The 227436-nt window shown below is 60.9% G+C and carries 200 protein-coding genes, 1 tRNA gene, 6 pseudogenes and 2 riboswitches (2 of these 209 cut by a window edge); of the genes and pseudogenes, 131 read left to right on the top strand and 76 right to left on the bottom strand.

All coding sequences use genetic code 11. The features are described from left to right. Nucleotides 1–345 carry the 3' portion of a DMT family transporter gene (locus tag AC3I65_RS16685; RefSeq protein WP_047228443.1) on the top strand. 108 nt of this gene lie to the left of the window's left edge, so 345 of the gene's 453 nt are visible here — the last part of the coding sequence; its start codon lies off the left edge, out of view; the stop codon is at nt 343–345. 5 nt (nt 346–350) lie between these two features. On the opposite strand, the gene AC3I65_RS16680 is transcribed toward AC3I65_RS16685, so the two are convergent. Further along, entirely contained in the window at nt 351–635 is a 285-nt protein-coding gene (locus AC3I65_RS16680; protein ID WP_076383991.1) for a hypothetical protein, read from the bottom strand. Nucleotides 636–774: 139 nt separating this feature from the next. Between AC3I65_RS16680 and selD the strand changes: the two genes are divergently transcribed. Together selD and mnmH are read left to right on the top strand one after the other, a co-directional pair. Then, a complete protein-coding gene (gene selD, locus AC3I65_RS16675; RefSeq protein WP_047228441.1) occupies nt 775–1809 on the top strand; it encodes a selenide, water dikinase SelD in 1035 nt (344 codons plus the stop codon). Further along, a complete protein-coding gene (gene mnmH / locus AC3I65_RS16670) occupies nt 1809–2912 on the top strand; it encodes a tRNA 2-selenouridine(34) synthase MnmH (protein ID WP_076383992.1) in 1104 nt (367 codons plus the stop codon). The genes selD and mnmH overlap by 1 nt, the downstream gene beginning before the upstream one ends. A gap of 104 nt (nt 2913–3016) precedes the next feature. Here mnmH and AC3I65_RS16665 read toward each other — a convergent pair whose 3' ends face one another. Beyond that, nucleotides 3017–3691: a hypothetical protein gene (locus AC3I65_RS16665; protein WP_047228439.1), complete on the bottom strand. Its 675-nt coding sequence runs from the start codon at nt 3689–3691 to the stop codon at nt 3017–3019. Between the two features lie 368 nt (nt 3692–4059). On the opposite strand from AC3I65_RS16665, the gene AC3I65_RS16660 reads away from it, so the two are divergent. From AC3I65_RS16660 to AC3I65_RS16635, 6 genes are all read left to right on the top strand, one after another. Then, on the top strand, nt 4060–8925 hold the full coding sequence (locus tag AC3I65_RS16660) for an RHS repeat-associated core domain-containing protein (RefSeq protein WP_488524008.1): 4866 nt from the start codon (nt 4060–4062) through the stop codon (nt 8923–8925). Further along, nucleotides 8915–9310 (top strand): hypothetical protein, encoded by a 396-nt coding sequence (locus AC3I65_RS16655; protein WP_316911949.1) that lies wholly within the window; start codon nt 8915–8917, stop codon nt 9308–9310. The genes AC3I65_RS16660 and AC3I65_RS16655 overlap by 11 nt, the downstream gene beginning before the upstream one ends. A gap of 148 nt (nt 9311–9458) precedes the next feature. Then, nucleotides 9459–10157, top strand: a complete 699-nt coding sequence (locus AC3I65_RS16650) for a glutathione binding-like protein (RefSeq protein ID WP_076383995.1) — start codon at nt 9459–9461, stop codon at nt 10155–10157. An 8-nt stretch (nt 10158–10165) separates the two neighbouring features. After that, nucleotides 10166–11011 (top strand): PhzF family phenazine biosynthesis protein, encoded by an 846-nt coding sequence (locus AC3I65_RS16645; protein WP_448694120.1) that lies wholly within the window; start codon nt 10166–10168, stop codon nt 11009–11011. Nucleotides 11012–11123: 112 nt separating this feature from the next. After that, nucleotides 11124–12098: a porphobilinogen synthase gene (hemB, locus tag AC3I65_RS16640; RefSeq protein WP_076383997.1), complete on the top strand. Its 975-nt coding sequence runs from the start codon at nt 11124–11126 to the stop codon at nt 12096–12098. Between the two features lie 435 nt (nt 12099–12533). After that, nucleotides 12534–13628, top strand: a complete 1095-nt coding sequence (locus AC3I65_RS16635; RefSeq protein ID WP_188251024.1) for a DUF1615 domain-containing protein — start codon at nt 12534–12536, stop codon at nt 13626–13628. 149 nt (nt 13629–13777) lie between these two features. On the opposite strand, the gene AC3I65_RS16630 is transcribed toward AC3I65_RS16635, so the two are convergent. After that, on the bottom strand, nt 13778–14368 hold the full coding sequence (locus AC3I65_RS16630; RefSeq protein ID WP_281460019.1) for a phage infection protein: 591 nt from the start codon (nt 14366–14368) through the stop codon (nt 13778–13780). A gap of 263 nt (nt 14369–14631) precedes the next feature. Between AC3I65_RS16630 and AC3I65_RS16625 the strand changes: the two genes are divergently transcribed. Continuing rightward, nucleotides 14632–15261 carry a glutathione S-transferase family protein gene (locus tag AC3I65_RS16625; protein ID WP_160894134.1) on the top strand — a complete coding sequence of 210 codons (630 nt, stop codon included), beginning with the start codon at nt 14632–14634 and terminating at the stop codon, nt 15259–15261. A gap of 105 nt (nt 15262–15366) precedes the next feature. Here the strand turns inward: AC3I65_RS16625 and AC3I65_RS16620 are convergent, their stop codons facing one another. The 5 genes from AC3I65_RS16620 to AC3I65_RS16600 all read right to left on the bottom strand — a co-directional run bounded on the left by AC3I65_RS16620 (nt 15367) and on the right by AC3I65_RS16600 (nt 19322). Continuing rightward, nucleotides 15367–15903: a PqiC family protein gene (locus AC3I65_RS16620; protein ID WP_047227756.1), complete on the bottom strand. Its 537-nt coding sequence runs from the start codon at nt 15901–15903 to the stop codon at nt 15367–15369. A gap of 17 nt (nt 15904–15920) precedes the next feature. Continuing rightward, nucleotides 15921–17579 (bottom strand): PqiB family protein, encoded by a 1659-nt coding sequence (locus AC3I65_RS16615; protein WP_107322626.1) that lies wholly within the window; start codon nt 17577–17579, stop codon nt 15921–15923. Next, entirely contained in the window at nt 17560–18219 is a 660-nt protein-coding gene (locus tag AC3I65_RS16610) for a paraquat-inducible protein A (protein WP_047227758.1), read from the bottom strand. Before AC3I65_RS16610 ends, AC3I65_RS16615 begins: the two co-directional genes overlap by 20 nt. Beyond that, nucleotides 18216–18812: a paraquat-inducible protein A gene (locus AC3I65_RS16605; protein ID WP_047227759.1), complete on the bottom strand. Its 597-nt coding sequence runs from the start codon at nt 18810–18812 to the stop codon at nt 18216–18218. The genes AC3I65_RS16610 and AC3I65_RS16605 overlap by 4 nt, the downstream gene beginning before the upstream one ends. Nucleotides 18813–18881: 69 nt before the next feature. Continuing rightward, a complete protein-coding gene (locus tag AC3I65_RS16600) occupies nt 18882–19322 on the bottom strand; it encodes a CBS domain-containing protein (protein WP_047227760.1) in 441 nt (146 codons plus the stop codon). 247 nt (nt 19323–19569) lie between these two features. Between AC3I65_RS16600 and AC3I65_RS16595 the strand changes: the two genes are divergently transcribed. After that, nucleotides 19570–21933 carry a DNA polymerase II gene (locus AC3I65_RS16595; protein ID WP_047227761.1) on the top strand — a complete coding sequence of 788 codons (2364 nt, stop codon included), beginning with the start codon at nt 19570–19572 and terminating at the stop codon, nt 21931–21933. Between the two features lie 144 nt (nt 21934–22077). Here AC3I65_RS16595 and AC3I65_RS16590 read toward each other — a convergent pair whose 3' ends face one another. Together AC3I65_RS16590 and AC3I65_RS16585 are read right to left on the bottom strand one after the other, a co-directional pair. Further along, entirely contained in the window at nt 22078–22899 is an 822-nt protein-coding gene (locus AC3I65_RS16590; RefSeq protein ID WP_047227762.1) for an aldo/keto reductase, read from the bottom strand. A gap of 108 nt (nt 22900–23007) precedes the next feature. Further along, on the bottom strand, nt 23008–24159 hold the full coding sequence (locus AC3I65_RS16585; RefSeq protein ID WP_047227763.1) for an aldose epimerase family protein: 1152 nt from the start codon (nt 24157–24159) through the stop codon (nt 23008–23010). Between the two features lie 319 nt (nt 24160–24478). Here AC3I65_RS16585 and AC3I65_RS16580 point away from each other — a divergent pair, with 319 nt between their 5' ends. From AC3I65_RS16580 to AC3I65_RS16570, 3 genes are all read left to right on the top strand, one after another. Next, the gene (locus tag AC3I65_RS16580) at nt 24479–25204 is read left to right on the top strand and encodes a hypothetical protein (protein ID WP_370695203.1); all 726 of its coding nucleotides are present in this window, start codon (nt 24479–24481) and stop codon (nt 25202–25204) included. 102 nt (nt 25205–25306) lie between these two features. Continuing rightward, entirely contained in the window at nt 25307–26092 is a 786-nt protein-coding gene (locus tag AC3I65_RS16575) for a sulfite exporter TauE/SafE family protein (RefSeq protein WP_047227884.1), read from the top strand. Between the two features lie 280 nt (nt 26093–26372). Beyond that, nucleotides 26373–26921: a DUF4174 domain-containing protein gene (locus tag AC3I65_RS16570; protein ID WP_076384005.1), complete on the top strand. Its 549-nt coding sequence runs from the start codon at nt 26373–26375 to the stop codon at nt 26919–26921. A gap of 67 nt (nt 26922–26988) precedes the next feature. Here the strand turns inward: AC3I65_RS16570 and ampC are convergent, their stop codons facing one another. Next, entirely contained in the window at nt 26989–28137 is a 1149-nt protein-coding gene (gene ampC, locus AC3I65_RS16565) for a class C beta-lactamase (RefSeq protein WP_047227766.1), read from the bottom strand. A 252-nt stretch (nt 28138–28389) separates the two neighbouring features. On the opposite strand from ampC, the gene AC3I65_RS16560 reads away from it, so the two are divergent. Further along, the gene (locus AC3I65_RS16560) at nt 28390–29268 is read left to right on the top strand and encodes a Dyp-type peroxidase (RefSeq protein ID WP_047227767.1); all 879 of its coding nucleotides are present in this window, start codon (nt 28390–28392) and stop codon (nt 29266–29268) included. 91 nt (nt 29269–29359) lie between these two features. Continuing rightward, nucleotides 29360–30106: an SDR family oxidoreductase gene (locus tag AC3I65_RS16555; protein ID WP_076384007.1), complete on the top strand. Its 747-nt coding sequence runs from the start codon at nt 29360–29362 to the stop codon at nt 30104–30106. Between the two features lie 150 nt (nt 30107–30256). Here AC3I65_RS16555 and mapR read toward each other — a convergent pair whose 3' ends face one another. From mapR to AC3I65_RS16540, 3 genes are all read right to left on the bottom strand, one after another. Then, on the bottom strand, nt 30257–31666 hold the full coding sequence (gene mapR, locus AC3I65_RS16550) for a GntR family transcriptional regulator MpaR (protein ID WP_076384008.1): 1410 nt from the start codon (nt 31664–31666) through the stop codon (nt 30257–30259). A 164-nt stretch (nt 31667–31830) separates the two neighbouring features. Beyond that, a complete protein-coding gene (gene ccoG, locus AC3I65_RS16545; RefSeq protein WP_488524007.1) occupies nt 31831–33243 on the bottom strand; it encodes a cytochrome c oxidase accessory protein CcoG in 1413 nt (470 codons plus the stop codon). 248 nt (nt 33244–33491) lie between these two features. Then, on the bottom strand, nt 33492–33728 hold the full coding sequence (locus tag AC3I65_RS16540) for a DUF3203 family protein (protein WP_047227771.1): 237 nt from the start codon (nt 33726–33728) through the stop codon (nt 33492–33494). Between the two features lie 136 nt (nt 33729–33864). On the opposite strand from AC3I65_RS16540, the gene AC3I65_RS16535 reads away from it, so the two are divergent. Beyond that, nucleotides 33865–34365 carry an MgtC/SapB family protein gene (locus tag AC3I65_RS16535; RefSeq protein ID WP_076384010.1) on the top strand — a complete coding sequence of 167 codons (501 nt, stop codon included), beginning with the start codon at nt 33865–33867 and terminating at the stop codon, nt 34363–34365. A gap of 87 nt (nt 34366–34452) precedes the next feature. Here AC3I65_RS16535 and AC3I65_RS16530 read toward each other — a convergent pair whose 3' ends face one another. Beyond that, nucleotides 34453–34617 carry a hypothetical protein gene (locus AC3I65_RS16530; protein WP_171061344.1) on the bottom strand — a complete coding sequence of 55 codons (165 nt, stop codon included), beginning with the start codon at nt 34615–34617 and terminating at the stop codon, nt 34453–34455. A 221-nt stretch (nt 34618–34838) separates the two neighbouring features. Between AC3I65_RS16530 and AC3I65_RS16525 the strand changes: the two genes are divergently transcribed. The 3 genes from AC3I65_RS16525 (at nt 34839) to glgB (ending at nt 42623) form a co-directional block, all read left to right on the top strand. Next, on the top strand, nt 34839–36842 hold the full coding sequence (locus tag AC3I65_RS16525) for an alpha-1,4-glucan--maltose-1-phosphate maltosyltransferase (RefSeq protein WP_488524006.1): 2004 nt from the start codon (nt 34839–34841) through the stop codon (nt 36840–36842). Between the two features lie 190 nt (nt 36843–37032). Beyond that, complete coding sequence (treS, locus tag AC3I65_RS16520) at nt 37033–40377, top strand: maltose alpha-D-glucosyltransferase (RefSeq protein ID WP_107322631.1); 3345 nt, start codon at nt 37033–37035, stop codon at nt 40375–40377. 11 nt (nt 40378–40388) lie between these two features. Then, complete coding sequence (glgB, locus tag AC3I65_RS16515; protein ID WP_076384013.1) at nt 40389–42623, top strand: 1,4-alpha-glucan branching protein GlgB; 2235 nt, start codon at nt 40389–40391, stop codon at nt 42621–42623. A 131-nt stretch (nt 42624–42754) separates the two neighbouring features. Here the strand turns inward: glgB and gudD are convergent, their stop codons facing one another. Continuing rightward, nucleotides 42755–44098 (bottom strand): glucarate dehydratase, encoded by a 1344-nt coding sequence (gene gudD / locus AC3I65_RS16510; RefSeq protein ID WP_047227776.1) that lies wholly within the window; start codon nt 44096–44098, stop codon nt 42755–42757. A gap of 45 nt (nt 44099–44143) precedes the next feature. Between gudD and AC3I65_RS16505 the strand changes: the two genes are divergently transcribed. Together AC3I65_RS16505 and AC3I65_RS16500 are read left to right on the top strand one after the other, a co-directional pair. Continuing rightward, nucleotides 44144–44314 carry a hypothetical protein gene (locus AC3I65_RS16505; protein WP_157952136.1) on the top strand — a complete coding sequence of 57 codons (171 nt, stop codon included), beginning with the start codon at nt 44144–44146 and terminating at the stop codon, nt 44312–44314. 88 nt (nt 44315–44402) lie between these two features. Further along, complete coding sequence (locus AC3I65_RS16500) at nt 44403–45116, top strand: FadR/GntR family transcriptional regulator (protein WP_488524005.1); 714 nt, start codon at nt 44403–44405, stop codon at nt 45114–45116. A 523-nt stretch (nt 45117–45639) separates the two neighbouring features. Here AC3I65_RS16500 and AC3I65_RS16495 read toward each other — a convergent pair. From AC3I65_RS16495 to AC3I65_RS16485, 3 genes are read right to left on the bottom strand one after another with little or no spacing between them, the layout of a single operon-like run. Further along, a complete protein-coding gene (locus AC3I65_RS16495; protein WP_047227778.1) occupies nt 45640–46821 on the bottom strand; it encodes an acetyl-CoA C-acetyltransferase in 1182 nt (393 codons plus the stop codon). Between the two features lie 11 nt (nt 46822–46832). Beyond that, nucleotides 46833–47498: a CoA transferase subunit B gene (locus AC3I65_RS16490; protein ID WP_003180355.1), complete on the bottom strand. Its 666-nt coding sequence runs from the start codon at nt 47496–47498 to the stop codon at nt 46833–46835. 35 nt (nt 47499–47533) lie between these two features. Then, nucleotides 47534–48232 (bottom strand): CoA transferase subunit A, encoded by a 699-nt coding sequence (locus tag AC3I65_RS16485; RefSeq protein WP_047227779.1) that lies wholly within the window; start codon nt 48230–48232, stop codon nt 47534–47536. 167 nt (nt 48233–48399) lie between these two features. On the opposite strand from AC3I65_RS16485, the gene AC3I65_RS16480 reads away from it, so the two are divergent. Beyond that, nucleotides 48400–49302 (top strand): LysR family transcriptional regulator, encoded by a 903-nt coding sequence (locus tag AC3I65_RS16480; RefSeq protein ID WP_281460025.1) that lies wholly within the window; start codon nt 48400–48402, stop codon nt 49300–49302. Between the two features lie 121 nt (nt 49303–49423). On the opposite strand, the gene AC3I65_RS16475 is transcribed toward AC3I65_RS16480, so the two are convergent. After that, nucleotides 49424–50263, bottom strand: a complete 840-nt coding sequence (locus tag AC3I65_RS16475) for an NAD-dependent protein deacetylase (RefSeq protein WP_488524004.1) — start codon at nt 50261–50263, stop codon at nt 49424–49426. A gap of 246 nt (nt 50264–50509) precedes the next feature. Between AC3I65_RS16475 and AC3I65_RS16470 the strand changes: the two genes are divergently transcribed. The 10 genes from AC3I65_RS16470 (at nt 50510) to AC3I65_RS16425 (ending at nt 58666) form a co-directional block, all read left to right on the top strand. After that, a complete protein-coding gene (locus tag AC3I65_RS16470) occupies nt 50510–50773 on the top strand; it encodes a hypothetical protein (RefSeq protein WP_047227782.1) in 264 nt (87 codons plus the stop codon). 41 nt (nt 50774–50814) lie between these two features. Beyond that, a complete protein-coding gene (locus AC3I65_RS16465) occupies nt 50815–51009 on the top strand; it encodes a metallothionein (protein WP_047227783.1) in 195 nt (64 codons plus the stop codon). 291 nt (nt 51010–51300) lie between these two features. Next, nucleotides 51301–51615, top strand: a complete 315-nt coding sequence (locus AC3I65_RS16460) for a con-10 family general stress protein (RefSeq protein ID WP_047227784.1) — start codon at nt 51301–51303, stop codon at nt 51613–51615. Nucleotides 51616–51946: 331 nt separating this feature from the next. Continuing rightward, nucleotides 51947–52828, top strand: a complete 882-nt coding sequence (locus AC3I65_RS16455) for a manganese catalase family protein (RefSeq protein WP_047227785.1) — start codon at nt 51947–51949, stop codon at nt 52826–52828. 109 nt (nt 52829–52937) lie between these two features. Then, complete coding sequence (locus AC3I65_RS16450; protein ID WP_047227786.1) at nt 52938–53867, top strand: ZIP family metal transporter; 930 nt, start codon at nt 52938–52940, stop codon at nt 53865–53867. 249 nt (nt 53868–54116) lie between these two features. Beyond that, nucleotides 54117–54773, top strand: a complete 657-nt coding sequence (locus AC3I65_RS16445) for a hypothetical protein (RefSeq protein WP_107322635.1) — start codon at nt 54117–54119, stop codon at nt 54771–54773. Then, nucleotides 54770–55201 carry a phage holin family protein gene (locus AC3I65_RS16440; protein WP_047227788.1) on the top strand — a complete coding sequence of 144 codons (432 nt, stop codon included), beginning with the start codon at nt 54770–54772 and terminating at the stop codon, nt 55199–55201. The genes AC3I65_RS16445 and AC3I65_RS16440 overlap by 4 nt, the downstream gene beginning before the upstream one ends. Then, nucleotides 55198–55998, top strand: coding sequence for a DUF3618 domain-containing protein (locus AC3I65_RS16435; RefSeq protein ID WP_047227789.1), 801 nt, complete (start codon nt 55198–55200; stop codon nt 55996–55998). The genes AC3I65_RS16440 and AC3I65_RS16435 overlap by 4 nt, the downstream gene beginning before the upstream one ends. Nucleotides 55999–56124: 126 nt before the next feature. Next, entirely contained in the window at nt 56125–57531 is a 1407-nt protein-coding gene (locus tag AC3I65_RS16430; protein ID WP_139049638.1) for a saccharopine dehydrogenase C-terminal domain-containing protein, read from the top strand. Between the two features lie 115 nt (nt 57532–57646). After that, nucleotides 57647–58666, top strand: coding sequence for a hypothetical protein (locus tag AC3I65_RS16425; RefSeq protein ID WP_107322636.1), 1020 nt, complete (start codon nt 57647–57649; stop codon nt 58664–58666). A gap of 8 nt (nt 58667–58674) precedes the next feature. Here the strand turns inward: AC3I65_RS16425 and AC3I65_RS16420 are convergent, their stop codons facing one another. Further along, nucleotides 58675–58869, bottom strand: a complete 195-nt coding sequence (locus AC3I65_RS16420; RefSeq protein WP_047227792.1) for a hypothetical protein — start codon at nt 58867–58869, stop codon at nt 58675–58677. A 279-nt stretch (nt 58870–59148) separates the two neighbouring features. Here AC3I65_RS16420 and glsB point away from each other — a divergent pair, with 279 nt between their 5' ends. Beyond that, a complete protein-coding gene (gene glsB, locus AC3I65_RS16415) occupies nt 59149–60057 on the top strand; it encodes a glutaminase B (RefSeq protein ID WP_047227793.1) in 909 nt (302 codons plus the stop codon). Nucleotides 60058–60112: 55 nt separating this feature from the next. On the opposite strand, the gene AC3I65_RS16410 is transcribed toward glsB, so the two are convergent. Further along, nucleotides 60113–60442 carry a hypothetical protein gene (locus AC3I65_RS16410; protein ID WP_047227794.1) on the bottom strand — a complete coding sequence of 110 codons (330 nt, stop codon included), beginning with the start codon at nt 60440–60442 and terminating at the stop codon, nt 60113–60115. A gap of 649 nt (nt 60443–61091) precedes the next feature. After that, nucleotides 61092–63038 (bottom strand): DNA topoisomerase III, encoded by a 1947-nt coding sequence (locus AC3I65_RS16405; protein WP_173406785.1) that lies wholly within the window; start codon nt 63036–63038, stop codon nt 61092–61094. Nucleotides 63039–63279: 241 nt separating this feature from the next. Between AC3I65_RS16405 and AC3I65_RS16400 the strand changes: the two genes are divergently transcribed. From AC3I65_RS16400 to AC3I65_RS16385, 4 genes are all read left to right on the top strand, one after another. Continuing rightward, entirely contained in the window at nt 63280–63687 is a 408-nt protein-coding gene (locus AC3I65_RS16400; RefSeq protein WP_047227796.1) for a response regulator, read from the top strand. A 113-nt stretch (nt 63688–63800) separates the two neighbouring features. Continuing rightward, a complete protein-coding gene (locus AC3I65_RS16395; RefSeq protein ID WP_047227797.1) occupies nt 63801–64322 on the top strand; it encodes a sigma-70 family RNA polymerase sigma factor in 522 nt (173 codons plus the stop codon). Beyond that, nucleotides 64319–65278, top strand: coding sequence for a FecR domain-containing protein (locus AC3I65_RS16390; RefSeq protein WP_047227798.1), 960 nt, complete (start codon nt 64319–64321; stop codon nt 65276–65278). Before AC3I65_RS16395 ends, AC3I65_RS16390 begins: the two co-directional genes overlap by 4 nt. 101 nt (nt 65279–65379) lie before the next feature. Continuing rightward, entirely contained in the window at nt 65380–67857 is a 2478-nt protein-coding gene (locus AC3I65_RS16385; RefSeq protein WP_488524003.1) for a TonB-dependent siderophore receptor, read from the top strand. Between the two features lie 41 nt (nt 67858–67898). Here AC3I65_RS16385 and AC3I65_RS16380 read toward each other — a convergent pair whose 3' ends face one another. After that, nucleotides 67899–69521, bottom strand: a complete 1623-nt coding sequence (locus AC3I65_RS16380; RefSeq protein WP_047227800.1) for an MFS transporter — start codon at nt 69519–69521, stop codon at nt 67899–67901. 207 nt (nt 69522–69728) lie between these two features. Then, nucleotides 69729–71372, bottom strand: a complete 1644-nt coding sequence (locus AC3I65_RS16375; protein ID WP_316911930.1) for a GMC family oxidoreductase — start codon at nt 71370–71372, stop codon at nt 69729–69731. Nucleotides 71373–71501: 129 nt separating this feature from the next. Between AC3I65_RS16375 and AC3I65_RS16370 the strand changes: the two genes are divergently transcribed. The 4 genes from AC3I65_RS16370 (at nt 71502) to AC3I65_RS16355 (ending at nt 75614) form a co-directional block, all read left to right on the top strand. Continuing rightward, on the top strand, nt 71502–72386 hold the full coding sequence (locus AC3I65_RS16370; protein WP_305466257.1) for a LysR family transcriptional regulator: 885 nt from the start codon (nt 71502–71504) through the stop codon (nt 72384–72386). A gap of 159 nt (nt 72387–72545) precedes the next feature. After that, nucleotides 72546–72917, top strand: a complete 372-nt coding sequence (locus AC3I65_RS16365) for a c-type cytochrome (RefSeq protein ID WP_047227803.1) — start codon at nt 72546–72548, stop codon at nt 72915–72917. 115 nt (nt 72918–73032) lie between these two features. Next, the gene (locus AC3I65_RS16360) at nt 73033–74331 is read left to right on the top strand and encodes a D-arabinono-1,4-lactone oxidase (protein WP_488524321.1); all 1299 of its coding nucleotides are present in this window, start codon (nt 73033–73035) and stop codon (nt 74329–74331) included. Between the two features lie 74 nt (nt 74332–74405). Then, complete coding sequence (locus AC3I65_RS16355; protein WP_488524320.1) at nt 74406–75614, top strand: DSD1 family PLP-dependent enzyme; 1209 nt, start codon at nt 74406–74408, stop codon at nt 75612–75614. A 139-nt stretch (nt 75615–75753) separates the two neighbouring features. Here AC3I65_RS16355 and AC3I65_RS16350 read toward each other — a convergent pair whose 3' ends face one another. Continuing rightward, nucleotides 75754–76692, bottom strand: coding sequence for a SphA family protein (locus AC3I65_RS16350; protein WP_047227806.1), 939 nt, complete (start codon nt 76690–76692; stop codon nt 75754–75756). 206 nt (nt 76693–76898) lie between these two features. On the opposite strand from AC3I65_RS16350, the gene AC3I65_RS16345 reads away from it, so the two are divergent. From AC3I65_RS16345 to AC3I65_RS16315, 7 genes are all read left to right on the top strand, one after another. Further along, nucleotides 76899–77939, top strand: a complete 1041-nt coding sequence (locus AC3I65_RS16345) for an AraC family transcriptional regulator (RefSeq protein ID WP_139049646.1) — start codon at nt 76899–76901, stop codon at nt 77937–77939. 76 nt (nt 77940–78015) lie between these two features. Then, entirely contained in the window at nt 78016–78633 is a 618-nt protein-coding gene (gene lexA, locus AC3I65_RS16340; RefSeq protein ID WP_047227808.1) for a transcriptional repressor LexA, read from the top strand. Beyond that, nucleotides 78633–79265 carry a translesion DNA synthesis-associated protein ImuA gene (gene imuA / locus AC3I65_RS16335; protein ID WP_047227809.1) on the top strand — a complete coding sequence of 211 codons (633 nt, stop codon included), beginning with the start codon at nt 78633–78635 and terminating at the stop codon, nt 79263–79265. The genes lexA and imuA overlap by 1 nt, the downstream gene beginning before the upstream one ends. A 7-nt stretch (nt 79266–79272) precedes the next feature. After that, on the top strand, nt 79273–80694 hold the full coding sequence (locus AC3I65_RS16330; protein WP_047227810.1) for a Y-family DNA polymerase: 1422 nt from the start codon (nt 79273–79275) through the stop codon (nt 80692–80694). Beyond that, entirely contained in the window at nt 80670–83768 is a 3099-nt protein-coding gene (locus tag AC3I65_RS16325; protein WP_488524002.1) for an error-prone DNA polymerase, read from the top strand. The genes AC3I65_RS16330 and AC3I65_RS16325 overlap by 25 nt, the downstream gene beginning before the upstream one ends. Before the next feature lie 159 nt (nt 83769–83927). Beyond that, entirely contained in the window at nt 83928–86039 is a 2112-nt protein-coding gene (locus tag AC3I65_RS16320; RefSeq protein ID WP_076384031.1) for a hybrid sensor histidine kinase/response regulator, read from the top strand. A 95-nt stretch (nt 86040–86134) separates the two neighbouring features. Beyond that, nucleotides 86135–86416: a hypothetical protein gene (locus AC3I65_RS16315; protein ID WP_047227813.1), complete on the top strand. Its 282-nt coding sequence runs from the start codon at nt 86135–86137 to the stop codon at nt 86414–86416. A gap of 53 nt (nt 86417–86469) precedes the next feature. On the opposite strand, the gene AC3I65_RS16310 is transcribed toward AC3I65_RS16315, so the two are convergent. Further along, nucleotides 86470–86991, bottom strand: a complete 522-nt coding sequence (locus tag AC3I65_RS16310) for a DUF4142 domain-containing protein (RefSeq protein ID WP_076384033.1) — start codon at nt 86989–86991, stop codon at nt 86470–86472. Nucleotides 86992–87208: 217 nt separating this feature from the next. On the opposite strand from AC3I65_RS16310, the gene AC3I65_RS16305 reads away from it, so the two are divergent. Next, nucleotides 87209–87445: an HP1242/YdcH family protein gene (locus AC3I65_RS16305; protein WP_047227816.1), complete on the top strand. Its 237-nt coding sequence runs from the start codon at nt 87209–87211 to the stop codon at nt 87443–87445. 64 nt (nt 87446–87509) lie between these two features. Here the strand turns inward: AC3I65_RS16305 and AC3I65_RS16300 are convergent, their stop codons facing one another. The 3 genes from AC3I65_RS16300 to AC3I65_RS16290 form a co-directional block, all read right to left on the bottom strand. Next, a complete protein-coding gene (locus tag AC3I65_RS16300; RefSeq protein WP_047227886.1) occupies nt 87510–88373 on the bottom strand; it encodes a LysR family transcriptional regulator in 864 nt (287 codons plus the stop codon). Nucleotides 88374–88643: 270 nt separating this feature from the next. Further along, a complete protein-coding gene (locus tag AC3I65_RS16295; RefSeq protein WP_160894175.1) occupies nt 88644–88961 on the bottom strand; it encodes an SCP2 sterol-binding domain-containing protein in 318 nt (105 codons plus the stop codon). A 51-nt stretch (nt 88962–89012) separates the two neighbouring features. Next, nucleotides 89013–89723 carry a histidine phosphatase family protein gene (locus AC3I65_RS16290; protein ID WP_047227818.1) on the bottom strand — a complete coding sequence of 237 codons (711 nt, stop codon included), beginning with the start codon at nt 89721–89723 and terminating at the stop codon, nt 89013–89015. Nucleotides 89724–89952: 229 nt separating this feature from the next. Between AC3I65_RS16290 and sohB the strand changes: the two genes are divergently transcribed. After that, on the top strand, nt 89953–90984 hold the full coding sequence (sohB, locus tag AC3I65_RS16285) for a protease SohB (protein ID WP_047227819.1): 1032 nt from the start codon (nt 89953–89955) through the stop codon (nt 90982–90984). Between the two features lie 202 nt (nt 90985–91186). On the opposite strand, the gene AC3I65_RS16280 is transcribed toward sohB, so the two are convergent. The 4 genes from AC3I65_RS16280 to metH all read right to left on the bottom strand — a co-directional run bounded on the left by AC3I65_RS16280 (nt 91187) and on the right by metH (nt 97904). Next, nucleotides 91187–91681 carry a DUF934 domain-containing protein gene (locus tag AC3I65_RS16280; protein WP_047227820.1) on the bottom strand — a complete coding sequence of 165 codons (495 nt, stop codon included), beginning with the start codon at nt 91679–91681 and terminating at the stop codon, nt 91187–91189. After that, nucleotides 91665–93323, bottom strand: coding sequence for a nitrite/sulfite reductase (locus AC3I65_RS16275; RefSeq protein WP_047227821.1), 1659 nt, complete (start codon nt 93321–93323; stop codon nt 91665–91667). The genes AC3I65_RS16280 and AC3I65_RS16275 overlap by 17 nt, the downstream gene beginning before the upstream one ends. A 538-nt stretch (nt 93324–93861) precedes the next feature. After that, nucleotides 93862–94080 carry a DUF2970 domain-containing protein gene (locus AC3I65_RS16270; RefSeq protein ID WP_047227822.1) on the bottom strand — a complete coding sequence of 73 codons (219 nt, stop codon included), beginning with the start codon at nt 94078–94080 and terminating at the stop codon, nt 93862–93864. 113 nt (nt 94081–94193) lie between these two features. Beyond that, complete coding sequence (metH, locus tag AC3I65_RS16265; RefSeq protein ID WP_488524001.1) at nt 94194–97904, bottom strand: methionine synthase; 3711 nt, start codon at nt 97902–97904, stop codon at nt 94194–94196. Between the two features lie 154 nt (nt 97905–98058). On the opposite strand from metH, the gene AC3I65_RS16260 reads away from it, so the two are divergent. Further along, nucleotides 98059–100350, top strand: coding sequence for a fatty acid cis/trans isomerase (locus AC3I65_RS16260; protein WP_488524000.1), 2292 nt, complete (start codon nt 98059–98061; stop codon nt 100348–100350). Nucleotides 100351–100444: 94 nt separating this feature from the next. Next, on the top strand, nt 100445–101029 hold the full coding sequence (gene nfuA, locus AC3I65_RS16255; protein ID WP_003182850.1) for a Fe-S biogenesis protein NfuA: 585 nt from the start codon (nt 100445–100447) through the stop codon (nt 101027–101029). A 191-nt stretch (nt 101030–101220) separates the two neighbouring features. On the opposite strand, the gene cobM is transcribed toward nfuA, so the two are convergent. The 4 genes from cobM to AC3I65_RS16235 all read right to left on the bottom strand — a co-directional run bounded on the left by cobM (nt 101221) and on the right by AC3I65_RS16235 (nt 103339). Beyond that, the gene (gene cobM / locus AC3I65_RS16250) at nt 101221–101967 is read right to left on the bottom strand and encodes a precorrin-4 C(11)-methyltransferase (protein WP_107322653.1); all 747 of its coding nucleotides are present in this window, start codon (nt 101965–101967) and stop codon (nt 101221–101223) included. A 75-nt stretch (nt 101968–102042) separates the two neighbouring features. Then, complete coding sequence (locus AC3I65_RS16245) at nt 102043–102447, bottom strand: cobalamin biosynthesis protein (protein ID WP_076384038.1); 405 nt, start codon at nt 102445–102447, stop codon at nt 102043–102045. Next, entirely contained in the window at nt 102444–103139 is a 696-nt protein-coding gene (locus tag AC3I65_RS16240) for a CbtA family protein (RefSeq protein ID WP_305466247.1), read from the bottom strand. The genes AC3I65_RS16245 and AC3I65_RS16240 overlap by 4 nt, the downstream gene beginning before the upstream one ends. Nucleotides 103140–103150: 11 nt before the next feature. Continuing rightward, on the bottom strand, nt 103151–103339 hold the full coding sequence (locus tag AC3I65_RS16235; RefSeq protein ID WP_047227828.1) for a CbtB domain-containing protein: 189 nt from the start codon (nt 103337–103339) through the stop codon (nt 103151–103153). A 102-nt stretch (nt 103340–103441) separates the two neighbouring features. Further along, nucleotides 103442–103664: riboswitch (cobalamin riboswitch) on the bottom strand. Between the two features lie 200 nt (nt 103665–103864). After that, a riboswitch (cobalamin riboswitch) is annotated at nt 103865–104078 on the top strand. 99 nt (nt 104079–104177) lie between these two features. On the opposite strand from AC3I65_RS16235, the gene cobW reads away from it, so the two are divergent. From cobW to AC3I65_RS16210, 5 genes are all read left to right on the top strand, one after another. After that, nucleotides 104178–105242, top strand: a complete 1065-nt coding sequence (gene cobW / locus AC3I65_RS16230) for a cobalamin biosynthesis protein CobW (protein WP_047227829.1) — start codon at nt 104178–104180, stop codon at nt 105240–105242. Between the two features lie 3 nt (nt 105243–105245). Continuing rightward, nucleotides 105246–109007 carry a cobaltochelatase subunit CobN gene (cobN, locus tag AC3I65_RS16225; protein WP_488523999.1) on the top strand — a complete coding sequence of 1254 codons (3762 nt, stop codon included), beginning with the start codon at nt 105246–105248 and terminating at the stop codon, nt 109005–109007. A 194-nt stretch (nt 109008–109201) separates the two neighbouring features. After that, on the top strand, nt 109202–110203 hold the full coding sequence (locus AC3I65_RS16220; RefSeq protein ID WP_488523998.1) for a magnesium chelatase ATPase subunit I: 1002 nt from the start codon (nt 109202–109204) through the stop codon (nt 110201–110203). 53 nt (nt 110204–110256) lie between these two features. Next, on the top strand, nt 110257–110880 hold the full coding sequence (locus tag AC3I65_RS16215; protein WP_409936844.1) for a vWA domain-containing protein: 624 nt from the start codon (nt 110257–110259) through the stop codon (nt 110878–110880). A gap of 165 nt (nt 110881–111045) precedes the next feature. Further along, on the top strand, nt 111046–112692 hold the full coding sequence (locus AC3I65_RS16210) for a phospholipase D-like domain-containing protein (protein WP_488523997.1): 1647 nt from the start codon (nt 111046–111048) through the stop codon (nt 112690–112692). 157 nt (nt 112693–112849) lie between these two features. Here AC3I65_RS16210 and AC3I65_RS16205 read toward each other — a convergent pair whose 3' ends face one another. After that, nucleotides 112850–113296 (bottom strand): thioredoxin family protein, encoded by a 447-nt coding sequence (locus tag AC3I65_RS16205; RefSeq protein ID WP_488523996.1) that lies wholly within the window; start codon nt 113294–113296, stop codon nt 112850–112852. Nucleotides 113297–113645: 349 nt separating this feature from the next. Between AC3I65_RS16205 and AC3I65_RS16200 the strand changes: the two genes are divergently transcribed. The 8 genes from AC3I65_RS16200 to AC3I65_RS16165 all read left to right on the top strand — a co-directional run bounded on the left by AC3I65_RS16200 (nt 113646) and on the right by AC3I65_RS16165 (nt 120336). Beyond that, a complete protein-coding gene (locus tag AC3I65_RS16200; protein WP_047227834.1) occupies nt 113646–114494 on the top strand; it encodes a transporter substrate-binding protein in 849 nt (282 codons plus the stop codon). A gap of 53 nt (nt 114495–114547) precedes the next feature. Next, on the top strand, nt 114548–115210 hold the full coding sequence (locus AC3I65_RS16195; protein WP_076386604.1) for an amino acid ABC transporter permease: 663 nt from the start codon (nt 114548–114550) through the stop codon (nt 115208–115210). 9 nt (nt 115211–115219) lie between these two features. Continuing rightward, complete coding sequence (locus tag AC3I65_RS16190) at nt 115220–115882, top strand: amino acid ABC transporter permease (protein WP_047227835.1); 663 nt, start codon at nt 115220–115222, stop codon at nt 115880–115882. After that, nucleotides 115879–116670 carry an amino acid ABC transporter ATP-binding protein gene (locus AC3I65_RS16185; protein ID WP_047227836.1) on the top strand — a complete coding sequence of 264 codons (792 nt, stop codon included), beginning with the start codon at nt 115879–115881 and terminating at the stop codon, nt 116668–116670. The genes AC3I65_RS16190 and AC3I65_RS16185 overlap by 4 nt, the downstream gene beginning before the upstream one ends. A gap of 42 nt (nt 116671–116712) precedes the next feature. Beyond that, complete coding sequence (locus tag AC3I65_RS16180; RefSeq protein WP_047227837.1) at nt 116713–117102, top strand: RidA family protein; 390 nt, start codon at nt 116713–116715, stop codon at nt 117100–117102. 145 nt (nt 117103–117247) lie between these two features. After that, entirely contained in the window at nt 117248–118012 is a 765-nt protein-coding gene (locus AC3I65_RS16175; RefSeq protein WP_047227838.1) for an IclR family transcriptional regulator, read from the top strand. Between the two features lie 29 nt (nt 118013–118041). Next, nucleotides 118042–119259 carry an amino acid deaminase gene (locus AC3I65_RS16170; protein ID WP_107322659.1) on the top strand — a complete coding sequence of 406 codons (1218 nt, stop codon included), beginning with the start codon at nt 118042–118044 and terminating at the stop codon, nt 119257–119259. Between the two features lie 153 nt (nt 119260–119412). Then, nucleotides 119413–120336, top strand: a complete 924-nt coding sequence (locus AC3I65_RS16165; RefSeq protein ID WP_488523995.1) for a sugar kinase — start codon at nt 119413–119415, stop codon at nt 120334–120336. 37 nt (nt 120337–120373) lie between these two features. On the opposite strand, the gene AC3I65_RS16160 is transcribed toward AC3I65_RS16165, so the two are convergent. Continuing rightward, nucleotides 120374–120649, bottom strand: coding sequence for a peptidylprolyl isomerase (locus tag AC3I65_RS16160; RefSeq protein ID WP_019690952.1), 276 nt, complete (start codon nt 120647–120649; stop codon nt 120374–120376). A 48-nt stretch (nt 120650–120697) separates the two neighbouring features. Beyond that, nucleotides 120698–123235: a PAS domain-containing protein gene (locus AC3I65_RS16155; RefSeq protein ID WP_488523994.1), complete on the bottom strand. Its 2538-nt coding sequence runs from the start codon at nt 123233–123235 to the stop codon at nt 120698–120700. A gap of 134 nt (nt 123236–123369) precedes the next feature. Here AC3I65_RS16155 and AC3I65_RS16150 point away from each other — a divergent pair, with 134 nt between their 5' ends. Next, nucleotides 123370–124488 (top strand): PilT/PilU family type 4a pilus ATPase, encoded by a 1119-nt coding sequence (locus tag AC3I65_RS16150; RefSeq protein WP_107322662.1) that lies wholly within the window; start codon nt 123370–123372, stop codon nt 124486–124488. Between the two features lie 151 nt (nt 124489–124639). Here AC3I65_RS16150 and AC3I65_RS16145 read toward each other — a convergent pair whose 3' ends face one another. The 4 genes from AC3I65_RS16145 to AC3I65_RS16130 form a co-directional block, all read right to left on the bottom strand. Continuing rightward, nucleotides 124640–126595, bottom strand: a complete 1956-nt coding sequence (locus tag AC3I65_RS16145) for an acetoacetate--CoA ligase (protein WP_305466236.1) — start codon at nt 126593–126595, stop codon at nt 124640–124642. 203 nt (nt 126596–126798) lie between these two features. Then, nucleotides 126799–127575 (bottom strand): 3-hydroxybutyrate dehydrogenase, encoded by a 777-nt coding sequence (hbdH, locus tag AC3I65_RS16140; RefSeq protein WP_076384048.1) that lies wholly within the window; start codon nt 127573–127575, stop codon nt 126799–126801. An 8-nt stretch (nt 127576–127583) separates the two neighbouring features. Beyond that, nucleotides 127584–128975, bottom strand: a complete 1392-nt coding sequence (locus AC3I65_RS16135; RefSeq protein ID WP_047227845.1) for a GntP family permease — start codon at nt 128973–128975, stop codon at nt 127584–127586. 301 nt (nt 128976–129276) lie between these two features. Continuing rightward, nucleotides 129277–130692 carry a sigma-54 interaction domain-containing protein gene (locus AC3I65_RS16130; protein WP_139049660.1) on the bottom strand — a complete coding sequence of 472 codons (1416 nt, stop codon included), beginning with the start codon at nt 130690–130692 and terminating at the stop codon, nt 129277–129279. A 222-nt stretch (nt 130693–130914) separates the two neighbouring features. On the opposite strand from AC3I65_RS16130, the gene AC3I65_RS16125 reads away from it, so the two are divergent. Both AC3I65_RS16125 and AC3I65_RS16120 read left to right on the top strand, forming a co-directional pair. After that, nucleotides 130915–131130 (top strand): TIGR02450 family Trp-rich protein, encoded by a 216-nt coding sequence (locus tag AC3I65_RS16125; protein ID WP_288915344.1) that lies wholly within the window; start codon nt 130915–130917, stop codon nt 131128–131130. Between the two features lie 167 nt (nt 131131–131297). Next, complete coding sequence (locus tag AC3I65_RS16120) at nt 131298–132632, top strand: methyl-accepting chemotaxis protein (RefSeq protein ID WP_487777544.1); 1335 nt, start codon at nt 131298–131300, stop codon at nt 132630–132632. Nucleotides 132633–132644: 12 nt separating this feature from the next. Here the strand turns inward: AC3I65_RS16120 and AC3I65_RS16115 are convergent, their stop codons facing one another. The 6 genes from AC3I65_RS16115 to AC3I65_RS16090 form a co-directional block, all read right to left on the bottom strand. Beyond that, nucleotides 132645–134219 carry an ABC transporter ATP-binding protein gene (locus tag AC3I65_RS16115; protein WP_160894201.1) on the bottom strand — a complete coding sequence of 525 codons (1575 nt, stop codon included), beginning with the start codon at nt 134217–134219 and terminating at the stop codon, nt 132645–132647. A 27-nt stretch (nt 134220–134246) separates the two neighbouring features. Further along, the gene (locus tag AC3I65_RS16110; protein WP_047227850.1) at nt 134247–135269 is read right to left on the bottom strand and encodes an ABC transporter permease; all 1023 of its coding nucleotides are present in this window, start codon (nt 135267–135269) and stop codon (nt 134247–134249) included. Continuing rightward, entirely contained in the window at nt 135269–136327 is a 1059-nt protein-coding gene (locus tag AC3I65_RS16105) for a microcin C ABC transporter permease YejB (RefSeq protein ID WP_488523993.1), read from the bottom strand. The genes AC3I65_RS16110 and AC3I65_RS16105 overlap by 1 nt, the downstream gene beginning before the upstream one ends. Further along, nucleotides 136327–138195, bottom strand: a complete 1869-nt coding sequence (locus tag AC3I65_RS16100) for an extracellular solute-binding protein (RefSeq protein WP_173406795.1) — start codon at nt 138193–138195, stop codon at nt 136327–136329. The genes AC3I65_RS16105 and AC3I65_RS16100 overlap by 1 nt, the downstream gene beginning before the upstream one ends. A 130-nt stretch (nt 138196–138325) precedes the next feature. Then, nucleotides 138326–138607: a peptidylprolyl isomerase gene (locus AC3I65_RS16095; protein ID WP_007898306.1), complete on the bottom strand. Its 282-nt coding sequence runs from the start codon at nt 138605–138607 to the stop codon at nt 138326–138328. 96 nt (nt 138608–138703) lie between these two features. Next, nucleotides 138704–139582 (bottom strand): esterase/lipase family protein, encoded by an 879-nt coding sequence (locus AC3I65_RS16090; protein WP_047227853.1) that lies wholly within the window; start codon nt 139580–139582, stop codon nt 138704–138706. Between the two features lie 326 nt (nt 139583–139908). On the opposite strand from AC3I65_RS16090, the gene AC3I65_RS16085 reads away from it, so the two are divergent. Next, the gene (locus AC3I65_RS16085) at nt 139909–140970 is read left to right on the top strand and encodes a hypothetical protein (protein ID WP_488523992.1); all 1062 of its coding nucleotides are present in this window, start codon (nt 139909–139911) and stop codon (nt 140968–140970) included. A 31-nt stretch (nt 140971–141001) separates the two neighbouring features. Here the strand turns inward: AC3I65_RS16085 and AC3I65_RS16080 are convergent, their stop codons facing one another. Continuing rightward, a complete protein-coding gene (locus AC3I65_RS16080) occupies nt 141002–142069 on the bottom strand; it encodes a 3-deoxy-7-phosphoheptulonate synthase (protein WP_488523991.1) in 1068 nt (355 codons plus the stop codon). Between the two features lie 692 nt (nt 142070–142761). On the opposite strand from AC3I65_RS16080, the gene AC3I65_RS16075 reads away from it, so the two are divergent. From AC3I65_RS16075 to AC3I65_RS16055, 5 genes are all read left to right on the top strand, one after another. Continuing rightward, entirely contained in the window at nt 142762–143196 is a 435-nt protein-coding gene (locus AC3I65_RS16075; RefSeq protein ID WP_076384052.1) for a GNAT family N-acetyltransferase, read from the top strand. A gap of 127 nt (nt 143197–143323) precedes the next feature. Further along, a complete protein-coding gene (gene gacA, locus AC3I65_RS16070; protein WP_024781217.1) occupies nt 143324–143965 on the top strand; it encodes a response regulator transcription factor GacA in 642 nt (213 codons plus the stop codon). Between the two features lie 2 nt (nt 143966–143967). Further along, entirely contained in the window at nt 143968–145791 is a 1824-nt protein-coding gene (gene uvrC, locus AC3I65_RS16065; RefSeq protein WP_139049667.1) for an excinuclease ABC subunit UvrC, read from the top strand. Nucleotides 145792–145823: 32 nt separating this feature from the next. Further along, nucleotides 145824–146384, top strand: coding sequence for a CDP-diacylglycerol--glycerol-3-phosphate 3-phosphatidyltransferase (gene pgsA / locus AC3I65_RS16060; protein ID WP_047227859.1), 561 nt, complete (start codon nt 145824–145826; stop codon nt 146382–146384). A gap of 63 nt (nt 146385–146447) precedes the next feature. Beyond that, nucleotides 146448–146523 (top strand) — tRNA-Gly (locus tag AC3I65_RS16055). A 191-nt stretch (nt 146524–146714) separates the two neighbouring features. On the opposite strand, the gene AC3I65_RS16050 is transcribed toward AC3I65_RS16055, so the two are convergent. The 11 genes from AC3I65_RS16050 to AC3I65_RS16000 form a co-directional block, all read right to left on the bottom strand. Next, nucleotides 146715–148310 (bottom strand): gamma-glutamyltransferase family protein, encoded by a 1596-nt coding sequence (locus AC3I65_RS16050; RefSeq protein ID WP_488523990.1) that lies wholly within the window; start codon nt 148308–148310, stop codon nt 146715–146717. A gap of 25 nt (nt 148311–148335) precedes the next feature. Beyond that, nucleotides 148336–149208, bottom strand: a complete 873-nt coding sequence (locus AC3I65_RS16045) for an ABC transporter permease (protein ID WP_160894208.1) — start codon at nt 149206–149208, stop codon at nt 148336–148338. Beyond that, nucleotides 149205–150152, bottom strand: a complete 948-nt coding sequence (locus AC3I65_RS16040; RefSeq protein ID WP_076384071.1) for an ABC transporter permease — start codon at nt 150150–150152, stop codon at nt 149205–149207. Before AC3I65_RS16040 ends, AC3I65_RS16045 begins: the two co-directional genes overlap by 4 nt. Before the next feature lie 34 nt (nt 150153–150186). Then, nucleotides 150187–151689, bottom strand: a complete 1503-nt coding sequence (locus tag AC3I65_RS16035) for an ABC transporter substrate-binding protein (RefSeq protein ID WP_288911242.1) — start codon at nt 151687–151689, stop codon at nt 150187–150189. Then, the gene (locus AC3I65_RS16030) at nt 151686–152804 is read right to left on the bottom strand and encodes an ABC transporter ATP-binding protein (protein ID WP_305466221.1); all 1119 of its coding nucleotides are present in this window, start codon (nt 152802–152804) and stop codon (nt 151686–151688) included. The genes AC3I65_RS16035 and AC3I65_RS16030 overlap by 4 nt, the downstream gene beginning before the upstream one ends. Next, on the bottom strand, nt 152801–153805 hold the full coding sequence (locus tag AC3I65_RS16025; protein ID WP_109755293.1) for an ABC transporter ATP-binding protein: 1005 nt from the start codon (nt 153803–153805) through the stop codon (nt 152801–152803). The genes AC3I65_RS16030 and AC3I65_RS16025 overlap by 4 nt, the downstream gene beginning before the upstream one ends. Next, the gene (locus tag AC3I65_RS16020) at nt 153802–154539 is read right to left on the bottom strand and encodes a FadR/GntR family transcriptional regulator (protein WP_076384075.1); all 738 of its coding nucleotides are present in this window, start codon (nt 154537–154539) and stop codon (nt 153802–153804) included. The genes AC3I65_RS16025 and AC3I65_RS16020 overlap by 4 nt, the downstream gene beginning before the upstream one ends. 701 nt (nt 154540–155240) lie before the next feature. Beyond that, nucleotides 155241–157631 (bottom strand): TonB-dependent siderophore receptor, encoded by a 2391-nt coding sequence (locus AC3I65_RS16015; protein WP_107322700.1) that lies wholly within the window; start codon nt 157629–157631, stop codon nt 155241–155243. Between the two features lie 118 nt (nt 157632–157749). Continuing rightward, nucleotides 157750–158730: a FecR domain-containing protein gene (locus tag AC3I65_RS16010; RefSeq protein ID WP_107322701.1), complete on the bottom strand. Its 981-nt coding sequence runs from the start codon at nt 158728–158730 to the stop codon at nt 157750–157752. Then, nucleotides 158717–159232, bottom strand: coding sequence for a sigma-70 family RNA polymerase sigma factor (locus tag AC3I65_RS16005; protein WP_107323288.1), 516 nt, complete (start codon nt 159230–159232; stop codon nt 158717–158719). Before AC3I65_RS16005 ends, AC3I65_RS16010 begins: the two co-directional genes overlap by 14 nt. 231 nt (nt 159233–159463) lie before the next feature. Then, on the bottom strand, nt 159464–160432 hold the full coding sequence (locus tag AC3I65_RS16000) for an AraC family transcriptional regulator (RefSeq protein WP_076384078.1): 969 nt from the start codon (nt 160430–160432) through the stop codon (nt 159464–159466). 101 nt (nt 160433–160533) lie between these two features. Here AC3I65_RS16000 and AC3I65_RS15995 point away from each other — a divergent pair. From AC3I65_RS15995 to AC3I65_RS15950, 10 genes and pseudogenes are all read left to right on the top strand, one after another. Next, nucleotides 160534–161784, top strand: a pseudogene (locus tag AC3I65_RS15995) (MFS transporter). Nucleotides 161785–161830: 46 nt separating this feature from the next. Then, on the top strand, nt 161831–162025 hold the full coding sequence (locus tag AC3I65_RS15990) for a hypothetical protein (RefSeq protein WP_047229710.1): 195 nt from the start codon (nt 161831–161833) through the stop codon (nt 162023–162025). Nucleotides 162026–162829: 804 nt separating this feature from the next. Continuing rightward, nucleotides 162830–166186: a type III effector HrpK domain-containing protein gene (locus AC3I65_RS15985; RefSeq protein WP_488523989.1), complete on the top strand. Its 3357-nt coding sequence runs from the start codon at nt 162830–162832 to the stop codon at nt 166184–166186. Nucleotides 166187–166778: 592 nt separating this feature from the next. Then, nucleotides 166779–166940: a hypothetical protein gene (locus tag AC3I65_RS15980; RefSeq protein ID WP_163006721.1), complete on the top strand. Its 162-nt coding sequence runs from the start codon at nt 166779–166781 to the stop codon at nt 166938–166940. Nucleotides 166941–167066: 126 nt separating this feature from the next. After that, nucleotides 167067–168011 (top strand): SctD/MshK family protein, encoded by a 945-nt coding sequence (locus tag AC3I65_RS15975; protein ID WP_047229708.1) that lies wholly within the window; start codon nt 167067–167069, stop codon nt 168009–168011. After that, complete coding sequence (locus tag AC3I65_RS15970) at nt 168008–168370, top strand: hypothetical protein (protein ID WP_076384081.1); 363 nt, start codon at nt 168008–168010, stop codon at nt 168368–168370. The genes AC3I65_RS15975 and AC3I65_RS15970 overlap by 4 nt, the downstream gene beginning before the upstream one ends. Next, nucleotides 168367–168702 carry a type III secretion apparatus assembly chaperone SctY gene (gene sctY / locus AC3I65_RS15965; RefSeq protein ID WP_047229706.1) on the top strand — a complete coding sequence of 112 codons (336 nt, stop codon included), beginning with the start codon at nt 168367–168369 and terminating at the stop codon, nt 168700–168702. The genes AC3I65_RS15970 and sctY overlap by 4 nt, the downstream gene beginning before the upstream one ends. Beyond that, the gene (gene sctV, locus AC3I65_RS15960) at nt 168699–170837 is read left to right on the top strand and encodes a type III secretion system export apparatus subunit SctV (protein ID WP_488524319.1); all 2139 of its coding nucleotides are present in this window, start codon (nt 168699–168701) and stop codon (nt 170835–170837) included. Before sctY ends, sctV begins: the two co-directional genes overlap by 4 nt. Continuing rightward, the gene (locus AC3I65_RS15955; protein WP_488523988.1) at nt 170837–172171 is read left to right on the top strand and encodes a type II and III secretion system protein family protein; all 1335 of its coding nucleotides are present in this window, start codon (nt 170837–170839) and stop codon (nt 172169–172171) included. Before sctV ends, AC3I65_RS15955 begins: the two co-directional genes overlap by 1 nt. Nucleotides 172172–172184: 13 nt before the next feature. Continuing rightward, nucleotides 172185–172610 carry a hypothetical protein gene (locus tag AC3I65_RS15950; RefSeq protein ID WP_047229703.1) on the top strand — a complete coding sequence of 142 codons (426 nt, stop codon included), beginning with the start codon at nt 172185–172187 and terminating at the stop codon, nt 172608–172610. Nucleotides 172611–172621: 11 nt separating this feature from the next. Here AC3I65_RS15950 and AC3I65_RS15945 read toward each other — a convergent pair whose 3' ends face one another. After that, nucleotides 172622–173401, bottom strand: a complete 780-nt coding sequence (locus AC3I65_RS15945; RefSeq protein WP_047229702.1) for a tetratricopeptide repeat protein — start codon at nt 173399–173401, stop codon at nt 172622–172624. Between the two features lie 166 nt (nt 173402–173567). On the opposite strand from AC3I65_RS15945, the gene AC3I65_RS15940 reads away from it, so the two are divergent. The 14 genes from AC3I65_RS15940 to AC3I65_RS15875 all read left to right on the top strand — a co-directional run bounded on the left by AC3I65_RS15940 (nt 173568) and on the right by AC3I65_RS15875 (nt 185771). Next, on the top strand, nt 173568–174170 hold the full coding sequence (locus AC3I65_RS15940; RefSeq protein WP_488523987.1) for a type III secretion protein: 603 nt from the start codon (nt 173568–173570) through the stop codon (nt 174168–174170). A gap of 65 nt (nt 174171–174235) precedes the next feature. After that, nucleotides 174236–174448 (top strand): hypothetical protein, encoded by a 213-nt coding sequence (locus tag AC3I65_RS15935; RefSeq protein WP_047229701.1) that lies wholly within the window; start codon nt 174236–174238, stop codon nt 174446–174448. Between the two features lie 9 nt (nt 174449–174457). Beyond that, nucleotides 174458–174907, top strand: a complete 450-nt coding sequence (locus AC3I65_RS15930) for a hypothetical protein (RefSeq protein ID WP_047229700.1) — start codon at nt 174458–174460, stop codon at nt 174905–174907. A gap of 4 nt (nt 174908–174911) precedes the next feature. Further along, nucleotides 174912–175694 carry a type III secretion system inner membrane ring lipoprotein SctJ gene (gene sctJ, locus AC3I65_RS15925; protein WP_047229699.1) on the top strand — a complete coding sequence of 261 codons (783 nt, stop codon included), beginning with the start codon at nt 174912–174914 and terminating at the stop codon, nt 175692–175694. Next, the gene (locus AC3I65_RS15920; protein ID WP_488523986.1) at nt 175691–176329 is read left to right on the top strand and encodes a type III secretion protein; all 639 of its coding nucleotides are present in this window, start codon (nt 175691–175693) and stop codon (nt 176327–176329) included. Before sctJ ends, AC3I65_RS15920 begins: the two co-directional genes overlap by 4 nt. After that, nucleotides 176326–176919: a type III secretion system stator protein SctL gene (sctL, locus tag AC3I65_RS15915; RefSeq protein WP_305466209.1), complete on the top strand. Its 594-nt coding sequence runs from the start codon at nt 176326–176328 to the stop codon at nt 176917–176919. The genes AC3I65_RS15920 and sctL overlap by 4 nt, the downstream gene beginning before the upstream one ends. Further along, a complete protein-coding gene (locus AC3I65_RS15910) occupies nt 176916–178238 on the top strand; it encodes a FliI/YscN family ATPase (protein ID WP_047229696.1) in 1323 nt (440 codons plus the stop codon). Before sctL ends, AC3I65_RS15910 begins: the two co-directional genes overlap by 4 nt. 16 nt (nt 178239–178254) lie before the next feature. Continuing rightward, nucleotides 178255–178731: a hypothetical protein gene (locus tag AC3I65_RS15905; RefSeq protein WP_488523985.1), complete on the top strand. Its 477-nt coding sequence runs from the start codon at nt 178255–178257 to the stop codon at nt 178729–178731. After that, a complete protein-coding gene (sctQ, locus tag AC3I65_RS15900) occupies nt 178728–179786 on the top strand; it encodes a type III secretion system cytoplasmic ring protein SctQ (protein WP_052915348.1) in 1059 nt (352 codons plus the stop codon). The genes AC3I65_RS15905 and sctQ overlap by 4 nt, the downstream gene beginning before the upstream one ends. Beyond that, a complete protein-coding gene (gene sctR / locus AC3I65_RS15895) occupies nt 179783–180442 on the top strand; it encodes a type III secretion system export apparatus subunit SctR (protein WP_047229694.1) in 660 nt (219 codons plus the stop codon). The genes sctQ and sctR overlap by 4 nt, the downstream gene beginning before the upstream one ends. Beyond that, complete coding sequence (gene sctS / locus AC3I65_RS15890) at nt 180442–180711, top strand: type III secretion system export apparatus subunit SctS (RefSeq protein WP_047229693.1); 270 nt, start codon at nt 180442–180444, stop codon at nt 180709–180711. The genes sctR and sctS overlap by 1 nt, the downstream gene beginning before the upstream one ends. Before the next feature lie 5 nt (nt 180712–180716). Then, a complete protein-coding gene (gene sctT / locus AC3I65_RS15885) occupies nt 180717–181529 on the top strand; it encodes a type III secretion system export apparatus subunit SctT (RefSeq protein WP_047229722.1) in 813 nt (270 codons plus the stop codon). A 25-nt stretch (nt 181530–181554) separates the two neighbouring features. Further along, complete coding sequence (locus tag AC3I65_RS15880) at nt 181555–182601, top strand: EscU/YscU/HrcU family type III secretion system export apparatus switch protein (protein ID WP_047229692.1); 1047 nt, start codon at nt 181555–181557, stop codon at nt 182599–182601. 215 nt (nt 182602–182816) lie between these two features. Further along, complete coding sequence (locus tag AC3I65_RS15875) at nt 182817–185771, top strand: type III effector HrpK domain-containing protein (RefSeq protein WP_488523984.1); 2955 nt, start codon at nt 182817–182819, stop codon at nt 185769–185771. On the opposite strand, the pseudogene AC3I65_RS15870 reads toward AC3I65_RS15875, so the two are convergent. Then, nucleotides 185687–185911: pseudogene (locus AC3I65_RS15870) on the bottom strand (GMC oxidoreductase); the annotation flags it as partial. The gene AC3I65_RS15875 and the pseudogene AC3I65_RS15870 overlap by 85 nt on opposite strands. Then, nucleotides 185902–186320: pseudogene (locus AC3I65_RS15865) on the bottom strand (alpha/beta fold hydrolase); the annotation flags it as partial. The pseudogenes AC3I65_RS15870 and AC3I65_RS15865, both read right to left, overlap by 10 nt. 88 nt (nt 186321–186408) lie before the next feature. Here AC3I65_RS15865 and AC3I65_RS15860 point away from each other — a divergent pair. Beyond that, entirely contained in the window at nt 186409–187848 is a 1440-nt protein-coding gene (locus tag AC3I65_RS15860; protein ID WP_488524318.1) for an HD domain-containing phosphohydrolase, read from the top strand. A gap of 23 nt (nt 187849–187871) precedes the next feature. On the opposite strand, the gene AC3I65_RS15855 is transcribed toward AC3I65_RS15860, so the two are convergent. Further along, nucleotides 187872–188789, bottom strand: coding sequence for a LysR substrate-binding domain-containing protein (locus AC3I65_RS15855; protein ID WP_445576704.1), 918 nt, complete (start codon nt 188787–188789; stop codon nt 187872–187874). A 106-nt stretch (nt 188790–188895) separates the two neighbouring features. On the opposite strand from AC3I65_RS15855, the gene AC3I65_RS15850 reads away from it, so the two are divergent. Together AC3I65_RS15850 and AC3I65_RS15845 are read left to right on the top strand one after the other, a co-directional pair. Continuing rightward, nucleotides 188896–189228 (top strand): nuclear transport factor 2 family protein, encoded by a 333-nt coding sequence (locus AC3I65_RS15850; protein ID WP_076384089.1) that lies wholly within the window; start codon nt 188896–188898, stop codon nt 189226–189228. Then, nucleotides 189222–189998 (top strand): SDR family oxidoreductase, encoded by a 777-nt coding sequence (locus AC3I65_RS15845; RefSeq protein ID WP_047229688.1) that lies wholly within the window; start codon nt 189222–189224, stop codon nt 189996–189998. Before AC3I65_RS15850 ends, AC3I65_RS15845 begins: the two co-directional genes overlap by 7 nt. Nucleotides 189999–190079: 81 nt before the next feature. On the opposite strand, the gene AC3I65_RS15840 is transcribed toward AC3I65_RS15845, so the two are convergent. Then, nucleotides 190080–191123: a LacI family DNA-binding transcriptional regulator gene (locus AC3I65_RS15840; RefSeq protein ID WP_488523983.1), complete on the bottom strand. Its 1044-nt coding sequence runs from the start codon at nt 191121–191123 to the stop codon at nt 190080–190082. A 162-nt stretch (nt 191124–191285) separates the two neighbouring features. Here AC3I65_RS15840 and AC3I65_RS15835 point away from each other — a divergent pair, with 162 nt between their 5' ends. Genes AC3I65_RS15835 through AC3I65_RS15820 form a run of 4 tightly spaced genes read left to right on the top strand, consistent with a single transcriptional unit; the run spans nt 191286 to nt 194850 of the window. Next, nucleotides 191286–192374 carry a fatty acid desaturase family protein gene (locus AC3I65_RS15835; RefSeq protein ID WP_107322717.1) on the top strand — a complete coding sequence of 363 codons (1089 nt, stop codon included), beginning with the start codon at nt 191286–191288 and terminating at the stop codon, nt 192372–192374. Between the two features lie 36 nt (nt 192375–192410). Beyond that, on the top strand, nt 192411–192731 hold the full coding sequence (locus tag AC3I65_RS15830; protein ID WP_047229685.1) for a MocE family 2Fe-2S type ferredoxin: 321 nt from the start codon (nt 192411–192413) through the stop codon (nt 192729–192731). 18 nt (nt 192732–192749) lie between these two features. After that, complete coding sequence (locus AC3I65_RS15825; protein ID WP_488523982.1) at nt 192750–193982, top strand: NAD(P)/FAD-dependent oxidoreductase; 1233 nt, start codon at nt 192750–192752, stop codon at nt 193980–193982. A 1-nt stretch (nt 193983) separates the two neighbouring features. Further along, the gene (locus tag AC3I65_RS15820) at nt 193984–194850 is read left to right on the top strand and encodes a sugar phosphate isomerase/epimerase family protein (protein WP_281460076.1); all 867 of its coding nucleotides are present in this window, start codon (nt 193984–193986) and stop codon (nt 194848–194850) included. Here AC3I65_RS15820 and AC3I65_RS15815 read toward each other — a convergent pair. Together AC3I65_RS15815 and AC3I65_RS15810 are read right to left on the bottom strand one after the other, a co-directional pair. Then, nucleotides 194833–196524 carry a thiamine pyrophosphate-binding protein gene (locus tag AC3I65_RS15815; protein ID WP_488523981.1) on the bottom strand — a complete coding sequence of 564 codons (1692 nt, stop codon included), beginning with the start codon at nt 196522–196524 and terminating at the stop codon, nt 194833–194835. The two genes, AC3I65_RS15820 and AC3I65_RS15815, sit on opposite strands and share 18 nt — an antisense overlap. Before the next feature lie 29 nt (nt 196525–196553). Then, nucleotides 196554–197306 (bottom strand): molybdopterin cofactor-binding domain-containing protein, encoded by a 753-nt coding sequence (locus AC3I65_RS15810; protein ID WP_274090211.1) that lies wholly within the window; start codon nt 197304–197306, stop codon nt 196554–196556. Nucleotides 197307–197732: 426 nt separating this feature from the next. Here AC3I65_RS15810 and AC3I65_RS15805 point away from each other — a divergent pair, with 426 nt between their 5' ends. The 4 genes from AC3I65_RS15805 to AC3I65_RS15790 are packed head-to-tail and all read left to right on the top strand — an operon-like array spanning nt 197733 to nt 202044. Beyond that, nucleotides 197733–198590 carry a sugar phosphate isomerase/epimerase family protein gene (locus AC3I65_RS15805; RefSeq protein ID WP_445576698.1) on the top strand — a complete coding sequence of 286 codons (858 nt, stop codon included), beginning with the start codon at nt 197733–197735 and terminating at the stop codon, nt 198588–198590. After that, entirely contained in the window at nt 198583–199632 is a 1050-nt protein-coding gene (locus tag AC3I65_RS15800) for an isopenicillin N synthase family dioxygenase (protein ID WP_047229680.1), read from the top strand. Before AC3I65_RS15805 ends, AC3I65_RS15800 begins: the two co-directional genes overlap by 8 nt. Before the next feature lie 23 nt (nt 199633–199655). Next, nucleotides 199656–200453, top strand: a complete 798-nt coding sequence (locus tag AC3I65_RS15795) for a transporter substrate-binding domain-containing protein (protein ID WP_445576697.1) — start codon at nt 199656–199658, stop codon at nt 200451–200453. 49 nt (nt 200454–200502) lie between these two features. Next, complete coding sequence (locus AC3I65_RS15790) at nt 200503–202044, top strand: amino acid ABC transporter permease/ATP-binding protein (RefSeq protein WP_139049725.1); 1542 nt, start codon at nt 200503–200505, stop codon at nt 202042–202044. Nucleotides 202045–202221: 177 nt separating this feature from the next. Here the strand turns inward: AC3I65_RS15790 and AC3I65_RS15785 are convergent, their stop codons facing one another. Both AC3I65_RS15785 and AC3I65_RS15780 read right to left on the bottom strand, forming a co-directional pair. Further along, the gene (locus tag AC3I65_RS15785) at nt 202222–202920 is read right to left on the bottom strand and encodes an SDR family oxidoreductase (RefSeq protein ID WP_047229677.1); all 699 of its coding nucleotides are present in this window, start codon (nt 202918–202920) and stop codon (nt 202222–202224) included. A 63-nt stretch (nt 202921–202983) separates the two neighbouring features. Continuing rightward, nucleotides 202984–204195: a multidrug effflux MFS transporter gene (locus AC3I65_RS15780; protein WP_305466191.1), complete on the bottom strand. Its 1212-nt coding sequence runs from the start codon at nt 204193–204195 to the stop codon at nt 202984–202986. 114 nt (nt 204196–204309) lie between these two features. Here AC3I65_RS15780 and AC3I65_RS15775 point away from each other — a divergent pair. After that, nucleotides 204310–204519, top strand: a pseudogene (locus AC3I65_RS15775) (TetR/AcrR family transcriptional regulator); the annotation flags it as partial. Between the two features lie 588 nt (nt 204520–205107). Then, the gene (locus AC3I65_RS15770) at nt 205108–205473 is read left to right on the top strand and encodes a MarR family winged helix-turn-helix transcriptional regulator (RefSeq protein WP_409078010.1); all 366 of its coding nucleotides are present in this window, start codon (nt 205108–205110) and stop codon (nt 205471–205473) included. A gap of 202 nt (nt 205474–205675) precedes the next feature. On the opposite strand, the gene AC3I65_RS15765 is transcribed toward AC3I65_RS15770, so the two are convergent. Continuing rightward, nucleotides 205676–206680, bottom strand: a complete 1005-nt coding sequence (locus tag AC3I65_RS15765) for an aldo/keto reductase (RefSeq protein WP_305466188.1) — start codon at nt 206678–206680, stop codon at nt 205676–205678. A gap of 261 nt (nt 206681–206941) precedes the next feature. Continuing rightward, a complete protein-coding gene (locus AC3I65_RS15760) occupies nt 206942–207502 on the bottom strand; it encodes a PaaI family thioesterase (protein ID WP_047229674.1) in 561 nt (186 codons plus the stop codon). 62 nt (nt 207503–207564) lie between these two features. On the opposite strand from AC3I65_RS15760, the gene AC3I65_RS15755 reads away from it, so the two are divergent. Beyond that, nucleotides 207565–208017, top strand: coding sequence for a MarR family winged helix-turn-helix transcriptional regulator (locus AC3I65_RS15755; RefSeq protein WP_047229673.1), 453 nt, complete (start codon nt 207565–207567; stop codon nt 208015–208017). A gap of 35 nt (nt 208018–208052) precedes the next feature. Here the strand turns inward: AC3I65_RS15755 and AC3I65_RS15750 are convergent, their stop codons facing one another. Further along, nucleotides 208053–209045, bottom strand: a complete 993-nt coding sequence (locus AC3I65_RS15750; protein WP_372241417.1) for a GntR family transcriptional regulator — start codon at nt 209043–209045, stop codon at nt 208053–208055. Nucleotides 209046–209388: 343 nt separating this feature from the next. Between AC3I65_RS15750 and AC3I65_RS15745 the strand changes: the two genes are divergently transcribed. The 11 genes from AC3I65_RS15745 (at nt 209389) to AC3I65_RS15695 (ending at nt 219059) form a co-directional block, all read left to right on the top strand. After that, entirely contained in the window at nt 209389–210780 is a 1392-nt protein-coding gene (locus tag AC3I65_RS15745) for an amidase (protein WP_487777109.1), read from the top strand. Between the two features lie 26 nt (nt 210781–210806). Further along, on the top strand, nt 210807–211685 hold the full coding sequence (locus tag AC3I65_RS15740) for a polysaccharide deacetylase family protein (protein WP_047229670.1): 879 nt from the start codon (nt 210807–210809) through the stop codon (nt 211683–211685). A 28-nt stretch (nt 211686–211713) separates the two neighbouring features. After that, a complete protein-coding gene (locus tag AC3I65_RS15735) occupies nt 211714–213054 on the top strand; it encodes an MFS transporter (RefSeq protein ID WP_281460079.1) in 1341 nt (446 codons plus the stop codon). Nucleotides 213055–213064: 10 nt separating this feature from the next. Beyond that, nucleotides 213065–213826 (top strand): SDR family NAD(P)-dependent oxidoreductase, encoded by a 762-nt coding sequence (locus AC3I65_RS15730; RefSeq protein ID WP_160894270.1) that lies wholly within the window; start codon nt 213065–213067, stop codon nt 213824–213826. Nucleotides 213827–213962: 136 nt separating this feature from the next. Continuing rightward, nucleotides 213963–214712: an SDR family NAD(P)-dependent oxidoreductase gene (locus AC3I65_RS15725; protein ID WP_047229667.1), complete on the top strand. Its 750-nt coding sequence runs from the start codon at nt 213963–213965 to the stop codon at nt 214710–214712. A 13-nt stretch (nt 214713–214725) separates the two neighbouring features. After that, nucleotides 214726–215025, top strand: a complete 300-nt coding sequence (locus AC3I65_RS15720; RefSeq protein WP_047229666.1) for a hypothetical protein — start codon at nt 214726–214728, stop codon at nt 215023–215025. Then, a complete protein-coding gene (locus tag AC3I65_RS15715) occupies nt 215022–215996 on the top strand; it encodes a CobW family GTP-binding protein (protein WP_488523980.1) in 975 nt (324 codons plus the stop codon). The genes AC3I65_RS15720 and AC3I65_RS15715 overlap by 4 nt, the downstream gene beginning before the upstream one ends. After that, nucleotides 215993–217183 (top strand): ABC transporter substrate-binding protein, encoded by a 1191-nt coding sequence (locus tag AC3I65_RS15710; protein WP_281460081.1) that lies wholly within the window; start codon nt 215993–215995, stop codon nt 217181–217183. The genes AC3I65_RS15715 and AC3I65_RS15710 overlap by 4 nt, the downstream gene beginning before the upstream one ends. A 203-nt stretch (nt 217184–217386) precedes the next feature. Beyond that, nucleotides 217387–217689, top strand: a complete 303-nt coding sequence (locus AC3I65_RS15705) for an ArsR/SmtB family transcription factor (protein WP_047230144.1) — start codon at nt 217387–217389, stop codon at nt 217687–217689. Between the two features lie 61 nt (nt 217690–217750). Continuing rightward, nucleotides 217751–218725, top strand: a complete 975-nt coding sequence (locus AC3I65_RS15700) for a zinc-dependent alcohol dehydrogenase family protein (RefSeq protein ID WP_487777106.1) — start codon at nt 217751–217753, stop codon at nt 218723–218725. 40 nt (nt 218726–218765) lie between these two features. Beyond that, on the top strand, nt 218766–219059 hold the full coding sequence (locus tag AC3I65_RS15695) for an antibiotic biosynthesis monooxygenase family protein (protein ID WP_139049732.1): 294 nt from the start codon (nt 218766–218768) through the stop codon (nt 219057–219059). Nucleotides 219060–219338: 279 nt separating this feature from the next. Here AC3I65_RS15695 and AC3I65_RS15690 read toward each other — a convergent pair whose 3' ends face one another. After that, entirely contained in the window at nt 219339–220232 is an 894-nt protein-coding gene (locus tag AC3I65_RS15690; RefSeq protein WP_047230141.1) for a LysR family transcriptional regulator, read from the bottom strand. 94 nt (nt 220233–220326) lie between these two features. On the opposite strand from AC3I65_RS15690, the gene AC3I65_RS15685 reads away from it, so the two are divergent. From AC3I65_RS15685 to AC3I65_RS15655, 7 genes and pseudogenes are all read left to right on the top strand, one after another. Continuing rightward, nucleotides 220327–221493 carry an MFS transporter gene (locus AC3I65_RS15685; RefSeq protein WP_488523979.1) on the top strand — a complete coding sequence of 389 codons (1167 nt, stop codon included), beginning with the start codon at nt 220327–220329 and terminating at the stop codon, nt 221491–221493. Nucleotides 221494–221643: 150 nt separating this feature from the next. Further along, nucleotides 221644–222117: a carboxymuconolactone decarboxylase family protein gene (locus AC3I65_RS15680; protein ID WP_047230140.1), complete on the top strand. Its 474-nt coding sequence runs from the start codon at nt 221644–221646 to the stop codon at nt 222115–222117. Between the two features lie 46 nt (nt 222118–222163). Further along, nucleotides 222164–222541 (top strand): MerR family transcriptional regulator, encoded by a 378-nt coding sequence (locus AC3I65_RS15675; protein WP_047230139.1) that lies wholly within the window; start codon nt 222164–222166, stop codon nt 222539–222541. Between the two features lie 412 nt (nt 222542–222953). Continuing rightward, nucleotides 222954–224054 carry a substrate-binding domain-containing protein gene (locus AC3I65_RS15670; RefSeq protein WP_488523978.1) on the top strand — a complete coding sequence of 367 codons (1101 nt, stop codon included), beginning with the start codon at nt 222954–222956 and terminating at the stop codon, nt 224052–224054. A gap of 109 nt (nt 224055–224163) precedes the next feature. Next, a pseudogene (locus AC3I65_RS15665) lies at nt 224164–226392 on the top strand (sensor histidine kinase); the annotation flags it as partial. Nucleotides 226393–226443: 51 nt separating this feature from the next. Next, nucleotides 226444–226941, top strand: a pseudogene (locus tag AC3I65_RS15660) (response regulator transcription factor); the annotation flags it as partial. Further along, a protein-coding gene (locus AC3I65_RS15655) for a sensor histidine kinase (RefSeq protein WP_488524317.1) crosses the window boundary here: on the top strand, nt 226915–227436 show its 5' portion. It continues 471 nt past the right edge of the window; the window shows 522 of its 993 coding nt (coding positions 1–522); the start codon lies at nt 226915–226917; the stop codon falls past the right edge of the window. The pseudogene AC3I65_RS15660 and the gene AC3I65_RS15655, both read left to right, overlap by 27 nt.

Raw genomic sequence — 227436 nt, 5'->3', positions numbered from 1 at the left:
AGTCTACTGACATTCGTGGTGGGCACGGTGGTCACCGGGTTACTGATCGTGTTTTTTGAACCCGCTCACGCCGTCAGCCTGCTGGACGTGCCGAAATGGCAACTTGGCGGTGCCTTGTTTGGTGTGGTGTACATGATGGTCATGGTCGGCGCGGTGCCAAGGGTCGGCACCGCCGTGGCGACCGTGGCGGTGATCCTCGGGCAGTTGGCCATGGGCATGCTGATCGACAATTTCGGCTGGTTGGGCAACCCCGCTATTGAGTTGTCCGGGAGTCGGGTCCTGGCAATGGCCTGCCTGGCGCTGGCGCTGGTATTCATGTATCGCAGCAGTGCACGGCAGGCCTGAGAACCTCAGTCGGGCTCGACTTCCAGTCGCAGGCTGCCATCGTCCAGACGCTTGGCAAGCCGGACAATACCGCCAATGTGCCGGCCTTCGGTGCTGAAGACCACGATCTGGGCTTTTTCCAGATCATCCGGCAGCGGTGGCTGAACGTGCAGGGCGAACCACACCGGTTCACCGTCATCCAGGCGTTGGACATCGTAGCGGCAATCGACGCTTTGGGTCTGGCGACCAAACAGCGTGTCGAGGCCATACTTAAGGTCGGTGCTGTCGTCGGCAGCAGGGGCGAGGGACATCGGCGGTCTCCTGGGATGAATGCTCGGCTGGTCTTCTAGTGATTCCTCTGGTGGGGGAAAATTCAATGGGTTCGCGCCGGCACTGAACCGGCGGCGTTGCTGCTAGAATCGCCCACCTTGACTTACGAGAGGTATGCCCATGAGCGAGCCGATTCGCCTGACCCAGTACAGCCACGGCGCCGGTTGCGGCTGCAAGATTTCGCCACAGGTGCTGGAAGTGATCCTGGCCGGCAGCGGTGCGCAGAACCTTGACCCCAAGTTGTGGGTTGGCAATGCCTCCCGGGACGACGCTGCGGTATACGCCATCGACGAGGAGCGCGGGGTGGTCTCTACCACCGATTTCTTCATGCCGATTGTCGACGATCCTTTTGATTTCGGTCGCATCGCCGCCACCAATGCCATCAGCGACATCTACGCCATGGGCGGTGATCCGTTGATGGCGATTGCGATTCTCGGCTGGCCGGTCAATGTACTGGCCCCGGAAATCGCTCGCGAAGTGATTCGCGGCGGTCGTTCGGTGTGTGACGAGGCAGGCATTCCCCTGGCGGGCGGCCATTCGATCGACGCGCCCGAGCCGATTTTCGGCCTGGCGGTCACAGGCCTGGTGCAAAAGCGTCATATGAAGCGCAACGACACTGCCACCGCCGGTTGCCGCCTGTACCTGACCAAGCCCTTGGGCATCGGCATCCTCACCACCGCGGAAAAGAAAGGCAAGCTGCGCGCCGCCGATGTTGGCCTGGCCCGCGACTGGATGTGCACCCTCAACAAGCCGGGCAGCCGCTTCGGCAAGCTCGATGGCGTGGCGGCGATGACCGACGTCACCGGTTTCGGCCTGCTCGGGCATTTGGTGGAAATGGCCGATGGCAGCCAGTTGACGGCGCGTATCCGCTACGACGCGGTGCCGCGTCTGCCGGGCGTCGAGTATTACCTTGACCAAGGCTGCGTGCCGGGCGGTACGTTGCGCAACTACGACAGCTACGCCAGCAAGGTCGGGCGCGTGCAGGAACTGCACAAGCGAGTGCTGTGCGACCCGCAGACCAGCGGCGGACTGCTGATCGCCGTCACGCCCGAGGGCAACGAAGCGTTTCTGGCGGTCGCCGCTGAACTGGGGTTTGCACTGGAGCCGATCGGTGAACTGGTCGAGCGACAGACCTACGCGGTCGAGGTGTCTTGATGACCCATGACATCACCGATTACCGCGATATTTTTCTCAATGACCGACCGATGATGGACACCCGTGCCCCTGTCGAATTTCTCAAGGGCGCATTCCCCGGTGTGGTCAATCTGCCGTTGATGACCGACATCGAACGGCAACGGGTCGGCACGTGCTACAAGCAGCAGGGCCAGCAGGCGGCCATTGTCCTGGGGCATCAATTGGTGTCCGGCGACACCAAGGCGCAACGCATCCAGGCCTGGGCCGAGTTCGCAACGGCCCATCCTGACGGTGTGCTGTATTGCTTCAGGGGAGGCTTGCGCTCACAGATCGTCCAGCAGTGGCTCAAGGACGAGGCGGGCATCGACTATCCCAGGGTCGGCGGCGGCTACAAGGCCATGCGTACATTCCTGCTCGACACCGTCGAGCAGGCGGTTGCCCAATGCGACTTGGTGTTGCTGGGCGGCATGACCGGCACCGGCAAGACAGAAGTGCTGACTCAACTGGGCAACAGCCTGGATCTGGAAGGTTACGCCAACCATCGCGGTTCGAGCTTCGGCAAGCGCGCCACCGGGCAGCCTTCCAATATCGATTTCGAGAACCTGCTGGCCGTGGATGTGCTGAAAAAACGTGCCGCTGGTATCGAACAGTTCGTGCTGGAAGATGAAAGCCGCATGGTCGGCAGTTGCGCCTTGCCGCTGTCTTTGTACCAGCGCATGCAACAGGTTCCGATGGTCTGGCTTGAGGACAGCCTGGAGCGGCGGGTCGAGCGGATCCTGCGCGATTACGTCATCAACCTGTGCGGCGAATTTGTCGCAGTCCATGGCGATGAAGGGTTCTCGCTGTTTTGCGAGCGGTTGCTGGCAAGCCTCAATAACATCCATAAGCGCCTGGGTGGCGACCGCCATCGACGTTTGCTCCAAATCATGGAAGCGGCCCTGGCCGAGCAGGCGACCAGCGGCGCCGTCGACTTGCATCGTGGCTGGATCGAAGGCCTGTTGCGTGAGTATTACGACCCGATGTACGTGTTCCAGCGCGAGAAGAAGGGCGGGCGGATCGAGTTCGCGGGTGAGCAGGTGGCGGTGCTGGAGTATCTGCGTGAGCGAGCGGCCCGCAAAGGGTGATCGCTGCCCACCGCCAATCCCCTGTGGGAGCGAGCCTGCTCGCGATAACGGTGGGGACCAGTGGCGGTGATTGAGGAAGTATTGTCGAAAGTAATGTCCGCAGCCTATGTCGGACAAGTTTCCTGCCCGTTGTCCAGGCCTTGCTTGTAGTTCTGGCTGGTGAGACTGGCCTTGCCGTTGTGCCAGGTCAGGGTCAGCACGTACAGCGAATCGAAATCCCCCGATTCCCAATCATCGGTAATCGTCTGCTTCTTGCCCATCGCGTCGCTGGCGACCTGGTTGATCAGCTCCGGCAGGTAGCCGTGCGACCAAGCGGTGTAGATGGTCGAGTTGTGGTACTTGTCGTGCAGCAGTTCGTCAGCCAGGTCGCTGGTGTCATTGGCTGAATACTCGATGTTCACCGGCAGCCCGAGCTTGATGGCACTGGGGCTTATGGTCATCAGTGGGCGGATGTAGCTGTAGGAATTGTCCAGCTCGCCCTCTTCGACGTTGCGGGTAGGGTTGGCCGCGAACACATAGTCGGCCTTGCCGAATTTCTCCGGTAGCAGGGTGGCCAGGTCGATGGCGCGATTCAGCCCCTGGCAATTGAGCTGGCCCAGGCCGCCGGCGGGTTTCTCGGCGTGGCGCAGGAACACCAAGGTCTGGATACCGTCGGCCGGTTGGGCGCGACTGACGCTCGACTCCAGCAACAGCGCCAGGCCACAAGCGACAAGCAGCGTAGGCAACATCAGCCACGGTCGGCGCTTGAAGCGTTTGGCGAAATTCAGTGGGTTCATCATTGAATAATATTCTTCGGCTCTCTCAAGTCAGGCTGACAAACCTGGGCACCAGGAAGTTTTTGGCTTCCGGTGTTTTCCTTGTCGTGATGCCGCTTCGATTTCTCGGGGCATTGCTCAGAGTCTTCTGGCGCCCTTTGGTTCGATACCGACCGATTCCGTGCACTGTAAGGCCTCCTGCCAGGAGGTAGGGCGAATGTTAGCGACAGGATGTTGCGGATTTAAGAATGGGGCGTGCGAGTTTCGTGACGCGTTCATTTGGGTTTTGTATTTAAAGAATCGCCTTACACCTGCCGTCTCCTCCTCTGACTTATTTTCCCTGCCGTCCTCGGCAAAGTCTCGCGTCCGTCCCCGCACCGCGAGATTCCCGCATGTTCGCCCCCGACAAACTCCTGGCTTTGAACAACGTCATCGGCTCGCTGGTGATTGCGGCCATGGACCCCGAGCAGCCGGACATCGAAGCGGTGCTGGCGGACTTCCGCACTTGCCTGAACGACTACGACGCCTGGGCTGAAAGTTTCTGGACCGGCTGGGCGCTGGATATCGAGCAGGTGTTCAAGGTCGGCAACGAAGTGTCCCTGGCGGCACCGAAGGACCTTGATCAACCTGTCAGCGCCACGGTGGTCGCTTGTCCGGCGGAGGGGCCGCTGACGCTGGTGCACATGTTCCAGGCGGCGCGCTTCGTGCCGATTGGCGACACACCGGTGATGCTGGAACCGATCACCGGGGGCGAGCCGGGGAAAGAAACCTTCGGCGAACCGGTTCATCACGTGATCGGCCCCAGCGGCATTCTGGAAGTCCCCGACTGCTGGCGGGGCCAGCGTTATCGCATCACCTTTTTTCCCCATGTGACGGCCGAGCATGTCAAGGCGCTGTACGCGTCCTACCGTGACGTGATTGCTCAACTGGAAGGTTGGCTGCAAGCGGAGTGGGATGAATTTCAACCGCAATGGGTAGAGTTTTCCGACAGCGGATTTCTCGAGCGCTACAGCGCATTGCAGCAAGCTGATTGGCGCGGGTTCACAGACGCCCTGCATCAGTTGTGGGACGACGTCAAACAGGTCTTCGAACTGCTGGCGGACCTGCAGGCCAACAGCGAGAAGTTGTTGGAGTACCTGACTCAAGCCGAGCTTGAGCAGCTACTGAAGGCGTCCTCCGAGGCAATCGCCAAAGGGTTGATGGTGTTGAGCGACGAGCCGTTGCTCTTCGTGCATATGGCGGCCTTCGCCAGTTGGCTACGGATGTTGCCGCCCCAGCACGTCGCTGAAGTCGTGGGCGAGATGCGCGCCTCGGTGCTGATCAACTTCCTGCTGATGCGTTTGACCGGGGGGCTGGGGCTGGGTCTGCGCATGAGCGGTAAGGTGCTGGGCCGGGTCCGCTCGGAGCGGGCCCGGAAGTGGTTGCTGGCGTCGAGCCTGAGATTGGGCCAGCTCACCCCCGACCGGCTCGATCAACATGCCGATGTGCTCAAACCATTGGTGGTCAGTCAGCGTGCGCCTTTAAAACCGACGCCTGTCGGACCTTTGCACATTACCCCTGAGAAATCTGCGCCAGTGTCCGTGAGCAATCCGGCCGCCGTGGCGCGGGAAAAATCCCAGCCTTCTACACGCCTGAGCGAACACGAACCCCACGACGACGCCCCCAGCCAATCGAAAAACCCCAACGGTGACAGCGCCGACACCGCGGCCCTGACCCAGACCAGCGGCTGCCCGGTGTCGATGGTCACCGGCGAGGAGCTGCTGACCCTGGACGACGGCACCCTCGATGGCCGACTGCCGTTTGTCTTCACCCGCTTGTACCGCACCAGCGCGGTGGACCTGGACATCGGCCTGGGCCGCGGCTGGAGCCATGCCCTTGCGCATCGCCTGTTGCTTGAGGGCGAGCAGGTCATCTGGATCGACCAGGAAAACCGCCGTACGACGTTTCCGCTGCCCAGCGAGCAACGCCCGGCGATCCACAACAGCCTGGCCCGCGCGGCGATTTACCTCGGAGTGGAACCGGACGAACTGATCATCGCCCAGTCCGGCGAAGGTGCGCTGTTCCTACATTTTCGCGACGGCCATCTGACCGCCCTCAGCGACCGCTACGCCAACCGCCTGACGCTCCAGCGCAACATTCACGGCGACATCAGCCGCCTGGACAACGGCGCCGGACGCGCCCTGCGCTTGCGTTATGAACAACGTCATCTGGTCGCCATCGACTACCAGAGCTTTCACCCGGCCATCACCCTCGACGAAGCCTGGCGCACTGAACAGACGTTGGTGTCCTACCGCTACGACGGACGTTTCCGACTGATCGAAGCCACCAATGCCGCCGGTGAAAGCGAACGCTACGACTACGACGACCAGCACGTCATCCTGCAACGGCAACTGGCCGGCGGTGCGAGTTTCTTCTGGGAATGGCAAGGGGCAGGGCGCGCAGCCCGCTGCGTGCGGCACTGGGCCTCGTTTGCGCAGATGGACAGCCGCTACACCTGGGGCGAGGACGGGCAGGTCACGGTCCAGCATCTGGATGGCAGCCAGGAGGTGTACGTCCACGACGAGCGGGCACGGCTGGTGCGCAAGGTCGAGCCCGATGGCGGCGAGCACCTCAAGGCCTATGACCCCCAGGGCCGGCTGATCGCCGAACAGGACCCGCTGGGCGCCGTCACCGAATACCGCTACGACGAAGCCGGCCGGCTGGTGGCGCTGATTCCGCCGGACGAAGAAGCAACGTCCTACGAATACCGCCACGGTTTCCTGCACGCCCGCTCACGCGGCAAGGCCGTGTGGCAATACCGGCGCAACGCCCAGGGCGATGTGATCGAGGCCATCGATCCGCACGGCCAGAGCACCGGCTATGACTACGATGCCCAGGGGCAGTTGCTGGCGATCCGTTACCCCGACGGTAGCGAGCATCGGTTTACCCGCAATCAACTGGGCCAACTGACCGAAGAAACCCTGCCTGACACGGGGCGCCGGTGTTTTTCCTACGACGCCTTGGGGCGTTTGCTGACCCGCCAGGACGAACACGGCGCCCTCACGCACTACCAGTGGGACGCGGTGGGCCGCCTGCTCGAAACCACCTTGCCGGGTGGTGCGACCCGCGCCTGGCACTACAACGCCTACGGCAAGGTCACCGCCGAGCGCGATGAGCTGGGGCGGACCACCCGCTATGAATACGCCGACGACCTGCACCTGATCAGCCGTCGCCTCAACCCCGACGGCAGCGAACTGAAATATCGCTACGATTCGGCGCGGCTGTTGCTGACTGAAATCGAAAACGAATCCGGCGAAAAATATCAGCTGGACTACACGCCGAACGGATTGATCCGACAGCAGGTCGGCTTCGACGGCCAACGCACCGCCTACGCCTACGACCTCAATGGCCACCTGCTGGAGAAAACCGAGCACGGCGCGGACGGCGCCCAATGGGTCACCCGCTACCAGCGCGACGGGGCCGGGCGGCTGCTGGTCAAGACCTTGCCCGACGGCCAGGCCATCGAATACCGCTACGACGGGCTGGGCCGGCTGGTCCACGTCAACGACGGCACCGATCACCCGCTGGCCTTCGAATACGACGCCCAGGACCGGCTGATCAGCGAACACCAGGGCTGGGGCACCCTGCGTTATCGCTACGACGCCTGCGGACGCCTCAACCACCTGCGCCTGCCGGACAACAGCCAGCTCGATTACCACCACGCCCGGGGCGGCGCGCTGACGGCCATCGACCTGAACGGCTCACGCCTCACCGAACACCAGCTCAGCGGCGGGCGCGAACGCCAGCGCCGCCAAGGCCTGCTGCTCAGCCAGTACGACTACGACGAACAAGGCCGGCTCAAGGCCCAGACGGTGTGGCAGAACCAGCAGCAACTGTTCTGGCGCGATTATGCCTACAGCGCCAATGGCAACCTGCAGTCCATTTCCGACAAGCGCAACCGCCGCCATTACCAATACGACCCGCTGGATCGCCTGATCGGCATCGACTATTCCCACAGCGAGCCGCCGGAACACTTCGCCCACGACCCGGCCGGCAACCTGCTGATGCAGGACCGCCTCGGCCCGACGACCCTCAAGGGCAATCGCCTGCTGATGGAGGGCGACCGGCACTATGACTACGACGCCTTCGGCAACCTGATCCGCGAACGGCGCGGCAAGGCCCAGTGCCTCGTCAGCGAATACCGCTACGACAGCCAACACCGACTGATCGGCGTCACCACGGCGCACGGGCGCGAAACGTCCTACCGCTACGACGCCTTCGGCCGACGCATCAGCAAGACCGTGGACGGCCTGACCACGGAATTTTTCTGGCAGGGCGACCAGGTCGTCGCTGAAAGCAGCCCGCGCCACCACCGCAGCTACGTCTACGAACCGGGCACCTTCCGCCCCCTGGCCCTGCTCGACGGCAAAGGCCCGAACGCCTGCCCGTTCTACTACCACCTCGACCACCTGGGCACACCCCAGGAACTGACCAACTATGGCGGCACCATCGTCTGGTCAGCACGCTACAGCGGCTACGGCAAAACCACCGAACTGGTCCACGGCGGCGGCGAACAACTTGAACAACCGTTGCGTTTCCAGGGCCAATACTTCGACCCCGAAAGCGGCCTGCACTACAACCGGCACCGCTACTACAATCCGGAAACCGGCCGCTACCTGACGCCTGACCCGAGCAAACTGGCGGGTGGCCTCAACGGGTATCGCTACACCCTGAACCCGACGGGGTGGGTGGATCCGTTGGGGTTGGTGGATTGTCCGGGGAAGGGTGGGTGCCGGTCGGCGGTTGGGGTCGAAAGTCCGGCGGTTAAAACGACTGCTAGTCAAGCAGAACCCAAACTACCTGCCCCTAAAAGAGAAGATGATTTTCTGTATCGCGGTGATGAGCGAAATCCAGAAGATGTTTTTGAGAATGGCTTTAAAAGTAAAGGTAAAAGTAAGGATCTATTTTTGCACGCTATGGATAGTGATTGGCCTCCTAGTTATTTTATTAGTACCTCCTATTCGAGGGAGGTAGGGAAGAGGTTTGCCACTAATGATTTCACGCAAATAGGTTATTTGTATACGCTTCAGAAAATCCCTGGGCATGATCTAAAAAAGGAGTTGGGTGCCGCATATTTGTTTGAAGGCGAAAAGGAAATTGCTATTCCGGATCGTATAAAAAATGAAGATGTGCTCGGTGCAACGTTAATACTTGATAATGGTAAGGAGTTTGGGTACTCCATACTTAATCCCAATAGGAAGGTGAGAAATGATTTCTGAGGTGAAAGTTTGCGTGTCCGTGGGGGGGAATAAGGAGACTGCTTATCTTGTGTGTGACTCCGAAAAAGTCGCAATAACCTTCCGCAGGAAAGGAGAGGTTGATAAAGTTTATATGGGTAGCAATTTTTACAAATGTTTCGCGAGTCTTCGGCAGGATAATCTGGATGTGACTTTTTTCTGCAAAGGGTCTAAGAGAAATGTTCATCCATCCGGTATGTCAGCGCAGATGTCGCTTGGGCTAAAGGCCTATGAGCTGAATATGGGGGTTGTCCCATCTCTCGATGATATAGTTTACATATTTGAATATGATGATCGGGATTTAACTAATGATCCGGCTGAGCAAGAGCGTTTTTATAAAGGCTGGATTGAGTCTCGTATGGGGTAGTTTGCATTTTTTAATGCCGAGAGGAGTGGGATTGTACACGGCAGGCGATTTGCCAAAGTGCTCTACCTCGGATCAGATTTACCTGATGCGACAGCAATCATTCTGAACTATGCTCCGCTTTTTTCTTCCCCCTCTGGAGTCCGCTCCCATGCCCAACCTAACCCCATTCCCCATCACCCAAAAATGGCCCGCCCAGTTCCCGGAGTGGATCCAGCTCTACTCCCTGCCGACCCCCAACGGCGTGAAAGTCTCGATCATGCTGGAAGAAATCGGCCTGCCCTACGAACCCCACAAAGTGGACTTCGGCAGCAATGACCAGCTGTCCCCAGAGTTCCTCTCCTTGAACCCCAACAACAAGATCCCGGCGATTCTCGACCCCCATGGGCCGGGGGATCAGCCGTTGGCGTTGTTCGAGTCGGGGGCGATTCTGATTTATCTGGCGGACAAGAGCGGACAGTTGCTCGCCCAGGAGTCGGCGGCGCGCTACGAGACGATTCAATGGCTGATGTTCCAGATGGGCGGGATCGGGCCGATGTTCGGGCAGTTGGGTTTCTTCAACAAGTTTGCGGGCAAGGACTATGAGGACAAGCGACCTCGTGATCGTTACGTCGAGGAAAGCAAGCGCCTGCTCAAGGTGCTGGATGGTCGTCTTGAAGGCCGGGACTGGATCATGGGCGAGCGCTACACCATCGCCGATATCGCCACGTTTCCCTGGGTGCGCAACTTGATCGGTTTTTATGAAGCGGGGGATCTGGTGGGTATCCAGAATTTCCCGAATGTAACGCGGGTGTTGGAGCGTTTCCTGGCGCGGCCGGCAGTGGCACGCGGGTTGAAAATTCCGGAATGAGTGGACTGATGACGAGCTGTTTCAATTTCAAGCAATTGGACGTGTTCAGCGAAGTGCCGCTCAAGGGGAATCCGCTGGCGGTGGTGCTCGGGGCAGACGAGATCAGTGACGAGCGCATGGCCGCTTTTGCCAACTGGACCAACCTCAGCGAAACCACTTTCCTGCTGGCGCCGCAGCATCCGGAGGCGGATTACCGGGTGCGCATTTTCACCACCTCGACTGAACTGCCGTTTGCCGGTCATCCGACTTTGGGCAGCTGTCATGCCTGGCTGGAGGCCGGAGGCGTGCCGAAAGGGCCGCAGATCGTGCAGGAATGTGGCGTTGGCCTGGTAAGAATTCGCCGCAGCGATTTCGGGTTGGCTTTTCAGGCGCCGCCCTTGCTCAAGTCCGGCCCGCTGGAGGCTCAAGTGCTGGAGCGAGTGCGCAAGGGACTGGGGTTGCAGGCCGAAGCGATTGTCGAGGCGCAGTGGGTTGATAATGGTGCCGGCTGGCTGGCATTGATGCTCAAGAATCGCCAGCAAGTGTTGGCACTCAAGCCCGATTACCAGCAGTTGCGGGATCTGGCCGTGGGCGTCATCGCGCCGTGGGAACCGGCCGTGGATGGCGATGAGGCGCAATTTGAAGTGCGCGGTTTCATTGCCGGCGACGGCATGCCGGAGGATCCTGCCACCGGCAGCCTGAACGCCGGGCTGGCCCAGTGGATGCTGGCCAAGGGGCTGGCACCGTCGCGCTATGTGGTCAGCCAGGGCTTGACCATGGGCCGGGCGGGGCGGATTCATGTTGAGCAGGTGGGCGAGGACGTCTGGATTGGTGGTGCGGTGGTGACCTGCGTCAATGGCTCACTGACCTTGTAAGCCGATTATTGCCCGGCCGGTAAAACTCTGTTTTCCGTCGGCGTTTGTGCCCAGGCGGGTGAGGGCATAAGCTTTGTCCCCTGCGATCGAGCACCCATTTTTCAGGAGTCCCATGTCCAGTCAGTTCCCCGAAGCACGTCCACGCCGTCTGCGTCGCAATGCGAGCCTGCGCAGTCTGTTCCAGGAAACCGAGTTCACCCTGAACGACCTGGTGCTGCCGATTTTCGTCGAAGAAGAAATCGATGACTTTGTACCGATCAAGAGTATGCCGGGCGTGGCGCGCATTCCTGAATCGAAACTCGCCGGTGAGATCGAGCGGTATGCCCGTGCCGGTATCAAGTCAGTAATGACCTTTGGCGTGTCCCATCACCTGGACAGTGATGGCAGCGACACCTGGAGCGAGCGCGGCCTGGTGTCGCGCATGGCCGGGATCTGCAAGGACGCGGTGCCGGAAATGATCGTGATGTCTGACACCTGTTTTTGTGAGTACACCGATCACGGCCATTGCGGGGTGCTTCACGGGCATGAAGTGGACAATGACCGGACCTTGCTCAACCTGGGTAAACAGGCCGTGGCGGCGGCCCGTGCCGGGGCTGATGTGATCGCGCCGTCCGCCGCCATGGACGGGCAGGTCCAGGCCATTCGCAAAGCCCTGGACGAAGCCGGTTTCAGCCAGACGGCAATCATGGCGTATTCAACCAAGTTCGCTTCAGCGCTCTACGGTCCGTTCCGCGAGGCGGGCGGCAGTGCCTTGAAAGGCGACCGCAAAAGCTACCAGATGAACCCGATGAACCGCCGCGAAGCACTGCGCGAGTCCTTGCTTGATGAGCAGGAAGGGGCCGATGCACTGATGGTCAAACCTGCCGGCGCGTACCTGGATATCATCCGCGATATTCGCCAGGCTTCGAACCTGCCCCTGTCGGCCTATCAGGTCAGCGGGGAGTACGCGATGATCAAATTCGCCGCCCAGGCCGGCGCCATCGACGAAGCTCGCGTCGTGCGAGAAAGTCTCGGCGCGATAAAACGAGCAGGGGCGGACCTGATCTTCACCTATTTTGCGATGGATCTGGCGCTAAGCGGGATCTGATCGACGCTGGATTTCCTGTGGGAGCCTGCTCGCGATAGTGGGGCCAGCTGGCTTCAATGCCGAATGTGCCACCGTCATCGCGAGCAGGCTCGCTCCCACATTGGACTTGTGGCGTGGACTAAAACTGTGAGCATCCGCGGTCAACCCTGTGGGAGCGAGCTTGCTCGCGATAGTGGTAGGCCAGCTTGCATCAATGTCGGATGTGCCGCCGTCATCGCGGGCAAGCCTTGCTCCCACAGACACCCACCCAAAATCTACTGTGGAGTCTTGCTCCCACACTGATGGTGTTAGGCCACCCATCTCTCACGTCAGCTTTTTGCTGCTGTCGAGCCTTCTTTGCTCTCAAGACCCCTTTTGGCTCTGATGAACAGAACATAGCCTGTACCGGCTTTTGATCGTATGGTTGCTGCGCAATAACAGACTTGATGGAGCAACATGCAACTCAATCGATTGATGATCAGCCTCACCGCGTTGTTGACCCTGGCCGGTTGCGGCAGCCGTCAGGCCCAGGAACCGGAACGCCAGCCCGCCGAGGTCAAGGCGCAGATTGTGCGGTTGTTGCCGGCCAAGACTGTGGATCGCGAGGGCTGGGCGACGGATATCTACGTGGCTTTTGCCGCTCAGCAAATCTCACCCACGACGCAGAATATCTGTTCCGTCCTGGCGGTGACCGAACAGGAATCGACGTTCCAGGCTGATCCGGCGGTACCGGGGTTGGGCAAGATCGCCCGGCAGGAAATCGATCGTCGCGCGGCAAAGATGCACATTCCGGGTCTGTTGATCAGCGGCGCCCTCCAGGTGCGTTCGCCCAATGGCAAAAGCTACAGTGATCGGCTCAATGCCGCGCGCAGCGAGAAGGAGTTGAGTGCGATTTTCGATGACTTCATTGGCATGGTGCCCTTGGGCAAGACACTGTTCGGCAGCTTCAACCCCGTGCACACCGGAGGGCCGATGCAGGTCAGCATCGCGTTTGCCCAGGCAAATGCCCGGGATTATCCCTATGCGGTGGATGGGTCGATTCGTCGGGAGGTGTTCAGTCGTCGCGGCGGGATGTATTTCGGTATTGCGCATCTGCTGGGGTATCCGGTGAGCTACACCGAACCGCTGTATCGTTTCGCCGATTTCAATGCCGGATGGTACGCCAGCCGCAACGCGGCATTCCAGCATGCAGTGAGTCGTGCCTCAGGCATTCCCCTGGCTCTGGACGGCGATTTGATCTTGCATGGTTCCATCATGCCAGGCAGCACCGAGTTGGCGGTGCGCACCTTGGGCAGGTCGCTGGGGATGCGCAACCCGACCATTCGCGACCAGTTGGAGCAGGGCGACAGCCTGGCGTTCGAGGACAGCAAACTGTACAAGCGGGTCTTCGAATTGGCTGAGAAGGCCGAGGGCAAGCAATTACCTCGGGCGGTGTTACCGGGAATCGTGCTCAAGAGCCCGAAAATCACGCGCAAGCTGACCACGGCGTGGTTCGCCAAGCGAGTGGATGAGCGTTACCGGCGTTGTATGACGCGGGCTGCGGGACGCTAGGCAATCGGTGGGCAATGAAAAAGCCCGGCGGATAAGGCCGGGCTTTCATGGTGATGCGTTAGGTTCCAGAGGTGTTTGAAGCATTGTGGCGAGGGGGCTCCTTCGCCACACATTGAGTTGGGTTTCGTCACGCATTTGGATTGAACAACTCATACACGGTTCTGAGTCAGACGATCGGAACCACCTTCAGCAACGCGGTTCTGTTGCAGGCGATCGGAACCACCTTCAGCAACGCGGTTCTGTTGCAGGCGATCGGAACCACCTTCAGCAACGCGGTTCTGTTGCAGGCGATCGGAACCACCTTCAGCAACGCGGTTCTGTTGCAGGCGATCGGAACCACCTTCAGCAACGCGGTTCTGTTGCAGGCGATCGGAACCACCTTCAGCGACGCGATTCTGTTGCAGACGATCGGAGCCACCTTCGGCAACGCGGTTCTGTTGCAGACGATCGGAACCACCTTCAGCGACGCGATTCTGTTGCAGACGATCGGAACCACCTTCAGCAACGCGGTTCTGTTGCAGGCGATCGGAACCACCTTCAGCAACGCGGTTCTGGATCAGACGATCAGAGCCACCTTCGGCAACGCGGTTCTGGATCAGGCGATCGGAGCCGCCTTCGGCAACACGTTTTTCGATCAGTCGATCAGAACCACCTTCGGCAACGACCGGGTGGGAGGAGGCGGCGAATGCGTTGGCTGCCAGTACCGAGAAAGCGAGGCTGAGGATGATTTGGCGTTTCATGATGGTGTGCTCCGGGGATGCAGTGGGTTGGTGTGGAGCCATTGTTGTCCGGAGCGACAATCAAGAGAACTTCATTGGCCTGATGGTGAATATCGACGGCGGTGATACCTCGCCGAGCGGTTGGCAAGCAATATTGATGTTGACTGATCCGCCGACATCGCGGGCAGGCTCGCTTCCATGGAGAGTGCGTGTCGTCTGCCGGGTGGAACACTGGCGGGCCCGCGGGTTCTACCGGCTACCCCCCAAGCGCAGGAGGCAAGTTCATGTATCAGTTATTCGGCTACAGGCAATCCGGCTCTTCGGCTGTGGAGATCGCCCTGTGCCTGTGTGGCGTGCCTTATCGCCGTGTCGATGCCTATTCGACCGAAGACAACGAGGCGTCGAAAGAGCTACAGGCATTGAACCCTCAGAAGCAGGTCCCGACCTTGCAATTGCCGGACGGTTCGGTGCTGACCGAAGCCGCGGCGATTTTGATCCACCTAGGGTTGGTGTTTCCTGAATCGAAGTTGCTGCCGGACGATCCGAACCAACGTGCTCAAGCCATACGGGGCCTGGTCTATATCGTCGCCAATTGCTACACGCCCATCGGCATCATCGATTTTCCAGAGCGCTGGCTGGTCGACGCGGATGAAGCGACCCGGCAGCAATTGGTGTCGGGCACCCGACAGCGGCTACATCGCAACTGGGCGCTGTTTGCCGACCAGTTTGCGGCTCGTCCTTTTCTCAGCGGTGCCGAGCCGGGAGCGCTGGATATCCTGGCCGCCGTGGTCACGAAGTGGGAAGACACGCGGGAGGCCATGCTGAATGCCCGACCGCCGTTCTACGAGCTACTGGAGCGCATCGACCGCCATCCGCGCATTGCGCCGGTGCTGTCGCTGCACTGGCCCTTGTAGGCGCTGTCGAGCGCAGCGAGGCTGCGGTTTTTCCGAGTAGCAAACGAAAGATCAAAACAGAAAGATCGTCCAAACGCGGCCCGAGCCTTCGGCAGCGCCTACGGGTCAAGGGCATGTCATTTTGGTGGCGGCTTGCTCAACGAGGCCGACAAACTGTCGGACATTCTGCTGATGGGCCGTCACCAGCTCATCGATGCTGCTCCCCGCCGGCGTTTGCAGGCTGTTACGGCAGGTCAGGGTATGGGCTTCGTTGCCCAGCTCGCGCAGGCGCCACTGCACGTCCATGCGGGCATATTGGCCGGGGATCGAATCGAAGCGCTGCACATCCACCCGCAGCAGTAGCTTCGCTGCGCCTGGGTTGCTCAGTTGTTCGTCCAGGCTGCTGCGCAGTTCATCGGCCAGACTGGCGCCCCACCATTGTGTTTCCAGGATCGCCAGCCCGCTGTTGCCTTGGCGGATGACCATTTGCGCACGGTCCACCTGAGGCGGAACGCTCACCTGCTCGAGCTGGATGTCCATGTTCGTGCGTGGCTGGCCGGCAGGTTGAGCCGGGCTCAGGGTGTGGTACTGGATCGGATCGCCGCGGCAGGCAGCAAGCAGCAGCACCAAGGCAACCAGGGGGAGTTTCAGCATCAGCGGCATGGGGCGTGCTCCTGTGGTCATTCGTTCGCCGGCAATGTGAGGTTCTGCGCCGGTGCATCCTTGGGACGGCCGCGAAGCAGTGATTCGGGATGGCGGCTCAGGTAGTCGGACAGCTCGCGCAACGAACGCGACATGCGCCCAAGATCGTCCAGGGTCTGCGTCAGTTGTTCGCGTTGCGGCGAATCTTCGGCCAGGGTCGAGTTGGCCGATTGCAGGGTCTTGCTCACGTCCTGCAACGTGTTTTGCACGCTTGGCAGGGTCTTGCTGTTGAACTGGGCCAGACCTTTGCGCAATTCAACCAGGTTGCCGTTCAGGTTGTTGGCAACGCTTTCCAGGGGCAGCTTGTTGATTCGCTCGACCATCGCCTGCAGTTGTTCCTGCAGTTGCTGGAGACTGCCCGGGATGGTCGGTATACGGACCGGGCGGGCGTTGGCGTCGAAAGTGACTTTTTCGGCCTTGGGGTAGAAGTCCAGCGAGATGTACAACTGCCCGGTCAGCAGGTTGCCGCTACGGGCCTGGGCACGCAGGCCGCGTTCGACGAAACTGCCGATCAGGCGAGCGCCGGCAGCTTCGTCATCCGGGTTGTGATTGAGCGCCTTGAGCAGTTTTTCATGGGCCTTGCCCAGGCGCTGAGGGTAGAACACCACGCCGACATTGACCGGGAAGCTGCGCAGCTTCTCGTCGAAATCCAGATTGATAGCTACGACCCTGCCCACTTCGATGCCCAGGAATTCGACCGGCGCTCCGACCCGCAATCCGCGCAATGCCTGATCGAAGCGTAAAGCCAGGTATTGCGCCTTGCCATCCGGCGGGGCCAGGGCGCTCTGCTGGTCGGCAAACAGCTCGAACGTCTTGTCCTCGCTAGCGGGGCTGTCGTTGGGGCTGTATTCCGGTGCCCGAAATGCGATGCCGCCCACCAGCAGCGCCGAGAGTGACTCGGTCTTGACCGCAAAGCCGTTGGCACCGACGTTCACGTCCACGCCGCTGACGTTCCAGAACCGGGTGTTTTCGGTGACGTAGACATCGTTGGGGGCATTGACGAATACGTCGATGTTGACCCCTTTGCCATCGGCATCCAGCGCATAGGACACCACTTGGCCCACCGGAATCTTGCGCAGGTACACCGGCGAGCCGATGTCCAGTGAACCGAGGTCCTGGGAATGCAGGGTGAAGCGCTTGCCCGGTTCACCGTAGGTGATCGGTGGCGGGGCTTCCAGGCCGGTAAAGGACTTGGCACGAACCTTCGATTGACCGGCGTCGGCCCCGATGAAATCCCCTGACAGCAGGGTATCGATCCCGGAAATTCCGCCGGCTCCGATACGCGGGCGTACGACCCAGAACACCGAGTCCTCGTGCGTGAAGGTCTCCGCCGTCTTGGCCAGCTTGACCGTGGCGGTGACGTTCTTCTGGTCGTCGCTCAATTGCACGTCGGTGACCTGGCCGATGACCACGTTGCGATATTTGACCGGTGTCTTGTTGGCGGTCAGGCCCTGGCCGGTCTTGAAGGTGATGGTGATGGTCGGACCTTCCTGCAGCCAGTTGTTGACCACCAGGGACAACCCTACCAGCACGGCGATGATCGGCACTATCCATACCAGCGACACCGTCCAGCGGCGGCTGGTGACATGGGCGCGACCTGGTGCCGGTTGCTGCCCGTCAGTGGCTTGCGACTTCATCCATGGCCTCCTCGGATGGTTGGGTGTCCCAGATCAGGCGCGGGTCGAAGCTCATGGCCGACAGCATGGTGAACAGCACCACGAGGCCGAAAAACAGGATGCCCGGTCGCGGCTCGATATCGCTCAGTGCCTGGAATTTCACCAGCGCCGCGACCAGCGCCACCACCAGCACGTCGAGCATCGACCAGTAGCCGATGACTTCCACCAGCCGATACAGTTTCGCCCGCTGGACCTGGGCCCAGGTGCTGCGCCGCTGCACGGTGACCAACAGCAAGGTCAGTACCACGAACTTGATGCCTGGTACCGCGATGCTGGCGATGAAAATGATCAGGGCGATGTCCCAGGCGCCGCCCTGCCAGAATTCGATGACGCCACTGATGATGGTGCTGTCGGCGCCATCCCCGAGCATCTGGGTATTCATCACCGGCAGCAGGTTGGCCGGAATGTAGAACACCAATGCCGCCAGCATGTAGGCCCAGGTACGGGTGAGGGTGTCGGGTTTGCGCCGGTGCAACGGGGCGTCGCAGCGGGGGCAGGTCTCGGGCTCGTCGCTCATGTCACAGGCCAGGCCACAGCTGTGGCACAGGCACAGGTTCAGGTCGCGGGCCAAGGGCGGGGGAGGCAACGGTTCGCGGTTCATAGGTTGTCCCACAAATCGCGCACATCGCGTCCGGCGATGCGGATCATCAGCAGGCTCAGGGCGGCCAGAGCAAACAGGCCGATGCCCGGCAGCACGTCCAGCAGCCCGGCGAGTTTGATCACCGCCACCAGCGCACCCAACAGGCACACCTCCAGCATGCTCCACGGCCGCAGTGCTTCCAGGCTGCGCATGCACAGACTGAACCCCGGCGCCCGTTGATTGGCGTAGGCGTAGGCCAGCACCCAGATCAGCAATACCAACTGAAAGACCGGGGCAATGATGATCGCCACCGCGGCCACCAGGGCGATGAAGGTGATGGGGCCCTGGCTCAGGGCCACGATGGAATCCCACAGCGTCGCGCTGTTGCTCAGCCCCTGGAGACGGATGCTCATCACTGGATAGATGTTGGCGAAAGCCCACAACACCGCTGCCGTCACACTCAAGGCCAGGCGCTGTTCAATGGTCAGGCCGTTGTAGCGCTGAATCACCGCGCCACACCGCACGCACGAGGCTTTCTGATGCGCAGCGAGCACCATCGGCTCGTACACCGCATCACAATGTTCGCAAATGATCAGTCGGTCGGTATCGGCCATCGGGATGCTCGGCAGGACAACTCCTTCAATATAGAAGGAGGTTGGGATTGAGCAACCCGCCCGAACGGGTCATTCGCCGCGAATGTATTGCTCCAGTTGTCGGATCAGGTCCGCCTGCTCGGCAATCGCTTCCTTGACCAGGTCACCAATGGACAGCAGACCGACGAGTTTGCCGTCTTCGACCACCGGCAAATGCCGCAAATGTTTTTCGGTCATGATGCTCAGGCAGGTTTCGACATTCTGGTGGGGGTCTATCGTAATCACGGGTGACACCATGATGTCGCTCACTTTGGTGCCTACTGAGGAGCGGCCATGCAAGACCATTTTGCGCGCGTAGTCGCGCTCACTGATGATCCCCAGTACTTCGCCGTTCTTCACCACCAGCAGGGCACCGACGTTTTTCTCGGCCATGCGCATCAGGGCCTGCAGCACCATGTCGTCCGGTGAAATGGTGTGCACTTGCTGGTTTTTCTCGTCTTTGATCCGGAGCAACTGCGCGACGGTTTTCATGGGGAAGCCTCAGGTGTTGTTTGTGCAGGTGGTTTAAGAATCGTAGACCCAACGGCGCAGAGCAAGCGGTAAAGCGGCAGTCAGTCGTCCAAAAACGTCATTGTCGGTGAGTTCACCACCGAAGTGAGGCCATGCACTGTTGGGGCGAGGGATTTATCGCCACTGTGGGGGCAAGCCTTGCTCCCACAGATAAATCCCCTCACCACAGGTAGAATCGTCGCTTACGCAAAAAATCGAGGTTGCAGCGGTGGATCTACAGCAGGGCTTCGTCCTGACCCGGCATTGGCGCGATACCCCGGCCGGCACCGAAGTCGAATTCTGGCTGGCGACCGACACCGGCCCCCGGCGCGTGCGCTTGCCGGTGCAGCCGTCGGTGGCATTCGTGCCACAGATTCAGCGCGGTCAGGTCGAAGCCTTACTGCAAGGGGAGAAGGACGTTGAATTGCGACCCCTGGACCTGCTGGATTTCGAGCATCGACCGGTGCTGGGCCTGTATTGCCGGCAACATGCCCAACTGATGCGCCTGGACACCACCTTGCGCCGTGCCGGCGTGGAGGTGTTCGAAGCTGACATCCGTCCACCGGAACGCTACCTGATGGAGCGTTTCATCACCGCGCCGGTCTGGTTCGGTGGCACAAAGGCCGCTGAGGGCCTGCTGCTGGACGCCCAGATGAAACCGGCGCCCGAGTATCGTCCGCCATTGCGTCTGGTGTCCCTGGACATCGAAACCACCGCCCAGGGCGATTTGTACTCCATTGCCCTTGAAGGCTGCGGCGAGCGTCAGGTGTATATGCTCGGCCCGCCCAATGGCGACGATACTGCCGTGGATTTCCAGCTCGAATATTGTGAATCGCGCACTTTGCTGCTGAAGAAACTCAACGATTGGTTCGCCCGTTTCGACCCTGACGCGATCATTGGCTGGAACCTGGTGCAGTTCGATTTGCGCGTGCTGCATGAGCACGCCCGGCGCCTGGCCGTGCCGCTACGCCTGGGGCGAGGCGGGGAGGAGATGCAGTGGCGCGAGCATGGCGCGCGCAACAATCACTTTTTCGCCTCGGCGGCAGGCCGGCTGATCATCGACGGCATTGAGTCGCTGCGTTCGGCGACCTGGAGTTTCCCTTCGTTCAGCCTGGAAAATGTCGCCCAGACGTTGTTGGGAGAGGGTAAGTCCATCGACAACCCGTACCAGCGCATGGACGAGATCAATCGCATGTTTGCCGAGGACAAACCGGCCCTGGCCCGTTACAACCTCAAGGACTGTGAGCTGGTGACGCGGATCTTCGCCAAGACCGAGCTGCTCAAGTTCCTGCTGGAGCGGGCCAGTGTCACCGGTCTGCCGGCGGACCGCAGCGGTGGTTCGGTGGCGGCCTTCACACACTTGTACATGCCACTGATGCACCGCCAGGGTTTCGTCGCGCCGAACCTTGGCCAGCGCCCGCCCGAGGCCAGCCCGGGTGGTTTTGTCATGGATTCCCAGCCGGGGCTCTACGAGTCGGTGCTGGTGCTGGACTACAAGAGCCTGTATCCGTCGATCATCCGCACCTTCCTGATCGACCCGGTAGGCCTGATCGAAGGCCTGCGCCACCCGGACGAAAGCCAGTCGGTGCCAGGTTTTCGCGGGGCACGTTTCTCCCGCACGCGGCATTGCCTGCCGGCCATTGTGGCGCGGGTAGCCGAAGGCCGGGAAACCGCCAAGCGGGAACACAATGCACCGCTGTCCCAGGCATTGAAAATCATCATGAACGCCTTCTATGGCGTACTCGGTTCCAGTGGCTGTCGTTTCTTCGATCCGCGGCTGGCGTCCTCCATCACCCTGCGCGGTCACCAGATCATGCAGCGCACCCGGCAGTTGGTCGAAGCCCGGGGGCATGTGGTGATTTACGGTGATACCGATTCCACGTTCGTCTGGTTGCGCCGGGCCCACGGCCAGGAAGAGGCGGCGTCCATCGGCCAGGAACTGGTGGCATACGTCAATCAGTGGTGGTGCGAACACGTGCGTGATGAGTTCGGGCTGGAGAGCGCACTGGAGTTGCAGTTCGAAACCCATTTCAAACGTTTTCTGATGCCCACCATTCGTGGCGCGGAAGAGGGCAGCAAGAAGCGCTATGCCGGGCTGGTCACCCGCGCCGACGGCAGCGACGAGATCGTCTACAAGGGCCTGGAAACCGTGCGCACCGACTGGTCGCCGCTGGCCCGGCAGTTCCAGCAGGAGCTGTATGGGCGGATCTTCCACCGCAAGCCTTACCAGGATTATGTGCGCGATTATGTGCACCAGACCCTGGCCGGAGCGTTCGATGATCGGCTGGTCTATCGCAAGCGCTTGCGCCGGCCTCTGGAAGACTACGAACGCAACGTACCGCCGCACGTGCGCGCCGCGCGGCTGGCTGACGAGTTCAACCAGCGCCAGGGCCGTGCGCGGCAATACCAGAACGGCGGGTGGATCAGCTACGTGATCACTGTCGCCGGCCCTGAGCCGCTGGAAACCCGCAGCGCGCCGATCGATTACGACCATTACGTGACCAAACAGCTGCAACCGGTGGCGGACGCGATTCTGCCGTTTGTGGATGACGATTTCTCGACCCTGGTGGGGGGGCAGATGGGCTTGTTCTGACGGATGCGCCAGTGTTGCGGGCGGGAGGCTTTTGTGGCGAGGGCGCTTGCTTCCGCTGGTTTGCGCAGCAACCGCCAGAAGCGGCCGCTACGCGCCCCAGCGGGAGCAAGCTCCCTCGCCACAAAAGCGCTTTGCTCGTGAGAACTAGACCATCGCCAAGCGCTGCTTGCCTTCGGGCTGCGGGAATATCAAATCCAGCGCCGCCAGATCCTGGGGTGCGAGCTTCAGGTTGGCCGCTTCGGCGTTCAAGCGCACATGTTCGCTCTGAACGGCTTTGGGAATGGCAATGACATTGTCCTGACGCAACAGCCAGGCCAGGGCGATCTGCGCTGGGGTTGCGCCATGGCGTTCGGCGATCTGGCCCAAGGTGTGGTCCTTGAGCAGTTGCCCGCCCTGGCCGACCGGGCAGTAAGCCATGACTGGCATGCGCTGCTGTTGGCACCAGGGCAGCAGGTCGAATTCGATGCCACGCTCCTGCAGGTTGTACAGCACCTGGTTGGTGGCGCAGGCCGGTGAAGCCAGTTCTTCAAGGTCCGCGACATCAAAGTTCGACACGCCCCAGCGGCCGATCTTGCCTTCTTCGCGCAGGCGTTCGAACGCTTCGACGGTTTCTTCCAGCGGGTATTGCCCGCGCCAATGCAGCAGATAGAGATCGATGTAATCGGTGTCCAGTCGGCGCAAACTGCGTTCGCAGGCAAGCGCAATGCCTTTGCGGCTGGCATTGTGGGGATACACCTTGCTCACCAGGAAAACCTGGTCCCGCAGGCCGGTGATCGCTTCCCCAACGACCTCTTCGGCGCCGCCCTCGGCGTACATCTCCGCCGTGTCGATCAGCGTCATGCCCAATTCAATGCCCAGGCGCAGGGCCGCCACTTCCTTCTTGTGAAGCGACGCTTCTTCACCCATGCGCCAGGTGCCCTGGCCAATCACCGGTACGGCCTCGCCAGCCAGCTCCAGAGTCCTCATTTCTACCTCCTGTTTGCAGAACATCAGACGTGTGGCAGCAGGATAGACCAGGTGTTCAAGGTTGATCGTCCCCACCGCCGTGGGAACGATCTTTTCGAAGGGCAGGATTTATTGTGCGGAGAACTTCAACACCATGGTCTGGGTGTAGGTCTGGCCGGGGTCAAGCCGGGTCGACGGGAAGTTCGGCTGGTTTGGCGAGTCGGGGTAGTGTTGGGTTTCCAGAGTGAACGCGCCCCAATGCGGATAGACCTTGCCGTGCTTGCCCTTGATCGTGCCGTCGAGGAAGTTGCTGGTATAGAACTGCACGCCAGGCTCGGTGGTGTAGAGCTCCAAGCGCCGTCCGGACTGTGGGTCGTAGACATCAGCGGCCAGTTTGCTCACGTCACCCTTGGCGTCAAGCGCCCAGTTGAAATCGAAACCGCCCTGTTTGGGTTCGGCGAATTTGAGCTGCGGGTGATCGGCCTTGATATGGGTGCCGATGGCGGTGGGCTTGGTGAAGTCCATCGGCGTACCGGCCACGGGGGCCAACTCACCGGTGGGGATAAGCTTGTCGGTCACCGGGGTGTAATGGGCGGCATGCAGGGTCGCGACCTGTTTGAGTATGTCGCCGTTACCGGCACCGGCGAGGTTGAAATAGCTGTGGTTGGTCAGGTTCAGCACCGTGGGTTTGTCGGTGGTGGCCTGGTACTCGATACGTAATTCGTTCCGTTCATTGAGGCTGTAGGTGACATCTGTTTTCAGTGCGCCTGGGAAACCCATCTCGCCATCCGCCGACAGGTAGGTCAGGGTCACGCCCACCGAGTCCTTGCCGTCATGGGGTTCGGCCTTCCAGACGCGCTTGTCGAAACCTTGCGGTCCGCCGTGCAGGGAGTTGCTCTTGTCGTTCTGCGGCACCTGGTAGCGCTTGCCGTCCAACTCGAATGCGCCGCCAGCCAGGCGATTGCCGAAGCGGCCAATGGTTGCGCCGAAATACACATTGCCGTTCTTCTGGTAACCCTGCACATCGTCGAAGCCCAGCACAACATCGGCGGCCATACCGTTCTTGTCCGGCACGATCAGTGACTGGAGGATCCCGCCGTACGTGATGACAGTAGCCTCCATGCCGTGGCTGTTGCGCAGGACGAATTTTTCCACCGCGGTACCGTCGCTGGTCTTGCCGAACGCTGCGCGTTCATTGCTCAGGCCGGCGGCCTGGGATGCAGAGGTGGCGATCATCAGAGACACTCCGAGAGCCGTGAGCAGATGTCTGGATTCAAGCATGGTGTGACCTTCCTTCCTGTCTTGTTGTTGTTTGGAACGCGGGTCGAGTCCGGTGTTTAGTCGGACAGCGATGAAGGTATATTTGGTTAGTAGTCTTTCTATTTGAAAGGCTAGAAGGGATTTATAGCCATTAATCGCGATTAATCAATTAAAAAGTCATACTAATTGAGCGGGGCGGATCTTCCCCATCTGTGTGGTTTTCCCTCGTCCATCGCACTTTTACGTTTTTTGCCGCTCTATCCATGGCCAGGAAGCGGCGACCCCCACCGCCTCCCCAAGCCCAGACCGAGACTCGATGGCCGGTGTTTTTCATTTCGTGATGGTGTCGCGACGTCGCTGTTCAGCGCTGTTGGTCGGCGTGTTGATGTTGCTTGGCGGCGGTTGCAGTCATCAGCAGGGGCAAGACATGGTCACTCAGTTCAGCAACACCAGGCCTCAGGAACTGCTGCAGACCAGCGTTGACCGCATGGCCACACTGGCGATGCATGACAACCTGCAAAGCCTCTATCTGCTGATGAACAAGCTTTATCTGCGCAACCCCGAAGAGTTGCGCAAGTCCGGATTTCTCGACGCCCGTGCCGCGGAAAAGCAGGTGCGCCTGGCCATCGAGCAGCAACAGCCGTTACCGACCCTTGGCGGCAAGAAGGACCTGGCCGCCCTGAGCTATGCCATGAGCCCTGAGTTCCTGGGGGATCGGGTGGGGGCGTTCATCTACGCCATTGGCAGCATGCTGGTCACGGCCCATGGCAATCGTCTCGAGTTCTACATGACCGACGCGATCGACCCGCGCTTTGTCAGCAACGCGGCGCGCAACATCGAAAAAGCCACTTGGATACTCAGCCAACGACTGGACAAAGACGGCAAACCGCTGCTGTTTTCCAATGAGATTTCGGAGGAGGGCAGCAATCTCAGCTTTGCCGTGGAGTTTGGAAAAATCGTTGCGCGCCTGGACCTGCTGACCCAAATGCTGGACGAGCGCTACCGGCGGATCGGTCTGAACTATGCCCAGAGCCTGCTCTTTCTTAACTTCCTGCCGGTTCAGTAACGTCAGAGGAAAAGGGAATAAAGATAGATCACATTGGTATAGGTGGTTATAAGAAAAATCGCTATGCTCGCGACCAGATTTTATTTCATGCGGTCGCGCTTAATGGATTTCGGTAATGTCGGTTTAGTCATAGCGGGCTTGGTTGTCGGTTTTATCGTCGGGATGACCGGCGTGGGCGGCGGTTCGCTGATGACCCCCATTCTGTTGTGGTTTGGTATCAACCCTGCAACCGCAGTGGGTACCGATCTGCTGTACGCGGCGATTACCAAGTCCGGCGGTGTATTGGTTCACGCCAAGAACCGCAACATCGATTGGGCCATCACCGGCTGGCTGACCTTGGGCAGTGTGCCGGCGGTAGGATTGACGCTGTGGTTTCTCAGCAGTCTGCACAGTTCGCCCGACGCCATGAACGCGATCATCAAGCAAGCCCTGGGTTTTGTGCTGTTCGCCACCGCCCTGGCGATTCTGTTCAAGAAACGCCTCCTGCAATTTGCCCATGATCGTGCGGGCGGCCACTACAATCCCACCGGCTCGCGGCTCAATGTACTCACCGTCGTCACTGGCCTGATATTGGGCGTCATGGTCGCACTGACCTCCATTGGCGCTGGCGCACTGGGCACTGTCGCACTGTTCATTCTCTATCCATTCCTGGTCACCAAGCGCCTGGTGGGCACTGAAATCGCCCACGCCGTACCGCTTACCCTGGTCGCTGGCCTGGGCCACGCCAGCATGGGCAACATGGACTGGCACATCCTGGGTTACCTGCTGGTCGGCTCGTTGCCGGGCATCTACCTGGGCAGTCACTTGTCGGGCCGCATTTCCGATGAGGTGCTGCGCCCATGCCTGGCAGTGATGCTGGCGATGATCGGGTTCAAGTTGGCGTTCTAACTAACCTGCGCACCAATCAATGTGGGAGCGAGCCTGCTCGCGATGAGGCCGGTACAGCAGAACATCTGCTGGATTGACTGTGCGCCATCGCGAGCAGGCTCGCTCCCACATAAGTTGTGCCCGACTCCTGTCACGAAATTGTTCATCTCCCACGCCACGGTTGCGCAATGACCCCTCTGGCCTAAGCTTCAAGGCAGGCAGGCGCGGTATTGGGCGACTGTCGCGGAACAATCGCCGCCATGCGCAATCAGTACAGCGTAGATATCAAAAGGAGAGGCGCATGCTCATTCGGTCGTTGACCTTCGCTACCTTGTTGGCCATTGCAGGTCCCTTGTTCGCCGCGGATGGCGACTCACCCTTGGCCGCGGACAAGGGCAAATCCCGCCCCTTGATTGTCATCGCGCCGAGCACCGTCGATCCTGCATGGGTCAGCCTGAAAAAAGCATTGGAGGAACCGGCCGGCAAACAGGGTTTTTCCGAGCGCAACCTGGTGCTTTACACCGTGCTCAACACGATGGGGCAGCGCGATGGCAAAGACCTGGACCCGCAAAGCACCATGGCGCTGATCCGGTCACTCAGGTTGGGGGCCGGTGCCCAGACCAAGATCATCCTGGTGGGCAAGGACGGAGAAAAGAAGCTTGAGCACTCGGGAGCGATTGAGCTGAAGGACATCTTCGACACCGTCGATAAACTGCCCCCAGCAGAAAAGGAAGCGGCGGCGCCAGCCCCGACTCCCGCGCCTGAAGCTGCGCCGGCCCAGGAAGGCAAGGGTGCCAAGGCAGGCAAGACGGGCAAACCGGTGACTGCGCCGAAGCCGCTGGAGGATTGATCGGGCAGGCGATGAGCTCCCTTTGTGGCGAGGGAGCAAGCTTCCTCGCCACAGTAATTTGCGTAGCCTATTGTTTCTCCAGCGCCGTCAGGATCTTGTGCGCGGCCTTCACCCGTTCCTCGATCGGGTAGTTTTTGTTTGCCAGCATCACGATCCCCATATCCTTTCCAGGAACGAACGCCGCATAGGCACCAAAGCCACCGGTCGAGCCAGTCTTGTTGATCCAGCTGTCGGCCGGCGCAGGCAGGGGTGGGTTGAGCGGCTCCACTTTTTGTGGCATCAGGGCCATCTGCGGTGCATTGCCGGCCAATAGCGCGTCAAGCGTGACGGGGTAGGGGTAGAACTCCCAACCCAACCCCTGGGTCATGCCATTGGCCTTGTAGAACCCGGTATGCGTCGTGGCGATGGCCTGTCGCAGATCGGCGTCCAGCTTTTCAGGCCGCAGGTTAGCCTCGATGAAGCGGATCAGGTCCGATGAACTGGTTTTCACGCCATAGGCCTCGGCGTCCAGCGCTCCCGGTCCGACCCGCACTGGCTTGCCGTCCTTCGCGTAGCCTTGGGCGTAACGGCTCAATTGATCCTTGGGCACCCGTACATAACTGTGCTTGAGGCCTAATCCCGGCATCAGTGTCTGTTCCATCACCTCATCGAACGGTCGTTCCAGGCTGCGGGCCGCCAGGTAGCCGAACAGGCCGATGCTCGGGTTTGAATAGAGCCGCTGGGTACCGGCCGGATAGAGTGGTTTCCAGGTCTTGTAGTAACTGAACATCCGGTCCGGATGGTCCGCTTCGCCAGGAAACTGCAACGGCAGGCCGCCCGGCGTGTAGGTGGCAAGGTTGAGCAGGCTGATGCCTTGCAGGGCGCTGCCGCTCAGCTCGGGGGCGAAGCGACCGGCCGGGTCCGACAGCGACAGCTTGCCTTGGGCCTGGGCGTAGGCGCCGAGGGTGGCGGTGAAGGTCTTGCTGACCGAGCCGATTTCGAACAGCGTCTGGTCGGTCACTGCCTGCTTCGTGTCCTTGGAGGCCACCCCGTAATTGAAGTAATGACGTTCACCATTGTGAGTGATTGCCACGGCCATGCCGGCGATGTCCTGTTGTTTCATCAAGGGCTGGATCACGGCATTGACGGTGTCTTCAACGCGCTCCTGGGCAAAGCCCGTTGTCGTGCCGCAGGCGATGAAAAAAGCGCCCGTAAGTATCGATTTGGCAATGTGCATGTCTGACCGTTCTCCATGAGTCCTGAGGGTGCCAGCCGCTCTGCCAGCAGCTTTGGGGGCACCCAATCTAGGGAGTTTTCCGATGTCCGGCAATCGGGATCCTTGCAGTTCGAACCGGGTTCCGAGTCATCTGACCGGGTTGCAAGAGACTTCCTACGAAAATCTTTAGCGTCCTGGCCTTCGACAGCCCATGGCAAACCACACAAACCACTGGTCGCCGGGTAAACTTGCGCTCTTTCTAAAGGAGTCCACATGAGCTACTACCAGCCCGGCATTCTCGCCACCCCTGTTCCGCCTCAGGCCCGTCACTTGTTTTTTGCCCTGGAATCGGTCGAGGCGCTGCCGGCTGCGATCGATAAGCTTTTGTTGCAAGTCGATGATCGAGTAGTGATCGGCCTGGGCGAGTCGCTGGTCCAGGCGCTGGGTGCGCAGGTCGAAGGCCTGCGGGCGTTTCCGGCCCTGGCCGGCGTGGGCGTGGACAACCCTTCGACCCAGCACGCGCTGTGGTGCTGGCTACACGGCGAAGACCGTGGCGAGCTGCTGCACCGCAGCCGTGCCATCGAGGCCGCTCTGGCCCCGGCGTTGCGCCTGGTGCAGATGAACGAAACTTTCCGTCATATGACCGGCCATGACCTGACCGGTTATGAAGACGGCACTGAGAACCCTCACGATGAAGCGGCCATCGCCGCTGCCCTGGCTCAAGGTGTCGATGGAGTGCGCGGTGGCAGTTTTGCGGCGATCCAGCAGTGGCAACACGATCTGGATGGTTTCGCCGCCATGCAACCCCATGAGCGCGACAACATCATGGGCCGGCGCCTGAGCGACAACGAGGAAATCGACGATGCCCCGGAGTCGGCCCACGTCAAACGCACCGCCCAGGAAAGCTTCGCCCCGGAAGCCTTCGTCGTACGCCGTTCCATGCCGTGGATTGAAGGGGATCGCGCAGGCCTGATGTTCCTGGCGTTCGGTTTCTCCCTCGACGCTTTCGAGGCTCAACTGCGGCGCATGAGCGGCCTGGAGGACGGTATCACCGACGGCCTGTATCGCATGAGCCGGCCGATCACGGGGGGCTACTACTGGTGCCCGCCGTTGCTGGATGGACGTCTGGATCTGCGGGCCTTGAGCCGCTGAGGCCGGCGCCACGCGCAACGGCTTGTGCAAAAGCGCAGCGTGAACGCTATTCTTGGGCCGGACGTCTATCCGTGCAATGGGGAGAGCAAACGTGGATAAGGTCATCGTTATCACCGGTGGCGGCCGCGGGATCGGGGCGGCCACGGCGCTGTTGGCTGCCGACCTGGGCTATCGGATCTGCATCAATTACCAGTCCGATGAAGGCGCCGCGCAGGATGTGCTCGGACAGGTCCGGGCCAAGGGCGCCCAGGCGATTGCCGTGCGGGCGGATGTCAGCATCGAAGACGAAGTGGTCGCGCTGTTCGACCGTGTGGACGCTGAGTTGGGTCGCGTCACCGCTTTGGTGAACAACGCCGGCACAGTCGCCCACAAGTCCCGACTCGACGAAATGTCCGAGTTCCGCATTCTCAAGATCATGAAGACCAACGTGCTGGGGCCAATCCTCTGCGCCAAGCACGCGGTGCTGCGCATGTCGCCCAGGCATGGCGGGCAAGGTGGCAGTATTGTGAACGTCTCCTCGGTGGCCGCCCGCCTGGGCGCGCCGGGCGAGTATGTCGACTACGCGGCCTCCAAAGGCGCGCTGGACACGTTCACCATTGGCCTGTCCAAGGAAGTCGCTGGAGAAGGTATCCGCGTCAATGCGGTTCGCCCAGGTTATATCTACACCGATTTTCATGCCCTCAGCGGCGACCCGGACCGGGTCAGCAAGCTGGAGTCGGCAATCCCCATGGCCCGTGGCGGCCGTCCCGATGAAGTGGCTGAAGCGATTATCTGGTTGCTGTCGGACAAGGCTTCGTATGCGACCGGGACGTTTGTGGATTTGGGGGGCGGGCGCTGAGCTTTGAAATATCAGTTGTCTGTTCTGCCGCCATCGCGAGCAGGCTCGCTCCCACAGTGGGTTTGCGGCGAGACGAATCTCTCAGCTACGCAGCAGATCTCATGTGGGAGCGAGCCTGCTCGCGATGGGGCAATAACAGACAACCCCATATCAAAACGACCGAATAATCCGCCCCAACGTCTCCATGGCCTTCTCTGACACTTCGGTCCACGGGCTGCCGTAGTTCAAACGGATGCAATTGCCGAAACGCCGGGTCGGTGAAAAGATCGGCCCAGGAGCGATGCTGATGCCTTGGGCCAAGGCCATCTGGAACAGTTTCAGCGAGTCCATCTGCTCCGGCAGTTCCAGCCACAGGAAATACCCACCCGCCGGCTGGCTGACGCGGGTCTGTGCGGGGAAGTAGCGGGCGATGGCGGCGAGCATGGCGCTTTGCTGTTCTTCCAGGGCGTAGCGCAGTTTGCGCAGATGACGATCATAACCACCGTGTTGCAGGTAATCGGCGATGGCCGCCTGGGCCGGCATCGAGGCGCACAGTGACGTCATGAGTTTGAGCCGTTCGATCTTCTGTGCGTAACGCCCGGCGGCGACCCAGCCGATGCGATAGCCCGGCGCCAGGCTCTTGGCGAACGAACCGCAATGCATCACCAGCCCTTCGGTGTCGAACGCCTTGGCCGGCTTGGGTGCCTGCTGGCCGTAATAGAGTTCTGCATACACGTCGTCCTCGATCAGCGGCACCTGATGACGGCGTAGCAACTCCACCAACGCCTGTTTTCTTTCCTCGGGCATGGTCGCGCCCATGGGGTTCTGGAAACTGGTCATGCACCAGCATGCTTTGATCGGGTGGCGCTCCAGCGTCTGCTCCAATACATCCAGATCGATGCCGTCGCGTGGGTGCACCGGAATTTCCACTGCCTTGAGCTTGAGCCGCTCCAGCACTTGCAGGCTGGCGTAGAACGCTGGCGCCTCGATGGCCACCAGGTCGCCGGGCTCGGTGACGGCTTGCAGGCACAGGTTCAAGGCTTCCAGGGCGCCATTGGTGACCAGCAGTTCTTCCATGGGCAGCATCAGCCCGCCGACCATGTAGCGCAGGGCGATCTGTCGGCGCAATTGCGGATTGCCCGGTGACATGTCCGTGACCACCATTCGGGGGTCCATATCCCGCGTTGCGCTGGACAGCGAGCGGGACAGTCGTTGCAGGGGAAACAGGGTCGGGCTGGGGAACGCCGAGCCGAACGGTACGGTGGCTGGATCCTTGATCGAGTCCAGCACCGAAAACACCAGCTCGCTGACGTCGACTTCGGTGCTGTCGTGCACCTGGGTGCTGATCACCGGCTCGGCGAACGGATTCGGTGCATGGGCGTTGACGAAGTAGCCGGAGCGCGGACGAGCCCGGATCAGGCCACGACGCTCCAGCAGGTAGTAGGCCTGGAACACCGTGGACGGGCTGACGCCGTAGGTCTGGCTGGCATAACGCACCGATGGCACACGCTGCCCTGGGCCCAGCACGCCGGAGCGGATCAGCTCAGCGATGTCGTCGGCGAATTTCTCGTAGCGTTTCATAGCGGGCCCGCTCTTGAACAATTCAGGGGGTAACGCACGGCTTGCGCAGTTACCTGTGGGAGCGAGCCTGCTCGCGATGGGGCCGGTACATTCAATGTTGATATTGTTTGACCGTCCGCCATCGCGAGCAGGCTCGCTCCCACAAAGGTTCGGCATCTTAAGCCTCAACGATTTATCGGCGCCACAAAGCGGCTCGTGGCCTCACTGAAAGTCCCAGGCTCGTCACTGTCGGCCACCTTGAAGACCATTTCCCGGGAGCCGCTACGGGGCCGTTCGCTGAGCATTGCCACCGACACCGGTACGTCGAGGATTTCCCCCGGCGCCAGGCTCAGTTGCGTTTTGCCCTGCAGGACAAAACCTTCGGCGTCCGCCAGGGACAGCTGATAATCCTGGCGCTGCTGGGTCTTGTTGATGATTTTCAGGCTGTAGATGTTCTCGATCTGGCCCAGGCTGTTTTCGCGGAACAGCCCACGGTCCTTGGTCACGTCCAGCGACACCATGGGGCGTTCTGCCAGCGCCACGGCCAAGGCCCCGATCATCACCAGCAGCACGGCGGTATAGCCAATCAACCGCGGTCGCAGCAGGCGAGTCCGGCCACCTTGCAACTGATGTTCAGAGGTGTACTTGATCAGGCCACGGGCATAACCCATCTTGTCCATGATCGAATCGCAGGCATCGATGCAGGCGGCGCACCCGATGCACTCCATTTGCAGGCCGTCGCGAATGTCGATGCCGGTGGGACAGACCTGCACGCACATCTGGCAATCGATGCAATCGCCCAAACCCACATTGGCCGGGTTCACTTCGCGCTTGCGCGGGCCCCGGATTTCGCCACGTGCGGTGTCATAGGAAATGGTCAGGGTGTCTTTATCGAACATCACGCTCTGAAACCGTGCATAGGGGCACATGTGCATGCACACCGCTTCACGCAGCCAGCCGGCGTTGAGGTAGGTGGCGCCGGTAAAGAACAGCACCCAGAACAGACTGACACCGGCCATTTGCAGGGTCAGAAGTTCTTCGGCCAGCGGGCGGATCGGCGTGAAATAACCGACAAAGGTCAAGCCGGTGAGCAGGCTGATTGCCAGCCACAATGTATGTTTGGCTGAGCGACGCAGCAGCTTGTTCAAGGTCCAGGGCGCCGCCTGCAGCTTGATCCGCTGGTGCCGTTCGCCTTCGGTGATTTTCTCGCACCACATGAAAATCCAGGTCCAGGAACTCTGCGGGCAGGTGTAGCCGCACCACACCCGACCGGCAAATACGGTGATCGCGAACAGGCCGAAGGCGGCGATGATCAGCAGTGCCGACAGCAGGATGAAATCCTGGGGCCAGAAGGTCGCGCCAAAAATGTGGAATTTGCTTTCGGCGAGGTCCCAGAGCACCGCCTGGCGGTCGTCCCAGTTCAGCCACACCGTACCGAAAAACAGCAGGAACAGAAGCCCTGCACCGCTGATGCGCAAAGTGCGGAACAAACCGGTGAAGCTGCGGGTGTGGATCAGGTTATCGGTGGTCCGGGCCTTTATCTTCGTCGGCGCGGGTTCGAAGTGCTGTATCAACTGGACGGGGATTCTTTCGCTCATGGTCGGTCGCTCCTCAGCCTGTAACTGGCCGGCGCACTATGACCATCGAACTGTTTTCATAACAGACTCAGGTATATCGATAAAAACCGGATCAGATGCCGTGAGGCCCTGGCCCTGCGACACTTTGATGCATCCAGATCAGGCGAACAGATCTCGTTGGCGAAGACCGCCGTGGGAGCAAGGCTTGCTCCCACGCAGCCTCTCTGCACAGAGGACGATTTTCTCTTCAATCAAAGGGACAAAGGGATTCAGATCACCGAATCGCTATCAGTCGCCTTGAGGTTCTTACGCCCATCGACCGCCCCGGCCACGGTCAGGGCATCGGCTTGCGCCTCGGTGATGTACACCCGGCCGCCGTTGAGATCCACCGCCGACATGGCTTTTTCCGCATCAGTGATAACGGTCAACTCGCTGGCGGGTCGCTGTTCGTTGAACTCTTCGGTGTCGAAGGTGCAGATGTGGTTGCTATCGATATTGAAACTCATGGTTAGGTTTCCTTCTGGATGTCCTGAACGTTAGGCGTCGGCCCGCAGCCGCGGTTCGTTGCGTCTGATCAGCGGTCGAGCGCACCTCTGGCCTGGCTTGCGGTCCATCGTTTATCGACTGGAAAGAGGACCGTTCATGGACGCCTGGTGGCATGAAGTCTGGATAACCCTGCAATCGGAATTCGCCGATATCACCGATGCGCAGCAGATGACGCGGGTAACCGTACGCCTGCTGATGGCTGCGTTGTTGGGCGGCATCCTGGGTTTTGAGCGTGAACACAAGGGCAAGGCCGCCGGGGTCCGGACCCATATGCTGGTGGCCTTGGGGGCGGCGCTGTTTGTGCTGGTGCCGCAGATGTCCGGCTCCGAGGCTGACGCCATGAGCCGTGTGGTGCAGGGTGTTATCGCCGGCATCGGTTTCCTGGGCGCGGGCACTATCCTCAAGGGCAACGATAGTGACGAAAGCCATGTAAAAGGCCTGACCACCGCCGCCGGCCTGTGGATGACCGCCGCCATCGGCGTCGCCGCCGGGCTGGGGCGCGAGTCCACGGCAGTGCTCAGTACGGTATTGGCGCTGGCGATCTTCAGTGTAATGCCGCTGATTGTCCGGGCGCTGGAGAAGGAGGAAAAGCCGTGACCGCGATCTTCAGCCAGAACACATAATCCTGTGTGGAGCGAGCAAGCCCGCTCCCACAGGTTTTTTGTTATCCACTAGGCTGTTGGTTCAAACCCGCTCCGGCGGCGCCTCGCTCGGCGGGTCGCCCAGAGGAGGCTGGGGATCAAGCGGCGGGTCTTTTTCCGGGATCGGTTCCGGCTCGGGGCCGGGTGGCGGCAGGGTGGGGTCGTCAATGTTGGGGTCGGGTGTTTCAGCCGGGATGGGAATATTCATCAGGACGGGTCTCCGTGACGCACATGGCTTGAGTCGTGCTTAACCTTGTTGACCACCCTGCGCCTGGTTTGATCCCGCTGCCATCGGGGCAAATCACTCTGAACTTTTAACCGTCGATTCGGTTCGGAGTTTAAGTGAGTTTTTTCAGGGATCCATCCTTTCAAGGACTACTGGGCCTTTACCGCCACAACGTCCATGGGGCGTAAAAGGAGCGATGCTCGATGACTGCTGAACAACACCCGACTGACCTGTCGTACAACCCGCATTTGCCATTGTCCCAGGCCCTGTTACTGCCGCGTATCGCCATTGAAAGCACCATGCCGGTCATCGAAGGCGGGCAATTCGCCGCCAAGGCCGTGGCCGGGCAGGACGTGACGGTGACCAGCAAAGTCTTCGCCGACGGTCATGACAAATTGGCCGTGCATATCCTTTGGCGCGCGCTGAAGGATGAGTCGTGGAACAGCGCGGTCATGACCGAGCTGGGCAATAACGGCTGGCTAGGCCAGTTCAATGTGCCCGAGCAGGGCTTCTATGTGTTCCGCATCGAGGCCTGGATCGACCAGTTCGCCAGTTTCCGCTACGAGCTGGAGAAAAAATTCGCGGCCGGCGTGCCCATCAGCCTGGAATTGCAGGAAGGACGCAATCAGGTGCAGATGGCGGCCGAGCGCAGCGAAGGTGAGCTGAGGGAGCAATTGACCGCGTTGCACCATGAGCTTTCCGGCCTGTTGCCAGCTGAGCAGGTGGCATTGTTCCTGGCACCCCGCAGTGCCGGTCTCATGTCCCAGGCCGATCATCGGCCCTACTTGAGTATCAGCCCGCAATACCCTCTGGACGTCGAACGCAAGTTGGCCGAGTTCGCCAGTTGGTACGAGCTGTTTCCCCGCTCGATCACCGATGATCCCAAGCGTCATGGCACCTTCAATGACGTGCATTCGCGTCTGGCGGTGATCCAGGACATGGGGTTCGATGTGCTGTACTTCCCGCCGATCCACCCTATTGGTCGCAGTTTTCGCAAGGGCCCGAACAACTCCCTCACCGCCGGCCCCGACGATCCGGGCAGCCCTTATGCCATCGGGAGCGAGGAGGGCGGTCACGAAGCGATTCACCCGCAGTTGGGCTCGCGCGAGGATTTTCGGCGTCTGGTGGCCGCGGCGGCCGACCATGGCCTGGAGATTGCCCTGGACTTTGCTATCCAGTGTTCCCAGGACCACCCGTGGCTCAAGCAGCATCCGGGCTGGTTCAGCTGGCGGCCGGACGGCACGATCAAATATGCGGAAAACCCGCCGAAGAAATACCAGGACATCGTCAACGTCGATTTCTACGCCGCGGATGCGATTCCCAGCCTGTGGCTGGAGCTGCGGGACGTGGTAGTGGGGTGGGTCAATGAAGGCGTGAAGATCTTCCGTGTCGACAATCCCCACACCAAGCCGTTGCCGTTCTGGCAGTGGTTGATTGCCGATGTGCGGGCCCAGCACCCTGAAGTGATGTTCCTCGCCGAAGCCTTCACCACGCCGGCCATGATGGCGCGCCTGGGCAAGGTCGGTTATTCCCAGAGCTACACCTATTTCACCTGGCGCAATACCAAGACCGAACTGGCGACGTATTTCACCGAGCTCAACGAATCTCCGTTACGCGAGTGCTACCGGCCGAACTTTTTCGTCAACACGCCGGACATCAACCCGGCGTTTCTCCATGAGTCGGGGCGCGCCGGGTTTCTGATCCGCGCGGCCCTGGCGACCATGGGCTCGGGCCTGTGGGGCATGTACTCGGGGTTTGAATTGTGCGAATCGGCGCCAGTGCCGGGCAAGGAGGAATATCTCGACTCGGAGAAGTATGAGATCCGCCCCCGGGACTTCACCGCTCCGGGCAACATCATTGCCGAAATCGCCCAGCTCAATCGCATCCGCCGGCAAAACCCGGCGCTGCATACGCACTTGGGCCTGACGATCTACAACGCCTGGAACGACAACATCCTGTACTTCGGCAAACGCACCGCCGCCGATGGCAGCAATTTCATTCTGGTGGCAGTGAGTCTCGACCCGCATACCCCGCAGGAAGCCAATTTCGAGTTGCCGCTGTGGGAAATGGGGCTGCCGGACGATGCCCAGACCCAAGGCGAGGATTTGATGAGCGGGCATCGTTGGACGTGGTATGGCAAGTACCAGTTCATGCGTATCGACCCGGCCTACCAACCGTTCGGGATATGGCGGATCAGCGTGGCGTAAGGCTGTGGGAGCAAGGCTTGCCCGCGATGAAGTTGACGCGCTCTTCAGGGGAATCGAGGCGCCTGTATCGCGAGCAAGCTTTGCTCCCACAAAGTGAGGATAAATCCCCTCGCCACAAAAAGGCCCCACGACACAAAAAGACCTTACAAGCCTGTTTCAGCGGCTTTACAGAATTTCTCAGGAGTTGCAAATGGCGAAGAAACCCCGGTCTGCCACCTTTATCAAAGACCCGCTCTGGTACAAGGACGCGGTGATTTATCAGGTCCACGTCAAATCCTATTTCGATTCCAATAACGACGGGATCGGTGACTTTCCCGGATTGATCGAAAAGCTCGACTACATCGCCGATCTGGGCGTCAACACGATCTGGCTGCTGCCGTTCTATCCTTCGCCCAGGCGCGATGATGGCTACGACATCGCCGAGTACCGAGGTGTCAGCCCCGACTACGGCACCATGGCCGATGCGCGGCGTTTCATCGCCGAAGCCCACAAGCGTAATCTGCGGGTGATCACCGAGCTGGTCATCAACCACACCTCCGACCAGCATCCATGGTTCCAGCGCGCGCGCAAAGCCAAGCCGGGTTCGAAGGCGCGGGATTTCTACGTCTGGTCCGACGACGATCACAAGTACGATGGCACGCGGATCATTTTCCTCGACACCGAGAAATCCAACTGGACTTGGGATCCGGTAGCCGGCCAATACTTCTGGCACCGTTTCTATTCCCACCAGCCGGACCTCAACTTCGATAACCCCCAAGTGATCAAAGCCGTACTGTCGGTGATGCGTTACTGGCTGGACATGGGCATCGACGGCCTGCGCCTGGATGCGATCCCGTACCTGATCGAGCGCGACGGCACCAACAACGAGAACCTGCCCGAGACCCACGACGTCCTCAAGCAGATCCGCGCCGAGATCGATGCCAATTACCCCGACCGTATGCTGTTGGCCGAGGCCAACCAGTGGCCGGAAGACACCCAGTTGTACTTCGGCGATGTCGACGCCCAGGGTTTGAACGGTGACGAATGTCACATGGCGTTCCATTTCCCGCTGATGCCGCGCATGTACATGGCGCTGGCCCAGGAAGACCGCTTCCCCATCACCGACATTCTCCGCCAGACCCCGGAAATTCCGGCCAATTGCCAGTGGGCGATTTTCCTGCGCAACCACGATGAGTTGACCCTGGAGATGGTCACCGACAAGGAGCGCGACTACCTGTGGAATTACTACGCGGCCGACCGTCGGGCGCGGATTAACCTGGGGATCCGCCGACGTCTGGCGCCGCTGATGGAGCGCGACCGCCGTCGTGTCGAGTTGCTCAACAGCCTGCTGCTGTCGATGCCCGGCACGCCGACCTTGTACTACGGCGATGAAATCGGCATGGGCGACAACATCTACCTGGGCGACCGCGACGGCGTGCGCACGCCGATGCAGTGGTCGATCGACCGCAACGGCGGTTTCTCCCGCGCCGACCCGGCCAGCCTGGTGCTGCCGCCAATCATGGACCCGCAATACGGCTACCAGTCGGTCAACGTCGAGACCCAGGCCGGCGATCCTCATTCATTGCTGAACTGGACCCGGCGGATGCTGGCGGTGCGCAAGCAGTCCAAGGCCTTTGGTCGTGGCACGCTGAAGATGCTCTCGCCAAGCAACCGCCGGATCCTGGCTTATACCCGCGAATACACCGGCCCCGATGGCAAGCACGAAATCATCCTGTGCGTGGCTAACGTGTCTCGTAGCGCCCAGGCCGCCGAACTGGACCTGTCGGCCTATGCCGGGATGGTCCCGGTGGAAATGCTGGGGGGCAATGCCTTCCCGCCCATCGGCCAGCTGAATTTCCTGCTGACCCTGCCGCCGTATGGGTTCTACTGGTTTGCCCTGGCAACAGAAAACCAGATGCCGAGCTGGCATGTGGAGCCGGCCCAGAGCTTGCCGGACTTCACCACCCTGGTGCTGAAGAAACGCCTGGAAGAACTGCTTGAAGCACCGTCGCGCACCACGCTGGAGCAGACTATCCTGCCGAGTTGGCTGCAAAATCGTCGCTGGTTTGCCGGCAAAGACAGCGCGATCGAGAAGGTCAATATTGTCTATGGCGTGCGTTTCGGCGATCCGCAGCACCCGGTGCTGCTCAGCGAAATCGACGTCACTAGCGCTGGCCAGACACTGCGTTACCAACTGCCCTTCGGTCTGCTGGCCGAAGACCAGGTGGGCGCGGCGTTGCCGCAGCAATTGGCACTGTCTCGGGTTCGCCGGGTTCGTCAGGTCGGTTTGATCACCGATGCGTTCAGCCTGGAAAGTTTCGTGCGGGCGGTTCTGCAAAGTATGCAGGCCAATACGGTGCTGCCTTGCAGCGAAGGCGAGCTGCGGTTTGAACCCACCGAAGGCCTGGCCCCATTGAACTTGGGAGACGAGCCGGAGGTGCGTTACCTGTCCGCCGAGCAGTCCAACAGTTCGGTGGTGGTGGGCGGCAGTCTGGTGCTCAAACTGATCCGCAAAGTGGCGTCGGGCGTACACCCGGAGCTGGAAATGAGTGCCTACCTGACAGCCGCAGGTTTCAGCAATATTTCGCCGCTGCTCGGTTCGGTGATTCGCCGTGACACCGAGGGCGAAGATGCGCTGCTGATGATCGCCCAAGGCTACTTGAGCAATCAGGGCGACGCCTGGGAATGGACCCAGAACAACCTCGAACGCGCCCTGCGTGATGAGCTGGCCGATGCCGTGTCCGAGCAGGAACAGCACTACAACGCCTTGGGCGAACTCAAGGACTTCGCCGGCATGCTCGGCCAGCGCCTGGGGGAAATGCACGAGGTACTGGCTCAGGCCACCGATAACCCGGACTTCGCGCCCCAGGCCACCAACGCCAAGGAGGCCCAGGCCATCGGCAAGGATGTGGCCGCGCAGGTTGAGAACGCCTTGCGCCTGCTCAAGCAGAACCAGGGCCAATTGAACCCGGCGGACCAGGCCTTGGTCGCCCGCTTGCTGGAACACAAGAAGACCGTTCTGGCGCACATCCAGGAACTGGCCGGCAAGGCTGTCGGTGGCTTGCGCATCCGCGTCCACGGCGACCTGCACCTGGGGCAGGTACTGGTGATCAAGGGCGACGCCTACCTGATCGACTTCGAGGGCGAGCCGGCACGACCACTGCATGAGCGCCGCGGCAAGCATAGCCCGTACAAGGACGTCAGCGGCGTGCTGCGCTCCTTCGATTACGCAGCCGCCATGGCGATCCACCTGAACACCGTCGACAGCACCGCCGACGCCGACGCGGCGCGGCAACGGGTGGCTGATCGTTATTTGAAAGAGGCCCGTCAGGCATTTGTTGAGGCATATCGGCTGGCGGCAGCTAGTCTTGCCCATGAGTGGAAGGATGCTGAAGGCGAAGACGCCGCACTGGCGTTGTTCGGCCTGGAGAAGGCGGCCTATGAAGTGGCCTATGAAGCCGAGAATCGCCCCGCCTGGCTGCCCGTGCCATTGCACGGTCTGTACGGGTTATTGAGCGGGCTGAAACCCTTTTCCGACTTAGCCGGACCGATTTAGTGGAGAGAATCATGAGTGTCTCGAACAAAGAACCACAGGGGCAGGCCAAAGAGTCGTTGCTGCCGTCCCCCCATGACATCGACGCGCTGGTGCGCGCAGAACATCAGGACCCGTTTTCCATCCTTGGCCCTCACGGCGATGGTGCCGGCGGACAGTTCATCCGGGCGTATCTGCCCGGCGCCTTGAGCGTGCAAGTGTTGGCCCGCGATGGCGACGAAGTCCTGGGCGATTTGCAGCTCAGCGAAACCCCGGGGCTGTTTGTCGGCCATTTCGACCGCGCCCAACCCTACCTGTTGCGCACCCGCTGGGCCGGCGGTGAGCAGGTGGCCGAAGACCCCTACAGCTTCGGGCCACTGCTGGGGGAAATGGACCTATATCTGTTTGCCGAAGGCAATCATCGCGACCTCAGTTCCTGTCTGGGGGCGCAGTTGACCACTGTCGATGGCGTCGACGGCGTGCGCTTTGCTGTATGGGCACCGAATGCGCGACGAGTCTCGGTGGTGGGCGATTTCAACGTCTGGGACGGGCGCCGGCATCCAATGCGCATCCGTTATCCGTCCGGGGTATGGGAGTTGTTCATCCCGCGGCTTGGCGCGGGCGAGGGTTACAAATATGAAATCCTCGGCGCCCACGGCATTTTGCCGCTCAAGGCTGACCCGGTGGCGCTGGCCACTCAAATGCCGCCGGATACCGCTTCCAAGGTCGCCGCGCCGCTGAAAATCGAGTGGCAGGATGGGCAATGGATGCAAGATCGTCGCGAGCGGCAGTTGCCTGGCGCACCGCTGTCGATCTACGAATTGCACGCCGGCTCCTGGCAGTGCGAAATCGACGAGGCGGGAGAAGTTGCCCGGCAATACACCTGGCACGAAATGGCCGAACGGCTGATTCCGTACGTCAAGGACCTGGGGTTCACCCACATCGAGCTGATGCCGATCATGGAGCATCCGTTCGGGGGTTCCTGGGGTTACCAGCCGCTTTCACAGTTTGCCCCGACGGCGCGTTTCGGCACGCCGGACGATTTCGCGGCGTTCGTCAATGCCTGTCACCAGGCCGACATCGGCGTGATTCTCGATTGGGTGCCGGCGCATTTCCCCACCGATACCCACGGTCTGGCCCAGTTCGACGGCACCGCGCTGTACGAATACGGCAACCCGCTGGAAGGCTTTCACCAGGATTGGGACACCCTGATCTACAACCTGGGTCGCACCGAAGTCCATGGTTTCATGCTCGCTTCGGCGCTGCATTGGCTGAAGCACTTCCACATCGACGGCCTGCGTGTGGATGCCGTCGCCTCGATGTTGTATCGCGACTATTCACGCAAGGCCGGCGAATGGGTGCCCAATCGCCACGGTGGACGGGAGAACCTGGAAGCCATCGACTTCCTGCGGCACCTCAATGACGTGGTGGCGCTGGAAACCCCCGGTGCGTTGGTTATCGCCGAAGAGTCCACCGCCTGGCCCGGCGTCAGTCAGAGCACGCAACAGGGCGGCCTTGGTTTCGCCTATAAGTGGAACATGGGCTGGATGCACGATTCGCTGCATTACATCCAGCAGGACCCGGTGTACCGCGCCCACCATCACAACGAACTGAGTTTCGGCCTGATGTACGCGTGGTCCGAGCGCTTTGTCCTGCCGATTTCCCATGACGAAGTGGTGCATGGCAAACGCTCGCTGATCGACAAGATGCCGGGCGATCGCTGGCAGAAATTCGCCAACTTGCGGGCCTATCTGAGTTTCATGTGGGGCCATCCCGGCAAGAAGCTTCTGTTCATGGGCTGCGAGTTCGGCCAATGGCGCGAGTGGAACCACGACCAGCAGCTGGACTGGTACCTGTTGCAATACCCGGAGCACCGTGGGGTGCAGAAGCTGGTGAGCGACCTGAACCGTCTCTATCGCGAAGAGCCGGCGCTGCACGATCAGGACGACGCGCCTCAGGGGTTCCAGTGGCTGATTGGTGATGATGCGGTGAACAGCGTCTACGCCTGGTTGCGTTGGAGCAAGGAAGGTCGACCGGTGCTGGTGGTTGCCAACTTCACGCCCGTGCCGCGCGCGGCATACCGCATCGGCGTGCCGTTCGCCGGGCGCTGGGTGGAATTGCTCAACAGTGACGCCGACACCTATGCCGGTTCCAACTACGGTAACAGCGGCGGTGCCTTCACCGAAGAAGTGCCCAGCCATGGCCAGGCGCTTTCGCTGGAACTCAACTTGCCGCCATTGGCGGTGTTGATTCTGCGGCCGGAGGGTTAGGAGCAGGTCCTATCATGCACTAACCCTGTGGGAGCGAGCCTGCTCGCGATGCGATTGCGATGTTGGATGTGCCGCCTTCATCGCGAGCAGGCTCGCTCCCACCTGGATAGGTGCTCAGCCAGAAGGTTCGTTCAGCGCACCAGGCACGGCTGCTTGTTGTTGAACGTCCAGCCCGGAATCAGATACTGCATTGCAACCGCATCATCCCGCGCGCCAAGCCCCATCCCTTTGTACAGTTCATGAGCCTTGGCCAATTGGTCGGTGTCCAGCTCGATCCCCAGTCCCGGTTTTTTTGGTACCTGTACGCAGCCACCCTGGATCTGCAACGGAGCCTTGGTCAGCCGCTGGCCATCCTGCCAGATCCAGTGCGTGTCGATCGCCGTGATGTCACCCGGTGCGGCCGCAGCTACGTGGGTGAACATCGCCAGGGAAATGTCGAAGTGGTTGTTGGAGTGCGAGCCCCAGGTCAGGCCCCATTCGTTGCACATCTGCGCCACTCGAACCGAACCTTGCATGGTCCAGAAGTGTGGGTCGGCCAGGGGAATGTCCACCGACTGCAAGGTGATGGCATGGCCCATTTCGCGCCAATCGGTGGCGATCATGTTAGTGGCGGTTTTAAGACCGGTGGCGCGGCGGAACTCGGCCATCACCTCACGGCCCGAATAACCGTTCTCGGCACCACAAGGATCTTCGGCGTATGCCAGGACCTTGTGCTGGTCCCGGCAGAGGCGGATGGCCTCCTTGAGTGACCAGGCGCCGTTCGGGTCCAGGGTGATACGTGCCTGAGGGAAGCGTTCGGCCAGGGCGGTGACGGCTTCGATTTCTTCGTCGCCCTTGAGCACGCCGCCCTTGAGCTTGAAGTCCTGGAAGCCGTAACGCGAATGAGCGGCTTCGGCCAGGCGCACCACGGCGTCGGCGTCCAGGGCTTTTTCGTGGCGTACGCGGAACCAGTCGTTGTCGGCGTCCGGCTCGCTGCGGTAGGGCAGGTCAGTTTGCTGGCGATCACCCACATAAAACAGATAACCGAGCATTTTCACTTCATCACGCTGCTGGCCTTCGCCGAGCAGTGCGGCTACCGGTACATCCAGGTGCTGGCCCAGCAGGTCCAGCAACGCCGCTTCCAGCCCTGTGACCGCGTGAATGGTGATGCGCAGGTCGAACGTCTGCAAGCCACGACCACCGGCATCCCGGTCGGCGAAGGCCTGGCGTACGGTGTTGAGAATCTTCTGATAGGTGCCGATGGGGCTGCCGACCACCAGCGAGCGGGCGTCTTCGAGGGTCTGGCGAATGCGCTCGCCGCCGGGCACTTCGCCCACGCCGGTGTGGCCGGCGTTGTCTTTGAGAATGACGATGTTGCGGGTAAAGAACGGGCCATGGGCGCCACTGAGATTCAGCAGCATGCCGTCATGACCGGCCACCGGCACGACCTGCATGCTGGTGATGATGGGGGCTTTGGTGGCTTCTTGGGTCTGCATGTTTTTCCCACTCGTTGTTTTTATGCGGGGCATCGCAGGAGGGCGATGTTGATAGACATCATACAACTTGATTTTTTTATCTTACAAGGGAGGCTGGTCGGTTTTTTTGGATGGTTTGCCTTAAAAAACTCGGAAATACCTTTATTTGCTGGATTTTTTAGCAAGGAAAAGAAACATGGGGAAGATCAGTTTAGCGCTGGCGGAACCGTTCGATGACTGAGATGATTGCACTTGTCATACAAGCTAAGGGGCGTGGAGTTTTTACCTCACGACCCGCCTGCTCCGTTTCGAGGACCCACGGCCCATGCACCCAGACATCGAGGCAACGCCGCGCAAACGCACCCACAACCTGGCCTATGACCTAGTGGCGAAGCTGAGCCAGAGCATTTTGCTGGGGCAGTTGAAACCGGGGGAAAAACTGCCGTCGGAAGGTGCCATTGTGCAGGCCCATGGTGTCAGCCGCACGGTGGTGCGCGAGGCGATATCCAAGCTGCAGGCCTCGGGGCTGGTGGAAACTCGCCACGGCATCGGCACCTTTGTGCTGGAACAGACCGGTGAGCCGGGCCTGAGGCTCAATGTCGACACCGCCGCAGGTGTGCGGGGGATCTTGGAACTGCGCCTGGGCCTGGAAACCCAGGCAGCGGCCCTGGCGGCCTTACGGCGCAATGAACGCCAACTGCAGCAGATGCGCCAGGCCCTGGATGATTACCAGCGGTTGCTCAGCAATAACGACAGTTGCGTCGACGCCGACCGGCGCTTTCATTTGCTCATCGCTGAAGCCACGGACAACACCTGTTTTGTCGAAATCATGCAGCACCTGGGCAGTGCGATGATTCCCCGAACCCGGGTGAACGTGGTCGAACGCGGTCAAGCGGACCTGGGGAAACTGGCGCAGTTGGCTAATCTGGAGCACGAGGCCATTTTCAATGCCATCAAACGCCAGGACCCGGACGCCGCCCGCGCCGCCATGTGGCTGCACCTGACCAACAGTCGCGACCGGTTTGGCGCGGGGGCCTGAAGGCTCATCGTCGCCTGACCCACCGCCATCGCGAGCAGGTTCGCTCCCACAGTGGATCGGTGGTGTTCTTCGATTTTGTGCTTAAAACCCAATCCCCCTGTGGGAGCGGGCTTGCTCGCGAATGGGCCGGCACATTCAGCATCGATGCAAGCTGACCCACCACCATCGCGAGCAGGCTCGCTCCCACAGTGGATCGGTGGTGTTCTTCGATTTTGTGCTTAAAACCCAATCCCCCTGTGGGAGCGGGCTTGCTCGCGAATGGGCCGGCACATTCAGCATCGATGCAAGCTGACCCACCACCATCGCGAGCAGGCTCGCTCCCACAATGGATCGGTGGTGGACGCCAATCTTGCAACCGCCCGAGATCCCTGTGGGAGCGAGCCTGCTCGCGATGAGGCCGGCAGATCATGCTCAAAACCAGCAGGCAAAAAAAACCGGCGCAACCCAGGTTGCGCCGGTTGTGTTGCCAGTGGATGGGCGGATGTTCGTGGGTCCGCTCAACCACTGTTGAACCCTTTGCCGGTTACGCTCGTTCCAGCGCCAAGGCCACGCCTTGACCGCCGCCGATGCACAGCGTGGCGAGGCCTTTCTTGGCGTCGCGCTTGATCATTTCATGGAGCAGCGACACCAGCACTCGGCAACCCGAAGCACCGATCGGGTGGCCCAGGGCGATGGCGCCGCCATTGACGTTGACCTTCTCCATGTCCCATTTCAGCTCTCTGGCCACGGCCAGTGACTGGGCGGCGAAGGCTTCGTTGGCTTCGATCAGGTCCAGTTGGTCCAAAGACCAGCCGGCCTTGTCCAGACAGCGGCGGGTAGCCGACACCGGGCCGATGCCCATGATTGCCGGGTCTACCCCCGCATTGGCATAGGCGCTGATTTTCGCCAGTACCGGCAAGCCCAATGCCTTGGCTTTTTCCGCGCTCATCAGCAGCACGGCGGCGGCGCCATCGTTCAGCGACGAGGCATTGCCGGCGGTAACGCTGCCGTCCTTCTTGAACGCCGGCTTGAGCTTGCCCAGGGATTCAGCGGTGGTGCCGGCCCGGGGTTGTTCGTCGGTGGCGAAGGCCACAGGATCGCCTTTGCGCTGGGGAATCAGGATCGGCGTGATCTCATCGGCAAACCGGCCACCTTCAATCGCCGCCACGGCCTTCTGCTGGGAAGCGGCGGCAAAGGCGTCCTGCTCCTCGCGGCTGATCTCGTACTTGTCCACCAGGTTTTCGGCGGTGATGCCCATGTGGTAATCGTTGAACGCATCCCACAGACCATCGGTAATCATGCTATCGATCATCTGCGCATGGCCCATGCGCAGGCCAGTGCGGGCAGCCGGCAGTACGTACGGAGCCAGGCTCATGTTTTCCATGCCGCCGGCAATGATCACCTCCGCATCGCCACAGCGGATCGCCTGGGCACCCAGGTGCAAGGCCTTGAGCCCCGAGCCGCAGACCTTGTTCAGGGTCAGCGCCGGCACCGCGTGGGGTAGGCCGGCGAGGATCGACGCCTGGCGCGCCGGATTTTGTCCGGAACCTGCGGTCAGCACTTGGCCAAGAATCACTTCATCGACCTGCTCGCCGGACAAACCGGTCTGTTCCAGCAACCGACGAATCACCGCGGCACCGAGTTGCGGTGCGGGAATGGAGGCCAGCGAGCCCTGGAAACTGCCAATGGCGGTACGGGTGGCGGCGACAATCACGACTTCTTGCATCGAATCTCTCCTCACTGGGCAGCGAACTGCATTTCAGGCACGTGGTCCGGCACGATCAGTTTGCCGGCAGTCTTGGCGACGATTTCCTCGACGCTGACGCCTGGGGCACGTTCTTTGAGAATGAAGGCGCCGTCCTGGATTTCCAGGTAGGCCAGGTCGGTCAGCACGCGCTTGATGCAACCGGCACCGGTCAGCGGCAGGCTGCACCGGGGCAGCAGTTTCGACTCACCGTCCTTGGACGCGTGAGTCATGGTGACGATGATGTTCTCGGCACCGGCCACCAGGTCCATCGCGCCGCCCATGCCCTTGACCAGCTTGCCAGGGATCATCCACGAGGCAATGTTACCTTCCACGTCTACCTCGAAGGCGCCCAGCACGGTCAGGTCGATGTGCCCGCCACGGATCATGGCAAAGGATTCTGCCGAAGAGAAGATCGAGGCGCCGATGCGTGCGGTGACGGTCTGCTTGCCGGCGTTGATCATGTCGGCATCGACCTCCGCTTCGGTAGGGAACGCGCCCATGCCGAGCAGGCCGTTTTCCGACTGCAGCATGACTTCCATGCCTTCGGGGATGTAGTTGGCGACCAGGGTCGGAATGCCGATGCCCAGGTTCACGTAGTAGCCGTCCTGCATTTCGCGGGCGACGCGTTGAGCCATTTGTTCGCGGGAAAGTGCCATGTTGTTATTCCTTCATTCGGGCCGGGGGCAGGGGATCACTTACGCACGGTGCGCTGTTCGATGCGCTTTTCGAACGTGCCGCAAATGATCCGGTCGACGTAGATGCCTGGGGTATGGATCTGCGTCGGGTCCAGCTCGCCCGGTTCGACGATTTCTTCGACTTCAACCACGGTGATCTTGCCGGCTGTGGCCGCCAACGGGTTGAAATTCTGGGCGGTATGGCGATAGACCACGTTGCCGAAATGGTCGGCTTTCCAGCCTTTGACGATGGCGAAGTCGCCGGTGATGGATTCTTCCATCAGGTACTGGCGGCCATGGAATTCACGCACTTCCTTGCCTTCGGCCACTGGCGTGCCGACCCCGGTGGCGGTGAAGAAGGCCGGAATGCCCGCGCCGCCGGCGCGCATTTTTTCGGCGAGGGTGCCTTGCGGGGTGAGCACGACTTCGATTTCGCCGCTCAGCAGCTGCTTTTCGAAAAGAGCGTTTTCGCCGACGTAAGAGGCAACCACCTTGCGGATCTGCCGATCTTCCAGCAATACACCCAGACCGAAACCGTCGACGCCGCAGTTATTGGAAACCACGGTGAGGTCGCGGATACCCTTGCGCTTGATCTCGGCGATCAGGTTCTCCGGGATGCCGCAGAGGCCGAAGCCGCCAGCGATCACCGTCATGCCGTCTTGCAAGCCTTCCAGCGCTTCTTCGTAGCTACTCACACGTTTGTCGAAACCTGCCATAGACACCTCTTTTATTCTTGATGGGGTCGCAATGAAACGCAGTGTTGCGCCAAGTCATATATTTGTTAAGTTGATTTTTAGGTTGGATTGATTGATAAAACTCACTAATTGCCGATATCCGTTTGCGGCTTGAAACTGACCGCTTGCCGCCGGGAGCACAGCGACCCATGACCCTCAAGCAAATCCGCGCTTTTCTCGCCGTGGCCCAAAGCCTGAGCTTCGCCGTGGCCTGCGAGCGGCTGCACCTGTCCCAGTCGGCCCTGAGCCTGACCATCAAGGCCTTGGAAGAAGGCTTGGGCGGGCGTCTGTTCAGTCGCAATACTCGCAACGTGGCGCTGACGCCTGAAGGCGAATCGCTGCTGCCCCTGGCCCGGCGCCTGGTTGCCGATTGGGACAACGCCGAGGATGAAATGCGCCAACGCTTCACCTTGCAACGCGGCCGCGTCACCTTGGCGGCAATGCCGTCCTTTGCCGGCAACCTGCTGCCGCCGATCCTCAGGACCTTCCGCGCCCGCTATCCGAATGTCAACGTCACGGTCAACGATGTGATCAACGAACAGGTGCTGGAAATGGTTCGTGATCGGCACGTTGAACTGGGGGTCGCGTTCGAGCCGATGCAGAGCTCGTCGCTGGCCTTTACCCCGTTGTATCTGGACCGCTTCGTCGCGGTGGTGCCGCTGGACTCGCCACTGGCGCAGCGCAGTGAGATCCAGTGGCAGACGCTGCTGGAGCAGCCGTTTATCACGCTGCAAAGGCCCTCCACCGTGCGGGTGATGCTGGAGGAGCATTTGCAAAACCGAGGCATGAAACTGCCGGTGGAATTCGAGAGCCATCAGTTGGCGACAGTTGGACGGATGGTCGCCAGCGGGTTGGGGGTGAGTGCGGTCCCGGCGCTGTGTGTCGGGCAGATGCATGAGCTGGGCGCCCGCTGCATCACCCTCAGCGATCCAGTGATAGAACGGGCCATCGGTGTGCTGACCAAGCCGGGGCATGAACTGTCGGCGGCGGCGCAGGCGTTGTTCGATACGCTCAGGGATCAGGACATCGGTGCGCAGTTGACCACGCGGTAAACCACGGTTCACTTGTGGGAGCGAGCCTGCTCGCGATTGCGGCGGCACATCCAGCATAGAGGCTAGTTGAACCAGCGCAATCGCGAGCAGGCTCGCTCCCACAGGGGGGGCTGCGGTGCTGTTAGAACTGGCGTTGAGTCAGCAGCGGCAGCAGTTGCTCACAAGGCTCTTCAAGCTTGAGATCCAGCAACTCGTCGGCCCGTGTCTTGCCCCGGTTGATCGCCAGCAGCGGCTTGCCCTGTTCCTTGATCGCCCGGCACAGGCGAAACGCCGACCACGCCATCAGCGACGAGCCCACTACCAGCAGGCCGTCCGCCTGTTCGACGGCTTGCATGGCGCGAGCGGCGGTGACGGCGGCGACGTTTTCGCCGAAAAACACCACGTCGGGTTTCAAGCGCTCGCCGTCGCAATGAGGGCAGCGGGGCACCTGGAAGCGCGCCTCGAACGCGGCATCCAGCAGGGTATCGCCGTCCGGCGCCTGAACCGCGTCGACACCGGCCAGGTAAGGATTCTGCGCTTGCATCAACAGCTGGATCTGCTGGCGCTCACTGTGCTGCTCGCAATCGAGGCACACCACCCGATGCAGGCTTCCGTGAAGTTCGATCACGTCGTGGCTGCCAGCCTGGTCATGCAGGGTGTCGACATTCTGGGTGATCAGGCCGCTGATGCGTTGGTGCGCCTGCAACATCGCCAACGCCTCGTGGGCCACGTTCGGCCGGGCCTGATGGACCCGCGGCCAGCCCAGCATCGCCCGCGCCCAGTAGCGCCGCCGTGCTTCGGGTTTGGCGAGAAACTCCTGGTACATCATGGGTTGCCGACCCCGTCGCACACCCTCGCTGTCCCGGTAGTCGGGAATGCCCGAAGGGGTGCTGATGCCGGCACCGGTGAGCACCAGAAAACGGCGCCCGGCCATATGCTCCAGCAATTGATCGATCGGTTGACGGTGAAAGTCGTCGGGCATAGAGGTCGCTCCGCTGGCCTGGAGTCGTTGAGGTTAGCATCGTGGTTCGTCGAGAGGGCGGTGGGAATGCCTTTCGTCGCACAGCGTTGTTGTTTCTTCAAACTTTCCCCGGTTGCGCGACATCCACCTCTATGAACGGCACTCAAAACTGTCGTGTTGCAATGCTGTGTCGACCCCAAGCGCTGAGTGTGAAAAATGCTGCCGCTGACGTGCTTCGGCATTTAACGCACCGAGAAGAGGAGGCGTATGAAACAGACCACCGGTGAAGTACGGGCCATCAATCGACAGAGAGCAATGGTCGGTGTGTACGTCGAGGAAGAAGACAACCACACAGTCCTTGAGCTCGATTCCGCCAACGACATCGATATTGGTGACGTCATGGAGTGGGACAGTGGCAAGGCCTTGGGCACCCAGTCTTATCGCAACCTGACCAAAGGCTGGACCGCCGAGGTTTATGTGGCGAACCATGGCGTTGCGGCGGCGAACCTTGAGGTTCAATTGCTGGTGTGATCCTGACGACAGCTTTAAACCCGGAACCCAGGAGAACGAACATGAGCGAGTTAAAGTGCGGTTGCCCCGATTGCCAATGCGATGTGGACCCGCAACAGGTGTTCAATCGCGATGGCGAGGCCTATTGCAGTCAAGCCTGCGCCGACCAACATCCAAACGGTGAACCTTGTCCGGCACCGGATTGCCATTGCGAACGCAGCGGCAAGAATGGCGGGCCAGACATGGATGGCAATTAACGGGATGAAGCGCTGGAGGACACCTTTGCGCCCAGCTATCCCATTTCATCCTGAATATAAACCGAGATTGCGGCCCGCTAACGATGGGTATCGCTCAAGTTGAGTAGTTGAATTCATTATTGGGCGTCATTTCTTTGAAAGGCCGTTGTAACTCGACGCCGCAGTGAGAGTGTGGGATTGCATGAGCCGTTCGTCGCTGTTTTCAAGATGTGTTTAAAACCTTGTCGGCGCCAGACTTTCAGATTGTTAGGAGTCAGCAGGTTCGCAACATCAACTAACGAGGTGAATGAAATGGCTAACACAGGAAATAAGAATCCTGGCAATTTCGCTAACGATCGTGAAAAGGCATCGCAAGCGGGGAAGAAGGGCGGCCACGTGTCAGGTGGTAACTTCGCGAATGATCCGCAGCGCGCATCCGAGGCCGGGCGCAAGGGGGGGCAAGCTTCGGGCGGCAATTTTGCCAATGACCCGGAACGAGCCGCCGCCGCCGGCCGAAAAGGTGGCCAAGCCTCGGGTGGCAATTTTGCCAAAGACCCTGAGCGGGCCTCCGAGGCCGGTCGAAAGGGCGGTCAGGCATCCGGCGACAACGTTACCAGCGACCGCTAGACAGTTTCCGAAACAAGTCAAAAAGGCCCTGGAAACAGCCAGGATCATGGGCGCAACTCTGAATACTCAATGACGTTACGGGCCCTGTGTTAATCGCATGGGGCCTGTCGGATTTATATACAACGGGATCGCGGCAAGGAATGTCTTCAAGCGTGAGGGGAGTGTAAGTTGTTCAGTTACCTGGCATTTCTGCAAGTGCGCCTTACCGATTACCGTTCGTCTCGTTTATTAAATAAAAGATAAATTTTAACTGTTTAACTTCTTCAGATTTTCTGTGGGCCTGCCCCCGGCAGTGTCCCTTTGGCTTGTGTCCTGAACGAGGAGTTTCATCATGTTCTTACATAACAAAAGACTGCAGTACACCGTACGTGTCGCCGAGCCTAACCCAGGGCTGGCTAATCTGTTGCTTGAACAGTTCGGCGGTGCCCAGGGCGAGTTGGCGGCGGCGTCGCGCTACTTCACCCAGGCCCTGTCCGAGGATGATCCCGGCCGCAAGGATCTGTTGATGGACATTGCCACCGAAGAGCTCAGTCATCTGGAGGTGATCGGCTCGATCATTGTGATGCTCAATAAAGGCGCGAAGGGCCGAATGGCCGAGGGTGTGGAAAAGGAAGGCCAGCTGTACCGGGACATCAACGGTGCCGGCAACGACTCTCACATCACCAGCCTGCTTTATGGCGCCGGTTCCCCGCTGACCAATTCGGCCGGTGTACCTTGGACAGCCGCTTACGTCGACACCATAGGTGAGCCGACAGCGGACATGCGGTCCAACATCGCCGCCGAGGCACGGGCGAAAATCATCTATGAGCGCCTGATGAATCTCACCGATGATCCTGGGGTAAAAGAAGCGCTGGGCTTTTTGATGACCCGTGAAATCGCGCACCAGATGTCCTTCGAGAAAGCCCTGCACTCGATCCAGCCGAATTTCCCTCAAGGTAAACTGCCAGGCATGCCAGAGTTCACCAACGTGTACTTCAACATGTCCCAAGGCGAGCCTTCGGTGCGTGGCCCATGGAACCAGGGCGATGAGTGGGAATTCGTCGAGAACCCAACGCCGGCGGTGGATGGCGGCGATGGTCTGGCGAGTGTGCAACTGAGCAAGAAAGACGAAGCGCTGCTGATGGACATGAAGGCGCGGACCATGTCCAACCCGGAAAGCGACCCCATGACAGGTGCCGACTTGGGTTCAGGGATGCAAGGTGACAAACTGTAGGAAACCGGCGAGGGGGCCTGGCTCCTTCGCCTGAAAATTGCGTTTGAGCGGACCCCTCGTTGGGGGAACGATCAGACATGACCTGGCGCAAAACCAGTAAGGATATTCGATGGACCAGCCCACCTCCCGGATCCGATCGCCCTGGCGTACCTGGCTGGATCCTGTGCAAAACAACCTGCTGCTGGGGGTAAGCTTCTGGCTGGGGCTGGCGGTGATCGCCGCGCTGTTGCTCTACAGCGGTTACAACGCATTGGTGGGGGCCGACCGGCACAACCTGGGCTACGCCGTTCTGGGCGGCACCGCCGGTTTCGCCGCCACGGCGCTGGGCGCGTTGATGGCGGTGGTGCTGCGTGATATCTCCTCGCGGACCCAGGACATCATGCTCGGTTTTGCCGCGGGCATGATGCTCGCCGCCAGTTCGTTTTCGCTGATCCTGCCGGGTATCGAAGCGGCACAAAGTATCGTGGGCAATCAACTGCTCGCCGCGTTTGTCGTTGTGGTCGGCCTGGGTCTGGGCGTGCTCCTGATGATCGGCCTTGACCGTTTCGTGCCCCACGAACATGAAGTGAGTGGCCGGCGCGGTCCGCAATCGGAACGCATCAACCGTGTCTGGTTGTTCGTGCTCGCCATCACCTTGCACAATTTGCCCGAGGGCATGGCCATCGGCGTCAGTTTTGCTAACGGTGATCTGCGGGTCGGCATGCCCCTGACCACTGCCATTGCGATCCAGGACATCCCCGAAGGGCTTGCCATCGCCATGGCGCTGCGAGTCACCGGGATCAGTGCGCTGCGTGCCGCGCTGATCGCGGTGGGCTCGGGGCTGATGGAGCCGCTGGGTGCGGTGATCGGGTTGGGCATGTCCTCGGGCGTGGCCGTGGCGTATCCCATCAGCCTGGGGCTGGCGGCGGGGGCCATGATCTTCGTGGTGTCCCACGAAGTGATTCCGGAAACCCACCGCAACGGCCACGAAACGCCAGCCACGCTGGGGTTGATGATGGGGTTTGCGGTGATGATGTTCCTCGACACGGCACTGGGTTAGCAGGCCGTCGAGCACTGAACCACGAAGGGTATCAGCAGGATCGAAATCGGGCCTGGCGAATGCGCCAGGGCCCGATTTTTTTGTGCCCGCAGACAAACCAGCGGCCTGTGGTACCGCACGGCGTCCCGCAGTGAAACTCGTTTGAACTACGCCTCAACCTGCTCCGTCATCTGTACTGAGAGGCACGTAGTCGGGCACCCCTCGGGGCTTCCCGGTATCGAGTATTCATCACGGAGGCGATGGGCAGACATGACTATCCCGGACAACAACCCCGAGCGAGAAAACGGCACGTCGGGCCAGGCCCGACCCGAGGATCACCTGAACCACATCAAGGAGGACGTGAGCGAGGCCATAGGCAGCGCTCGTGAGCAGGCCGATGCGCATTTCGGCCAATACCGCGATACGGCAGCGGATCAGATCGATGCACTGGCGCGTGGTGCCAAGTCAGCCGTGTCGGAAATCGAAGCCAACGACACCCTGGGCCTGTCCCACTATCTGGCAGACATGGCCGATTCGATGAGCGGCCTGTCCAGCAAATTACGCCACATGAGCGCCGAGCAATTGCTGCACGATGGTTCTCGACTGGCTCGGGAAAACCCGGGTCTGTTCCTGGTCGGCAGCGTAGCGGTGGGGTTTGGCCTGTCGCGGTTTCTGAAGGCCGGCAGCTCGCCTGTCCCGGCCGAAGTAGTCGATCCCGCCGCCGGCCACTCAAGCCCGCCAAGCGGAGGATTTGCCGCCCGTGGACCCTTTGATCCGAACCCGGATCCTATCGCACCGGGCGTCAATTCTGCCGGCGGCCACGCCACCGCCAGCACTCCCGCTGCGTCCGGCACCCAGGACCAGCCCAGTGATGCCACTACCGGCTCGTTGCCCGGTTCGGCCAATACCCGAGGAGAATTGCAATGAACCGACCAGACCCAGATATTCAGCGTCCCGTCGGGACGTCGGTGCCCGATCACGATGCGTCGGTGATGGGGCTGTTAAAGCAATTGACCCACGAAGTCCCCTCGCTTTTTACCAAGGAGCTGGCACTGGCCAAGGCCGAATTCCAAGCGAGCCTGAATACTTTGAAAGCGGGTATCGCCGGGGTGGCCGGTGGCGCGATGGTGCTGCTGGCCGGTTTTATCATCTTACTGATGGCGGTGGTCTATGGCTTGAGCACGATCATGCAGCCCTGGCTCGCGGCGTTGATCGTCGGCGCAGTGGTCATGATCATTGGTTTCATCATGGTGCAGTCGGGCAAGAAGCAATTCGAACCGTCCCACTTCAAGCCTGAGCGAACGCTCGATGCGTTGAACAAAGACCAGGAAGCCCTGCGGAGGAAAGTCTCATGAAGGATGAATTCAAAACCGAATCCCAGAAGAGCCCGGAAACCATCGAGCGCGAGATCGACGAGCAACGGGCCCACATCAGCCATATCGTCGACGCCCTGGGCAGCAAGTTCACGCCGGGGCAGATGCTCGACCAGGCGCTGACCCTGGCCAAAGGCAACGGGTCGCAGTTTTTTGGCAACCTGGGTACCACCGTGCGCAACAACCCAGTGCCCACCGTGCTGACCACCGTGGGGCTGTGCTGGCTGATGCTGGGTCAGAACCGTCCGCCACGGGTCGGTTATCGCGTCGGGCCGGACCAGGATGCCAGCGGCTGGAGCGAAGGGCTTGCCGGTGGCCTGGACAGTGCCAAGGAGCATCTGCACAGCACCACCGACTCGTTGCGCGACGGGTTTCATCATCTCAAGGACAAGGCTTCGCATCTGGCCGACGGTTTGGGCGCCAGCGCCAGCCATGCCCGGAGCAAAGCTCACGAGACGGGTGAGCGCGTGGCCCATGGCTCGCAGGACCTGGGTGATCAATTCAGCCGTCTGCTCAAGGAGCAACCGTTGATGATGGCGGCCGCGGGAATCGCGCTGGGCGCCATGCTCGGCGCCGCACTGCCCAGTACTGCCACTGAGCAGCGGGTGATGGGCAAGACCAGCGCCGATCTGGCCGACAAGGCCAGGCAAGCGGCACGCGAGGGGTATGCAACGGTGCGCGATAGCGTGAGCAAGACCACCGAGCATCGTGACGAAACTTCACCGCGTGCTCAGGCGCGTTCCGGTACGGACCTGTCTGAGGGGCTGGGCACGTCTTAAGTTGAACGCGGTCCACGGCGCAGGGCCGGCAACGCCTGCGCCGGGTGCCTGTCGAGCCTGACAGTAGCCAAAGTCCGGTGACCGGTATTTCATGGCTCCATCGTCAACGTTCCGGGGAGACTGCACATGAAGCACCGGGTCAGGTTTTCGGGCCATCTGATCTTCATCGGATTTGGCTCCATTACCCGGGCCACGCTGCCGCTGCTGTTGCGGCAGGATCACGTCCCGGTCAATCAGATCACGGTCATTGCGCCCGTGATCGAGAAAAATATCTGGTTCAAGGAGCGGGGCATTTGCTTTGTCCGCAAAGCGCTGACTGAACACACCTTCACGCAGACCCTGGACCGCTTCATCAAACCTGGCGACTTCATCGTCAACCTGTCGGTGGAAGTCAGTTCGCTGGCCCTGATGACTTATGCCTTCGGCAAGGGCGCGCTGTACCTGGATACCTGCATTGAGCCTTGGGCCGGCGGCTACGATGACCCTTCATTGGATTTATCGCATCGCACCAATTACGCGTTGCGCTACCAGATGCTGGGCCTGCGCAAAAAACTGGGCCATGGCCCGACCGCCGTCGTGGCCCATGGCGCCAACCCCGGTTTGATCACTCATCTGCTCAAGGCTGGCCTGGTGGAACTGGCCGTGCAATTGAACCATCGCTTGCCACAGAACCGCGAAGGCGTGGACTGGGCCAGGCTGTGCATGGAGACCGGCATCAAGGTGATTCATTTTGCCGAGCGCGACACTCAGCGCTCCAGCCGCCTCAAGCAGGACGATGAGTTCGTCAATACGTGGTCGGTGGAAGGCTTGATCAGCGAGGGCCACCAACCGGCCGAGTTGGGCTGGGGCACCCACGAGCGCACCTGGCCAACGTCTGCCAGGCGCCACCGCTTCGGCAGTCGCAATGCCATCTACCTCGAGCGCCCGAGCGCCACTGTGCCGGTCAAGACCTGGACACCGTTGGGCGGGCCGTGCCTGGGGCTGATGATCACCCATCACGAAACCGCCTCTACAGCGGATCTGCTAACACTCAAGGACCAGCAGAAACTGATCTATCGCCCCACACTGCATTACGCCTATCACCCGTGCAACGATGCTTTGCTGTCGATCCATGAGTTGATTGGTCGAGGCTGGCAGAGCCAACAGCAGCAACGCATTCTCAACGGTGAAATCGACAGCATCGGAGCCGATGCGCTGGGCGTCTTGCTGATGGGGCATGAACTCAATGCCTACTGGTTCGGCTCGGTATTGACCATCGATGAAGCCCGGGCGCTCTTGCCCTTCAACAATGCCACCAGTTTGCAAGTGGCGGCGGGGGTTTTGTCGGGGATTGTCTGGGCGGTGGAAAACCCGGATCGCGGCATCGTCGAGCCAGAGCACATGGACTACGAACGTGTGCTGGAAGTGGCCAGGCCTTACCTCGGTACCTTGGTGGGCAAGCAGACCGACTGGAGACCGACCGGCGCGGTGCACACGTGTTCCCTGGACGGGGCGGCGGATGATTGGCAGTTCGAGCATTTCACGCGGTTTTGAGCCGCCATCGCGAGCAGGCTCGCTCCCACATTGGTTTGTGTTTTTCCTCCAGGCCCGTGTTCCTCGCGACCTATACTCAACCCCGTGGATGACTTGACCTCGGGATGGCGCAATCGTGCTGCGTTCACTGATGCTGGCCGTTTTGTTGGTTCTGGCGGGGTGCGCCACGTCGCCGCGCGAGCAGCAGGTCGCCACCGTGGCGGTTTCCCAGGACACCTGGCGGCAGGTTGACCGGCAGATCGTCGCCGCGTCGAAAAGCGCTATCGAACAGGCCGGGCTCTACGCGCGCGGCTCGATGGAGCATTGGCGCCGGCTCGTGTATGAACGGACCGAGATTCAATTCATCCCCTGGTTCAGCAGCTACTGGACCCAGGAATGGCTGGCGGTGAAGGTCAGTTGGTATGCCGCCAGTGCCGAAGGCGAAGAGGACTCCGCGGCCAGACGTCTGGCCGTTTACCTGCAAGAGCAGTACCGCGAGCAGGTGCTGGCACCTGTGGCGGTGGAAATCGACCCCGAGGCGATCAGGGCCAACGCGACGGGCTACTACGTGCGCCTGCTCAATCAACAGGTCCAAGTGATTGCCCGCCAGCACCGAATCCCGCCGGAGCTGATGAGTCGGCGCCTGCACGGCATTCCTGCCATCAGCCTGGGGCCGCCAGCGGCGCGTAACGCCTCGTTGTATGAGATGGCGCATACCGAGCCCCTCAATACATTGCCGGCGTACGCCGCGCTGATCGACCACGTCAACAAAGCCGCTGTGACAGGTTCGGGGCCATCGGATGCGGTGATCGCCACGGTGGCACAACGCACCAGTGAAAAAATCGAAGCGCAATTCGCCACGCGAGGTGCGGCCGGGGCGGCGGCAGCCGTGGCCGGGAAAGCGGCGGGGGCGTTGATCTCAGTTGGCGTGGCGGGGATTCGCGCGATCATTCATGAGGGCGAGCGTCCGGAAATGGAGACTCAAATCCGCAAGAGCCTCAGCGCAGCGTTCGACGAAGCCTGGTTCCAGTCGCTCAAGCATCCCCTCAGCGGGGTGATGGCACCGGTGTACTACCTGGCCGAGGAAATCGAAGGCAGCCTGGTGGCGGCGGACCTGGCCAATCGCGCGGTGGAGTTGCCAGCCATCAAACCGTGACGGACGGTTCATTCTGCCCCGAGGGTGACGCGGCAACCCTTGCGATGACGGATCTGTTCGTCCGAGGGCCGCTCCTTGATGAATTCGAAGCGCGGCTCTCCTTCGCTGTAGATCACCAGCCAGCCCCATTCCAGCTCACTTTCATCTTGACCGGGTCTGGGGGGCGAGGCCCACCAGGGTTCCTTCTGCATGATCTGTCGCATCGATGTCTCCTGCCGATTGATCCCTTCAACTATAGACCGCTCGATTGGATGACAAGCGCCCATGAAATCTCTTGAATTCTGTGGGAGCAAGGCTTGCCCGCGAAGCAGGCGATTCGGTTCCAGACAGACCGCGTGAGCTTGATCGCGAGCAAGCTTTGCTCCCACGGATCGCCTCGCAACAGATGTTGCTGGTCTATTGAGTGTGCTCTGATCGCACCCATCAGCGTCTAGCGTCTGTATCCCCGCACTCGAACGGGGAATGATTGGACCCATGCGCATATGCAAGCATTGTTGAACGAGATCCTCGATGCGGTTCGCCCCCTGATCGGTCAGGGCAAGGTGGCCGACTACATTCCCGCCCTTGGCACCGTTGCGGCCAACCAGTTGGGCATTGCCGTCTACGGCAACGATGGCGAAATGTATTGCTCAGGTGACGCTGAAACGCCGTTTTCGGTGCAGAGTATTTCCAAGGTTTTCAGCCTGGTGCAGGCCATCGGCCATTCCGGCGAGGCAATCTGGGAGCGTTTGGGCCATGAGCCCTCCGGCCAGCCCTTCAATTCTCTGGTGCAGCTGGAATTTGAACGCGGTCGGCCGCGCAACCCGTTCATCAACGCCGGCGCCTTGGTGATCTGCGACATCAATCAGTCGCGTTTTGCCGCGCCAGCGCTTTCGATGCGTGATTTCGTACGGCGCCTGTCGGGCAATCCACAGGTCATGGTGGACGGCAAGGTCGCTGAGTCGGAATACCAGCACCGCGCCCGCAATGCGGCGATGGCCTACCTGATGCAGTCCTTCGGTAATTTTCATAACGACGTGGAAGCGGTGCTACGCAGCTATTTCAGTCACTGCGCGTTGCGCATGAGCTGCATCGATCTGGCCCGGGCGTTCTGCTTCCTGGCCAACGACGGCTTCTGCAAGCACAGTGGCGAACAGATCCTGAGCGCCCGCCAGACCCAGCAGGTCAACTCCATCATGGCCACCAGCGGGCTGTACGATGAAGCCGGCAATTTTGCCTATCGCGTTGGCCTGCCGGGCAAGAGCGGGGTGGGCGGCGGGATTGTTGCCGTGGTGCCGGGGCGTTTCACGGTGTGCGTCTGGTCGCCGGAACTCAATGTGGCGGGCAATTCCCTGGCAGGCATGGCGGCGCTGGAATTGCTCAGCCAACGAATCGGCTGGTCGGTGTTCTAACGCCCAAAAAAAGGGCCCGTTCCAATCAGGAACGGGCCCTTTGTTTTAAGCGCGATCAGCAGAGGCGGTCGATGACCCGAACTTCAGAGGTGTTCTGCATCGACTGCCACGCCTGGGTCAGCGTTTGCAGCACGCGACCCATGAAGTCTTTGTCGGCCGCGGCCTTCTTGCCGACGTAGCCCTGGCCACGACGGTACATCTTCAACCGGGCACACAGGTCCTGCTGATTCTTCTCGAATTCGTCTTCCTGGGTGAACGGCGACAGGCAGTCCATATGGACCTGGCCATTCTTGCTGATCCACAGGATATGGCTGTCCAGGGTGTCTTTGTGTGCTGCGAACATGCGAGCCAGTTCATCAATAGATGGTTGATTATTCAGATTCATGTGTAAGCCCCTTGACCATTTGGTTGATCTGTCTGGTGGTTCGCAAAAACTTCGCTTCTTTCGGTAAGTGCCTGTCCAGTGCTGCATGGCTAGCACCGAAACCAGGCCGTCAGCACCCGGCCGTCTGACTTCGACGGGGTCGTGCATCGGTTGTGTAGTGTTATCGAAGGGCTGCTACGCAAATGCGCTACAACGAAGAGAAACAGCGAAGAACCTTCAGGCATTGTCAACTTTCGAGGGTCGACCACGCGCGTCATGAGGATCGTCGCCGACGTTTCTCGTCCTTGTCACCGGACGGTCATGCCAGGTCAGCACCTTCAATCTGCCTTGTGGGCAGTCCCTTATCCAAAAAACAGCTCGGCGGTCAGACGAGCTTGCTCAAGCATTTACCTGTACTCCCGATCAGGGAGACGTCTGCATCATGCAAGGCCAAATCGGAGGCGTCAACGGTTTTGTAGTGATTATTTTTGGTCACTACATATTGTCGGACAAAATGGTTTTGTTATGAAAATTCTGGATCAGGGCAGATATCCCTGTGGGAGCGAGCCTGCTCGCGATGGCGGTGTATCAGTCGGTATCCATGGTGACTAACATAACGCTATCGCGAGCAGGCTCGCTCCCACAGGGCGACGCGTCGAACATGTATTTATCAGGTCGTCTTGGCTTTGCTCGCCTTGCGAGGTGTACCGCTGGCCTTGCGCTTGGCCGGCTTGCGTTTGCTTTTCCATGGGGTGGCCCCACGGCCGGCAGGGCTGGCCGGGCCGTTGATGGTCAGGCTCATGCCCTGGCAGCGGGCGATGTGTTTGCTCATCCAGGCGGCCTGGCGGGTCACGAACTCTTCCAGGCTCATCTCTCCGCTTTGCACCATGTCCAGCGCCTGCTCCCAGATGGCGGTAGTGCCTGGATCGGCGATGGCGCGGGGCACCGCATCGATCAGGCTGAAGGCCGCCGGTGTGGCGGACAGGGCCTTGCCGTTTTTCACCAGGTAACCCCGGTCGAGCAGGCCCTGGATGATCGAGGCCCGGGTCGCTTCGGTGCCGATGCCGGTGGTGTCCTTGAGCTTTTGCTTGAGCAGCGGATCCTCCACCAGCCGGGCAACGTTCTTCATCGCCTTGATCAGGTCGCCCTCGGTGAACGGTTTGGGGGGCTGGGTCCACAGGTCCTTGAGTTTGACCTCGTCCACGGCGCAGTCGCGACCTTCGACCAGGGCCGGCAAGGTTTGTGGTGCCGGTGCTTCACGGCCTCGTGCCGGAGCCAGCGCTTCGGGCAGGGCGCGTTTCCAGCCGGGTTCGACGATTTGCTTGCCAACGGCCCGCAATGCCTGGGCGGCGCAGTCGAAGTCGGCCTGGGTCCGGTCGTATTCGTGGTTGGGCAGGAACTGCGCCAGATATCGCGCCCGTATCAGCGTATAGACGGCCCGCTGCTTGCCGGCGAGCTTGTCGAGGTTCTTCGCCGCAGCGGTAGGGATGATGCCGTGGTGGGCGCTGACCTTGGCGTCGTTCCAGGCCCGGGATTTGCGTTGGGGCTGCAAGTGCTCGCGCAGCGGCGCCAGACCCGGGTCGGCCTGGGCGAGGGCGGCGAGGATGGCCGCAGCTTCGCTGTGCTGGCTCAAAGGCAGGAAACCGCAATCGCTGCGCGGATAGGTAATGAGCTTGTAGGTCTCATAGAGCGACTGGGCAATGTCCAGGGTTTCCTGGGCGCCGAGGCCGAGTTTCTTCGAGCAGACTTCCTGCAGGGTGCCCAGGTCGAACGGCAACGGCGCCGCTTCGCGCAAGCGCTCGGTGCGCACTTTCATCACCCGGGCGGTGGCAGCGTTGCCCATGGCTTGGGCGGCGTCCTGGGCGAGGGCCTGGTTCAAACAACGTTCCTGATCGTCGCAGGCATCCGGGTCGGCGCGCCACTGGGCGGTGAACACAGTGCCGTCGTGGCGCAGTTGCACGTCGATGGCCCAATAGGCGACCGGTACGAAATCCGCGATGCTGCGGTCGCGATCCACCACCAGGCGCAGGGTGGGGGTCTGCACGCGGCCCACCGGCAGCACGCCCTGATAACCGGACTGACGCCCCAGCAGCGTGAACAGGCGGCTCATGTTCATGCCGATCAGCCAGTCGGCCCGGGAGCGGCCGAGGGCCGAATGGTAGAGGTTGAAGGTTTCGGCGCCCGGCTTGAGTGCGGCCAGGGCCTTGCGGATCGACGCTTCGTCCAGGGCCGACAGCCACAGACGCTGGATCGGTCCACGGTAGCGGCAATGCTCCACCAGTTCCCGGGCAATCATTTCGCCTTCACGGTCGGCGTCGGTGGCGATGACCAGCGTCTTGGCTTCCCCCAACAGGCGCTTGACCGCCTTGTACTGGCCCGCGGTTTTCGGCTTGACCGTCATTTTCCACTGCGTCGGCACGATAGGCAGGTCTGCCAGTACCCAGCGCTTGTAGCGGGCATCGTAGGCGTCGGGCGGGGCGGTCTCCAGCAGATGGCCGATGCACCAGGTGACTGTGATGTTCGCGCCCAGCCAGCAACCGTCACCGCGGCGCGTGGCACCAAGCACGGCAGCGATGTCTTTGGCCTGGGACGGTTTTTCACACAGGTACAGCTGCATAGCGCCCTTTTCCTAAGCAGATTTCATGGGGCTGTAGCATGGTCATGGATGGGCGTCGGAGCAAGTTTTATCTGTATGGATATACAGATAAAGCGTTGCGATGCGTTGCTCCAGGGCGGTTATCGCAACGTTTGGCGGTGTATTTGCACGCAGAATGAATTTCTCGCAAGGGCATCGCTCATAACTTGCAGAGCGGTTGAAACCGCAAAGAACGTTTATGGGGTCAAGGAGAGTCACTTACATGAATTCGATGCCAAAGGGCAACGGACAGGCGGCCGCGCGTTTGATTCTCGTCGTTGAAGATGATCAGACCATTCTGGAGTTCCTCTGTGAGATCCTGCAAGACGAGGGCTTTGCCGTGGAGCCCCGGGAAAGCGCCGACGCGGCGCTGGAATTCCTCAAGCAGAGCGCTGACGATGTGGACTTGTTACTCACCGATATCACCATGCCCGGCAAACTGAACGGCGCGGACCTGGCCAATTTGACCGGCGACCGGTGGCCACAGATACCCTTGTTGATCATGTCCGGTTTCGAAACCCCGGAAAGCGCCGGGATCAAGCATCACGCCTCGTTCATCGCCAAGCCCTGGGCGCTGGGGCAGATGCTGGATCTGGTGGAGAGCACGGTGAAAAATCACTCTGTGCATTGAGCAATGCCAAGAGGGTGAGATGGCAGGCCTGGGACTGTGCATGTTTGGGTTGCAAGCGGCGATGCGCTCCATGACAATGCGAGTCATTATCAGTCGCGAATTATTCCATTGCCATGCCCGCCAACGATCTGTCCTTACGCAGTGCCGTCGACGTTCTGTACAGTGATCATCACAGTTGGCTCCAAGGCTGGCTGCGCAAGCGTTTGGGCAATGCTTTCGATGCCGCGGACCTGACCCAGGATACCTTCGTGCGCGTCATCAAGGCTCGCTCCGCGTTGGATATTCGTGAGCCGCGACCGTACCTGTCGATGATCGCCAAGGGGCTGTTGATCGATCTGTTTCGCCGCCGTTCGTTGGAACAGTCCTACCTCGAAGCCTTGGCCGCCATGCCGCAAGAGCAGCACCCGTCGCTGGAAGAACAGGCCATCCTGCTCCAGGCCCTGATGGAGATCGACCGCTTGCTGCTGGGGTTGGGGCCGCGAGTCAGGCAGGCGTTCATCCTGTCGCAGTTCGACGGCCTGACCTACCCGCAAATTGCCGAGCGCCTGGGCGTCAGCGTACGTACGGTGAATAACCACATGGCCAAGGCCATGGAACATTGCTGCCTGATGCAGATTCAATTACAACTTTCATGAACCTGCCAGCCGAAGAGTTGCAAGCCATCCGTGTGGCGGCGCAGTGGTACGCCCGGCTTCACTCCGGCATCACGACCGACGCGGATCGAGCCGGGTGGAATGCCTGGCTGAGTGCAGACCCGCTGCATAGCCAGGCCTGGCAACGAATGACAGCGGTGGCTGAACAGATGGCGAGTGTGCCGGGCGCCCTGGCGGCACCGACCTTGAGCGAACGCCACAATCGATCCCGTCGCCAGGTATTGCGCAGCGTCTTGTTGCTCACGTCCGCCAGCGGCCTGGGTTGGTTGGGCTGGCGCAGCCAGGCTACGCAGAACCTGCTTTGCGATTACCGCACCGCAGTGGGCGAGCGCCGCGAGTTTCAGCTGGCGGACGGCAGCACCGTGCTGCTCAACACCGACACCTCGGTCAATGTTCGTTTCGATGGGCGCCAGCGGCTACTGGAGCTGTTGTGGGGGGAGATCCTCGTCACGACGGCGATCGATCCCTTGCAGCGGCCTTTCAAGGTCATCACCGGTCATGTCGAAGTGCTTGCGCTGGGCACGCGTTTTATCGTCCGAGGCCAGGCGCGGGGCGGTGAGGTGGCGGTGCTTGAAAAAGCGGTCGAGGTGAGTCTCCCGGCGATTGGCTCGAGGATGCGCGTCGAAGCCGGCCAGCGCCTGGATTTCAATGACCGGTCGCTGGGTACGCTGCGCGGCAACGATGTGTCGGTCGGTGCCTGGCAGAAGGGAAGCATCATCGCCATTGACCGTCCTCTGGCGGTGCTGCTGGATGAACTGTCGCGTTACCGCAACGGCGTGTTGCGTTGTGATCCGGCCATTGCCGACTTGAAGGTTTCCGGCGTGTTTCCCGTCGATAACACCGATCTCGCCCTGGCGGCGCTGGAGAGTGGCTTTTCGTTACGCGTGACCCGCTACAGCCGATTTTGGGTCCGGGTATCGAGCGGCGATCAGCGCTGACGTGGCGGCGCGATAAAAAAGAACACTGTCCTGCACTTTTTATCTCCATCGTTCGGCTCTTCCTCAGTGAGTTTTTATCGACCGTTTGGGGGAGGGGAAGCATGTCTTGGGTAAGCGCGCCAGGTCGTCTGGTGTTTGCAGTGAAAATCGGCTTGCTGGCAGCCGTGACCGGCAGCGTCGGGGTCGTGAATGCCAGTCCGGCTCCAGGTGCCTCGGCGCAGCAGCGTTCGGTGCAGGCCTACGATATCGGGGCCGGCAGCCTGGTGGATGTCCTGACCCGGTTCTCCAGTGCCGCCGGTGTCGCCATTTCGTTTGATGCCCGGCAACTCCAGGGCCTGCAATCGCCCGGCCTGAGAGGTTCGTTCGGCGTGGGCGATGGGTTTGCCCGCATTCTTGGCGGTAGCGGCCTGCAAGCCGATCGCCAGGCCAACGGCACGTACGTGCTGCGCCCCGTGCCGGCCAACGGTTCGGCCATGCAACTGGGAGCAACCACCATCGAGGCGCAGATGCTCGGAGCGACCACCGAGAACAGTGGCTCCTACACGACGGGGGCGGTCACGATCGGCAAAGGCGAGCACTCCCTGCGCGAGACGCCGCAGTCGGTGACAGTGATCACTCGCAAGATGCTCGATGACCAGAACCTGAACACCATCGATCAAGTGATGGAAAAAACGCCCGGCATTACCGTCTACGACTCGACCATGGGCGGCAAATATTTCTACTCCCGTGGGTTCCGGATGTCCGGTCAGTATCAATACGACGGTGTTCCGCTGGACATGGGCAACAGCTATGTCCAGGCCGACAGTTTCAGCAGTGACATGGCGTATTACGATCGGGTCGAAGTCCTGCGCGGTGCCGCCGGGATGATGAAGGGCGCCGGCGGCACGTCCGGTGGCGTCAATTTCGTCCGTAAACGCGGCCAGGCCACGGCCCAGACCGAACTCAGCCTCTCGGGCGGCACCTGGGACAACTACCGCGGGCAGGTCGATACCGGTGGCCCGCTGAATGATTCCGGCACCCTGCGGGGCAGGGCGGTGATCGCCGAACAGAGCCGGCATTATTTCTACGACGATGCTCGGCGCAAGGACCAGATTTACTACGGTGCCCTGGACTTCGACCTGACGCCCGACACCACCCTCGGCCTGGGCCTGGCCTATGAGGACGTCGATGCGAGTCCTTGCTGGGGCGGGCAGCCGCGCTACAGGGATGGCAGCGATTTGAAACTCAGTCGCTCTACTTGCCTGGATCCGTCGTGGAACACCTGGCGTAGCCAGCGGACCACGGTGTTCAGCGATCTCAAGCATCAACTCAATGACGACTGGGCCGTGAAGGTGGCCGGTGTCTATACGAAAAACACCCAGGACATCAAATACGCCTTTGCATCCGGCTCGGTGACGCCGGGTGTCTCGACCACCAATGTGCTGGGCAGCATGTACGACTATGACCAGGTCGATTACGGCCTCGACGCCTACCTGGACGGCAAGTTCGACGCCCTCGGGCAGCAGCATGAATTGATCGTCGGCTTCAACGCCAACCGTTCGGACAAGGACGATTTTTTCTCGGTCGCCTTCCTGCCGCAGCAACAGAACGTATTCGATCCGGATCGACACATTCCGGAACCGGATGACAGTTACTTCATCGAGAACTCGACGCGCGGTGGCCCGGTGAAAACCGTCACCCGGCAACAAGGCCTGTATTCGACCCTGCGCCTGAAACTGGCGGACCCGTTGACGTTTGTCGTGGGCAGCCGGGTGAGTTGGTACAACTCCAAGACCGACTCGGTGTTCCTCACCGGCGGTTCGGAACACGCCAAGAGCACGGAGACAGGCCAGGTCACCCCGTTTGCCGCTGTGTTGCTGGACCTCAACGAACACCTGACGGCCTACGCCAGTTACTCGGACATTTTCACGCCCCAAGGCAACTACCGTTCCGAAAGCGGTTCGGCACTCAAGCCCCTGGTGGGTGAAAGCTATGAGCTGGGGATCAAGGGCGAATGGTTCGAGGGACGCCTGAACAGCGCCTTCAACCTGTTCCGCACGTTGCAGAAAGACCAGGCCCAGACCGACTACAACTCAAGCTGTGCGTCCTCGGACGGTTACTGCTACGAGAACGCCGGCAAGGTTCGCGCCCAGGGTTTCGAAGCCGAGATCAGCGGTGAAGTCATCGAGCGCCTGCAACTGCTTGCCGGTTACACCTACACCCAGACCAAGACCCTGAACGACATTGACACCAGTCTCAACGGCGGCTCGTTCAACAGCTATGTGCCGCGTCATGTGCTGCGACTGTGGGGCGATTATGCCCTGGGTGGGGCGTTCGAACGGTTCAGCGTCGGTGCGGGGGTCAATGCCCAAAGCGACAATTTCCGGGTATCGCCTGCGACGGGGGAGAAGATCACCCAGGCCGGTTATGCCGTGTGGAACGGTCGCGTCGGCTACCGCATCGATGACACCTGGTCGCTGGCCCTCAACGGCAACAACCTGTTCGACAAGCGCTACTACAGCACCATCGGGACCGAGAGTTTCGGTAACTATTACGGTGAGCCGCGCAACTTCACCATGACCCTGAAGGCGCACTTCTGATCCGCTGGCGAGGGAACAAACGCCCTCGCCACGGTTTGCCCTCAGTTTTTATCCAGGTCCACGTTCCGGGTTTCCCGCAGGCAAATCATGCCCACCACCAGGCTCACCCCGGTGATCATCACCGGGTACCACAGCCCGTAGAAAATGTCCCCGGTGTAGACCACCAGGGCAAACGACACGGTGGGCAGGAAACCGCCGAACCAGCCGTTGCCGATGTGGTAGGGCAGGGACATGGAGGTGTAGCGGATCCGAGTGGGAAACAGTTCGACCATCAGCGCCGCCAGTGGGCCGTAGCACATGGCTGAAATGATGATCAGCGCCACGATCAGTGCCACGATCATCGGCCGGTTGATCTGCTGGGCATCGGCCTGTTGTGGGTAGCCCGCCAGGGTCACCGCGCCGCGCAGGGCGGCTTCGTCGTAGCCTTCAAGCTTCACATCTCCGACGCTGACCTGCACATCACTGCCGGCCGGCGCCGCGACACTGCTGTAGGGCAGGCCTTGCTTGACCAGGAAGGTCTTGACCTTGTCGCATGGGCTATCGAAACGGGCCTTGCCCACCGGGTCGAACTGGAAGGTGCACGTGGCCGGATCGGCGATCACGGTGATCGGCGCCTGACGGCTCGCCAGGTCAATGGCCGGGTTGGCGTAGTGGGCCAGTGTCTTGAAGATCGGAAAGTACAACGCCGTCGCCAGCAACAGGCCAATCATCAGTACCGGTTTGCGCCCGACCTTGTCCGACAGCCAGCCAAAAAAGATGAAGAACGGTGCGCCGATGACCACGCTGACGATCAGCAGGCTGTTGGCCAGGGCCGGATCCATCTTCAGGAACTGGGTGAGGAAAAACAGCACATAGAACTGCGCGGCATAGAAGGTCACCGCTTGCCCGGCGTTGATGCTGAACAGCGCGATCAGCACCACCTTGAGATTTTCCCACTTACCAAAGGATTCGCGGATCGGCGCCTTGCAGCACTTGCCTTCTTCTTTCATTTTCAAGAAGGACGGCGATTCATGCAGGCTCAGGCGGATCCAGGTGGAGATGCCCAGCAACACGATCGACAGCAGAAACGGAATGCGCCAGCCCCAGACTTCGAACTGATCGCCCGTGAAATAACGACAGCCCAGTACCACCAGCAGCGAAAGCAGCAGCCCGAGGGTGGCGGTGGACTGAATCCAGCTGGTGTGGAAACCGCGCTTGCCCATCGGCGCGTGTTCGGCGACGTAGGTGGCAGCACCGCCGTACTCACCGCCCAAGGCCAGGCCCTGGAGCATGCGCAGCACCACGAGGATGATGGGCGCGGCAATGCCGATGCTGGCGTAGTTGGGCAACAGGCCGACGCAGAACGTCGCCAGGCCCATGAGTACGATGGTGGCCAGGAAGGTGTATTTGCGTCCGATCATGTCTCCCAGCCGTCCGAACACCAGTGCGCCGAAAGGCCGCACGATGAAACCGGCGGCGAATGCCATCAGGGCGAAGATGAATGCCGTGGTGTCGTTGACCCCGGCAAAGAACTGCTTGCTGATCACCGCCGCCAGGGCGCCATAGAGGAAAAAGTCATACCACTCGAACACCGTCCCCAAGGACGAGGCGAAGATGACTTTCTGGGTTTCCTGGCTGGTGCCGGCGCTACGCGTGGCTTCCAGGGACTGAACATGTTCAGACATTTGGGTATCCCTCACAGTGATTGTTTTTGTTGTTCCACTGTCGACGCCGGTACAGCGTCTCCTGTTTTGCTGCATACCTTGAATTCAAAGGGTTCTCCTTGTGGGAGCGAGCCTGCTCGCGAAAGCGGTATGCCGGTCGACATCATCGTGAGCTGATACACCGCCTTCGCGAGCAGGCTCGCTCCCACAGGGGGATTCTGTTGTTCTTCAGACCGTGGCAGGTTCCTTTTGGGGCGTGGTGCTGCGGATGTCCGCCTCGAGGATCATCTGCGCCGCCTTCTCGGCAATCATCAGCGTGGGCGAGCAGGTGTTGCCCGAGGTGATGCGCGGCATGATCGAGGCGTCGGCGATGCGCAGGCCGTTGATGCCGTGAACCCGCAGTTGCGCATCCACCACCGCGTCGCGGTCCTGGCCCATGCGGCAGGTGCCCACCGGGTGGAAAATCGTCGTGCCTATACGGGCGGCGGCCTGGTGCAGTTCTTCCTCGGTTTGCAGGCTTGGTCCCGGCAGGTATTCCACCGGCTTGAAGGCGCTCAACGCCGGGGCGGCGACGATGCGTCGGGTCAGGCGGATGGCGTCGGCGGCGACCCGCAAGTCTTCGGGATGGCTCAGGTAGTTGGGCTGGATCAGCGGTGCCTCGTGCGGGTCGGCCGAGCGAATGTCCACCCGGCCGCGGCTTTGCGGACGCAGGTCACAGACCGACGCAGTGAACGCCGGGAAACTGTGCAGTGGTTCGCCAAAGCGTTCCAGCGACAAGGGCTGTACGTGGTATTCGAGGTTGGCCGAGGTCTGTTCCGGCCCCGAGCGGGCGAACGCGCCGAGTTGGCTGGGGGCCATGGACAGCGGGCCGCTGCGATCATAGAGGTAGCGCAGCCCCATGCCCATCTTGCCCCATAAAGTGCCGGCGATCTGGTTCAGGGTACGGGCGTTTTCCAACTGGTAGATCAGCCGCAGTTGCAAGTGGTCCTGCAAGTTGCCGCCCACGCCGGGCAGCTCATGAACCACGCCAATGCCCAGGCGTTGCAACAGGTTGCGCGGACCGATTCCCGAGCGCTGCAAAATACCCGGCGAGCCGACGGCGCCGGCGCACAGCACGATTTCCTTGCGCGCCTTGAACGTCATGCTTTTGCCTTGCCAACGGGCGCTGACGGCGTGGGCCCGGTTGTCACGCAACAGCACGCGGTCGACTTCGACATCGGTCATTACCGTGAGGTTGGGGCGCTGGCGAACCGGTTTGAGGAAGGCCTTGGCCGCGTTCCAGCGCACCCCGGCTTTCTGGTTGACCTGGAAATAGCCGCAGCCTTCGTTGTCGCCGCCGTTGAAGTCGTCCACGCTGGGGATACCGCTCTGCTCGGCGGCGGTGCGAAACGCATCGAGAATCGGCCATGACAGGCGCTGGCGTTCGACCCGCCATTCCCCGGCGGCGCCATGGAGCTCGGAGTCTCCGGCAAAGTGGTTTTCGCTCTGTCTGAACAACGGCAGCACGTCTTTCCAGGCCCAGCCAGGGTTGCCCTCGGCGGCCCAGCTGTCGTAATCCGCGGCCTGGCCGCGCATGTAGATCATGCCGTTGATGGAGGAGCAGCCACCCAGCACCTTGCCCCGTGGGTAACTCAGTGCGCGCCCTTGCAAACCCGCTTGCGCCTCGGTCTTGAAGCACCAGTCGGTGCGCGGGTTGCCGATGCAGAACAGGTAGCCGACCGGGATGTGAATCCACGGATAGTTGTCGCGCCCGCCCGCTTCAAGCAACAACACCCGGTGCTGCGCGTTGGCGCTAAGCCGGTTGGCCAGCAGGCATCCGGCAGGGCCGGCGCCCACGATCACGTAATCGTATTCATCGACGACAGGTTGCATTCGCGACCTCATTTTTGTTCTTGTGGGATGCATCCTAGTTGTTAGGTTTCGTCAAAAGAATGTTAGTTTTTGCGCAACTGCTGTGCGTTTTTAAACAGTCCTGCCTTCAGGCGTGTTCAAGGATGGCCCATGTTCGACTGGAATGACCTGCGCTACTTTCTGGAACTGCAACGCAGCGGCCGTTTGCTCACCGCCGCACGACGCCTGAACACCACCCATGCCACTGTGGCCCGGCACATCGAAGCCATCGAGAAAAGCCTGGGCACTGCGTTGTTTGTCCAGCATGCCCAGGGCTATGAACTGACCCCTGCGGGCGAATCGTTGCTCAAGCACGCCGAAGCCATGGAAAACGTGGCGCTACTGGCTCAGGAGGACATCACCCAGTCCAGCGCGCCCTTGGGCAAGATCCGCGTGGGGGTGACGGAAGGGCTGGGCATCATGTTTTTAGCCAGCCGCATGGACGGTCTGTTCCAGCGCTATCCGGGGCTGGAGGTGGAGTTGGTGGCGGTGCCGCGTTTTGTCAGCATCCTCAACCGCGAAGTGGAAATCAGCATTCACCTCGAACGCCCGGTGGCCGACCTGCTGGTGACCCGCAAGCTCACCGACTACAGTCTGGCGCTCTACGCCAGCCAGGCCTACCTGGACCGCTCGCCACCGTTGCGCAGTCGCGAAGACCTGGCCCGCCATGCCTGGATCGGGTATGTCGACGACCTGCTGTTCAGCCAGGAACTGATGTTTCTCAACAGCTTTTGCCGCAACCCTCGGGTGGTGTTCCACAGCACCAGCGTCATCGCCCAGCAACAGGCTGCACGCTCGGGATTGGGGATTGCCGTACTGCCTTGCTACATGGCCAGCAGCGACCCGGCCCTGGTCCCTTTACTGCCCGATGAAACCATCCGCCGCAGCTACTGGATCAGCACCCGCCGCGAACTGCACAAATCCGTGCGCCTGCGGGTGCTCTGGGATTATGTGGTGCAGTTGTGCGAGCGCGAGCAGGGGCTGCTGCTGCCCTGATCGCCAATGTCCCTGGCCATCGATCATCCAGCGCTGGCCGCGCAAGTCCCCTTTTATGGCCCCCAATGACCTCAAGCCAACGCGCGGGCGTGCCTTAGTGTGAGTCTGTCTGACCCAACACAATAAAGGCGTGCTCATTGCGCCACCAAGAGGGGCCCCATGTCGGTACCAACGTCTTCAGCCTGGACTCACGCTGCGGCGATTCTTTCGCTTGGCGTATTGCTCGCCGGTTGCGGCGAAGAGGCCAAAACGAGCCCGCCCAGGGCCTTAACGAGTGTGCCCGCCGACGGAGCGCTGGCACAAATCTACGACAGCAGTTGCAAGCTCTGCCACGCCAACCCCGGCGCCGGAGCGCCCCTGACCGGCGACGCCAACGCCTGGGCGCCGCGAGTGGCCCAGGGCAGCGACACCCTGCTTGATCACACGATCAACGGCTACAACGGCATGCCGCCGATGGGTCTGTGTATGCACTGTTCCGAAGAGCAGTTCCTGGCCCTGATCGGCTTCATGTCCGGCCAGCCATTGCAATGACCAACAGGGGAACGACGGCATGACGATGGACTATTCACGGCGCCAGTGGCTGCAACGGGCCGCCGCTGTCGCGGCCTTCACGGCGCTGGGCAGCCAGGGCGCCCTGGCCGAGTTGATGCGCGCCCCGCGACTGATTCCGTGGCGCAATTGGTCCGGTGCGCAAAGTTGCCTGCCGGCAGTGCGTCTGGCTCCCAAGAATCTGGATGAACTGGTGCAAATCGTGGCCCGCGCCGAAGGGCGGATTCGTCCGGTGGGTTCAGGCCATTCCTTCAGCGCCCTGGTGCCCACGGACGGGACTTTGCTGTCGCTGAGTTTTTTCAGCGGTCTGCTGGATCACGACGTCGCCAGTCTGCAGGCCGAGTTCGGTGGCGGTACGCCCATGTCGCGCATGGGCCCAGCGCTCAAGGCCATCGGTCAGGCGCTACCGAACATGGCCGACGTGGATTACCAGACCCTGGCCGGGGCCATCGCCACCTCGACCCACGGCACCGGCAAGGCGTTCGGTTCGTATTCGGCGCAGGTGGTCGGGCTGCAACTGGTGACGGCCGGCGGCGAGGTGCTTGATTGCAATGCCAACCGCCATCCCGAAGTGTTCAAGGCCGGGCGGGTGTCACTGGGTGCGCTGGGGCTGGTGACCCGTGTGCGTTTGCAGAACCGTCCTGCTTATCGGCTGCGCGAGCGCCAGTGGGTGGCGAAAACCGAAGAGTTGCTCGAGGACCTGGACACCAACACTCGGGACAACCAGCATTGGGAAATGCAGGTGGTCACCCATTCCGACTATGCGTTGTCGATTGCCTTGAACGAAACCACCGATCCGGCCACTGCACCGGTGAGCCCCGAGGAGGAGGGTGGCAACGAATTCGTCACCCTGATCGAAAAGCTCGACAAGTATGGCAGCGACTTTCCGACGATCCGGCGCACGTTGCTCAACAGCCTGCGACTGGTGGCCGACTTCGAGGATCGGGTTGGCGATTCCCACGACATCTACGCCAATGCGCGCACCGTGCGCTTCAACGAGATGGAATATTCGGTGCCAGCTGAACACGGTCCGGCGTGCCTGCGGGAAATCCTCAAGCTGATCCGCGACAAAGACCTGCGCACCTGGTTTCCCATCGAATACCGCTACGTGAAGGCCGATGACATCGCCCTGAGCATGTTCGAAGGCCGCGACAGTTGCTCGATCTCCGTGCACCAGCATTACCAGATGGACCATCACAATTTCTTCGCCGCCATCGAGCCGGTCTTCTGGAAATACCAGGGGCGCCCGCATTGGGGAAAACTGCATTCCTTGAACGCCAGGACGCTCCAGGCGCTCTACCCACGCTGGAATGAGTTTGCCCAGGTGCGCCAGGCCCTGGACCCTGGCGGAAAATTCCTCAACGGGCATCTTTCAACGATTCTGGGAGCGAGCTGATGGGTTTCAATCGTCGAGGGTTCCTGGCTGGGACGGTGGGCGCCGGACTGTTGCTGACCGGCGTCGGTGCCTGGCTGCGACCGCGGGACCAGGGCGGGCCGTACAGCGATTATTTCCGCCAGTTGAACCGGGAACTCAAGGCCCACGGTCCCATGCGACCGGTGATGCTGATTGACCTGGACCGACTCGATCACAACATCGACGTGGTAATGGCCTCGGTCCGGCGCGCCGGCAAACAGCTGCGCTTGGTGGAGAAGTCCCTGCCATCGCCGGGGCTGTTGAACTACATTGGCCAGCGAGCCGAGACTCGACGGTTGATGTCGTTCCACCAACCGTTTCTCAACCACGATGCGTTGCAGTTTCCCACGGCTGATATTTTGCTGGGCAAACCTCTCCCAGTGCGCAGCGCCGCGTTGTTCTATGAGCTTCACAAAGGCCCCTTCGATCCGTCACGCCAGTTGCAGTGGCTGCTGGACACGCCTGAACGGCTTGAGCAATACCGGGCCCTGGCCCAGGGGCTTGGCATTCGCTTGCGGATCAATATCGAACTGGATGTAGGCCTGCACCGGGGCGGGGTAGCCGACGATGCCACGCTGGAGGCGATGCTCAAGCTGATCCGGGCGAACCCGACGCACTTGGAATTCACCGGGTTCATGGGCTACGACCCGTTCGTGGGCATGGGCGTGCCCGAGCTGCTGGCAACCCCTCAGGAGCTGCTGGCGCAGGTCATGGCGATCTACACCGCACGGGTGGATTTCGTACGTCTGCGCTACCCCGATCTCTGGCATCCTGGCCTGACCCTCAACACCGCCGGCAGCCCCAGCTATCGCTTGCACGAACGGGAGAAACTGAGCAGTGAAGTCTCGGTGGGCACGGCCATGCTTAAACCCAGCCACTACGACCTGCCATCGTTGAACGAGCACGTACCGGCCGCCTACATCGCCACGCCGGTCTTGAAGCGCACCGGCCCGGTCAACATCCCCGCGCTGGACGACAAGTCGCGGATTTTTTCCTGGTGGGACGTGAACCAGCGCGAGACTTTTTTCATCTACGGCGGCAACTGGATGGCCGATCTCGAATCACCCCCGGGCTTGAAGCACAACGACCTCTACGGTCGCAGCTCCAATCAGGAAATGGTCAACGGTTCTGAAACGGTGGGGCTGGCGGTGGAGGACCAGGTGTTCCTGCGACCGACCCAGAGCGAGTCGGTGCTGTTGCAGTTCGGTGATCTGCTGGCCGTGCGCGGAGGGCGGATAGTCGAGATGTGGCCGGTCTATAGCTGACCACGGATCTTGTGGGAGCGAGCCTGCTCGCGATGACGGCGGTACATTCAGCATCAATGCAGGCTGATCCACGGCTATCGCGAGCAGGCTCGCTCCCACAAGGAATTGCTGGTGAGCCTGCCGGAATCGAATAGAGCGTTCACAACGCAAACGGAATACTGATCTTGGCCCAGAGCATTTCGCCTTCGGGGCGGTTCTCTACGTTGAACTCCTTGGCCCAGCGGATCTCGGCGCTGGCGTATTTGAGAAAGGTCAGGTGCAGCGCCGGACCGATGGCGAACACCTGGCCGCGCACGCCGTCATCCACGTCCTGACCGGCGAACTGCACGGTGCGGCCGTATTGTTTGTCGTCGGTGGTCTGCTTGAGGTAGTAACCGTTGAGCCCCAGCATCACGTTGTCCGTCAGCCGGTAACTGGCGGAGTAATCGAAGTGAAAAATCTGCCCTGAGCGGTAGTCGGTGTCCTTGTTCTCGCGATTGAAACTGTAAGTGCTTTTCATCGACACCTCGGTGTTTTCCGTGGGCAACCAGGTGAAGGAAAACAGCGGCTTGTAGGTGTAGAAATTGGTGCTGGTGTTGGCCAGGCGGTCGGTGCTGTATTCGCCGGTCGGCACGGTGATTTCCAGTGCGGCGGCCAGGGTCAGGTTTTTGCCCATGTCCCACAGCACGATGGGCGAAATGGTGGTATCGCCCATGCCTTCGCGAGTGTCCTGCAGGCCGAACACCGAGATTTCCTGTTTGATCCAGGGCTGGCCAACGTAGATACCCAGGCGTCCACCGGCCACCCGCAAAGGGCTCAGATAATCGATCCGGGGGACCACCGCCGTGGATTCGATTTCGACATCCGGGACTTCGCCGCCCAACGAACTGATGTTGAATTTCCTGGCCTTGTAATGGTTGTAGTAGAGGTTGAACGCAAACATGTGGTCAGGAAGGTTGTCGACGTCCAGCGGCAACACGAAGAAACCGTCGGTGCCGGTGCCGATGTTATCGACTCCGGTTTCGGTGGCCAGGGCCGGCAGGGCACAGGCCAGGCCGAGGGTCAGTTGCAAGGCGAATGTCGTGCGGGTCGGGTTCATGCGGGGGCTCATTATTATTGTTGGAAATGCACCAAAGGTCCGAGCCATACAAATAAGCCGTTCGCCGCCGACAGGGCAGGGTATTGGCGGCCACACAGGGGACATGGGCGGCCAGATTTTTGTGCCCCTCTATACGCTGGGTCATGCTAACGTTTATGAAACAACCGGTTACAAAGACGCCGCCTAACGTACCCCGGAACCCGCCCATGCAGATGAAAGTCATCGACCCGACCTATGAACTGGCGCTGGTGTCGCCGTTTCTTTTGCAAACCTTGGCCGACGTGGTGGCAGACCAGGGTTTCGATGCCGCCAGCCTGTGTCGCGGCCTTGGTTTCGGGCTCGACGATCTGCAGGATCCTGCCCAGCGGATTTCCTATCGCCAGGCCGTGGTCATGATCCAGCGGGCGCTCAAGCTGTTGCCTGATCGGGGCCTGGGCTTGTGGGTTGGCGATCGCAATGTATTGGGTACCCTGGGCCTGCTGGGCCACGTGTTGTCGCTGTGCGAAACCCTGCGCGATGCCTTTGCCCTGGGGATTCGGTATCAACACACCACCGGCGGCATCGCAGTATCGAGTGTTGAAGAGGCCAGTGACCGGATCATGGTGGAGGCGACTTGCCGCCTGCCTTTTGCCGAGGTCCAGGTTTTTGCGGTCGAAGAGTTTTTCGCCAGCCTGATGGTGTACGGCAGGGCGTTGGCAGGTCCTGACTTCAGGCCCCAGGCCGTGGAGTTCATGCACGCTGCGCCGTCTTATGCCCAGGAATACCATCGGGTCCTGGGGCCGGATGTGCGTTTCGGTTGTCGTCACAATCGCATGCTGATCGATGCCTGTTGGCTCGGCGTACGCCTGCCCAACCATCATCCGCTGGCCTTGCGTCAGGCCCTGGCCTTGCTGGAACAGGAGGCCACTGAGGTCCATCGCAAGATCGATCTGATCCAGGCGGTGGAGCGGGCGATTGCCCGGGACCTGACCCGTGGCAGCCACATCGAGAAAATCGCCAGCGACCTCAACATGAGCAGCCGCACCCTGCGCCGACGCTTGACCGAGCACAACCTGACCTTCGAAGCCTTGCTGGAACAGGTGCGTCGTGGCCGGACCCTGAACCTGCTGGCCAACCCCGACTGGTCCATCGAGCGCATCACCGAAGAGGTCGGCTACAGCGATGTGCGCAGTTTCCGCCGGGCGTTCCGGCGCTGGACCGGGATGAGCCCGAGCGCGTTTCGGACCGAGGGGTCGACACCGGCTTAGCCGGGACGGTCAATGGTCGGCTCCCTGTGGTTGACTGACTGGCGGTGCTTGTCAGAAAAAACCGACAAGAGTACAAATGTACTCCATGACGACTCTCACCCCCCGCCGTACCGCCATCCTGACCTTCATCCGCGAACGCATCGCCGAGCAGGGCCAGCCCCCCAGCCTCGCTGAAATCAGCGAGGCGTTCGGTTTCGCCTCCCGCAGCGTGGCGCGCAAGCATGTGCTGGCGTTGACCGAAGCCGGTTTCATCGAAGTCAATCCGCATCAGGCCCGGGGTATCCGCTTGCTGAACCAGCCGCCGCGTCCCGAGCTGCTGGACGTACCGGTGCTGGGGCGGGTGGCCGCCGGCCTGCCGATCGGTGCGGATGCCGAGGTCCACAGTCGCCTGATGCTCGACCCGGCGATGTTCACCAAGGCGCCGGATTACCTGCTACGGGTCCAGGGGGACTCGATGATCGAGGATGGCATTCTCGACGGCGACCTGGTGGGCGTGCAGCGTACGCCCCAGGCCTCCAACGGCCAGATCGTCGTGGCGCGCCTGGACGGTGAAGTCACCATCAAGCGCTTCGAGCGAATCGGCGAGCGGATACGTTTGCTGCCGCGCAACCCGGCCTACCAGCCGATCATTGTCGAAGCCGACCAGGACCTGGCCATCGAAGGCGTGTTCTGTGGCTTGCTGAGGCAAGGCTGATGGGCGCTGTCGTTGCGCTGGACACGCTGTTCAACGGTGGCCAGGTCTGGAAGGGCCGGCCCGCGCCCCCGGCTGCCAGCCCGCAGCCCACCGGTCATGCGGCCCTGGACGCGGCGTTGCCCAGCGGTGGCTGGCCGGAAGCGGCGTTGACGGAACTGCTGGTCGCCGCGCCGGGCGTGGGCGAGTTGCAACTGGTCTGGCCAACCTTGGCGCGACTGACGGCGGCGGGGGAGCGGATCGTGCTGGTGGCGCCGCCATTCGTGCCCTATCCGCAGGCCTGGCAGAACGCTGGGGTGGACCTGCGCCAGTTGTCAGTGATCCGGGCCGATGAGCGCGATGCCTTGTGGGCCGCCGAACAATGCCTGCGTTCGGGCAGTTGTGGCGCGGTGCTGTGCTGGCCCCGCCAGGCTGATGATCGCGCCCTGCGCCGCTTGCAAGTGGCGGCGGAAACCGGCCAGACCCTGGCGTTCGCCTGGCGCTCGATTCAGGAAGCCATCAACCCCTCGCCGGCGGCCCTGCGCATCGCCATCGATGGCCGGCCAGGGCAATTGCGAGTGCTCAAGTGCCGGGGCGGGCTGGCCCGTTCGACGCCGATTGCCTTCGCCACGCTCAGCACACCGACCGAGCATTGAGGTTGCGATGCGCTGGGTCTGCATACTCTTCCCGCAACTGGCGCTGGACGCCGCGCTGCGTCAGCGTCCCGATCCCGACGAGCCCTTGGCGCTGTTGACCGGTCCGGCCCAGCGCCGGGTCCTGCAAGCGGTCAATGACCCGGCACGGGCCCTGGGTTTGCGCCCCGGCCAGACCATGACGGCCGCCCAGGCCCTGAGCAAAGGCTTTGCCACGGCCGAATACGATGCGGCGCAGATCGAACACTGGCAACAGTTCCTGGCGGCCTGGGCCTACCGTTTCAGCTCCCAGGTCAGCGTGCATTACCCGCGCACGGTGGTGTTCGAGATCGAGTCGAGCCTGGGCCTGTTCGGCCCCTGGCCGGTGTTCGAGAAGCGCCTGCGGGCCGAGCTGACGCAACTGGGATTCCGGCATCGCATTGTCGCCGCCCCCAACCCGGTGGCGGCGCGGGTGTTGGCCAATGCCTACGACGCCCTGGTGGTGCCCGATATTGAAACCCTGCAAGCCTGCCTGGGGCAGATGCCGGTGGAGCGTATCGGCCTGGAACCCGACGTCGCCACGGCACTGTCACGCATGGGGCTGCGCCAGTTGAGCCAGGTCCAGGCCTTGCCCCGACACACCCTGGCGCGGCGTTTTGAGGCCCAGGTGCTCAAGCATCTTGACGCGCTGACGGGCAGCCGCACCCTGGCGCTGTCGTTTTACCTGCCGCCGGACCGTTTCGATGTGCGCATCGAGCTCAATTACGACGTGCAATCCCACCAGGCGTTGTTGTTTCCGTTGCGCCGGTTGACCGGTGATCTCTCGGCTTTCCTATGCGGTCGCGACAGCGGCGTGCAACGCTTTGACCTGCACCTGGAACACGCCGGGTTGCCGGACACGCTGATCAAGGTCGGCTTGCTCAGCGCCGAGCGGGATCCTGCGATGCTTTTCGAACTGGCTCGTGGTCGGCTGGAACAGGTGCAGGTCGAGGCACCGGTACGTGGCTTTCGCTTGTGTGCTGAAGACCTGCCCAGTTTCGTGCCCCAACGCCTGGAGCTGTTCGACGAGCGTCCTCAACAGTCCTTGCCTTGGGAGCAATTGCGCGAGCGGCTGCGGGCCCGGTTGGGGGACGACGCAGTGCAGGGCCTGGGGTTTCGCGATGACCATCGGCCTGAATGTGCCTGGCAGATGACCTCTCAGCGCCAGCCCCAGGCATGTCCGGTGCGCGAGGGCGTCCGGCGTCCCGGCTGGCTGCTGGACGAACCCCAGGCCTTGCAGGAGAGCCAGGCGCGAATCCTCATGGGCCCGGAGCGCATCGAGTCCGGCTGGTGGGACGGCGCCGACGTGCGCCGTGATTACTATCTGATCGAAACCCGCGCGGGCCAACGGGGCTGGGCCTATCGACCGGTGGGCGAGGGTGGCCCGCTGTGGCTGCAGGGCTGGTTCGCATGAACATCGAATATGCCGAGCTGCATTGCCTGTCGAACTTCAGTTTCCAGCGCGGTGCCTCCAGCGCCCTGGAGCTGTGCCGTCGTGCGCAACAACAAGGTTACAAGGCCCTGGCAATCACCGATGAGTGCACCCTGGCCGGGATTGTCCGAGCCTGGCAGGCTGCCAGGGAGCTGGACCTGCACTTGATCGTCGGCAGTGAGATCCAGATCGAGAACGGTCCGAAACTGGTGCTGTTGGTGGAGAATCTGCAAGGCTATCAAGCCTTGTGCCGGCTGATCACCCGCGCCCGCCGCCGCAGCGAGAAAGGTCGCTATCGCATCGTGCGGGAAGACTTCGACGAGCCCTTGCCGGGATTGCTGGTGTTGTGGGTGCCCGGTGACAACGATTCCGAAGAGCAGGGGCGCTGGTTGCGGAAGATATTCGCCGAGCGCTTGTGGCTGTCGGTCCAGTTGCATTGCGGGCAGGACGACCGGCGTCGGCTGGCGGACTTGCTGGCGCTGGCCGAGCGTTTGGACCTTCCGGCCGTGGCCACGGGAGACGTGCACATGCATGTGCGCGGCCGGCGCGCCCTGCAGGACACCATGACCGCCATCCGGCACCACGTCACGGTGGCCGAGGCCGGCCAGCGCTTGCACCCCAACGGTGAGCGCCACCTGCGCAGTCTCCCGGCCCTGGCCGAAATCTACCCGCGCGCCTTGCTCGACGAAACGTTGAACATCGCCCGGCGCTGTACGTTCGACCTTGGCCAACTGCGTTATCAATACCCCCGTGAACTGGTGCCTGAGGGGCATGATCCAGCGTCCTGGCTGCGGGAATTGACCGAACGCGGTATGCGCGAGCGATGGGCCAAGGGTGTGGAAGACAAGGTCCGGGTACAAATCGATAAAGAACTGACTCTGATCGCCGATCTGGGCTACGACAGCTATTTCCTCACCGTGCAGGACATCGTCAGCTTCGCCCGCAGCCGCCATATTCTTTGCCAGGGGCGCGGCTCGGCGGCCAACTCGGCGGTGTGCTACGCCTTGGGTATCACCGAAATCGACCCGAGCCAGACCAGCATGCTGTTCGAGCGATTCCTGTCCCGGGAGCGCAACGAGCCGCCGGACATCGACGTCGATTTTGAACACGAGCGTCGCGAAGAAGTGCTGCAGTACGTGTTCCAGCGCTATGGCCGCCATCGTGCGGCATTGACGGCGGTGGTCAGCAGCTACCACGGTGCCGGCGCGGTGCGGGACGTCGCCAAGGCCTTGGGCTTGCCGCCGGATCAGGTCAACGCGCTGGCCGACTGTTGTGGGCGCTGGAGTGACGAGGCGCCGCCAGTGGATCGCCTGCGCGAAGGTGGCTTCGACCCGGACAGCCAGGTGTTGCGCCGGGTCCTGAGCCTGACCCAACAACTGATCGGTTTTCCCCGGCATCTGTCCCAGCACCCTGGCGGCTTCGTGATCTCCGAACAGCCTCTGGACACTCTGGTGCCGGTGGAGAACGCCGCTATGGCCGAGCGCACCATCATCCAGTGGGACAAGGACGACCTGGACGCGGTCGGGTTGCTCAAGGTGGATATCCTGGCCTTGGGCATGCTCAGCGCAATTCGTCGCTGTTTTGATCTGATCGCGCAGTACCGCGGCCAGCACTACACCTTGGCGACGTTGCCCAAGGACGACGCGGCCACTTACGAGATGATCACCCGCGCCGACACCATTGGCGTGTTCCAGATCGAGTCGCGCGCACAGATGGCGATGTTGCCTCGGCTCAAACCCGAGTCCTTTTATGACCTGGTTATTGAAGTGGCCATCGTGCGACCGGGGCCGATCCAAGGCGGGATGGTGCACCCGTATCTGCGGCGTAAAAACAAGGAAGAAGCGGTGACTTACCCCTCCAAAGCGTTGGAAGAAGTGCTCAAGCGCACCTTGGGCGTGCCCCTGTTTCAGGAGCAGGTCATGCAGATCGCCATCGTTGCCGCGGATTACAGCCCCGGCGAAGCTGACCAGCTGCGTCGTTCCATGGCTGCCTGGAAACGTCACGGCGGCCTGGAACCGCATCGGGAACGCCTGGCGGCGGGGATGGCGAAAAACGGCTACACCGCCGAATTCGCCGCGCAGATCTTTGAACAGATCAAGGGGTTCGGCAATTACGGTTTTCCCGAATCCCATGCCGCCAGCTTCGCCTTGCTGACCTACGCCAGCAGTTGGCTCAAATGCCATGAACCGGCGGCGTTCGCCTGTGCCCTGATCAACAGCTGGCCCATGGGGTTCTACAGCCCGGACCAGATTCTGCAGGATGCCCGCCGGCATCAGTTGCAGATCCGCCCGGTGGACGTGCGCGCCAGTGACTGGGATTGCAGCCTCGAACCCATGGAAGGCCGACAACCGGCGCTTCGCCTGGGGTTGCGCATGATCAAGGGCTTTCGCCAAGAGGATGCCCATCGCATCGAAACGGCCCGCCGGCATCGGCCCTTCAGTGACGTGGCCGACCTTGGCGAGCGCGCGCAACTCGATGCCCGGGCCCAGGCGCAACTGGCCGACGCCGGTGCCTTGCGGGGCTTGGCCGGTGATCGTCATCGCGCTCGCTGGGAGGTGGCCGGGGTACAGAAACAGCTGGGCTTGTTCGCCGGTTTGCCCAGCCAGGAAGAACCGCCCGTGGACCTGCCAAAACCTACGGTGGGGGAGAATCTGTTCGCCGATTACGCCTGCGTCGGTACGACACTGGGCCCCCATCCACTGGCTTTGCTGCGCCCCGAACTGCGCGCCCGGCGCTGTCGCAGCTCGCGGGAGCTGCAGGATGTGGAGCATGGCCGCAACGTCAGCGTCGCCGGGCTGGTCACCGGCCGCCAACGGCCAGGTACGGCCAGCGGCGTGACTTTTGTCACCCTGGAGGATGAGTTTGGCAACCTCAACGTGGTGGTCTGGCGCGATCTGGCCGAGCGCCAACGCAAAGCGTTGGTGGGTTCGCAATTGCTCAGGGTCGACGGGCGTTGGGAAAGTGTCGGTGAGGTTCGTCACCTGATCGCTGGCCGCCTGAGCGACCTGACCGAGTTGCTGGCGGGTATCCAGGTGCATAGCCGCGATTTCCGCTGAACCCAGCTGCCACCCAGCAAGCATGTTCCCAGTCCGGACAGGTTTGCATCATGACCTGCCCATGAAACCAAACGCCAGCGCAGCGCTCGAAGCTCTGAGCACAAGGGACTTGTGGTATGCCGATTCCCTGCTGGCATTTTCGAGGTTCAGAATCGACTCATGCAGTTCTTATCCCAGAATCATGGATGCCCCGGTTGGGGCGGTGAAATGGCCGGGCGTATCCGGTCGTTCGATTGGAGCCAGACCGAACTGGGCGCCATCGAGCACTGGTCCGCCAGTCTGCGCAGCGCAGTCCAGGTGCTGCTGGCGTCGCCTTTGCCGATGGTCATGTTGTGGGGCCGTCAGGGCTTCATGATCTACAACGATGCTTATGCCGAGTTCGCCGGCGGGCGCCATCCGTACCTGCTGGGCTGCGCGGTAGAGTTGGGCTGGCCGGAGGTGGCCGAATTCAATCGGCACGTACTGGATGTCTGCCTGGCTGGTGGCACCTTGTCCTATCGCAGCAAAGAGCTGGTACTGCTACGCAATGGCAAGCCCGAAGATGTCTGGATGGACCTTTATTACAGCCCGGTGCCCGACGATGATCAGTCTCCGGGCGGCGTTTTGGCGATCGTCGTGGAAACCACCGAGCTTGTGCTGACCGAGCGTGCCCGCCAGGAGGCCGAACGCAGCTACCGCGCCGTCAACGAGCGCATTCAGTTGGCCCTCTCGGCCGGGCCACTGCTGGGGTCGTTTGTCTGGGACATCCAGAACGACACACTTTCCGGCGATGAGCGTTTTTCCCGCACGTTCAATTACCCGCCAGACACGCCTCTGGATGCACTGCCTGTCGAGATTGCCCGCCAGAACATCCACCCCGATGACCTGGAGGAGGTGAACCGGCGGGTCGAACTGACCTTGCGCACCGGAACCCCCTACAACGCTGAGTATCGGGTGCGTCGACTCGGCGGTGATTACCTATGGGTGCTGGCCAGCGGCCGATGTGAATTCGATACGTTGGGCCGGCCGTTGCGTTTCCCCGGTGTGCTGATTGATATCAACGAACGCAAGGCGGCTGAAGCATCGCTGCTCAAGTTCACCCGTGATCTGGAGCAGCGTGTCGCCGAGGAAGTGCATGCGCGGTTGACGGCCGAAGAGCAGTTGCGCCAGTCGCAGAAACTCGAAGCCATTGGCGGACTCACCGGCGGTGTGGCTCATGACTTCAACAACTTGCTGCAGGTGATCGCCGGCAACCTGCACCTGTTGGCTCGCCACGAACCGCACAACGCCAATGTGCAGCGGCGGGTCAGTGCCTCCATCGAAGCGGTGGAACGGGGCGCCAAACTGTCCTCGCAATTGTTGGCGTTTGCCCGCCGCCAACCGTTGTCACCGGCGGTCTACAACCCACGACGAATCTTCGACGGTCTGGGCGAATTGTTGCAGCGGGCCTTGGGCGAAACCATCCAGATCGAAGTGACCTTGCCCGCCGAGCCCTGGTGCATCCACGTCGATCGAAATCAGCTTGAAAACGCTTTGCTGAACCTGGCGATCAATGCCCGCGATGCCATGTGTGGTGAGGGCACCATCGGCCTGATCGGCGAAAACATCGTGCTCGACGAATCGTCCTGCGCCGGTAAAGACATTCCGGCCGGTGACTATGTGCGCCTGTCGGTGATCGACCGCGGCGCGGGCATGCCACCCGATGTCCTGGACCATGTGTTCGAGCCGTTTTTCACCACCAAGACTGACGGCCAGGGCACCGGGCTTGGGTTGAGCATGGTGTTCGGGTTCGTCAAGCAAAGTGGCGGGCATATCGAGATTACCAGTGACGTGGGAGAGGGCACGCGAGCGCAGATGTATTTCCCCCGCAGTCGGCAACCTGAAACAGGTGAAGAGGCCCCACACAGCCCGCTTCTGACCGGTGGGCAAGAGACGATTCTGGTGGTGGAGGATAACGAAGAGGTGCGCAGCGCGTCGGTGGAGCTGCTGGAACAGTCCGGTTATCGGACCCTCACGGCCGCCAATGGTGACGAGGCCATGAAACTGCTGCTGGAGGGTGTCGTGGTGGACCTGATCTTCACGGATGTGGTCATGCCCGGGCTGATCAAGAGTTCCGACCTGGCCGCTTGGGCTAAGGTGCAGTCACCACCGGTACCGGTGCTGTTCACCTCGGGCCACACCCGGGACATCATCTCCCGCAACCACCAGTTGAGCCCCGACACTCATTTGCTGAGCAAACCCTACGGCTCGGACGCGCTGACCCGGATGGTGGGAACCGTGTTGGGGCGCTGAGCGCGGCACCGTAAACAAATGGAACCGAAGCCGCCATGTCACCTTCAAATGACCATGACCGGTCATCAATCCGGCCTGTCATGAATGAGGTGCCTATGAACCAAGATCCTGCAAACACCCAGCAACAAGGCCAGACGCAGGCCCCGTCACCGCGCAATGATCCGGCGATCGATCCTCAGGTTTCCCCTGAGCCCGCTGGCACCCAGCCAGTCAGCCCGGCTGGGGCAGGCAAGGCCCAAAGCGCCGACAGCGAAGTCGATCAAAAAAATCACCACCAGGACAACGACAACACCTTCAGCCCTGGCTTCAAGCCTGACCCGGACCGCCCGGAATCCGGTGAGAGCACTGATGCCGATATCGACACCGATGGCGGCTAGCAGAGCCTAGAAAAAGCCCGACTCGATGGTCGGGCTTTTTCAGGTTTCAAGCTTTATTTGCTCGGATGGGCTGCCTGGAGTTTCTTGGCCATCTGCAGATGTTTTTCCAGGTCTGGAAGCATTTTCTGCGCGAACGCCTTCAGCTCGGTGTTGCCGGGCTTCTTGTCGTCAGTGACGGTCTCGGCTTCTTTCTTGAACAGGGCAATGGTTTCTTCGTGGGCCATCACCTGGTTGTTGGCGTAGGCCGCATCAAACGATTCCTCGCGCATATCGAGAATCTTGGCCTTGGCCTTTTTCACCAGCGTGGTTTCGTCCGGCACTTCGATATCGTGTTTTTTCGCCAGCGAGATCAACTCCTCGTTAGCTTTGGTGTGGTCGGAAATCATCATGTTGGCGAATTCCTTGACGTCCGCCGAACTGCTTTTTTCCAGGGCCAGTTTGCTGGTTTCGATTTCCGCGATACCACCGGCCGCCGCGTTGTCGACGAAGTCGCTGGAAGTCGCGGCCCAAGCCATTCCCATACTGGTGCTCAAGGCAACTGCCAGGCCGAGTTGACGCAGGTTGAATCCGTCCATAGGTAAGTCTCCACACAGGTTGTACAAGGGACTTGTGTCGTCCTGTTCAATGGAGAGCGGCGGGCGGACAAAGGTTTGATTGCAAAGCGGTGCGGTACGACGAACGGTCACCGCTGGTCGGATTGGCGGTCGACAGAACCCCGTTGGCGAGGCCATTCTGATAGTCGACGAGCGCCGTAGAAGGCGTTAGCCATCGTTCTACCAAAGGAGGTGTTCCATGCCGGTGATCCACGATTTGTGCCAGGATCTCAACTGCACAAAAGACGACATCCAGCAAAAGCGCAGCGAGAATCCCAGGCTCGACTCGTTACTTCTCAAGTATTCCCAAATAGATGCCGAAGTGGTCGACGCCGAGAAACCGTCCTCCGCGGCACTGTCCGATGTTGCCCTGAAGACGCTCAAGGAGAAACGTTTGCAGGTCAAGGACGAGATCGCGCAGTACTTGCAGGGATAGTCCTAGGGCCGGGCTGTCGGTGAGGAGCCCTCTGCTTGCAGGAGGGCTTTTTTCGGCAGACTCGTCAGGTCAGCGGGTCCCAGCGCTGGGACCAGTCGCTGCCGGTCGTGACGATCTGGCGCAGCACTTCGAACGCTTGCTGCAACGCCGCCGAATCCCGATCCCTGGAGTACACGAGGTAAGTCGGGTAGTTGAATTCCGGCGCCTTGGGCACCCGCTCCAGGATGCCGCTGTCCAGATAGCTCTGCACCACTCGGGTCCGGAAGTAGCCGCTGCCGCCGTTCTCCAGAATGTACTGCAGGGCCAGGGGGCCGAGGTTGAACGTCACGGCCGCCTTGGCCTTGTCCGGCAGCGCAGTGTCGTGTTGACGACGGAAGTCGGCACTCCAGTCGATGTACACGTAGGGCTCGGGACGGGTCGCCAGGCGCACCAGGATCAGTTTCTCTTCCAGCAACTGTTCCACTTGCAGCCTCGGCCAGTATTCGGGCTGATACACCACGGCGGCATCCAGCAGGCCCAGTTCCAGTTGTTGCAGCAGTTTTTCGCCATCGCGGATGTCCATGCGCAGGGCATGGCCGGGGATTTTATGGCGCAGTTCCTCGGCCCAGGCGAGCATCAAGGGGTTGCATAGGCTGACCTCGCCACCGAGGTGCAAAACGTTGCGAAAACCTTCGGGCAAGGGCAGGTCCCGGCGGGCCGCTTCCCAGGTCTGCACCAGTTGATTGGCATACACCACGAAGGTTTCACCGTCGGCAGTCAGGCGCGCGCCGGCACGGTTGCGCACAAACAGCACGCAGCCAAGCTGGCTTTCAAGCTTCTGGACTCGCGCCGTGATAGCCGTCTGGGTGACGTGCAGCTTGTCGGCCGCGGCGGCGAGGCTGCCGTGGCGGACGATTTCCAGAAAGGTGCGGGCGAGGTCGATGTCCATGGTCAGGCCGATACGGGGAAAGCGGGGATTGTACGACACCTGCGAACTACCGCAGGGTCCTTTGCTGAATGTACCGGCGCTATCGCAAGCAGGCTCGCTCCATTGCTCCGGGTGATGAGGATTGAGCGTCGCTCCAGATCCCCTGTGGGAACGAGCCTGCTCGCGATAGCGATGGACCGGCCAGTGGAAATGCTCAAGTAAAAACACAAATCCCGCCACAGAGGCGGGATTCGTTTGCAGCCAGAGCACCCGTAGAAAGGGCAAGTAGACTCAGGCCGGGAACAATTCGGACAGCTTCATCGACAGCATCATGTCGCCTTCGACGCGCAGCTTGCCGCCCATGAACGCTTGCATGCCGTCGGTATCGCCGCTGACGATGCCCTTGAGGGTTTCGCTGTCCATGATCAGCGTGCAGTTGGCGTTCTCATTTTCGCCTTCTTGCAGCTCACAGGTGCCATCCTTGACGATCAGGGCGTAGTGCTTGTCTTCGTCAGTGATGTTGAAACCAAATATCAAGTCCAGGCCGGTAGCGGCGTCTGGGTTGAACTTGGCTTTCATGGCTTGTACGGCGTCGGCTACGGAGGTCATGGTTTCGATCCTTATTTGGGTTATACAGCAAGGGTCTACAGTGATCCGGACTCAGCGAAAGGTGATGAGGTCCGGGGCCTTCAGCAGTTGCAGGTGGGCATGACTGTTGAAGGAAGCCAGGGCCACCTCGCGGCCCCTGAATTTCAGGTGGTTGAGCGAGGTGTTGACGATTTGCCAGTTCAGTTCGAAGGCCTGCCGCGCAGGCATCTGGGTGATCAGGTGGAGCAGGGCGGTGATGGTCCCGCCGGAAGTGAACACGGCGATTTTCTGGGAATTGTCGGCTTGCTCCAGAATGCGCTGCAGGCCGGTCTGCACGCGTTCGACGAAACCCAGCCAGCTTTCCAGTTCGGGCGGGTCGTACTGGCCGCTGAGCCAGCGCTCGATGATCAACGCGAAGATGCGCTGGAACTCGGCGCGGTTCTGTGCGGCATTGCGCAGAATGTACAGGGCTTCGGGTTCCTGGGGCAGCATGTCCGGCAGCAGGGCGCGGATCACCGCGTCGGCATCGAACTCATTGAACGCCGAATCGATCTCCAGCCCGGGAACCGGCAGCCCGGCGGCGGACATCTGGCCCAGCGCACCGGTGGCGGTATCCTGCTGGCGACGCAGGTCGCCCGAGAGGCAGCGATCGAACACGACACCCAGTTCGGCCAGGTGGCTGCCCAGCACTTGCGCCTGGCGTACACCGTTTGGCGAAAGGACATCGTAGTCGTCCGCACCAAAGGAGGCCTGGCCATGTCGAATCAGATAGATACTGCCCACGTCCGCGTCATCCCGGTACGTTGAAGGTTTGGCGAGGTTATGAGGATGGCGGTGAGCTGTCAATGAAAAAACATACGCTTGTTTGAAATGCCTGTTACAGTCTTGTCCAGCTGCGCTCCCGTTAAGGTAACCACAGGTTTCACGGCTGGTCGTGGCGCAGGCGCATGGGTATGCTGAACGTGTTGAGTGCCCGCCCTTGAGCGGCGTTTTGAATTTATTAGGAGCCATCGTGGAGTTTTTCATCGAATACGCCAGTTTCCTGGCCAAGACCGTGACGCTGGTGATCGCCATCCTGGTGGTGCTGGCCAGTTTTGCTGCCCTGCGCAGCAAGGGCCGGCGCAAGTCTGCCGGCCAGTTGCAGGTGAGCAAACTCAACGACTTCTACAAGGGACTGCGTGAGCGCCTGGAGCAGACGCTGCTGGATAAAGACCAGCTCAAGGCCCTGCGCAAGACCGAAGGCAAGGCTGAAAAGGCCGCCAAGAAACACAAGGACAAGCCGGCGGCCAAGCCTCGGGTATTCGTGCTGGATTTTGACGGTGACATCAAAGCCTCGGCCACCGAGAGCCTTCGTCATGAAATCACCGCATTGCTGACCCTGGCGACCCCGAAGGATGAAGTGGTGTTGCGCCTGGAAAGCGGTGGCGGCATGGTCCACAGCTACGGTCTGGCCTCCTCGCAACTGGCCCGGATCCGTCAGGCCGGCGTGCCGCTGACGGTGTGCATCGACAAGGTCGCGGCCAGCGGCGGCTACATGATGGCGTGCATCGGCGAGAAGATCATCAGCGCGCCTTTTGCCATTCTTGGCTCCATCGGCGTCGTGGCCCAGTTGCCAAACGTCAACCGTCTCCTGAAGAAGCACGACATCGATTTTGAAGTGCTGACGGCCGGTGAATACAAGCGCACGTTGACGGTGTTTGGCGAAAACACCGAGAAGGGTCGGGAGAAGTTCCAGGAAGACCTGGACATCACCCATGAGTTGTTCAAGAACTTCGTGTCCAACTACCGTCCGCAACTGGCCATTGATGAAGTGGCGACTGGCGAAGTCTGGCTGGGCGTCGCAGCATTGGACAAGCGCCTGGTGGACGAGCTGAAAACCAGCGATGAATACCTGGCCGAACGAGCCAAGAGTGCCGAGCTGTACCACTTGCACTACGCCGAGCGCAAAAGTTTGCAGGAGCGTATTGGCATGGCGGCCAGTGGTTCGGTGGACCGGGTGCTGCTCAGTTGGTGGAGCCGCCTGACCCAGCAGCGGTTCTGGTAACGGCTAACCCTGTGGGAGCGAGCCTGCTCGCGATGACGGTGGTTCATCCAGCATCACCTGCTCAGGCGAGCCGCTATCGCGAGCAGGCTCGCTCCCACATTGGGTTCAGGGTGAGCTGAAGATCAGGTTCCGCACCAATCATCCATCCATAAAAAAGCCCTGAACCGGAACACCCGGATCAGGGCTTTTTTTGTATCAGGTTTCAGCGACGACGAAACAACGGCAACGGTTCGTCAGTGGCAGCCTGGTAGGTCACCGAGAAATCCTTGAGGCTTTCGAGGGCTTCAAAGGGGTCCTTGTCGGCGCGCAAGGCAAAGGCGTCGAAACCGCAACGGCGCATGTAGAACAGTTGGTCGCGCAGCACATCGCCAATCGCCCGCAATTCGCCCTTGAAGCCATAACGCTCACGCAGCAGGCGAGCGTTGGAGTAGCTGCGCCCGTCGGTGAAGGCCGGGAAGTTCAGGGCGATGACCTGGAACTGATTGGCGTCATCACCGATTTCCTCCGCCTCTTCGTCGGCGTCCAGCCACACACCCAGGCCGCCATCGCGGGCCTTGAGGGCGTGAGCATGATCGCGCCACAGGGCCAGGGGCACGATCAGGTCGTCGCAGTTGGAAATACCATCGAGGGTCGCGTCCTTGGGCAGCAGGTGCCAGGTTTCGTCGATAACCTCGTCGTTCTTAATTATTCGCTGCATAGACGCGTTCCTTGAAGAGGTCGATGCCGATACGTTGATAAGTGTCGATGAAACGCTCGTCTTCAGTACGTTGTTCGATGTAAACGTCGATCAGCTTCTCGATCACGTCAGGCATGTCGTCCTGGGCAAACGATGGGCCGAGGATCTTGCCCAGGCTGGCGTCGCGGCTACCGCTGCCGCCCAGGGAGACCTGGTAGAACTCCTCGCCTTTCTTGTCCACGCCCAGGATGCCGATGTGGCCGACGTGGTGGTGACCACAGGCGTTCATGCAACCGGAAATGTTCAGGTCCAGCTCGCCGATGTCGAACAGGTAGTCCAGGTCGTCGAAACGACGCTGGATCGACTCGGCGATAGGGATCGACTTGGCGTTGGCCAGGGAGCAGAAATCGCCGCCCGGGCAGCAGATTATGTCGGTCAGCAGGCCGATGTTCGGCGTGGCGAACCCTTGCTCGCGTAACTCGCCCCACAGGGTGAACAACTGGCTCTGTTCAACGTCCGCCAGGATGATGTTCTGTTCGTGGGAGGTGCGCAGTTGACCGAAGCTGTAGCGCTCAGCCAGGTCGGCCACGGCGTCCAGCTGCTTGTCGGTGATGTCGCCCGGCGCGACGCCGGTCGGCTTCAGGGACAGGGTCACCGCGACGTAGCCCGGTTTCTTGTGGGCCAGGGTGTTGCGAGTGCGCCAACGGGCGAAGCCCGGATGTTCTTTGTCGAGCGCGGCCAGCTCGGCGTCCTGGTTGCTCAAGGCCTTGTAGTCCGGGTCGACGAAATGCTTGGCTACGCGATGGACTTCGGCTTCGGTCAGGGTGGTCTGGCCGCCGCGCAGGTGAGCCATTTCGGCCTCGACCTTTTCGGCGAACACTTCTGGCGTAAGAGCCTTGACCAGGATCTTGATCCGCGCCTTGTACTTGTTGTCACGACGGCCGTAGCGGTTGTACACCCGCAGGATGGCGTCGAGGTAGCTCAGCAGGTCCTGCCATGGCAAGAACTCGTTGATGAACGCGCCGACCACCGGCGTACGGCCCAGGCCGCCGCCCACCAGCACACGGAAGCCCAGCTCGCCCGCGGCGTTGTAGACCGTCTCCAGGCCGATGTCGTGGACTTCAATGGCCGCACGGTCCGAGGTCGAGCCATTGATGGCGATCTTGAACTTGCGCGGCAGGTAGGCGAATTCCGGGTGGAAGGTGGTCCACTGGCGAACGATCTCGCACCAGGGGCGCGGGTCGATCAACTCATCGGCCGCGACACCGGCGAACTGGTCGGTGGTGACGTTGCGCAGGCAGTTGCCGCTGGTCTGGATCGCGTGCATCTGCACGGTGGCCAGTTCAGCCAGGATCTGGGGCACATCTTCCAGGGCGGGCCAGTTGTACTGGACGTTCTGGCGGGTACTGATGTGGGCATAGCCTTTGTCGTAGTCGCGGGCAATCTTGGCCAGCATGCGCACCTGACGCGAGGTCAGTTGGCCATAGGGCACCGCTACGCGCAGCATCGGGGCGAAGCGCTGGATATACAGGCCATTCTGCAAACGCAGAGGGCGGAATTCTTCTTCGCTCAGCTCGCCTGCCAGATAGCGTCGGGTCTGATCACGGAACTGCTTGACGCGGTCCTCGATGATCCGCTGATCGTACTCGTCATATACGTACATATAAGTCTCGTTCTCAGGCTTGGGCCGATCAGAAACAGCTGCGTGTTGGCTCGCTGGAATCGGATTCTGCCTCGGCAATTCTGCGCGCACGGCCGCGCACTCCTACAGGAGCCGGTGCAAGATACCTGTTTTGAGTTATGCGCAAAAGTGATGTTTGAGTATATGTAAAGAACCAAATCGACTAATGGGATTGATTATTGCCTAACCCACATTTGTCGTGCGGGCAATCATCGTCTTAACTGTGGTCGAGTCCCTATGCAATCACCTACAAAACCGACAAGAGGCGATGCAATGAGCAATCCGACCAAAGCAAGGAAAAGCGACAGTACTGTTGATGCCTGGGCCATTTTGTTCCTGATTATCCTGGTGGTGGGCACCGCGGTGTTCTGGGTCAGTCACCAATAGAGCGGTGGTGAAAAAACTGTGGGAGCGAGCCTGCTCGCGATAGCGGTTTGTCAGTCAGCCATGAGGTGACTGACAAACCGCTATCGCGAGCAGGCTCGCTCCCACAGGGGGGTTATGTGTGTCGTAGACAGATTTACAACCCCGCCAGATGCACCACCAGCTTGACGATGCCAAACAGTGTCAGGGCGAAGATCACCGTGAAGGCGATGCCCAATACCACGAAGTGACTCGGCTTGCCGTGGGTGAAGTCACGGGCGCGATTCTTGCCGCTCTGCACGCCGAAGGCGGCAGCCAGCACACTGTGCACCATCTGCCACAGGGTCGGCGGCTTGTTGTCGATCGGATCGTCCATAAATCCCTCGTCTGCCATGGGTTTGGAACAAGCATAGACAAAAGATCGCAACCTGCGGCAGCCCCTACAGCAATACACAAAACCCTGTAGGAGCCTGCGATCCTTTAAGGCTCTTAGTTGTCGTAACCCAAATTCGGCGCCAACCAGCGCTCAGTCACGCTCAAGTCCTGGCCTTTGCGCGCGGTATAGCTCTGGACCTGATCCTTGTCGATCTTGCCCACGGCGAAGTATTGCGCCTGGGGATGGGCGAAATACCAGCCGCTGACGGCTGCCGCCGGGAACATGGCGTAATGCTCGGTGAGGAATACGCCGCTGCGTCCAGCCTTCAGTTCGCTGGCCTCGGGGTCGAGCAGGCGGAACAAGGTGGCCTTTTCGGTGTGATCCGGGCAGGCCGGGTAACCGGGGGCAGGGCGGATGCCGGTGTATTGCTCCTTGATCAGGGCGTCGTTGTCCAGGCTTTCGTCCTTGGCGTAACCCCAATGTTCCTTGCGCACCTGCTGGTGCAGCCATTCGGCGCAGGCCTCGGCCAAGCGGTCGGCCAGGGCCTTGACCATGATCGAGTTGTAGTCGTCGCCGGCTTCCTGGTAGGCCTTGGCGACTTCTTCGGCGCCGATGCCGGCGGTGGTGATGAAGCCGCCCACGTAGTCGGTCACACCGCTGTCCTTGGGCGCGACGAAGTCGGCCAGGGAGAAGTTCGGCTTGCCATCGGTCTTGATGATCTGCTGGCGCAGGTGATGCAGGCGGGCCAGTGGCTTGCCATCCTCGCCATAGACTTCCAGATCGTCGTCATGCACCTGGTTGGCCGGCCAGAAGCCGAACACGGCGCGGGCGCTGATGAGTTTCTCGTCGATGAGCTTGCGCAGCATCGCCCGGGCATCGGCGTACAGGGCAGTAGCCGCTTCCCCGACCACTTCGTCGGTGAGGATGCGCGGGTACTTGCCGGCCAGGTCCCAGGAAATGAAGAACGGTGTCCAGTCGATGTATTCGGCCAGGACGTTGAGGTCAATGTTGTCCAGCACCTTGGCGCCGGTAAAGGTCGGCTTGACCGGCTGGTAGCTGCTCCAGTCGAACTGCGGTTTTTTCGCCACGGCGGCCGGGTAGCTCAGGCGTTCGGTACGGGCGCTGCGGTTGGCGGTGCGCTCGCGAACGTCGATGTACTCCAGGCGGGTTTTCTCGACGAATGCCGGCTTGAGTTCCTTGGACAGCAACTGGGTGGCCACGCCCACGGCGCGCGAGGCGTCGGTGACGTAGATCACCGCGTCGTTGCTGTACTTGGGTTCGATTTTCACTGCCGTGTGGGCCTTGGAGGTCGTGGCGCCACCGATCATCAGGGGCAGGTGGAAATCCTGGCGCTGCATCTCGCGGGCCACATGCACCATCTCGTCCAGGGACGGAGTGATCAGGCCGGACAGCCCGATGATGTCGCACTTCTGCTCCTTGGCCACCTGCAGAATCTTCTCTGCCGGCACCATCACGCCCAGGTCGACCACGTCATAGCCGTTGCAACCGAGCACCACGCCGACGATATTCTTGCCGATGTCGTGGACGTCGCCCTTGACCGTGGCCATGAGGATCTTGCCCTTGGCTTCTGGCTTGTCGCCTTTTTCCGCCTCGATGAATGGAATCAGGTGGGCCACGGCCTGCTTCATCACCCGGGCGGACTTCACCACTTGGGGCAGGAACATTTTGCCGGCGCCGAACAGGTCGCCGACGATGTTCATGCCGGCCATCAACGGGCCTTCGATGACTTCGATCGGCCGGGCGAACGACAGCCGCGATTCCTCGGTGTCTTCGACGATGTGCGTGGTGATGCCCTTGACCAGCGCGTGTTCCAGGCGCTTGTTCACTTCCCAGCCACGCCACTCTTCGGTTTCCGCTTCCTTGACGCTGCCGTCGCCCTTGTACTTGTCGGCGATGGCGAGCAGGGCGTCGGTGCCTTCAGGCGTGCGGTTGAGGATCACGTCTTCCACCGCGTCGCGCAGTTCCACCGGGATCTGGTCGTAGATCTCCAGTTGGCCGGCGTTGACGATGCCCATGGTCAGGCCCGAGCGGATTGCATAGAGCAGGAACACCGAATGAATCGCCTCGCGCACCGGGTTGTTGCCCCGGAACGAGAAGGACACGTTGGACACGCCACCCGAGGTCAGCGCATAAGGCAGTTCGTCGCGGATGTAGGCGCAGGCGTTGATGAAATCCACGGCATAGTTGTTGTGCTCTTCGATACCGGTGGCGACGGCGAAGATGTTCGGGTCAAAGATGATGTCTTCCGGCGGGAAGCCGACTTCATTGACCAGGATGTCGTAGGAGCGCTTGCAGATTTCCTTCTTGCGCGCTTCGGTATCGGCCTGGCCAGCTTCGTCGAAGGCCATCACCACCACGGCGGCGCCGTAGCGTTTGCACAACTTGGCGTGATGGATGAACTGCTCGACGCCTTCCTTCATGCTGATGGAGTTGACGATGCCCTTGCCCTGGATGCACTTGAGGCCCGCTTCGATCACTTCCCACTTGGAGGAGTCGATCATGATCGGCACGCGGGAAATATCCGGTTCGCCGGCAATCAGATTGAGGAAGGTCACCATGGCCTTCTTCGAATCGAGCATGCCCTCGTCCATGTTGATGTCGATCACCTGCGCGCCGGCCTCGACCTGCTGCAGGGCCACTTCCAGGGCTTCGGTGTAGTTGTGTTCGCGGATAAGGCGGGCGAACTTGGCCGAACCGGTGATGTTGGTCCGCTCGCCGACGTTGACGAACAAGGAGCTGCGATCGATGGTGAACGGTTCCAGGCCCGACAGGCGGCAAGCCCGCGGGATCTCCGGAATCTGGCGCGGTGCGTAGCCGGCCACGGCCTTGGCGATGGCTTCGATGTGCGCCGGGGTGGTGCCACAGCAGCCGCCGACGATGTTCAGGAAGCCGCTTTGGGCAAACTCTTCGATGACTTTGGCGGTGTCCACCGGCAGTTCGTCGTATTCACCGAATTCATTGGGCAGACCGGCGTTCGGGTGCGCCGATACGTGGGTGCTGGCCTTGTTCGACAGTTCTTCGAGGTACGGGCGCAGTTCGCTGGCACCGAGGGCGCAGTTCAACCCAACGGAGATTGGCTTGGCGTGAGCGACGGAGTTCCAGAAGGCTTCGGTGGTCTGGCCGGACAGTGTGCGGCCGGACGCGTCGGTGATGGTGCCGGAGATCATGATCGGCAGTTCGACGCCTAATTCCTCATACACCCCTTGCACGGCGAAAATCGCTGCCTTGGCATTAAGCGTGTCGAAAATGGTTTCGATGAGGATCAGGTCGGCGCCGCCTTCGATCAGGCCCTTGGTGGCCTCGGTGTAGTTCTCCACCAGCTCGTCGAAGGTCACGTTGCGGTAGCCGGGGTTGTTCACGTCTGGCGACAGCGAGCAGGTGCGGCTGGTCGGGCCCAGCACGCCGGCTACGAAGCGCGGCTTGTCCGGTGTTTCAAGGGTCTTGGCGTCGGCGACCTTGCGGGCCAGGCGCGCGCCTTCCAGGTTCAGCTCGTAGGCCAGGCCCTGCATGCCGTAGTCGGCCTGGGACACCTGGGTGGCGTTGAAGGTGTTGGTTTCCAGAATGTCGGCACCGGCATCCAGGTAGGCTTTTTCGATGGCGCCGATCACATCCGGACGGCTCAGGACCAACAAATCATTGTTGCCCTTGACGTCGCTCGGCCAGTCGGCGAAACGCTTGCCACGATAGTCCTGTTCCTCAAGCTTGTAGCTCTGGATCATCGTACCCATGCCGCCGTCGAGGATCAGAATGCGTTCCTTGAGGGCCTGCTGGAGAAGATAAAGGCGAGCGCTGCGATCGGACATAGGACTACCTGGAAAAAGACCATTACGAAGGCGGGGATGATAGCAAACCTGTACAGGATTTGATCATGGGTGGCTTTTGCATGAATCCTGCTCATGTTTGCATCGCGATGGCGGCCCGGTAGAATCGCCGGATTATCTCTTAGGGACCCGAGACATGCCGTACCGCGTCTTATTCGGCAGTCTGTTGCTGCTGTTGTCTTTTTACTCAGTGGCAAAGGATCCCGCCCCGGCGATTTCCTACACTCGCGATATCCAGCCGATCTTCACGGAAAAATGCGTCGCCTGCCACGCCTGCTATGACTCTGCGTGCCAATTGAGCCTGGGCAGTGGCGAAGGCGTGTCCCGGGGCGCGAGCAAGCTGCCAGTCTATGACGGTGAACGACGCCAGGCTGCCGAACCCACCCGTTTGTTCTATGACGCCTCCGGCCAGCGGGCCTGGCAGCGCAAAGGCTTCTATTCCGTGCTGGATGCTCAAGGCAGTCAGGCCGCGCTGATGGCGCAGATGCTCGAACTGGGCCACAACACACCGTTGCAGCCCAACGCCAAGCTGCCCCAGGACATCGTGCTTGGGCTTGAGCGTGACAACAGCTGCCCGATGCCGGGGCAATTCGACGAGTACGCCGCCGCGCATCCCAAGGAAGGCATGCCTCTGGCGGTCACTGGCCTGACCGACCAGCAATATCAGACCTTGCAGCGCTGGCTGGCCGCGGGTGCACCCATCGATCAGCAAGCGCTGGCGCCGAGCGCCGCCGAAGCGTTGCAGGTGGTGCAGTGGGAAAACCTGCTCAACGCCCCCGGCGCCCGGGAAAGCCTAGTGGGCCGGTGGTTGTTTGAGCACTGGTTTCTGGCGCACATTTATTTCAAGGATGGCGAGCCGGGGCATTTCTTCCAGTGGGTACGTTCGCGCACGCCTACCGGCCAGCCAATCGATCTGATCAACACCCGCCGCCCGAACGATGACCCAGGCACCCGTGTGTATTACCGGCTCTGGCCGGTACAAGGGGTGATCGTGCACAAGACCCACATCACCTACGGGTTGAGCGCGGCGAAAATGGCGCGGATCAAGAGCCTGTTCTACAGCGGCAGATGGCAGGTCACTGCGTTGCCAGGGTACGGCCCGGAGCGGCGGGCCAACCCGTTTTCCACCTTCGAGGCGATCCCGGCCCAGGCCCGCTATCAGTTCATGCTCGATAACGCCGAGTATTTCGTGCGCACATTTATCCGCGGCCCGGTTTGCCGGGGCCAGATCGCCACGGACGTGATTCGCGACAACTTCTGGGCGTTGTTCCAGGCCCCGGAACATGATCTGTACATCACCGACCCCAATTACCGCGGCCAGGCCACACCGTTGCTGGCGATGCCGGGGCAGAATGACGACGTGGGCAGCGTCCTGAGCCTGTGGCTGGACTACCGGGACAAGCGCAACGAGTACGAAGCCTTGCGTCGCGACAACTACGCCGACCTGCCTGCGCCCAGTTGGTCGACGCTGTGGGCCGGCAACGACAATGCCTTGCTGAGCATTTTCCGGCATTTCGACAGTGCTTCGGTCACCAAGGGCCTGATTGGCGAGGTGCCGCAGACGATGTGGCTGTTCGACTTTCCATTGCTGGAGCGCACTTATTATCAGTTGGCGGTGAACTTCGACGTGTTCGGCAACGTGTCCCACCAGGCCCAGACGCGACTGTATTTCGACCTGATTCGCAACGGCGCGGAGCAGAACTTCCTGCGGCTGATGCCAGCCGATTCCCGCGAGGACTACCTCAACGATTGGTATCAGTCGGGCGGAAAATTCAAGATGTGGCTCGATTACGAGGCCATCGACGACGACAAACCCACCGCTCTCAAGCTTGACGAAGATGATCCCAAGCGCGATTTCGTCCAGCAATTGCTGGTTCGTTATGGTGATTTGAACGCGCGGCCCGATCCGATCAACCGGTGTAATGGCGCCTATTGCTCGCGTCCGAACATTGATCCGGCCTTACAGAACGCCGAACAGGCCCTCAGTCGCCTGTCTTCCCGACCGGCGGCGGGCCTGAGCGTCATCAACCAGTTGCCGGAAGCGACCATGTTGCGCGTCGAAACCGTCAGCGGTCGCCGTGAGGTCTACAGTCTGCTGCGCAACCGCGCTCACAGTAACGTGGCATTTTTGCTCGGCGAGGCGCTGCGATACCAGCCGGGGCTGGACACCTTGACGGTCTTTCCGGGTGTGCTGAGCAGCTATCCGAACTTCATCTTCAACATCCCCGCCGAGCAAGTGCCGGCCTTTGTCGACGCCATGGAGGGCGCCCGGGACGGGCAGGCTTTCGAGCGAATTGTCGAGCGCTGGGGCATTCGGCGCAGTCACCCGCAGTTCTGGCAGTACTTCCATGACCTGAGCCACTACCTGCAGGAGACGGAGCCGCTGGAAAGTGGGGTGCTGGACATGAATCGCTACCAGAACCTCTGACCAGGATATCCGGGCGCTTTCCTGACAAAAATACTAGGACTTTGTCCGGCGCGATGATTGGCGTAAACTGCCGACAAGCCTGCGAGGAGTTTCCATGACCGCCATTACCATTACCGATGCCGCCCACGATTACCTGGCCGACCTGCTGTCCAAGCAGAACACCCCAGGTATCGGGATCCGCATCTTCATCACCCAGCCCGGCACCCAGTACGCTGAAACCTGCATTGCCTACTGCAAGCCGGGGGAAGAGAAACCTGAAGACACCGCGCTGGGGCTCAAGAGCTTCACCGCGTACATCGACTCGTTCAGCGAAGCGTTCCTGGACGACGCGGTGGTCGACTATGCCACCGACCGCATGGGCGGCCAGTTGACCATCAAGGCGCCGAACGCCAAGGTGCCGATGGTCAATGCCGACAGCCCGGTCAACGAGCGCATCAATTATTACCTGCAAACCGAAATCAACCCGGGGCTGGCCAGCCACGGCGGCCAGGTATCGCTGATCGACGTGGTGGAAGACGGCATCGCCGTGCTCCAGTTCGGCGGCGGTTGCCAGGGCTGCGGCCAGGCCGACGTGACCTTGAAGGAAGGCATCGAGCGCACCTTGCTCGAGCGTATCCCGGAACTCAAGGGCGTGCGCGACGTGACCGACCACACGCAGAAAGAAAACGCCTACTACTGATAGGTGTTCGCTGCGGATACAAAAAAACGGCGCCCGTGAGCGCCGTTTTTTTTGGGCGGATCCGACATCCGCGCAAGCTGATCCACCGCTTTCGCGAGCAAGCCCGCTCCCACATTGGGGCGGCGGTGATGTTCGATTTTTTAATCGCCGCAAATCCCTGTGGGAGCAAGCTCGCTCTTAAAGTTGTGTTTTCAGGGTCTGTAGAGATGCGCGTGCCCGGCGCGGTAGAGCGACGACTCACTGAACACATCATTACCCAGTACGCGTCCCACCAGAATCAGCGCCGTGCGTCGAAAGCCCTTGGCCTGGACCTTTTCGGCAATGTCAGCCAGCGTACCCACCACCCAATCCTGATCCGGCCATGTCGCCCGGTGAATCACTGCGATCGGACAATCCGCGCCGTAGTGGGGCAGCAGTTCGCTGACGATTTTTTCCAGATGATTGACGCCCAAGTGAATCGCCATGCTCGCCCCGTGCTGCGCCAGGCTGCCCAGTTCTTCGCCGGCGGGCATCGCGGTTTTGTCTGCGTAGCGGGTGAGGATCAGGCTTTGGGACACGTCCGGCAAAGTCAGTTCGGCGCCCAGCAGGGCGGCGCAGGCGGAGGTCGCGGTCACGCCGGGGATGATCTCGAACGGGATGTCCAGTTCCCGCAGGCACCGAATCTGCTCGCCAATGGCGCCATACAGGCTCGGGTCGCCGGAGTGCACCCTGGCCACGTCCTGGCCCTTGAAGTGAGCGGCCTTGATCAACTCGATAATCTGCTCCAGGTGCAGCTCGGCGCTGTTGACCACCTGTTCGGCGCTGTGGCCTTCCAGCACGGCTGTGGGCACCAGGGAGCCGGCGTAAATGATCAGCGCGCAGCTGCGGATCAGTCGCTGACCTTTGACAGTGATCAGTTCCGGGTCGCCAGGGCCGGCGCCAATGAAATAAACGGTCATGACCGGTTCCTAAAGGTGAGTGGGCGACCCTTTGAATGAAGATCGCTCATGATCCAGGGCGCGAATTATCGGGTTTTACGACGTCACCGCCAATGCCAGCGTGGCGCTTGGGGTCTTTTGGCGAGGAATCAACAGCGTCGCAGGTGTCGCGCCCAACCGGTCGGCCAGGGCCAGGGCAGCGCTTTCGGCGATGCCATAGCAACCGGTGCGTTCAAAAGCGATCTCGGAGCGGTGACTGAGCCGCTGCTGGTAGCTGGACAATTGCTCGGCATTGAAACAGGTCAGCGGCAACTCCAGTTGCTCGGCCAGCTCCAGCAGGCCCGGCTCGTCACGCTTGAGGTCGATACTGGCCAAGGCGCGAACCTCAGAGAGCTCGATGCCGTGTGCCCGCAAAGTCTGATCAAGCAGTTCTCGCAGCGTGCTGGCCGGGCAGCCGCGTTGACAGCCCAGGCCGACCACCAGGATCGGCCCGGTGCTCATGCGTCGTGCTGAGCCTGGTCGCCACGCCGGAACAACCATGCGCTGACCAGGCCCAAGGCCAGCCAGAACGCGACGTTGGTCAATTGCGAGGCGAGCTTGAACTGGCTTTCAAGTGCTTCGGGCGCCAGCATCGAGTGGACCTCAGGCTGCGGCGCACCGATGACATGGGGCAGCAGCAAGGTCGCCACGCCCAACAGTTTGAGCAACCAATGCCTGCCGAAGACAATCAGGGCGATACCTACCGCAGTGGAGGCCGCCGTGCCGATCCACCACATCTGCCGTTGGGCCAGATCGGCCGCCGCCGTACCAGGCAGCTCCGGTGGCAGGCCGAGGGTGGGGGCCAGGACAAACGTGGCATAACCGGCCAAACCCCAAAGCAATCCCTGGGACGTGCGAGTCGGCGCCCGCAGGGTGTACAAGCCCGCCAACATCAGGGCGAAACCCACCGCGACTACCAGATTGCCGCCGGTGGTGGAGAGCAGTCGTTGCCAACCGTCTTCCGGCTCCCACGCTTGGGCATCATGGGAGTGAACGGCCCCAGCGGCGTGCTCATGGTGCTCGGTAGCCGGTGCGCTTTCGTAGGTTTCGGCCTGCAGAATCAGCGGCGATACCCAGAAACTCTGGAGGAGGGTTAGCAGCAGGGCGGCCAGCAACCCGCTGAAACCGGCGGTTTGCGCGATACGCTTGATCATGTCGTCAGGTCTCAATGGCACGGGAATGCGGCGCTGTGGCGGGTGTCGTGGGCCGCGTTGTGCACCGCTTCGATGTGGGAGAAACCGGCGAAATAGACCAGGCCTGCACCGAGGATCGAGGCGAAAATCGCCGCGCTCAGGCGCTGGCTCAGGGTCGTGGAGCTGCTGGCGGTACGGGCGGTGCTGCTGATGGTCGACATGGCGCTTCCCTATGGTCTCTTGTCATCGGGTGAAGCGAGCGCAATGAAACCCCGGGCGCAGGCCCGCCAAGGTTCGAACAGCGCCCGCCCACCGCGGGTTTGTTGATGCATGAGTCATGGGCCGGTCTCCGGGCTCGCGAGGGGCAGGGCTTGTGCCTGGCCGACAAGCGTCACCTTCCCATACCGTGAGGCACAGTGGATCTGACGCTTCTCTCGCTTACCGTTGCGGGGGCAGCACCGGACTGACGTGGCCTTGAAGTAAAGCACACGATTCACCGGTTTCCCGTTTCACCCTGTGAAGGGCACCCGTAACTAGGCGCACAGGAGAGCATGGGCGGGGGCGGGGCGTCAATTGGCTGATACCCGTTGCGCCCATCGCGAGCAGGCTCGCTCCCACAGTTGAGCTTTGTTGAACATGAATTTTGTGATCGGCGAGATTTACTGTGGGAGCGAGCCTGCTCGCGATAGGGCCCGCAAGACACCACAGAACTCACCTGCGGACATTGACCCGCCCCCACACCCTGCGTAGCCTTGCGCCTTCGAGGTTCTTCGGCATTGGCCGAAGCTAAGAAGGGAACGCGGTCCAAGCCGCGGCTGCCCCCGCAACTGTGAACGGTGATGTTTCTGCAAGGCCACTGTGCATGCTCTTGACCAAGGGTGCACGGGAAGGCGCAGTAACTGCCAGTCGAATGACTGGCCCGCCGTCAGCCAGGAGACCTGCCTCGACACAGATTCTCACTACAACCGGGCGGGGTGATCCGGTGGCGAAATCTTCCGCGTGCGCCCATGCGTGCGGGTTGTCGTCCCGTTTGCCCGCCACCTTGCCAAAGGGCATCCGATGAAAACACTGGCCAAACTCCCTGTCACCATCGTCACCGGCTTCCTCGGCTCGGGTAAAACCACCTTGCTGCGGCACATGCTCGACAACGCCCAGGGCCGCCGCATCGCCGTGATCGTCAATGAGTTCGGCGAGCTGGGTATCGACGGCGAGATCCTCAAGCAGTGCTCGATCGGCTGCACCGAAGAAGAAGCCAACGGTCGCGTCTATGAACTGGCCAACGGTTGCCTGTGCTGCACCGTGCAGGAAGAGTTTTTCCCGGTGATGCGCGAGTTGGTGGCGCGGCGCGGTGACCTCGATCACATCCTTATCGAAACCTCGGGCCTGGCCCTGCCCAAACCGCTGGTCCAGGCTTTCCAGTGGCCGGAAATCCGCAGCGCCTGCACCGTCGATGCGGTCATCACCGTGGTCGACAGCCCGGCCGTGGCCGCCGGCACGTTCGCCGCGTTCCCGGACCAGGTCGATGCCCAGCGCAAACTTGACCCCAACCTGGACCACGAATCACCGCTGCACGAGCTGTTCGCCGATCAACTGGCGAGCGCCGACCTGGTGATCCTCAACAAAGCCGACCTGATCAGCCCTGAAGACCTGGCCAAGGTGCGCCTGGAAGTGGCCGAAGAACTGCCGCCGGCGGTCAAGGTCATCGAAGCCAGCAGCGGTCGCTTGCCTTTGGAAGTGTTGATCGGCCTGGGCGCCGGCTCCGAGGAGCACATCGACAGCCGCCACAGCCATCACGATCATCACCATGACGGCGACGATGACGACCATGATCATGACGCGTTCGACTCTATTTCCATCGAGCTGCCCCAGGCCGACGAAAGCCTGCTGCTGGACGCGCTGACCCAGTTGGTGGTCCAGCACGGCGTGCTACGGGTCAAGGGGTTCGCGGCCATTCCTGGCAAGCCGATGCGTTTGCTGATCCAGGGCGTGGGCACGCGCTTCGACAAACATTTCGACCGGCAGTGGGGCGCCGATGAAGCGCGGGTGACCCGTCTGGTGCTGATCGGCCAGGCGCTGGATGCCGGGCTGCTCGAAGCGCAATTGCGCGCCGCCCTCAGCGTCTAAGCCATGCACCTGCTCAGGACCCAGCCCGGCGGTTTCGTGTCGGACGACAACATTGCCGATCTCGGACAAACCCCCGCCGAGCTGGTGATCCTGTGCAGCGGCGACTCCAGCCTGGCGCTGCTGGCCGAAGCGGCGCGGCAGTTGCCGGACGACTATCCGCAGTTTCGCCTCGCCAACCCGATGCAGGTGCAAAACCACGCCTCGGTGGATCTGTATTTCGACGACGTGTTGCGTCACGCCAAGGTCATCCTGCTTTCCCTGCATGGCGGTATCGGTTATTGGCGCTACGGCATTGAACGTCTTATGGAACTGGCCGAGCGCGGGGTGAAGCTGATCCTGGTGCCGGGGGACGATCGACCCGACCCGGAGCTCAGCGACCTGAGCAACGTGCCCAATGAGGATCGGGACCGGCTCTGGCAGTTCCTGCGCCAAGGCGGTTTGGGCAATGCCCTGGACCTGTTCCATAACCTGGCCAGCCAATGGTTCGGTCGCGACTATCCTTGGGGCGAACCGCAAACCCTGCCGCGCACGGCGATCTACCATCCGGAACGAACCAACGCCAGCCTGAGTGATTGGCAAAGCGACTGGCGGGCCGGGCAGCCGGTGGCGGCGGTGCTGTTTTATCGCTCCCACCTGCAAGCAGCGAACACGGCGTTCATCGACGTGTTTTGCCAGCGTCTGCAAGCGGCGGGGCTCAATCCCTTGCCCATTGCCGTGGCGAGCCTCAAGGAGCCTGCTTGCCTGGCCTTGGTTGAAGACTGGCTGGATGAGGTGGCGGCGGGGGTGATCCTCAACACCACCGGTTTCGCCCAATCGAGCCCCGAAGCGCCGCACTTGCGACCGTTTCGCCGCAATATCCCGGTGATCCAGGCGATCTGCGCCCAGGACAACGAGCCTGGCTGGCGCGCCAGTGAGCAGGGTCTGGGCCCGCGGGACCTGGCGATGCACATTGCCCTGCCGGAACTGGACGGGCGGATCATCAGTCGCCCCATCAGTTTCAAGGACCTGGCCTGGCGCAGCGAGCGCAGCCAGAGCGATGTGGTCTGCTACCGGGCCGTGCCCGAGCGCATGGATTTTGTCGCTGAGCTGGCGTGGCGCTGGACTACCCTGGCGTGCCTGCCTAACTCGCAAAAGCGCGTGGCGCTGATCCTCGCCAACTACCCGACCCGGGATGGGCGCATCGGTAACGGCGTCGGCCTGGACACCCCGGCGGCGGCAGTGAATATCCTGCGGGCCTTGGAGGCCGAGGGCTATCCGCTGCCGGCTGAACTGCCTGCGAGCGGCACCGCGCTGATCCAGCAGTTGCTCGGCGGGGTAAGCAACGACCTGGACAGTCTTGACCAACGGCCCTGTCACCAGAGCCTGGCGCTGGATGCTTACCGGGCCATGTTCGACGCCTTGCCCGAGGCCAATCGCCAGGCGGTGCTGGAGCGCTGGGGCGCGCCCGAACAGGACCCGATGTTCCGCGATGGCCGGCTGATGATTGCTGGCGTGCGCCTGGGCCTGACGTTCGTCGGCATCCAGCCGGCTCGAGGCTATCAGGTCGATCCGAGCGCCGTGTACCACGACCCGGACCTGGTGCCGCCCCACGGCTACCTGGCGTTTTATTTCTGGCTGCGCAACACCTACGGGGTTCACGCGCTGATTCATGTCGGCAAGCACGGCAATCTCGAATGGCTGCCGGGCAAGGGCGTCGGGCTGTCGGAAAACTGCTGGCCGGATGCGCTGCTGGGACCGTTGCCGAACATCTATCCGTTCATCGTCAATGACCCGGGCGAGGGCGCCCAGGCCAAGCGTCGCACCCAGGCCGTGATTATCGATCACTTGATGCCGCCGCTGACCCGGGCCGAAACCTATGGGCCGCTGCGTAACCTTGAGCTGTTGGCTGACGAATACTACGAAGCGCAACTGCTCGACCCACGCCGCGCCCGGGAACTGCAGCGAGACATTCTGAATCTGGTGCGCGAGACCCACATCGACCGCGAGTTGCAACTGGACGGCGACGCTGACGTGGCAATCTGGCTGCCGCGCCTGGACACTTACCTGTGCGATCTGAAGGAGTCGCAGATCCGCGACGGCCTGCACATTTTTGGCGAGTCGCCCACACAACGGTTGCGCATCGACACCTTGCTGGCGTTGCTGCGCATTCCCCGGGGGGATGGCAAGGGCGCGCAGTCGAGTTTGCTGCGGGCGCTGGCCAAGGCCTTTGCGCTGGGTTTCGATCCGCTGGATTGTGCGCTGGCCGAACCCTGGACCGGCGCTTGTCCCGAAGCCTTGCGTCGGCTCAGCGACGAACCTTGGCGGACCGCTGGCGATACTCGTGAACGTTTGGAATTGTTCGCCGGGCAATTGATCGAGCAGGCCCTGGAGGGCGTGGTCGCGCAACTTGAGGCGCCGGGTTGGGAAACGGTGAACAGCATTATTGAAAACCTGCGCGGCGTCGTGGCTCCGCGTCTGGACGCTTGCGGCCCGGCGGAAATGCGCGGTTTGCTCGATGCCTTGAGCGGGCGTTTCGTGCCGGCCGGCCCCAGCGGTGCGCCCAGTCGCGGGCGCCTGGATGTGCTGCCCACCGGGCGCAACTTCTTCTCGGTGGACGTGCGCAACCTGCCGACTACCACCGCGTGGCGCATCGGTTTTCAGTCGGCGTCCCTGATCCTTGAGCGGCACTTGCAGGACCACGGCGATCACCTGCGTCAATTGGGGCTTTCGGTGTGGGGCACCGCCACCATGCGCACCGGCGGTGACGACATTGCCCAGGCCATGGCGTTGATGGGCGTGCGTCCGGTGTGGGCCACGGGCAGCCAGCGAGTCGACGATTTCGAGATCCTGCCGTTGAGTCTGCTGGACCGGCCTCGGGTCGATGTCACGCTGCGGGTCTCCGGGTTCTTCCGGGACGCCTTTGCCAATCTGATCCGCCTGTTCGATGCAGCGGTGCAGGCCGTCGCCGCCCTCGACGAACCGGACGACATGAACCCCTTGGCGGCGAAGGTGCGCAGCGAGCGCCAGGCCCTGTTGGAATCGGGCCTTGACCCTGAGGTCGCGGCCCGTCAGGCCGGGTGGCGGATCTTCGGCGCCAAGCCCGGCGCCTACGGCGCGGGTGTGCAGGGCGCCATCGACGGCCGCCTGTGGCAGAGCCGCGAAGACCTGGCGCAGGTCTACCTGAATTGGGGTGGCTACGCCTACGGCGCCGGCGATGAAGGCACTGCCGCCCGGGAGCAGTTCTCCCGGCGCCTTAGCCAGGTGCAGGCGGTGTTGCAGAACCAGGACAACCGCGAACACGACCTGCTCGACTCCAACGATTACTACCAATTCCAGGGCGGCATGCTGGCGGCGGTGGAGACCCTTGGCGGCGCAACGGCGGCCAGTTACCACGGCGACCACAGCCAGCCGGACTTGCCCAAGATCCGCACGTTGAAAGAAGAGCTCAACCGCGTCATTCGTTCCCGGGCGGCCAATCCGAAGTGGATCGACGGGATCAAGCGCCACGGCTATAAAGGTGCGTTTGAACTGGCGGCGACGGTGGACAACCTGTTCGCCTTCGACGCCACCACGCAGTTGATCGACGATCACCAGTACGCCTTGCTGGCCGAGGCTTATCTGCTCGACCCCGATACCCGCGATTTCGTTCGCCAGCACAACCCCGATGCCTTGCGCGACATGACCGAGCGCATGCTCGAAGCGCAGCAGCGCGGAATGTGGCAGGAGCCCGGGGAGTATCGAGAGGCGCTGGAGAACTTGTTGTTGGACATAGAAGAAGACAGCTGACTTGCCCATTCGACGGGCTATACACAACCCCTGTGATGGGTTGACCTGTGGTGAGGGGATTTATCCCCGCTGGGCTGCGAAGCGACCCTCTTGTCCACATTGGGAGGCCTGCTTTGCAGTCCAACGGGGATAAATCCCCTCGCCACAAGTACTCTTTTCACACTGACGTTACCGACCACCTTTGAGAGTTCAACATGACCGACACCCCTCATTTCCCGCTCTGCGCCGTGGTCGGGGCCGATGACCTGAAACTGGCCCTGTGCCTGGCTGCGATCGATCCGAAAATCGGCGGTGTGCTCATCGAAGGCCCACGGGGCATGGCGAAGTCCACGCTGGCCCGGGGGCTGGCGGACCTGTTGGCCAGCGGCCAGTTTGTCACCTTGCCTTTGGGCGCCACTGAAGAGCGGCTGGTGGGCACCCTGGATCTGGACGCGGCCCTGGGGGAGGGGCGCGCGCAGTTCTCTCCCGGCGTTTTGGCCAAGGCCGACGCCGGGGTGTTGTACGTCGATGAAGTGAACCTGCTGCCCGACCACCTGGTGGACCTGTTGCTGGACGTGGCTGCCAGCGGCACCAACCTGATCGAGCGTGACGGCATCTCACACCGGCATCCGGCACGTTTTGTATTGATCGGTACCATGAACCCGGAAGAGGGTGAATTGCGTCCGCAGTTGCTCGACCGTTTCGGCCTGAACGTGGCCCTGGACGGCCACACCGCACCGATTGAGCGCGGGCAGATTATTCGTCGGCGGCTGGATTTCGACAGCGATCCGGCGGCGTTCTGCGCAGAGTGGGAACCGACCCAGCAGCAGTTACGCGAACGCTGCCAACAGGCTCGCGACCGGTTGATGCAGATTCCTCTGGATGACCAGGCGCTGGCGCAGATCACCGAGCGTTGTTTTGCCGCTGGGGTCGATGGCTTGCGCGCGGACCTGGTCTGGCTGCGGGCCGCCCGCGCCCATGCTGCGTGGCGCGGGGCGGATGCCATTGCCGTTGAGGACATTGATGCGGTCGCAGAGTTTGCATTGCGTCATCGCAGGCGCGAGCCTTCGGCCCCTGCGCCGTCCCAGGCGCCGCCAGCCACCGCCGATCAAACCGCCAGGCCTGACGAAGGCCAGGGCCAGTGGGGTGACCTGCCGGCCCGGGCATTGCCCACCGGCACTCGGCGTGACGTGCCGAGCTGGCCAAAAAAGCCCTAGGCATTCGCCCCCGTTCGCCCGCGGGGGTGAATGCCAGACCCCGTGCGGGACGGTTGGACCAGGGGCGCCAGGGCCGCAGCAAAGCGGCGGCCAGCGGGGCGGTGAACTGGCCAGGCACCTTGCTCGCTGGCCGTCCACGCCTGCGTGAAGACCTGCGTTTTCAGCAACGCCATCGTTCGCCCCATGAACTGTGGCTGGTCATCGTCGACGCCTCGGCCTCGACTCGTCGTCATCAAGCCTTGAGCGATGGCAAAGGCCTGCTGGCGCAACTGTTCGATGACGCCTACCGCCAACGCGCCCGGCTGGCCTTGCTGACGGCCAGCGGCAGCGCACCAGCCTGGCAGGTGCAAGGGCTCAAGGCCTCGGCCGGGCTACGGGACTGGCTCGACGGCCTGGGCGCCGGCGGCGGCACGCCGTTGCTGGCGGCGCTGAACGAGGCCGGACGCTGGTTGACGGCCCGGCGCAAGCGCTACCCGACCGAGCAACAGCGGGTGTTGCTGATGACCGATGGGCGAGTCAAACAGCAGCTGACACTGCCGCCCCTTGATTGCCCAAGCCTGTTGATCGACATCGAACGCGGACCGATTCGCCTGGGCCGGGGCCGGCAATTGGCGGGGCAGTTGGGGGCGCAGTATCGGCATATTGATGAAGGACTACCGGGCTCGGATGTTCGCTGACTGACATGGCCTTATCGCGAGCAGGCTCGCTCCCACATTTAACACTCGATCGATGAATCCCCTCTGGGAGCGAGCCTGCTCGCGATAGCATCGCCCCGGTGTCAGATCCGCACGCTCAATAAGCATCGCTGTTCTATGCTCAGCCAGACCTCACAGGAGTGAACCATGCGCGTACTCGTCACCAACGCCCAGGACGATTTTCGGGTCAAGGCCTACGCTGGCACCAACGGTGTATTGCTCGCCATGGACCTGGCCGAACCCCGGCGCAAGGGCTTGCTCGGCTTTGCCATCGAGAAGCAGCACGGCGTCAAGCCCTGGCTGTTCCTGTTCAACAGCCTGACCTTCCCCGACAAGGTGCACACGTTCCCGCAATTTCGCGCTACGCCGAGCGATAAAGCACCGTTGCAGAAATTTCGCTGGGCCGACTACGCCATCAACCCAGGCGTGGCAATTCACTACCGTGTGCACCTGGCCTATGGCAGCCCTGACGCGCCGCAACTGGGGGAATCACTTGAGGTGTCAGTGACCAGTGACGATGGTCAGCCAAGCAACCAGATGGTCATTTTCAATCGTGCCGTGGCCGCGAGCCAGGCCTTCCAGCGCAAATTTCCCGAGCTGGATGCGCTGATCGACGCCAACAAAAATCTGTCCATCGATGCTTGGCCCGACGCGCCGCGCCGCTGGCTGGAAAACGGTTTGCTGGGGCGCTTGACCGGTTTTATCGACCGGGCCCTGAACGCCAGTTGGGCCCTGGACGTCGCCATCTATGAATATGAACTGCCGGTGATCGTCGAGGCTGTGAACGCCGCTTTCGCACGGGGGGCGCGGGTACGGGTGCTGTACCACGCTGAGCCGGGAGACGACGGCACATTGCGCAACGAAGCCAGTCTGGCAGCGCTGCCGGCGGCCAACAAGCGCGGGCGCGTCACGCACAATATTTTCCACGACAAGTTCATCGTGCTGAGCAAGGTCGACGACACCGGTTCATTTCACCCCGAGGCCGTGCTGTGCGGCAGCACCAATTTCACTGCCAACGGCGTCTACCGCCAGGCCAACGTTATTCATGTGCTGGACGACGCGCGGGTCAGCAACAGCTATCGCCAGGTGTTCGAGCAGATCTGGGCCGCACCCGAGGACGTCGGGGCCACGCGGCAGTGGATCAACCGGAACAACCCCATGGTCCCCGAGGAGCCATTGTTCACCGGGTTCTCGCCGCGTACGGGAGAGGGCGACCTGGATCGCTTCGTCGATATCATCAATGGCGCTCGCAAGGACCTGCTGTTCGTCACGGCCTTCGCCTTGCCCGACCGGATCCTCGATGCCTTGCTCGGTCAACCCAACGACGACGTGCTGCGTTACGGCCTGCAGAACACCACCAGCCGCATCACTGGCTTTCATGCCGACCGCACCGCCGAATTCGCCGCCACCGCGCTGCTCAATACCGGCCTGGAGGGCTGGCTCAGGGAAAACATGAAAGGCCAGAAAGGCAATCTGCTGGTGCACACCAAAGCCGTCGTCACCGACTTCACCAGCGACACGCCGACCATCATCAGCGGCAGCCACAACCTGAGTGCCGCGGCCAGCAGCGGCAACGACGAGAACTACCTGATCATTCAGGGCGACACCGACCTGGCCGACCGCTACGGGCTTGAGCTGCTGCGCTTCTACGAGCATTACCGCTTTCGCTATTTCGCGAAAAAACTGGCGCTCAAGCAGGTCAAGCCGCTGGCGGTGGATGACAGCTGGACGGACGATTATTACCGCGACGGGGATTTGCGGATGTTGTCCAGAGTGAGGTTTTGCGGACGCTAGGTGCAGTAAGTTACCCAGTGATGGCATGGGGCTGTTTATCGGCCAGGAAGCTGTCATGAACCTCTGTCACGGAAGGTACAACACTGCCTGACACTCCGCCATCGCGAGCAGGCTCGCTCCCACAGGGTACTTATTTGCCATTCCAAGAAACACGCCGTTATCCAAGCGTTGCTCGCAACCTTACAAGCTCCCGTGCCCGGCGGGTGGTGCACAAGGTTCGCAGTTGCTCGTGCAACCAGTGCAAGTCACGGCGAGGCGAACGACGCGGCCGTCTGGGTTTGGTTCGGCCGATGTGTTCGGCAAAGTTCTGGGTCAGCGAGGCCTGATCACCGACGCCCTTGAGCTTGCGGCGTAACTTCCCATCCTTATAAAACAGCACCGTGGGTGTCCCGGTAACTTCCGGGTGTCGGGGCGATTCGCTGGTACTCAATTTGTAGATCACCGCCCGATCCTTGAATGTCTCGGCAACGCTGCAAAACAGCGGCTCGGCCCAGCTACAGGCGTAGCAGTGGGGGTGGCCGAAATAGAAGACTACCGGGCGCCAGGTCTTGAGAGCCGTGCGGTAGTCCTTCGATGAGGCGATGTGAGTGATGAACGAACTCATGGCGGGCTTCCCTTCATCGACAGAGCGAGTGTTTGCCACCATAAGCAACACGGCCGGGCATCGCTACTGTCAGAGTTGACAGTAGCGTGGCTCCGTTTTGGTGCACAAAAGCCTCGCTTGCTCCCTGTCTGAGGCCTTGCTACCCGAGGCTGTAGCCAACAGTAGCAGTCCCTGCGCAGATGCCCGCGTTCCTATTGAAACGTCTGGGCGTGCCATCCTTTTGATTTTATTGGTTTTCCATTTTCCTTATCCATACACCGCATGCCTGTGGCACACTTTCTGCTGTCTATTCCGTTGTTACATACTAAGTTCCGGTATAGCGGAATAAACTGACTCAGGAGTGCTTGCCATGCATCGCCGACCTTCCTTGTTCAAAGCGTGTGTTTTTATCTTCGCGGCCACGACGGCTGCCATGGGTGTCGCTCAGGCGGCGGACAGCAAGCTCGATAGCGTGCTGCAGCGCGGGAAATTGATCGTGGGCACGGGCAGCACCAATGCGCCGTGGCACTTCCAGGGAGCGGATGGCAAGTTGCAGGGTTTTGATATCGACATCGCACGGATGGTGGCCAAGGGTCTGTTCAATGACCCGGAGAAAGTCGAGTTTGTGGTGCAGTCGTCCGATGCACGCATTCCGAACCTGTTGACCGACAAGGTCGACATGAGCTGCCAGTTCATCACCGTCACCGCCAGTCGTGCCCAGCAAGTGGCGTTCACCCTGCCGTATTACCGCGAAGGCGTGGGCCTGCTGCTGCCGGCCAACAGCAAGTACAAGGAAATCGAAGACCTCAAGGCCGCCGGCGATGACGTCACCGTGGCTGTGCTGCAGAACGTCTACGCCGAGGAATTGGTGCACCAGGCGCTGCCCAAGGCCAAGGTCGATCAGTACGACAGTGTCGATCTGATGTATCAGGCGGTGAACTCCGGCCGCGCCGATGCGGCCGCCACCGACCAGTCTTCGGTCAAGTACCTGATGGTGCAGAACCCTGGTCGCTACCGCAGCCCGGCCTACGCCTGGAGCCCGCAAACCTATGCCTGCGCGGTCAAGCGCGGCGACCAGGACTGGCTGAACTTCGTCAACACCACCTTGCATGAAGCCATGACCGGCGTGGAATTCCCCACCTATGCGGCATCGTTCAAGCAATGGTTCGGCGTCGAGCTGCCGTCGCCGGCCATCGGTTTCCCCGTCGAATTCAAATGATCCCGTGAGCCCGGGGCGCCCTTGAGGGCGCCCCGTTGAAGGTACTGCCGACCATGAATTATCAGTTGAACTTTGCCGCCGTCTGGCGCGATTTCGACACCTTGCTGGCGGGGCTCGGCCTGGGGCTTTCCCTGGCGCTGGTGTCGATCGCCATCGGTTGCGTGATCGGCCTGGCGATGGCGTTCGCGCTGCTGAGCAAGCACCGCGTGTTGCGGGTGCTGGCCTCGGTGTATGTCACGGTGATCCGCAATACGCCGATCCTGGTGCTGATCCTGCTGATCTACTTCGCCTTGCCAAGCCTGGGTATTCGCCTGGACAAAATTCCCTCGTTCGTCATCACGCTCTCGCTGTACGCCGGGGCCTACCTGACCGAAGTGTTCCGCGGCGGGCTGTTGAGCATTCACAAGGGCCAGCGTGAAGCGGGGCTGGCCATCGGTTTGGGCGAGTGGCAAGTGAAGGCCTACGTCACCGTGCCGGTGATGCTGCGCAACGTGTTGCCGGCGTTGTCGAACAACTTCATTTCGCTGTTCAAGGACACCTCACTGGCGGCAGCGATCGCTGTGCCGGAGCTGACTTATTACGCCCGCAAGATCAACGTGGAGAGCTACCGGGTGATCGAAACCTGGCTGGTGACCACGGCCCTGTATGTCGCGGCCTGTTACCTCATTGCCATGCTGCTGCGTTATTTCGAGCAGCGCCTGGCGATCCGCCGTTAGGAGTGTTCCATGTACGAATCCCCCAGTTGGTTGCATGAGTTGTGGGTCGCCCGGGAGACGCTGTGGGCCGGGTTCCTGACCAGCGTGCAGTGCTCGGTACTGGCGATTTTGTTAGGCACGCTGATCGGCCTGTTCGCCGGGCTGGTGCTGACTTACGGTCGCTTCTGGATGCGCGCGCCGTTTCGTTTCTACGTCGACGTGATTCGCGGCACTCCGGTGTTTGTGTTGGTGCTGGCCTGTTTCTACATGGCCCCGGCCCTGGGCTGGCAAATCGGCGCATTCGAGGCTGGTGCCTTGGGCCTGACACTGTTTTGCGGCTCCCATGTGGCCGAGATCGTGCGCGGTGCCTTGCAGGCCTTGCCCCGTGGGCAGATGGAGGCAAGCCAGGCCATCGGCCTGACGTTCTTCCAGGCGCTGGGTTACGTGCTGTTGCCCCAGGCACTGCGGCAGATCTTGCCGACCTGGGTCAATTCCTCCACCGAAATCGTCAAGGCTTCGACCCTGTTGTCGGTGATCGGCGTTGCCGAACTGCTGCTCAGCACTCAGCAGATCATCGCCCGGACCTTCATGACCCTGGAGTTTTACCTGTTCGCCGGTTTTCTCTTTTTCATCATCAACTACGCCATCGAATTGCTCGGGCGGCACATTGAAAAGCGGGTGGCCTTGCCATGACTGATGTTTCGACCTCTACCAATGCTCAACCGCTGCTGGACATTCGCGGTCTGCGCAAACAATACGGCCCGGTGGAAGTGCTCAAGGGCGTGGACCTGAGCATGCAGCGCGGCAATGTCGTCACCCTGATCGGCTCCAGCGGCTCGGGCAAAACCACGTTGCTGCGTTGCGTGAACATGCTTGAGGAGTTCCAGGGCGGGCAGATCGTGCTCGATGGCGAGGCCATCGGCTATGACGAGGTGGGCGGCAAGCGCGTGCGCCACCCGGAAAAAGTCATCGCCCGGCATCGGGCCATGACCGGCATGGCCTTCCAGCAATTCAACCTGTTCCCGCATTTGACGGCGTTGCAGAACGTCACCCTGGGCCTGCTCAAGGTGAAAAAGCTACCCAAGGACGAAGCCGTGGCCCTGGCCGAGAAATGGCTGGAGCGGGTCGGCTTGCTGGAACGGCGCAATCATTTTCCCGGTCAGTTGTCCGGCGGTCAGCAGCAGCGTGTGGCGATCGCTCGGGCGATTGCCATGAACCCCAGCCTGATGCTGTTCGACGAAGTGACCTCGGCCCTGGACCCGGAATTGGTGGGTGAGGTGCTGAACGTGATCAAGGGGCTGGCCGAAGACGGCATGACCATGCTGCTGGTGACCCACGAAATGCGTTTTGCCTTCGAGGTGTCCGACAAGATCGTGTTCATGAATCAGGGCCGCATCGAAGAACAGGGCCCACCGAAAGAACTGTTCGAACGGCCACAGTCGCCACGACTGGCTGAGTTTCTCAAGAACACCCGTTTTTAATTTTATTGAACCTCTGATTGATACAGGCAAGGAGAAACACCCATGAGCATTACGCGCTACGGCACCGGCAGCACCGCAGGCGGCGGTCAGCCACGGCCCTTCGCCCGAGCCGTTGAGGCCGACGGCTGGCTGCACGTGTCCGGTCAGGTGCCGGCGGTCAACGGCGAGATTATTGTCGGCGGGATCGTCGAGCAGACCCACCAGACCATGAAGAACCTGATCGCGATTCTTGAAGAAGCCGGATACGGCCTTGAAGATGTGGTGCGCTGCGGGGTATGGCTGGAAGATCCGCGGGATTTCTGGAGTTTCAACAAAGTATTTGGTGAATACTTCAGCCCCGAACATGCCCCTGCCAGGGCTTGTGTGCAAGCGAACATGATGGTTGATTGCAAGGTTGAGATTGATTGCATCGCCTACAAGAAAAAGGCCTGAGTCACTGAGGACTCATCGCGGGCACGCCTTGCTCCCATAAGGGAATGCATTCTCCTGTGGGAGCAAAGCTCGTCTGCGATAGCAATCTATCAGGCGGTGCAGCACTCTGGTTAAACTCCCGGCCAATTGAATGGGAACCCAAGACATGACCGAAGACACCATCAAACGCCGGGCCCGAGGGTTGGACCGGGCGTTCGATATCCTCGACTTCCTCAAGGAAATCGGCCAGCCGTTGCGCCCCAATGACATCGCCAGCGGCATCGGCAGTCCCAAGTCCACGGTCTACGAGCTGGTGGCGTCGCTGCTGGAGCGACGCATCCTGGAGCCGGTGGGCAAGGACGGCCACGTCTATCTGGGCCGCCAGTTGTACTTTCTCGGGCAGGCGCACCTGCGGCATTTCGACCTGAGTCGCGAGGCCGATCACGCCTTGCAGGAAATCGTCAGCCAGACCCGGGAAACCGCCCAGATGTGCCTGCTCAACGGGCGCAAATACACAGTGGCGCTGATGAAGGAGGGGGAGCGGCATTTTCGCATTTCCTCGGACATCGGCGAGAACGCGCCGATTCCCTGGACCGCTTCCGGACGCCTGCTGCTGGCGCATCTGAGTGACCAGCAGATCGTCGACCTGATCGACCCCGACGACTTCATCCTGCCGGACGGCGAGCGCCTGCCTCTGGAGCGGTTTCTTGCCGAGATCCGCCAGGCCGGGCTCGATGGATTTTTCTCCTTCGACAGTGTGGCCGACACCTTCACCCACTGCTTCGCCGCGCCGGTCAAAGACGCCAATGGCGTGGCCATCGCGACCCTGTGCATCGTCGCCCCACGGGCCGACGCCAAGAACAACTACGCCGACTACCGCCGGGTGCTGATCGAAAGCGCCAACAACCTGGCCCGTCGCATCAATGAATAGACAGCCGCGGCTGTGTGAGGAGTGTGAACATGTCTTCTGCCATTCATAACGCTGCCGTGGAGAAGGGGGCCGCCCAAGCGGGCGATCACCTGCTGCGCGACATCAGCCTGCCGGCGCTGGTGCTGCATCGCCAAGCGTTGGAGCACAACATTGACTGGATGCAAAAGTTCGTCACGGACAGTGGTGCCGAACTGGCGCCCCACGGCAAGACCAGCATGACCCCGGCGCTGTTTCGCCGCCAACTCGAGGCCGGCGCCTGGGGGCTGACCCTGGCCACCGCGGTGCAGACCCGTGCCGCTTACGCCCATGGCGTGCGCCGGGTGCTGATGGCCAACCAACTGGTGGGCACGCCAAACATGGCGCTGATCGCGGATCTGCTGGCAGATCCAGCGTTCGAATTCCATTGCATGGTCGACCATCCCGACAACGTTGCCGAGCTGGGCGCGTTCTTTGCCTCTCGCGGCGCGAAGTTGAACGTGATGATCGAATACGGTGTGGTGGGTGGCCGGTGTGGCTGCCGGACCGAGGCCGAGGTGCTGGCCCTGGCCGAGGCGATCGGGGCGCAACCGGCGCTGGCGCTGACCGGTATCGAAGGCTACGAAGGCGTGATCCATGGTGACCACGCCATCAGTGGCATCCGTGCGTTTGCCGCATCCCTGGTGGGGCTGGCGGTGCAACTGCAGGACAACGGTGCGTTCGCCATCGACAAGCCGATCATCACCGCCTCGGGTTCAGCCTGGTACGACCTGATTGCCGAGTCTTTCGAGGCTCGGAACGCCCACGGACGTTTCCTCAGTGTGCTGCGTCCTGGCAGTTACGTGGCCCATGACCATGGCATCTACAAAGAGGCCCAGTGCTGCGTGCTGGAACGGCGTAGCGACCTGCACGAAGGTCTGCGCCCGGCCCTGGAAGTCTGGGCCCACGTGCAATCGCTGCCTGAACCGGGCTTTGCGGTGATCGCCCTGGGTAAACGCGACGTGGCCTACGACGCCGGGCTGCCGGTGCCGCTCAAGCGTTACCAACCTGGCTCCGACTCGATAGCGGGGCAGGACCTGGCCGGCTGCAAGGTGACGGCGGTGATGGACCAGCATGCGTTCATGACGGTGGCGCCCGGGGTGGCGTTGCGGGTTGGCGACATCATTTCCTTCGGCACGTCGCATCCGTGCCTGACCTTCGACAAGTGGCGGGTGGCGTGCCTGGTGGATGAGCAGTTGCAGGTGGTCGAGAGCATGGAGACTTGTTTCTAGCCTTGAAACCGAGTCGCGGCTATCGCGAGCAGGCTCGCTCCCACAGTGGGGGCGGTTGTGAACAGAGGATTTATGTTCACCAATATCCCCTGTGGGAGCGAGCCTGCTCGCGATAGCGGCCTGGCAGACACTATCGAAATATCAGGATCGCCCATGAGCTACCCCAACCCAAAACCTCGCATCGCCCTGATCGGCGAGTGCATGATCGAACTGCAGCAGCGCGCCGATGGCAGTCTGCAACAAAGCTTCGGCGGCGACACCCTGAACACCGCTGTGTACCTGTCCCGCGCCCTGGGTGAGAAGGGCGCGGTGGATTACGTTACCGCCTTGGGCGACGACAGTTTCAGCGATGCCATGTGCCAGAGTTGGGCCGCCGAAAATATCGGCCTGGATCGGGTCCAGCGCCTGCCCGGTCGTTTGCCGGGTTTGTATTGCATCCAGACCGACGCGGCGGGTGAGCGGCGGTTTTTGTACTGGCGCAACGAGGCGGCGGTGCGTGATTGCTTCACCACCCCGGCCGCCGCACCGATTCTGGCGGCGCTGCCGGATTACGACGTGCTGTACTTCAGCGGCATCACCCTGGCCGTGCTCGGTGAGCAAGGTCGTGGCAAGCTCATCGAAACCCTGATCCAGGCCCGCCGACGCGGGGCCGAGGTGGTGTTCGACAATAACTACCGGCCAAGGCTCTGGGCATCAGTGGATGCAGCCCGTGCGGCCTATCGCAGTGTATTGCCTTACGTGGAGCTGGCGCTGCTGACGGTGGACGACGAGCAGGCGCTGTTCGGTTATGCCGACAGCGTTGAGGTGTTCGCCGCGTACGCGCAGTTGGGCACTTCGGAAGTGGTGCTCAAGCGCGGTGCTGAGCCCTGTCTGATCTGTTGTGATGGTGAGTCTTTCGAGATTCCGGCCCAGCGAGTGGAGCGGGTGGTGGACACGACGGCGGCGGGGGATTCATTCAGTGCTGCTTACCTGGCAAGCCGCCTGCTCGGTGGCAGCCCGGTGGAGGCCGCCGAGGCTGGACATCTGTTGGCGAGCCGGGTCATCCAGGTGCCGGGGGCGTTGATGCCCAAGGACTGAAGGGGCCGCGAAGCACCTGTGGGAGCGGGCTCGATCATTAGTCCCGGTAGAACACCTGCACCAGGTGATAGCCGAACTTGCTCTTGATCGGCCCATGCACCACCCGCAGGGGCTTTTTGAAGATTACCGCGTCGATCGCACCGACCATCTGCCCGGGCCGCACTTCACCCAGATCACCGCCGCGTTTGCCCGAGGGGCAGGTGGAGTATTTCTTGGCCAGTACATCGAAGGCTTCGCCTTTGGCGATGCGTTGCTTGAGCTGTTCGGCTTCTTCGGCGGTTTTCACCAGGATATGGCGGGCTTGGGCTTTCATTGCAGCAGTGACCTGAACGGTGCGACGGGGCGGCGATTATGCCTCAAGTCAGGCGCCATGGTTGATCATCGTCCGAATCTTGTTCGCCAGCAGATCGAGGCTGAAGGGCTTGGCAACCATATCCATGCCCTGCTCGAGAAAGCCCTGGCGCTCGGTGGCCTTCTGCGCATAACCGGTCATGAACAGCACCTTCAGATCGGGCCGATGCTGACGGGCGATTTCCGCCAGTTGCCGGCCATTCATGCCTGGCAGGCCGACATCGGTCACCAGCAAGTCGATGCGCTGGCTGGACTCCAGTAGCCCAAGGGCAGCCTTGGCGTCCTGGGCTTGAAGGGTGGTGTAACCCAGGGCGTCGAGCAGATCGAGCACCAGCATGCGCACGGCCGGTTCGTCTTCGACCAGCAACACGGTTTCACCGGCGACGGCGGCCGGTGCATCCAGCGCTACCGGCGCCGCAGTCTGCTGGACAGACGCGACGTACAGCCGCGGCAGGTACAACTGCACCCGCGTGCCCTGGTCCGGCACACTGTCCAGGCTCAGCAGGCCACCCGACTGTTGGGCAAACCCGTAGATCATCGACAAGCCCAAACCGGTGCCCTGGCCGATGGGTTTGGTGGTGAAGAACGGATCAAAGGCCTTGGCCAGCACGGATGGGGTCATGCCGCTGCCATTGTCGCTGACGGCAATCATCACGTAGTCACCGGCCTTGACCGGTTCCAGGGCACTGAGGTCATTCCCGTCGAGGTAGACGTTGGCGGTTTCGATGGTCAATTCGCCACCCTCAGGCATGGCGTCCCGAGCGTTGATCACCAGGTTGAGCAGGGCGTTTTCCAGCTGGCTGGCATCGGTGCTGACCGGCCACAGTTCATCGGCCAACTGCAGGCGCAGCACGATGTGATCGCCGGTGGTTCGGCTCAGCAAGTCTTCAAGTGAACGCACCAGGTCATTGGGGTCCAGCGGTTTGCGGTCCAGCGACTGGCGGCGGGAAAACGCCAGCAGACGGTGGGTCAGGGCCGCCGCACGATTGGCCGAGGACACGGCCGCTTCGGTGAAACGACCGATCTCGGCGGTGCGACCGCTGGCAATGTAGCGCTGCATCAGGTCGAGACTGCCGAGAATGCCGGTGAGCATGTTGTTGAAGTCATGGGCAATGCCGCCAGTGAGTTGGCCCACGGCCTCCATTTTCTGGGCGTGTCGCAGCGCCTCCTCGGCACGTTCGCGTTCGAACATCTCGTTTTGCAGGCGGTGGTTGGCTTCAGCCAGTTGCTGGGTGCGGGCGATGACGCGTTCTTCGAGCGTTTCGTTGAGGTTGCGCAGGGCCTCTTCGGTTTTCTTGCGCTCGGTCTCGTCGATCACAAAGATGTAGAAACCGTTCACCGCACCATCGGCCCCACGGCGCGGCAGGTAGTTGATCAAGGCATGGCGGGGACGGCCGTCGCGGTGATCCGATTGCACGGTGAAGCTGCACGGCTTGCCTGCCAGGGCGTCGGCGATCTGCTCGGCGCGGGCGGCGTAGGCTGAATCGCCGAGCACTTCGCGAATGGTCTTGCCATATAGCTCTTGGGGCGTCAGGCCATACCAATCCAGATAGGCGCTGTTGTTGAGGCGAAAACGTTCTTCCCGGTCCACATAGCTGATAAGGATCGGCATGGCGTTGATGATCAGTTGCAGTTCGGTCTGGCTCTGGCGCAGGGCCTGCTCGGTACGCTTGCGATCGGTCAGGTCCAGGGCCGCGCCGAGAAAGCGTTTGGGCCGGCCATGGCGATCCTTGTAGCAACGACCGCGCACGAACACCCAGCGCAGTTCGCCGTCAGGCCGCAGGAGACGGTACTCCTCGGCGTATTCAGTGCTGTGGGTGATGCAATGCTTGATGCTGCGGGTGACCATGGCCCGGTCTTGGGGATGCACGCCTTCAAGGTAAGCGCTGATGGGCAACTGGCGCGACAGGTTCGGGTCGACGCCATGCAGCACCGCGAAGTGCTCGTCGGCAACAAAGCGGTCTTCGCTGATGTCCCAATCCCAGGTGCCTAGCGTATCGGCAGCGGCCAGGGCCAGTTGCAGGCGTTCCTCGCTTTCCTGCTGGGCCTTGAAGCTGGCTTCTGAGCGTCGCTCGAACTCCAGGGCCAGGCGTCGTCGTTCACCGGTCTCGATGGCTGTGACCAGAATACCGGCCACGGCGCCGTCTTCATCGCGCACGGGGCTGTAGGTCAGGTCCAGCCAGACATCGCAGAGGCGACCGGCGAAGGGCACTCGCCATTGCTGATCGCGACAGGTGTGCCCGTGGCCTTGCAACACGCGGTGATAAATCGGCCCGCTCAGGTCTTTGAGTTCGGGCCATGCTGAATGGGTCGGCTGGCCGAACGCCTGGGGGTGTTTGTCGCCCGTCAGGCGGGTAAAGGCGTCGTTGTAGAAATGAATCAGCTGTGGCCCCCACAGCAGGGACATCGGCAGCGGCGAGTGGAGCACGATGTCCAGGGCGGTACGCAGGCTCTGGGGCCAGGTTTGGGCAGTGCCCAGCGGGCTGTTGGCCCAGTCACGTCGGGCGAACAGGCTTTGTATGTCAATGCCGGTGGGTGTTGCGTTCATCACGCAAACCCTGCAAATCGTGTCGCAGCCACGGTGTCTACTATCCTCTGAAGAAGGTAAGCGCGGGTTGGTCTGAAAAGTTTGCTCATCGGGTCAGCTTGTTTCATTGAAGTCTCGCGGAAGTCAATCAGGCCATGGAAATCGATCCCTTGTTACGCATCCTGGCGAGCCAGGATGGCTCCGACCTCTATATGTCCACCGGTGCGCCGCCGTGCGCGCGTTTCGAGGGGGTGCTCAAACCCTTGAGCAACCAGCCCTTCAAGGTGGGCGACATCGCCGGGCTCGCCGAGTCTTTGATGGACGCCGAACAGCGGCTTGAGTTCGATCGAGAACTGGAAATGAACCTGGCTATCTCCCTGGCTGGGGTCGGGCGGTTTCGCGTCAATATCTTCAAGCAGCGCAATGACGTGTCCATGGTGATCCGCAACGTCAAGCTCGACATCCCTCGGTTCGAGGACCTGAAACTGCCAAATGTGTTGCTGGACACCATCATGCAGAAACAGGGGCTGATGCTGTTCGTCGGCGCGACAGGGTCGGGCAAGTCGACTTCCCTGGCGGCGCTGATCGATTACCGTAATCGCAACAGCAGCGGCCATATCATCACCATTGAAGATCCGGTGGAGTATATCCATCGACACAAGAAATCGATCATCAATCAACGGGAAGTCGGTGTCGACACCCGCAGCTTTCATGCCGCCCTGAAGAACACCTTGCGCCAGGCACCAGACGTGGTACTGATCGGCGAAATTCGTGATCGCGAAACCATGGAACATGCCCTGGCCTTCGCCGACACCGGGCACCTGGTGATCTCCACCCTGCATGCTCACAATGCCAACCAGGCGCTGGACCGGGTGATCAATTTCTTCCCGGAAGAACGCCGGCCGCAGCTGCTCAATGATCTGGGCAACAACCTCAAGGCGTTCGTGTCGCAACGCCTGGTGCGCACTCGCACCGGCCAGCGCCGGGCCGCGGTGGAGGTCATGCTGGGCTCGCCCACGGTGGCCGACCTGATCCGCCGCAATGAGTTCGGCGGGCTCAAGGGCATCATGGAAAAGTCAGAAGAACTCGGGATGCAAACCTTCGATCACGCCCTGTACAACCTGGTGGTGGAGGGTGCTATCGATGAGGAGGAAGCCCTGAAAAACGCCGATTCGGCGAACAACCTGCGGTTGCGCCTGAAGTTGCATGCCGAGTCGGGGGCAGCGGTGCCCCCGGCCGATCCGGCGGCGGGGGAGTGGGGGTTGATGGATTGATGGTTCTACAGGCATACCGCGTTGTCGTTCATCGCGAGCAGGCTCGCTCCCACAGGGAATCGATGGTGATTGCCAATCCTGTGTTCACCACCGACCAATGTGGGAGCGAGCCCGCTCGCGATGAGGCCAGATGGCCCATACGGCTTTAACCTCAGGTGGTCAGTTCCAGCCGATCCCTGAACTGCTCCAGCGCCTCGGGATTGGCCAGGGCATCGGTGTTTTTCACCACCTGCCCATGCACCACGTTGCGCACCGCCAGTTCCACCACCTTGCCGCTGATGGTCCGCGGGATGTCGCTGACTGCCAGGATCTTCGCCGGCACATGACGCGGTGTGGTATTGGCGCGGATCACCTGGCGGATCTGTTGCTCCAGGGCCTCATCCAGGGTCACGCCGTCGCGCAGGCGCACAAACAGTACCACGCGCACATCACCCTGCCATTGCTGGCCGATAGCAACGCTGTCCAGCACCTGCTCGACCTTTTCCACCTGCCGATAGATTTCCGCCGTGCCGATGCGCACGCCACCGGGGTTGAGCACTGCATCCGAACGCCCGTGGATCAAGAAACCGCCGTGAGGCAGTTCCTCGGCGTAGTCCCCCTGGGCCCACACACCGGGGAACTGGCTGAAGTAGGAGGCCCTTAGCTTTTCCTGCTGCGGATCATTCCACAGGCCAATGGGCATGGCCGGGAAGTGCCGGGTGCAGACCAGTTCACCTTTCTCACCGATGACCGCCTGGCCTGCCTCGTTCCAGACCTGCACCGCCATGCCCAGACTCTTGCCCTGCATCTCGCCACGGCGAACGGCGGACAACGGATTGCCATTGACGAAGCACGACACAATGTCGGTGCCACCGGACATCGAGGCCAGGCACACCTGGGTCTTGAAGTCGCGATACACGTAGTCGTAGCTATGGGGCGCCAGGGCCGAGCCGGTGGACAGGATGGTTTTCAGGCTGCCCAGGTCATGGGTCTGTCGCGGTTTCAAACCCTGGCTTTCCAGGGCCGCCAGGTATTTGGGGCTGGTGCCGAATACGCTGATGCGCTGCTGGTCGATCAGGTCCAGCAGGCGCTTGGGGCCAGGGTGAAAGGGCGAGCCGTCGTAGAGCACCACCGCACTGCCGACGGCGAGGGCCGACACCAGCCAGTTCCACATCATCCAGCCACACGTGGTGTAGTAGAACAGGCGATCTTCGGGGCCAAGGTCTACATGCAGGCCATGTTCCTTGAGGTGTTGCAGCAATACGCCGCCGGTGCTGTGGACGATGCACTTCGGCACGCCGGTGGTGCCACTGGAATAGAGGATGTACAGCGGATGATCGAACGGCACGTCAACGAACGCCGGTTCGCCGCCACAGCGGTAGAAGTCGCTCCACAACGCGACGCTGGCCGTTGTCTTGAAGTCTTCGGCGCGGGCGTCAGGGCATGCGTAGGGCAGGATGATCAATTGCTGCAGCGAAGGCAGGCGCTCGAGGATTTCGTTGACCTTGGCTCGCTGGTCGATGACCTTGCCGGCGTAGCGGTAACCGGCGCAGGTAATCAGCACCTTGGGCTCGATCTGGCCAAACCGGTCGATGACCCCGTGGGTGCCGAAGTCAGGCGAGGAGCACGACCAGATCGCCCCCAGGCTGGTGGTGGCGAGCATGCCCACCAGGGTCTGCCAGGTGTTGGGCATGCACGCGGCTACCCGGTCGCCCTTGCTCACACCTGCCGCTTGCAGGCTTTTTTGCAGGCCAGCGACGTGGGCGGCAAGTTCGGCCCAAGTCAGTTGTTCTTGCCCGCCACTTTCGTCGAGGGCAACCACGGCCACGGCGTCATCGCGCCGGCGCAGCAGGTGTTCGGCAAAATTCAGTGTCGCCCCGGGAAACCACCGGGCGCTGGGCATTTGCTCACCTTCGACCAGCACATCGCTGGGCGCCTGGTGAAAACGGATCTCGAAGAAGTCGACGATGGCCTGCCAGAAGGCTTCACGCTGGTCGATGCTCCAGGCGTGCAGCGCCGGATAATCGCTCAGTTGCAGCTGATGCCGTTCGTTGATGAACCGGCGAAAGGCGTCCATGCGTGACTGGGCGATGCGATCGGGGGTGGGTTGCCAGAGGATGTCGGACATGGGGTGCCTCTTTTTCTTTTATGTACACACAAACTATAGAGCGACCCAATCTTGTGGCGAGGGGATTTATCCCCGACTTGTGGGAGCAAGGCTTGCCCGCGATGAACGAAAACGCGGTTCAGCTGTTAAACCGCGGTGCGGCCATCGCGGGCAAGCCTTGCTCCCACAGATAAATCCCCTCGCCACAAGGGATCGCAAGAAATTTACTGAGCCAGCCACCCACCATCAATATTCCACGCCGCGCCACGTACCTGGCTGCCGGCTTCGCTGCACAGAAACAGCACCAGTTCCCCCAGTTGCGGCGGGGTGACGAATTCCAGGGAAGGCTGTTTTTCGGCCAGCAGGTCATGCTGTGCCTGTTGCGGGTCGATGCCCGTGGCAATGCGGTCGTCGATCTGTTTCTGCACCAGCGGTGTCAGCACCCAGCCAGGGCAGATGGCGTTGCACGTCACGTTACTGGTGGCGGTTTCCAGGCCGACCACTTTGGTCAGACCGATCACCCCGTGTTTGGCCGCGACGTAGGCGGCCTTGCCCACCGAGCCGACCTGGCCGTGCACCGAGGCAATGTTGATGATCCGCCCCCAGCCCTTGGCGCGCATGCCCGGCAGGCTCAAGCGCGTGGCATGGAACACCGAGGACAGGTTGATGGCGATGATCGAGTCCCAGCGCTCCACCGGAAAATCTTCCACGGCGGCCACATGCTGGATACCGGCGTTGTTCACCAGAATGTCCACGCCGCCGAACTCCCGTTCGGCGTAAGCGAGCATGTCGGCGATCTGCGCCGGATCACTGACATCGGCCGGATGATGGCCGACCTTGCCGCCGAACTGTTTCACCTCGGCGATCACCGTCGAGGCATCGCCGAAGCCGTTGAGGATCAGGTTGGCGCCGGCCTTGGCGAGGCTCAGGGCGATGCCCAGGCCGATGCCGCTGGTAGAGCCGGTGACCAGGGCGGTCTTGCCCGAAAGAGGGGTTGTCATGGGGAGCCTCACACAATGCCAGTGGCGTAGAACACAGCGATCACGAAGAACACCGCGAGGGTCTTGATCAGCGTAATGCAGAAAATGTCTTTGTAGGCTTCACGGTGGGTCAGACCGGTCACCGCCAGCAGGGTGATCACCGCGCCGTTGTGGGGCAGGGTGTCCATGCCGCCGCTGGCCATGGACGCGACCCGGTGCAGCACTTCCAGAGGAATGTTGGCGGCGTTGGCGGCGCTGATGAACGTTTCGGACATCGCCGCCAGGGCGATGCTCATGCCGCCCGAGGCTGAACCGGTGATGCCCGCCAGCAGCGTCACGGTCACGGCTTCATTGACCAGTGGATTGGGGATGTTTTTGAGCCAGTCGGCCAGCACCAGAAAACCCGGCAAGGACGCGATGACCGCGCCAAAACCGTATTCCGAAGCGGTGTTCATTGCCGCCAGCAGCGCACCGCCCACCGCGCTCTTGCTGCCTTCGGCCAGCTTGCTGCGAATGGTGCTGAAGGCGAACAGCAGCACCAGGACAATGCCCACCAGCAACGCGGCCTGCACGGCCCAGATCGCGGTGAGCTTGGCGATGTCGCTGGTCACTGGTGTGGTCATGCCCGGCAGCGCCAGGCTGTGGGTCTTGCCATACCACTGGGGAATCCACTGGGTGAACAGCAGGTTCATGATCCCGACCGCCAACAGCGGCGAAATGGCGAGCCAGGGATTGGGCAGTTTGATGTCTTCGGCAGTCTCCGGCTCGTTGCGCAGTTCGGTGCCGTAGCCTTCGCCTAGGCGCTGGGCCTTGTTGCGCTGGCGTTGCAGGAACAGCATGCCGAAGCTGAACACGAAGATCGTGCCGATCACACCCAGCCAGGGCGCGGCCCAGGCGGTGGTGTTGAAGAAGGTGCTGGGGATGATGTTCTGGATCTGCGGCGTGCCGGGCAGAGCGTCCATGGTGAACGAGAACGCGCCAAGGGCAATGGTGGCCGGGATCAGCCGCTTGGGAATATTGCTCTGGCGGAACATCTCGGCGGCGAACGGATACACCGCGAACACCACGACGAACAGCGACACGCCGCCATAGGTCAGCAAGGCGCAGACCAGCACGATCACCAACATGGCCTGGCGCGTGCCCAGCAGGCGAATCGCCGCCGCGACGATAGAGCGGGAGAAACCCGACAGCTCGATCAGTTTGCCGAACACCGCGCCGAGCAGGAACACCGGGAAATACAGTTTGATGAAGCCGACCATCTTCTCCATGAACACCCCGGTGAAAGCAGGCGCGACGGCGGAAGGGTCAGTGAGCAGGACGGCGCCGAGGGCGGCAATGGGGGCAAAAAGGATAACGCTGTAGCCACGGTAGGCGGCCACCATCAGCAGCGTGAGGGCTGCCAAGGCAATGATCACACTCATGGTGTGTCTCCTGGATTGTTATTTTTGTGGTGAAGCGGTGCGGAGGGCTTTAGCGAGTTTTGTGCCAGGTATGTAATTTATTGAAATATAAGAGAATTATTGATTTTGGTGAGGGTGGCTCGAGAATTTTGTCTCTGTTTGGAGATTTTCAGGGGCTGTGCTGGCCTCATCGCGAGCAGGCTCGCTCCCACAGGTTGACCGAGTTCGTCAGGAAAGTACGGTCCACTGTGGGAGCGAGCCTGCTCGCGATGAGCGCGAAGCGCTCAAAAGGAGCTGTCTATATCTAGAGATATGCGTCTCTTTATTGAGACTCGGCAATCCCCAGCGCCACCATTTTCTTATACAAGGTCGACCTTCCCAGCCCCAACCGCTCGGCCGCTTCAACTACCTTGCCGCCGCATTGCGCGAGGGTGGTTTCGATCAAGTGGCGGTCGAATCGTGCCCGGGCCTGGCTGAAGGTTTCTTGCGGCAGCGGTTCCTGATGTGGATTCAACGCCCGGGTGACCGGCGTGAAAGTCCCAATGGCCGCTCGAATATCGGCGGCAGTGAGCAGCAGGTCGTCGCTGAGCAGCGCGGTTCGTTCCAGCACATTGCGCAACTCCCGGATGTTGCCCGGCCAGGCGTGTTGCCCCAGCAGGTCGAGTGCGTCGCGGTCCAGTTCGTGCTGGCTGCGCAGTTCTTCGAGGATCGCCTCGCTCAGGGCCGGCAAATCATCCAGGCGTTCGCGCAGCGGCGGGACCTGGATCGGCAACACATTGAGGCGGTAATACAGGTCGGCGCGAAATTCTCCGCGTTTGATCGCCGCTTCCAGATCCATGGACGTGGCAGCGATGATCCGCACGTCGCTTTGCAGCACCTCGTTGGAGCCCACGGGTTCGTATTCTTTTTCCTGCAAGACCCGCAGCAGTTTGCTTTGCAGCGGCAGTGGCATGTCGCCGATTTCGTCCAGGAACAGTGTGCCGCCCTGGGCGATCTGCAGCTTGCCGGCGCGGCCTTTGCGGTCGGCGCCGGTGAAGGCGCCCGGGGCGGTGCCGAAAAACTCGGCTTCCAGCAGGGCCTCCGGGATCGCCGCGCTGTTGATGCTGACGAACGCCTTGTGCGCCCTCGGCGAAGCACCGTGGATTGCCTGGGCCAGCAGTTCCTTGCCGGTCCCGGTTTCGCCGAGCAACAGCACCGGCGAATCGGCGCTGGCGCTGCGCCGGGCACGACGCTTGACCTCCAGGCTGGCGCTGCTGGTGCCGATGAAGTGGGCGAAGTTGTACCGAGTCTGCCGTGCCCGCAACAGCGAGCGGGTGGAGGCCAGTTCCTCCTGCATGCTCAGGTAGCGCTTGAGCATCGGCGACAGACTGCGCAATTCATCGAACAGGGCAAAACCGATGGCGCCGATCACCGCGCCCGCGCTGTCGTGGATCGGCAGGCGCATCACCACCAGCGGCTCCTTGGGCGTGTCCTGCATGTCCAACAGAATCGGTCGGCCAGTACGTACCACTTCGCGCAGCAGGCTGCTGGGGATCACGCTCTCGCACGCCCGGCCGATGGCTTCTTGCGCTGAGTTCAGGCCGAAGCGCCGGGCGTAGCGTTCGTTCATCCAGACGATGTTTGCGTCACGGTCGACAATCACCGTGCCTTCGCTGGACTGTTCGATGATCTCGAACAACGAACGGATCGCCAGCGTGCGCACGCGCTTGTAATCCTTGAGGCTTTCGGTGGGGTTCATCGGGCATTTCCAGAAGGTGGGATTTGCCGGCATCCTCCGATCAAAGGGGTTGCCAAAGAGCGGCATTATGCCGGGAGGGGCCGGCCGAGCACTACTTCGCCCGCATTCTTTGCCGTGGCGTATCAATGGCAAGCCCTAAGCCTTAGTGGATCTGCTCAGTGGTGGGCAGTCTGATAAACTTGTACAGTTTTCACTAATATGTACATTTTTCTGAGAGCGCTCATGAATAAATTCAACCCTCGCAAGCTGCAGCTCTCCAAATGGACGGCCTGTGCGCCGACTGATCGGGAAAAGCATTTTCTCGTCACCAAGCTGCTCTGTGATGAGGAGGGGACACCCATTCAGGTTGAGCTTGAGGCTGTATACAGCGCTCGTGTGACGTTGCTCGACTGGCGCGAGTTGCGCGACAGCAAGCATTGGAAAATGGGCTGGTGCTGAATGGCTTGGGCTGTGCCATAGAGATCCGTATGACTTCTGATAGTTATACATAATCATAAAGTTGTACAAGTTTTCCCGCGATAGTGGCTTAATGCAGCTATCTAGCGATGGCATCTCTGCCTTCGTGTGGCTACAGCCACGCATTCACGCCTCCGGGAGCGCCACCCATGTTCATTCGTACTCGCAAGCATCAGGACGCCTTGCACGAAATCCAGGCCAGGCAGGCTATTCTCGAAGCCGAACGGACGGCCTTGCAGCAATGCATGGCGATCATCGAGTTCACCCCGACGGGCGAGGTGCTCGACGTCAGCCCGGCTTTTTTGAAAATGATGGGGTATTCACTCAGCGAAACCCTCGGTCAGCATCATTCGATGTTTTGTGAGCCTGCCTATTCACGCAGCGCCGAGTGCTCAGCGTTATGGCGGCAGTTGGGGCAGGGCTCTTCTGCCGACAGCCAATTCCTGCATTTGCGGCGTGATGGAAGCTGGTTGTGGGTGCAAGCAAACTACGTTCCTGTGCTGGATCACCATGCAAAGGTGCAGCGCATCATCTTGATCGTTCGCGATATCAACGAGCGGGTGTTGCGCGCCCAGGCCGAAACCAGCTTCATGCAAGCGATCGACCGCTCCATGGCGGTTATCGAATTTGATCTGAGCGGTCAGGTCGTGAATGCCAACGAGAATTTCATGAACGTCATGGGGTACCGCCTGCAAGAAATTCGGGGCCAGCATCACCGGATTTTCTGCAAACCCAGCGAGGTCCAGAGTGAGGCTTATCGTGGCTTCTGGGCCGGGCTCAATCGCGGTGAATACAGGACCGGCCTTTTCGAGCGCGTCGACAATCGAGGCGCGACTGTCTGGCTGCAGGCTACCTACAACCCTCTCTACGATGCACGGGGGCGCTTGTATGGCGTGGTCAAGTTCGCCACTGACTGCACTCGCGAAGTCGAGCAGCGCCAAAGTGAATCAAAAGCGGCCGGACTTGCCTTCGAGACGTCCCGGCAGACCGATGAGCAAACCCGGCTCGGCACGTGTGTGGTTCAGCAAACCGTTACGGTGGTGCAAAGTATCGCCGATGAGCTTCAGCAGGTGTCAGCCGGGATAGGTGCCCTTAGCGCGCAGTCAGAGGAAATCGGCAGCATCGTCGATGCCATCCGGGGCATTGCCGAACAGACCAATCTGCTTGCCCTCAATGCAGCCATCGAAGCGGCTCGCGCCGGGGAGCAGGGACGCGGTTTCGCGGTGGTGGCCGATGAGGTGCGCAATCTGGCGCGTCGTACCAGCCAGTCAACTGTGGCCATTACTCAGGTCGTCGCCAAGAACCGTGAATTGGCCAGGCAAGCGGTGAGCAGCATGCAATCGAGCACGCTCAAGGCAGAGCAGGGCGTGAAACTGGCTAACCAGGCCGGCACTGTCATTCTGGATATTCATCGAGGCGCGCAGCAGGTGGTGGAGGTGATGGGTGAATTCGCTCAAGCGCTGGATCAACGACGTGGCGCCTGAGCGAACCCGGGATTACTGCGGCTGCGCCGCCGCCAACAGCTCCTTGGTGTAGGGATGCTGGGGCGAGTCGAACACTTCATGGCTGGCGCCGTGCTCCACCACTTTACCGTCCTTGATCACGATCATGTCGTGGGCCAGGGCGCGGACCACCGCCAGGTCATGGCTGATGAACAGGTAAGTCAGGCCATGCTTTTCCTGAAGCTGGCGGAGCAGGGCGACCACTTGCTTTTGCACGGTGCGGTCCAGGGCTGAGGTCGGTTCGTCCAGCAGAATCAGGGCCGGCTTGAGCACCAACGCCCGGGCGATGGCGATGCGTTGGCGCTGGCCACCGGAGAATTCGTGGGGGTAGCGGTGGCGGCTCTGCGGGTCGAGGCCGACTTCCTGCAGCGCCTGGATCACCTGCGCTTCACACTGCTCGGAACTGGACGAGCTGTGGACCTCAAGGCCTTCACTGATGATCTGCTGCACCGACATGCGAGGGCTGAGGCTGCCGAACGGGTCCTGGAACACCACCTGCATCTGCTTGCGCCACGGTCGCAGGTCTTTCTGCGACAGATGATCGAGGGCTTGTCCCTGGAAGCGGATGCTGCCTTCGGATTCGATCAGTCGCAGGATCGCCTGGCCGAGGGTGGATTTGCCGGAACCGGATTCACCGACGATGCCCAGGGTCTTGCCGCGTTGGATCGTCAGGCTGATGCCGTCCACGGCGCGCAGGTATTCCTTGCGCCGGAACAGCCCGCCGCCCAGGGCAAAGCTGACGCGCAGATCCTGCACTTGCAAGACGTCTTCGCGTTCGTCACGGGGCAGGGCTTCGCCTTCCGGTTCGGCGTGCAGCAACTCGCAGCTGTAGGGATGTTTCGGCGCGCTGAAGAGCGTTTCGCACGGCGCCTGTTCGACGATTTCCCCGGCCTTCATCACGCACACCCGTTGCGCGATGCTGCGCACCAGGTTCAGGTCGTGGCTGATCAGCAGCAGTGACATGCCGAGTCGTTGCTGCAGGGACTTGAGCAGCAGCAGAATCTTGCGCTGCACCGTCACGTCGAGCGCGGTGGTCGGTTCGTCGGCAATCAACAGTTCCGGTTCGCAGGCCAGGGCCATGGCAATCATCACCCGCTGTCGTTGGCCGCCGGAGAGTTGATGCGGGTAGGCCTTGAGGCGTTCGATGGGTTTCTGGATGCCCACCAGGGCCAGCAACTCCAGAATGCGCTGGCGCGCGGCCTTGCCGCCCAGGCCCTTGTGCAGCATGAGGGTTTCGCCAATCTGCTTTTCGACGCTGTGCAGCGGGTTCAGCGAGGTCATGGGTTCCTGGAAGATCATCGCGATCCGGTCTCCGCGCAGTTCGCGCAGGACCCTGGCCTCGGCGCCCACCAGTTCCTGGCCGCGATAGCGGATGCTGCCGGTGGTACGGCTGCCGGTTTGCGGCAGCAGTTGCAGGATCGAATGGGCCGTTACCGACTTGCCGGAGCCTGACTCGCCCACCAGGGCCAGGCATTCGCCGGGGCGGATATCCAGGCACAGGTTGCGCACCACGGTTTGGTCGTTGAAGGCCACGCTCAAGTCGCGGATTTCGATCAGGTTGTCGCTCATCTCAGGGTTCCGCTTCATGGCCGTGGATCAGGATCGGGGGTCGAATGCATCGCGCAACGCCTCGCCAATGAACACCAGCAGAGAAAGAATCAGCGCCAGGGTGAAGAACGCCGTCAGGCCCAGCCACGGCGCTTGCAGGTTCTGTTTGCCCTGGCCGATCAACTCGCCCAGCGACGCGCTGCCCGCCGGCATGCCGAAGCCGAGGAAGTCCAGGGCGGTGAGGGTGGAAATCGCCCCGGTGAGGATGAACGGCAGATAACTCAGGGTGGCGTTCATCGCGTTGGGCAGGATATGCCGCACAATCACCTTGCGGTCGGACAGGCCCAGGGCTCTGGCGGCTTTGACGTATTCAAGGTTGCGTCCGCGCAGGAACTCGGCGCGCACCACATCCACCAGGGCCAGCCAGGAAAACAGTGCCATGATTCCCAGCAGCCACCAGAAATTCGGCTCGACAAAGCCGGACAGAATGATCAGCAGATAGAGCACCGGCAGCCCGGACCAGACTTCCAGCAGGCGTTGCCCCAGCAGGTCCACCCAGCCGCCGTAATACCCCTGCAAGGCACCGGCGCTGATACCGATCAGCGCGCTGATGGCCGTCAGGGCCAGGGCGAACAGAATCGACACCCGTGCCCCGAAGATCACCCGGGCCAGCACGTCCCGGGCCTGATCATCGGTGCCCAGCCAGTTCACCGACGAGGGCGGGCTTGGGGTCGGCTGGTTCAGGTCGTAGTTGGGTGTGTCGTCGCTGAACGGGATCGGCGGGAACAACAGCCAGCCGCCGTCCTTGTGGATCAGATCCTGCACGTAGCTGCTGCGGTAATCGGCCTGGAACGGCAACTGCCCGCCAAACTCCTGTTCGGTGTAGCGCTTGAACACTGGGAAATACAGCGACCCCTGGTAACTCACCAGCAACGGCTTGTCGTTGGCGATCAATTCGCCGCCCAGGGTCAGCATGAACAGGCCGATGAACAGCCACAGCGACCACCAACCCCGGCGATTCTTCTTGAAACGCTCAAAACGCCGGCGGCCCAAGGGTGACAACTTGAACATCAGGCGTTCCTCGCGGCGAAGTCGATACGCGGGTCCACCAGGGTGTAGCACAGGTCGCCGATGAGTTTGATCAGCAAGCCGAACAGCGTGAAGATGAACAGCGAACCGAACACCACCGGATAGTCCCGGGACACCGCGGCCTCATAGCTCATGCGTCCCAGGCCATCGAGGGAGAAGATCACCTCGATCAGCAAGGAGCCGGCGAAAAACACGCTGATGAACGCCTGGGGAATTCCTGACACCACCAGCAGCATCGCATTGCGGAACACATGGCCATACAGCACGCGTCGTTCGCTCATGCCCTTGGCTCGCGCGGTGACCACGTACTGGCGGGTGATTTCGTTGAGGAACGAGTTCTTGGTCAGGATCGTCAAGGTGGCGAAACCGCCGATCACCAGCGAAGTGACCGGCAGGACCAGGTGCCAGAAATAATCGGTGATCTTGCCCAGTGTCGACAGCGACTCGAAGTTGTCCGACACCAGCCCGCGCACCGGAAACCAGTTCAACGACGTGCCGCCGGCAAACATTACGATCAGGAACATGGCGAACAGAAATGCCGGCATGGCGTAGCCGATGATGATCGCCGTGCTGCTCCACACATCGAAGGCCGAGCCATGGCGCACCGCCTTGCGGATGCCCAGGGGAATCGACACCAGGTAGGTGATCAGCGTGGCCCAGAGCCCGAGGGAAATGGTCACCGGCATCTTCTCCAGGATCAGGTCGGTCACCGTGGCGCCGCGAAAGAAACTCTTGCCGAAGTCCAGTCGGGCGTAGCTGCTGAGCATCAACCACAAACGCTCATGGGCCGGTTTGTCGAAGCCGTATTGTTTTTCGATGTCCTTGATCAGCTGTGGATCGAGGCCGCGACTGGCTCGCGAACTGCCGGTCATGGTAGTGCCCGAACTGCCGACACTGGCGCCGCCGATGCCTTGCAGTTGGGCGATGGCCTGTTCCACCGGCCCGCCCGGAGCGGCCTGCACGATGACGAAGTTCACCAACAGGATGATGACCAGCGTCGGAATGATCAGCAGCAAGCGCCGCGCGATATAGGCCCACATCAATGCCGCCCTCCAGGGGAGCCGCGTTTGAGGCGTTCGGCGGCCATCTGCTCGTTGGTCAGCGGTGTGGTGCTCATTTCCCACCAGCTCTCGATGGCTTCGTCATTGCTGGCCTGCACTTTGGGTCTGCCAAAGCGGTTCCACCAGACGGTCGAACTGCCCGGCGGGTAGTAGTTGGGGATCCAGTAGTAATTCCATTGCAGCACCCGGTCGAGGGCGTGGGCATGGCGGAGCATGTCGCGCTGGGTGGTGGCTTTGACCAGTCCGTCGATCAGGGTATCGACGGCCGGATTCTGCAAGGCCATGTAATTGTTGGCCCCTGGATCGTTGGCCGCCGCCGAGCCGAAATAGTTGTAGAGCTCCATGCCCGGCGAAGTGCTGACGGGATAGCCGGTGATGATCATGTCGTAGTCGCGACTCATCAGGCGATTGACGTATTGGGAGGCGTCGATGCGCCGGATGCTCATGTCGATGCCGATCTGTGCCAGGGTGCGCTTGTAGGGCAGCAACAGCCGGTCGAGGCCGTTCTGGCTGATCAGGAACGTGAAGCTCAGCGCTTCCCCCTCGGCATTGACCAGGCGGTCGCCGTCGGGTTTCCAGCCGGCCTGTTGCAGCAGCGCCAGGGCTTGCAGTTGTTTGTCACGGATCACGCCGCTGCCGTCGGTTTTCGGTGCGTGGAAGACCTGGCTGAAGACTTCCTCTGGGACTTTGCCGCGCAACGGCTCGAGAATCGCCAATTCGTCGGCATCAGGCAGTTGCCGGGCGGCCAGGTCGGTGTTGGAGAAAAAACTCTGCTGGCGCACATAGAGGTTGCGCATCATCTGGCGGTTGCTCCACTCGAAATCCCAGAGCATGGCCAGGGCCTGGCGGACACGCCGATCCTGGAACTGCGGTTTTTGCAGGTTGAACACGAAGCCTTGGGCCGTTTGGGGAGCCTCGGTGGCCAGGTGGGCCTTTTGCAGGCGACCGTCATGCAGGGCCGGGCTGTCATAGCCGATGGAATAACCGGTGGCGGAGAACTCGCGATTGTAGTCATAAGCGCCGCCACGCAAGACCTGCCGCGCCACATCGGTATCGCCGAAATACTCGATGCTGAAATGGTCGAAATTGTAGAGCCCGCGACTGACCGGCAGGTCCTTGCCCCACCAGTCGGGGTTGCGCTCGAAGGTGATGCTGCGTCCCGAGTCGATCCGGCCCACCCGATAGGGGCCACTGCCCAGCGGGGCTTCGTAACCACCTCCACTGGCAAAATCGCGGGTTTTCCACCAGTGCTCGGGAAAGACCGGCAGTGTGGCGATGTCCAGAGGCAGGGTACGGTTTTCGTTGTTCTTGAAGTCGAAGCGAACGGTGCGCTCGGATTCCACTTCGACGCCTTTGACGGCGGCGAACTGGGTGCGATACCGCAGGCTGCCCTGGGTCATCAACAGCTCGAAGGTGTAGCGCACGTCCTCGGCGGTGATGGGCTTGCCATCGGCAAACCGGGCCTTGGGATTGAGGTAGAAGCGCAAGGACAGGCCATCGTCGGCGCGTTCCATCTTCTGCGCCACCAGGCCATAGACGGTGTAGGGCTCGTCCAGCGAGCGCTGAGCCAGCGGCGAATACAGCATTCCATCGATCTGGCTGACGCCGATGCCTTTGTCGATGTAGGGCAGGACGTGGTCGAAATGGCCGATCTCGATGGCCGAGCGGCGCATGGTGCCGCCTTTGGGGGCCTGGGGATTGGTATAGGCGAAGTGGCTGAAGCCCTGGGGGTACTTGGCCGGTTCGCCATACACCGTCAGGGCATGTTGCGGTGTGGCATCCACACCGGCGGCACCTGTCAGCAGGACCACGGCAGTGAACAGCAGTGAAGGGAACGCCAGTCGCATTGTCAGCCTTAAAGCCGGGTGATAGATGACCACGATTTGTACGCGAGCTACGCCTTGATCGCTAGCCCCTTGGCCTGACACAAACACAACGGCCCACCGAAGGGCGGGCCGTTATGTCGATAAGCCGGGATCAGTCCTGGCGGCTGGTCACTTCCAGCAGGTGATAGCCGAACTGGGTCTTGACCGGACCCTGCACCACATTGATCGGGGCGCTGAATACCACGGTGTCGAATTCCTTGACCATCTGGCCTGGACCGAACGAACCCAGATCGCCGCCCTGACGGCTGGACGGGCACGAGGAGTTGGCTTTGGCAACTTCAGCGAAATCGGCGCCGGCTTCGATCTGAGCCTTGAGTTCGTTGCACTTCTCTTCGCTGGAAACCAGGATGTGGCGGGCAGTGGCTTTGGCCATGGGTAAAATTCCTTTCAATAGCTTTAAAGGTGTTGAGCCTACCGGAATCACTGACCGGTTGTTGTCAAAAATGCGTCAAAACCTTGAGTCTGTCGATCAAAGGCCGGCTTTGCGCAGGCGTTCGGCGTGGCGCACGTAAAGCTCCACCGGGTCTGTACCCTTGCGGCTGCAACCGGCTGTCTGGTTGATGGCGTCCATGTGGTCCAGTGGATAGTCAGAGCGAATGACCTTGCCCAGGTGCGAGCTGAAGCGTCCCACCAGGCCGTCGTTCTGCCCGGCTTCGGTGATGAAATACTCGGAAAAGGCCCGGCAGAAACCCTGCAGTGGGTCCATCGCATTGCACGCTCCGTTCTCGGAGTCCGGCAACGTGCCGCTCCATGAGTAGTAGCGCACCCCGTTGACCCTTTGTGCTCCGTTGCCGCCCCAGTGTTTGGGCAGGCCTTGGGGGTATTTGTCATTGAACGCGCCTACGCCTTCGGTGGTCAGCGCCGCCAGTGCTGCGATGGCCGCGTGTGGCAGTTGCGCCTGGCCGCCCAGCAGCGAGATGAAGTCTGCAAAAAGCGTGGCGACTTTATCCGCCACATGCTCTGGCAGGCGCCCCGGGGTCAGGGCTTTGTAGAGGAAATCAATCAGTTCGGAGCCATGATTGGGGCCGCTGACCGAGGTCACCGAGGCCACCCTGTCGGGGGCAACAGCGCCGGCGTATCGGGCGGCCAGCGCGCCCTGGCTGTGACCGATCAGGTTGACCCTGGTGGCGCCGGTGCCGCTCAGGATCCGATCGATCTGTGCCAGCAGTTGTTCACCACGGGCTTCATTGGAATGTGTCGCTGACAAATAGGGGATGAACACCCGGGCACCGGCGGCGCGTAATGCCTGTTTGATCCCGTGGAAGAGTTCGAAGCCGCCGACCCTGTCAAACCCGAACAACCCATGGACCAGCAGGATGGGAAATTGAGTGGTTGCATTCCGTTGCATGTTCGTACCTTTTTCGAAGAGGTTCCTGTTGAATTCGCGACGTCACTCTAATGCAGGCTTGTGCTGGACGGTGTAGGAAGAAACCGCAGTGCTCTGCTGAAAACGGAATAGAAGAAGTGGGAAGGGTCCGACTGGAGCCGGACGGATCTGAGCGTATCGGGATACTTCCGATTGCCCTTGGCGCTTGCGGCTACAACTTCACCGGCACCAGGCCACTCCCGTGGTCGTCTTGTCTGACTGTGGGTTTGGGACGGTCGAGGTTTAATGGCTTCATCGGGTGCCGCGATATGAACGCGGTGCCTTTATCCAAGGACTGGAGCCTATGTATGACCACTTACCCATCTGCCCCGCGAGCCCGGCTCGCACCCCTGACGAAATTGCCGGCCCCGTTTCTGGCAGCGGCCACGGCAGGGGTGATCAACCCCGCTTGGCGCAAGGTCGTCATCACCGTCAAGCCATATCCAATGATGACGTGCGGAGATGAAGTGCTGCTGTTCTGGCACGGACTCAATTCAGACGCCGAACCCTATCGGCATGAAGTGCGAAGGTTCATCACTGAGCGGCATGTGGGGCGAGATGTCGTTTTTGTTGTGCGCGAGCCGCATATCGCCGAGCTGGACGGCGGCTCGCTGGAGATCAGCTACCAAGTGACGAGCAAACGGCTGCCGGCCACGCTGGTTTCCCAGCCTTTGCAACTGGATATCGGCGATGTTTCCTTGCAACTGCCGGCCGCCGTTGCCAACGATGCCGTGGGCGGCAGCCTGGACCCGGCGCGGGTGCCCGAAGGAACGTGCGTGACCATCAAACCCTATTCCAGAATGGCCGTCGGCGACCGGTTGATCCTGATTGCCAGCAACGACTCCAAGGCCGTTTGGCGCGATGTGCTGGATATCGAGGCTCATGCCGTCGGCCGCGAGGTAGCGTTCTGGATCGATCATTCGCTGATTGCCCCTCATGAGGGTCAAAGCCTGAGCCTGACCTATGTCGTCCGGCGCGGACATTCGGTGCGTCGCGCCGAGCCCCTGTCGTTGCACCTGGGGCCTTTGCGACGTCCTGCTCTGAAAGCGCCGCGGATTGCGGGATTGAACGCGGGCGGGCTGGATGTCGACGGGTTACAGGAAGGGGTGAGTGTCGTCATCGACGATGCCGGGCTTGAGGCTGGCGAGCTGGTCTGGCTGCAGTGCAACGGCAGTTACGCGCATGTCGCCGAGCGCGAAATCACCGCGGCGACGGCAGGTCAAGCGCTGACCTTTGTAGTGCCTGCGGCGTTCTGGCAGGACCAGTGCGGCAGATCGGTGCACTTGTTTTATCAGGTCGAGCGCCTGGACGATGTGAGCCAGCATTCGGAGTGGGTCACCGTCCAGGTTCGCTCCGAGACAAAAAGCTGAGCGCCCTCGCTGGGGAGGGCGCTTTCAGGATTCAGGCCGACACCAGTTGACGATGGGCCTGACGCAGCAGTTGCTCGGTGGTCGCCCAACCCAGGCAGCCATCGGTCACCGATACGCCGTAACGCAGCGACGGGCCCAACGACTGGCAACCTTCGAACAGGTGGCTTTCCAGCATCATGCCGATGAGGGAGTGGTTTCCTTGCAGGCGCTGTTCCAGGACGTCGTTGAACACCTGAGGCTGGCGCAACGGGTCTTTGCCACTGTTGGCGTGGCTGCAATCCACCATGATCCGGGTCGGTATTTTCAGGCGGGTCAGGTCATTGTGTATCTGTGTGACGCTCTGGCGGTCATAGTTCGGCCCGCGATGGCCGCCGCGCAGCACCAGATGAGTGTCGGGGTTGCCCTGGGTCTGGATGATCGCCGGATGCCCCTGGCTGTCGACGCCGAAATGCCGATGAGGATGGGCTGCCGAGCGCATGGCATCGCAGGCGATGCCAACACCGCCGTCCGTGCCGTTCTTGAAACCGACCGGCATGCCCAGGCCGCTGGCCATTTCCCGGTGGATCTGCGATTCGGTGGTACGCGCGCCGATGGCGACCCAACTGAGCAGGTCATCGAAGTAGTTGGCGGCCATGGGTTGCAGCAGTTCGGTGGCCACAGGCAGGCCCAACTGGAGCATTTCGCGCATCAGTTCCCGGGACAGCGTCAGGCCGCCGGCCATGTCATCGCTGCCATCCAGGCCAGGGTCGTAAGCGAGGCCTTTCCAGCCTACCGTCGTGCGGGGTTTTTCCACGTAGGCGCGCATCACCAGCAGCATGCTGTCGCTGACTTCATGGGCCACGCGCGCCAGGTTGGCAGCGTATTCGAGGGCCGATTTCGGGTCGTGGATGGAGCAGGGGCCGACAATGACCAGCAGGCGGGAGTCCTCGCCGTCGAGGATCGCGCGGATTGCCTGACGATGGGCATTGACCTGTTGGCTCAGCGCCGAGCTGAGGGGCAATTGTTGCTTGAGTTGCAATGAGCTGGGCAGACGCAGGGTCAGGGCTTCATTGGCGGGGTTTAGCGTGGACAGCGGCAAAGCAGAGACGGACGAATTCATGATCTGGTTTCCTGGGCGGGCAGCGGGTTCATTCCCGCGCGCCGGCCCTATTGGGGTGTTCGACAATTGGCCGTATTGGCCCGCAACTGAGGCTTGCCACCGGTAGGTGACCGATCGGAGGCGGCAGGCTGTCCCGAGCGGTGGCTGGTAAATCGCCAGGCGGAAAAACTGTCGTAACGGTAATAAGTGGCGTAGTTCATGGCTCAATCCTCAAGTTTGTCTGGTGTCGCAAAAATGTGTGGGGCTGAAAAAACAAAACCCCCGGTCGGGAGGCCGACCGGGGGTTAGAAAACTCTGGAAGGCGACCCGTTTAAATTGGGCGCCGGTTGGGTATCAGGCGCGCCAGTGGCTAAACCAATACCCAAAATAAAAGCTGACCGGAGTCTGAACACTGTTCGCCCAGGCAGCCGCAACCGAGCGCTGGGCGCTGGCGGTTTGAAGCGATGCGAGGGCGTTGAACATGGTCTGTCTCCGATGAATGGACCTGAGCTTACTAGAGCAGGGTGGGCCGGTTCAATCAGAAAATTCTATCGTGGGTATGTGATTGTTCATCCTGGCTTGAGTCCGGCGGGCTTTGTGACAAACTTTGGGTTTGCACCTTCTCTCGATCTGGCTTTCGGCCTGAGCGAGTTGCGGTGCCCGACGGTTATCGGGCCCAGTCGTATGGGTGACCACGCTTTGAAGAGGTACACATGAGTTTCCAGTGGCGTGCGGCAACGGCCGAGGACATCGCCTTTGCCCGGCAACTGACGTGCATCAACATGCTTCCCTATTACTTGCACCATGATTTGTTATGGCAGGACGAAGCATTCGATCTGGCCTGGATCATTCGTCAGAACTGGATCATCTGCCGCGAGGGGCAAGCGTTGGGTTTTGTCAGCCTCAGTCGTGATGCCCGGGCGTTGTATATCCGGGAGCTACAGATTGCCGAGGCATTTCGGGGGCAGGGCGCCGGCACCTGGGCGATCGGTCAGGTTTGGGACATGATGATGCAGGAGCGTCGCCCGGCGTTACGCCTGACGGTTTTCAAGAACAATCCGGCCAGGGTGCTCTACGAGCGCATGGGGCTGCAGGTGGTCGGCGAGGATGAATGTTTCCTGAGGATGGAACGGGCCGCCAGGGCTTGAGGCCTCGGATTGCGTGCCTGTGAAAGACGCGTTGTAACTTTTATATGTCCCTTTGCGCTAGGTCTGCCGGATGGTTTTTGCTAAGGTGTTGGGCAACCCAAATAAGACCAAATCGTGAGGTGTCTGCTTGATTAGGGTGTTAGTGGTCGACGACCATGATCTCGTCCGTACGGGCATTACACGAATGCTGGCTGATATCGACGGTCTGCAGGTGGTTGGTCAGGCTGAATCCGGGGAAGAGTCCCTTATCAAGGCGCGTGAACTGAAACCCGACGTGGTACTGATGGACGTCAAGATGCCAGGCATCGGCGGTCTTGAAGCCACGCGTAAACTGCTGCGCAGCCACCCGGACATCAAGGTGGTCGCGGTGACCGTGTGTGAAGAAGATCCGTTCCCGACCCGGTTGTTGCAGGCGGGTGCTGCGGGTTACCTCACCAAGGGCGCCGGCTTGAACGAGATGGTCCAGGCCATTCGCCTGGTATTTGCCGGTCAGCGTTACATCAGCCCGCAAATTGCCCAGCAGCTGGCAATCAAGTCGTTCCAGCCGACCAATGAATCGCCCTTCGATGCGCTGTCGGAACGGGAAATCCAGATTGCCCTGATGATTGTCGGTTGCCAAAAGGTGCAGATCATCTCCGATAAGCTGTGCTTGTCGCCTAAAACCGTCAACACCTACCGTTACCGAATCTTCGAGAAGCTGTCGATCAGCAGCGATGTCGAGTTGACGCTGCTGGCGGTGCGCCACGGCATGGTCGATGCCAGCGCCTGATAATGACTGAACTGTTTGATCCAAGTGCTTTCCTGTCCACATGCAGCGGTCGCCCAGGCGTCTATCGCATGTTCGACAGCGATGCGCGTCTGCTTTACGTCGGTAAGGCCAAGAACCTCAAGAAGCGTCTGGCCAGCTACTTTCGTAAAACCGGCCTCGCGCCAAAGACCGCCGCCCTGGTGGGGCGCATCGCGCAAGTCGAAACCACCATCACCGCCAATGAAACCGAGGCCTTGCTGCTCGAGCAGACGCTGATCAAGGAATGGCGGCCGCCGTACAATATTCTGCTGCGTGATGATAAGTCCTACCCGTACGTGTTTCTGTCCGACGGGGCATTTCCGCGTCTGAGCATCCACCGCGGGGCCAAGAAGGCCAAGGGCCGGTATTTCGGTCCTTACCCCAGCGCCGGGGCGATCCGTGAAAGCCTGAGTCTGCTGCAGAAGACCTTCTTCGTTCGCCAATGCGAAGACAGCTATTACAAGAACCGTACCCGACCATGCCTGCAATATCAGATCAAACGCTGCAAAGCGCCTTGCGTCGGGTTCGTCGAACCCCACGTCTACGCCGAAGACGTGCGCCACTCGGTGATGTTTCTTGAAGGTCGCAGCAATGCGTTGACCGACGAACTGTCGGCGGCGATGGAGGACGCGGCGGTCAATCTTGAGTTTGAGCGGGCTGCCGAGCTGCGTGACCAGATCGGGCTGCTGCGCCGCGTGCAGGATCAGCAGAGCATGGAAGGTGGCAGCGGCGACGTTGACGTGATCGCCGCGTTCATCAACCCGGGTGGCGCCTGCGTTCACCTGATCAGCGTGCGCGGCGGTCGGGTGCTGGGCAGCAAGAACTTCTTTCCCCAGGTGGGTATCGAGGAAGACGTGGCCGAAGTCATGGCGGCGTTTTTGGGCCAGTACTACATCAGCAGCCCGGAGCGCGACCTGCCTGCCGAGTTGATCGTCAATGTGGTCCACGAAGACTTCCCAGCCCTGGTCGAGGCCATTGACAAGCTTCGTGGTCGTGAACTGACCATCAGCCATCGCGTGCGTGGCACCCGGGCGCGCTGGCAGCAACTGGCCGTGACCAACGCCGAACAGGCCCTTGGCGCACGCTTGGCCAACCGCCAGCATGTGGCGGCACGGTTCGATGCCTTGGCCGATGTCCTTAACCTGGACGAGCCGCCGCAGCGGCTGGAGTGCTACGACATCAGTCACTCCAGTGGCGAAGCGACCGTGGCCTCTTGTGTGGTGTTTGGTCCGGAGGGCCCGATCAAGTCCGATTACCGGCGCTACAACATTGAGGGCGTTACCCCGGGCGATGATTATGCGGCGATGCATCAGGCGCTGATGCGCCGGTTCGGCAAGCTCAAGGACGGGGAGGGCAAGCTGCCGGACATCCTGCTGGTGGACGGCGGCAAAGGCCAGCTGTCCATGGCCCGCGACGTATTGAACGAGCTGATGGTCCCCGACCTGATCCTGCTGGGCGTGGCCAAGGGCGCAACCCGCAAGGCCGGCTTCGAGACCTTGTACCTGAACGATGCGGCCCATGAGTTCACCCTGAAAGGGGATTCGCCGGCGCTGCACCTGATCCAGCAGATCCGTGACGAAGCACACCGTTTCGCCATTACCGGACACCGCGCCCGCCGGGGCAAGACCCGCCGTACATCGACGCTGGAAGGTGTGGCAGGGGTCGGCCCGACGCGACGTCGCGATCTATTGAAACATTTTGGTGGATTGCAGGAGCTGTCTCGTGCCAGCATCGAAGAGATAGCCAAAGCTCCCGGTATCAGTAAAAAGCTCGCTGAGTCGATTTATGCAAGCCTGCATAGCGAGTAGAATGCCCGTCAACCTCGCAGCCAGTTGTGCCGATGAATATCCCAAATCTGATTACCGTACTCCGCGTCCTGCTCATCCCGATCTTCATTTTGCTGTTCTATTTGCCGTACCACTGGAGCTATGTGGCCTCCGCCTCGGTCTTTGCCTTCGCCGCCGCCACCGACTGGCTGGACGGCTACCTGGCCCGACGCCTGGAGCAGAGCACGCCTTTCGGCGCCTTTCTGGACCCTGTGGCCGACAAGCTGATGGTCGCGGTCGCTCTGGTACTGCTGGTGCAGGAACACGGCAACCTCTGGCTGACCTTGCCGGCGGCGGTGATCATCGGCCGCGAGATCGTCGTATCGGCACTGCGCGAATGGATGGCCGAACTGGGCGCCCGTGCCCAGGTGGCGGTATCGAACCTGGGCAAATGGAAAACCGCCGCGCAGATGCTGGCGCTGGTGATCCTGCTGGGCAACCCGGCCAACTTCAATTTCTGGGTGCTGTTGGGCTATGCACTGTTGCTGATCTCCGCAGGCCTGACATTGTGGTCGATGGTTCAGTACCTGCGCGCCGCCTGGCCGCATCTGCGCACTGACGTAGACCCGAAATAAAAGTTTTTTGAATCAAAGGGTTGACGGCGTAATCTGAATCTATAGAATGCGCCACACCAAGACGCGGGAATAGCTCAGTTGGTAGAGCACGACCTTGCCAAGGTCGGGGTCGCGAGTTCGAGTCTCGTTTCCCGCTCCAAAATTCAGAAAAAAGCCACTCAGATGAGTGGCTTTTTTTGTGCCTGTGAAATACAGACCCAATGCAAGCTCGCCACAGTTCTGAGCCCTGGGCGGCAAAGCGTGTTGGCGATAGCTTGCGGTGGGATGAGAATTAGCGGTTTTCAGAGAAATCCTACGCGCAACTCAGTTGCGCCTAGGATCTTCGTACTTTCAGTACGCGGCCACCAGACCATCCTTCCGGGGATCAGTGCCACCCACATAACCATGAGTGGTGCGCTGGATAATCTGCGCGCCGCCAAAGGCGAATACGCCGTTAGGTTCTTCGATAACTATGTCGTGGCCTTTGGCACGCAAGGCTTCGACCACCTGTGGGTCGAATGCACGTTCCACTGCGACTTTCAGGCCAGATTCGAGCCTCCAGCGCGGTGCGTCTGCGGCGGCTTGCGGGTTCTGTTTGTAGCGCAGGATGCGCATCATCATTTGCAAGTGACCCTGTGCCTGCATCGGGCCGCCCATCAGGCCGAAGGACATCAACGGCGTGCCGTCGGCGTTCATCACAAAGCCGGGGATGATGGTGTGGAACGGACGTTTGCGCGGTGCAACGTAGTTGACGTGCTGCGGATCCAGGGAGAAGCCCGCGCCACGGTTTTGCAGGCTGATGCCGGTGCCAGGCACCACGACACCTGAGCCGAAGCCCATGTAATTGGACTGGATGAACGAGATCATCATGCCGCTTTCATCGGCCGCCGACAGGTAAACGGTGCCGCCCGGTTTAGGCGAACCATGCCCCGGATTGGCGGCCTTGTCGGTGACGAGACCGGCGCGCTCCATCAGGTAGGTTTTGTCCAGCAGATGTTCGGAAGGCACGCGCATGTGGTCGTTATCCGCCACGTGTTCGTCCAGGTCGGCAAGGGCCAGCTTCATGGCTTCCAACACTGGGTGCACGGTTTCCAGGCTGTCCACTGGATGCTCGCCGACGCCCAATGCTTCGAGCATAGTCAGGCCGGACAGGGTAGCGATGCCCTGGCCATTAGGTGGCAATTCATGAACCACGGCGCCGGCGTAGGGCACCGACAGGGTGTCGATCCAGTCCACAGTGTGGGTCGCCAGATCGTCGAGGCTCATGACGCTGCCATTGGCGTTGGCATGGGCGATGATGGCTTGGGCCAGTTCGCCGCGATAGAACGCTTCGCCTTTGGTTTGGGCGATCAGCTCCAGGGTGCGGGCGTGATCCTTGAGCCGGATTTTCTCCCCGGCCTGTGGTGCTTGGCCGTCGGGCAGGAAGCACTCGGCAAAACCCGGCTGATCCTTGAGCCGTTCAGCGCCGAGCTTCCATAGCTGGGCTATGATCGGGGTGACTTGGTAGCCATCCCGAGCATAGCCGATGGCCGGTTCAGCCAGGCTGGCGAAAGGCAGTTTTCCGTAACGCTCGGACAGCTCGACCCAGGCCGAAACCGCCCCCGGCACAGTCACCGCTGGCCAGCCGCGCTGGGGCATTTTGCTCTGCCCGGCGAAAAACTCAGGGGTCCAGGCTTGCGGTGCGCGACCGGAAGCATTCAGTCCCTGCAACTTGCTGCCGTCCCAGACGATAGCGAAAGCGTCGCTGCCGATCCCGCAACCGGTGGGCTCGACCACGGTCAGGACCATGGCGGCCGCGATGGCCGCGTCGACGGCGTTGCCGCCCTTGCGCAACATGTCCAGCCCGGCCTGGGCGGCCAATGGCTGGGAGCAGGCGACCATGCTACTGCCCATCACTGGCGAGCGTGCCGAAGCGTAGGGTTGGCTGTAATCCAGATCATCAAACATTAGCGTTTCTCTTTGGCAGAAAAAGTTAGCCCTTGGGGTCCAGCGCATCACGCAAACCATCCCCCACCAGGTTGAAACACAGGACCGTAATGTAGATCGCCACGCCAGGCGCAATCGACATCCAGGGTGCCTGCTCCATGAAGTTTTTCGCGGTGTTGAGCATCGATCCCCAGGAAGGCGAGGGCGGTTGCTGGCCCAGACCGAGGAACGACAGACTGGCTTCAGCCAGAATCGCCGAGGCGATGGTCAAGGTGGCTTGCACAACCAATGGCGACATCACGTTGGGCAGCACGTAGCGCAGGATGATCCAGCGATCCGGCAAGCCAATGGCACGAGCACCTTCCAGGTAATCTTCGTGTTTGATGGCCAGCACCTGACCACGGGTCAGTCGGGCAAAGATCGGCATGGCTGACAGGCCGATGGCGATCATTGCGTTGGTCAGGCTCGGGCCAAGGAAGGCGCCCAGCGCAATCGCCAATACCAGAAACGGGCAGGACAACAGCGCGTCCATGACACGGGAAATCATCGCTTCGAGTTTGCCGCCGAAATAACCGCCCAACAGGCCCAAAGGCACGCCGATGGCCATGGCGATGACCACCGAAACACCACCGGCCAGCAACGAACTGCGAGCGCCCCAGAGCAGGCGGGAAAACAGATCGCGACCCAGTTCGTCAGTGCCCATCCAGTAGATCAGCGATGGTGCCTTGCGGACCGCGAGAAAGTTGGCTTTCAGCGGGTCATGGGGCGCAATCCAGGGCGCCAGCAAGGCCGCCAGGATAAACAGCAGCAACACCGCCGCGCCGAGTACCGCGCCTTTGTTGGCGAGGAATTTCTTCACGAACGGCGAGCGGCTGCGGGGTGCGATCACGCTATGAGGGAGGCTGGAAATAGCGGTCATGAAGCAGTCCTCAGACGCGGATTAATCATCCGGTACAGCACGTCGGCGAGCAGGTTCAGCAGCAGGAAGCCAATTGCGATGCACAGCACCACGCCTTGCACCACGGCGTAATCACGATTGAACACGGCGTCGACAATCATCTTGCCGAAGCCAGGGATGCTGAAGACTTGCTCGGTCAGCACTGCGCCGCCGAGCAGTTCACCAAACAGCAGGGTTGTCAGGGTCACAATAGGCATCAATGCATTGCGCAGGGCATGCTTGAGGATCACCGTGCGCGGGCGCAGGCCCTTGGCCCGGGCGGTGCGCACGTAGTCAGTGCGCAACACTTCAAGCATGGCGCTGCGGGTATGGCGCATGAGAATCCCCGACAACCCTGCGCCGAGCACGAAGGCCGGCAGGATCAAGGTCTTCAGGTTTTGCCCGAAGTCCTCGCCCACGGGCACGAAACCCGAGGCCGGCAGCCATTGCAGTTTCACGGCGAAGACCATGATCAGCAGGATCCCCAGCCAGAAGTGCGGAATCGAGATCCCCGACAGCGCGATGACATTGGCCCCGTAATCCACGACGGTGCCTTTGCGTACGGCCGAGATAATTCCAGTGGGGATGCCGATCAGCAGTGCGATCAACAAGGCCAGCACTGCCAGCTCCAGGGTCACCGGCAACTTGGACGCCAACAGCGTGGTCACCGGTTGTTCGGTGCGCAGCGAAGTGCCGAAGTCGCCGGTCAGCACATTGCCGACCCAGTTCAGGTACTGCACGGGGATCGGGTCGTTGAGCCGATACTTGTCGCGCAGGTATTCCATCACCGCCGGATCGCGCTCTTCACCGGCCATGGCCAGCACCGGGTCACCCGGCAACAGTTTCTGCAGGGTGAAGACGAAGAGCGAAACCAGGATCAGTGTCGGGATCGCACTGAGCAGGCGTCGCAGGATAAACATCAGCATGCCGGACCCTCGTTTGTGCGGCGATCATTCACAGTCATGGCTTGAACGCGACGTTGTTCAGACGAATCAGGCCATCCGGGCTCGGTACGAAACCAGTCACGTTGTTACGCATGGCCATGATTCGCGGATCGAAATACAGATACGCGGTCGGCACTTCGTCAGCCAGCAAACGCAGGGCTTCGTTGTACAGGGCCTGACGCTGGGCAACATCGTTGACAGTGCGGGCCTTGTCCAACAGCTCGTCGAGTTTGGCGTTGCAGTATTTGCCGTCGTTCTGGCCGCCCTTGCAGGTCACGAACTGGTGAATGTCGCCATCCGGATCAGGACGGCCCGACCAGGCGCTCATGCCGATCTGGAAGTTGCCGCTTTGCTGTTCGCTAAGCATGGTGGCGTATTCAGTGGCAATCAGATTGACCTTGAAACCCGCTTCTTCAGCCATGGCCTGAATGATCTGCCCGACCTGTTGTGCGATAGGGTTGTTGGCGACTTTCAGGTCCACTGCCAGTGGCAGCTTCACGCCTGCTTCGGCCAGCAAGGTCTTGCTCTTTTCCACATCGCGGGTCGGGATCGGCAGATCCTTGTCGTAGTACGGGCTGTTTTTCGGAAATGGTTGGGCGCTCGGCGCATACAGGCCTTCGAACACCACCTGGTTGATCGCATCACGGTCGATGGACAGCTCGAATGCCTTGCGCACGCGCTTGTCTTTGCCCATCGGCGAGTTGGCCTTTTCGCCGTTGTTAATGTTGAACATCAACTGCATGTAGCCAAGCCCTGGCGTGTTATAGACCGCCAGCTTGCTGTCCGCCTTGGCGGTTTTCACGTCGGTGGGGGCAACCCGTTCGATGATGTCCAGGTCGCCGGAACGCAGGTTGGCCAGACGCACCGAGGTGTCCGGAATCGGCAGGAAAATCACCTTGTCGAAGTGATAAGCCTGCTTGTTCCAATAGTTGTCGAAGCGCTCCAGCACAATGCGATCCTGCTGCACGCGCTGGACGAATTTGTAAGGGCCGGAGCACACCGGTTTGGAGGCGAACTCACCCTGGGCGGCCTTCGGCGCAAGCATCATTCCGGCGCGGTCCGAGAGTTGGGAGACCAGAGTGGCATCCGCTTGCTTGAGTTTGATGGCAACGGTTTTGGCGTCGATCACTTCAACACTGTCCACCGAGGCCAGCTCGCTCTTGCGCAGGGAGTCGGGCAGGGTGCGAGCGCGGTCCAGGTTGAACTTCACCGAGGCAGCATCGAACGCTTCGCCGTCGTGATAAGTCACGCCTTCGCGCAGAGTCATGGTCAGGGTCTTGCCGTCTTCGCTCCAGTTCCAGGCAGTGGCCAGTTGTGGGGCGTAGGTCAGGTCCGGGTTCACATCCACCAGCTTGTCGCACAGTGCGGTATAGACCAGACGGCCCGCATAGGTACGCGAACGATGCGGGTCGAGCCCATCAGGATCGTCCTGAATGCCGATGCGCAGGGTGGATTCGGCAAAGGCGGCGTTGGCGGCCAGCAATAACAAGGTTCCTGTCATGACGCGTGCAATTTTCATGGCTGGCTCTCCACTGCAAGGGATTGATGGTTCTTGAACAGATTCAGGCGCTGGGTGTAGGCAGCGCTGGGTGTCGGCAAAATCAGGGTGCCTGCACCGGCATTGGCGATTTCACGCCAGAAGTGGCACGCCACCTGACGCTCGGCCTCGACGGTTTCCATCACCGGCACCACTTCTTTGCACAGCGCCCGGGCGTGCGGGCAGCGGGTATGGAAGCGGCAACCCGATGGCGGGCGGCTTGGGCTCGGCATGTCGCCGCCCAGCAATGGGCGCGGCCGGCGCAGGTCCGGGTGGCTGACCGGCACGGCGGCCATAAGCGCCTGGGTGTAAGGGTGCAGAGGGTTTTCAAACAGGCCGTTGACCGGCGCCAGTTCGACGATTTCCCCCAAATACATCACGGCTACTCGGTCGCTCATGTGGCGGATCACGGCGAGGCCGTGGGCGACAATCATCAGGGTCAGACCGAATTGATGCTTGAGGTCCTCCAGCAGGTTGACCACTTGCGCCTGCACCGAAACGTCCAGCGCGGACACGGGTTCGTCACCCAGAATCAAACGCGGGTCAGACGCCAGGGCTCTCGCAATGCCGATGCGCTGACGCTGGCCACCGGAGAACTCGTGAGGGTGGCGGCCGCCGTGCTCGGGCGCCAGGCCCACGGTGCGCAGCAACTCGGCGACTTTGGCCTGGCGGTCGCTGCGGCTGGCATCGCTGTGCAGCCAGATAGGCTCACCGACGATGGACTCCACAGTCATGCGCGGATTGAGCGAGGCAAACGGATCCTGAAAGATGATCTGCAAATCACGCCGCACTTGGCGCAGCTTTTCCGGGGTCAGATTGGCCAGGTTGCGGCCTTCATAAATGATGTCGCCCGCCGTAGGTTTGAGCAGGTTGAGCAGTAGACGGCCGAGGGTTGATTTACCCGAGCCAGACTCGCCCACCAGCGCCAGGGTTTCCCCTTTGCGCACCGACAGATTGACCTGATTGACCGCTTGCACCGGCGGCTTCTTGCGCTGGAACAAGCCGCTTTCCACCCCGAAGTGTTTGCTCAGGCCGATGCCGTCGAGAATGATTTCAGGGCTTGCACGCTTAACTATTTGGCGTTCAGAAAGGCTCACGCGCTGACTCCCATATGCTGTTCCAGTGGCGCACGAATGCACGCGGCGAAATGTCCGGGGGAAAGCTCAAGTAGCGGCGGGCGCGCCTCGCGACATGCCTGAATCGCAAAAGGGCAGCGCCCGGCGAATCGGCAACCGGTGGGCATTTGCGCAGGCGTCGGGACGCGACCATTGATGGTTGCCAGGCGACCTTCACGTGGGCCAATCGATGGCATCGAACCCATCAGGCCGATGGTGTACGGGTGCTGCGGGTCATCGAACAGGGTTTTTACCGGGCCGCTTTCCACCACTCGCCCGGCGTACATCACCATCACGTCGTCAGCGACTTCGGCGACCACGCCCAGATCATGGGTGATCAAGATCATGGCCGTGCCGGTTTCAGCCTGCAGATTGGCGATCAGCGACAGGATCTGCGCTTGAATGGTCACGTCCAGAGCAGTGGTGGGTTCGTCGGCAATGATCAGCGCCGGATCGTTGGCCAGGGCCATGGCAATCATTGCCCGCTGCCGCATGCCGCCGGACAGTTCATGGGGGTAGGCGTCCAGGCGTTGCGCAGCGTCAGGTACGCGGACCTTTTCGAGCATTTGCAGGGCGCGCTGACGGGCGTCCCTGGCCGACAGACCCTGATGGCGGATCACGCTTTCGGCGATCTGCTCGCCAATGGTGAAGACCGGGTTCAAGGAGGTCATGGGCTCTTGGAAAATCATCGCCATGCGGTTGCCGCGCACATCCAGCAAGCGCTCGTCGGGCATGCCCAGCAAGGCTTCATCGAGAAGGGCGGATGTACGGGCGGCGATCTTGGCGGTGTCGGGTAGCAAGCCCATCAGCGCCATGGACGTAACGCTTTTACCACATCCGGACTCTCCGACGATGGCCAGGGTCTTGCCGCGCTGGACCGAGAACGAGACGCCGTCCACGACATTGGCGGGCGCGCCTGCAAAGCACACGGTCAAGTTGCTGACACTCAATACCGTGTCGGTGGCCTGAGTTGTGGTGCTCATAAACTTGCCTCCAGATCTTGATTGATGACGTTGTCCAGCGCTTGTTGCAGCGCGCGCAAATGGCCACGCATGGCCGTGGCGGCCTTGATCGGATCACGGTTTTCGATAGCGTCGACAATGTCGTTGTGGTCGTGGCTGTAGGTGTCGAGGCGATCGGCGTTGCGAGCCCGCTGACGCAGCTCACGCCAGGCCGGGTCGAGCCGGATCGCATCGAGCATTTCAAAGATATCCAGCATCAGGCGGTTACCTGCGGCCTCGGCGATCCCGCGATGCAGGGCGCTGTCCCACAGCTCAATGCCCTCGGCATCGGCAGGCTCGGCGGCCTGTTGGTGTCTGGTGCGTTCGGCAAGGCGGCGCAAAATTGCTATCTGGTCGCCGTTGGCTCGAACCGCCGCCAGGGACGCCAGTGCCGGTTCCAGATGCAGGCGCGCTTCCATAACCTCGCTGAAGTTGGTCCGCCCGGACAACCGTGCAAAGCTCATGGCCGCACTCGGTGGCGTAGGGCCGACGAAGGTTCCTTTGCCTTGGCGCCGCCAGATCTGCCCTTCGGCTTCCAGCACCGCCAGCGCCCGCCGGATGGCCCGGCGACTGAGGCCAAAATCGGCGGCCAGATCCCGCTCGGTCGGCAATGCCCGGTGCGGGAAGGCAGCATGTTGCGCAACCATCTGCCGCAAGGCATCCAGCGCTAGTTTCGAAGTGTTGTCGATGGGTGTGTCAGGGTCGAACCTTTGCATTGTGGTACTCGCGCCAGAGTATAAAAAACGGCTCCGAGCTGACTGTGTGCAGGAGATCGAGGCAAAAGAGTAAGTGCAAGCGCGATGCCAATTGAAATTGGTTCGCCTCGGGATTAGCGCTATGTGCTTAGCTATTACTCAGGGGCAGCGGCGGCGGGGGCCGATAAGCAAGGGTTCGTCGGGTTGGTTCAGGGGATTAAAGAGGATTGGTTCGTGGATGATTGAACCAATTTCCGCCGCTTATGCAGATTGTGCATCGATTCGTGCGTAGTGCGCCGGGGTGGTGCTTGGTATTGATCACGGTGTGCGGCTTAGGTCGGTTGCAGTTTCAGAATCAAGTTCATTTGAATGGGCGGATGATGCCTATGCCGTCTATGGCGGCAAGCCCTCAAACGTCGCAGCCAGCGTAATCGGCTTCAATGGTCACGCTACGGACGCCTTGCTGACCTCTACATACCTAGACCCAGAAATGCACATCCTTACCCTGAGGATCGCTTCGCGTCACACACCCGAGGCAGGAGCCGTATGCGGTAGTTCCGCACGTACGGATCTGTGCGGGGGGCGGCAGGTAACTGCCGTCCCTACCGCGACCGAAAATCGAACGCCCTTGTTTTTCATCTCGCACAATGATGGCCAAGTTGACGGTGCCCGCCGTATAGCGGGCACCGCTTCCTACATGGGGAAAAGGCTTAAACGCCTGCTTACCAGCTGTAACTCACTTTGGCGGTAATCTCGCGACCCGGGTTGTAGAAGTTCGCTGTGCCGGAACCGACCACGTGCTGCTCATCCAGCAGGTTGCTGACGTTCACCGCAAGGTCGGTGCCTTTGGCGATCTCGTAGTTGAAGGCGGCGTCGAACAGCGTGGTGCCATCGCTTTTGCCGGAGTTGGCTGCATCGAAGTAATAAGAGCCGACGTAGCGCGCACCCAAACCAACGCTGACATCAGTGCCAGGCACGTCGTAATAACTCCAGAGCGAAGCGGAATGCTTGGGTGCCGTGGTGAACTCATTACCCTTCAGGGAGCTGCCGTCGTACAACGAACCGCGCAGTACCTCGGACTCCATATAGGAGTAGCCACCAATCAGGCTGAGGTTCCGCGTCACCTGCGCCTTGGCCTCCAGGTCGAGGCCACGCGCCCGCGATTCGCCCACCGTCTGTTGCTCAATGATGCCGCTCGGCAGCACTACGGCGATGGTGACGTTTTCCTGGGTCAAGTCATAAACGGCTGCGGAGAACAGTGCGTCCATTCCCATCGGCGCATACTTCACGCCCACTTCGTACTGCCTGCCCGTCTGCGGTGTTACGCCAACCTGAGGCGGCGAGACGGATTCCACCATGCTCACATAGGTGGACACCTCATCGTTGACGATATAGGTCAACGCACCTCGGTAGGAGGTTTCGGAGAAGTTGTCTTTCTCAGTGGATTGCAAGCCTTTGCTGGTAAGGTCCATCGAGTCGTTGCGCATACCCGCGGTGACGATGAAACGCTCGTAGAACGATAGGTTCTGCTGAAGGAACACGGCCTTGGTGGTCGCGTCTCGCTTGTTGACGGCATACGGTGTGATTGAGCGTGGAACGCCAGTAAACACGGGATTTGCAATGTCAATCGGGGTCGTCAGGGCGTAGACCGAGCTTTCCTTGGTGGTCGAATCGAGGTACTCCACGCCCACCAGGCTACTGCTGTCGATGTTCTCGAAGCGGGCATCGTATTGCAGCATCAGATTGCCGTTGAACTGGTCGGCCTCACTGTCCGTTCCAAACAGATACCGGTCAACGCTAGTACCGACACGTGCGGCGCTGTCGCTGATGTAAACGTAGCCAAAATCATCGGTCAATTTGCTGTAACGCAGGTTGCTGCGCAGTACGAAGCCGTTGTCGAAGTCATGGGTGACGTTACCGCTGAGGCTGGTGCGCTCGACATCGTGAAAGTTGTAGCTGGGTTCACCATAAAACTTGCTGCGGTCGTATTCCTTGTCCAGCGGATAGCCGCCACTGTTGGGCGAACTTTCAGTTTTCAGATAGTCCAGAATCACGGTGGCTGACGTGTAATCCGTGGGCGCCCAGGTGAGGCCACCCATCACCAACCGGTTGTCGTCCTGTGAGTGATCGTACTCGCGGTCGCTGTTTTGGCCTTTGGCAGTAAAGCGGCCAGCCAAGGTTTTCTCGTCGTTCAGCGCATCCCCCACATCGATGCCTGTCTCTACATGGTCAAACGAACCGTAGGTCACATAGCCTTGGCCAAACTGCTCGAAGCGCGGCTGTTTGGTCACGAAATTCACCGAACCGCCCGGGTCCGCTGGGCCAAACAGCGTGGAGTTGGCGCCACGCAGAATCTCTATGCGTTCATAGGCGAATGGATCTTCGCGTACGCCGCGCATCGAACTCAGGGTCAAGCCGTCACGGTAGGTAGTAGCCTGGAAGCCCCGGATCTGGAAATAGTCGTTGCGGTCATCCGTACCATAGAAGTCACTGACCACGCCCGGCGTGTATTGCAGCGCCTCTTCCGTGGTACTGACGCTGCGTTGCTCCATTTCCTTGTTGGTAACAACCGACACCGAGGCCGGTGTATTGAGAATGCTGGTTGCCACCTTGCCGCCAACCCAGAGCTCCTTGGCGACCACCGAGTTGGCGTCGTCGTCGGCACTGACCCTGACCTTGGCATTGATGATGAGGGGGGCAAGGCGGTAGTCCTCGACGTCTGTTGCGTCGAGCTCCAGCGGGCCGGCGGGCTTTGGTTGAGGGAACAGTAGATAGGCATTCGGACCTTGCTGTTCGATTTGCAATTCGCTCCCCTGCAGCAACGATGACAGCGCTGCCGACGTATCGAGCGTGCCATTCACGCCAGCAGTGGTGCGGTTCACTACACTCGATGCGTCGAAGGAAAGACTGATGCCAGCCTCGCGCGCAAAGCGGTCAAGCGCTGGCGCCAGTGGGCCGGCAGCGATGTTCCACTGTTTCACTTGATTGCTGTGGTCAGCGCTCGACGTTTGCGCCAGCGATGGCAATGCGTAGCTGCTTACGATCAAACCCAAAATCGCACCGTGCAAGGCACGATTTAATGGATGGCGCTGTGAAACAGGGGACGAACTCATTTTCTCGCTCCAAGAAAGGACATCGGCAGACTGGCCTGTATTCCGGCCTTCCTTAGAGGTCGAACGAGAATGAGAAGCTACCTCATTATTTTTCAGGTAGCACAAAGTTCTGATGGGCTCAGGTGGCAGCGGTCACGGTCACCCAATAACGGGTCCGATAATCAATGTGCAAGTGCAGTGACTGCGCGATCAATGCCAGGACCTGATCGTTGTCGGCGAGCTGGAAGGTGCCGGAAACGCGACGATCAGCGACCCCTTCGGCGCAGCGCAGTACCCCGGGGCGATAACGCGACAACTCCGCGATGAAATCATTGAGGCGCATATTGCGCGCACTGATCACCCCGTCACCCCAGCTCCATAGATCAAGGCCGTTGTCCCTGAACATTCGGGCGCCACTTGATGTGAACAGCAGGTGATTTCCTGCCTGGACGCTGCGGCTCGCAGGAGTTTGATCGGAGCCGGGGAAAACCGTGACTGATCCTTCCTGAGCCGCGACCAGAGTGCCATCGTCCAGCTCGCGTGCCAGAAAGCGGGAACTCTGAGCGCGGATGAGCCCGTCACGTGATTGCACCCAGAACGGTCGTGCTCGAGGCGAGTGTTGATCCGCGCCGACATTCACGATGATTTCCCCACGTCGCAGGATTATCAGGCGTCGCTGGGCGTCGAAATCGCTGTCGACGGCGCTATCGCTGTTGAGCTGGATAAGGCTGCCATCATCGAGTTGGAAGCGTCGTTGCTCGCCGGTACTGCTGCGCTGCTGCGCAAGCATGGCGGGTACGGGTGTATAGTCCCGGCCGAGCCAGGCTGCAGCGCTAACAGTCGCCAATATGCCCAGTAGCTTCAGGCTTTCCCGCCGCCGCATTCCATGATTGGTGCCATTCAGGGTTTGTCGGGCCAATTGAGTTGGCACGCCTGCGAATTCATCCCCAAGCGTTTCCACACGCTGCCACGCCACCACATGCTCCGGGTGCTGCTGCAGCCAGTGCTCAAAAGTGCGCTGTGTCTGTTCATCGGCTTGATTGAAGCGAAGGCGCACCAGCCATTGGATTGCCTGCTCAACAATGGCCGGATTGAGCGCCTGCGGCTCACGCCTCGACATAACGCAAGCGATAGCAGTGTTGCAGGGCCGTGGCCAGGTCGCGTTCCACCGTCGCGCGGGAAACACCCAGCTTTTCGGCTATTTGCGCGCAGGTTAGACCGTCGAGTCGGGCAAATAAAAATGCCTGGCGAACTCTTGGTTTAAGCATACCGAGCATGCGGTCTATGCGCTCGAGCGCATCAAGAATCATCAGCCGGCTTTCTTCCGAGGGAACCTCATGTTGAGGCAGCAACGTGATGCTTTCCAAGTACGCACGTTCGAGTTCGCGACGACGATACTGATCAATCATCAGTCCACGGGCGATACTGCTCAAATAGGCGCGTGGTTCGCGCAAGGGGCTGGACTGACGGGATTTGAGCAGACGTACGAAGGTGTCCTGCACCAAATCTGCAGCGTTGTCGCGACATCCAATGCGTCGGATTAGCCAGCCGTGTAACCACGAGTGGTGGGTTCGATAGAGCAGCCCTAGATCTGCAGTACCTAGTGTTTCATCGCTACGCATCGGAATCCCGGCAAATACATGATTGATAATTAATCGCATTCTACTCACGCGATAGGCCTTAGGCAAATACGTGGTGCTCAGTGTCCGCTTTTGGGTGAAGGCGATCATTCTGTAGAGGCTGCGAGTGAAAGAATGCATCCAGCGTTTAGAAGATTTGAACGCTAGCCACCGAGCACTTTGAATTTCAAAGTGCTTTTATTCCGCCGGCTCCTCCACGACTCCCGCTCGGCTTCAGGAAACAGCAGACCGCCTCGACTGACGACTTAACCCAGGCGTCTTGCCCGTAATGCGCTTGAATGCGCGACTGAACGCGGCCTGAGAGGTATAACCCAAGCGCTGCGCCACCTCTTCAATCGGCAGCCTTTCGAGCGTCAACCACTGGCTCGCAAGCCGCATCCGCAGCTCAGTCACGTAGCGCAGTGGGGCCATGCCAATAGTCGCCTGGAAACGGTCTGCGAAGACCGAGCGAGAGGTATTGCATTGCTCCGCCAACTGCGCAACGGTCCAGTCGCGTCCCGGTTGTTGATGGAGCGCGAGAAGCGCGCTTGCCAAGCGTGGGTCGCGTAATGCAGCGACCAGGCCAGAGGCATTACCGCAGGCGCACTCCACCCAACCGCGAACGACCATGGCGGCCACCACATCGGCCAAACGCGCGAGGATTCCGGCGAAGCCGACACGTGCGGCGCTGACCTCGCGTTCCATGGTGGTCAGGATAGGCACGAGACCGGGGTAACGCTGGCCGCCGGCATCAATCAGCATCAGGCCCGGCATCAGCCTGCCAAGGCCATGGATACTGCCCAGTTCAAACTCCATGCAGCCACTGAACAAAATGGTGGTCGGCGTGGCGCTGGCATCGGTTCCGGTATCCACCGCGCTGACCGTATCACCGAGGGGGGCGCCGTCTAAACGGTCGATGTCCTGAACAGGCACGTCCGTATGGGAAAGCAGTTGATGGGCTGCGCCATGGGAGATGAATACGGCGTTGCCGGCAGACAGCGCGTACGTTGTCCCGTCCTCCATCCGCAGCACCGCATTGCCGATCGCCAGGAAGTGAAACCAGGCATGCCCAGGTTTGTCGGCGAAGCTCAGGCCAAAGGCTGGACCGGCTTGGATACGCCGGTACTCGACGCCACGCAGGCGCATGCCGCGCAACAGTTCGTTGATGAGATCCGAGGAGAGGGCAAACTGATCGGTAGGCATTGTTCGGTGTTTTAGTCAAAAAAACGAGGTTTTCGATCATAGATCATCCAGCTTCTCGCGCCTAGACTGCGGGTCGCAATGAAGATTGGGAGATCCGTGCAATGAATGACTGTGTTTGTAATGTCATATCCGACAGCTGTCCCGGTGCCGCGTCAGATGTAGAGCCTGCGACCCCCGCATGGATGGCCGTATTCTCGTTGGCAATGGGCGTGTTCGGATTGCTCACCGCTGAGTACCTTCCGGCCAGCCTGCTGACGCCGATGGCTACCGATCTGGGTGTGTCCGAAGCGCTGGCTGGCCAGGCGGTAACGGTGACAGCGGTGGTGGCACTGTTCGCTGGCTTGTTGGTGCCAGGCCTGACCCGCGGTATCGACCGTCGCTGGGTGCTGCTGGGTTTTTCCACGCTGATGATCGCATCCAATCTTTTGGTCGCCGTTTCCTCCAGTTTTGCGGTGCTATTGGTAATGCGTATCTTGCTGGGCATTGCCCTTGGCGGGTTCTGGAGCATGGCGGCAGCGGTGGCGATGCGCTTGGTACCGGGGGCTTTGTTGCCCCGAGCGCTCTCGATCATTTTCAGCGGCATTGCCGTCGGGACGGTGGTTGCGGTCCCGCTGGGCAGCTACTTAGGCGGCCTATATGGCTAGCGCAGCGCGTTCTTTGCAGCGGCGGCGGTAGGTCTGGTGACCCTGGCTTTCCAGTCGTGCACGCTGCCGCGCCTTGCGCCGCGCACGCCGGCACGCCTGCGCACCGTACTTGAGGTGTTGCAGCGCCCGGGCATCGCCATGGGGATGTTCGGTTGTGTGCTGGTGCACAGCGGTCACTTCGCGATGTTCACCTATGTTCGGCCATTCCTTGAGGGTACCACCGGCATCGGTCCGCAAGGGCTGTCGCTGATGCTGCTGGGTTTCGGTGTGGCAAACTTCGGCGGCACGCTGTTGGCCGGGTGGCTGCTTGAGCGTCACCCGCTGGCCACTCTGGTGTTGATGCCCGCGCTGGTGGGCGTTGCAGCACTGGCGTTGGTGCTGTTGCCGGCCTCGGTGCCGGGGCAGGCGGTGCTGCTGGTGATCTGGGGCCTGGCTTTTGGCGGTGTGCCGGTGGCGTGGTCGAACTGGGTCGCCAGCGCAATACCTGATCAGGCGGAAAGCGCCGGGGGCATGGTGGTGGCTTCTGTGCAGTCGGCCATCGCAACGGGCGCAGCCGCTGGCGGTGCGATGTTCAGCCTCGGTGGCAGCGCAGGCGTATTCGTAGCGGCGGCCGTGCTGATGCTGCTGGCCGCGTTGCTGATTGCGTTGCGTGTCCGGGTCCCTTCTGCCCATGGCAGTGCCCAGGCCGGGCAAGCGCTGCACCTTTGATCCGGCTCCCCAGCCGCCCCGATTCCATCCTAACCCGGAGATAGACATGAACAATACGACGTCTCACCAAGGACGCCTGAAATCCTTGCGCGCGGCAGGTATAGGCAATGCGCTCGAGTGGTTCGACTGGACGCTGTACGCAACCGCCACGTGCGAATGGGTACATGGGCTTATGCAGGCAGACATTTACACCGTGATGATCACAAAAAACGTGCTCGATCGTTTCTTGCGCAATACGTAGAAGGTTCGCCGATGTCCATGATAGGCGGTTGATGCTTTGGAATAACGTCAAGCTGCGATGCTCTAGGATTTCTCCGTGCATCACCAAGCATGCTTGGCACTTGGTTAGGCGGCGTAGTACGGCGTGAACGCGTCCAGCAGCGAAGTGAAGTCGGCTCAAATCACTGAGCTGACCACTGTTGCCAAGACCGAGTTGGATTCGTCTAAGCAGCGTCCGCAGAACTGATTAAATGCTATCGGTCAGCCTGGCCCCTGCTGGCTGATCCCCTGCCTACCGTCCGCCTCCCTTTCGAGCGCATTCTGCCCTGACCAACAGCCCTGCAAAGATGGGGGCGCACGCTCTATTGGAACACCATCAATGGCGGTTTATGTCAGTGCTAAGTCAAGGTTATACGTAACGAAGTCTGGTCTTCAGGCAAGTATTACATTGCAAGATACACGCAGGATATTGGCGGCATTGCATCTGGATGAGTGCGAGGGCAGGGGCTTATAAGTTCAATGCGAACGCTGAATAACTGATCTTAGTAGGGGGGAGCCAATAATTATAAGATAGTGGTGTGCTGAGGCGGCATATTGATATCAATTTAAAAGTGCAGTGAAAGCGTCATGCAAACTTAATGTGAGCGTTTTTTCATGCTGTAACACTCTCCCGTGATACTCCTTTGATGATGCTGGCGTATGCAGAGCTAATCATCCAGTTAATACCAAACTAATGGCACCTCTAAGCAGGCGTATTTTTGCTGGCTGATCTGCTGCAGTTGTTCAGCCTCTGCGCTTGTCCATACCCTAGAAAAAGGAGTCTTTCATGTCCGTTCAAGATGTCAGTTTTGTAGGCATAACTTCTAAGCCGCAAGACCCTAAACTTGCCGAAGCCTGGGACCAGGCGATCAAGCAGGCCAAGGACGCGGGCATTGAATGGGAGCGGCCAAAAGGCGACGACCGCTCGGCCCAGGACATCATTAACGACACGCCGGTGCTCAAGAACCTGGGTAACCAGAGCGATGTGAAGGATAACCTCAAGGACCGTGTCGGCGATTTTGAGACTGACCCCGATGCGGCCTACCGTGCCAAGCAGGTGCTGGAGCACGTGGAAAAATATGATGAAGGTGGTGAACGGATCGCCAGCAAGGACATCGATAACGGCCGGGTCGACGGCTTCACAAAGGGCGGCGACGCCAAGCATGGCACTGAGGCGGGTCGCCTGCAGGACTTTGGCCGGCAAGGGTTCTCGCACCTCAAAGGCGAGCTCAAGGATCTGTCCAAGCCCGGCGATGATCCCAAGGTACGCGAACAAGCCGAGGCCTTGGGCATCAAGTGGGAGCGCCCTGAAGGCGATGATCGCTCCGCGCAGGACATCATCGATGGCAATGCCTTGCTCAAGAACCTCGGCAATCAGAGCAGTGTCAGGGACATGCTCAAGGAGCAGGTCGGCGATTTCGAAAATGATCCGGACGCCGCTTATCGGGCGACCCAGGTGCTCGAGCACATCGAGACCCTCAATGGCGAAGGAGGCAAGATTGCTGGCAAGGACGTAGGCAACGGTCGTGTCGATGGTTTCACCAAGAGCGGTGAAGCGAAGCATGACACCGAAGCCGGTCGCCTGCAGGACTTCGGCAAGATGGGGTTTTCTGCCCTCAAGGGTGAAATCAAGGATTCGTCGTCGGCGGGCGACAACAAGGAAGCCCGCGAGCAGGCGGAAAAGGTTGGCATCGTCTGGAAGCGTCCGGAAGAGGATAAGCGCTCGGCCCAAGACATCATTGAAGACAACCCGCTGCTCAAGAACCTGGGCAACCAGAGTGGCGTCAAGGACATGCTCAAGGACCAGGTCGGCGATTACGAGAACGACGCCGACGCCGCCTACCGGGCTGCGCAGGTCTTGGATCGCATCACGATGTTCGATGACAAGGGCAATGCCCAGTCCGGTGGTGATGTGTTCAACAGCAGCGTGGACGGTTTCACCAAAAGTGGCGAAGCCAAGCACGGCACCGAGGCGGGGCGGCTGCAGGACTTCGGCAAGGGAGGCTTTTCGACTCTGCCGGAACTCAAGAAAACCGATGATATCGCCAGCTACAAGGATTACCTCAAAACCAACAAAGATGCCGATCCGGCGTCGCAGCAGATCGCCAAGTACGCAGCGATCCTCGATGAAAACTTTGAGGCGATCAAGGGCAAGACCGGTGCGGGCAAATACCTGACTGCTGATGACATCAAGGAGTACAGGAACCAGAATTCACAGCTGAACGAGGAGACCAAGCAGGCACTGGATTTCTGGTCTCAGCCAGGTGCGTTCAAGGTCATCGATAACGCCAAGAACCCACTGGACAAGAATCCTGATGGTGAACTGAGCAGGGGTGATGTCCAGGGTTGGCTCAAGAGTGCCAACGTGCCCAAGGATGCGACCTCCGTGACCGCACTGCTTTCTGGTATCGCTGGCAACAATGCCTTGGCCAGGGTCGATACCGCAGGCTTGAACAAGGACGTGTTCGATCACCCGGAGAAATACTCGGCAGAGGAAAAAGCCGCTGTTCTTCAGGATCTCAAGGCCGCCCAGCAGTTGATCATCCAGGGCAGCGCCGCCGGGATGTGGAGGGATGACAAGTCGCAGGTCACGATTGCCAATAAGGTGCGCAGCCATCCCGATGCCCAGAAGCTGCTGGACGATGTCAACAAGCACATTGGTATCTTGGAAAGTGACCCTGCGGTCAGTCAATACATGAGCGAGCACGGCTCCAGTGAGCTGACCAAGCTGGTGGACGACAACAAGGGGCTCAAGGAGTCCCTGCAAAAAACCTACGATGACGAAATCAAGTCCGGCAAGTCACTCGATACCCTGTGGGAGACCAAGTCCAAGGATGGCAAGACGACTCACACGGAAATTCTTGCCGAGTTCTTCGGTACGGCGCAGACCCTCCAGGGCGCGCTGGGCATCAATAATGCCGGTGAGATCCAGGCCGCCGTCAAAGGCTCCAAGGCGAATGCCGAGTTGGAAAGCTTTTACGAGAAGTCGCTGGCTTCAGGCGATCGCCTGAATGAGTTGCTCAAGGAGCATACCCCTGACGAAGCCATGAGTGCCTTCAGCCTTGAAGTCGCGCTTTACAACTCGGCGCTGGACCCCGAGTTCACCGGCAAGTTCGACACACAACTCAACGATAACTTCACCAGGATCGCCAAGAACAATGCCTTCAAGGATGCGTCCTTCGACGACATGAAGGCGGCCTTCGGCGTCAATGGCGGAAGTGAGCTGGACGAGGAGAAGGTCAAGAAAATCATTGAGCAGATCAGCAAGGAAAACCCGCAGATGCTGGTCAATGCCGACGGCACCGTCGCCACGCCAGACCAGATCCTTGCTAACTTCAGGGGCGACTGGGACCTGCTTCGCCAAGGCACCAAGACCCTGGATGCGTTGGATGTATTCAGCAAAGACTCCTCGATCAAGGACGCTGCCAACAAAGGCGTCCTACACGGTGTGAGTGGGCTGTTCATGGCCGGCGTTACCATCGCCAAAGGCGCCAACAACGCCGGTAAGCTGACCGAGCGGCAGATCGTCGACATCGCCACCGGCTCAGTGCAGGCCGCCACGCTTCTGGCTGAAGGGGGCCTGAAAAACTATCAGGATTACCTCAAGGATGTGAAAGGCAAGCTGACAGGTGATCGGCTCGGCGATCTGGGCAAAAAGCTGGACGATCCGCTCAAAAGCGTGACTGCCAACCTCAAGGGTATGGAAAACGCGGCTAAGGGGATCGGTGGCATTGCCGCTATCACTGCCGGTGCCTACGGCATCTTCGATGGCGTCAAGGCGCTCAGGAAAGGCGATACGGTATCCGGTGGCATGAATATCACGGCCGGTTCGCTGGGGATCATGGCGGGCTTGGCTTCGGTGGCTGAGGTGGGCGCCAGCGCGATGAGCGTTTCGGCGATTGCCGCTTCGCGTATCTCGATGATAGCCGGTGGCCTGGGCTTCGCGGCGGCGGGTGTGGCCGCGCTGGCACTGCTCGTCCCGGGCTTGATCGAGGAAGGCAAGCAGGAGACCCGGGTGGGCAAATTCTCGGATGCCTTGAGCGATTACCTGACCCAGTACGAAATCGACGGTGTGCCGCAAGGCGATATCTGGGATATCCCTTACGAGGAGTGGCCGGGCGAAGATAGCACCATCGCTTCATGACGCCGGGCCAGTCGACCGCTGATGCGGCATGACGTGTGGAATAACCCCCGGGCGATTGCCTCAAGGCATCGCTCGGGGCAATCAGGGCACTGGCGAGTGTGCGCGTGTAAAAGACCGGTGCTATCCGGGCAGTAAAACGTAACTGAATTTGTGTGAAGTTGATTGCAACTGGCCATCAATGCTGAGTTGCGTGGTGTTTACTCGGAAAAAGTTCCGTAGATATTTATTTTATTTTATCTCGAGCTTTGAATGTCGGTGTAAGCGCTGTTTATGCCGTCTGCGTAAAGCCTGTAAGTAGTTGTTCGCCAGAGGTGTCAGGTGGCGTACTGATTTGAGCGGTGGTGCGGTTTAGCCTAATTAATGCAGGGCTTGCGACAGTCTCTGCACGCCCTGATCTAACTTTCCTCTGCCAAGCAAAATATTCCCCAAGTGTGATGCAGTTCTTGTTTTTCATTCGGCCAATATAGTGAGGGGGGCTGAGATTAAAACACGTGTTAGACGTTGAACTGTAATGTTTGGCCCTTACTCTTCGCTTGGCAACATTAGTTGGCCGCTTGGCGGCTCAAATATTTCTTACGTTAGGAGAAACAACATGAGCACAACTCCCCCAGTAAGTTCCGGCAACGCTGACTCGGCTATCGCTAAGATGGAAGCCACCTTCAACATGGCGATCGAGAAATCGGCCAAGATCACCGAGCTGTCCACGGCCAAGAAAGCTGAGCTCGACGCTACCAAACAACGGCCTCAGAACTGATGCCGTCATGCAGGCAGCCCGACGGCTGCCTGCATGTTTGTTGGTTGCGGTGGTAAATCTGGAAAACGACAGCTTCACCTGTGCCTCACGGGTGCCTCTCCGCATGCCTTATTCCGGTAATACACCATGACAGCCCTGACTTTTTTCGCCACGACTCCAGTCGTCGCGGCCACGGACAAGGCTCTGCCAGTGCTGAGTATCACCCACGGTTTACATCAGGGGGTTTGCCTGTCCCTGGAGAAGCCCGCCTACCTGCTTGGCAGCGCCGCCAGTGCTGATCTGCTGCTCAGCGACGCAGGCATTGTCGAGCGTCATGTGGCGCTACGTTTCACCGACGGCCAGGTGGCCGTTGAGGCAATGGGCGGCGATGTGTTCGTGCGTGGTCCCCATGCCCGGGAAATTCTGATTCCCACAGGCAAGGGGCATCGAGCGCACTTGCCCGTGGATATCCGCATCGGCAAGGCCCGCCTGACCCTCAGCCACGGCACCGCGAGCCTGGAGCCGATAGCGGCTGCGATCACATCGCCCCCCCAGCACAAGACACGGTGGTTCATCGCGTTGCTGCTGATGTTCCTGTGCGTGGGCGCTTTTGCTTTTCGGGACGAGTCGGTTTCGCCGTTGGCGTTGAGCACCGCCGACAAGGTCGCTCTACCGACCGTGCACCCTGAATCGACGAACACCGTCGCGCAGGCCAGGGCTTGGCTCGAGCAGCAGCTTGGCACGTTGGGCCTGCGCCACATCAAGGTCGGCGAAATCGATGGTCAGCTCAGTGCCCATGGTTTTTATGGCCCGACCCAGAAGAGCCAGTGGCTGGGTCTGCAGCAAGCCTTCGATAGCCGCTTTGGCCAGAAGGTAATGTTGCTCCCCGAGGTGGTGGCACGTAAAGAAATCGCCAAGCCTCGCGTGCGTTTTCAAGCGGTGTGGTTCGGCGATAACCCTTACGTGATCAACGACAACGGTGAACGCCTGTATCCGGGGGCCGCCCTGACCGATAACTGGATGCTCGAACGCATCGAGAACCATGAGGTGGTTCTCGCCCGCGGTGAAGAAAGGTTCACGTTAACCTTATGAGAATTGATCCTGGTGCTCCCTTACCGGCAACCGCCGAAAGAACCGCTGCGGTAGAAAGCCTTCAGCCGGCCAAGGCGCGCCAGGATGGACGCTTCGATGCGGTGCTGGGCAAGCGCGCGGTGTCGGCACGTCGTTCGCTGCGTGCCGACATTGAACAGTCGGGCATCGTTGAGGGCATGACCGCAGAGTTGTTCGGCAGTCGCCGCTCGATGGAGATTCTCGAATACGTCTTGGACAACGTGATCCCCACCCTCGATGCGGAGCCCGAGATCAAAGCGTTGGCCCATGAGCTCATCAGCGAAGAAATCGACCTGCGTCGTTTACTCGAAGAACAACGTGCCCAGGTGATCGAGTCATGAATCGCCAAGAGCAGGACTGCGTCGATCTGCTCAAGGGCATGGGTGAGCTCTATCGCCGTAGTGGCCAGTCGCAGCGTGCCTTGGTGCTGCTGTTGATCGCCGTCCAGATGACGCCCGCCGACACTGCGCTGCTGCGCAATCTGGTCATGGCCTTTACCGACAGCGGCCAGGCCGAGCGTGCCCTGTCGGCGCTGGATCGCCTGCTCGAACTGGAAGGCGAGTCCAGCGGCCTGTTGCTGTTGCGCAGTCGTGCGCTGTGGAGCGGTGGCCGCAAAGATGAGGCGCGTCAGTGCTTCAAACGTTATCTGACCGCCCGCAGAGCCGCGCAATAATGTTCCTCGACCGCCTCAACGCATTGGCCCGCATGGCCGCCCAGCGCAGTGACGTGATCGTTGTCGCCTTCATGCTGATGGCCATCGTGATGATGATCATTCCACTGCCCACCTGGTTGGTGGATACGCTAATCGGCCTGAACATCTCGCTGAGCATCCTGATCCTCATCGTCGCCTTTTACATCAAGCACTCGGTGGAGTTCTCGGCGTTGCCGCCGTTGATTTTGCTAAGCACCTTGTTTCGCCTGTCCCTGTCGATCACCACCACGCGCCTGATTCTGCTCGATGGCAACGCCGGTCACATAGTCAAGGCGTTCGGCGATTTCGTCATCGCCGGCCAGGTCGTGGTCGGTCTGGTGGTATTTCTGATCATCACCGTGGCCCAGTTTGTGGTTATCACCAAAGGTGCCGAGCGCGTGGCCGAGGTCGCGGCGCGCTTCACTCTGGATGCGATGCCAGGCAAGCAGATGAGCATCGACAACGACTTGCGCAACGGTGATATCGATCAGCATGAAGCCCGCCGCCGACGCTCGCGTCTGGAGCGGGAAAGCCAGATGTTCGGCGCAATGGATGGCGCTATGAAATTCGTCAAGGGCGATGCGATCGCCAGCCTCGTTATTCTGGCGGTCAACCTGCTGGGTGGCATGATGATCGGCATGGTCGAGCGCAATATGTCGTTTGCCGATGCGGCGCACACCTATTCGCTTCTGACCGTCGGTGACGGCCTGATCGCGCAGATCCCGGCGCTGTTGATCTCGGTCGCGGCCGGTATGGTGGTGACCCGGGTCAACAGTGGCACGACCGAAGGCAACCTGGGCAACGAGATCTTCCATCAGTTGGGATACAGCCCCCAGGCGTTGGGGTTGACCGCGTTTATCCTGCTGGGCGTGGCGTTGTTGCCGGGCTTTCCGGCCATCGTGTTTATCGGGCTGTCGGCCTTGCTGGGCGTTGCCGCGTTCATGATCTACCGCCGCGACAAAGCGCCCCGGGAAGAGGTGGTCGAAGGCGCCAGTGAAGTCGCGGCGCTCGAAGACGAACCGCTCGAACAATACGAAACCCTGGCTAAGCCACTGGACAGCCGCGTGCTGCTGAGCATTGGCCTGGCGCTGGCCCAGGCTGCGCCAGAACTGCCGTTGCGCCAGCGCATCGAAGCCTTGTGCCATGAGATTCGCGGCGACCTGGGGATCGACGTGCCGGTGCCGGACATCTACATCGACCGCAGCCTGCCCGCCAACGGCTTTTCGGTCGAACTCGAAGGCGTGCCCATCAGCGAGGGCGAGATACCGGTTGATTGCCTGATGCTCAAGGACGATCTGGTGCACGTTCAACTGTTGGAGATTCATGCGTTGGAGGCGCCGTCGCCGTTGCACAGTCGCCCGGCGCAATGGATCGAGCGCACTCACCAGCCGCTGCTGGAGGAGGCCGGTATCGGTTTTCTCAGCGCCGCTGAAGTCCTGCGGGCCATCCTCGAGCGCAGTCTGCGCCGCAATGCCGCGACCTTTCTGGGCATTCAGGAAACCCGCAGGATGCTGGAGCGCATGGAAGCCAGCTATGACGAGTTGGTCAAGGAAGTCACGCGCAGCGTGCCCTTGCAGCGTCTGGCTGAAACCCTGCGTTTGTTGGTCGCCGAGGGTGTATCGATTCGCAACCAGCGCGCCTTGCTCGAAGCCATGGTCGAGTGGGGCGCCCGCGAGCCGGATGCGGCGCGCCTGGCCGACCACTTGCGCGCCAGTCTGGCGCGGCAGATCAGCCATCAGTACGCCGACCGCAACCGGGTCATCACCGCCTTCGTGCTGACCCCCGCGGTGGAAGAACAATTGCGTGCTTACCTGCGCCGTGCCGATAACCCTCGCGAGTTGCTCAATGAGCATGCCAGCCGTTCATTGCTGATCCAGTTGCGTGCCGTTTGCAAGGACTTGGCCGAGGGGGATCGCACCGTCCTGTTGGTGCATCCCGAGTTACGTCGCAGCCTGCGTCGACTGGTGGTGCGGGGCGAGCTGGAGCTGGCGGTGCTGTCATTCCGTGAGCTGGCCGGCGAATACAACCTGCAGGCCATCGGTTCCATCAGCCTGACTGAAACGACCGGCCGCCGGACAGCCGACGGCGCTTCCCTTACTTCAATGGCGACTGCTTGATGATGTGTTTTGCGCTGTTTCGCGTCCCTGTCTATGTCGGCTTCTGGATCGCTGCCGCGTCATTTGTACTGCTGGCGCAACAGGCCAGCGCACAGTCCATCGCTCCGGGCAGCCGGGCCACGCTGGACCTGGCCCAGGGCGAAGGGCGGATCCTGCATTTCCAGGATCCGGTCGAGTCGGTGCTGGTCGCAGACCCTGGCATCGCCGATCTTCGGGTGGTTTCGCCTGGCGTGATCTACGTGTTCGGCAAGGCGCCCGGACAAACCAACCTGATTGCCTTGAGCGCCGAGGGTGAGGAACTGGCCAGCCTGAGCCTGGCGATCAACAGCGGCACCCAGGCCGTGACGCGGTCCATGAAAGACCTGCACCCCGCAAGCAATGTCCAGGTGAGCGGTGCCGGCAATCGCATGGTGGCCAAGGGAATGGTCCAGAGTGTCGGTGAAGCCACCGACCTCAACAGTCTGCTCAACACCGAAGGCCAGGGCTTGGGCTCGGCCCTCAACACGGCCTCCTACGTGGGCTCGGCCCAGGTGAACCTGCGGGTGCGCTTCGCCGAAGTCTCGCGCTCGGAGTTGCTGCGCTACGGCGTGAATTGGAATGCCCTTTTCAACAACGGTACCTTTTCCTTTGGCCTGTTGACGGGCGGTGCCCTGGCCTCCAGTGCGGCGTCTGGTGCCTCCAATGTGGTTAGCGCCGGGCTGACCTCGGGCAATGTCAACATCGATGCGATGCTTGAAGCATTGCAAAGTAACGGCATTCTGGAAATCCTCGCCGAACCCAACATCACCGCCATGACCGGCCAGACAGCCAGCTTCCTGGCCGGAGGCGAGGTCGCGGTGCCTGTTCCGGTCAACCGCGACACTGTCGGGATCGAATACAAACCCTATGGTGTTTCGCTGCTGTTCAACCCGACCCTGCTACCCAACGGGCGCATCGCCCTGCAAGTGCGCCCGGAAGTCAGCAGTCTGATGGGCTCCAGCACTGTGGACGTGAGCGGCTACCAGGTGCCCTCGTTCCGCGTGCGGCGTGCCGATACCCGCGTCGAGGTTGGCAGCGGCCAGACCTTCGCCATTGCCGGGTTGTTTCAGCGCGAGAGCACCCAGGACATCGAGAAAGTGCCGATGCTGGGCGAGATGCCCATCCTGGGCAATCTGTTTCGCTCCAAGCGCTTCCAGCGCAACGAAACCGAACTGGTGATTCTGATCACGCCGTACCTGGTGGAACCGGTTCGCACCCGCAGCGTGGCCACGCCGCTCGATTCTCAGCCCGAGGGCGCGACCCATGCGTCTGGTGGGCCGCGCAGCAGTGACATGTTCGGTTTCTACATCAATTGAGCCAGGAGCGAGCATGAACCCTAAATCGTCCCATCTGTCCCTGGTCGCTGTGGCGTTCGGCGCGCTCGTGCTGTTGACCGCATGCAACACCCAGCTTGAACCGGTGAGTTATTCACCGAACTACCAGGCGTTCACCCACGCCGATGGGCGGATTGAGTGGGTGCCGGTGGCTTGCTTAGAGCCGCCGGTCGAAGACAACTTCTATACCGATGATGCGCGTTACGTGCGCCGGCTGCCGCCCGGTTGTGCGAATAACCGGACGCTGCTGCAGATGGTGGAGCAGCGCTCGGATGTGATCGAGGGCCGGGCAACCGGCCCAACGATGGCCGCGCCGGTGGGCCGGGCGGCCCAGGTTTACATCGAAGGTTATGACCGTGAGGAGCTGCGTCGCCGGCTGGCCGAACAGCAGGCCAAGGCCGACAAGCAGGAGGGCCAATGAAACCTTTTGGCTCAGCGACTGCCGACCAACCCCAGCTCCCGGGCCTGCATCGCAGGGTCCCGAATGGCCTTGATGCGTCGGGCCTCTGTCAGCAACCGGGCGTATTGCTTGGGCGTGATGTCTTCCAGGTTTTGAGTCTTGAGGTCCTCTTCGCGGCCGGCCAGCACCATGACCAGCAGGGCGTTGCGTTGGTGACTGGCTTGGGCGCGGGGCGAGTCGCGAACCTCCTTGATGGTTTGCAGCGCCTGTTGCGACTGGCCGCCCAAAGCGTAGGCCAGTGCCAGGTTGCATTGAGTGTCCAGGTTGGTGGGCGCCAGGACCAGACTTTGGCTGAATGCCACCTGGGCCGCTGCTGGCTCACCCCGCAGCATCTGCGCCACACCCTGGCGATTGAACGCTTCGGGGTGGTTGCCCGCGCTGGCCTGGGTCAGGGAAGTCACCGCTCGATCCAGTTTGCCCTGGTGCAGTTGGGCTGTGCCCACACCGAGCAATGCCGCGGCATTGTCGGACTGGCGTTCCAGCGCTTGCTGGTAGGCGCGCTCGGCGGCCCGCGCATCGCCGCTGGCCAGGCGCGCTTCGCCCAGTTTCAACCAAGCGTCGATCCGGGCGTCCGGTTCCTGGGTGGCTTTTTCGTACAACGCTGCGGCAGATCCCGCATCACCACGCTTTTGCAGGTCGCCGGCCAGTTGCATGTAGCGCTGGTAGCTGCCATCGGAGGCCGGTTGGTGGGCGCAGGAAGCAAGGGTGATGCTGGCAAACAACAACGATGTGCAGGCAAAACGATTTGGCATGAACAGAGCTCTTTCGGCGAATTTTGCAGTGGGCAAAACCAAGGAGTGTTGACCACTCAGACCGGACAGGTTGACCGACGTTTAAGTCATCTTCTTGACATCATCCATAAGAGTGCCCGTTTTTTGTTCGGGGCGTGTCTTCAGGCCGGCGGCGGAGGGCGATTTCATGCATAAGGTGTCGCGGGCGGCGATCGGCGTGGCGCTGATGGTGATCGCGCTTAACCTGCTGGCCGCCAATCAAACGCAAGTCGACGATGCCAACCCGCAGCCGGACTGGTTCGTTCGGCCCTATGCCTATGTGCTGGTCGAGCAGGACGTACGCGCCGCGCTGCAAGAGTTTGGCCAAAACATGGGCCTGAGCGTCGTCATGTCGGACAAGGTACGCGGCAAATCGCGCAGCCGGATACGTGCCGAGTCCGCCGGCGACTTCCTGACGGCGCTGTGCGACTTCAACGGTTTGACGTGGTACTTCGACGGCAATGTGCTTTACCTCTCCGCCGACTCCGAAACCGATACGCGACTCTTCAAAGCCCAGGGCCGGCAGTTGGAGCAGTTGCAGGATTACGTCACCAGCCGGGATGTCTACGGCACGCATATGTCGGTGCGCACCGGACCCGATGGCGATGAGTTGTTCGTTTCCGGGCCGCCGGCCTGGCTGGCCATGATTGAGCAACACTTCGACCAGCAGCTTACGCCGACGCCGATGGCGACGACGACTCGCGAGCGCGGCGTGCGTGTGTTCAGGGGCGGTGCAGTGACACAAGAGTGAAAGCACTCGCCTGTAGGCTCCATTAACCGATCGATCTGTCATCAACCCCGTCAAGGAGAACCACCATGTCAGTTACCCCCATCAGCGAAAATACCGCTGTCACTGCTCACTCCGAAGCGCAGTTCAATGCAGCGGTGGACAACGCCAAGAGCGAGCTGAGCGATGAAGAACTCACTGAGGCCCTGATCACTCAGGCCGTCACGATTGGTGGCCAGTTCATCATCATGCCTCGTGCCCAGGAAATCCTGAACGAAGCCCAGTCGGATGATGACGAATAGGCCCACGCCATGACGGTAAGTCTCGGAACAACAGCCACGGCGGCGCTGCCGCCGTCAGGAGGGCAGGTCGATTTGCAGGCCTCCCAGAACTTGTTCGAACACATGACAAACAGCGCCAAGGGCATGCCTGCCGGCGCCAGTCCGCACCAGATTGGCGAAGGCTTGATGGAGCGCCTGAACGGTTTCATCGACCGTTCGCAAAACTTCGCCAAGCGTGCCGATGCGCTGACCAATGGGCCGACGGCTGGCAACGTTGTGGCTCCTCCCGGCACGCAATCGCTCGCCTCACTTCCTGAGGGGGCGGCGGGCGAGTCGGGGAAAAAGGTCGGCGATCAGCAGGTCGACCAGATCGTCCAATCGTTGGGCCGCATGTTCGATTACTCCATTGAAACTCAGATGGTCGTTCGTGGCGCGACGCAGATTTCCGGCGCAGCCAACACGCTCTTGAAAGGTCAATAAAGCCATGTTCCGCCGTTGCCATGCCGTGCGCCTGATGATTGTCCTCGCCTTTGCCTGCATGCTGCAGGGCTGCGATATCGACCTGTACACCAACCTCAGCGAGCGTGAGGCCAATGCCATGGTTGCAGTGCTGCTGCGTGAGGGTGTGCCGGCCTCGCGCAAGGTCCAGGAAAACGGCCAACTCACCGTGGTGGTGGACGAAAAACGCTTTGCCGAGGCCATGAGCCTGCTCGACGAAGCTGGCTTGCCGGGCCAAACCTTTTCCAACATGGGCGCCGTGTTCAAGAGTGGTGGCCTGGTGTCTTCTCCCGTGCAGGAAAGGGCTCAGATGGTCTACGCGCTCAGTGAAGAACTCTCGCACAGCGTCTCGCTGATCGACGGTGTGGTTTCTGCCCGGGTACATGTGGTGCTGCCCGACAATGACCTGCTCAAACGGGTGATTTCCCCGTCGTCGGCTTCAGTGCTGGTGCGCTACGACCCCAATACCGACATCAACCCCCTGATCCCGCAGATCAAAACCCTGGTGGCCAACGGCATCTCCGGCTTGAGCTACGAAGGGGTGTCGGTCACGGTAATCAAGGCCGCCACCGGCAGCGGCCGGGCCAACGCACAGCCGCGCCTGGCCAGCTTCCTGGGCATATGGATGCTCGAAGACAACCTGCCCCGTGCCCGGATGCTGTTCGGCGTCCTGCTGCTGGCCGCGCTGTCGATGGTCGGTGTGTTGGGCTGGCAGTACTGGCAACGACGCGCCTCCCGCGCCTTGTATGAGCTGGAGGACGTGAAATGAGTGCCGCCGCTTTGCCGCAGTGGCAAAACCTGCTCGAGCAGCCGCTGGATTTCGTCGGCACGCAGCCTCTTGCGGCGTGCTTCCCCGAGACCTCCGGCAGTGCACTAAGCGCATTGCGCAAACAGCCGCGCTTCCAGGCGCGATTGATACGCTTGTTGCTCAGCCGTCATGAGCTGCAGGCTCCCGGTAGCCTGCCACTGCCCGATGTCGACGATCTACCGGTTCTGATGCTGCCTCCCGAGGCCTTCAAGCGCCTGCCGCGTCTGTGTGGCGCGATTTTGCATAGCACCACCCTGAGTCGCGAGATCCGTGGCGATGTGGTCAACCAGTTGCGCGATTTGCTGGGCAGTGATGTGTTTGCCCTGGCCCTGGCAAACCGTGCCCTGGGCAGCGGTGCCGACTTGCTGCGCCAGCCGGTCGAACTGCTTGAAGCCATCGACCATGATGGCGCCCGCTGCATCACCGCTTGGCTGAGCGCCCAGCCAGCGCCACTTCGGCCCTGGCTGCGCCTGCGTTTTGCCGAGCTTCCAGTTGAGAGCGGACCGGTAAGTGCCACACCTGTGGCCAATGCCTTGGCCATCGTGCGCAGCGCCGCCTCGAACCTTCCACAGCTTGAGGAGCAGGGGACCCGATGAGCGAGCTTCCGACCCGTCCTGCCGCCCGTATTCTGCGTGCCGAACAGGCAGACCTGTGGATAAACGGCTACGCCTTCCTGCAGGCTGCCCGTGACGAGGCTGAGGCCATCAGGCAAGACAGTGAGCAGTGGCTGCAACAAGCCCATGCCGAAGGCTTTGAAAGCGGGCGCCGGGAGGGTGCCGAACAGGTCAGCGCACTGCTGGGCGAAACGTCGTTGAGGATCGATGCCTGGCTGGCCGGGCTGGAAACGTCCCTGGCCGATCTGGCGCTGGGCATTGTGCGCGAAATACTCGATGACATGGACGATGCCGAGCGCGTGATGCGTTGCGCCCGCAAGGCATTGGGGGCGTTCCGCCAGGATCAGGCCCTGACCCTGTTCGTCTCCCGTCAGGACGCCGAAGCGGTGCGTCAGCAACTCAAACTGCAAGAGGACGGCTTGCCGACGATTGCCGTGGAACCGGACGATCGGTTGCAAGGTGGTCAGGCACGGCTGAGCAGTCCGGTGGGTTCAGTGGAGCTGGGGCTTGAAGCCCAGTTGCTCAACCTGCGCCGCAACCTGCTGCCGTTTGCCGACGAGGCACAGCCATGATCACGATCCCCCACGACCTGCTGCCGCGCCTGACCGAACGTCTGGCCAATGCCCGACCGCGCCCCATGAAGGGCACCATCCGCAGTATCCGCGGAGTGCTGCTGCGCGCTAGCGTCGCCGGTGTGCACATCGGTGAACTGTGCCAGTTGCGCGAACCCGGAAGCGGCCGCAGCCTGGCTGCCGAAGTCATTGGTTTTGAAGATGACGAAGCGATCCTTTCGCCCATCGGTTCGATGGACGGCCTGTCGACCCGCACCGAAATCATCGCCACCGGCGAGACCCTGGGGGTAAGCGTCGGCGATGCGCAGCTGGGCCGGGTGATCAGCCCCATGGGCGAATTTCTCGATGGCAGCCCGCCGCTGGGCGTGTTGCAGCGTTACCCCTTGCATGCCGAGCCTCCAGCGCCGTTCAGCCGCCAACTGATTGCCCACCCGATGTCCTTGGGGGTGCGCAGCATCGACGGCCTGCTGACCTTGGCCCAGGGCCAGCGCATGGGCATCTTCGGTGAACCGGGGGTGGGTAAGTCTTCGCTGCTGGCGAGCATCGTGCGCAATACCAGTGCCGATGTCATCGTGATCGCCCTGATCGGTGAGCGCGGCCGTGAAGTGCGCGAGCTGCTCGATGTGCAGTTGGGCGCCGAGGCCCGGGCGCGTACAGTGGCCGTGGTCGCCACCTCCGACCGTCCGGCTGCCGAGCGGGTACGCGCCGCCTTTGTTGCCACTGCGCTGGCCGAATATCACCGCGACCAGGGCCGCAACGTGCTGCTGTTGATGGATAGCCTGACCCGCTTTGCCCGGGCCCAGCGTGAAATCGGCCTGGCGGTGGGCGAGCCGCCGACCCGTCGCGGTTACCCACCCTCCTTTTTCTCCGCCTTGCCGCGCCTGCTTGAACGCGCCGGCCCCGGCGAGACCGGCAGCATCACCGGGTTGTATACCGTGCTCACAGAAGGCGATGCCTCGATGGACCCGGTGGCTGAAGAAACCCGCTCAATCCTCGACGGGCACATCGTGCTCAGCGCCGAACTTGCGCAACGCAACTTTTTCCCGGCGGTGGATGTGCTGCAAAGCCGTAGCCGGTTGATGGACCAGGTGTGTGGCGACGAGCAACGCCACCTGGCCATGCGCATGCGCGAGCTGATGGCGCGGCGCAACGAGATCGAAATGCTCATCCGGGTCGGCGAATACGCCGCCGGGAGCGACCCACTGGCCGACGAGGCGATTGAGCGGCATGACGCCATTGAAGCGTTCTTGCGCCAAGGGGCCAACGAGCCAAGCAACCCCAACGAAACCCTGCAACACATGCGCAGGGTGATGGCATGACAACCATGGAGGTCTTATGAAAACCAGTGACATGCGTAGCCTTCAAGCGTTGCGCAAGTTGCGTGAGCAACGTGCGTCCAGCCAACTGGTCGCTCAGCAGCGACGCTGCCGGCAGACCAACGTGGCGCTGGATGACGCCAAGGAAAACCTGCGCCTGCATCGTGAGGCCCTGGCCCGTGAAGCCGAGCGCATCTACGGCTCGATCAGCGAAGGCATGTCGATCAGCGACTGGCGTATGGCCCAGGAGCATCTGGAGGAGCTGTACGATGGCGGACAGCGAAAGCTGGAAGTGAGCGTCAGTGAAGTGGCGCGCACCCTGGAAATCCACGAGCACGAGCGCGAAGTGTTTCGGGTTGCCCATGTGGCTCGACAGCGCCAGGCGCAAGCCTGCGACACCTTGCTCGAAGGCCGCGAGCGCGTCGAGCGCCTTGTCGACGAACACCGTTTGGAGGCCGACGAAATTCCTCGCGCTGCTATCGGAGGCCGTGCGTGAGCTGTCACCAGGACCCACTCTGGACACCCTTTGCCGAACAATTGACGCCTGTCGACCCCCAATGGGTGGACCTGCACAATCGCCTGCATCGTAGCCGCGAAACCTGGAAGGGAGAATGCGCAGGCCAGGTGATTGGCGTGCGCTGGGGCTCCGTTGCCGAACCTGACGTCACGGCAGTTGAGCTGTTGCTGGGGCTGGGCGAGGAGGGTGACGCGTCGGCCATCAGGCTGCACCTGCCAGCGCAGGCGCTGCACGCCCTGGGTGTGCCCGTTGCCCTGGACTTTCAAACCTTGCCTGGCGCGATGCTGCTGGAGCTGGCCCTGCTGAGCCTGATCGAACCGTTGGAGCGCCTGACCGGGCAATCGATGCGTTTCATTGACCACGCCGACCCGGTTCACGCCGCCCTGGCCGCGCAACCTTGCCCGTTGCGCCTGGTCACCCAAGTCCAGCTCGACGGCTCGTCCATGCTCGTTGTGCTGCACTTGAGTGCCAACGCTGGCGAGCAGGTCGCGCAGTGGCTCGATCGGTATGCACCGCCGGCTCCACATGCGCTAACAGACCTGCTCCTGTGGCTGGCGGTCGAGGCCGGCGAAGCCGAGCTGAGTGTCGGCGAGCTGCGCAGCCTCAATCCGGGCGATGTGGTGATGCTCGATCCTTGGCCCATGGGCCAGGTGCGGCTGGTGGTGAACCATCGTTTGCACGCCCGGGCCGGCCAGGACGGCACCAGGCTGACACTGCTTGAAACACCGATGAGCATCAATCTTTCCAAGGAATTTTCTGTGAACGAAGCACCCACCATGAGTGAAACCGCTGACGGGCGAAACCTGGATTCGCGCTTGGACGAACTGCCACTGAAAATGGTTTGCCAGGCCGGCAGTGTCGAGTTGACCCTGGCGCAGCTGCGCGAACTGGGGGAGGGCAGCCTGCTGTCGTTCACCGAGCAACGCCAGGACAGCGTCGACCTGATGATAAACGGGCGTCGCGTCGGCCAGGGGCAATTGGTCAGGATCGGTCCAGGCCTGGGCGTGCGCGTGTTGAGCATCGCCGCGTCATGAATGGCTACCAGCCCAACCTGATTGAAATCATTGTGGTCGTCGCCACCATCGGTCTTATTCCGCTGGCAGTGGTGACCCTGACCGGTTTCATGAAAATCTCCGTGGTGCTGTTCCTGATTCGCAACGCCCTGGGCGTGCAACAGACACCGCCTAACATGGTGCTGTACGGCATCGCCCTGATCCTGTCGGTCTACGTCACCACGCCGTTGCTGGGCGACATGTACCGGCAGGTGCAGGGCCGTGATCTCAACATCGAGAGCATCGAGCAACTTACTGCCTTCGGGGACGCACTGAGGCCGCCATTGCAGGCGCACCTTTCGCGTTTCGCCAACGAAAGCGAGCGTGGTTTTTTCATCCAGGCCACGGAGACCATCTGGTCTCCTGAAGCCCGGGCCGATCTGCGCGACGATGACTTGGTGGTGCTGGTGCCGGCGTTCGTCAGCTCCGAACTGACCCGGGCGTTCGAAATCGGTTTTCTGCTGTACGTTCCCTTTCTGGTGGTGGATTTGCTGGTGGCGAACGTATTGATGGCCATGGGCATGTCCATGGTTTCACCTACGCTGATTTCCATTCCGCTGAAGCTCTTTCTGTTCGTCGCCTTGAGCGGCTGGTCGCGCTTGATGCATGGCCTGATTCTTAGCTATGGGGGCACCTGATGGGCCAGGATGTATTTCTTTCGTTGATGAATCAGGCGCTGATGACGGTGCTGCTGTTGTCCGCCCCGGCACTGGCTGTTGCGATCATCGTCGGCCTGGGAGTGGGGTTGCTGCAGGCACTCACCCAGATCCAGGACCAGACCCTGCCGCAGGCGGTCAAGCTGGTGGCGGTGCTGCTGACGATCGTGTTCGTGGGGCCGCTGCTGGCGAGCCAGGTGGTGGAACTGGGTAACCAGGTGCTGGACAACTTCCCGTTGTGGACGCGCTGAATGGCATGAATATCGAGCTTGCCAACCAGTTCATCGAAGTCGCCTATCCGGTCATCAGCTCGGCGGCACTGTCCGCCAGCCGCGCCATGGGCGTGGTGGTGATTACCCCAGCCTTCAACCGCCTGGGCCTGACCGGCATGATCCGCAGTTGCGTCGCGGTGTCCATTGCCATCCCCATGTTTGTTCCGGTGTATGGCGCTTTCACTGCACTGCCAGAACATGGTGGGTTCTTCCTGGCCGGCCTACTGATCAAGGAATTCCTGATCGGTATCCTCATCGGACTGCTGTTCGGCATCCCGTTCTGGGCGGCGGAAGTGGCCGGCGAGTTGGTCGATCTGCAACGCGGTTCGACCATGGCCCAGTTGGTGGATCCCTTGTCATCGGGAGAGTCGAGTGTCATGGCCACCTTGCTGACGGTGATGTTGATCGCCCTGTTCTTCATGTCCAGCGGCTTCATCATGATGGTCGACGGCTATTACCACAGCTACCTGTTATGGCCGGTGACCGAGTTCACACCGTTGTTTGCCAGTTCGGCGTTGATGGCGGTGCTGCGGATTCTCGACCAGGTGACCCGCATCGGCGTGATCATGGTCGGGCCGCTGATCATCTGCATGCTGGTCACTGACCTGATGCTCGCTTACCTGTCGCGCATGGCGCCCAACTTGCACATTTTCGATCTGTCGCTGCCGGTGAAAAATATGTTCTTCACTGTATTGATGGTGGTCTACATCAGCTTCCTGATTCCGGTGATGATCGAGCAACTCGGCGAATTCCGCGGTACGGTGGAGCTCCTGAAGACGCTGGCCGATTCGGTATGACTTCCCTGTTTCGGGCGAAGCGTCCATGAGCGATAGCAGCGAAGAGAAATCACAGCCGGCCACCAGCAAGAAGCTCAGCGAGGCGCGCAAGAAAGGCCAGGTGTCCAAGAGTCAGGACCTGGTCTCCGGCATGGTCATCCTGTTTTGCACGCTCTGTATCTCGATCATGGTGCCCAAGGCCCAGGCACAGATCACCGCGTTGCTGGACCTGATCGCGCTGATCTACATCGAACCTTTTCACACCGTCTGGCCACGGGTGCTGGACATCGCCGGGCAGTTGCTCATCAACCTCACCCTGCCGGTGGTGGCCGTGACGGTGGGGGCGGTGATCCTGACCAACATCATCAGCATGCGCGGCGTGGTGTTCTCGGTCGAACCCCTCAAACCGGACATCAAACGTATCAATCCGATCGATGGCTTCAAGCGCATTTTTTCGATGCGCAGTTTCGTTGAATTCCTCAAGGGCGTGATCAAGGTCGTACTGCTGGGGCTGGCGTTCTACGTGATCGGGCGTGGGGCGTTGCAGGCGCTGATGGAGTCGTCGCGCTGCGGCGCCGGCTGCATCGAATCAACTTTCTACCTGGTACTCAAGCCTCTGGTGTTCACCGTGCTGGCTGCCTTTCTGCTGGTCGGGGCGGCAGACGTGATGATGCAGCGCTGGCTGTTCGGCCGTGACATGAAAATGACCCGCAGCGAACAGAAGCGTGAGCGCAAGGACAGTGACGGCGATCCGGTGATCAAACAGGAACGCCAGCGTCAACGTCGGGAAATGCAAGCCCTGGCCACCAAGCTGGGCGTGGGGCGTGCATCGTTGATGGTCGGCTCCGACCCTGGTTGGGTGGTGGGTATACGTTATGTACGCGGCGAAACTCCGGTACCGGTGGTGGTGTGCAAGGCCGAGCTCGAGGACGCGGCGCAGTTGCTTGCGCAGGCCCGGGGCCTGGGGATTGCCCATAGCCTCGATACCGTCCTGGCCAAGGACATCGCCCGACGGGCAGTGCCGGGGGACCCTGTGCCGGATAACACCTTCCAGGCAGTGGCGGATATCCTGGTGGCCGCTCGGTTGATTTGAGCGTACCTGCTGGTGAGTGCCTCACAAATGGACGGAGCGAGTTTGAAAGTCCCTTTAAACCGGCATGACGTTTGGTCGTCCAGCCGCTCTCCCGATCCATCGGGTCTTTTGCGCGTTTAAGGTTGCGATTCGAGCCGAGTCATTCCCCTGCAATGTTCAATGGTCAAAGTTGATTCCTCTAGCGCTATCGGCGCCATTGTCAGGAGGACGTCCCCTTGCGAATCGACAGCAATGCCCGCCCCACAGATAGCCAATCCCCTGATTTTGAAGCGGGTCAGCGCTTTGAGAAAATGCTTGGCGCGGCCCGCATGCAAATCAGCGATAAAAAGCCTGACCCACGCGGTGCGGCAGACAAAGAAGTTCTGCCGTCCCTGCCTGAGAGCGTGCTCTTGGCGTTGCGAGAAGCGGGCGGCGCCATCGCAGAAACGCTGAAGCAGTCAGATGGACGTACGTTACGCAACGACGAAACCGTACCGCTCCAGGATCTCGAGATTTTCATGGGGTGGTGGGTGGATGGCGAGGTGACGGCGTACTCCGCGCGAGACAAAGAGGGCAATGAATTCACCATCAGCAAAGAGGCGACGCCTGATTACTTCGCCAAGGTTGATGCGTTGCAAAAAGGTAACGACGAAGGCTTTTTGTTGCGCGCAGATGGCGCACTTCTATCAGCAGAAACACTGGCGAGCGCAGAAATTTTGCCCCCGGATGAACACACAGGCTTTATCCGCCTGACGATCAATGGCGAAAAGATCCATGTCTCGAAGGACGTGACGCCCGACCTCTACAACCAGGTGGTCTGGAAACAGGAAGGCTACCAGAGCAAGTTTTACGAGCAGAACAGCGAGATCATCGACACGATCCGTGATCGATGGGACGACTGGAACGCCTCCGACAGCATTGTCAGTGACAAGGATTTGAGGAAGTACGCTGCCGATGAAAATCGAAGCGCAGAAGATCGCGAGGCGGCGCAGTTCCTGCTCGATAACAAAGGATTTTTTGACCTGCTTGATACCAAGGCACACAACAACAAGGCCGACGGCAAAATCAGCAGTAACGACCTGAATGCATGGCTACGACCTGTTGCTGTCAAAGCCGAAGACATCGGCGCCTATAACGACTTTCTGAAAGCCTCCCCGAATGCTGACGCAACCTCTCTGGAGCTTGCGAAGCATTCGGCGCTGCTGCTGGAGAACTTTGACGAGATCAGCGATCGGACCGATAGCGGTAAACACCTGTCGCGCGAGGCCTTGCAGAAGTACCTGGATGAAAACCCGAACATCAGCGATGACTTGAAGCAAGCCCTGACTTTTTGGTCGCAGACGGGGGCGTTCGAAACGCTTGAAACCAGTGGGAAACCATTGGAGAGCAAACCCGATGGTAAGCTCGACAAGCGCGACATCCAGAATTGGTTGAAGGCCTCCAGCCCCAAAACCGCTGGAGACGCTCTGCTGTTCATCAACCAGGTAGCGAATGCCAGTGGGGTCTCCGGCATTGATACCGGTGACCTGGGCAAGGACGTCTTTGAAAACCCTGGCAACTATTCCGCCGAACAGCGGGCTGCGGTGTTACAGGATCTGCTCAAGGCGCGACAGTTGATCATCGACGGTGCGGCTGCCGGTCTGTGGAGTGATGACTACGGTAAGGTGTCCATCGCCAACGCTGTGCGCAGCCATCCAGATCCCAACAAGCTGCTTGCCGATGTCAACAGCCACATTGAGCAGCTACAAAGTGATCCCGAGGTGGTCAAATTTCTTAATGAAACCACCTCGACGCAGATGGCCAATCTATTTGAGGCAGTTCCTGGGTTAAAGGACTCGGTGCAAAAAAACTACGATGACATCAAGTCCGGTGCAGCTCTTGATGCGCTATGGGAAAAGCATACGAAAGACGGCAGCACCGACCAACAGGCGGTGCTGGCCGAATACTTCTCGACGGCAACGCTTTATCAGGAAGCGCTCGGCATCAATGATCGGGCAGAAATTCAGAAGGGGCTCGCTGCCTCTCAGCATGCCCAGGCGTTCCAGGATTATTACGAGCAGTCGCTTGCTTCCGGGACGCGACTGGAAGAACTGATGAAAACGGGCACCTTCGAAGAAGCGGTCGGCACCTTCTCCGCGGAGGTCGCGCTCTACAACGCGGCGCTGGATCCCAGCGTCACCGCAGGTTTAGACCCGCAGTTGAACGACAATTTCAGCCGGATCGGGCGCGACAACGCCATGAAAGACGGCACTTTCGAGGATGTCAAGCAAGCCCTGGGTATCAATGGCGGTGACGAGCTTGACGAGGCAAAAGTCAGGACGATGGCCGAGACGCTTATCCAGTCCAATCCAGAACTCGTGACCAATCCGGATGGCACCGTCGCAACGGCCGATCAGATCGTCGCGGGTGTCCGTTCGAATTGGGACATCCTGCGCCAAGGCACAAAGTCGCTTGCGGAATTGAAGTCGTCCTGGCTCAACCCCGACCTCAAGAACTTGTCTGACAAAGGGGGACTGCATGGCGTTAGCGGCATCTTCATGGCTGGCGTGACGATCGCCAAAGGCGCTCAGAATGGCGCAAACCTGACCGAACGAAACATCATAGACATCACCACCGGATCGGTCATGACGACGACCCTGCTCACCGAGGGTGGTGCCAAGAACCTGAAAAGCTACCTGAAAAACAAAGGAAACATTGATCTTGATCCGAAAATCAGAGCCTTTTTCGACGACCCCATAAAATCTCTCACTGGCACTGCCGACAAGTTTGAAAGCGGTGCCAAGGGTATCGGCGGTTTGGCCGGCATGGTTGCGGGTGCGTACGGAATCTTTGATGGCGTTCAGTCGATTCGAAAGGGCGACCCCGTCAGTGGTGGTATCAGCATCACTTCAGGCGCACTGGCGTCATTGTCAGGCCTGGCATCAGCAATTGAGGGCGGCGCAGGCCTTTTTGGCCATCTGGCAGTCAGGGCGGCGATGGCCCCGCTGGCTGGAATCCTAGGCACCGTGGCGGCGGGCGTCGGCGCGGTTGCCCTGTTGCTTCCGGGCCTTATTGCGGAGGGCAAACGGCAGACTCAGCAAGACCACTTCGGCGACCTGCTTGGCGACTATCTGACACAGTACGAAATCGATGGCGTGGAGGGCGGTGATTTCAGTGACGTTCCCGACGAGGACTGGCCGCAAACCGATTGAGGGCTGTGCTGGCTTGCGGTAATTCGCAGCATGATCGAGGCATCAGCGATGCGCAGTTTATCGATGCCATATAGGCGCAGTTGATGGTCGACCACCGATATCGTGTCTCGGCCCATTTTCGCGGAGCAGGACTGGTGCCAGGGGGCGTGGGCGCGCCTTTACCTTGTTCGCCGCTGGTTTGCCCGGCCTTTGGCGCGAAGGCGGCGACATACACCAGCGCGCTGACCTTCGGATCGCTACCGGCCTCGGTAATCACGGTGCCACCCCAAGAGTGCCCGACTAGAACCACCTTGCCCTGCTGGTTGTTCAAGGCGCGGCGCGTCGCGGCAACATCGTCGGCAAGCGAGGTGAGCGGGTTTTGCACACCGTAACGGCCACCCCTTGGGCTTGGAGCAGTGGCACCACTTTGGCCCAATCGGAGCCGTCGGCGAACGTGCCGTGTACGATCACCACGGAGGGCGTTGTATCCTGCGCGTGACTGGCGCTTGCGGTGAAGGTACCGGCCAGGGCAAAAGCGACGGTAGCGATTTTCGATTTGATTGTTTTCATTGGATGAGCTCCTGTTCGGGAGTTCAAATTCCGCTGACCGGCCTGCGATGTGGGCATCGGTCAATTAGCCGACCCCGGGACATTTTTCATGGATAGTGAGTTGCAACTGGATATCTCCCTGGGTGGGGCACTGGCGACGATCGCCCAGGTCGGTGACCTCAGCATGGGACAACCTCTCGGTCATTCCCGGCGCGTTGCCGCACTGGCGCGGATGCTTGCGCAGGCCCAGCACGGCGACGGTGAGCACCTGAGGGTAGCGGAACAGGTTGCCTTGCTGCGCTGGTCCGGTTGCACCGCCAATGCCGAAGGCTTTGCGGATCTGCTGGGCGACGACGTCGATGGCCGCCGCGCGATGCTCGATTTGACGCTGGGCAATGAGCAAATGAACGCGGTGCATCAGGCAACCCCGCTTGCCGTTGTGCACTGTGAGGTGTCTGGAGCCATTGCCAAAACCCTCCAGCTCGGTGCCACCGTCGAGGCGGGGTTGTGTCGCGTGTTCGAAACCTACGACGGCACTGGCCGGCCGCTGGGTCTGACCCATGAGCACATTCCGGAGGTCGCCTATCAGGTAGTACTTGCAGGCGATCTGGATATTCTCAGTCGTGCACACGGCCTGGATGCGGCGCTACGCTGGATCAGAGAACAGTCGGATCGGCGCTATCCAGCGTCGCTGGTATCGTTGCTTCTGGAGAACGCAAAGGACTGGCTGGCGGATCTGGAAACGCTGTGGAAAACCGTTGACCACGGGCATGAGCAGCGTTGCGTCTCACTGACGTTGGTGGGAGACATAATCGACTTGAAGCTGCCGTGGTTGGCAGGGCATTCGCGGCAGGTCGCGCATGTCGCCGTGGAAGCTGCACGCCTGTGGGGGCTGCGTGAACCGACTTTGACAGACATTGGCAAGTCCGCGCTCATCTACGGTCTCGGCCGGGCAGCTGTTTCGAACCACCTGTGGAATACCGCAGGAACGCTGCCATACAGCGCTGCGGAGCGGGTGCGCCTTGTCCCTTACTGGACGCAACAGGCGCTTAGACCTATCACTGAACTGGCTGTGCCCGCAGAGATTGCAGCCCATGCCTATGAACGGCTCAACGGCAGTGGCTATTTTCGAGGCGTGGCGGGTGATGCGCTGAGTGCCGAGCATCGCCTGTTCGCCACATCGGTAGCCTGGGTCGCGCTAAGGGAAGCCAGGCCATGGCGATCGGCTTACGGCGAAGCGGATGCAGCCAGGCTGCTCAAACAGGATGCTGGCAATGGCTTGTTCGACAACGATGTTTGCGAAGCAGTCATTGCCGCCGCAGGTGGCGAGCGGCGGATGCGGCAACCGAAGGCTTCGTTACTCACGTCTCGCGAGTGCCGCATCCTGCTGGAGATCAGCCGTGGCGCCAGCAACAAGGAGGTGGCGCGGCTGCTGGACATCAGTCCGAGCACGGTTCGCACGCATATGGAAAGCATCTTTCGCAAACTGGAATGCTCGACCCGGGCAGCCGCTACCTTGAAGGGGCTGACACTGGGGTTGATTGCCTGAGCCAGGTCAAGGTCAAGCCTGAATCAGGCGAGCCCGTCCAGTTTGGCTTGACTGGCGCGTGCCAGGTCGATGAATGCCTTGGCTGCCGCGCTGGGGTTGCGGCGGTTCGGGTAGTACAGGCACAGCTTGTCTCTGGGCGGTGTCCAGTCTTCGAGAGTCCGCACGAACTGTCCGGTGCGGATTTCGTTGTGAACGTCCTGCTCCATGAAAAAACCGAGCCCCATGCCTTCCTGCACCGCCACCTTGACCACGCTGGATTCATCCAGCGTAAGCGGCCCGTTCACATCGAGGCGAGTCACTTCCCCGTCCCGCTCGAAATGCCACGGGAAAATCGCTCCATTCGGTAGTCGAACGCGGATGCAGCGATGCTTGAGCAGCTCGGATGGCGTTCGCGGTTTGCCGTGTTTTTCGAAGTACGCCGGCGAACCGACCACCGCGTACCGTTGCGGCTGGCCGAGCGGGACGACAATCACGTCGTTCGGAACGAGGCTTGCTGAGCGCACGCCGAAATCGAAGCCGTCAGCCACGATATCCACCAGACGGCCTTCGGTGACGAGGTCGATGTGTACTTGCGGATGATGCTGCAAGAACTCCATCACCAGTGGCAGGAGCGCCGATCGGGCAGCGCTGGCGAACGCATTGATACGCAGCGTACCCGAGGGCCCGGCGTTATGCGATCGCACTGCATCGAGTGCAGCACGCAGATCCTGCAAGGCTGGCCCCACCTGCTCCAGAAATATCCTGCCGGCTTCGGTGATGGCCACGCTACGGGTCGTGCGATTGAACAGCCGCGATTCGAGGCGGGTTTCCAGTTGCGCGATGGTGTTGCTCAGCGCGGTGGTGGAGACGTCGAGATCGATAGCGGCTTGCCGAAACGAGCCCCTGCGTGCGACCGCTATAACAGCGTCCAGCTCACTGAGGCCTAAACGATCGTGTGGCATGGATTGTCCTGAATTTCGGGATTGGTCATAAAGGTTTGTCCCAGTTGAACAAACTATCCGTCAGGCAGCAAGATTGCTCCAGGACATTCATCCAGGAGATCGGCAAATGACCCTTCAGCTTCCCGACGTCGTGCAGACGTACTTTGCAATCAGCAATGGTGGCGATACAGCGCAACTTGCGAGCTGCTTCCGCTCTGACGCCACGGTTTGCGATGAAAGAAAAACGTACGAAGGAACGGCTGCCATCGAAGCCTGGCAACAGGAGGCACGCAGAGCCTTCATCTATCAGGTCCAACCACTGCAAGCCCTGCAAGGGCAGGGCGAGCTGACGGTCATTGCGCGCCTTGTTGGGAATTTCCCCGGTAGCCCGGTTCAACTGAGTTACCTCTTCACACTGGAAGACGGTCTAATCCGTTCCCTGGAGATCACGCCATGCTGAATCTAGGTTTGACTGGCAAGCGGGTCCTCGTCACCGGTGGCACCAAAGGCATCGGCAAGGCTGTCGTCGAGTTGTTACTGGCCGAGGGTGCGAAGGTCATTACCTCGGCCAGGCAGGTGGACGTGGAAATGCCGGGCGCTCTTCTGATTGCGGCTGATCTTTCGACCCGGGAAGGTTGTGATGTACTGATCGCCGCGATCCAACAGCGGCTGGGTGGCGTGGACATCATGATCCACGTCCTGGGTGGTTCGTCGGCACCCGGCGGCGGTTTCGCTGCGCTGGATGAGGAACAGTGGCAACGAGAGCTCAGCTTGAACCTGTTGCCGGCGGTGCGCCTCGATCGCGCTTTGCTCCCGGGGATGCTGGAGCGCAGGGAAGGGGTCGTCATCCACGTCACCTCCATCCAGAGTCGGCTGCCACTGCCGGAGGCTACAACAGCTTACGCGGCGGCCAAGGCCGCGCTTTCGACGTACAGCAAAAGTTTATCGAAAGAGGTTTCGCCCAGAGGCGTCCGCGTGGTTCGGGTTTCGCCGGGCTGGGTTGAAACCGAAGCGTCGGTCGCATTGGCCGAGCGACTCGCGCAGGAGGCAGGTACTGACTACCAAGGTGGCAAAGAGATCATCATGAAAGCACTTGGGGGTATCCCGCTCGGCCGCCCATCGACGCCTTGCGAAGTTGCTGACCTGATCGGTTTCCTGGCTTCGCCGCGAGCGGCATCTATCACGGGAAGTGAGTTTGTGATCGACGGCGGAACAGTACCAACGGTTTAGCCCGGAGGTAGATCCGACAGGCATAAGCAGGAAGGCCGTGCCATCAAAGACCGAGCAGGTTGTACCGCCAGCCCATCAGCTTTAGGTATTTTCCGATGTCACAATCTGCAGCGGAATATGCACCCGGTGACGCACAGGATCGAACTGCTGCGCAGTCTGCAATTCCACCATCAGATTCACCAGCGCCGTTGCGGTCTGGCGCGGCTGAGAGTCGATCACCACGTCGACCAAACCCTGGGCCAGGGCTTGGCGTGACAGCTCGGTGGACTCCTGCAAAATGCAGCACAGCGTCGGGCGCTTGGGCAGTTGCGCCAACGCGTTGATGATCCCGTCGCCACCGCCGCCTACCACGCATAACCCGCGCAAATCGTTATGCCGAACCAGCAGGTCGAGGGTTGCTTCTTCGGTGATGTCGCAGTTATCCAGATTGATCAGCGGCTCCAGCGGACGCAACCCAGGTGCGTGTTCGGCCAAGTAACTGTGCAAGCCTTCGACCCGCTCCTGGTGGCCAAGAAAGCGATGGCCACCGAGCAGAATGCCGATGCTGCCTTTGCGCGCGCCACAGGTGCGGGCCAGCAGCCACCCCATCGTGCGGCCGACTACTTGATTGTCCTGGCCGACATAGGGCTCGGCCGCCGCCTCATGAATGCCCGACAGCAGTGCCACCACGGGCACTCCGGCCCCGCGAATCTGGGCAAGGGCGGCGTTGATCAGCGGGTGGGCGAAGCTGACCACCGCCAGGCCGTCGCATTGCACTGCCAACTGTTCGATCTGGGCAATGATGGCGCTGGGGGTGCGATCAAAAACGTATTCGAATTGGCAGGTCAGGTTGGCTCCGGCCTGGCGCTGCGCGGCCTCGGTGATGGCTTGGGCCAGGTTGGCGTAGAACGCCTGGGCGGTGCCCAGCAGCAGGATGCCGAAACGGTACGTGGGGCGACGTTCGAGAATGCGTTGGCCGATCAGCCGCGCGGCAAAATAGCCCACGGCTTCGGCGGCCTGAAGCACCTGTTCGGCGGTGGCTGGATTAACCGGGGCGCGAGCGTTGAGCACGCGGTCGACGGTAGCGACACTTAAGCCTGCGTGTTCGGCGACCGTGGCGATGGTAGGGCGTTTATTGTTATTCATGATGAACCTTCAAAGCGTCTTGATAGAAAACTATCAAGCCCCGCAGGAGTTGGATGATAGCTTGATAGGGAATGTATTCAAGACCTTGAGGGGGTCTTCCACGCTCTCTATATTTTCTTACGCAAAGCACCTGACACCTCACGCTTGCGGAGAACAATAACAATGTCTCAAGACAACACCGCCTCTACTCGGGACTATCGCCTGACTGGCCCTGAAGCCGCCCGCGCGGCTGAAAAAGGCCTTGTATCGGCCAGTTGGTACCAGTCGCCCATCTCCCGTCAACGCATGAAGCAACTGATGCAGCGCCGCGACGGTCCGGCCTTGCTCGACACCGCCATCTGGCTGCTGGCCCTGCTGATCACCGGCTTCGGCGGCTACTGGTTCTGGGGCACTTGGGCTTGTGTGCCGTTTTTTCTTGCGTATGGCGTTCTGTACGCCACCGCCTCCAACCCGCGCTGGCATGAAACCGGCCACGGCACAGCTTTCAAGACTCGCTGGATGAATGATGCGCTCTACCAGGTGGCGAGCTTCATGTGCATGTTCGAGCCCCATGTGTGGCGCTGGAGCCATGCCCGGCACCATACCGACACCATCGTCGTCGGCCGCGATCCGGAAATCGTCGAACCGCGTCCACCGAGCTTGTTCATGATGCTGCTGAGCCTATTCCAGATCCCGTTGCTGCTGAAAACGATGGGGGGCGTGTGCCGGCACGCGGTTGGCAAAATGGATGCCCAGGAACAGACGTTCATCCCTGAGTCCGAATGGCCCAAGGTGTTCCTGGCGGCCCGTATCTGGCTCGTGATTTACGCGGTTATCTTTGGCGCGGCGCTTTACCTGCACAGCTGGTTGCCGCTGATGTATATCGGCCTGCCCATCCTGTATGGCGGCTGGTTGTCCTACCTGTTTGGCCTCACCCAACATGTAGGCCTGGCGGAAGACGTGCTGGACCACCGCAGCAACTGCCGCACCATCTATATGAACCGGGTACTGCGCTTTCTGTACATGAACATGAATTATCACCTTGAGCACCACATGTACCCGATGGTGCCGTACCACGCCCTGGCGCAGCTCCATGAAGAGATCCGCCACGACTGCCCGCCGCCTTACGCCAACATAGGTGAGGCCTTCAAGGAAATCATTCCGACCCTCTTGAAGCAGCGCAAGGACCCGACGTATTTCGTGCGCCGCCCTGTCGGTAGCTCAAGGCCTGCCACCGACGCTCATCCACAGGCTGAAGCCACCCTGGGCTGACACCCTCCGGCTGTATCCCGAACAAGAGAAAACGCCATGAACGATCAATGGATCGATGTATGCGCCGTGGGCGAAATCAATGAAGAAGACGTCATCCGCTTCGACCACGGTCCGCATACCTATGCCATCTACCGCTCTGCTGACAACGAGTTTTTTGCCACCGCTGGCCTGTGTACTCACGAGTCGATCCATCTGGCTGACGGCCTGGTGATGGACCACGTCATCGAGTGCCCCAAGCACAACGGGCGCTTTGACTATCGCACCGGCAAAGCCTTGGGGGCGCCAGTGTGCGTCAACCTCAAGACCTTTCCGGTACGGGTCGACGCGGGGCGGGTTCTGCTCGCCATTTCAGCTTGACCGCCAGGAGTGTACCCCATGAATGCTCCACTGATTATCGTCGGCGCCGGCCATGCCGGTGGCCGCGCGGCGCTGACCTTGCGCGAGCAGGGTTATACCGGTCGGCTGATCCTGATCGGCGATGAACTCCATTTGCCGTACGAGCGTCCTCCGCTGTCCAAGGGCTTGCTGCAGGGCACGATGGACCTGGACGATTGCCGCCTGTGGAGGGATAGCCGGCTCACTGAACTGAACATCGAACACCTGGCGGGCAACCCGGTAAAAAGCCTGGATCCGCAGCACCACCGCCTGCAATTGACCGACGGACGTTGGTTGCCCTACAGCCGATTACTGTTGGCGACCGGGGGCAGAGCGCGGCGCTTGTCCCTGGTGCCTGAACCTCTGGCCAACGTGCTTTACCTGCGTACCCATGACGACGCCCTGGCCCTGCGCAGCGCATTGATCCCCGGCACGCGCCTGGTGATCATCGGCGGTGGCTTTATCGGCCTCGAAGTCGCGGCAACGGCCCGAACCTTAGGCTGTCAGGTGACGTTGCTGGAAGCCGGGCCACGACTGGCCGGGCGAGTCTTGCCTGAAGCTGTGTCCCAGGCCTTGTTGGAATTGCATCGGCAACAGGGCGTTGACGTGCGGCTGAACGTAGCGCTTGAAAGGGTACAAGGCATCGAACGCGCTGAGGCGGTGCAACTGGTGGACGGCCAGGTGCTGCCCTGTGACTGGGTGGTAGTCGGTATCGGCATGCAACCCAACATCGAATTGGCCGCGGCGGCGGGGCTAGAAGTGGGCCAGGGGATTCGAGTCGATGCCCAGTTGCGCACCAGTGCACCAGACATCTTTGCTGCCGGCGATGTGTGTGAGTTTCGCCTGCACGCCGACGCGTTATTCCAGCGCCAGGAAACCTGGCGCAATGCCGAGACCCAGGGCCGTCACGCGGCATTGAATCTGTTGGGCGGCGAGTTGCCGTTCGAGGGTGTTCCCGGCTTCTGGTCTGATCAGTACGACTGGGGCTTACAGACGGTGGGCGTGATTCCACCGACGCCACCTTCGGCTGTTCGCACCTTGGCAGGCGGTGGTTTGCTGCTGTTCTACCTGGACACCGAGCAACGTTTGCAAGGCGCCTGCGGCTGGGGGCAGGGCAACAGCGTTGCCAAGGACATCAAGTTGTGTGAACGGCTGATTGCCAACCTGACTCCACTCTCTGTGGACGCATTGGCCGACGCCGATGTCTCGCTCAAACATCTGCTAAGGCCCTGACATGCGTGAATTCCTGGTATTTCAGTCCCTGTGGGCCATGCAAGATCACCGTGGTCAATGCGATCTTTGCCTGGAGGCGCAGGTGGAGAAGATTGCCGCTGCTGGCTTCGATGGGGTCACCGACCATTTCTGGGTCGCGCCACAGGCCGAACGTCTGCATGCCGCTGCCAAGGCGCAAGGCCTGCAAATCGAAGGTCAACTGTTTCCCCGCACCGTGAGTGACTTGGCGCAAGCGCTTGAGGTGGCCTCCCGCTACGGCTGCCACCACCTCACGCTGCAAGCCGACGTCCGGCCGCGCACGCTGGCACAGGCGATCACTCTGATCGAAGGCTGGCAGCGTCTGGCCGAGCAGGTGGACTTTCCGATCCTGCTGGAAACCCACCGCTATCGTCTCACCAGTGACCTGTTGTTCACCCTCGACTTGCTCGCGCAGATGCCCGACCTCAAGTTGTTGGCTGACTTGTCCCATTACGTCGTGGGCCGCGAATTGCCTGAGCCGGCCGCGGCCGAAGACGACGAACAGATTCACACCATCCTACGACACAGTTGGGGTTTTCACGGGCGAGTCGCTAATAGTGAGCAGGTCCAGGTGCCCTTGACCTTTGCCCAGCATCGCCCCTGGTTGGATCGGTTTCTGGGCTGGTGGCGCTACGGAATCAAGGATTGGCTCGCGCGACCGAACACACCCACTAGCCTGTCCTTCACCTGTGAACTTGGCCCGCCACCCTATGCGATCACAGGGAGTGATGGGCGCGACATAACGGATCGCTGGGGCGAGGCGTTGCTGCTGAAGGAACTGATGCGGGGTGTTTGGGATGAGTGTCAGCAGGGACAAGGTGCGCCCATTCCTTCAGGGCATGATCGGTAGTTCAATGAGATTCGGGCAGCCTGAGCGAATACCTTCTTCGATAGCTCCTGCAATATCGCCGGCGCGCTCGATCCTGCGGGAAGGGATCCCCATGGAAGAGGCGAGGGCCAGGAAATCGATCGCCGGGTCGCAGAGGTCCATGCCGATGAACCGGTGAGTGCTTGCACTCAGATAGTGCGCCTGGCTACGAGCGTAACTCTTCAAAATATTGTATTCGCCGTTGTTCATGACAACGAACGTGATCGGCAGCCGTTCATGCGCCGCCGTCCAGAGTGCTTGCGGTGAGTACATTGCCGAGCCATCACCGACCAGACAGACTACCGGGCTGCGGTCCAGGCCAAGCGACGTACCGACAGCCGCCGGCATGCCCCAGCCCAGGATGGCGCTGCGGGTAAAAAGATACTGGCGGGCCGAATGAGAGTCCAGGCAGGCACGGACATGAGGAATCGTGGCAGGTGCTTCGTCGACGATCCAGACGTCCGGCCCGATTGCCCGGATAGCCTCGTGGGCAGCCACGAAAGGCGTTGTCACCGGCGTGTTGAATTCGCGACTGACGTGAGCGACGACGTCGGCACGACGTGTATCGCGTTCTTGGCCTGCGACGTTTCGCAGCGTTGCGATTGCCTCGCTGTGTGGGACCAATTTCTTGTCCAGTATCGGCAACAGCGTTTGCAACGAGAGTCTTAAATCTCCGATCAGCCCTAGCGCTGTCTCGTGGACTCTGCCTAATTGGTGTCCATCGCCGGTCAATTGGATAAGGCGACAGTGAGATGGAATAGCGGGGCCCTGGGAATATTGATAGCTGATCAACGAATGGCCGCCGAGCAGGAAGACTGCGTCGAAGTCAGAGAGCGTCTCTCTGATATCGGAAGCCTTCGCAGGCAGCGTTCCCCGCCACTGCGGATGAGCCGTCGGAAACGGAATATGCCCGGGCCAGGATGGCCCGTAGACCGGCGCGCCGAGTGCTTCGGCGAGCTTCACGGCTTCAACTTCCGCGCTCGACTGGAACACTTCCTCTCCAACGATAATCGCCAGACAACCGGGGGTAATTGCCGCTAAGGCAGCGGCCAATTCCTCAATCGCCCCGGTCACGGCACCGCGCTCGATTCGCGATGGCGGGCCGGCCGTTACATCCGTGTGTTGCTCCATCACGTTTATCGGCAGGGAAAGGAAAACCGGGCCGGCCGGCCCCGTGCGACAGTCCTGAAACGCACGACGAAGCAGCATCGGGATGTGTTCGAGATGATGAATTTCTTCCGCCCATTTGACGCTCGGTCGGGCGAGAGCGACGAGGTCTCCGTGGAGCAGCGGGTCGGTCACGCCATGTCGCGTATCTTGTTGGCCCGCCGTGACGACAAGCGGCGTATTCGCCATCTTCGCGTTGAGAATTGCGCCCATTGCATTGCCGAGTCCACCGGCCGTATGGAGGTTGACGAAGCCGGGGCGACCGGATGCCTGCGCATAACCGTCGGCCATCGCTACGACTGAGGCCTCTTGGAGGCCGAGGATGTATTGGATGTCTGAGGCGCCTGAGAGGGCGTCGAGCAAAGGCAGTTCGGTTGTTCCCGGATTGCCGAAGACGTAACGTACCCCCTCGCTGCGAAGCACTTCTACGAACAGGTCCGCGCCGCGTTGCCCGCGGCTGTTGAAAAAAACATTGGATCCTGAAGGCATGGCGCAGAACCTCATCTGATCTGGAAGCTTTAATTTAGCTGGCTTGCTGTGGCGACGGTTAGCTGGCTCCGGACCGAACCGTTACCCGTGGCCTTCAAAATCGCATTGCACAAGGCCCGGGCGACAGGTGCGTAACTGGTCTGGCTGGGCTGGCCGGCTTCGGGAGCCCCGGTGGGATTGATCAGGTGCACCGCGATCTGTCCTGGCAGCCATGAGACGAGTGGCCAACGGGTGCGATAGGCAGGTTTAGGCCGGGTATCTCCGAGGGTCGGCTCAAAATCGCAGGATGTCACGAACGCTATCCCCATCATGAAAGCGCCTTCGAGCTGCGAGCGCACGCGACCAGGATTTTTCAAGAAACCCAAGTCCGCGACAACGACCGCGTCATGAATGATCAAGCGGCCTTCGTCGCTCACTTCGATATCGAGAACGACCGCCATGCAGGTCTGCGCGTCATAGTGGGCAGCGATGCCTTGCGCCCGACCATGTCTTGGGGGCTTGCCCCAATGAGCTTTCTTTGCCGCTTCGGTGATGACGCTCTGCATTCGATGGCCGTCGACGCTTGATGAGTGCCGAGTGCCATCGTTCACCGTCGATGCCGGATCAATCAGCGAAAGCAGATAGTCCCTGTGATCCAGCTTGCAGGTTCGCACCTGCGCGGCCATGAATCGCTGTTCGGCGAACAGGCGGAGCAACAGGCCTTTTCTGTCCAGATTGCTGTCGAGCGTCGATTGCCAAGTAAATGGATCAAGAGCACTAGCGTGCGCATCAGGATGGCTCATTGCGTTTCTCCTTCCGGCGGATGGCAAGAGGTCCAGCTAAAGCGATGTGTCCTTGGTGCCTGTAACGCTGGCACCGTAGGGCAGTCATTGGGGTACTTTAGGGGCAAGGATCTGACGTCAGAGTGACCGGAGGCTGACAGGAACATGTCAGGCGTTGGGCTGGTCGGCTTTGGTCCAGGCGTCGTTAGGAAACGCACGATAGACGTGCACCGGCGTCCCGGGTTCACGCACCAGGTCGATGTTAGTTCATGGATTTCTGAACTAACTATTTGCTACAGCCTATTCAATCATTTGTCACGATGGCCTTAGGATCCTCCCCACGGGACCGCCGCCATCAGAGCAGCAGCCCGCAGCAGCCCCTTTTCGACTGCCCAGCAACGCCACCAGCCCAATCCGCCAGTGGCCCGACGCAGTCGAGAGGAATGCATGAAGCTAGAGATTTTCCGTACCTTATGGGGCTATACCGCCGGCCATTCATCCGCCCTGGATGAACTGCTCGCCGCCGGTTTTGATGGGATCGAAGCACGCCTGCCACTGCCGGCCAATGAGCGTGGCGAGTTCGGCGCTTTCCTGCGTAGCAATCACGTCCCCTACATTTGCACCCTGTTCAGTGCTTACGATGTCTTGCCTGATCAGCGCGCCACACCTGCCCAGCACTTGGTCGACATCGATCGCAAGCTCGGCTGGGCCACGGAGCTGACACCCCGTTTCGTCAATCTGCTTGCAGGCAATGATCGCTGGCCTCTGGCGCAGCAGGTCGAGTTCTTCGGTCAGGCCCTGGAGCTGGCCGCCAGGCATGGGGTGTTCTGCAGTTTCGAGACTCACCGCGCCCGCTCCCTGTATAGCCCTTGGGTGACTCTGGAACTGATTCGCCAACTGCCGGAACTGCGTTTCACCAGTGACATCAGCCATTGGGTGGTGTGCTGTGAGCGGTTACTGGACGACCCGGCCGACGATCTGTCGTCCTTCGTCGAGCGCGTTCATCACATTCAAGCTCGGGTCGGTTATGACCAGGGCCCGCAAGTTCCCCATCCCGCCGCCCCGGAATATGCCCGTGAACTGGTGTTTCACCAGCGCCACTGGGAGGCGGTCTGGGCTTCTCAATTTCAGCGCGGCTATGCAGTCAGCACCCTGACCCCGGAGTTCGGTGCCGACGGGTATCTGCATCACTTGCCCTTCACCAACATGCCAGTGGCCGATCTCTGGACCTTGAACCAGTGGATGGCGCGAACCGAGCGCGAACACTTCAACCGTTTTACCTGTGAAGGAGCCCACCATGAATAAGACTTCGCTGACCCAGGCCAACTTCAATCGCATTCCGGTGGTGAACATCGCCGGCCTCTTCAGTATCGAACTGGAGCATCGCCTTGCCGTGGCCGAGCAACTGGGTCGTGCCGCCAGCGATGTGGGGTTTCTGTACATCACCGGACACGGTATTGATCCGGCACTGATCGAGGGTCTGCGCCAGGCGAGCGAGGATTATTTCGCGCAGCCCCTGGAGACCAAGATGCGCCATTACATTGGTGCCTCGGAAAGCCACAAGGGCTTCGTGCCCGAAGGTGAGGAGGTGTACTCCAAGGGCAAGCCGGACCACAAAGAGGCCTTCGACATCGGTTTCGAAGTGCCGGTGGACGATCCGCTATTCCTGAGTCGAACGCCGCTGCTGGGCCCGAACCACTGGCCCGACGTGCCGGGTTTTCAGGCTGCAGTACAAAATTACTATCAGGCCGTGTTTGCCCTGGGCCGCCGACTGTTCGATGGCTTCGCCCTGGCCCTGGGCCTGGAAGAGGGCTACTTCGACGCACTGGTCACCCGGCCGCCTTCCAAGCTGCGGCTGATCCATTACCCCTTCGACGCCACTGCTGTGGATGCTCCCGGCATCGGCGCGCATACCGACTACGAGTGCTTCACCATCCTGCACGCCGATCAGCCGGGGTTGGAGGTGTTAAACGACCAGGATCAGTGGATCGATGCACCGCCAATGCCCGATGCGTTTGTGGTGAACATCGGCGACATGCTGGAAGTCATGACCGCTGGGACCTTTGTGGCCACCGCTCACCGAGTGCGCAAGGTGGCTCAGGAGCGCTATAGCTTCCCGCTGTTTTACGCCTGCGACTACCACACGCTGATCAAGCCGTTGCCGGCATTCATCAATGACGCTCAGGTCTACGAGGCGTTGACGATTGGTGAACACATGTGGAGTCAAGCCCTGCAGACCTATCAATACCTGCGCAAACGCGTCGAGAACGGCGAGCTTGAACTGCCGTCCCGAGCCCGCAAGCCATCGAGCTTCGGTCGCCTGAAAAACACTGCCACTCATTCCTAAAAAAACCAACGGAGCTTCCCAACATGAAAACCCCCTACGCCTTGACCCGACTGAGTCTGCTCGCCGCTAGTCTGTTCTGTGCCAGTACCGCCTTCGCCAGCACCGCGACCCCGGGTGTATTGAAGGTCGGTATGGAAATCACCTACCCACCGTTCGAGTCCTATGACGCCAACAAGAATGTGGTCGGCTCCGACCCGGAGTTGGCCCATTCCCTGGCCAAGGCAATGGGCGTCAAGGCCAACTTCGTCGATACCAAGTTTCCCAATCTGCTCAATGGCCTCAACGCCGGGCACTACGACGCAATCATCTCCGGCATGTACATCACCCCGGAGCGCCAGGCCCAGGCCCGGACCATTGCTTATGCCAACACCGGCGCGGCGATCATGGTGCCCAAGGGCAGTGAGTTGAACCCGCAGGTTCCTGAAGACCTGTGTGGCCTGAAAGTCGGGCTGGAGCAGGGCACCACCTGGGTCGGCAAGTTCCGTCAGTTGTCCAGCGACTACTGCGTCCCGAACAACAAGGGTGCCATCACCGTCAGTGAGTTTCCCTCGGCACCCGAGGTGACGCAGGCGCTGCTGTCAAAGAACATCCAGGCTCAAGTGGAAATTGCCGGCGCCGCGCACATGATCGCTCAGCGTACCAACGGCCGTGTGATCGTCAGCTCGCAGAAGTTGGTTTACCCGCAAACTTTGGGCATCTACGTCAAGAAAGACGCCGACGCGACCTATCAGGCGCTGGTCAAGGCGTTGGCTGAGAGCAAGGCCAACGGCGAGTACGCCGCCATTCTCAAGGCGTATGACCTGGAACCAGTCTCTGAGTAATGCCTGAAACCGCGCCCTCGATCGGGGGCGCGGCTTGCGCGAGGTGTCTATGCAATTCGATTGGGCTTACTTTTTTTCGCTGTTCTCCATGGCTGACTTCTGGGCGGCGAGCCTGACCGTCATCGAACTGAGCACCCTGGCCTGGTTTCTGGGCATGCTGCTGGGTTTCGTCCTGGCATCGGCCAAACTGTCGAGCGTGCGTTGGCTGCGCATACCCGCATCACTCTACATCTGGTTCTTTCGCAGCATTCCGCTGCTGGTGCTGGTGGTCTTCGTCTACAACCTGCCGCAGTTGCTGCCCGGTGCCGGGCCGGTGCTGTCGGTGCCATTTTATTCCGGCCTGTTGGCGCTGGTGGTCACTGAGGCCGCCTACATGGCAGAAATTCATCGTGGCGGGCTGATTTCGATCGCCAAAGGCCAGAAGGAAGCGGGCCGTGCCCTGGGACTTGGGCTGCTTGGCGTGCAACGGCTGATCGTTATTCCTCAAGCGTTTCGTATCTCACTGCCGACGTTGATTAACGAATACATCACGGTGGTCAAACTGACCTCGTTGATCTCGGTGATTTCACTGACCGAACTGCTGACTGTCGGCCAGCGCCTGTATGCCCAGAACTTCCTGGTTATGGAGACCCTGGCGGCTGTGGGCGTGTACTACGTGCTGATCGTTACAGTGTTTGGCTTTGCCTTGCAGCGTCTGGAACGTTACCTGGACCTGAACCTGCGTACACCGCAAACCCTGGAGAGCGCCTCGACACAAGTGCTGCGTGACAGTCTGGCACCTAGGGTATCGAGCAAGGTCAGCCTCCCAGCCAAAGGTGCGGCCCCGGCCCTGCATCTGCAGGACGTGCACAAACGCTACGGCGATCATCATGTGCTCAAAGGTATCGACCTGAAGGTGCAAAGCGGCCAGGTGATTTCCATCATCGGCCCGTCCGGCTCCGGCAAGACCTCGTTGATCCGCACCATTAATGGCCTGGAACGCATCGATCAGGGTGAAATCCTGTTGTTCGGGGAGGGCTTCATTAATGCCGAGGACAAACCGGATGGCTCTCGGGTTCGTCAGGGCGTGCAGCGCATCGGCATGGTGTTCCAGAACTTCAACCTGTTTCCGCACCGGACACTGTTGGACAACATCAGCCTCGCCCCTCGTTATCATGGCGTCAGCCGCACACTGAGCGAGCAACGGGCCTGCCAGTTGCTCGACAAGGTCGGCCTGCTGGCCCACGTTCACAAATATCCGCATCAACTGTCTGGCGGCCAGCAACAACGTGTGGCGATCGCCCGGGCCATGGCCATGGACCCGGACATCCTGCTGTTTGACGAACCGACCTCGGCGCTGGACCCGGAACTGGTCGGCGAGGTACTTACGGTGATCGCCGACCTGGCTCGCGAAGGCATGACCCTGCTGATTGTCACTCACGAAATGGAATTTGCCCTGTCGATCTCTGACCGGGTGATTTTCATGGAAAACGGCAACGTGCAGCTGGATGCCTCGCCACAGGCAATCCGCGAAGGGCATGGCGCCCAACGGGTGCGACGGTTTATCGGGTTGGAAGAGTCAGAGGAGGAGCGTTGCCTGTTGATGAGCTGAATTGAGCGCGTTTGGTTGCATGATCCGCTTTATGCCGTGGGCTTTTGACCGTCCCATGGGGGTGTTTGGCCTGCCGGTGCAAGTTCATTGCGGTCGTGGCTGCCAATGCGATAAGGAGATTGCAAAGCCCAGATGAGCCGGCGATGAAAGCTGCCGGATCTTTCGGGTCACTCGGTTTTACGATATCGGTCGCAGGTAGATACCGTTGCTCAGATTTTGCTTGAGCTGCTGGCTCGTCTCGTCCGCCAAAACTTCCGGCTGGTCGTTGGCAACGCCATCCAGTGCGCGCTGGACCACATCGTGAGGGTTTGCCTTTGGCACGCCTTCGATACCGCGCGTCATGTCGGTGTCCACGAACGCAACATGCACGCCCACGACCAGGGTGCCCTGACTTGCCAATCGCAGCCGCAGGCCATTGGTAAGCGACCAGGCCGCCGCTTTGCTTGCCGAATAGGTAACGGTGGTGGGCAGGTTGATCCAGCTCAGGGCCGAGTGCATGTTGACGATTGCACCACCGCCGTTGGCGGCCAGGATCGGTGCGAAAGCCAGGCTGATGGCGAGCGGGGCGACCGCGTTGGTCTCGAACTCGTGGCGAAGGGTTTCCAGGCTAATGCTGTCATGCGCTTCGCCGCTGATGCCGGCGTTGTTGATTAGCAGCGTGAGGTCGTGTGCCTGTTCAGTCGCCGCCGCGATATCTTCGGGACGGGTCACGTCGAGTTTGATTGGCACCACGTTGGCCTGGGCTTCGAGAGTGGCGGGGTCACGTGCCGCGGCATAGACCTTCGCGGCACCCGCCGCGAGCAGTGCTTGCACGAAGGCCTTGCCCAACCCACGGTTGGCGCCGGTCACCAGCGCCACGCTACCTTTGATCTGCATGTTGATTCTCCAGTTGTTGGTCATGACGCAAACAAGAAACGACGCCTCAGCGCTTTAGCGTGTTTATTTCGCGAGACTGCCCCGTAGAAGGAACAGCGCCAGCGCGATCAGACAGGCTGTCGTCTGGACACCGCCCAGTGCTGTAACCGGTGCAAGCGTCAGCACCGAAACCAGCCAGGTTGTCAGTGCCGCCGCCCCCATGGAAACAAAGCCCAACAGGGCGGAAGCCATCCCGGCTTCTTTACCAAAAGGTCCCATGGTGATGGCCGTGCCCAGCGGATTGGCCAGGCCCATGCCCCAAAGAAACGTGACCATTGAAAGGGCATACCACCCAAGGCTCGGATCGGCCGGGCCTGCGAGCAGGAGCCCTCCGCCCGCCATGGCACAGGCAATGCCCAGCGTGGTAATGAGTCTTGGGCCGTAGCGGTGCGCCAGGCGCGGGGCCGCCATGCCGGCTGCGAACACAACGAACACCGTGCAAGCGAAGTACAGGCCCGTCTGCAACGACGTCAGGCCGATCCCTTTCATCAGAATAGCGGGGGCGGCGGCGAACGATGCGAACAGTCCGCTCATCAGCAGGCTCATCGAAAGGGCAGGTAGGATGAAGCGCTTATCCAGCGTCAACCGCCGATACGCGAGCACCACGCTCTTGGCTGAATGCGGCGCGCGGCGGTCGGCGGGATGGGTCTCGCCAAGGCCGCGAACGTAGAAGAAGGCGAGCGCAACGGCGGCCAGCCCTACCAGGATAAAAATCGCCCGCCATCCAAGCGTGACCGACAGCAGGCTACCCGCCAGTGGTGAAAAACCTGGCGCAGCGGCGGTGGCAATCATGGTCAGCGACAACGCGCGAGCGAGTGCTTCTCCCTCAAACAGATCCCGTGCAATTGCGCGCGACAGCACTGAGGCGGCACACACGCCCAATGCCTGGATGACGCGTCCTGCAATCAGCGTATCGAGGGTGTTGGCAAGGCCTGCGATGACGGTGCCCACCACGAAGATCGCGAGTCCGCCCAACACCAGCTTCTGGCGCCCATAGCGGTCAGCCAGTGGCCCGACCACCAACTGGCCCAGTGCGAAGGTGATGAAGAAGCTGGACAGCGTCAGGCCAAGCGCGCGGGCGTCCACTCCCAGGTCTTCACCGATGACGGGGAATGCCGGGAGGATGATGTTGGTGGAGAGCATACCGATAGCAGCCAGGCCAGCGAGCAGTGCCACGATTTTTCCGGTCAATGGCTGGATGGCCTGGACGGGGGCATTCACAAAAGTTGTCGTCATGGATTTACATCCCTTGGCGCTTATGGAAGCGGTAGTCGTGGAATTGGCCGTCAGGCGGAAGTCGGCCCGCACTCTGGCTACGGCGTATGATGGTTGTCATATTTTCAGCCAAGCATGATGATCATCATGTTATTCGTCAAGCATAAATATCGAGGTCCACCGATGAGATATCCTGCAAGCCAGACTGCAGAACGGCGCGAGAAAATCCTTGAGGAGGCCTCCCGGTTGTTTCGCGGCAAGGGCATCGCAGGGGCGAGCATTGCGCAGGTCATGAAGGCATCGGGCCTGACTCATGGCGCGTTCTATGCGCACTTCGATTCGAAGGATGCGCTGGCTTGTGCCAGCCTTGAACATGCGATGGACCAGTTGGCGCTACGGCTGCGCGACACTGTCTCCAGCAGCGATACGCCCAAGCAAGCCTTTCTGGACAGGTACCTGAGTCAGGGTCACCGCGACCACCCGGAAGCCGGCTGCGCAATGCCTGCGTTGGCCATTGATGTCGCGCGGGAACCGGGGATGCGGCGTTCGTTCACGAGCCGGGTCGCCGGAATGATCGAGTCGTTCAGCGCCAGTCTTCCCTGGCGGCGTGACCGATCCAGGGAAGACCAGGCGATCGGTTTCATGTCGGCAATAGTCGGCGCCATGGTGCTCGCCCGAGCGGTCGACGATCAGCCGCTGTCCGACCGCATTCTTCAAGCGACACGTGACGAACTGCTTGCGGGTGAGCAGGCTGGGGCAGCAGCAGCACAGGCCTTGGACAATATCCCCGACATCAGCCGACCCGTAGCCCGGAAAATATCTAGTGAGCTAGATAATGTTGAGCTACAAAAGCGAGTTCTTGCCAAAAAGGCTGTCGTGCAGCGGGAAGTCGGAACCCAACTGTCCTTTGCTCTGTACGGTGCCGCCAATCGGATGATTCGCCTGCACAAACCCTTGCTGGAGCCCCTTGGGCTGACGTTCCCCCAGTACCTGGTCATGCTGGAACTGTTCACGGACGCGCCCAGGACCGTGGGCGATCTGGGCGCTGCACTTGGGATGGATACCGGGACGATCACGCCCTTGCTCAAGCGTCTTGAAGTGTCGGGCATGGTGACTCGAGCCCGCGACAAAAGCGACGAACGCCGCGTGCTGATTGCGCTTACCGACACTGGGAAAGGCCTGCGCGAAGAGCTTTGGGCCGTCACGGACAAGATCAAGACCGCCTGTCAACTGACTGAGGATGGGTTGGAAGCTCTTCGCGGCACGCTTAAGGCTTTTGCGCGTCCCGCTGGCGAATGAGGGCAGCCCTCCGAAGATAGACCGGCAAGTGCAGTATCGATGTACCAGCGCCATCGTCGCTGCCGGTTGCCTGGAAGATGTGACCCTCAAGATAAGCCCTCCTGAATCCACCACCTGATTGCGCAAGCTGCCACGCCCTCAGCGTGGCCGCCTTCGCGATGGGGGTGTCGCTCGCGCACACCAGCACAGCGCCAAGGCAGGACTATGCCACGATCCGATCCGCGCTCTCGGCCCAGGGGATTACCGTCCGCGCTGGAGTTGAGGGTGTCAGGATGCTTGCGGTATCGAGGCGACTGATGTGCTCGGAAGAAAGCTCAAGCGACAGCGCACCGAGGTTGTCGGTGAGCTGAGTCATTGAGCGTGGTCCGATGATCGGCACTGCCCCGTGGGTGCCTGCCCAGGCAATGGCGACCTGACCTGCACTGGCGCCGATCTCGCCCGCGATGGCAATGACGGTGTCGAGGATTTTTGTACGCTGCGCCGAATTCTCCGGCTGGAACACCCGGCCGCCCAAACCTTCGGCGCGACCTTTCTCCCCTTGGCGGTACTTGCCCGTCAGCATGCCGCCGCCCAGCGGCGACCAAGTGACGATACCAAGGCCCAGCGCGTGCGATGCCGGGAACAGGTCGGCTTCGGGCTCGCGATGAACCAGACTGTGCTGGAACTGCGCAGCCGCGATGGGAATGGTACGAGTAAGTTCGGCCAAGGTCACTGTGCGGGAGAGTCGCCAGGCGGCGAAGTTCGAGAGGCCCGCATAGAGGATCTTGCCCGCGCGAGCCAAGTCCTCGAAGCCACGGACGATTTCCTCGGCCGGCGTGACGCCATCGGGATGATGCACCCAGTAAATGTCAATCCGATCCGTCTTGAGTCGCTTCAGGCTCGCTTCCACGGAGGCGATCATGGCCCTGCGGCTGTTGCCGGTGACCAGCCGATTGGCATTCGGTTGCGCGCCGCTGCTGTACTTCGTCGCAATGACGAAATCTTCGCGCCGCCCCTCCAGCAGGATGCCGATCTGTTCCTCCGATTGTCCGAACTGGTAGACATCCGCTGTATCGATGAAATTGCCTCCAGCCTCGGCATAGGCGTTGAAGATCGCTTTGCTGGTATCGGGATCGGCACCATGGCCCCAACCCGTGCCAAAGTTGCCCGTGCCGAGCGCCACCTGCGAAACCCGCAGGCCGGTTTTGCCAAAGGATGTGTATTTCATGACTTTCTCCATTGATCCAGGAGCGATGATATTGCCGCTGTTGGACGACGCGGAACCACGAGGTTGCCTACGAAAATCTGCACGACTTGCCCGTCCTGATTCAGCGCGTCTGGTGCATCTTGATCCGCCCTTGCTCCGCTCTTGATCTCGACGGGCACACCTTCAGGATTTTGCTTTCCACATTCAGTTCATCGCAGGGGTGTCTTTCTGCGATGCGCCATGCGTGGCGATCGGGGGCGGACCGCAGCGCGGAGAACAATGTCAGGCTTGCTCATGTGGACTCCTCGGAGAAGGGGCAGGGAAATCGAAGATCAAGCATGTCGTAGTGGCGTGCGCGTACAGCTTGCCGTCGGGGCCAACGATTCGGCCTTCGGCAGTGGCAATCCGACTTCCTGCATGGATCAACTTCCCCTCGGCTCGTACTAGCGGTACCGCGTCGGTCAAGGCGCGGACCATGTTGACTTTCAGCTCCAGCGTAGTGAAGCCCTTACCCGCGGGTAAGGTCGAATGCACGGCGCAACCTACCGCCGAATCGAGCAGCGTGGAAAACCAACCGCCGTGCACGGTTCCCAGCGGGTTGTAGTGCCTTCGTTGCGGTCGACCTTGGAAGATCGCTGTGCCTGGTTCCATGTGAATGGGCAGGAAATCGAGCGTATCGCCGATTGGGGCGGGCGGGAGTTCCCCAGCAAAAATTGCCTCGAACAACTCCATGCCTGTCAGGCTGGTGATCTGTTTCTGCGTCGCGGAGTGGGAGGTGTTCCAACGGGCACGAATCGCTTTTTCCTCTTCGTCCCACCGCGCAACGACCTGGTCAGCCTGCATCACGAACTCCTTCCTCATCCTCAATACTTGTATATGCAATACTTGTAGATACAATCTATAACATGAAAAATATGACCAAGCCACAGGGTTGCACCAATCTGAAGATTCGCCAGCTCAATCGCATGGTGACGCGTCACTACGATCGCTATATCGCCGAGTCCGGATTAAAAAACACGCAGTACTCATTGTTGTCACACGTCGTCAGACTGGGGCCCATTCGGCCGAGCGACCTGGCTCGGCGAATGCAAATGGAGGCTTCGACGTTGACACGGAATATGCAGCCACTGGTCGCTCAAGGCTGGTTGACGGTCGGGGCAGGTGGCGACGCGCGCAGCCGTCTTGTCCAAGTGACCGAGGCAGGACTGGAAAAGCAAGCAGAAGGGCGGCGCGCCTGGAAAGAGGCGCAATTGGCACTTAATGAGCGACTCGGCGTGCATCGCGTTGCGGCGCTCCATGAGTTGCTGGATGCATGCATCGAGTGCCTTGATGATGAGCCTGAAACGTGTACGGACTGACTGGTAGGCGATTGGCCGTTTGCCAGAAAACGCTTTCAGCTCAGTTTGGTCAGATATTCCGGCACCTGTTGCTCAGGTAGCACGGACAGAACTTTCAGCCGCTGCAACATGCGTTGGCGGGCGCGGTGGAGGTGTTCCTTGAGGTTCAGAGCTGCTGCGTCGAATGCGCCATGCAGTAGCAGCTCTAAAATCAAACGGTGCTCGGCCAGCATGGCTTCGTCGGGGCCGAGGCCCAACTGACTGTAAAAAATCCGACTGATGATCCTGGGACTCTGGGCCTGCCGGATCAGCGTAGCGATCTTGCGATTGTTTATTCCGGCGAGGCAGTGGTAATGCAGGTCTTCTTCAAGTTGCTCGATGCATGCCAGGCTGCAACGTGGGTTGCTCTGTGCCTCATTAACCCGAGCCAGCATCGCTTCAAGGGATTCGCGACTAAGCCCTGGTGCGCTCTGGCGTAACGCCTCAGGTTCTAGGCACGCGCGCAACTCGTAGTCTTCGGTGACCTCCCTGGCGGTGAGGGGGCCGGCTAGCCACTGGGAGTAGGGTTCCTTTTCCACCAGGCCGCGGTCACGCAGGCGCATCAATGCCTCGCGTATCACCGCCCGACTGACGCCGTAATGCTCGGCGGCCATTTGCTCGTCGAGTCGATAGTGTCCGAAAGCAATACAGGTCGATAAAGCCGAGCCAATCTCGTCGAACATCCGCTCGCCCAACGGCCGGGTATCGACCAATTCTTCGCTGCTATCAAGGCCGAGTTGCTTGTGGGTAACGGCCAACCGCAGGGGCTCCACTTCCACCCCTTTCGGGTTGACCAGATAACCGCGGCCATCGAATCGACTGATCAAACCTTCCTTATGCAACAGGTCCAGCGCTTTGCGCACCGGTACGCGGCTGGTTCCGAACAGGTCGGCCAGAGGTGCTTCGAGCAGGACGAGCCCTTGAGCCACCTCCCCATCAACGATGGCGTCACGCAGGACCTGGCGGATCATGGCGTAGCGGGATGCAGTGCGGTAATCCTCGGCGGTCATCGATCTCATACGCTTCTCGAAAGGCGGGGGGAAGATTCTCGCACAAGTCTGTTGTCACCGTGGACCACGTCATTTGTGCGCGTTCGTAGGGCCGTTGTTACTGTTCTGCACCAAAACGGATATTTATTAATTAATACATTATCGGTGTTGTTGCCTGGCCCTGCCTGGAAGGCTCCGCAAAATAGGAACATCAACCCGCTCGGAAAGGTGTCTAGTCCGAGTGATAGACGCAGGCCGCTTGCTCAGGTTTGCCGCTCTGGCATGCCTTCAGTATTCAGTTTGGCACGCTATCTGCTCTGTAAAACGTACATTTTAATAATGAATACGTTTATTGGTGAATCAGATGTCCTACTCCAGTCCTCGATTAGCCCTTGAAGCCGATGCTTTGGCGATGGCGGATGCATTCGCCTCGGGCAGCAGCGACCCGGTCAAGGCGTTGGAAGAAATGCTGGCCAGGGTGGCGGAAGTCGATGACGTGTTCATCTCTCTTTGTTCGGCGCGTGCCTTCCGCGAAGCCCACTCGTCAGCCGCACGCTGGAAGGCCGGACAGCCGGCAAGCGCACTGGACGGCGTTCCCATAGCTTGGAAAGATATGTTCGACGTCGCCGGCAGCCCAACTACCGCAGGCGCATCCGTACGCCGCGACACTTCGCCAGCGCTGCTCGACGCCAATGTCGTAGGTCTACTGGCGCGAGCCGGGATGGTCAGTGTCGGGAAAACAAATCTTAGCGAATTTGCTTACTCAGGCCTCGGACTCAATCCCCATTTTGGCACGCCGCATAATCCCGTAGGCCTCGACCAGCCACGCATTCCGGGCGGCTCGTCCTCAGGCTCAGCGGTCGCCGTCGCGGCGGGAATCGTGCCGATCGCCATGGGCACGGACACCGCTGGCTCCATCCGAATTCCAGCGGCCTTCAACGGCTTGGTGGGATTTCGAAGCAGTTGCAGACGCTACAGCCGTGAAGGCGTCTTCCCGCTCGCGCATACCCTCGACAGCGTGGGGCCTCTGACGCGCAGTGTGCGCGACGCCTTATCCATCGACGACATTCTGCTTGGGCGCGCCAAACCGACATCGCTTGTCCCCCGAGATTTGGCTGGGCAGCGATTCTGGGTCGATCAGGCAGTCATTGATGATGAGCGCATAGAGCCTGCGGTACGCGACAACCTGCTGCAATGCTTGATCGTGTTGAAAAATCACGGTGCGCTGATTGACCTGCGACCTTCGCCAGCCTTTCAGGCGGCACTTCAGCTCATTGAGCAACAAGGTTGGCTCGGTGCTTCTGAGGCTTTTGCCCTGCATCAGTCTCTGCTGGACAGCGATGCCGCCGCACGACTCGACCCCCGTGTGCGGCGCCGCCTGGAGGCGGCACGTGCATTCCCCGCCAGCCAGTTGGTCAACCTCTACGGGGCACGCAAACGCCTGCAGCAACAAATCACCGATGAACTTGATGGCGCGTTTTTGATTACCCCAAGCGTGGCCCATGTGGCGCCGCCGTTGGCGGCACTGGAAGCCGATGACGAGCTGTTCGCGCAGACCAACCTCGCTACGTTGCGCCTGACGATGCCCGGCAGTTTGCTGGATCTGCCGGGTGTGTCATTGCCCAGCGGCTGCGATGCGCTCGGTTTGCCCACCGGCATGCTGATAAGCGCGCCGCCGGGCGAAGACTCTCGATTGTTGCGAGCTGCGCTGGCAGTGGAAGCCGCGTTGCGCCACCACCAAAACACCCACGATTGATCTGATAAATCCGCAGGAGAGAGATGATGGCTAAAGAAATTCTGTGCGCCTTCGGCGTCGACGTAGACGCCGTGGCAGGCTGGCTGGGCTCTTATGGTGGTGAGGACTCACCCGACGATATTTCCCGCGGTCTGTTCGCTGGCGAAATTGGCGCTCCGCGTTTGCTCAAATTGTTCGAGCGTTACGGCTTGCGTACCACTTGGTTTATCCCCGGCCACTCGATGGAAACCTTTCCCGAGCAGATGAAGGCGGTGGCCGACGCCGGCCATGAAATCGGCGTGCATGGCTACAGCCACGAAAACCCGATTGCGATGACCGCCGAGCAGGAAGAAATCGTGCTGGATAAGTCCATCGAGTTGATCACCCAGGTCACCGGCAAACGACCCACCGGCTACGTCGCGCCGTGGTGGGAATTCAGTAAGGTCACCAACGAGCTGCTGCTGAAAAAAGGCATCAAGTATGACCACAGCCTGATGCACAACGACTTCCACCCCTACTACGTGCGCAAGGGCGACAGCTGGACCAAGATCGACTACAGCCAGCACCCCGACACCTGGATGAAACCCCTGGTGCGCGGCGAAGAAACCGATCTGGTGGAGATTCCGGCCAACTGGTACCTCGACGATTTGCCGCCGATGATGTTCATCAAAAAGGCACCCAACAGTCACGGTTTCGTCAACCCGCGCCACCTCGAGGAAATGTGGCGCGACCAATTCGACTGGGTCTACCGCGAACACGAACACGCGGTGTTCACCATGACCATCCACCCCGACGTGTCCGGCCGCCCACAAGTGCTGCTGATGCTTGAGCGTCTGATCGAACACATCCAGAGCCATGCCGGCGTGCGCTTCGTCACTTTCGACGAAATCGCCGACGACTTTATCCGCCGCCAACCGCGTACCTGACACCCACCCATCCTTCGAGGCGCGATTCATGTCTATCTACAACAAGCTTGACCTGACTGGCTGGAAACCCCGGCAATTGACGTCCCAGGAAGTACGCTTCGCCACCTGGATCGCCTTCTTCGCCTGGGTGTTTGCGGTGTATGACTTCATCCTGTTCGGCACCTTGCTGCCCGAGATCGGCCGGCACTTTGGTTGGGGTGAAGTGGAGCAAGCTGAGATCGCGACCTGGGTGGCGGTGGGTACCGCCGTCGTCGCCCTGGCCATCGGCCCGATTGTCGACAGGCTGGGGCGGCGCAAAGGGATTATCCTCACTGTGGCCGGTTCCGCGCTGTGCTCGGCGCTCACCGCGATTGGCGGGGCGTGGGGCAAGTCGCCGCTGATTCTGATCCGTTCGTTGGGTGGCCTGGGCTATGCCGAAGAAACCGTCAATGCCACTTATTTGACCGAGTTGTATGGCGCCTCTGAAGACCCACGGCTGACCAAACGTCGCGGCTTTATCTACAGCCTGGTGCAGGGCGGCTGGCCGGTCGGTGCGTTGATCGCCGCCGGCTTGACCGCGCTGTTGCTGCCGATCATCGGCTGGCAGGGTTGCTTCATCTTCGCCGCAATCCCGGCCATCGTGATTGCGATCATGGCGCGCAAGCTCAAGGAGAGCCCGCAGTTCCAGATCCACGAACGCATCAGTCAGTTGCGTAAAAGCGGCGCCGTGACCGAAGCGCAAAACGTCGCCGTGACCTACGGCGTGGACTATGACGAACACAGCAAGGCTGGCCTCAAAGCCGCGTTCCGTGGCCCGGCCCGTCGCGCCACATTGGTGATTGGCGCCGCGCTGCTGCTCAACTGGGCGGCCATCCAAGTGTTCAGCGTGCTCGGCACTTCAGTGATCGTCAGCGTGCACCACATCTCGTTCGAGAACTCGCTGATCATCCTCGTGTTGTCGAACCTGGTGGGTTACTGCGGCTACCTCAGCCACGGCTGGATGGGCGACAAGATCGGCCGTCGCAACGTGATTGGCTTGGGTTGGATGCTCGGTGGCCTGTCGTTTGCCGGGATGTTGTTCGGCCCGAGCAATATGCCGATGGTGGTCGGGCTGTACAGCCTGGGCTTGTTCTTTCTGATTGGGCCGTACTCGGCGGCGCTGTTCTTTATCAGTGAAAGTTTCCCTACCAGCATCCGCGCCACCGGTGGCGCGATCATTCATGCCATGGGCCCGATTGGCGCGGTGGTCGCAGGTTTTGGCGCCACCCAGGTGTTGTCCGCCGGCAGTGACTGGCAGACCGCCGCACTGTGGTTCGGTGCGCTGCCGTGTTTCCTGTCCGGTGCCCTGATGTTTGCCGCACGCCATGTGCGCCCGGAAACCGTCCAGTAAGGAGTTATCGATGAGCCGTAAAGTCGCCTTGATTACCGGTGCCGCCAGCGGCATCGGCCAAGCCCTCGCCGTGGCCTATGCGGGCAGCGGTGTGGCAGTGGTCGGCGGGTATTACCCGGCCGACCCCCATGACCCGCAAACAACAGTGGCCCTGGTGGAAGAAGCCGGTGGCGAGTGCCTGATGCTGGCACTGGACGTGGGCGATACCGCCTCGGTGGATGCGCTGGCCGAGCAAGCGGTGCAGCATTTCGGCCGCCTGGATTACGCCGTGGCGAACGCAGGTTTGCTGCGCCGTGCGCCGTTGCTGGAAATGACCGATGCGCTGTGGGACGAGATGCTCAACGTCGACCTGACGGGGGTGATGCGCACCTTTCGCGCGGCGACTCGGCATATGGGCGAGGGCGGTGCGTTGGTGGCGATTTCGTCGATTGCCGGCGGCGTATATGGCTGGCAAGAGCACAGCCACTACGCAGCGGCCAAGGCCGGCGTGCCGGGGTTGTGCCGTTCGCTGGCGGTGGAGTTGGCAGCAAAGGGCATTCGTTGCAATGCGGTGATCCCAGGGTTGATCGAGACGCCGCAGTCGCTTGATGCGAAGAACTCCCTGGGGCCGGAAGGCCTGGCGAAAGCTGCGAGGGCGATTCCGCTGGGGCGGGTAGGGCGGGCGGATGAGGTGGCGTCGTTGGTGCAGTTCTTGACCAGTGATGCATCGAGCTACCTGACCGGGCAGAGCATCATCATCGACGGTGGGCTGACCGTGCGTTGGCCCGACTGACTGTACTCAATCCAAACGTGGGAGCGGGCTTGCTCGCGAATGCGGTGTTTCAGATAAATCAGTTTCGACTGACAGACCGCATTCGCGAGCAAGCCCGCTCCCACAGGGAACCTGTGTTTGCTTCAGGAGATTCTACATGCCTCAACTTACCCACCGCCGTGCCGTCATCACCGGCGCTGGCAGCGGTATCGGTGCCGCCATCGCCCGTGCCTATGCGGCTGAAGGCGCGCGTCTGGTGCTGGCCGACCGCAATGCTGTCAGTCTTGCCGAAACCGCGATCATCTGCCGCAACTTCGGCGCCGAAGTGGTGGAGTGCCTCGCCGATGTAGGCACCGTCGAAGGCGCCCAGGCCAGTGTCGACCGTTGCGTCGAGCACTTCGGCGGCATCGACATTTTGGTCAATAACGCTGGCATGCTCACCCAGGCGCGCTGTGTCGACCTCACTCTCGAGATGTGGAACGACATGCTGCGCGTTGACCTCACCAGCGTATTCGTGGCCAGCCAGCGCGCCTTGCCGCATATGCTCGCCCAGCGTTGGGGGCGGATCATCAACGTGGCCTCGCAACTGGGCATCAAGGGCGGCGCCGAACTCACCCATTACGCTGCGGCCAAGGCCGGGGTCATCGGCTTCACCAAGTCCTTGGCGCTGGAAGTCGCCAAGGACAACGTACTGGTCAATGCCATCGCTCCGGGGCCGATTGAAACGCCATTGGTCGCTGGGATCAGCGATGACTGGAAACGCGCCAAGGCCGCCGAGTTGCCCCTTGGCCGGTTCGGCCTGGCGGACGAGGTGGCGCCCACCGCTGTGCTGCTGGCCAGCGAGCCGGGCGGCAACCTGTTCGTTGGCCAGACCCTCGGCCCGAATTCTGGCGATGTCATGCCATGAGTGAGGTGTAGCCATGTGTGGACTCTGCGGTTTGCTAGGCGAAGACCTGCACTGGAGCGATCCCCTGGGCGATGAGCTGCCCAGGCGCCGCGAACGCCTGCGCCGCATCGCCGCGATCAATCAGGTACTGGCGGTGTTCCGGCTCAAGGTCGAAGATTTTCAGGGCGCCTCTTATCTGCTGCTCGGCGCGACCGGCAAGCAAGAGCTGGCGAGTGGCCTGGATCAGCTCTGGCGAGCGGCTGAAACCATGCTCGGTCGCCCGTTGGATCCCCTGGACCCGCATCTGTTGGATCACTTGGAGTCAGCCGTATGAGCATCGCTCTCAACGTCATCACCGGTTTCCTCGGCAGCGGCAAAACCACTTTGCTCAAGCGCCTGCTGCAAGGCGAAAGCCTCGGCGATACGGCTTTGCTGATCAACGAATTCGGTGACGTCGGCATCGACCATCTGCTGGTGGAAGAAGTCGCCCCGGATACCGTGCTGTTGCCCAGTGGCTGCGTGTGTTGCTCGATTCGTGGCGAACTCAAAGACGCGTTGCTCGCCCTGTTGCAACGCCGTGAGCGTGGCGAAATCCCGACGTTCAAAAGGGTCATCCTGGAGACCACCGGCCTGGCCGACCCGGCGCCGATCCTCGCCACATTGAACAACGATGTGCAATTGCGCGGGCGCTTGCATATCGGCCTGGTGGTCACCTTGGTCGATGCCAGCCACGCCGCGCTGCAAGAGCGCCTGCATCCGGAATGGCTTGCCCAGGTCGCCGCCGCGGACCGCTTGCTGTTGAGCAAGACCGACCTGATGGAGGACTGCGCCCCACTGCGCATGCACCTGCAAGCGCTCAATGCCGGTACGCCGATCCTCGATACATGCGACGTCCACAGCGGCGATCAGCTGTTGCTGGGTGAAGGTTTGCGCAGCGCCGAACCGACAGAGGAAGTCCGTCGCTGGCAACTGCATCGCAGTACCAGCGCCACCCACGGCGCCGCGCAAGTGTGCAGCCTGACCTTCGACCAGCCGTTGGATTGGGTCGGCTTCGGGGTTTGGTTGTCGATGCTGTTAAGATGCCACGGCGAACGAATTCTACGTGTCAAAGGACTGCTTAACGTGAACACCAGTAACGCCCCCATCGTCATCCATGGTGTGCAGCATTGCCTGCATGCCCCGGTGCACTTGTCTGCCTGGCCGGGCACTGATCGGCAGTCGCGTCTGGTGTTTATCCTGCGAGGTCTTGACCCCGCGCTGCTGCGGCGCTCCTTTGACGTGTTCTCTCAGCGGTTCGCCGCATGATCACACTCCGCGTCCTCGGCACCTCAGTGACCTTGCTCGAATGCCTGCGTGTACGTGCTGAACAGGAATTGGGCATTCACCTGGTGTACCAGGTGCACGATGTCGAGCAGGCCCAGCGCATCGCGGTGATGCAGCCCGACAGCTATGACCTGTACGACCAATGGTTCCACAACGTCGACTTCGTGTGGCCGGCCCGGGCGATCCAACCCATCGACACACGGCGCATTGCGTTGTGGCATGAGATCAACGACCTTCCCAAACGCGGCCGCCTCTCCGCCAACGATCGGTTGGGCAGTGGCAGCGTGCCGAGTGAGCGCTTATTCGTGCAGCACGATGGCAGCCTCGGCAGCACCGTCACCGAGCGCATCAGCATGCTGCCTTTGACCCATAATGCCGACAGTTTCGCCTACCGCCCCGAGCGCCTGCCTGAGGGTTTTCGCCACGACAATGAAAGTTGGGGTTGGTTGCTCGACCCTGCGTGGCGCGCGCGCACCGCACTGCAGAGCGATGCCGCGATCGGTGCCCTGGATGCCGCGCTGGCGGTGCAGGGCGCGGGACTGGCGCGCTTTAAGGACATCGGCAATATGAGCATCGAAGAGATCGATGTGCTGGCCGATATTCTGGTGCGCAAACAGAAGGAAGGTCACTTTGCGGCGTTCTGGTCCGATGACGAGGAGGCCGCGCAGTTGATGCTCAGCCCGAGCATCGATATCCAGAGCCTTTGGTCGCCGACCTTGATGCGCCTGCATCGCGCCGGGGTGAAATACCGTCTGGCGGTGCCTCGCGAGGGCTATCGCGCCTGGTTCGGCGGTTTGTCATTGTCGCGCCACGCCCAGGGCCCGGTGCTGGACGCGGCCTACGCCTACCTCAATTGGTGGTTGTCCGGCTGGCCCGGCGCGGTGATGGCGCGCCAGGGTTACTACATCGGCAACCCGGCGCGCAGTCGCGACCATCTGAGCAGTGCCGAGTGGGACTACTGGTACGCCGGTCAACCTGCGCGGGAGGAGTTGCTTGGCAGTGATGGTTTGCCGCTGATTGACATCGGTGATGTGCGCGATGGTGGTTCCTATGAGCAGCGCATGGGGCATATCGCTGTGTGGAACTCGGTGATGGATGAACACAATTATCTGGTGCGTCGCTGGGGCGATATTTTACGGGCGGGGGCGAAAAGCTCTCGCAGGCCATGAGTTTCTGAAATAGGCTCTGCGTTCGTCAGGGTTATTCCACTATCCGGTATCCCATAGCGCTAATGCCTTCACTCATGGCCACAGGCTGCTTTCGGCTAGAAGCAGGCACGCGCTCCAGTCTGTGAAACCGCTGGCAATCCGAACCCCAAAATTATTCTAACCTTTCGTATTGACATATCGGTAAATCTCGATATCCTGAGCGCATGGAACTGATCGAAATATTCAAAGCCCTCTCAAACCCTACGCGTCTTCAAATCCTGAAAGGTTTGAAGGATCCCGTAAAGAACTTCCCTCCGCAGGATGAGGGTGACGTTCTCACGGTCGGCGTCTGCGTCAGTAGTATTCAAGAGGGTATCGGACTGTCGCAGTCAACGGTGTCTGGCTATCTTGCCACGTTGCAACGAGTGGGCCTGGTCGAAGTCAGGCGTATCGGTCAGTGGACCTACTACAAGCGCAATGAAGCAACTATCAGCGCGCTTGCCGAGGTCATAGGGAAAGATCTGTAATTTTTTACCGTAACATATCGAGATATCTCGATATGCCATTTTATAGATACGAGGATTTACCATGAAAGCGATGATACTGAAGTCATTTGGCGGTCCTGAGTCGTTCGAGCTCCGCGACGTGCCCAAGCCCGTGCCGGGCACGGGACAGGTCCTGGTCCGGGTACACGCAACCTCGATCAACCCGTTGGATTATCAGGTTCGACGTGGCGACTATGCCGACCTGGTGCCACTGCCGGCCATTACCGGACACGACGTATCAGGCGTTGTCGAAGAAGTCGGGCCGGGTGTGACGAGCTTCGCTCCGGGAGACGAAGTCTGGTACACCCCGCAAATTTTCGACGGCCCAGGCAGTTATGCCGAGTACCACGTTGCGGCCGAAGGCATCATCGGGCGTAAACCGCAATCACTGAGCCACCTTGAGGCAGCAAGTCTGACCCTGGTTGGCGGGACGGTGTGGGAAGCACTGACCGTGCGAGCGGCGCTCAGAGTGGGGGAGAGCATTCTGATACACGGCGGCGCGGGAGGCGTAGGGCATGTCGCGATCCAGGTGGCAAAAGCCATTGGAGCGCGGGTCTTCACGACCGTGCGCGAAGCAAACTTTGAGTTCGCACGCAGCCTGGGTGCCGATGTGCTCATCGACTACGAAAAGGAGGATTACGTCGACGCCGTCATGCGCGAAACCGGTGGTCACGGCGTGGATGTGGTGTTCGACACCATCGGCGGCAACACACTGACGCGTAGCCCCGACGTGCTCGCCCAACTCGGCCGCCTAGTCTCGATTGTGGACATTGCCCAGCCGCAAAACCTTGTTCAGGCGTGGGGCAAGAACGCGAGTTATCACTTCGTTTTTACCCGACAAAACCGCGGCAAACTTGATGAGCTGAGCGCATTGGTCGAGCGCGGTCAACTGCGCCCGCATGTTGGTGCGGTCTATTCGCTGGCCGACATTGGGCTTGCCCACGCTCGACTGGAGAGCCCCAACAACGGCCTTCAGGGAAAAATCGCGATTGCAGTCGAGCCATCGCTCATCTCGTGAGTGCGTACTTTTAGTCAACTGAGCTTGTTGGAGGAATGCCATGATTTATGAAATCGCTCTGCTCCCCGTTCACAAAGAACGCATTGAAGCGTTCAGACACGCATTTGCCGAGGTCGCCCCTTTGCTCACCCGCGCAAAGGGTTACGGCGGCCACTTGCTAGCGCAAGGGATTGAAACCCCCCAGCAATTCAACCTGATCGTGCGCTGGGCTTCACTTGAGGATCACACGCCGGGCTTCGAAGCGAGTGAAGACCATCGGCTGTTCATGATGGGCCTGGAGGAATATTTTTCGGAAGAACCGAAGGTCTACCATATTGAGGGGGGGAGCTTTTAGGACTGACGAACATGATGCTTCCAACAATGCCGTCGGCATGGATGCTGCCGGCGCCTTGAGAGGCTTGAACTGGGACTAGGTGCCGGGTTTGAAGTCTTCTATGAAAGGCCCTAGATGTTTAGATTTAGACGTTTGAGCTGACCACCGTCCGCTTCTAGCCGAAAGCCGCCTCTCACCAATCGCCACCGGCCAATCTCGGCTATAGCTCCCGATTGTTCCAGTCAGGCAAAACTCTCACAGCATTACGAGCATCCGAAAGGGGCAGGTGACGTTACCCGTTTACATCCGGTGATGTTCCAGCAAGAAGTCCACGAATAACCGCACCCGCGCCGGCATTGCCGAACCACCTACGAACACCGCATGAATCGGCTCCCGGTCTCCGGGGTTCCAGGCTTCCAGCAGCGGTACCAGATCGCCGCGCCGCAGGTCCTCGGCTACGGTGAAATAGCCGATACGCGCGATGCCAGCGCCTACCCGTGCGAGTTGTGCCAGCGCTTCACCACTGCTGCATTCGATGTTGCCGCTGACCTTCAGGGAAAACTCATTTGCGTCGCGGATGAACGGCCAGTTGGGTTCGGCACGCCGGAAGTTGAAGCGCAGGCAGTTGTGCCGTAGCAGGTCTTCCGGTTCCCGGGGGATGCCGTGGCGCTGCAGATACTCGGGCGATGCCACCACGACCTGGCCGGTGTCGCCGATCCTTCGTGCGGTCAGGGGGCTGTCGGGCAGATGGCCAAAGCGTACCGCCACGTCGGCCTGGCCGCCGAGAATGTCGACCACTTCGTCGCCGAGGGTGAGGTCGACGACGATGTTCGGGTAGCGGGCGCTGAATGCTGCCACCAAGGGAACGATGGTCTGGCGCCCATGGCCGAGGGCGGCACTGACCCGTAAACGGCCCCGGGGCACGCCCTGGTCGGCGATGGCTTCTTCGACCTCGGCCATGTCGGCCAGGATACGGCGGGCGCCGCGCAGGTAAGCCTCGCCCTCGGCGGTGAAGGTGATCGCTCGGGTGGTGCGCAACAACAGGCGAGTGCCAAGACGTTGTTCAGTACGCGCGATGATCCGACTGACCGCCGAGGGGGTCAGCCCCAATGCACGCGCGGCGGCTGACAGGCTGCCTTCCTGCGCCACGGTGGCGAACACGCTCATTTCACCTGATCTGCCGTTGAAGTCCATTTGTGCTCCGTACGCAAAGGTGATTGCCAGAAATGCTATCTACCGCCTGAAAAATTTGGATCGTAGCATTGGCGGCATAGATAAGGAGCCTTCCATGCGTATCAATCCACCGCTTGTCGCACTCGCCATTGGTGCCTTTGGCATCGGCGTTACCGAGTTCGCCCCCATGGGCATGTTGCCGGGCATCGCTGCGGATCTCGGCGTATCCATTCCCGCCGCAGGTTTGTTGGTCAGTGCCTACGCCTTGGGTGTATTGCTCGGCGCGCCGCTGATGACCCTGACCACCGGCAGGATTCCCCGGCGCTATCTGCTGATCGGACTCATGGCGATTTTTACCCTGGGTAATCTGATGTCAGCCCTGGCTACCGATTACTACAGCCTCATGGTCGCCAGAGTGGTGACCTCACTGAACCACGGCGCGTTTTTTGGCGTCGGCTCCATCGTCGCCGCTAGCGTGGTCGCCCCGGAGAAACGCGCCGGGGCGGTTGCGGCCATGTTCTTGGGCCTGACCCTGGCCACCATCGGCGGTGTGCCGTTGGCCGCCTGGTTTGGCGAACTGTTCGGCTGGCGCACCGCATTCTGGGGTATTACCGGACTCGGCGTGGTAACCATGGCCGCGTTGTGGTTCGCGCTACCAAATCTGCAAGCGCCACAAAGCGTCGGTGTACTGGCCGAAATTCGGGTGCTGGGCCGTGGACCGGTGCTGGGGGCGTTGGCCCTGACCGTAGTCGGCTCGGGTGCAATGTTTACCGTCTTCACCTACATCGCGCCGATCCTCAGCAGCGAAACCCATGCATCAACCGCGTACATCACCGCCATGCTGATGCTGTTCGGTGTGGGGTTGACGCTGGGCAACATGTGGGGCGGCAAGGCCGCCGACCGCTCGATAGATCGCACCCTGATCGTTTCGCTGAGCGTGCTGATTCTGGTCTTGTTGGCATTCACCGTATTGATGCGTTGGCCGCTGCCGGCCGCCGTTGCCATCCTGATATGGGGTGTCGCCAGCTTCGCCCTGGTGCCGCCGCTACAGATGCGCGTCATGGAAGCCGCCAAGGACGCACCCAATCTGGCCTCGGCGGTGAACATCGGCGCCTTCAACTTGGGTAACGCGATGGGTGCAGCGCTGGGCGGAGCGGTGATCAATACCGGGCTGGGTTATCCGGCGATTTCCCTGGCTGGAGCGGCAATGGCGGGTCTGGGGCTGCTGATGGTGTTGGCTTTTGCCTGGCGTTCCAGAACGATTGCAACTGCGGTGGTGTGACGATGATGTGAGGGGGGCTCCCTTTAGCTGCGGGCCCTTTTAGCTGAAAGCAACTGGCGCTTGACTTAGAGCGCACTCTAACCAATAGCCTCCTTGTTGCACCGCCAATACGGCCAGGTCCGTTGCGCGGCTTAAACAAGGAGACAGGTCATGACATTTAAAAAACTGAGCGCTGTAACCGGGCTCGTGCTTTCAGCAATCGCAATTCCGGCGTCGGCAACTGAACCGGATAGTCGACGAGTGAAAGGGGTCGAGACCCTGGAAAGAATCACCGGGACCACCGGCAACAACGTGGTCAAGTCGCTTAGCGATATCTCGCCCGAGCTGGGTGAATGGATAGTCGATTTCGCCTATGGTGATGTGTTTTCCAGGCCTGGTGTCGCTCTGTGCACACGTGAGTTGGCAACCATCTCGGCCCTCACCGCATTGGGGAACGCGCAACCTCAACTCAAGGTGCATATAGAGGGGGCGCTGAATGTGGGTTGCAAACCTGAGGAGATCGTTGAAATCATCATCCAGATGGCGGTGTATGCTGGTTTTCCCAGCGCGTTGAATGGCATCAGCGCAGCGCGGGAAGTGTTTGCCAAACGAGGCATCAAAGTTGTTGCCGCACCTCCCGAGTGAGCGGGACGGGTGCATTACCGAACACCGATGGCCAAGGATTGTGCTTATGAACGCCTACCAGACGATTGACCAGGTCGCCAAGCGCACCGGCCTTACGGCCTATACCCTGCGCTACTACGAACGCATCGGCCTGTTGGCACCGGTCGCCCGTGCGGCCGGCGGGCAACGGCTTTATGCGCCGACTGATATGGCGTGGCTGGAGTTTTTGCTGCGTTTACGCACCACTCACATGACCATCGGCAAAATGCAAACATTCGCCAAGCTGCGCAGCGCTGGGGACTCAACGATTGCCGAACGCCGCCAGATGCTGGAGAGCCATTTACAGGATGTACAGGCCGAAGTTGCTGCCATGCAAAAGGCCGTTGCTGCACTGCAAGTCAAGATTGACCACTACCGTGCGCTTGAGGCCAAGGAGGAAGGTTAGGATCTGCTCTGTTGGTCGACTCCCGCCCATCACGACAAGCAGAGTCTCGCTGAAATCCTTCATGGCCGCGAGCGAAGTGGGCACCTTGAGACTATGCTCAGTGTCACTGCAGGCAATGTACTGATTTCGGTTTTCAGCCGCCAAGGAAAGGAGTCTGTATGTCTCTGGTTCTTCGTGCCCGGTTCTATGATTGGAATGACCGAATGAGCAATCCGGTAACCGGTGCCCAGGGGCGCAGCTTGCTCAATGGGCAATATCTCCTCAGTTCGTGAGCGTTTGGGCGCTTCATTCACAGGGTCGACGATCTCCAATCTGAAGGCCGACTTCTCCAACCAGGTCGAGCAGTCGATCCAGACTGTCGGCAAATGCAGGTGGATTACTTTTGGTAAATCCCAAGGAAATGGAGAGCCGCATGAACACTAAACCACTCCACACAATCTTATGGCGCCTCGCCGGCTGCGTGACCGGGCTGGCGATGGTTGTCGCCAATCCAGCCCAAGCTGCCGATGGCGGCATCGCCGGCGGCCCTACCTCAAGCTATAGCATTGCCTTCAGCAACTCCTACGCGGGCAGTGATTTCCGCAAAGTGATGGTGCGCAACTGGCAGGAGGTGGCGGCCCAAGCACAAAAGGATGGCTTGGTCCGCGAGGCTCCGGTGGTCAGCGCCAATAACTCGGCGGCGGAACAGGCGGCCCATATCCAGGACATGATCGTCAAAGGCGTGAACGCTATCGTCATCCTGGCCGCGTCCGACACGGCCCTCAACGGGGTGATTCGCGATGCATGCAACGCTGGCATCGTGGTGGTCGTCATGGCCAGTCTGGTCTCCGAAGGCTGCGTCTATACCGTGGACTACAACTGGTCCGCCATGGGCCGCGTGGAAATGGATTATATTGCCGAGCGCCTCAAGGGGAACGGAACACTCCTGGAGATCCGCGGCATTGCCGGCGATGCCACCGATAAAAACATCAGCGACGGCATTCGCAAGGCCGCCAGCGACTACCCGGGCCTGAGGTTCGCCAAGACCGTGTACGGGAACTGGACGGCGTCCGTCGCACGCAAGGAGGTGGCGCTGGCACTGCCGTCGCTGCCCAGCATTGATGCCGTCGCGACTCAGGGGGGCGACGGTTATGGCGCGGCCATGGCGTTCAAGGCGGCGGGGCGCCCTTTGCCGATCATTGTGATGGGGAACCGTCAGGACGAACTTGCCCTGTGGAAACAGGAGCGCGATGCCAATGGCTACGAGACCGTCTCGGTCTCCGCCTCCCCAAGCGTTTCCCAGGTGGGGTTCTGGGTGGCCCAGCAGATTCTGGCGGGCAAGCAAGTGCCGAAGTTCGTCGAGGTGCCGCTGGTACGCATCGATGCGAAGGACCTGGACGCTTGGCTCGCCACTATGCCGGTGGGCGGCGCCGCCAATCCTTTCTACAGCCAGGCTTCCGTTGCGGCGATGATCGACGCGGCCGTCAACCATACGGCGCCGCCGACGCCTTTGCCGGAGGTGACGAAGCAGTAGTGGTGGGCGGGGAGCGAGGAGGCGAGGCGCGGTGCTGACATTCAGGCCCACCACAGACAGGCCCATTGCCGTCAGGATCGGGCTGGCGGTCGCCGCACTGGTGTTCCTGATGCTGGCGGTGTCGCTAGTGAACCTCTATGGCCTGCGAGGCATGGTTCGTTCGGTGGATTCGGCCAGCCATTCCGCAGAAATTCTGGCCTCGGTCAACGGGGCCACCGAGCGGGTGGAAAACTTCATCGCCACCCGCGACCAGGAAAGCCTCTCCCAAGCCGAAGGCATGGTGGCGACCGCTATTGCCGGCCTTACCGCCATTGCGGTGGCAGAGGCGCAATCGCTCAAGGGCGGTCTGGACAGGCTCGCCGCGGCGATCGCCGCTTTGCGGGCGGCAACCCTGACCATGGATGGCGAAACGGAGAACATGACAGCCCACTACGGCCGGATGCGAGAGGCGACGATCCTGGTCGAACAGGGCATCGCCGATGGGCTGAAGGGGCTTGACGCCCGCACCGCTGAGCACCAGGCGCAGGTGAGCAACATTGAAAGCGCCCATCGCATCCTGGATATCCTGCGCAACGGCGAACGGATCATCATCGCCAATGTGGCCAAGATGCTGGTGACCGGTGATGGGGCGGCCGCGGCGCACAGCGCTTGCGCGGCACTCCCGCCGGTGGTCGAGCAATTGCGCGAGGTGATGGGGGAGCCGCAGGAGAGAGAGCCCCTGGACCAGTTGGCAACAGCGGTCGTTGCTACCTGCGTGACGGTAGAGCACCTTGGCGAGGCGCCCAAGTTGCGGGGAGGCGAGGCGTTGCGGCAGCTCGCCGTCGTCGGGAATGTGGTCGAGCACCTCGAGGCAATGTTGAGTGAGGTGGATGGGCGCGTTGCTCATGATGCAAGCGACATTCAGGCAGCCACCGGCTTGCTGCACAATGCCGCCGCGTTGTCCAAGCGTTTCGCCGAGCGTGTTGCCACCCTGGAGGCGCAGACCCTGTCGTTTCGCCTGTCACCGTCAGCCGAGGTCGCCAGCTCTGTCGGCCACATCCTTGATGAACTTTCCCGTCTCGCGCGCGTTCTGCCTTCGTCCGTGGGGCCGCAAGCCAAGGCTACGCCTCTGACGGTCAGCGATCAGATTGCCGGCTACCGGGCGGCATTCGCCAGGTTCCATCAGGCAAGCAACGCTTTGAGCGATGCACGCGATCAGGTTCGCGACGAGGCTCGCAGCGCCGGCCAGTTGGTTGCGCGCTTCGCTGGAGAGGCGCGCTCCGACGCCTTGGTCCACAATGATCGCGGCATGCTTGCGACGATAATTGCAGGTACCGTCGCCATCCTGCTAGCCGGCGCCATCGCCTGGAGCACGTCGCGATTTATCGCACAGCCCATCGTGGCCCTGGCCTCGGTCATGCGCAGGCTTGCGGCCGGCGACCTGAACGCCGAGATCGCCAGTGCCGGACGCGGTGACGAGATTGGAATCATGACCCGCGCCGTACGGGTGTTCCAGGAGAATGCCCTGCGCATCCGGGTGCTGGAGGCTGAGGCTGAAGCCGAACGACAGCAAGTGCAGGCCTCCTTGGAGAGAATGGTCGCCGAACGGACCGACACGCTGCATCAACAGACCGAGGTGCTGGAGGCGCAGGCCGTCGAGCTCATTCAGGCGCGCAACCAGGCCGAGACGGCCAACCAGGCAAAGAGCGATTTCGTCGCCACGGTCAGCCACGAACTGCGCACCCCCCTGACCCTCATTCTCGCCCCCCTGGAGCAGCTCTCGGCGGCGACCATCCCGCCGGCGGACTGGCATGTGCAAATCGACCGCGCCCAACGCAACGCACTGCGCTTGATGAACCGGGTGAATGACATTCTCGATTTCTCCAAAGCCGAAGCGGGCAAGTTTGAGGTGTGTCCGGCGCCAATTGACTTGAACAAGATGGTGGGTGTGCTGGCCGAGGATGCCGCCATGGTGGCCGAGGGCAAAGGCTGCACTCTGACCAGCAGCATCGATCCTGCGCTCGGCACGGTGTTCCTGGACCCCCGACACTTCGAGAAGATTCTTCTCAACCTGGTGAGCAATGCCATCAAGTTCACGTCCGCTGGCGGCACCGTGCACCTGGCAGTGACGCTGATTGATGGCGAGCGTTTTGAACTCGCGGTGCAAGACTCGGGGATCGGCATTGCGCCTGACAAACTGCCGTTGCTGTTCCAGCGTTTTTCCCAGATCGACAACTCCGCCACGCGCCACTACAGCGGCACAGGCATCGGTCTGGCCCTGGTCAAGGATCTGGCCGAACTGATGGGGGGCGAAGTGGGCGTGAACAGCGAGCCTGGACGGGGTTCGTGCTTCTTTGTTCGACTTCCGCTGGGGGCCGAGCAAAACACCGTGCCGAGCGAAGCCAGCAATATGCAGGAGCGATCGTCATCGAGCACAACAAGCACTATTGAGCAGCGCCACTTGCGTTTCGACGACGGCCACCAAGGCAGTCGCAACGACCAAGTCGTGACGCAAGGCGCAGGCGACGAGCAGCACCCGGAACACGCCTTGCGATCCAGAGTGCTGGTGGTCGACGACAGCCCGGAAATGCTCAGCTATCTCAGAGAACTTTTGCAAAACGATTACATCGTCGCCACCGCAGTTGATGGCGAGCAGGCCTGGGCACTCCTGCAGCGTCGACCCATCGATGTGGTCGTTTCGGATGTGATGATGCCGAAACTCGATGGCTTTGGCCTGACAGCCAGAATCAAAGCCAGCGCCGGTTTTGCCCATTTACCGGTGATCCTGGTGACCGCCCGTGGCGGTAGCGAGGCCTGCGTCTCCGGGCTGGAGAGTGGCGCCGATGACTATATCGCCAAACCCTTCTCGCCGCTGGAGCTCATGGCTCGCGTGCGCGCGGCGCTCCGCATGAGTCACGTGCAAACCGAACTGCATGCAAAATCCCGTCAGGCGGGCATGGCCGAAATCGCTACGACTGTGCTGCACAACGTCGGCAACGTCCTCAACAGCGTGAACGTATCGGCAGAACTGGTCAGCAGCCTGATGCGCACCTCCAAAGCCCAGGGGCTGGGCAAGGTGGCTCAGATGATGAACGAACACGTCCATGACTTGAGCGATTTTCTCACCACAGACCACAAAGGAAAGATGTTGCCCGGCTACCTGCTCAAGCTGGCGGAGGTGGTGGCGATAGAGCAACAGGGCATCATCGAAGAGCTCGGACAACTCACCAAGGGCATTGACCACATCAAAACCATTGTCGCTGCCCAGCAGTCCTATGCCGTTGCTGTCAGTATCGTCGAGACAGTACCGGTCCCGGAGTTGATCGATGATGCCTTGCGCATGAGTGCTGGATCACTGGCGCGCCAGGAGGTGACGGTGGTCAAGGACATTGCCGACTTGCCC

The sequence above is a fragment of the Pseudomonas sp. N-1-13 genome (assembly GCF_057787095.1).
This window is presented reverse-complemented; position numbering and strand designations above follow the sequence as displayed.

What these genes read in the sequence shown, in the direction of transcription:
- AC3I65_RS16680 (WP_076383991.1), bottom strand. Translation starts at nt 635, where the DNA reads ATGTCCCTCGCCCCTGCTGCCGACGACAGCACCGACCTTAAGTATGGC.
- selD (WP_047228441.1), top strand. Translation starts at nt 775, where the DNA reads ATGAGCGAGCCGATTCGCCTGACCCAGTACAGCCACGGCGCCGGTTGC.
- mnmH (WP_076383992.1), top strand. Translation starts at nt 1,809, where the DNA reads ATGACCCATGACATCACCGATTACCGCGATATTTTTCTCAATGACCGA.
- AC3I65_RS16665 (WP_047228439.1), bottom strand. Translation starts at nt 3,691, where the DNA reads ATGATGAACCCACTGAATTTCGCCAAACGCTTCAAGCGCCGACCGTGG.
- AC3I65_RS16660 (WP_488524008.1), top strand. Translation starts at nt 4,060, where the DNA reads ATGTTCGCCCCCGACAAACTCCTGGCTTTGAACAACGTCATCGGCTCG.
- AC3I65_RS16655 (WP_316911949.1), top strand. Translation starts at nt 8,915, where the DNA reads ATGATTTCTGAGGTGAAAGTTTGCGTGTCCGTGGGGGGGAATAAGGAG.
- AC3I65_RS16650 (WP_076383995.1), top strand. Translation starts at nt 9,459, where the DNA reads ATGCCCAACCTAACCCCATTCCCCATCACCCAAAAATGGCCCGCCCAG.
- AC3I65_RS16645 (WP_448694120.1), top strand. Translation starts at nt 10,166, where the DNA reads ATGACGAGCTGTTTCAATTTCAAGCAATTGGACGTGTTCAGCGAAGTG.
- hemB (WP_076383997.1), top strand. Translation starts at nt 11,124, where the DNA reads ATGTCCAGTCAGTTCCCCGAAGCACGTCCACGCCGTCTGCGTCGCAAT.
- AC3I65_RS16635 (WP_188251024.1), top strand. Translation starts at nt 12,534, where the DNA reads ATGCAACTCAATCGATTGATGATCAGCCTCACCGCGTTGTTGACCCTG.
- AC3I65_RS16630 (WP_281460019.1), bottom strand. Translation starts at nt 14,368, where the DNA reads ATGAAACGCCAAATCATCCTCAGCCTCGCTTTCTCGGTACTGGCAGCC.
- AC3I65_RS16625 (WP_160894134.1), top strand. Translation starts at nt 14,632, where the DNA reads ATGTATCAGTTATTCGGCTACAGGCAATCCGGCTCTTCGGCTGTGGAG.
- AC3I65_RS16620 (WP_047227756.1), bottom strand. Translation starts at nt 15,903, where the DNA reads ATGCCGCTGATGCTGAAACTCCCCCTGGTTGCCTTGGTGCTGCTGCTT.
- AC3I65_RS16615 (WP_107322626.1), bottom strand. Translation starts at nt 17,579, where the DNA reads ATGAAGTCGCAAGCCACTGACGGGCAGCAACCGGCACCAGGTCGCGCC.
- AC3I65_RS16610 (WP_047227758.1), bottom strand. Translation starts at nt 18,219, where the DNA reads ATGAACCGCGAACCGTTGCCTCCCCCGCCCTTGGCCCGCGACCTGAAC.
- AC3I65_RS16605 (WP_047227759.1), bottom strand. Translation starts at nt 18,812, where the DNA reads ATGGCCGATACCGACCGACTGATCATTTGCGAACATTGTGATGCGGTG.
- AC3I65_RS16600 (WP_047227760.1), bottom strand. Translation starts at nt 19,322, where the DNA reads ATGAAAACCGTCGCGCAGTTGCTCCGGATCAAAGACGAGAAAAACCAG.
- AC3I65_RS16590 (WP_047227762.1), bottom strand. Translation starts at nt 22,899, where the DNA reads ATGAGGACTCTGGAGCTGGCTGGCGAGGCCGTACCGGTGATTGGCCAG.
- AC3I65_RS16585 (WP_047227763.1), bottom strand. Translation starts at nt 24,159, where the DNA reads ATGCTTGAATCCAGACATCTGCTCACGGCTCTCGGAGTGTCTCTGATG.
- AC3I65_RS16580 (WP_370695203.1), top strand. Translation starts at nt 24,479, where the DNA reads ATGGTGTCGCGACGTCGCTGTTCAGCGCTGTTGGTCGGCGTGTTGATG.
- AC3I65_RS16575 (WP_047227884.1), top strand. Translation starts at nt 25,307, where the DNA reads ATGGATTTCGGTAATGTCGGTTTAGTCATAGCGGGCTTGGTTGTCGGT.
- AC3I65_RS16570 (WP_076384005.1), top strand. Translation starts at nt 26,373, where the DNA reads ATGCTCATTCGGTCGTTGACCTTCGCTACCTTGTTGGCCATTGCAGGT.
- ampC (WP_047227766.1), bottom strand. Translation starts at nt 28,137, where the DNA reads ATGCACATTGCCAAATCGATACTTACGGGCGCTTTTTTCATCGCCTGC.
- AC3I65_RS16560 (WP_047227767.1), top strand. Translation starts at nt 28,390, where the DNA reads ATGAGCTACTACCAGCCCGGCATTCTCGCCACCCCTGTTCCGCCTCAG.
- mapR (WP_076384008.1), bottom strand. Translation starts at nt 31,666, where the DNA reads ATGAAACGCTACGAGAAATTCGCCGACGACATCGCTGAGCTGATCCGC.
- ccoG (WP_488524007.1), bottom strand. Translation starts at nt 33,243, where the DNA reads ATGAGCGAAAGAATCCCCGTCCAGTTGATACAGCACTTCGAACCCGCG.
- AC3I65_RS16540 (WP_047227771.1), bottom strand. Translation starts at nt 33,728, where the DNA reads ATGAGTTTCAATATCGATAGCAACCACATCTGCACCTTCGACACCGAA.
- AC3I65_RS16535 (WP_076384010.1), top strand. Translation starts at nt 33,865, where the DNA reads ATGGACGCCTGGTGGCATGAAGTCTGGATAACCCTGCAATCGGAATTC.
- AC3I65_RS16530 (WP_171061344.1), bottom strand. Translation starts at nt 34,617, where the DNA reads ATGAATATTCCCATCCCGGCTGAAACACCCGACCCCAACATTGACGAC.
- AC3I65_RS16525 (WP_488524006.1), top strand. Translation starts at nt 34,839, where the DNA reads ATGACTGCTGAACAACACCCGACTGACCTGTCGTACAACCCGCATTTG.
- treS (WP_107322631.1), top strand. Translation starts at nt 37,033, where the DNA reads ATGGCGAAGAAACCCCGGTCTGCCACCTTTATCAAAGACCCGCTCTGG.
- glgB (WP_076384013.1), top strand. Translation starts at nt 40,389, where the DNA reads ATGAGTGTCTCGAACAAAGAACCACAGGGGCAGGCCAAAGAGTCGTTG.
- gudD (WP_047227776.1), bottom strand. Translation starts at nt 44,098, where the DNA reads ATGCAGACCCAAGAAGCCACCAAAGCCCCCATCATCACCAGCATGCAG.
- AC3I65_RS16505 (WP_157952136.1), top strand. Translation starts at nt 44,144, where the DNA reads ATGTTGATAGACATCATACAACTTGATTTTTTTATCTTACAAGGGAGG.
- AC3I65_RS16500 (WP_488524005.1), top strand. Translation starts at nt 44,403, where the DNA reads ATGCACCCAGACATCGAGGCAACGCCGCGCAAACGCACCCACAACCTG.
- AC3I65_RS16495 (WP_047227778.1), bottom strand. Translation starts at nt 46,821, where the DNA reads ATGCAAGAAGTCGTGATTGTCGCCGCCACCCGTACCGCCATTGGCAGT.
- AC3I65_RS16490 (WP_003180355.1), bottom strand. Translation starts at nt 47,498, where the DNA reads ATGGCACTTTCCCGCGAACAAATGGCTCAACGCGTCGCCCGCGAAATG.
- AC3I65_RS16485 (WP_047227779.1), bottom strand. Translation starts at nt 48,232, where the DNA reads ATGGCAGGTTTCGACAAACGTGTGAGTAGCTACGAAGAAGCGCTGGAA.
- AC3I65_RS16480 (WP_281460025.1), top strand. Translation starts at nt 48,400, where the DNA reads ATGACCCTCAAGCAAATCCGCGCTTTTCTCGCCGTGGCCCAAAGCCTG.
- AC3I65_RS16475 (WP_488524004.1), bottom strand. Translation starts at nt 50,263, where the DNA reads ATGCCCGACGACTTTCACCGTCAACCGATCGATCAATTGCTGGAGCAT.
- AC3I65_RS16470 (WP_047227782.1), top strand. Translation starts at nt 50,510, where the DNA reads ATGAAACAGACCACCGGTGAAGTACGGGCCATCAATCGACAGAGAGCA.
- AC3I65_RS16465 (WP_047227783.1), top strand. Translation starts at nt 50,815, where the DNA reads ATGAGCGAGTTAAAGTGCGGTTGCCCCGATTGCCAATGCGATGTGGAC.
- AC3I65_RS16460 (WP_047227784.1), top strand. Translation starts at nt 51,301, where the DNA reads ATGGCTAACACAGGAAATAAGAATCCTGGCAATTTCGCTAACGATCGT.
- AC3I65_RS16455 (WP_047227785.1), top strand. Translation starts at nt 51,947, where the DNA reads ATGTTCTTACATAACAAAAGACTGCAGTACACCGTACGTGTCGCCGAG.
- AC3I65_RS16450 (WP_047227786.1), top strand. Translation starts at nt 52,938, where the DNA reads ATGGACCAGCCCACCTCCCGGATCCGATCGCCCTGGCGTACCTGGCTG.
- AC3I65_RS16445 (WP_107322635.1), top strand. Translation starts at nt 54,117, where the DNA reads ATGACTATCCCGGACAACAACCCCGAGCGAGAAAACGGCACGTCGGGC.
- AC3I65_RS16440 (WP_047227788.1), top strand. Translation starts at nt 54,770, where the DNA reads ATGAACCGACCAGACCCAGATATTCAGCGTCCCGTCGGGACGTCGGTG.
- AC3I65_RS16435 (WP_047227789.1), top strand. Translation starts at nt 55,198, where the DNA reads ATGAAGGATGAATTCAAAACCGAATCCCAGAAGAGCCCGGAAACCATC.
- AC3I65_RS16430 (WP_139049638.1), top strand. Translation starts at nt 56,125, where the DNA reads ATGAAGCACCGGGTCAGGTTTTCGGGCCATCTGATCTTCATCGGATTT.
- AC3I65_RS16420 (WP_047227792.1), bottom strand. Translation starts at nt 58,869, where the DNA reads ATGCGACAGATCATGCAGAAGGAACCCTGGTGGGCCTCGCCCCCCAGA.
- glsB (WP_047227793.1), top strand. Translation starts at nt 59,149, where the DNA reads ATGCAAGCATTGTTGAACGAGATCCTCGATGCGGTTCGCCCCCTGATC.
- AC3I65_RS16410 (WP_047227794.1), bottom strand. Translation starts at nt 60,442, where the DNA reads ATGAATCTGAATAATCAACCATCTATTGATGAACTGGCTCGCATGTTC.
- AC3I65_RS16405 (WP_173406785.1), bottom strand. Translation starts at nt 63,038, where the DNA reads ATGCAGCTGTACCTGTGTGAAAAACCGTCCCAGGCCAAAGACATCGCT.
- AC3I65_RS16400 (WP_047227796.1), top strand. Translation starts at nt 63,280, where the DNA reads ATGAATTCGATGCCAAAGGGCAACGGACAGGCGGCCGCGCGTTTGATT.
- AC3I65_RS16395 (WP_047227797.1), top strand. Translation starts at nt 63,801, where the DNA reads ATGCCCGCCAACGATCTGTCCTTACGCAGTGCCGTCGACGTTCTGTAC.
- AC3I65_RS16390 (WP_047227798.1), top strand. Translation starts at nt 64,319, where the DNA reads ATGAACCTGCCAGCCGAAGAGTTGCAAGCCATCCGTGTGGCGGCGCAG.
- AC3I65_RS16385 (WP_488524003.1), top strand. Translation starts at nt 65,380, where the DNA reads ATGTCTTGGGTAAGCGCGCCAGGTCGTCTGGTGTTTGCAGTGAAAATC.
- AC3I65_RS16380 (WP_047227800.1), bottom strand. Translation starts at nt 69,521, where the DNA reads ATGTCTGAACATGTTCAGTCCCTGGAAGCCACGCGTAGCGCCGGCACC.
- AC3I65_RS16375 (WP_316911930.1), bottom strand. Translation starts at nt 71,372, where the DNA reads ATGCAACCTGTCGTCGATGAATACGATTACGTGATCGTGGGCGCCGGC.
- AC3I65_RS16370 (WP_305466257.1), top strand. Translation starts at nt 71,502, where the DNA reads ATGTTCGACTGGAATGACCTGCGCTACTTTCTGGAACTGCAACGCAGC.
- AC3I65_RS16365 (WP_047227803.1), top strand. Translation starts at nt 72,546, where the DNA reads ATGTCGGTACCAACGTCTTCAGCCTGGACTCACGCTGCGGCGATTCTT.
- AC3I65_RS16360 (WP_488524321.1), top strand. Translation starts at nt 73,033, where the DNA reads ATGCGCGCCCCGCGACTGATTCCGTGGCGCAATTGGTCCGGTGCGCAA.
- AC3I65_RS16350 (WP_047227806.1), bottom strand. Translation starts at nt 76,692, where the DNA reads ATGAACCCGACCCGCACGACATTCGCCTTGCAACTGACCCTCGGCCTG.
- AC3I65_RS16345 (WP_139049646.1), top strand. Translation starts at nt 76,899, where the DNA reads ATGCAGATGAAAGTCATCGACCCGACCTATGAACTGGCGCTGGTGTCG.
- lexA (WP_047227808.1), top strand. Translation starts at nt 78,016, where the DNA reads ATGTACTCCATGACGACTCTCACCCCCCGCCGTACCGCCATCCTGACC.
- imuA (WP_047227809.1), top strand. Translation starts at nt 78,633, where the DNA reads ATGGGCGCTGTCGTTGCGCTGGACACGCTGTTCAACGGTGGCCAGGTC.
- AC3I65_RS16330 (WP_047227810.1), top strand. Translation starts at nt 79,273, where the DNA reads ATGCGCTGGGTCTGCATACTCTTCCCGCAACTGGCGCTGGACGCCGCG.
- AC3I65_RS16320 (WP_076384031.1), top strand. Translation starts at nt 83,928, where the DNA reads ATGCAGTTCTTATCCCAGAATCATGGATGCCCCGGTTGGGGCGGTGAA.
- AC3I65_RS16315 (WP_047227813.1), top strand. Translation starts at nt 86,135, where the DNA reads ATGAACCAAGATCCTGCAAACACCCAGCAACAAGGCCAGACGCAGGCC.
- AC3I65_RS16310 (WP_076384033.1), bottom strand. Translation starts at nt 86,991, where the DNA reads ATGGACGGATTCAACCTGCGTCAACTCGGCCTGGCAGTTGCCTTGAGC.
- AC3I65_RS16305 (WP_047227816.1), top strand. Translation starts at nt 87,209, where the DNA reads ATGCCGGTGATCCACGATTTGTGCCAGGATCTCAACTGCACAAAAGAC.
- AC3I65_RS16300 (WP_047227886.1), bottom strand. Translation starts at nt 88,373, where the DNA reads ATGGACATCGACCTCGCCCGCACCTTTCTGGAAATCGTCCGCCACGGC.
- AC3I65_RS16295 (WP_160894175.1), bottom strand. Translation starts at nt 88,961, where the DNA reads ATGACCTCCGTAGCCGACGCCGTACAAGCCATGAAAGCCAAGTTCAAC.
- AC3I65_RS16280 (WP_047227820.1), bottom strand. Translation starts at nt 91,681, where the DNA reads ATGCAGCGAATAATTAAGAACGACGAGGTTATCGACGAAACCTGGCAC.
- AC3I65_RS16275 (WP_047227821.1), bottom strand. Translation starts at nt 93,323, where the DNA reads ATGTACGTATATGACGAGTACGATCAGCGGATCATCGAGGACCGCGTC.
- AC3I65_RS16270 (WP_047227822.1), bottom strand. Translation starts at nt 94,080, where the DNA reads ATGGACGATCCGATCGACAACAAGCCGCCGACCCTGTGGCAGATGGTG.
- metH (WP_488524001.1), bottom strand. Translation starts at nt 97,904, where the DNA reads ATGTCCGATCGCAGCGCTCGCCTTTATCTTCTCCAGCAGGCCCTCAAG.
- AC3I65_RS16260 (WP_488524000.1), top strand. Translation starts at nt 98,059, where the DNA reads ATGCCGTACCGCGTCTTATTCGGCAGTCTGTTGCTGCTGTTGTCTTTT.
- nfuA (WP_003182850.1), top strand. Translation starts at nt 100,445, where the DNA reads ATGACCGCCATTACCATTACCGATGCCGCCCACGATTACCTGGCCGAC.
- cobM (WP_107322653.1), bottom strand. Translation starts at nt 101,967, where the DNA reads ATGACCGTTTATTTCATTGGCGCCGGCCCTGGCGACCCGGAACTGATC.
- AC3I65_RS16245 (WP_076384038.1), bottom strand. Translation starts at nt 102,447, where the DNA reads ATGAGCACCGGGCCGATCCTGGTGGTCGGCCTGGGCTGTCAACGCGGC.
- AC3I65_RS16240 (WP_305466247.1), bottom strand. Translation starts at nt 103,139, where the DNA reads ATGATCAAGCGTATCGCGCAAACCGCCGGTTTCAGCGGGTTGCTGGCC.
- AC3I65_RS16235 (WP_047227828.1), bottom strand. Translation starts at nt 103,339, where the DNA reads ATGTCGACCATCAGCAGCACCGCCCGTACCGCCAGCAGCTCCACGACC.
- cobW (WP_047227829.1), top strand. Translation starts at nt 104,178, where the DNA reads ATGAAAACACTGGCCAAACTCCCTGTCACCATCGTCACCGGCTTCCTC.
- cobN (WP_488523999.1), top strand. Translation starts at nt 105,246, where the DNA reads ATGCACCTGCTCAGGACCCAGCCCGGCGGTTTCGTGTCGGACGACAAC.
- AC3I65_RS16220 (WP_488523998.1), top strand. Translation starts at nt 109,202, where the DNA reads ATGACCGACACCCCTCATTTCCCGCTCTGCGCCGTGGTCGGGGCCGAT.
- AC3I65_RS16210 (WP_488523997.1), top strand. Translation starts at nt 111,046, where the DNA reads ATGCGCGTACTCGTCACCAACGCCCAGGACGATTTTCGGGTCAAGGCC.
- AC3I65_RS16205 (WP_488523996.1), bottom strand. Translation starts at nt 113,296, where the DNA reads ATGAGTTCGTTCATCACTCACATCGCCTCATCGAAGGACTACCGCACG.
- AC3I65_RS16200 (WP_047227834.1), top strand. Translation starts at nt 113,646, where the DNA reads ATGCATCGCCGACCTTCCTTGTTCAAAGCGTGTGTTTTTATCTTCGCG.
- AC3I65_RS16195 (WP_076386604.1), top strand. Translation starts at nt 114,548, where the DNA reads ATGAATTATCAGTTGAACTTTGCCGCCGTCTGGCGCGATTTCGACACC.
- AC3I65_RS16190 (WP_047227835.1), top strand. Translation starts at nt 115,220, where the DNA reads ATGTACGAATCCCCCAGTTGGTTGCATGAGTTGTGGGTCGCCCGGGAG.
- AC3I65_RS16185 (WP_047227836.1), top strand. Translation starts at nt 115,879, where the DNA reads ATGACTGATGTTTCGACCTCTACCAATGCTCAACCGCTGCTGGACATT.
- AC3I65_RS16180 (WP_047227837.1), top strand. Translation starts at nt 116,713, where the DNA reads ATGAGCATTACGCGCTACGGCACCGGCAGCACCGCAGGCGGCGGTCAG.
- AC3I65_RS16175 (WP_047227838.1), top strand. Translation starts at nt 117,248, where the DNA reads ATGACCGAAGACACCATCAAACGCCGGGCCCGAGGGTTGGACCGGGCG.
- AC3I65_RS16170 (WP_107322659.1), top strand. Translation starts at nt 118,042, where the DNA reads ATGTCTTCTGCCATTCATAACGCTGCCGTGGAGAAGGGGGCCGCCCAA.
- AC3I65_RS16165 (WP_488523995.1), top strand. Translation starts at nt 119,413, where the DNA reads ATGAGCTACCCCAACCCAAAACCTCGCATCGCCCTGATCGGCGAGTGC.
- AC3I65_RS16160 (WP_019690952.1), bottom strand. Translation starts at nt 120,649, where the DNA reads ATGAAAGCCCAAGCCCGCCATATCCTGGTGAAAACCGCCGAAGAAGCC.
- AC3I65_RS16155 (WP_488523994.1), bottom strand. Translation starts at nt 123,235, where the DNA reads ATGAACGCAACACCCACCGGCATTGACATACAAAGCCTGTTCGCCCGA.
- AC3I65_RS16150 (WP_107322662.1), top strand. Translation starts at nt 123,370, where the DNA reads ATGGAAATCGATCCCTTGTTACGCATCCTGGCGAGCCAGGATGGCTCC.
- AC3I65_RS16145 (WP_305466236.1), bottom strand. Translation starts at nt 126,595, where the DNA reads ATGTCCGACATCCTCTGGCAACCCACCCCCGATCGCATCGCCCAGTCA.
- hbdH (WP_076384048.1), bottom strand. Translation starts at nt 127,575, where the DNA reads ATGACAACCCCTCTTTCGGGCAAGACCGCCCTGGTCACCGGCTCTACC.
- AC3I65_RS16135 (WP_047227845.1), bottom strand. Translation starts at nt 128,975, where the DNA reads ATGAGTGTGATCATTGCCTTGGCAGCCCTCACGCTGCTGATGGTGGCC.
- AC3I65_RS16130 (WP_139049660.1), bottom strand. Translation starts at nt 130,692, where the DNA reads ATGAACCCCACCGAAAGCCTCAAGGATTACAAGCGCGTGCGCACGCTG.
- AC3I65_RS16125 (WP_288915344.1), top strand. Translation starts at nt 130,915, where the DNA reads ATGAATAAATTCAACCCTCGCAAGCTGCAGCTCTCCAAATGGACGGCC.
- AC3I65_RS16120 (WP_487777544.1), top strand. Translation starts at nt 131,298, where the DNA reads ATGTTCATTCGTACTCGCAAGCATCAGGACGCCTTGCACGAAATCCAG.
- AC3I65_RS16115 (WP_160894201.1), bottom strand. Translation starts at nt 134,219, where the DNA reads ATGAGCGACAACCTGATCGAAATCCGCGACTTGAGCGTGGCCTTCAAC.
- AC3I65_RS16110 (WP_047227850.1), bottom strand. Translation starts at nt 135,269, where the DNA reads ATGTTCAAGTTGTCACCCTTGGGCCGCCGGCGTTTTGAGCGTTTCAAG.
- AC3I65_RS16105 (WP_488523993.1), bottom strand. Translation starts at nt 136,327, where the DNA reads ATGTGGGCCTATATCGCGCGGCGCTTGCTGCTGATCATTCCGACGCTG.
- AC3I65_RS16100 (WP_173406795.1), bottom strand. Translation starts at nt 138,195, where the DNA reads ATGCGACTGGCGTTCCCTTCACTGCTGTTCACTGCCGTGGTCCTGCTG.
- AC3I65_RS16095 (WP_007898306.1), bottom strand. Translation starts at nt 138,607, where the DNA reads ATGGCCAAAGCCACTGCCCGCCACATCCTGGTTTCCAGCGAAGAGAAG.
- AC3I65_RS16090 (WP_047227853.1), bottom strand. Translation starts at nt 139,582, where the DNA reads ATGCAACGGAATGCAACCACTCAATTTCCCATCCTGCTGGTCCATGGG.
- AC3I65_RS16085 (WP_488523992.1), top strand. Translation starts at nt 139,909, where the DNA reads ATGACCACTTACCCATCTGCCCCGCGAGCCCGGCTCGCACCCCTGACG.
- AC3I65_RS16080 (WP_488523991.1), bottom strand. Translation starts at nt 142,069, where the DNA reads ATGAATTCGTCCGTCTCTGCTTTGCCGCTGTCCACGCTAAACCCCGCC.
- AC3I65_RS16075 (WP_076384052.1), top strand. Translation starts at nt 142,762, where the DNA reads ATGAGTTTCCAGTGGCGTGCGGCAACGGCCGAGGACATCGCCTTTGCC.
- uvrC (WP_139049667.1), top strand. Translation starts at nt 143,968, where the DNA reads ATGACTGAACTGTTTGATCCAAGTGCTTTCCTGTCCACATGCAGCGGT.
- pgsA (WP_047227859.1), top strand. Translation starts at nt 145,824, where the DNA reads ATGAATATCCCAAATCTGATTACCGTACTCCGCGTCCTGCTCATCCCG.
- AC3I65_RS16050 (WP_488523990.1), bottom strand. Translation starts at nt 148,310, where the DNA reads ATGTTTGATGATCTGGATTACAGCCAACCCTACGCTTCGGCACGCTCG.
- AC3I65_RS16045 (WP_160894208.1), bottom strand. Translation starts at nt 149,208, where the DNA reads ATGACCGCTATTTCCAGCCTCCCTCATAGCGTGATCGCACCCCGCAGC.
- AC3I65_RS16040 (WP_076384071.1), bottom strand. Translation starts at nt 150,152, where the DNA reads ATGCTGATGTTTATCCTGCGACGCCTGCTCAGTGCGATCCCGACACTG.
- AC3I65_RS16035 (WP_288911242.1), bottom strand. Translation starts at nt 151,689, where the DNA reads ATGAAAATTGCACGCGTCATGACAGGAACCTTGTTATTGCTGGCCGCC.
- AC3I65_RS16025 (WP_109755293.1), bottom strand. Translation starts at nt 153,805, where the DNA reads ATGAGCACCACAACTCAGGCCACCGACACGGTATTGAGTGTCAGCAAC.
- AC3I65_RS16020 (WP_076384075.1), bottom strand. Translation starts at nt 154,539, where the DNA reads ATGCAAAGGTTCGACCCTGACACACCCATCGACAACACTTCGAAACTA.
- AC3I65_RS16015 (WP_107322700.1), bottom strand. Translation starts at nt 157,631, where the DNA reads ATGAGTTCGTCCCCTGTTTCACAGCGCCATCCATTAAATCGTGCCTTG.
- AC3I65_RS16010 (WP_107322701.1), bottom strand. Translation starts at nt 158,730, where the DNA reads ATGTCGAGGCGTGAGCCGCAGGCGCTCAATCCGGCCATTGTTGAGCAG.
- AC3I65_RS16005 (WP_107323288.1), bottom strand. Translation starts at nt 159,232, where the DNA reads ATGCGTAGCGATGAAACACTAGGTACTGCAGATCTAGGGCTGCTCTAT.
- AC3I65_RS16000 (WP_076384078.1), bottom strand. Translation starts at nt 160,432, where the DNA reads ATGCCTACCGATCAGTTTGCCCTCTCCTCGGATCTCATCAACGAACTG.
- AC3I65_RS15990 (WP_047229710.1), top strand. Translation starts at nt 161,831, where the DNA reads ATGAACAATACGACGTCTCACCAAGGACGCCTGAAATCCTTGCGCGCG.
- AC3I65_RS15985 (WP_488523989.1), top strand. Translation starts at nt 162,830, where the DNA reads ATGTCCGTTCAAGATGTCAGTTTTGTAGGCATAACTTCTAAGCCGCAA.
- AC3I65_RS15980 (WP_163006721.1), top strand. Translation starts at nt 166,779, where the DNA reads ATGAGCACAACTCCCCCAGTAAGTTCCGGCAACGCTGACTCGGCTATC.
- AC3I65_RS15975 (WP_047229708.1), top strand. Translation starts at nt 167,067, where the DNA reads ATGACAGCCCTGACTTTTTTCGCCACGACTCCAGTCGTCGCGGCCACG.
- AC3I65_RS15970 (WP_076384081.1), top strand. Translation starts at nt 168,008, where the DNA reads ATGAGAATTGATCCTGGTGCTCCCTTACCGGCAACCGCCGAAAGAACC.
- sctY (WP_047229706.1), top strand. Translation starts at nt 168,367, where the DNA reads ATGAATCGCCAAGAGCAGGACTGCGTCGATCTGCTCAAGGGCATGGGT.
- AC3I65_RS15955 (WP_488523988.1), top strand. Translation starts at nt 170,837, where the DNA reads ATGATGTGTTTTGCGCTGTTTCGCGTCCCTGTCTATGTCGGCTTCTGG.
- AC3I65_RS15950 (WP_047229703.1), top strand. Translation starts at nt 172,185, where the DNA reads ATGAACCCTAAATCGTCCCATCTGTCCCTGGTCGCTGTGGCGTTCGGC.
- AC3I65_RS15945 (WP_047229702.1), bottom strand. Translation starts at nt 173,401, where the DNA reads ATGCCAAATCGTTTTGCCTGCACATCGTTGTTGTTTGCCAGCATCACC.
- AC3I65_RS15940 (WP_488523987.1), top strand. Translation starts at nt 173,568, where the DNA reads ATGCATAAGGTGTCGCGGGCGGCGATCGGCGTGGCGCTGATGGTGATC.
- AC3I65_RS15935 (WP_047229701.1), top strand. Translation starts at nt 174,236, where the DNA reads ATGTCAGTTACCCCCATCAGCGAAAATACCGCTGTCACTGCTCACTCC.
- AC3I65_RS15930 (WP_047229700.1), top strand. Translation starts at nt 174,458, where the DNA reads ATGACGGTAAGTCTCGGAACAACAGCCACGGCGGCGCTGCCGCCGTCA.
- sctJ (WP_047229699.1), top strand. Translation starts at nt 174,912, where the DNA reads ATGTTCCGCCGTTGCCATGCCGTGCGCCTGATGATTGTCCTCGCCTTT.
- AC3I65_RS15920 (WP_488523986.1), top strand. Translation starts at nt 175,691, where the DNA reads ATGAGTGCCGCCGCTTTGCCGCAGTGGCAAAACCTGCTCGAGCAGCCG.
- sctL (WP_305466209.1), top strand. Translation starts at nt 176,326, where the DNA reads ATGAGCGAGCTTCCGACCCGTCCTGCCGCCCGTATTCTGCGTGCCGAA.
- AC3I65_RS15910 (WP_047229696.1), top strand. Translation starts at nt 176,916, where the DNA reads ATGATCACGATCCCCCACGACCTGCTGCCGCGCCTGACCGAACGTCTG.
- AC3I65_RS15905 (WP_488523985.1), top strand. Translation starts at nt 178,255, where the DNA reads ATGAAAACCAGTGACATGCGTAGCCTTCAAGCGTTGCGCAAGTTGCGT.
- sctR (WP_047229694.1), top strand. Translation starts at nt 179,783, where the DNA reads ATGAATGGCTACCAGCCCAACCTGATTGAAATCATTGTGGTCGTCGCC.
- sctS (WP_047229693.1), top strand. Translation starts at nt 180,442, where the DNA reads ATGGGCCAGGATGTATTTCTTTCGTTGATGAATCAGGCGCTGATGACG.
- sctT (WP_047229722.1), top strand. Translation starts at nt 180,717, where the DNA reads ATGAATATCGAGCTTGCCAACCAGTTCATCGAAGTCGCCTATCCGGTC.
- AC3I65_RS15880 (WP_047229692.1), top strand. Translation starts at nt 181,555, where the DNA reads ATGAGCGATAGCAGCGAAGAGAAATCACAGCCGGCCACCAGCAAGAAG.
- AC3I65_RS15860 (WP_488524318.1), top strand. Translation starts at nt 186,409, where the DNA reads ATGGATAGTGAGTTGCAACTGGATATCTCCCTGGGTGGGGCACTGGCG.
- AC3I65_RS15855 (WP_445576704.1), bottom strand. Translation starts at nt 188,789, where the DNA reads ATGCCACACGATCGTTTAGGCCTCAGTGAGCTGGACGCTGTTATAGCG.
- AC3I65_RS15850 (WP_076384089.1), top strand. Translation starts at nt 188,896, where the DNA reads ATGACCCTTCAGCTTCCCGACGTCGTGCAGACGTACTTTGCAATCAGC.
- AC3I65_RS15845 (WP_047229688.1), top strand. Translation starts at nt 189,222, where the DNA reads ATGCTGAATCTAGGTTTGACTGGCAAGCGGGTCCTCGTCACCGGTGGC.
- AC3I65_RS15840 (WP_488523983.1), bottom strand. Translation starts at nt 191,123, where the DNA reads ATGAATAACAATAAACGCCCTACCATCGCCACGGTCGCCGAACACGCA.
- AC3I65_RS15835 (WP_107322717.1), top strand. Translation starts at nt 191,286, where the DNA reads ATGTCTCAAGACAACACCGCCTCTACTCGGGACTATCGCCTGACTGGC.
- AC3I65_RS15830 (WP_047229685.1), top strand. Translation starts at nt 192,411, where the DNA reads ATGAACGATCAATGGATCGATGTATGCGCCGTGGGCGAAATCAATGAA.
- AC3I65_RS15825 (WP_488523982.1), top strand. Translation starts at nt 192,750, where the DNA reads ATGAATGCTCCACTGATTATCGTCGGCGCCGGCCATGCCGGTGGCCGC.
- AC3I65_RS15820 (WP_281460076.1), top strand. Translation starts at nt 193,984, where the DNA reads ATGCGTGAATTCCTGGTATTTCAGTCCCTGTGGGCCATGCAAGATCAC.
- AC3I65_RS15815 (WP_488523981.1), bottom strand. Translation starts at nt 196,524, where the DNA reads ATGCCTTCAGGATCCAATGTTTTTTTCAACAGCCGCGGGCAACGCGGC.
- AC3I65_RS15810 (WP_274090211.1), bottom strand. Translation starts at nt 197,306, where the DNA reads ATGAGCCATCCTGATGCGCACGCTAGTGCTCTTGATCCATTTACTTGG.
- AC3I65_RS15805 (WP_445576698.1), top strand. Translation starts at nt 197,733, where the DNA reads ATGAAGCTAGAGATTTTCCGTACCTTATGGGGCTATACCGCCGGCCAT.
- AC3I65_RS15800 (WP_047229680.1), top strand. Translation starts at nt 198,583, where the DNA reads ATGAATAAGACTTCGCTGACCCAGGCCAACTTCAATCGCATTCCGGTG.
- AC3I65_RS15795 (WP_445576697.1), top strand. Translation starts at nt 199,656, where the DNA reads ATGAAAACCCCCTACGCCTTGACCCGACTGAGTCTGCTCGCCGCTAGT.
- AC3I65_RS15790 (WP_139049725.1), top strand. Translation starts at nt 200,503, where the DNA reads ATGCAATTCGATTGGGCTTACTTTTTTTCGCTGTTCTCCATGGCTGAC.
- AC3I65_RS15785 (WP_047229677.1), bottom strand. Translation starts at nt 202,920, where the DNA reads ATGCAGATCAAAGGTAGCGTGGCGCTGGTGACCGGCGCCAACCGTGGG.
- AC3I65_RS15780 (WP_305466191.1), bottom strand. Translation starts at nt 204,195, where the DNA reads ATGACGACAACTTTTGTGAATGCCCCCGTCCAGGCCATCCAGCCATTG.
- AC3I65_RS15770 (WP_409078010.1), top strand. Translation starts at nt 205,108, where the DNA reads ATGATTCGCCTGCACAAACCCTTGCTGGAGCCCCTTGGGCTGACGTTC.
- AC3I65_RS15765 (WP_305466188.1), bottom strand. Translation starts at nt 206,680, where the DNA reads ATGAAATACACATCCTTTGGCAAAACCGGCCTGCGGGTTTCGCAGGTG.
- AC3I65_RS15760 (WP_047229674.1), bottom strand. Translation starts at nt 207,502, where the DNA reads ATGCAGGCTGACCAGGTCGTTGCGCGGTGGGACGAAGAGGAAAAAGCG.
- AC3I65_RS15755 (WP_047229673.1), top strand. Translation starts at nt 207,565, where the DNA reads ATGAAAAATATGACCAAGCCACAGGGTTGCACCAATCTGAAGATTCGC.
- AC3I65_RS15750 (WP_372241417.1), bottom strand. Translation starts at nt 209,045, where the DNA reads ATGACCGCCGAGGATTACCGCACTGCATCCCGCTACGCCATGATCCGC.
- AC3I65_RS15745 (WP_487777109.1), top strand. Translation starts at nt 209,389, where the DNA reads ATGTCCTACTCCAGTCCTCGATTAGCCCTTGAAGCCGATGCTTTGGCG.
- AC3I65_RS15740 (WP_047229670.1), top strand. Translation starts at nt 210,807, where the DNA reads ATGGCTAAAGAAATTCTGTGCGCCTTCGGCGTCGACGTAGACGCCGTG.
- AC3I65_RS15735 (WP_281460079.1), top strand. Translation starts at nt 211,714, where the DNA reads ATGTCTATCTACAACAAGCTTGACCTGACTGGCTGGAAACCCCGGCAA.
- AC3I65_RS15730 (WP_160894270.1), top strand. Translation starts at nt 213,065, where the DNA reads ATGAGCCGTAAAGTCGCCTTGATTACCGGTGCCGCCAGCGGCATCGGC.
- AC3I65_RS15725 (WP_047229667.1), top strand. Translation starts at nt 213,963, where the DNA reads ATGCCTCAACTTACCCACCGCCGTGCCGTCATCACCGGCGCTGGCAGC.
- AC3I65_RS15720 (WP_047229666.1), top strand. Translation starts at nt 214,726, where the DNA reads ATGTGTGGACTCTGCGGTTTGCTAGGCGAAGACCTGCACTGGAGCGAT.
- AC3I65_RS15715 (WP_488523980.1), top strand. Translation starts at nt 215,022, where the DNA reads ATGAGCATCGCTCTCAACGTCATCACCGGTTTCCTCGGCAGCGGCAAA.
- AC3I65_RS15710 (WP_281460081.1), top strand. Translation starts at nt 215,993, where the DNA reads ATGATCACACTCCGCGTCCTCGGCACCTCAGTGACCTTGCTCGAATGC.
- AC3I65_RS15705 (WP_047230144.1), top strand. Translation starts at nt 217,387, where the DNA reads ATGGAACTGATCGAAATATTCAAAGCCCTCTCAAACCCTACGCGTCTT.
- AC3I65_RS15700 (WP_487777106.1), top strand. Translation starts at nt 217,751, where the DNA reads ATGAAAGCGATGATACTGAAGTCATTTGGCGGTCCTGAGTCGTTCGAG.
- AC3I65_RS15695 (WP_139049732.1), top strand. Translation starts at nt 218,766, where the DNA reads ATGATTTATGAAATCGCTCTGCTCCCCGTTCACAAAGAACGCATTGAA.
- AC3I65_RS15690 (WP_047230141.1), bottom strand. Translation starts at nt 220,232, where the DNA reads ATGGACTTCAACGGCAGATCAGGTGAAATGAGCGTGTTCGCCACCGTG.
- AC3I65_RS15685 (WP_488523979.1), top strand. Translation starts at nt 220,327, where the DNA reads ATGCGTATCAATCCACCGCTTGTCGCACTCGCCATTGGTGCCTTTGGC.
- AC3I65_RS15680 (WP_047230140.1), top strand. Translation starts at nt 221,644, where the DNA reads ATGACATTTAAAAAACTGAGCGCTGTAACCGGGCTCGTGCTTTCAGCA.
- AC3I65_RS15675 (WP_047230139.1), top strand. Translation starts at nt 222,164, where the DNA reads ATGAACGCCTACCAGACGATTGACCAGGTCGCCAAGCGCACCGGCCTT.
- AC3I65_RS15670 (WP_488523978.1), top strand. Translation starts at nt 222,954, where the DNA reads ATGAACACTAAACCACTCCACACAATCTTATGGCGCCTCGCCGGCTGC.